At 62.5% G+C, this 165529-nt stretch carries 151 protein-coding genes and 3 tRNA genes (1 of these 154 only partly in view); 61 read left to right on the top strand and 93 right to left on the bottom strand.

What is annotated here, in order from left to right; translation table 11 throughout:
• Positions 1 to 133: 133 nt before the first annotated feature.
• Complete coding sequence (locus H281_RS0123680) at positions 134 to 1249, bottom strand: AI-2E family transporter (protein ID WP_020069616.1); 1116 nt, start codon at positions 1247 to 1249, stop codon at positions 134 to 136.
• A gap of 269 nt (positions 1250 to 1518) precedes the next feature.
• Between H281_RS0123680 and H281_RS0123675 the strand changes: the two genes are divergently transcribed.
• From H281_RS0123675 to H281_RS0123660, 4 genes are all read left to right on the top strand, one after another.
• A complete protein-coding gene (locus tag H281_RS0123675) occupies positions 1519 to 2733 on the top strand; it encodes a DUF2863 family protein (protein WP_020069615.1) in 1215 nt (404 codons plus the stop codon).
• A 210-nt stretch (positions 2734 to 2943) separates the two neighbouring features.
• Positions 2944 to 3822, top strand: a complete 879-nt coding sequence (locus H281_RS0123670; RefSeq protein ID WP_020069614.1) for a response regulator transcription factor — start codon at positions 2944 to 2946, stop codon at positions 3820 to 3822.
• Between the two features lie 109 nt (positions 3823 to 3931).
• Positions 3932 to 4606, top strand: coding sequence for an energy-coupling factor ABC transporter permease (locus H281_RS0123665; protein WP_020069613.1), 675 nt, complete (start codon positions 3932 to 3934; stop codon positions 4604 to 4606).
• A 189-nt stretch (positions 4607 to 4795) separates the two neighbouring features.
• Positions 4796 to 5425 (top strand): BspC domain-containing protein, encoded by a 630-nt coding sequence (locus H281_RS0123660; protein WP_020069612.1) that lies wholly within the window; start codon positions 4796 to 4798, stop codon positions 5423 to 5425.
• A 189-nt stretch (positions 5426 to 5614) separates the two neighbouring features.
• Here H281_RS0123660 and H281_RS0123655 read toward each other — a convergent pair whose 3' ends face one another.
• Positions 5615 to 6769, bottom strand: a complete 1155-nt coding sequence (locus tag H281_RS0123655; RefSeq protein ID WP_020069611.1) for a M14 family metallopeptidase — start codon at positions 6767 to 6769, stop codon at positions 5615 to 5617.
• A gap of 50 nt (positions 6770 to 6819) precedes the next feature.
• Positions 6820 to 7602: a peroxide stress protein YaaA gene (gene yaaA, locus H281_RS0123650; RefSeq protein WP_020069610.1), complete on the bottom strand. Its 783-nt coding sequence runs from the start codon at positions 7600 to 7602 to the stop codon at positions 6820 to 6822.
• A gap of 57 nt (positions 7603 to 7659) precedes the next feature.
• On the opposite strand from yaaA, the gene H281_RS0123645 reads away from it, so the two are divergent.
• Together H281_RS0123645 and H281_RS0123640 are read left to right on the top strand one after the other, a co-directional pair.
• Entirely contained in the window at positions 7660 to 8175 is a 516-nt protein-coding gene (locus tag H281_RS0123645) for a putative toxin-antitoxin system toxin component, PIN family (protein ID WP_020069609.1), read from the top strand.
• Between the two features lie 124 nt (positions 8176 to 8299).
• The gene (locus tag H281_RS0123640; RefSeq protein ID WP_020069608.1) at positions 8300 to 9472 is read left to right on the top strand and encodes a pyridoxal phosphate-dependent aminotransferase; all 1173 of its coding nucleotides are present in this window, start codon (positions 8300 to 8302) and stop codon (positions 9470 to 9472) included.
• A 121-nt stretch (positions 9473 to 9593) separates the two neighbouring features.
• On the opposite strand, the gene H281_RS0123635 is transcribed toward H281_RS0123640, so the two are convergent.
• A complete protein-coding gene (locus tag H281_RS0123635; protein ID WP_020069607.1) occupies positions 9594 to 10241 on the bottom strand; it encodes a glutathione S-transferase family protein in 648 nt (215 codons plus the stop codon).
• 122 nt (positions 10242 to 10363) lie between these two features.
• Here H281_RS0123635 and H281_RS0123630 point away from each other — a divergent pair, with 122 nt between their 5' ends.
• The 6 genes from H281_RS0123630 (at position 10364) to H281_RS0123605 (ending at position 16846) form a co-directional block, all read left to right on the top strand.
• Positions 10364 to 11929, top strand: a complete 1566-nt coding sequence (locus H281_RS0123630; RefSeq protein ID WP_027804887.1) for a 3-hydroxyacyl-CoA dehydrogenase — start codon at positions 10364 to 10366, stop codon at positions 11927 to 11929.
• A complete protein-coding gene (locus H281_RS0123625; RefSeq protein WP_020069605.1) occupies positions 11926 to 12714 on the top strand; it encodes an oxepin-CoA hydrolase, alternative type in 789 nt (262 codons plus the stop codon). The genes H281_RS0123630 and H281_RS0123625 overlap by 4 nt, the downstream gene beginning before the upstream one ends.
• A 10-nt stretch (positions 12715 to 12724) precedes the next feature.
• Complete coding sequence (locus tag H281_RS0123620) at positions 12725 to 13477, top strand: histidine phosphatase family protein (RefSeq protein WP_241077903.1); 753 nt, start codon at positions 12725 to 12727, stop codon at positions 13475 to 13477.
• Between the two features lie 20 nt (positions 13478 to 13497).
• On the top strand, positions 13498 to 14604 hold the full coding sequence (locus H281_RS0123615; RefSeq protein ID WP_020069603.1) for a phosphotransferase: 1107 nt from the start codon (positions 13498 to 13500) through the stop codon (positions 14602 to 14604).
• A 139-nt stretch (positions 14605 to 14743) separates the two neighbouring features.
• Entirely contained in the window at positions 14744 to 16000 is a 1257-nt protein-coding gene (locus H281_RS0123610; protein ID WP_020069602.1) for an acyl-CoA dehydrogenase family protein, read from the top strand.
• A gap of 144 nt (positions 16001 to 16144) precedes the next feature.
• Positions 16145 to 16846 carry a glutathione binding-like protein gene (locus H281_RS0123605; protein ID WP_020069601.1) on the top strand — a complete coding sequence of 234 codons (702 nt, stop codon included), beginning with the start codon at positions 16145 to 16147 and terminating at the stop codon, positions 16844 to 16846.
• An 89-nt stretch (positions 16847 to 16935) separates the two neighbouring features.
• Here H281_RS0123605 and H281_RS0123600 read toward each other — a convergent pair whose 3' ends face one another.
• From H281_RS0123600 to H281_RS0123455, 30 genes are all read right to left on the bottom strand, one after another.
• Positions 16936 to 17415, bottom strand: coding sequence for a MaoC family dehydratase (locus H281_RS0123600; RefSeq protein ID WP_020069600.1), 480 nt, complete (start codon positions 17413 to 17415; stop codon positions 16936 to 16938).
• A 2-nt stretch (positions 17416 to 17417) separates the two neighbouring features.
• A complete protein-coding gene (locus tag H281_RS0123595) occupies positions 17418 to 17876 on the bottom strand; it encodes a MaoC family dehydratase (RefSeq protein WP_020069599.1) in 459 nt (152 codons plus the stop codon).
• A gap of 36 nt (positions 17877 to 17912) precedes the next feature.
• Entirely contained in the window at positions 17913 to 19040 is a 1128-nt protein-coding gene (locus tag H281_RS0123590; protein WP_020069598.1) for an acyl-CoA dehydrogenase family protein, read from the bottom strand.
• 10 nt (positions 19041 to 19050) lie between these two features.
• Positions 19051 to 20247: an acyl-CoA dehydrogenase family protein gene (locus tag H281_RS0123585; protein WP_020069597.1), complete on the bottom strand. Its 1197-nt coding sequence runs from the start codon at positions 20245 to 20247 to the stop codon at positions 19051 to 19053.
• A gap of 48 nt (positions 20248 to 20295) precedes the next feature.
• Entirely contained in the window at positions 20296 to 20721 is a 426-nt protein-coding gene (locus H281_RS0123580; RefSeq protein ID WP_020069596.1) for a DUF1178 family protein, read from the bottom strand.
• 260 nt (positions 20722 to 20981) lie between these two features.
• Positions 20982 to 21506, bottom strand: a complete 525-nt coding sequence (locus tag H281_RS0123575) for a helix-turn-helix transcriptional regulator (RefSeq protein WP_020069595.1) — start codon at positions 21504 to 21506, stop codon at positions 20982 to 20984.
• A 45-nt stretch (positions 21507 to 21551) separates the two neighbouring features.
• Positions 21552 to 21797 (bottom strand): hypothetical protein, encoded by a 246-nt coding sequence (locus tag H281_RS37345; RefSeq protein WP_084690159.1) that lies wholly within the window; start codon positions 21795 to 21797, stop codon positions 21552 to 21554.
• 317 nt (positions 21798 to 22114) lie between these two features.
• On the bottom strand, positions 22115 to 22705 hold the full coding sequence (locus tag H281_RS0123570; RefSeq protein WP_020069594.1) for an NUDIX domain-containing protein: 591 nt from the start codon (positions 22703 to 22705) through the stop codon (positions 22115 to 22117).
• A 43-nt stretch (positions 22706 to 22748) separates the two neighbouring features.
• Positions 22749 to 23045, bottom strand: coding sequence for a DUF2818 family protein (locus H281_RS0123565; RefSeq protein WP_020069593.1), 297 nt, complete (start codon positions 23043 to 23045; stop codon positions 22749 to 22751).
• Positions 23045 to 24517 carry an NADH-quinone oxidoreductase subunit NuoN gene (gene nuoN / locus H281_RS0123560; RefSeq protein WP_027804885.1) on the bottom strand — a complete coding sequence of 491 codons (1473 nt, stop codon included), beginning with the start codon at positions 24515 to 24517 and terminating at the stop codon, positions 23045 to 23047. Before nuoN ends, H281_RS0123565 begins: the two co-directional genes overlap by 1 nt.
• Before the next feature lie 24 nt (positions 24518 to 24541).
• Positions 24542 to 26032 carry an NADH-quinone oxidoreductase subunit M gene (locus H281_RS0123555; protein ID WP_020069591.1) on the bottom strand — a complete coding sequence of 497 codons (1491 nt, stop codon included), beginning with the start codon at positions 26030 to 26032 and terminating at the stop codon, positions 24542 to 24544.
• 14 nt (positions 26033 to 26046) lie between these two features.
• Positions 26047 to 28122 (bottom strand): NADH-quinone oxidoreductase subunit L, encoded by a 2076-nt coding sequence (nuoL, locus tag H281_RS0123550; protein ID WP_020069590.1) that lies wholly within the window; start codon positions 28120 to 28122, stop codon positions 26047 to 26049.
• Between the two features lie 17 nt (positions 28123 to 28139).
• Positions 28140 to 28445, bottom strand: a complete 306-nt coding sequence (nuoK, locus tag H281_RS0123545; protein WP_013339863.1) for an NADH-quinone oxidoreductase subunit NuoK — start codon at positions 28443 to 28445, stop codon at positions 28140 to 28142.
• A 20-nt stretch (positions 28446 to 28465) separates the two neighbouring features.
• Positions 28466 to 29152 carry an NADH-quinone oxidoreductase subunit J gene (locus H281_RS0123540; RefSeq protein WP_020069589.1) on the bottom strand — a complete coding sequence of 229 codons (687 nt, stop codon included), beginning with the start codon at positions 29150 to 29152 and terminating at the stop codon, positions 28466 to 28468.
• A gap of 210 nt (positions 29153 to 29362) precedes the next feature.
• Positions 29363 to 29851 (bottom strand): NADH-quinone oxidoreductase subunit NuoI, encoded by a 489-nt coding sequence (nuoI, locus tag H281_RS0123530; protein WP_020069588.1) that lies wholly within the window; start codon positions 29849 to 29851, stop codon positions 29363 to 29365.
• Between the two features lie 15 nt (positions 29852 to 29866).
• Complete coding sequence (gene nuoH, locus H281_RS0123525) at positions 29867 to 30931, bottom strand: NADH-quinone oxidoreductase subunit NuoH (RefSeq protein WP_020069587.1); 1065 nt, start codon at positions 30929 to 30931, stop codon at positions 29867 to 29869.
• Entirely contained in the window at positions 30932 to 33265 is a 2334-nt protein-coding gene (gene nuoG / locus H281_RS0123520; RefSeq protein ID WP_020069586.1) for an NADH-quinone oxidoreductase subunit NuoG, read from the bottom strand.
• A gap of 160 nt (positions 33266 to 33425) precedes the next feature.
• Positions 33426 to 34754: an NADH-quinone oxidoreductase subunit NuoF gene (nuoF, locus tag H281_RS0123515; protein WP_020069585.1), complete on the bottom strand. Its 1329-nt coding sequence runs from the start codon at positions 34752 to 34754 to the stop codon at positions 33426 to 33428.
• Complete coding sequence (gene nuoE, locus H281_RS0123510; protein WP_006052900.1) at positions 34751 to 35236, bottom strand: NADH-quinone oxidoreductase subunit NuoE; 486 nt, start codon at positions 35234 to 35236, stop codon at positions 34751 to 34753. The genes nuoF and nuoE overlap by 4 nt, the downstream gene beginning before the upstream one ends.
• A 131-nt stretch (positions 35237 to 35367) precedes the next feature.
• Positions 35368 to 36621 carry an NADH-quinone oxidoreductase subunit D gene (locus H281_RS0123505; RefSeq protein WP_020069584.1) on the bottom strand — a complete coding sequence of 418 codons (1254 nt, stop codon included), beginning with the start codon at positions 36619 to 36621 and terminating at the stop codon, positions 35368 to 35370.
• 9 nt (positions 36622 to 36630) lie between these two features.
• Positions 36631 to 37233, bottom strand: a complete 603-nt coding sequence (locus H281_RS0123500) for an NADH-quinone oxidoreductase subunit C (RefSeq protein ID WP_020069583.1) — start codon at positions 37231 to 37233, stop codon at positions 36631 to 36633.
• A gap of 20 nt (positions 37234 to 37253) precedes the next feature.
• Entirely contained in the window at positions 37254 to 37733 is a 480-nt protein-coding gene (locus H281_RS0123495; protein ID WP_006052903.1) for a NuoB/complex I 20 kDa subunit family protein, read from the bottom strand.
• A gap of 63 nt (positions 37734 to 37796) precedes the next feature.
• Entirely contained in the window at positions 37797 to 38156 is a 360-nt protein-coding gene (locus H281_RS0123490) for an NADH-quinone oxidoreductase subunit A (protein ID WP_013339872.1), read from the bottom strand.
• A 160-nt stretch (positions 38157 to 38316) separates the two neighbouring features.
• Positions 38317 to 38401, bottom strand: a tRNA-Leu gene (locus tag H281_RS0123485).
• A gap of 112 nt (positions 38402 to 38513) precedes the next feature.
• On the bottom strand, positions 38514 to 38891 hold the full coding sequence (gene secG / locus H281_RS0123480) for a preprotein translocase subunit SecG (protein WP_020069582.1): 378 nt from the start codon (positions 38889 to 38891) through the stop codon (positions 38514 to 38516).
• An 82-nt stretch (positions 38892 to 38973) separates the two neighbouring features.
• A complete protein-coding gene (gene tpiA / locus H281_RS0123475) occupies positions 38974 to 39753 on the bottom strand; it encodes a triose-phosphate isomerase (protein WP_027804883.1) in 780 nt (259 codons plus the stop codon).
• Between the two features lie 198 nt (positions 39754 to 39951).
• A complete protein-coding gene (locus tag H281_RS0123470) occupies positions 39952 to 40968 on the bottom strand; it encodes an NAD(P)H-quinone oxidoreductase (RefSeq protein ID WP_027804882.1) in 1017 nt (338 codons plus the stop codon).
• Between the two features lie 234 nt (positions 40969 to 41202).
• Positions 41203 to 43350: a polyribonucleotide nucleotidyltransferase gene (pnp, locus tag H281_RS0123465; protein ID WP_020069579.1), complete on the bottom strand. Its 2148-nt coding sequence runs from the start codon at positions 43348 to 43350 to the stop codon at positions 41203 to 41205.
• 356 nt (positions 43351 to 43706) lie between these two features.
• The gene (rpsO, locus tag H281_RS0123460; protein WP_006048211.1) at positions 43707 to 43979 is read right to left on the bottom strand and encodes a 30S ribosomal protein S15; all 273 of its coding nucleotides are present in this window, start codon (positions 43977 to 43979) and stop codon (positions 43707 to 43709) included.
• Between the two features lie 206 nt (positions 43980 to 44185).
• A complete protein-coding gene (locus tag H281_RS0123455) occupies positions 44186 to 45502 on the bottom strand; it encodes a branched-chain amino acid ABC transporter substrate-binding protein (RefSeq protein WP_027804881.1) in 1317 nt (438 codons plus the stop codon).
• Between the two features lie 185 nt (positions 45503 to 45687).
• On the opposite strand from H281_RS0123455, the gene H281_RS0123450 reads away from it, so the two are divergent.
• The 4 genes from H281_RS0123450 (at position 45688) to H281_RS0123440 (ending at position 48766) form a co-directional block, all read left to right on the top strand.
• The gene (locus tag H281_RS0123450) at positions 45688 to 46239 is read left to right on the top strand and encodes a hypothetical protein (protein WP_020069577.1); all 552 of its coding nucleotides are present in this window, start codon (positions 45688 to 45690) and stop codon (positions 46237 to 46239) included.
• Positions 46211 to 46432, top strand: a complete 222-nt coding sequence (locus H281_RS36950) for a hypothetical protein (protein WP_164701926.1) — start codon at positions 46211 to 46213, stop codon at positions 46430 to 46432. The genes H281_RS0123450 and H281_RS36950 overlap by 29 nt, the downstream gene beginning before the upstream one ends.
• Positions 46433 to 46473: 41 nt before the next feature.
• Positions 46474 to 47109 (top strand): carbonic anhydrase, encoded by a 636-nt coding sequence (locus H281_RS0123445; protein WP_027804880.1) that lies wholly within the window; start codon positions 46474 to 46476, stop codon positions 47107 to 47109.
• Positions 47110 to 47185: 76 nt separating this feature from the next.
• Complete coding sequence (locus tag H281_RS0123440; protein WP_020069575.1) at positions 47186 to 48766, top strand: SulP family inorganic anion transporter; 1581 nt, start codon at positions 47186 to 47188, stop codon at positions 48764 to 48766.
• 120 nt (positions 48767 to 48886) lie between these two features.
• Here H281_RS0123440 and H281_RS0123435 read toward each other — a convergent pair whose 3' ends face one another.
• From H281_RS0123435 to H281_RS0123410, 6 genes are all read right to left on the bottom strand, one after another.
• Positions 48887 to 50434 (bottom strand): 2-isopropylmalate synthase, encoded by a 1548-nt coding sequence (locus tag H281_RS0123435; protein ID WP_020069574.1) that lies wholly within the window; start codon positions 50432 to 50434, stop codon positions 48887 to 48889.
• Positions 50435 to 50902: 468 nt separating this feature from the next.
• Positions 50903 to 51772: a CDP-diacylglycerol--serine O-phosphatidyltransferase gene (gene pssA / locus H281_RS0123430; RefSeq protein WP_020069573.1), complete on the bottom strand. Its 870-nt coding sequence runs from the start codon at positions 51770 to 51772 to the stop codon at positions 50903 to 50905.
• A gap of 24 nt (positions 51773 to 51796) precedes the next feature.
• Positions 51797 to 52435, bottom strand: a complete 639-nt coding sequence (locus tag H281_RS0123425; protein WP_020069572.1) for a phosphatidylserine decarboxylase — start codon at positions 52433 to 52435, stop codon at positions 51797 to 51799.
• Positions 52436 to 52569: 134 nt separating this feature from the next.
• Positions 52570 to 53586 carry a ketol-acid reductoisomerase gene (gene ilvC, locus H281_RS0123420; protein WP_020069571.1) on the bottom strand — a complete coding sequence of 339 codons (1017 nt, stop codon included), beginning with the start codon at positions 53584 to 53586 and terminating at the stop codon, positions 52570 to 52572.
• A 112-nt stretch (positions 53587 to 53698) separates the two neighbouring features.
• Positions 53699 to 54190, bottom strand: coding sequence for an acetolactate synthase small subunit (ilvN, locus tag H281_RS0123415; RefSeq protein WP_020069570.1), 492 nt, complete (start codon positions 54188 to 54190; stop codon positions 53699 to 53701).
• A gap of 111 nt (positions 54191 to 54301) precedes the next feature.
• Positions 54302 to 56065 (bottom strand): acetolactate synthase 3 catalytic subunit, encoded by a 1764-nt coding sequence (locus H281_RS0123410; RefSeq protein ID WP_020069569.1) that lies wholly within the window; start codon positions 56063 to 56065, stop codon positions 54302 to 54304.
• Between the two features lie 355 nt (positions 56066 to 56420).
• On the opposite strand from H281_RS0123410, the gene H281_RS0123405 reads away from it, so the two are divergent.
• From H281_RS0123405 to H281_RS0123355, 11 genes are all read left to right on the top strand, one after another.
• Entirely contained in the window at positions 56421 to 56984 is a 564-nt protein-coding gene (locus H281_RS0123405; RefSeq protein WP_020069568.1) for an RNA polymerase sigma factor, read from the top strand.
• On the top strand, positions 56981 to 57409 hold the full coding sequence (locus H281_RS0123400) for a DUF3619 family protein (RefSeq protein ID WP_020069567.1): 429 nt from the start codon (positions 56981 to 56983) through the stop codon (positions 57407 to 57409). Before H281_RS0123405 ends, H281_RS0123400 begins: the two co-directional genes overlap by 4 nt.
• 16 nt (positions 57410 to 57425) lie before the next feature.
• Entirely contained in the window at positions 57426 to 58184 is a 759-nt protein-coding gene (locus H281_RS0123395; protein ID WP_020069566.1) for a DUF3106 domain-containing protein, read from the top strand.
• Positions 58185 to 58197: 13 nt separating this feature from the next.
• Positions 58198 to 58755: an RDD family protein gene (locus H281_RS0123390; RefSeq protein ID WP_027804879.1), complete on the top strand. Its 558-nt coding sequence runs from the start codon at positions 58198 to 58200 to the stop codon at positions 58753 to 58755.
• 155 nt (positions 58756 to 58910) lie between these two features.
• Positions 58911 to 59852 (top strand): UDP-2,3-diacylglucosamine diphosphatase, encoded by a 942-nt coding sequence (locus tag H281_RS0123385; RefSeq protein WP_020069564.1) that lies wholly within the window; start codon positions 58911 to 58913, stop codon positions 59850 to 59852.
• A 43-nt stretch (positions 59853 to 59895) separates the two neighbouring features.
• Positions 59896 to 60927, top strand: a complete 1032-nt coding sequence (locus H281_RS0123380) for a glycosyltransferase family 4 protein (protein WP_020069563.1) — start codon at positions 59896 to 59898, stop codon at positions 60925 to 60927.
• A gap of 20 nt (positions 60928 to 60947) precedes the next feature.
• Positions 60948 to 61595, top strand: coding sequence for a diacylglycerol kinase (locus H281_RS34805; protein ID WP_084690163.1), 648 nt, complete (start codon positions 60948 to 60950; stop codon positions 61593 to 61595).
• 257 nt (positions 61596 to 61852) lie between these two features.
• Positions 61853 to 62566, top strand: coding sequence for a TetR/AcrR family transcriptional regulator (locus H281_RS0123370; RefSeq protein WP_020069561.1), 714 nt, complete (start codon positions 61853 to 61855; stop codon positions 62564 to 62566).
• Positions 62567 to 62577: 11 nt separating this feature from the next.
• Complete coding sequence (locus H281_RS0123365; RefSeq protein WP_020069560.1) at positions 62578 to 63162, top strand: LOG family protein; 585 nt, start codon at positions 62578 to 62580, stop codon at positions 63160 to 63162.
• Positions 63163 to 63229: 67 nt separating this feature from the next.
• On the top strand, positions 63230 to 63976 hold the full coding sequence (locus H281_RS0123360; RefSeq protein WP_020069559.1) for an SDR family oxidoreductase: 747 nt from the start codon (positions 63230 to 63232) through the stop codon (positions 63974 to 63976).
• 263 nt (positions 63977 to 64239) lie between these two features.
• Positions 64240 to 66063, top strand: a complete 1824-nt coding sequence (locus H281_RS0123355; protein ID WP_020069558.1) for an ArnT family glycosyltransferase — start codon at positions 64240 to 64242, stop codon at positions 66061 to 66063.
• Between the two features lie 127 nt (positions 66064 to 66190).
• Here the strand turns inward: H281_RS0123355 and H281_RS0123350 are convergent, their stop codons facing one another.
• The 15 genes from H281_RS0123350 to H281_RS0123280 form a co-directional block, all read right to left on the bottom strand.
• Positions 66191 to 66919, bottom strand: coding sequence for a DUF924 family protein (locus H281_RS0123350; protein WP_020069557.1), 729 nt, complete (start codon positions 66917 to 66919; stop codon positions 66191 to 66193).
• The gene (locus H281_RS0123345) at positions 66912 to 67325 is read right to left on the bottom strand and encodes a group II truncated hemoglobin (RefSeq protein WP_020069556.1); all 414 of its coding nucleotides are present in this window, start codon (positions 67323 to 67325) and stop codon (positions 66912 to 66914) included. The genes H281_RS0123350 and H281_RS0123345 overlap by 8 nt, the downstream gene beginning before the upstream one ends.
• A gap of 31 nt (positions 67326 to 67356) precedes the next feature.
• Positions 67357 to 69846, bottom strand: a complete 2490-nt coding sequence (locus H281_RS0123340; RefSeq protein WP_027804878.1) for an ABC transporter permease — start codon at positions 69844 to 69846, stop codon at positions 67357 to 67359.
• Between the two features lie 152 nt (positions 69847 to 69998).
• A complete protein-coding gene (locus H281_RS0123335; RefSeq protein ID WP_027804877.1) occupies positions 69999 to 70610 on the bottom strand; it encodes a DUF4126 domain-containing protein in 612 nt (203 codons plus the stop codon).
• Between the two features lie 203 nt (positions 70611 to 70813).
• Positions 70814 to 71134: a quaternary ammonium compound efflux SMR transporter SugE gene (gene sugE, locus H281_RS0123330; RefSeq protein WP_020069553.1), complete on the bottom strand. Its 321-nt coding sequence runs from the start codon at positions 71132 to 71134 to the stop codon at positions 70814 to 70816.
• Between the two features lie 120 nt (positions 71135 to 71254).
• A complete protein-coding gene (kdpE, locus tag H281_RS0123325) occupies positions 71255 to 71953 on the bottom strand; it encodes a two-component system response regulator KdpE (RefSeq protein WP_020069552.1) in 699 nt (232 codons plus the stop codon).
• Positions 71946 to 74864 carry a DUF4118 domain-containing protein gene (locus tag H281_RS0123320; RefSeq protein ID WP_020069551.1) on the bottom strand — a complete coding sequence of 973 codons (2919 nt, stop codon included), beginning with the start codon at positions 74862 to 74864 and terminating at the stop codon, positions 71946 to 71948. The genes kdpE and H281_RS0123320 overlap by 8 nt, the downstream gene beginning before the upstream one ends.
• Before the next feature lie 194 nt (positions 74865 to 75058).
• Positions 75059 to 75637, bottom strand: coding sequence for a potassium-transporting ATPase subunit KdpC (gene kdpC / locus H281_RS0123315; protein WP_020069550.1), 579 nt, complete (start codon positions 75635 to 75637; stop codon positions 75059 to 75061).
• A gap of 43 nt (positions 75638 to 75680) precedes the next feature.
• Complete coding sequence (gene kdpB, locus H281_RS0123310) at positions 75681 to 77777, bottom strand: potassium-transporting ATPase subunit KdpB (protein ID WP_027776635.1); 2097 nt, start codon at positions 77775 to 77777, stop codon at positions 75681 to 75683.
• An 82-nt stretch (positions 77778 to 77859) separates the two neighbouring features.
• Positions 77860 to 79665, bottom strand: coding sequence for a potassium-transporting ATPase subunit KdpA (gene kdpA, locus H281_RS0123305; protein ID WP_020069548.1), 1806 nt, complete (start codon positions 79663 to 79665; stop codon positions 77860 to 77862).
• On the bottom strand, positions 79662 to 79754 hold the full coding sequence (gene kdpF, locus H281_RS0123300; protein ID WP_020069547.1) for a K(+)-transporting ATPase subunit F: 93 nt from the start codon (positions 79752 to 79754) through the stop codon (positions 79662 to 79664). The genes kdpA and kdpF overlap by 4 nt, the downstream gene beginning before the upstream one ends.
• Entirely contained in the window at positions 79751 to 79864 is a 114-nt protein-coding gene (locus H281_RS0123295) for a hypothetical protein (RefSeq protein ID WP_020069546.1), read from the bottom strand. Before H281_RS0123295 ends, kdpF begins: the two co-directional genes overlap by 4 nt.
• 213 nt (positions 79865 to 80077) lie before the next feature.
• Positions 80078 to 81052, bottom strand: a complete 975-nt coding sequence (locus H281_RS0123290; protein ID WP_020069545.1) for a quinone oxidoreductase family protein — start codon at positions 81050 to 81052, stop codon at positions 80078 to 80080.
• 63 nt (positions 81053 to 81115) lie between these two features.
• The gene (locus H281_RS0123285) at positions 81116 to 81505 is read right to left on the bottom strand and encodes a methylglyoxal synthase (RefSeq protein WP_020069544.1); all 390 of its coding nucleotides are present in this window, start codon (positions 81503 to 81505) and stop codon (positions 81116 to 81118) included.
• A 98-nt stretch (positions 81506 to 81603) separates the two neighbouring features.
• Positions 81604 to 82383: an SDR family oxidoreductase gene (locus H281_RS0123280; protein WP_020069543.1), complete on the bottom strand. Its 780-nt coding sequence runs from the start codon at positions 82381 to 82383 to the stop codon at positions 81604 to 81606.
• A 249-nt stretch (positions 82384 to 82632) separates the two neighbouring features.
• Between H281_RS0123280 and upp the strand changes: the two genes are divergently transcribed.
• From upp to rng, 9 genes are all read left to right on the top strand, one after another.
• Entirely contained in the window at positions 82633 to 83283 is a 651-nt protein-coding gene (gene upp / locus H281_RS0123275; protein WP_027776630.1) for a uracil phosphoribosyltransferase, read from the top strand.
• A gap of 466 nt (positions 83284 to 83749) precedes the next feature.
• Positions 83750 to 84478: a YebC/PmpR family DNA-binding transcriptional regulator gene (locus H281_RS0123270; protein ID WP_013339911.1), complete on the top strand. Its 729-nt coding sequence runs from the start codon at positions 83750 to 83752 to the stop codon at positions 84476 to 84478.
• Between the two features lie 340 nt (positions 84479 to 84818).
• Positions 84819 to 86117: a phosphoribosylamine--glycine ligase gene (purD, locus tag H281_RS0123260; RefSeq protein ID WP_020069540.1), complete on the top strand. Its 1299-nt coding sequence runs from the start codon at positions 84819 to 84821 to the stop codon at positions 86115 to 86117.
• A gap of 160 nt (positions 86118 to 86277) precedes the next feature.
• Positions 86278 to 87201: an oxygen-dependent coproporphyrinogen oxidase gene (hemF, locus tag H281_RS0123255; RefSeq protein WP_020069539.1), complete on the top strand. Its 924-nt coding sequence runs from the start codon at positions 86278 to 86280 to the stop codon at positions 87199 to 87201.
• A 61-nt stretch (positions 87202 to 87262) separates the two neighbouring features.
• On the top strand, positions 87263 to 87979 hold the full coding sequence (locus tag H281_RS0123250; RefSeq protein WP_051121026.1) for a nicotinate-nucleotide adenylyltransferase: 717 nt from the start codon (positions 87263 to 87265) through the stop codon (positions 87977 to 87979).
• A 4-nt stretch (positions 87980 to 87983) separates the two neighbouring features.
• A complete protein-coding gene (rsfS, locus tag H281_RS0123245; RefSeq protein WP_020069537.1) occupies positions 87984 to 88439 on the top strand; it encodes a ribosome silencing factor in 456 nt (151 codons plus the stop codon).
• A 66-nt stretch (positions 88440 to 88505) separates the two neighbouring features.
• Positions 88506 to 88976: a 23S rRNA (pseudouridine(1915)-N(3))-methyltransferase RlmH gene (gene rlmH, locus H281_RS0123240; RefSeq protein ID WP_020069536.1), complete on the top strand. Its 471-nt coding sequence runs from the start codon at positions 88506 to 88508 to the stop codon at positions 88974 to 88976.
• Positions 88977 to 89167: 191 nt separating this feature from the next.
• Positions 89168 to 89797 carry a Maf family protein gene (locus tag H281_RS0123235; RefSeq protein ID WP_020069535.1) on the top strand — a complete coding sequence of 210 codons (630 nt, stop codon included), beginning with the start codon at positions 89168 to 89170 and terminating at the stop codon, positions 89795 to 89797.
• Between the two features lie 9 nt (positions 89798 to 89806).
• Positions 89807 to 91276: a ribonuclease G gene (gene rng, locus H281_RS0123230; RefSeq protein WP_020069534.1), complete on the top strand. Its 1470-nt coding sequence runs from the start codon at positions 89807 to 89809 to the stop codon at positions 91274 to 91276.
• A gap of 99 nt (positions 91277 to 91375) precedes the next feature.
• Here the strand turns inward: rng and H281_RS0123225 are convergent, their stop codons facing one another.
• Genes H281_RS0123225 through H281_RS0123215 form a run of 3 tightly spaced genes read right to left on the bottom strand, consistent with a single transcriptional unit; the run spans position 91376 to position 95480 of the window.
• Positions 91376 to 93031, bottom strand: coding sequence for a tannase/feruloyl esterase family alpha/beta hydrolase (locus tag H281_RS0123225; protein ID WP_020069533.1), 1656 nt, complete (start codon positions 93029 to 93031; stop codon positions 91376 to 91378).
• Between the two features lie 59 nt (positions 93032 to 93090).
• Entirely contained in the window at positions 93091 to 94134 is a 1044-nt protein-coding gene (locus tag H281_RS0123220) for a hypothetical protein (RefSeq protein ID WP_020069532.1), read from the bottom strand.
• Positions 94131 to 95480 (bottom strand): MFS transporter, encoded by a 1350-nt coding sequence (locus tag H281_RS0123215; protein ID WP_020069531.1) that lies wholly within the window; start codon positions 95478 to 95480, stop codon positions 94131 to 94133. Before H281_RS0123215 ends, H281_RS0123220 begins: the two co-directional genes overlap by 4 nt.
• Positions 95481 to 95591: 111 nt before the next feature.
• Between H281_RS0123215 and H281_RS0123210 the strand changes: the two genes are divergently transcribed.
• Entirely contained in the window at positions 95592 to 96500 is a 909-nt protein-coding gene (locus H281_RS0123210; protein WP_020069530.1) for a LysR family transcriptional regulator, read from the top strand.
• 189 nt (positions 96501 to 96689) lie between these two features.
• Here H281_RS0123210 and H281_RS0123205 read toward each other — a convergent pair.
• The 15 genes from H281_RS0123205 to H281_RS0123135 form a co-directional block, all read right to left on the bottom strand.
• A tRNA-Pro gene (locus H281_RS0123205) sits at positions 96690 to 96766 on the bottom strand.
• A gap of 61 nt (positions 96767 to 96827) precedes the next feature.
• Positions 96828 to 97241 carry a MerR family transcriptional regulator gene (locus H281_RS0123200; protein ID WP_027804876.1) on the bottom strand — a complete coding sequence of 138 codons (414 nt, stop codon included), beginning with the start codon at positions 97239 to 97241 and terminating at the stop codon, positions 96828 to 96830.
• Positions 97242 to 97287: 46 nt separating this feature from the next.
• Positions 97288 to 97698 carry an integration host factor subunit alpha gene (locus H281_RS0123195; protein WP_012433735.1) on the bottom strand — a complete coding sequence of 137 codons (411 nt, stop codon included), beginning with the start codon at positions 97696 to 97698 and terminating at the stop codon, positions 97288 to 97290.
• A gap of 69 nt (positions 97699 to 97767) precedes the next feature.
• Positions 97768 to 100203 carry a phenylalanine--tRNA ligase subunit beta gene (gene pheT, locus H281_RS0123190; protein ID WP_020069528.1) on the bottom strand — a complete coding sequence of 812 codons (2436 nt, stop codon included), beginning with the start codon at positions 100201 to 100203 and terminating at the stop codon, positions 97768 to 97770.
• 184 nt (positions 100204 to 100387) lie between these two features.
• The gene (pheS, locus tag H281_RS0123185; protein ID WP_020069527.1) at positions 100388 to 101401 is read right to left on the bottom strand and encodes a phenylalanine--tRNA ligase subunit alpha; all 1014 of its coding nucleotides are present in this window, start codon (positions 101399 to 101401) and stop codon (positions 100388 to 100390) included.
• 158 nt (positions 101402 to 101559) lie between these two features.
• Positions 101560 to 101919: a 50S ribosomal protein L20 gene (gene rplT / locus H281_RS0123180; RefSeq protein WP_006052502.1), complete on the bottom strand. Its 360-nt coding sequence runs from the start codon at positions 101917 to 101919 to the stop codon at positions 101560 to 101562.
• Positions 101920 to 101948: 29 nt separating this feature from the next.
• Positions 101949 to 102146 (bottom strand): 50S ribosomal protein L35, encoded by a 198-nt coding sequence (gene rpmI / locus H281_RS0123175; RefSeq protein ID WP_006052501.1) that lies wholly within the window; start codon positions 102144 to 102146, stop codon positions 101949 to 101951.
• A 246-nt stretch (positions 102147 to 102392) separates the two neighbouring features.
• Positions 102393 to 102917, bottom strand: a complete 525-nt coding sequence (gene infC, locus H281_RS0123170; RefSeq protein ID WP_074263967.1) for a translation initiation factor IF-3 — start codon at positions 102915 to 102917, stop codon at positions 102393 to 102395.
• A gap of 49 nt (positions 102918 to 102966) precedes the next feature.
• Complete coding sequence (gene thrS, locus H281_RS0123165) at positions 102967 to 104874, bottom strand: threonine--tRNA ligase (protein WP_027804875.1); 1908 nt, start codon at positions 104872 to 104874, stop codon at positions 102967 to 102969.
• A gap of 251 nt (positions 104875 to 105125) precedes the next feature.
• A tRNA-Val gene (locus H281_RS0123160) sits at positions 105126 to 105202 on the bottom strand.
• A gap of 138 nt (positions 105203 to 105340) precedes the next feature.
• Positions 105341 to 107584, bottom strand: a complete 2244-nt coding sequence (locus H281_RS0123155; RefSeq protein ID WP_027804874.1) for a RelA/SpoT family protein — start codon at positions 107582 to 107584, stop codon at positions 105341 to 105343.
• 69 nt (positions 107585 to 107653) lie between these two features.
• Positions 107654 to 108007, bottom strand: a complete 354-nt coding sequence (locus H281_RS0123150; protein ID WP_020069524.1) for a RidA family protein — start codon at positions 108005 to 108007, stop codon at positions 107654 to 107656.
• 80 nt (positions 108008 to 108087) lie between these two features.
• Positions 108088 to 108999: an alpha/beta fold hydrolase gene (locus tag H281_RS0123145; RefSeq protein WP_020069523.1), complete on the bottom strand. Its 912-nt coding sequence runs from the start codon at positions 108997 to 108999 to the stop codon at positions 108088 to 108090.
• Positions 109000 to 109276: 277 nt separating this feature from the next.
• On the bottom strand, positions 109277 to 109918 hold the full coding sequence (locus tag H281_RS0123140; protein ID WP_020069522.1) for a CoA transferase subunit B: 642 nt from the start codon (positions 109916 to 109918) through the stop codon (positions 109277 to 109279).
• A gap of 2 nt (positions 109919 to 109920) precedes the next feature.
• Positions 109921 to 110625: a CoA transferase subunit A gene (locus tag H281_RS0123135; RefSeq protein WP_020069521.1), complete on the bottom strand. Its 705-nt coding sequence runs from the start codon at positions 110623 to 110625 to the stop codon at positions 109921 to 109923.
• A gap of 240 nt (positions 110626 to 110865) precedes the next feature.
• On the opposite strand from H281_RS0123135, the gene H281_RS0123130 reads away from it, so the two are divergent.
• The gene (locus H281_RS0123130; RefSeq protein ID WP_020069520.1) at positions 110866 to 111411 is read left to right on the top strand and encodes a LuxR C-terminal-related transcriptional regulator; all 546 of its coding nucleotides are present in this window, start codon (positions 110866 to 110868) and stop codon (positions 111409 to 111411) included.
• 122 nt (positions 111412 to 111533) lie between these two features.
• Here the strand turns inward: H281_RS0123130 and H281_RS0123125 are convergent, their stop codons facing one another.
• A complete protein-coding gene (locus H281_RS0123125) occupies positions 111534 to 111977 on the bottom strand; it encodes an acyl-CoA thioesterase (RefSeq protein WP_020069519.1) in 444 nt (147 codons plus the stop codon).
• A 234-nt stretch (positions 111978 to 112211) separates the two neighbouring features.
• Complete coding sequence (locus H281_RS0123120; protein ID WP_006052429.1) at positions 112212 to 112988, bottom strand: SDR family oxidoreductase; 777 nt, start codon at positions 112986 to 112988, stop codon at positions 112212 to 112214.
• Positions 112989 to 113175: 187 nt separating this feature from the next.
• Here H281_RS0123120 and H281_RS0123115 point away from each other — a divergent pair, with 187 nt between their 5' ends.
• Complete coding sequence (locus H281_RS0123115) at positions 113176 to 114849, top strand: electron transfer flavoprotein-ubiquinone oxidoreductase (protein WP_020069518.1); 1674 nt, start codon at positions 113176 to 113178, stop codon at positions 114847 to 114849.
• A gap of 109 nt (positions 114850 to 114958) precedes the next feature.
• Here the strand turns inward: H281_RS0123115 and H281_RS0123110 are convergent, their stop codons facing one another.
• From H281_RS0123110 to H281_RS0123095, 4 genes are all read right to left on the bottom strand, one after another.
• Positions 114959 to 116434 (bottom strand): tetratricopeptide repeat protein, encoded by a 1476-nt coding sequence (locus H281_RS0123110; protein ID WP_027804873.1) that lies wholly within the window; start codon positions 116432 to 116434, stop codon positions 114959 to 114961.
• Positions 116435 to 116484: 50 nt separating this feature from the next.
• Positions 116485 to 117585 carry a chorismate synthase gene (gene aroC / locus H281_RS0123105; RefSeq protein WP_020069516.1) on the bottom strand — a complete coding sequence of 367 codons (1101 nt, stop codon included), beginning with the start codon at positions 117583 to 117585 and terminating at the stop codon, positions 116485 to 116487.
• A 104-nt stretch (positions 117586 to 117689) separates the two neighbouring features.
• Complete coding sequence (locus H281_RS0123100) at positions 117690 to 119672, bottom strand: MFS transporter (RefSeq protein ID WP_020069515.1); 1983 nt, start codon at positions 119670 to 119672, stop codon at positions 117690 to 117692.
• Between the two features lie 228 nt (positions 119673 to 119900).
• Positions 119901 to 120359 carry a CBS domain-containing protein gene (locus H281_RS0123095; RefSeq protein ID WP_020069514.1) on the bottom strand — a complete coding sequence of 153 codons (459 nt, stop codon included), beginning with the start codon at positions 120357 to 120359 and terminating at the stop codon, positions 119901 to 119903.
• A 241-nt stretch (positions 120360 to 120600) separates the two neighbouring features.
• On the opposite strand from H281_RS0123095, the gene H281_RS0123090 reads away from it, so the two are divergent.
• The 3 genes from H281_RS0123090 to H281_RS0123080 all read left to right on the top strand — a co-directional run bounded on the left by H281_RS0123090 (position 120601) and on the right by H281_RS0123080 (position 123371).
• Positions 120601 to 121980, top strand: coding sequence for an O-acetylhomoserine aminocarboxypropyltransferase (locus tag H281_RS0123090; protein ID WP_020069512.1), 1380 nt, complete (start codon positions 120601 to 120603; stop codon positions 121978 to 121980).
• On the top strand, positions 121977 to 122810 hold the full coding sequence (locus H281_RS0123085; protein ID WP_020069511.1) for an alpha/beta fold hydrolase: 834 nt from the start codon (positions 121977 to 121979) through the stop codon (positions 122808 to 122810). Before H281_RS0123090 ends, H281_RS0123085 begins: the two co-directional genes overlap by 4 nt.
• 240 nt (positions 122811 to 123050) lie before the next feature.
• On the top strand, positions 123051 to 123371 hold the full coding sequence (locus H281_RS0123080) for an Mpo1-like protein (RefSeq protein ID WP_020069510.1): 321 nt from the start codon (positions 123051 to 123053) through the stop codon (positions 123369 to 123371).
• A gap of 37 nt (positions 123372 to 123408) precedes the next feature.
• Here H281_RS0123080 and H281_RS0123075 read toward each other — a convergent pair whose 3' ends face one another.
• Positions 123409 to 124722 (bottom strand): YihY family inner membrane protein, encoded by a 1314-nt coding sequence (locus tag H281_RS0123075; RefSeq protein WP_084690157.1) that lies wholly within the window; start codon positions 124720 to 124722, stop codon positions 123409 to 123411.
• A 164-nt stretch (positions 124723 to 124886) separates the two neighbouring features.
• Between H281_RS0123075 and wrbA the strand changes: the two genes are divergently transcribed.
• The 4 genes from wrbA to H281_RS0123055 all read left to right on the top strand — a co-directional run bounded on the left by wrbA (position 124887) and on the right by H281_RS0123055 (position 128277).
• Positions 124887 to 125489, top strand: coding sequence for an NAD(P)H:quinone oxidoreductase (wrbA, locus tag H281_RS0123070; protein WP_020069508.1), 603 nt, complete (start codon positions 124887 to 124889; stop codon positions 125487 to 125489).
• Positions 125486 to 125893 carry a DUF2069 domain-containing protein gene (locus H281_RS0123065; protein WP_020069507.1) on the top strand — a complete coding sequence of 136 codons (408 nt, stop codon included), beginning with the start codon at positions 125486 to 125488 and terminating at the stop codon, positions 125891 to 125893. The genes wrbA and H281_RS0123065 overlap by 4 nt, the downstream gene beginning before the upstream one ends.
• Positions 125894 to 125966: 73 nt before the next feature.
• A complete protein-coding gene (locus H281_RS0123060) occupies positions 125967 to 127391 on the top strand; it encodes an FAD-binding oxidoreductase (protein WP_020069506.1) in 1425 nt (474 codons plus the stop codon).
• Positions 127392 to 127458: 67 nt separating this feature from the next.
• Positions 127459 to 128277, top strand: a complete 819-nt coding sequence (locus tag H281_RS0123055; RefSeq protein WP_020069505.1) for a metallophosphoesterase — start codon at positions 127459 to 127461, stop codon at positions 128275 to 128277.
• Positions 128278 to 128357: 80 nt separating this feature from the next.
• Here H281_RS0123055 and H281_RS36945 read toward each other — a convergent pair whose 3' ends face one another.
• Both H281_RS36945 and H281_RS0123045 read right to left on the bottom strand, forming a co-directional pair.
• Positions 128358 to 128516 carry a hypothetical protein gene (locus H281_RS36945; protein ID WP_020069504.1) on the bottom strand — a complete coding sequence of 53 codons (159 nt, stop codon included), beginning with the start codon at positions 128514 to 128516 and terminating at the stop codon, positions 128358 to 128360.
• Between the two features lie 224 nt (positions 128517 to 128740).
• A complete protein-coding gene (locus tag H281_RS0123045; protein ID WP_020069503.1) occupies positions 128741 to 129679 on the bottom strand; it encodes a LysR family transcriptional regulator in 939 nt (312 codons plus the stop codon).
• Between the two features lie 155 nt (positions 129680 to 129834).
• Here H281_RS0123045 and H281_RS0123040 point away from each other — a divergent pair, with 155 nt between their 5' ends.
• The 4 genes from H281_RS0123040 to H281_RS0123025 are packed head-to-tail and all read left to right on the top strand — an operon-like array spanning position 129835 to position 134785.
• The gene (locus tag H281_RS0123040) at positions 129835 to 131499 is read left to right on the top strand and encodes an efflux transporter outer membrane subunit (protein ID WP_084690161.1); all 1665 of its coding nucleotides are present in this window, start codon (positions 129835 to 129837) and stop codon (positions 131497 to 131499) included.
• 11 nt (positions 131500 to 131510) lie between these two features.
• Positions 131511 to 133721 carry an FUSC family protein gene (locus H281_RS0123035; protein ID WP_027804870.1) on the top strand — a complete coding sequence of 737 codons (2211 nt, stop codon included), beginning with the start codon at positions 131511 to 131513 and terminating at the stop codon, positions 133719 to 133721.
• Positions 133711 to 133911: a DUF1656 domain-containing protein gene (locus H281_RS0123030; RefSeq protein ID WP_020069500.1), complete on the top strand. Its 201-nt coding sequence runs from the start codon at positions 133711 to 133713 to the stop codon at positions 133909 to 133911. Before H281_RS0123035 ends, H281_RS0123030 begins: the two co-directional genes overlap by 11 nt.
• A 13-nt stretch (positions 133912 to 133924) precedes the next feature.
• Positions 133925 to 134785, top strand: coding sequence for an efflux RND transporter periplasmic adaptor subunit (locus H281_RS0123025; RefSeq protein ID WP_020069499.1), 861 nt, complete (start codon positions 133925 to 133927; stop codon positions 134783 to 134785).
• Between the two features lie 69 nt (positions 134786 to 134854).
• Here the strand turns inward: H281_RS0123025 and H281_RS0123020 are convergent, their stop codons facing one another.
• Positions 134855 to 136537 carry a methyl-accepting chemotaxis protein gene (locus H281_RS0123020; RefSeq protein WP_027804869.1) on the bottom strand — a complete coding sequence of 561 codons (1683 nt, stop codon included), beginning with the start codon at positions 136535 to 136537 and terminating at the stop codon, positions 134855 to 134857.
• A gap of 489 nt (positions 136538 to 137026) precedes the next feature.
• Here H281_RS0123020 and H281_RS0123015 point away from each other — a divergent pair, with 489 nt between their 5' ends.
• Positions 137027 to 138310 carry an MFS transporter gene (locus tag H281_RS0123015; RefSeq protein WP_020069497.1) on the top strand — a complete coding sequence of 428 codons (1284 nt, stop codon included), beginning with the start codon at positions 137027 to 137029 and terminating at the stop codon, positions 138308 to 138310.
• Positions 138311 to 138511: 201 nt separating this feature from the next.
• Complete coding sequence (locus H281_RS0123010; RefSeq protein WP_020069496.1) at positions 138512 to 140419, top strand: propionate--CoA ligase; 1908 nt, start codon at positions 138512 to 138514, stop codon at positions 140417 to 140419.
• Positions 140420 to 140448: 29 nt separating this feature from the next.
• Here H281_RS0123010 and H281_RS0123005 read toward each other — a convergent pair whose 3' ends face one another.
• Both H281_RS0123005 and H281_RS0123000 read right to left on the bottom strand, forming a co-directional pair.
• The gene (locus H281_RS0123005; RefSeq protein WP_020069495.1) at positions 140449 to 141258 is read right to left on the bottom strand and encodes a 5'-methylthioadenosine/adenosylhomocysteine nucleosidase; all 810 of its coding nucleotides are present in this window, start codon (positions 141256 to 141258) and stop codon (positions 140449 to 140451) included.
• Positions 141255 to 143618 (bottom strand): UvrD-helicase domain-containing protein, encoded by a 2364-nt coding sequence (locus tag H281_RS0123000; protein ID WP_020069494.1) that lies wholly within the window; start codon positions 143616 to 143618, stop codon positions 141255 to 141257. The genes H281_RS0123005 and H281_RS0123000 overlap by 4 nt, the downstream gene beginning before the upstream one ends.
• Before the next feature lie 187 nt (positions 143619 to 143805).
• On the opposite strand from H281_RS0123000, the gene H281_RS0122995 reads away from it, so the two are divergent.
• Entirely contained in the window at positions 143806 to 146685 is a 2880-nt protein-coding gene (locus H281_RS0122995; RefSeq protein ID WP_020069493.1) for a valine--tRNA ligase, read from the top strand.
• 70 nt (positions 146686 to 146755) lie between these two features.
• The gene (gene galU, locus H281_RS0122990; RefSeq protein ID WP_027776571.1) at positions 146756 to 147637 is read left to right on the top strand and encodes a UTP--glucose-1-phosphate uridylyltransferase GalU; all 882 of its coding nucleotides are present in this window, start codon (positions 146756 to 146758) and stop codon (positions 147635 to 147637) included.
• A 118-nt stretch (positions 147638 to 147755) separates the two neighbouring features.
• Here the strand turns inward: galU and H281_RS0122985 are convergent, their stop codons facing one another.
• The 4 genes from H281_RS0122985 to H281_RS0122970 form a co-directional block, all read right to left on the bottom strand.
• Positions 147756 to 147983, bottom strand: a complete 228-nt coding sequence (locus H281_RS0122985; RefSeq protein ID WP_027776570.1) for a sulfurtransferase TusA family protein — start codon at positions 147981 to 147983, stop codon at positions 147756 to 147758.
• A gap of 132 nt (positions 147984 to 148115) precedes the next feature.
• Complete coding sequence (locus H281_RS0122980) at positions 148116 to 149162, bottom strand: Gfo/Idh/MocA family oxidoreductase (protein ID WP_020069490.1); 1047 nt, start codon at positions 149160 to 149162, stop codon at positions 148116 to 148118.
• A complete protein-coding gene (gene iolG, locus H281_RS0122975; RefSeq protein WP_020069489.1) occupies positions 149159 to 150178 on the bottom strand; it encodes an inositol 2-dehydrogenase in 1020 nt (339 codons plus the stop codon). Before iolG ends, H281_RS0122980 begins: the two co-directional genes overlap by 4 nt.
• On the bottom strand, positions 150171 to 151052 hold the full coding sequence (locus H281_RS0122970; protein ID WP_020069488.1) for a MurR/RpiR family transcriptional regulator: 882 nt from the start codon (positions 151050 to 151052) through the stop codon (positions 150171 to 150173). The genes iolG and H281_RS0122970 overlap by 8 nt, the downstream gene beginning before the upstream one ends.
• Positions 151053 to 151329: 277 nt before the next feature.
• On the opposite strand from H281_RS0122970, the gene H281_RS0122960 reads away from it, so the two are divergent.
• The 7 genes from H281_RS0122960 to iolB all read left to right on the top strand — a co-directional run bounded on the left by H281_RS0122960 (position 151330) and on the right by iolB (position 160394).
• Positions 151330 to 152376 carry a sugar ABC transporter substrate-binding protein gene (locus tag H281_RS0122960; protein ID WP_020069486.1) on the top strand — a complete coding sequence of 349 codons (1047 nt, stop codon included), beginning with the start codon at positions 151330 to 151332 and terminating at the stop codon, positions 152374 to 152376.
• A gap of 140 nt (positions 152377 to 152516) precedes the next feature.
• On the top strand, positions 152517 to 153689 hold the full coding sequence (locus H281_RS0122955) for an ABC transporter permease (protein WP_020069485.1): 1173 nt from the start codon (positions 152517 to 152519) through the stop codon (positions 153687 to 153689).
• A gap of 13 nt (positions 153690 to 153702) precedes the next feature.
• Complete coding sequence (locus tag H281_RS0122950) at positions 153703 to 154542, top strand: ATP-binding cassette domain-containing protein (RefSeq protein WP_020069484.1); 840 nt, start codon at positions 153703 to 153705, stop codon at positions 154540 to 154542.
• Between the two features lie 63 nt (positions 154543 to 154605).
• Entirely contained in the window at positions 154606 to 156654 is a 2049-nt protein-coding gene (locus tag H281_RS0122945; protein WP_020069483.1) for a bifunctional 5-dehydro-2-deoxygluconokinase/5-dehydro-2-deoxyphosphogluconate aldolase, read from the top strand.
• Positions 156651 to 158636, top strand: a complete 1986-nt coding sequence (iolD, locus tag H281_RS0122940) for a 3D-(3,5/4)-trihydroxycyclohexane-1,2-dione acylhydrolase (decyclizing) (protein WP_020069482.1) — start codon at positions 156651 to 156653, stop codon at positions 158634 to 158636. The genes H281_RS0122945 and iolD overlap by 4 nt, the downstream gene beginning before the upstream one ends.
• Positions 158637 to 158646: 10 nt before the next feature.
• Positions 158647 to 159597 (top strand): myo-inosose-2 dehydratase, encoded by a 951-nt coding sequence (gene iolE, locus H281_RS0122935; protein WP_020069481.1) that lies wholly within the window; start codon positions 158647 to 158649, stop codon positions 159595 to 159597.
• Positions 159594 to 160394, top strand: coding sequence for a 5-deoxy-glucuronate isomerase (gene iolB, locus H281_RS0122930; RefSeq protein ID WP_020069480.1), 801 nt, complete (start codon positions 159594 to 159596; stop codon positions 160392 to 160394). The genes iolE and iolB overlap by 4 nt, the downstream gene beginning before the upstream one ends.
• A gap of 106 nt (positions 160395 to 160500) precedes the next feature.
• Here iolB and H281_RS0122925 read toward each other — a convergent pair whose 3' ends face one another.
• The 4 genes from H281_RS0122925 to H281_RS0122910 form a co-directional block, all read right to left on the bottom strand.
• The gene (locus tag H281_RS0122925; RefSeq protein WP_020069479.1) at positions 160501 to 162720 is read right to left on the bottom strand and encodes a hypothetical protein; all 2220 of its coding nucleotides are present in this window, start codon (positions 162718 to 162720) and stop codon (positions 160501 to 160503) included.
• Positions 162721 to 163036: 316 nt separating this feature from the next.
• Positions 163037 to 163750 (bottom strand): ABC transporter ATP-binding protein, encoded by a 714-nt coding sequence (locus H281_RS0122920; protein WP_020069478.1) that lies wholly within the window; start codon positions 163748 to 163750, stop codon positions 163037 to 163039.
• Positions 163747 to 164499, bottom strand: coding sequence for an ABC transporter ATP-binding protein (locus H281_RS0122915; protein WP_020069477.1), 753 nt, complete (start codon positions 164497 to 164499; stop codon positions 163747 to 163749). The genes H281_RS0122920 and H281_RS0122915 overlap by 4 nt, the downstream gene beginning before the upstream one ends.
• Positions 164496 to 165529, bottom strand: the 3' portion of a protein-coding gene (locus H281_RS0122910; protein ID WP_020069476.1) for a branched-chain amino acid ABC transporter permease. The gene runs 283 nt beyond the window's last position; 1034 of the gene's 1317 nt are visible here — the last part of the coding sequence; its start codon lies beyond the right edge, outside the window; its stop codon occupies positions 164496 to 164498. Before H281_RS0122910 ends, H281_RS0122915 begins: the two co-directional genes overlap by 4 nt.

Here is a 165529-nt window from a genome sequence, read left to right as displayed (position 1 = left end):
CCTGAACCTGCCGCCACCGCTCGAAGCCTTGCCACTACTGGCTTTCCCGCTTCCCGTGCCCCGGCGTCCGGAGCACGAAAGAGCGAGATTCTAGCGAGCCGGCCAGCGCCTTGCAAGCGTTATTTGCTCTTATTCAAGGCGTCTTTTCTATCCGGCCAACTTCTTCCGCAACGGCAGGTTTGGCACCCGACGCCAGCGCACCGCCAGCGGTCGCTCCGATAGTCCAGTCGTGCAGCACCGTGTACGCGACTGCGAGCAAAGTCGGTCCAATGAAAACCCCGAGGAAGCCAAAAGCGAACGCGCCGCCCAAGATACCTAGCATGACCAGGATCAACGGCATGTCGCTGCTCTTGCCGATCAGGATCGGCTTAATAACGTTGTCGGACATGCCCACGACGAGCACACCCCACACCACCAGGAAGAGCGCCCATCCTGTCGCACCGCCGTGGTAGAGCCAGATTGCCGCCGGCAACCATACGATCACGGGGCCTCCAGGGATTACGGACAGGAAAAACGTCGCCAGACCAAGCAATGCAGGCGCCGGCACGCCAGCTATCCAGCATCCGAACCCAGCAAGAATGCCCTGAACAAGCGCAGTGCCCAGGATTCCATAGACGACGCCCTTGACCGTACTCCCGGCGAGCGCCAGGAGGTAATCGGCACGATCACCGGCGATACGCCGCATGCCCGCGTTCAACCACGCGCCCGCACCCTCTCCCCCGGTATAAAAGAAGAAAGCCAGCACAATGCTTAGCGCCAATAGCCCAAGACCGTGCGTGACGGCAATGGCCGCCGCAAGTATCCACTTGCCGGCCGGCGCAGCAAGCGTACGCAACTGAGCGATCAGTTCTGAATTGCTGCTTGTCAGACGCTCCCAGAAACTTTGGATGCTCGACCCGATCACCGGAACCCGCGCCACCCAAGGTGGCAAATCCGGCAAACCTGCTTCGAACAACCTTTGAACCAGAGCGACTATGTCGTGAACGTGCGCACCAAACGCAAACCCCGCGTAGACGAACGGCCCCAGCACCACGATCAGAATAATGAACACAATCAATGTGGCAGCCGACTTGCGCCTGCCGCCAAGTGCCGCGGTCAGCTTCCGGTATAGCCCCCAGGAGCTGTAGCTAAGAATTGCGCCCCACAGTAAAGCAGTCGTGAATGGCGCGAGGACCAGTAACGAGCCGCCCACCAGGACGATCAGCGCGAACACCGCGGCGAGGCGTTCAATCAGTTGGTCCGATTTCACAATGAATCTCCCGTTGCGCCAGACCGAGGCGACAAGTACAAACGCCGCGTTCGGCGCCCGTCAAATCGGCCAGTATACAAAAGCCACTTTCGCTAGCCGACGCGCTTACATTATTTGACGAATTAACGGGGGAAGCACGAACGAACATACGCCCACGGTCCGATTTCTCGCGCAGAAACGTCCGAATCGTTGCGGCACCGCGCGCCAAATAATATGGCGCCGTGGAAACGACTACAATAAAAGGTTCTGTGCACCCAACTTCCGGATTTATGCGCTCGCGAATCGCCAAACGTCTCCCCCCCGATGCCGACAAGCTTGTCGGTCTCTCGCTCGCGCTTTTCGCGTCGGGCAGCCGCACCGAGGACCGCTTCTGGGAAGCGAAGCTCGACGCGCTGCTGGCCAAGATCGTGCGCAACGCCAATCAGACTACGCTCGACGCAGCCCTCGACCATCTGCAGCAGAATCATCCCGATGCTTATGGGGCGCTGGCCGACATGGCGGAAACGCACAGCGAGTCGTTCGTCGTCGAGCATGAAGGCGTGGCGTATGAGGCATTGCTGATTGCGGCGCCCATCCTCGCGTGGACTCGCTACATGATCCCATCCGGGCCGCTCAAAGCCGACGCCGCCGACGCTTTGCGCGCGCACCTGCAGGCTCACGTGCTCGCCGCGAACACGCGTGTGGCCATGGCGCCGTTCCTTTACAGCATCGACCAGCTGCCGCGCCATCACGTCGAAACATGGCGCATTGCCCAGCAGCTTGCACAAGCAGCCATGGCTGGCGGCAGCCTCAAGCTCAACTTCGGCGAACTGCCGGAAACCTCGCCGATTCTTGCCGACCCGCGCTTCCTGCTCGCCGTGGTCGCGGCGCCCGTCGGCGAGCCCACGTTCCGCTGGCAAGAAGAGGAGCACGGAACTCGGATCGAACGAGGACAGTGCCTCGAGCAATGGGCGACGCAAGGCGGTGCGAACCTGTCGCTAGTGCTGCCGGGTTGTGAGTTCGAGTGTCTGTTGCCGGATGCCTACTACTCGGCATGCCGCGACGCCGACGAACGCGTGCGTCCTCACACGGTGCGCACTGCCGTGCGTTATCTGTTCGACACAATTGGTGCCGCTCCGCAGGACCTGCGCGCGGTGGTTGCGGGCTTCGGCGAGCGCCGCATCGACGAGTACCGCGTCGGCTTTACGCGCCGCGGCAGCAATGAAGTGATCTACGGCGTCGTATGGCCGCTGTATGGCCGTGAAAATGGCGAGGCCGGCATTGACGAAGAGCCGCAGGAAAGCGCACCGCCGGACGCTCCCCTCGAAGAAATCGTCGCGCTCCTCAAGGAAACCGGCGTGACGGACGTGCGCCGCCACGCCGGCCGCTTCGAGCCTGAATATTGCGATGACTGCGGCGTCCCGTTGTACGCCGATCCGCTCGGCGAAATCGTCCACGCGGAAATGCCCGAAGACGCCGAACCCGCGCAACCGCACTTCCACTAGGAAGCCGCGCGCCTTCGGCGTATTGCAGTTCGTTGACGAACCCCGCCGCGTGCGGGGTTTTTTGTACGTCATTTCTCCTATGCCTTTTGGACAGGCCGTCAAATCCCAGGGAATTTGTCATCATAGGAACGGCGACGCATCGCACACCCGCCCGGCCCAACGCCTGGCGAATGCATCGCGCCATTTCGCCCGATTCATCTGGAGACATGCATGCGATTCTCGATTCTCAACTCTGACGCGGAACGACGCGACGGCCTCAAGGCGCTGTTACGGCAAATCAACCGGCTAGCGCGTTTCAACGAAGCACAAGACTGGCGCCAAGTCGAGCGCACGCTCAAACGTCAGTGGCCCGACCTGCTCGTGGTCGACTGGCAGGACTGGATGTCGGTCACCGACATCCGCAACCTGCTTAGCCACTACCCGGATCTGCGCATTGCAGTGCTGACGGACAAAATTTCGCCGAAGGTGGTGAGCGAACTCATGGACGAGGGTGTGCTCGGCGTCGTGCCGCGCGAAACCGATCCGTGCCTGATCGTGCGCGCCTTCGAAATGGTGATGCTGGGCGGCCACTACGTGCCTTCCGGCGCGCTGGCGCTCAACCCTCCGCTCCCCGCGGATACCGCTATCCGCCCGTTTGACGAGAAGAGCCCGCCACCGCGCCGGCCGAGACTATCGAACGGACTCTCGCCTCGCCAGGAGCAGATCATGCGCTGCGTCCATATGGGAAGTACCAACAAGATGATTGCGCGCACACTGGGCATAAGCGAGGGCACGGTCAAAATCCATTTGACGAGCATATTCCAGCAGCTGGGCGCGCCCAATCGCGCCGCCGCTGTCGCGCTTTACAACGGTTGGCTGACAAATCATTTGCAAGTACTGCGCAGCAACGCAGAAGGCTTGCTCCGACCAGTCATGGGCGAGCCCGGCGCCGTACCGCTGCGGCGCGCCACAGGGCGGCGCTTCCGATATCCCCTGTCCGCTAACGATTCAACTGCTCCGTTGCCGATGGTGGCCGAGCCGGGCACGTCCTATGACGACGCGTCCGCGGCGGAGCCCTCCTCCGGGCCGGTCACAGGAGGCTCCACGTGAGCTGACGCCTGCGCGTCACGGGCGTGATCCGCGATTTGTGCCAGTGCTCGCACCGGCTGGCATGGAATCCGCTCACACCTTTTCTCGTCCAACGAGTAATATGAGACTCATGGGTTTCCTCTACACACCGCTTCCGTTCTGGGTTGCTGTCGGTGGCTGGATCGTCACTGCGATAGCGGTCGCGCTCGCGCTGTGGAAAAATCCTTTCAAACGACTTCAAGACGGCACATTGCAGCATGTCTGGCTGGCGATCATCGTCGCCCTGTCGGTACTGTGGGCCAGCAACGCCTGGCTCGACGACGGCACGGTCATGCACCTGCTCGGCGCAACCCTCGTCGTGACGCTATTCGACTGGGCGCTGGCATTGATTGCAATGGCTGTGGTCACCGGCCTTGCCGGCCTGATCTTCGACGCTCCGTGGCAAGGCATCGCACTCACCTTCCTCGTGTTCGGCGCGCTGCCCGTCGGCATCTCGACATTGCTTCAGCGAGCGAGCATTGCGTGGTTGCCGCGCAATCTTTTCATGTTCATCTTCGGCCAAGGCTTCGTGTCGCCGGCTATCACAGTGTCGCTCACCGCGGCTGCGGCGCTCGGCGTTCACGTGGCGCTTGCCGACGGCTCAGTGACCGTCGTGCCCGCAGGCTACGCGCTCAGCGTACTTCTCCTCGCTACCGGCGAGGCATGGTTCACGGGAATGTCCACGGCGTTGATCGCCGTCTACCGCCCTGCCTGGGTCACCACTTATGATGTGCGGCGATACCGGCTCGGCGGGCCGCGCACGTGAGACGCGCGCAAAGCTCAACGCATGATCAACGTGCTGCTGAGCTTGCCGCGTCAATGCGTTCAGTCGCGCGCCCAGCATCGCAAAGCGCGGTGAAAACCGCGGCCGAAAAATAGTTGCGGCACGATTGAACTCAACCCTGCCGCCAGGCATCTTACGTGCCTCACGTCTCGATAGCGCTTAACGAACTAGATGGATTGCACCAACGTACCGCGCCGATTACTGCGGCTGGTCGGCCGGTTGGCAACACTCGCAGCGAGCTTCTCCCTCGCATGCACTGCGCCCGCATTCGCCGATCAACTCGAACAGCACAACGACCTCGTCAACAGATTTGTCAATGAATTGCACGCCGATCCGCTCGTCGCGGATTGCGCCGCACATGGCAACTTCGTCGCGAGCACCTCGACCGCGTTCGATCATGTCGAGTTTCCACCTAGTTCGTTCGACAGCGCGCACGCCTCAATCACGCCGTGGAACGATTCGTTCGACGAAGGCAAGCAACGCGTCAAGGTCGACAACATCGTCACAGTCGAAGGGCTCGGTATTCGTCAAAGCGGCGGGGGCGACGCTGCCGACCTGAAGTTCCGCTGTGGCTATGTCGGCGCGCAGATGCTGGCGTTCAGCTGGAACGATCCGGTGCCCCCGGCGCGGGCGCGCAGCTCGGAGCCCTCATCGTCGCGCGCAGTATCTGGTAAGCATCGCGGGGCGAAGGGCAAGCAGGCGGTAAGCGGCAAAAGCGCGAAGAAGAGTTCCGCGAAGTCGTCGAAAAGCACTTCGGGCAAGTCGTCCAGCAAGACTACGCCTGCAAAGAAAAAGCACTAAGACAAAGCTAACGCTGCGAATCGTGCAAGCACCAATGCACGATGGCAGCGTTACTGAATTCGACGATCAGGCGAATTCGCGCCCCTTGTCAGCAAATCGGGAAGGCGCATAAACGCGCTGGCCGTTCCGACCAGCCAACAAAAAAAGGCACACATACAATGCATGTGTGCCTTCGTCAATGCGGCGAACTCAGGCGAACGTCTCTACATGCCGCAAGATGGCTTGCAGCATTGCCGCGCCGAGCGACGCGCTGCGCTCGCCGTTCCAGCCCACTCTTTCGTCCGGCAAGTTGGCGTTGTCCTTGAAGGGCATCTCGAGCGTCAATGAAAGGCAGCCAAACTCGTTGCCGATATATTTCGAAGCGAGCTTGAGCGCGTCTTCGCGATACTTGCTCGCGGCGTAGCCGTACTCGTTCTGGAAATCGGGGCTTGCCTGTTTGAACGCTTCGATGAACGCCCTTTGTTCCTCGCCTTGCCGCTCAGTGAATCCCGGCAGCATCTCCGAGCCGGCCACGAAGACGTAAGGCAGCGCCTCATCGCCGTGAATATCGAAAAAGAGGTCGCAGCCGGTTGCGTGAATCGCGTCACGCACTACTAGCACCTCGGGACTGCGCGCGGCGTCCGGTTCCATCCACTCACGGTTCAGGTTGGCGCCGGCTGCATTGGTGCGCAGGTTGCCGCGCACGCTGCCGTCCGGATTCATGTTCGGCACAATGTAGAACACCGCGTGGTCGTACAGTTTGCGCGCCACCGGATCGCCCGCCCAATCGCCCCAGCCGACCAGCCGCTTCACGAGTCCTTCGATGAACCATTCGGCCATGGTCTCGCCCGGATGCTGACGCGCGATCAGCCAGATCTTTTTCTTTGCGACGTCGCCGGTTTGCGGTGTGCCGAGCGTGAGCAGCGACACCGGCCGGCCTTCGACGGTCGTGCCCAACTCGGTAAGCGTGGCTTGCGGCATCTGTTGAACTGCGCCGAGAAACTCGGAGTGGCGTTCCTCGCTATACGGTTCGAAGTACGCGTAATAAATGCGATCGAATTCCGGCGTGTGATCGATGGTCAGCACACGGCCGTCGTACGACGTGGGCACGCGAAACCAGTTCACGCGGTCGTAGCTGGCGACAGCCTGGTAGTCGCGCCAGCCTTCCGCGAACGCGCACGCCGCCGCGTTCTCGAAGGTCATCACGCAGCGCTCGCCGGCCGCGCCGGAGAGGCGGAAGTAAAACCACTGCGCGAACTCCGCGTGGCTGTCGGTACGCACGCGCAAACGGATATTGCCGGCCTCGGCGCAAGACAGCACCTCGATTGCGCCGCCGTCGAAGTTGCTCGTAATCGATAAACTCATGATGTCATTTCCTGCATATGTGGGCGGCAACCCGCTGGGCGGCACCGCGCTCATTCAGCGACGCGGCGGCGAAATACGTACGTGGAATCGTTCGAGGCTTCGGCGTCGAACGCATAGCCTTCGGAATCGAACCCCTTCAGCTGCTCGGGCTCGTCGAGGCGATTTTCTACGGCGTAGCGCGCCATCAAACCGCGAGCCCGCTTCGCATGAAAGCTGATGATCTTATAGCGGCCGCCCTTCCAGTCCTCGAACACGGGCGTGACGACCGGTGCTTCAAGCAGCTTCGGCTTGACCGACTTGAAATACTCGCCCGACGCGCAATTCACCAGCACACGGGATTTAGCAGCGCGCTTTTTCAACTGGGCGTTCAACGCCTGCGTGATCCGCTCGCCCCAGAAGGCATATAGATCTTTGCCGCGCGGATTGGGCAGGCGTGTACCCATTTCCAGCCGGTACGGCTGCAGCAGGTCGAGCGGACGCAGCAAGCCATACAGACCTGACAACACGCGCACATGGTTCTGCGCAAAATCCAGATCTGCCGAGGACAGCGTCTTGGCGTTGAAGCCCTCGTACACGTCGCCATTGAACGCGAGCACGGCCTGCTTCGCGTTGTCCGTGCCGAAGCGCGGCGACCACTGCGCGTAGCGCTCGAAATTGAGGTGCGCCAACTGGTCGGAAATGCTCATTAGCGAAGCGATCTGCTGCGGCGACAAACGGCGCAAACCGCCGATCAATTCGGCGGCATCGTCGACGAAATCGGGGATTGTGTGTTTTTTGACGTGCGGTGGAGTTTCGTAGTCGAGCGATTTCGCCGGCGACAGAACGATTATCATAGAGGCTTGCAGGCACGCCGTGCCTGGCGATCAAAGACGAAAGCCAGATTGTAACGAATGCCCGGTTCCCATGCCTCACACGACGCTTTGCGCGTCGTTCTCGATTCCAATGTGTGGATCGATATTCTCGTGTTCGACGATCCGCACACGCGCCCAATTCGCGCCGCGCTGGAAAACGGCACGCTCGCCGCAGTGATCGACGCCCGCTGCCTCGCCGAACTGACCTACGTGCTGGACTATCCGCAATTCGCCGGTCGCAATGTGGATAAGTCCGCCGCGCTCGCCGTCGTCGCTCGGCTCGCACAAATGGTCGAAGTTGTCGCCGAGCTGGACGACCCGCGTCCGCTGCCGAAATGCAAAGACCGCGACGATCAGAAATTCCTCGAACTCGCGCACGCCGCCCGCGCAGACTGGCTCGTGTCGAAAGATCGCGCGGTGCTGAAACTTGCGAAGCGGGTCGCACGGGATTTCGGGTTCCAGATTGCACAGCCGGCGCCGTTCGCCGCTCTGCTGACTGGCCTGGTCAGCGGTTCAACCAGCGGGGCCGCTGCACCAGCGGAAAGTCCGGTATAACCCTGGCCGAACGGCTACCGGCACACGGCAGGCGCGCACGCCCTGCCGCTATTCCCTACAATCAGGCTTCGCCGGTTTGAAAACGATGCCTTCGTCCACTCACTCGTCACGCCCGAACAGCGCTATGAATGCACCGCACGACACGCCCATGAGTCCCTCGTTTCCATCGCGTCTGCCGAATGTGGGCACGACGATCTTCACCGTTATGAGCGCGCTCGCCGCCGAAAAAGGCGCCGTCAATCTTGGCCAGGGCTTTCCCGACTTCGGTTGCGATCCCCGAATCGTGGATGCGGTTGCGAACGCAATGCGCGACGGCCACAACCAGTATCCGCCGATGGCCGGCGCCGCGCCACTGCGCGAGGCGATCTCGGACAAGATCGCAAACGTGTATGGCCGCCGCTACGACGCCACCACCGAAATAACGGTCACGGCTGGAGCAACGCAGGCACTGCTCACGGCGATTCTCTGCGCGGTCCACCCAGGCGACGAAGTAGTCGTAATCGAGCCGACCTACGACAGCTACTTACCGTCAATCGAACTGGCGGGCGGCAAGCCGGTATTCGTCACACTCGACGCGCCCGACTACGCAATCCCCTTTGACAAGCTCGCCGCCGCGATTACGCCGAAAACCCGGCTCCTGCTGATCAATACGCCGCACAATCCGACCGGCACCGTCTGGCGCGCCGAAGACATGCGCAAGCTCGAAGAAATCGTGCGCGGCACCAACGTGCTCATCCTGTCGGACGAAGTATATGAACACATGGTCTACGACGGAGCGCCGCACGAAAGCGTGGCGCGTTACCCAGAACTGGCGCAGCGCAGCTTCGTCGTGTCGAGCTTCGGTAAGACGTATCACGTCACTGGCTGGAAAGTCGGCTACGTCGCGGCGCCGGCCGCGCTCACCGCTGAATTTCGCAAAGTGCATCAGTTCAACGTGTTCACAGTGAACACGCCAATGCAGATCGGACTGGCCGAATACATGAAGGACCCGGCGCCTTATCTGGAACTGCCGGCGTTCTATCAGAGCAAGCGCGACTTCTTCCGCGCCGGCCTCGCGAATTCGCGCTTCAAACTGTTGCCTTGTACCGGCACGTACTTCCAGTGTGTCGATTATTCGGCGATCAGCGATCTGCCCGAAGCAGAATTCGCACAGTGGCTGACCGGCGAAATCGGCGTCGCGGCCATTCCGGTGTCGGCCTTCTATCACGAAGCGCATGAGTCGGGTGTCGTACGCTTCTGTTTCGCGAAGCAGGAAAGCACGCTCGCCACCGCGCTCGAACGGCTCGCGCGTCTCTAGCATGTCACGCGCGATGCTGCGAACGAACCCACGTTCCTCGCCATCGCGCGCAATCGTCAACGCGTGCGTTACGCGTCGAAGTTCGCGTCGCGGTTCGCCTCAGATCTCACAGGGCTATGCGTCAGGCCGGACGCGACGCCGCAATGTACGCCTTCCGGTCTTCGGTCACACGCTGCGCAGCCGGCCGGCTGTTGATCGTCTTCACGTAGCTCTTCCAGTCGAGACCCGCGTCGAGCAGGAAATCGCGACCGTAGACAGCCTGTGTGGCCATGCCGACGAGCGGCAAACTCACGTAACCCGCTGCGTCCGCGACACTGAACCGTTCACCGCGCAAATACGGCGTGAATCGGGCGATCCGCCTGAAGCCCGCAATGTGATGCGTGAGCAGTTTCTCGACCCGGCCCTTGGTCGCGTCGGTCAACGCGCCGCCGAAAAATGCTTCCTTGTACAGATTGCGGGCCGTCAACTCCAGGTGCACGTCGACGAAGGTGATCAGCTCGCGCTCCTTGGCCGCCTCCCATGGATCGGCGGAAAAAATGGGCTTGTCGGGAAAGCGCGCGGCCAGGTACTCGACAATACATTGCGATTCCGACAGATCGCCCTCTTCGGTTTGCAGATAAGGCACTTTGCCAAGCGGCGAGTGTGCGAGCATGGCCTCGTCCTGGCTCGGCTGTACGAGCACCTCTTCGAACTCGATACCGTGTTCGAGCAGAACGAACTTCACCTTGTTGTAGTAGTTAGAGAGCGCGAACCCGCAGAGCTTGATCATCGTTGTCTCCTTCCTTGTTGGTGTGTGAGACCGCCGCATCGAAGGAAGGCGGCCTTCGGGCGATCGTCAAATGAATTGTACGAGCGTGCTATTCTAAAATAACCATGGAGTCGAGCAACACAATGACCTCTCGCAACTTCAGCATAGAGACAATCGGCATTGTCGGAACCGGGGCAATGGGCCGCGGCATTGCACAGATCGCTGCACTCGCGGGCCTCACCGTGCGTCTGTACGACGCCAACCCCGCTGCGATCGGCGCCGCACGCGACTATCTCGCCGAAACTTTCGCCAAACTGACCGCTAAAGGCAAGCTCGAGCAGGCGCGCTCGCTTGCGGCGCTCGCCAACGTCACGGCCGCGCACGCGATCACCGATCTGGCGGATTGCGATCTGGTCATCGAGGCGATCGTCGAGAAGCTGGAAGTCAAGCAGGCACTATTTCGCGAACTCGAGACCGTAGTGAGCGGACGTTGCGTGCTCGCGTCGAACACGTCCTCGCTATCCATCACGGCAATCGCGGCCGGCTGCACCGATCCCTCGCGCGTGGCCGGCTATCACTTCTTCAATCCGGTCCCGTTGATGAAAGTCGTCGAAGTGATCGACGGTCTGCGCAGCGACCGTCAGGCAGGCGACGCATTAATGGACCTCGCGCGCCGCATGGGCCACACGCCGGTGCGTGCGAAAGACATGCCTGGCTTCATCGTCAATCACGCGGGCCGCGGCATGAACACCGAGGGCCTGCGCGTGGCGGGCGAAGGCGTGGCGAGCTTCGTGGATATCGACAGGATCATGCGCGAGCAGGCGGGTTTTCGTCTCGGCCCGTTCGAACTGCTCGATCTGACCGCACTCGACGTATCGCATCCGGTCATGGAGTCGATCTACCATCAGTTTTATGAAGAGCCGCGCTTTACGCCCTCGCCTATCACCGGCACACGGCTCGCGGGTGGACTGCTTGGCCGCAAGACGGGCGAAGGTTTTTATCGCTACGAAGACGGCAAGCAGCAGGCGCCTGCCGAAACCCCGGCGCCGGCCGCGCTGCCGACCAGCGTGTGGGTCAGCAAGCGCTATCGCGAGGCTTATCAGGCCGTCGTGGAACTCGTCGGCAAAGCGGGCGTGAAGCTCGACGACGGCGCCTCGCCCGCTGCGGACTCGCTGATCGTCGTCACGCCGTTCGGTCACGACGCGACCACGGCCGCGGTCGACGAAGCGCTGGACGCGAGCCGCGTCGTGGCTATCGACGCACTCTTTCCGCTCGTCGGCACGCAGCGCCGTACGTTGATGACCACGCCCGCGACAACCCGTGCCGCGCGTGACGCCGGACATGCGCTTTTTTCGGCCGACGGCGTGCCCGTCACCGTGATCCGCGATTCGACCGGCTTCGTCGCGCAACGCGTGGTCGCTACGATCGTCAACATCGGCTGCGATATCGCGCAAAAGCAGATTGCGACGCCAGAGGACATCGACCTCGCTGTCATGCTCGGCCTCGGCTATCCACGCGGGCCGCTCGCGCTCGGCGACGCGCTCGGTGCGAAAACCATCCTCACTATCCTGCGCAATATGTTCGACGTGCTCGGCGATCCACGCTACCGCCCCTCGCCGTGGCTCGCGCGCCGCGCACAACTCGGCATGTCGCTGACCCAGAGCGACGCCGCCGACACTCAAACAGAGAATCCGGAGACCCAACAATGAGCGCCGAACTGCTGACCTCGCGCCCTACCGAAAGCGAATCGACGCTGGTACTCACGCTGTCCAACCCGGGCGCACGCAACGCACTGCATCCCGACATGTACGCGGCCGGCATCGAGGCGCTCGATTCAGTGGAACGCGATCCGTCGATCCGCGCCGTTGTGATCACGGGCGCAGACAATTTCTTCTGTGCAGGCGGCAACCTGAACCGACTGCTCGAGAACCGCGCGAAGGATCCGTCGGTCCAGGCGCAGAGTATCGATTTGCTAGCCGAGTGGATCTCGGCGCTGCGGCTATCCTCGAAACCCGTGATTGCCGCCGTCGACGGCGCGGCAGCCGGCGCGGGATTCTCGCTTGCGCTCGCGTGCGACCTGATCGTCGCGGCCGACGACGCCAAGTTCGTGATGTCGTATGCCCGGGTCGGCCTCACGCCCGACGGCGGCGGCTCGTGGTTTCTCGCGCAGGCCTTGCCTCGCCAGCTCGCGACCGAAGTGCTGATCGAAGGCAAGCCGATCGGCGCGGCACGTTTGCACGAACTAGGCGTCGTCAACAAACTGACGAAGCCGGGCACCGCGCGCGACGCCGCCATCGCATGGGCCGACGAACTTGGCAAGATATCGCCGAACTCGGTGGCGCGCATCAAGACCCTCGTCTGTGCGGCCGGCACGCAACCGCTTTCCGAGCATCTGGTCGCAGAGCGCGATAACTTCGTCGCGTCGCTGCATCATCGGGAGGGACTTGAAGGCATCTCCGCGTTCCTCGAAAAACGCGCGCCCGTTTATAAGTGAGCGCGAAGCCATGCCCACTTCCATGCCCGCTTCCATGCCCGCTTCCACCCCCACTTATCAGTTACCTAAACGCCGCCGCATTTTCTTAATGCGTCACGGCGACGTGACGTACTTTGACGATTCAGGCCGCACGATCGATCCGGAAACGGTGCCGCTCAACGCCAATGGCCGCGAGCAGGCGAGCGCGGCGGGCCGGGTGTTTGCAGAGCAGCAGGTTCGGTTCGATCGCGTGATCGTGAGCGGCTTGCCGCGCACTGTCGAAACCGCGCAGCGCGTGCTGGCCGAGACGGGCCAGCAGATCACACTGGAGATCGAGCCTGCATGGCAGGAGATTCGCGGCGGCAAGCTACGCCATATCCCGTTAGAAGATATCGAGGCCGCGTTTCTCGGTGTGTTCGACGGTATCGTGCCGGAGAGCACGCGCTTTCTCGACGGTGAAACGATCGGCGAGTTGTTCGATCGCGTGCTGCCCGCCGTGGCGGCCCTGCGCGAGGACACTTCGTGGGACACGGTTCTGCTAGTGCTGCATGGCGGCGTGAATCGCGCAATCCTTTCGCATGCGCTTACCGCCGGCGGACGCACATTTTTCGGCCATCTCGCGCAGGCCACCGGCTGCATTAACGCGCTCGACGTCGGCGCAGCACCGCGCGACTGGGTGCTGCGCGCGATCAATTATTCACCGCCGTCGCCGCTGCATCGCGACATCCGCAATACGACGATGGAAATCCTCTACGCACAATTCATCCAATACACGCGTAGCTGAACCCAAACCGGAGGAGACACATGGTGCAAGCCACACAAAGCGGCGAGCCGGCACAGCAAGCGGACTACTCTGCCTTCGAGGGCACGCGCCCGGTCAATGATCGGCAGCGCTTCAACGACGAAGCGCTTGCCGCCTGGCTGACACAGCATGTCGATGGGTTCTCCGGACCGCTTACGGTCGAGCAGTTCGCCGGCGGCCAGTCGAATCCGACATTCAAACTGGTCACGCCGTCGCGAGCCTACGTGATGCGCGCGAAGCCTGGTCCGGCGGCAAAGTTGCTGCCGTCTGCGCACGCGATCGAACGTGAATACCGCGTAATGCATGCGCTCGCAGACACCGACGTGCCTGTCGCGCAAATGCTCGCCCTGTGCGAAGACGAAAGCGTGATAGGCCGTGCGTTCTATGTCATGGAGTTCGTCGATGGCCGCGTGTTGTGGGACCAGTCGCTGCCAGGCATGACTGCCAGTGAACGAAACGCAATCTATGACGAGATGAACCGCGTGATTGCAGCGCTGCACAGCGTCGATGCCACGAGCGTGGGACTATCGGACTACGGCAAGCCTGGCAACTATTTCGCGCGTCAGATCGGCCGTTGGAGCAAGCAGTATCTTGCGTCCGAGACCGAGCCTATCGACGCAATGCAGCGCCTGATCGAATGGCTGCCGCAGCACATGCCGACGCAATCCGGCGAGCGCGCGTCCATCGTGCATGGCGACTACCGGCTCGATAACCTCGTTTTCGATCGCGAGGAACCGAAAGTGCTTGCGGTGCTCGATTGGGAACTGTCTACGTTAGGCGATCCGCTCGCCGACTTCGCCTATCACTGCATGTCGTGGCATGTCGATCCCGCACAGTTTCGCGGCATCGCCGGTCTCGATTGGTCGGCGCTCGGCATTCCCGACGAACAGCAGTACGTCGCGCGCTATTGCAAGCGCACGGGCTTTGAAATTCAGGGCGACTGGAATTTCTACCTCGCGTACAACATGTTCCGCATCGCCGCGATTCTTCAGGGCATCATGAAGCGTGTAGTCGACGGCACTGCGGCCAGCGCGCAGGCGCTCGACGCCGGCCGGCGGGCAAAGCCGATGGCCGAACTCGCCTGGCAATATGCGCAGAAAGTGCGTTGACCGCGCTTGAATGCGCCTGGAGACTGCTGAACACGCCTGCGCGCAGCAAATAGCGAATGGCAAACAGCGCAGCAAATGGCAAACAGCACAGCAAGCAGCGCCCACATTAAATTTCGTCCGTTATCCGCGAGGTCCATAGATGAATTTCGATTACACGCCGAAAGTTCAGGCATTGCGCGAAAAACTGCTCGCCTTCTTCGACGCGCACATTTATCCGAACGAACAAGCGTTCTACGCGGAGATTGCGCAAAACCGGCTGAACGGCAACGCATGGCAGCCGACCGAACTGATTGAGCGACTCAAGCAGAATGCGCGCGACGCGGGCTTGTGGAATCTGTTCCTACCCGACTCGGTGCGCGGCGCCGGCTTGACCAACCTCGAATATGCGCCGCTGTGCGAAATCATGGGCCGGGTGCCATGGGCGCCGGAGGTGTTCAATTGCAATGCGCCCGACACCGGCAACATGGAAACGATCGAGCGATACGGCAGCGAAGAGAACAAACGCGAATGGCTCGAACCTCTTCTGCAAGGGCAGATTCGTTCTGCCTTTCTGATGACGGAGCCGGAAGTGGCGTCGTCCGATGCGACCAATATCCAGACCAGCATCGTGCGCGATGGCGACTACTACGTGATCAATGGTCACAAGTGGTGGTCCTCGGGCGCGGGCGATCCGCGCTGCAAAATTTATATCGTGATGGGCAAGACGGATGCCGATGCGCCGCGCCATCAGCAGCAGTCAATGATTCTCGTGCCCGCCGACGCGACAGGCGTTACGGTGCACCGCCCTCTTTCCGTTTTCGGTTACGACGACGCGCCGCATGGCCATATGGAAATCACGCTCGACAATGTACGCGTGCCCGCAACGAACATGCTGCTCGGCGAAGGCCGCGGCTTCGAGATTGCACAAGGGCGTCTAGGACCGGGACGCATTCACCACTGCATGCGTCTGATCGGACTTGCGGAGCGCGCGCTCGAATTGATGTGCAAACGCTCGATGCAACGCGTCGCGTTCGGCAAGCCTGTTGCTACGCAAGGCGTCACGCAGGAACGCATCGCCGAGGCACGCTGCATGATCGAGCAGGCACGGCTGCTCACGCTCAAAACCGCGTACATGATGGACACCGTCGGCAACAAGGGCGCGCGCGGCGAGATCGCGATGATCAAGGTCGTGGCGCCGAACATGGCGTGTCAGGTAATCGACTGGGCCATTCAGGCGCACGGCGGCGGCGGCGTCAGCGACGACTTCCCGCTGGCTTACGCTTACGCCTCCGCGCGGACCTTGCGCTTCGCCGACGGTCCTGACGAAGTGCATCGCAACGCAATCGCGAAACTGGAGCTTGCGCGGTACATCGAACCCGCGGCGGCTAGTGTGGAGACGCCGGCTGCGCGCGTTTGACGTCCTGCTCGAACTTCGTTTCGAGCACTGCTGGCCTGGCGCGCATCTGTGGGCGCCGCCAGCATCATCGTGCGATCTATGCTCTAATTTTCGTCAAGCGCGGCGCTCCCAGGAGCGCCGCTTTACAGAGCGAAAGGAGCGAGGATGATCGACGTCTATAGCTGGGCGACCCCGAACGGCCACAAGGTTCATATCATGCTCGAGGAGACGGGACTCGAGTACGCGGTGCATGCAGTGAACATCGGCGCTGGCGATCAGTTCAAGGCCGAATTTCTCGATATCAGTCCAAACAACAAAATTCCCGCCATTGTGGATTCCGAAGGTCCAAAGAGCGCGGACGGCAAACCGTTCGCGTTGTTCGAGTCCGGCGCGATCCTGATTTATCTCGCCGAAAAAGCGGGCCGCTTCCTGCCGACCGATCCGGCTGAGCGTTATTCCGTTCTGCAATGGCTGATGTTCCAGATGGGCGGTCTCGGTCCGATGCTGGGGCAGACACACCACTTCCGTGTCTATGCGCCCGAGCCGATCGAGTACGCGATCAACCGTTATACGAACGAAACGCGGCGCCTGTATGGCGTCATGGACAAGCAGCTTGGCAAAACCCAGTACCTCGCCGGAAACGTCTATACGATCGCGGACATCGCTTCGTTCCCGTGGACCCGCTCGTGGCAGAACCAGGGCATCGAACTTGATGCGTTTCCGAATGTGAAGCGATGGCACGAGGAAATCGCGGCGCGCCCGGCGGTTGTACGCGGCGTCGAAGTGCTGGCGTCCGCTCGCAAGCCTCTGATGGACGACAAGGCGAAAGAAGTGCTGTTCGGCGCGACGCAATACGCGAAGCATTAAAAAATCGAGATGTTGGACGGCAAGGTGGCAAGCAAGCGTGAGCCGGAGAGCTTGCCGTCCACGCCGTCTTTCCGTATCGGCCGCAGGCGTCAGAAATAGTGGCGAGTGATGAACTCGGCGACACACACGGGCCGTTCGCTGCCCTCCCGCTCCAACGTGACGTTCCACACTACTTGCACGCCGGCATCGCTGGCATCGATGTCGGCGACGGACGCGACGGCGAACCGTGCGCGCAATCGCGAGCCGACAAGTACCGGCGAAGTAAACCGCACGCGGTTCAACCCGTAGTTCACGCCCATCCGCTGCTCGATCCGTACTGTTTTTTCGAGCAGCGCGGGGATCAGTGAAAGAGTCATGAAGCCGTGCGCGATTGCGCCGCCGAAGGGCGACTCGCGCAACGCCCGCTCCGGATCGACGTGAATCCATTGATGGTCGCCGGTGGCTTGCGCGAAACGATCAACGCTCTGCTGGTCGATCGTCACCCAGTCGCTAGTGAGCGGCGCCGCTCCGACAAGCGCACGCAACGCCGCGGCATTCCGGAACGCGACAGCCGGTGGCGTGCTCTCCATTGTTACGACGCCGCGCCCGGATTGCGCAGTCCGAACATTCCTTTCGAACGCACCGTAACGACCGTCTCGCCATGCTGGTTGATACCCGCCCATTGCGTGGAGACGATGCCGCGATCCGGCTTGCTTTCGGAGATGCGCTTGTCGAGCACGGAATTCGTCATGGTGATCGTATCGCCGACGCGTACCGGTTTGAGCCAGCGTATCTCGTCGATGCCGGGCGACCCCATCGACGTGGAGTCCGCCAGCGCGTTACGCACCAGCATGCCCATCATGACGGAACACGTATGCCAGCCGCTCGCCACCAATCCCCCGAACGGCGACTTCTCAGCCGCGGCCTCGTTCAGATGGAACGGCTGCGGATCGAACTTCTCAGCGAATTCGACGATCTCGTCGCGCGTGAAAGTATGCTTGCCGATCTCGGTCGTTGATCCGACCGTCATGTCCTCGTAACTCAAAGCCATCGCGCTATCTCCTTGCGTGTCGATTCAATCGGCCACTTAAACTTCGATGCTGGCAAAACCGGGCAGCGCGGCGAACCGCGCTAGATGATGATCGACATCGCCCAGTGTGGTCTCAATAATAGCGAGACGTTTGAACAGATGCGCGGCCGCGACCTCGTTCGTCACGCCCATGCCGCCATGCAATTGAACCGCTTGTTGGCCGACAAAACGCGCCGCTTGCCCCACACGTACTTTCGCGGCGGAGATCGCGCGGCGACGCTGATCGGCGTCTTCGCTCGAATAGCGCATGGCGGCAAGGTACGTGACCGAGCGGGCCTGCTCGGCGTGAATCAGCATCTCGACCATGCGGTGCTGCAATGCCTGAAAGCGCGCAATCGGCTGGCCGAACTGCTGTCGAGTTTTTGTGTAGTCGACGGTTGCGGTGTTCAATGCGTCCAGCGCGCCGACCGCTTCAGCACAGAGCAGCAGCGTGCCGTAGTCGGCGATGTGCTCCAGCGCCGCCGCGCCTGAGTGCTGGCCGCGCAATTGGCGTGCGGGCGTGCCGTTGAATTCGAGCGTCGCCGCGCGTTGGCCGTCGATGGTTCGGTAATCGGTGATCTTGACGCCTGCCGCGTCGCGCGGCACGACAAAGAGCGCGATCTCGCCGTTCGAACGCGCAGGCACGATCCAGTAATTCGCCTGCGCGCCGTGCAGCACGACTGACTTCGTACCGGTCAGCGTGTGCTGTTCGCCTTGCGAGGTCGCGACTGTAGCGATCTCGAACAGATCGTAGCGCGCCTTCGGCTCGTGAAACGCCACGGCGAGCTTGATCTCGCCTTGCGCCGCGCGCTCCAGCAGCGACGCGTCCTCGCCCTGCCCCGTGCCTGCAAGACGCAGCGCTTCGACGCCAACCGCGGTGGCCCAGTAAGGCTCGACCACCAACGCGCGACCGAGCTCCTGCATGACGACCAGCATATCGACGGCTCCGCCATTGAAGCCGCCTTGCGCCTCGGGCACAGGCAATGCCGGCAAGCCCAGTTCAGTGAAAGCGGCCCAATGCGTTTCCGAGATACCGGCATCCGATCTCACGATCGCCTGGCGCGCTTCGAAGCCGTAGTTCCTGTCCAGATAGCGGCGCAGCGCGTCGGCAAGTTGCTGTTGCTCGTCGTTGAAAGTGAAGTCCATGCGCCGCTCCTCAAAGTCCGAGAATCATCTGCGCGATGATGTTCTTTTGAATTTCGTTCGAGCCGCCGTAAATCGACGTCTTGCGGAAGTTGAAGTAATACGCAGCCAACGGCGCAGCGTCGTCGTCTCCGGCGATGCTGTGCTCGCGCTCGCCTTCGAGGAACGGTACGTCAAACGGCGCGGCGGCAGGTCCCACCGCCTCGAACATAAGCTCAGTCAACGCTTGCTGCACTTCCGTGCCCTTGATCTTCAGCATCGACGCCTCCGGTCCCGGTCCGCGTCCGCCCGCTTCATTCGCGACGACGCGTTGCACGGTGACTTCGAGCGCCATCAGTTCGATTTCGAGATTCGCGACTTTTGCAGCGAATACCGGGTCACGGAGTAGCGGCTTGCCGTTCTTGTTTGTGTCGAGCGCAAGGCGCTTCAGAAAAACCAGTTCGCGCTTGGATTGACCGACGCGCGCGATGCCGGTGCGCTCATGTCCCAACAGATACTTCGCGTATGTCCAGCCGCGATTTTCTCCGCCGACCAGATTTTCGACGGGCACCTTTACGTCTTCAAAGAAGACTTCGTTGACCTCATGGTCTTCGTCGAGTGTGATGATGGGCCGTACCGTAATACCCGGCGTTTTCATGTCGATGAGCAGGAATGAGATGCCCTCCTGCTTTTTCGCGCCGCTGTCCGTGCGCACGAGGCAGAACATCATGTCTGCGTGCTGCCCCAGCGTGGTCCAGGTCTTCTGGCCATTGACGACGTAGTGGTCGCCGACACGTTCGGCGCGTGTTCGCAGCGACGCGAGGTCGGAGCCTGAACCGGGCTCCGAGTAACCTTGGCACCACCAGTCGGTGCCGTCGAGAATACGCGGCAAGTAATAGCGTTTCTGGGCTTCGCTACCGTACTTCATGAGAACGGGCGCCACCATCGACACGCCGAACGGCAATACGGTAGGCGCACCAACACGTGCGCACTCTTCGTCCCAGATATGTCGCTGGGTCGCGTCCCAACCCGGGCCGCCATACTCTTTGGGCCAAGCCACAGCCGACCAGCCTCGCGTACCCAGCAGCTTGTGCCAGCTTGCGAAGTCTTCGCGATTCAAACGCTTATGGTTGAGTACTTTCTCGCTCAGCTCGCGAGGCAGATTGGCTTCGAGCCAAACGCGGATCTCGGCGCGAAACGCCGTTTCAGTAGGGGAATAGTCCAGATTCATACGTAGTGTCTCCTGGCCGCCACCGCCCGCCGCCAGAAAGCCACTGCGTTACTGCAGAGGTTCCTTCAAAGCAGCCGGGACCGGCAACGGCATCACTTCGATGCCTTCTTCGACCAAAGCTCGCGCGTCTTCTGGTATTGTGACACCGCGAATATTGCGTGCGGGCGCTTCGTTGTAGTGAATGCGCCGCGCTTCCTCAGCGAAGCGGTCGCCCACGTTCTCGGTCTTTTCCAGTACCTCGCGCAACGCACGCATGACACGCGCCTGCAATTCGCCGGGTGCCGCCGGCGCCTTTGTTTCCGTCGCACCCGACAGATTGAGGCGCGGGGCTGACGGCAAACGGCTCACCTCTTTCGCGCCGCAAAGTGGACATTCGACCAGCTTGCGAGACTGCTGCGATTCGAAGTCATCAGCCGAAGCAAACCAGCCTTCGAACCGATGGCCGTGCGGACACTGTAAATCGAGGACCTTCATGTGGAATCAGGGCTTGCGTGCCAGTTTAGCGCAAATACAAAATTTGTGAACGGTCGTTCGTAAAAACTTCATGCGGGCGAGCCGCGATAACGCGCTGCTCAGAAGTTCAGACGTGGTGGGCGATTTTAACGCGTTGGACAAACCGCTGCCGAAGGCCGGATACCGCAAAGCGCGAGGTCAACCTTAGAACGTAAGCGGCGGTACGAGCCGCGATCGGTCTGCCGACGAAGCCGCATTGCTGTCTCTGCTGATTGCCGGATTCAAGCCACGAGGCATTCCAGCCGTCGATTAAGCCGCGGCTCAAGTCCTCGTGCCTCTTTGGCCAGGTTGATCTGTTTGGCCGATCTGGCAACGTCGAATACCTCTGCGTTGATATCGTACCCGCCGCGCGAGTTCAGCCAGTCAAGCACGTCGGACAAATGCCAGACTGACGCACTTCCCTCATGCACCGGCGGCGGGAATTCAACCGCATGACTCAGCATCAGCTTGCGCATGTTCTGCCGCGACACGCCGGCAATCTCCGCTACGTCGGTCAGGCCCACAAAATCCGGGCCTGCCTCGACCAGTCGCGCCGACGGCACCGCCTCTTTAATGTCACCGAGCGCGCTGACCAACGCCTCCAGCGCGGACGTCCCTTCGCGCGAAAACACCAGCGCGAGCCGCCCCGGTTGCCCCACGCCGATCGTGGCGTCGTCGCAACCCGCTTCACCCAACCTCTCGACGATCGCGTCAAGATCGCAGTCTTGCGCGGCAAGCTTGTACTTCAACGTAAATGTGTATTCCATGTGCTACTCCTGCTTGTTCATTCAAGGCTTGCCACTCAGCGTTTGCTAACGTTGCGCCGTGCAATTATCGACAACGCGCCGCAAGTGTCTGGCGTGATTCACGGCGTTTTTCGGCGTGCTCCATACGCTCGAAATGCAGAATTCTCCGCAGCGACATTCCGCCTCTTTATAAGGGCAATACATCTTTCCCCAGGCGTGGCCCGTTCCGCCGCTTTGTATGCGCCAGCCGCGCCGCTCGGCATAGGTCAACGCGGCCTCTATCTCTTTCTTTGCATGGGTTCGACGAACCATTCGGACCTCCAATTTAGTACTCGCGACACAGGTTGTCAAGTGACAACTTATGCCTACCTCATCCGACTCAAGCGCTTCAGATGTTTCGTTATCCGAAACACATGAGCGATGAAGACGTCTTGAGAGATCCATACTAGAGTTACCACGGCAACGAAGCGAGACTGCCTGATGGCATAAGACAAAGGCGCGCTTATTCAGACAAGGCGGCAGATGCTGTGGCCCGGCGGCGCGTCGCCATGAAAAAGCCCCCGCCGGTCATCGACCGACAGGGGCTTGATGTATGCGATGCAAGCGCCGCCCGGCGCCCGACGGCGGGATTATTGCGACTGCGGCTGCGCGAGCGGCCAGGCGCCCGACAACACCTTTTCCAGCCAGAACGTGCCGATTATTGTTTTCACGTCGGTGATCTTGCCGGTCCGTACCCACTCCGACACTTCGGGAACCGTCGCAGTGAAGAGCTCCAGGAACTCGCCGTCGTCCAGCTTGCGCTCGCCGGCCGTGAGGCCGCGCGCAAGATAGATGTCGATGAACTCAGTGGAATACGAAATGATCGGGTGAACGCGCGTCAGATACACGTACTCACGCGCCGTATATCCGGTTTCTTCACGCAACTCGCGCACCGCGCAAGTTAGTGCGCCTTCGTTCGGATCGAGCTTGCCGGCCGGATATTCGACCATGACCTTGCCCATCGGATAGCGATACTGGCTCTCCAGCAGCACACGGCCGTCGTCGAACATGGGAATCACCATCACGGCGCCCGGATGCTGCACGTATTCGCGGGTGGCATGCTTGCCGTCCGGCAGGCGAACCGTGTCGCACTTGAGCGTCAGAAATGGGCCTTGATGAACCGTTTTGCTCTCGACACACGTCTCGGTGAGCGCGGCGTCGTGATCGGGAAGTTCAGCCATATGCGGACCTCGGAACAGCGTGGTGCGCGACGGCGGGACGCCGTCAGCGGCGTTTGACGAGATACTGGAAGGTGAAGCCGGGGAACGCGAACACAACGAATAGTGCGAATGTGATCGCGAAGAACTGCCAGCCCTGATCGAAGCGATTGCCCGCACGCGCTTCAAGCAGAAAACCCAACGCGCCGACCACAAAGTACAGCACGATCAGTTCCGCAATCCGGATCCATGCGCTTTTCTTCGCCGCCTTGAGCGGCACGGCGGCGAAGAGTCGCTGATTCAGGAACGGCAGGTTGGCACCGACCAGTGCCAACAGCACGATAAACCAGCCCGCTGCGGACATCAGAACGACAGGGTGTGCTGAATAGCCTGCAGGCAAGCCTTCAACAGCGGGTCGGGCACGATACCGAGCACCAGCACGGCAACGCCATTGAGCGCGAGCAACGCGCGCGTACCCGTGTCTGCCACGATCGCCGACTTGTCTTGCGGCTCGTCGAAATACATCAGCTTGACGATACGCAGGTAGTAGAACGCGCCGAACAGCGACGTGACCACGGCCAGCACCGTCAGCCAGGTCAGGCCAGCGTTCATGGTGGCCTGCAGCACTGCGAGCTTCGCGTAAAAACCGACCGCGGGCGGAATGCCGGCGAGCGAGAACATCATGACCATCATGACGAACGCGAACACCGGGCTGCGCTGATTCAGACCCTTGAAGTCCTCCAGCGTGTCGGCTTCGAATTCGCGGCGTGCGAGCAGCATGATGACGCCGAACGTCCCCATTGTCGTGATCAGATAGACGATGCTGTAGTACATCGCCGAGCCGTACGCGCTGGCCGCGCCCGTGGTCTTGTGGTCGACCACGCCGGCCAGCAGACCGAGCAGCACGAAGCCCATGTTCGAGATCGCCGAGTACGCGAGCATACGCTTGACGTTGCGCTGCACGATACCGGTGATATTGCCGACGATCAGCGAAAGCGCCGCCAGGATCACCAGCATTTGCTGCCATTCGACGGCGAGCGGCAAGAGTCCCATGACGAGGAAGCGCAGACCCCAGGCAAATGCCGCGACTTTCGGACCACCGCCAACCAGCAGCGTCATGGCCGTCGGCGCGCCTTGATACACGTCAGGCACCCACATGTGGAACGGCACAGCACCCATCTTGAACGCAACACCCGCCACGATGAAGATCACGCCGAACAGCAGCACGCTCGGGTCGTAATGGCTCTGGCCGATTGCCTTGAAAACCTCGTTCAGGTCGAGCGAGCCGGTCGCGCCGTACAGCATCGAAATGCCGTAAAGCAGGAAACCGGAAGCCAGCGCGCCGAGCACGTAGTACTTCATCGCAGCTTCGTTCGACGGCGCAGCTTCGCGGCGCAGCGCGATCACGCCATACAGCGACAGCGACATCAGTTCCAGACCGAGGTACAGCGTCAGGAAATTGTTGCCCGAGATCATGACGAGCTGTCCGAGCAACGAGAACATGCCCAGTAGGAAGAACTCGCCGCGGAACAGGCTGCGATCTTCGAGGTAGCGGCGCGAATACACGATCGAGACCGTGTAGCCAAGCGTCACCACCGCTTTCATCAAACTCGCGAACGAGTCGACCACATACATGCGGCTAAAGAAATAGTGCACCGACGGGTCGAACGCATTGACCGCGAACCAGATGCCGGCGACGAGCGTCGACAGGACCGCGATCAGGTACGTGGTACGGCGACCGGCCTGGCCGACGAACGTGTCGTTGAGCCACGCGACGACAACGGCGAGCATCACCAGCGCGTCGGGCAACAGGGCAGTCATAGGGGCGTTTTGCATGGTCTTTAATTCCTCCGCTCTGCGTTACTGAGACAACGGCAGCTTGGACTGCGCAACGTGGGAGAGGAGGTTTTCCACGGATACGTGCATCACATCGGTAAAGGGCTTCGGATACAGGCCCATGAACAGTGTCAGTGCGGCAAGCACTGCCAGCATGAAAAACTCGCGGCGGCTGATGTCGACAAGGCTCTTCACGTGGTCGTTGGCGACCGCGCCGAAGTACACGCGCTTGTACATCCACAACGTGTAGGCCGCGCCGAGAATCAGGGTGACAGCCGCGCCGCCCGCAATCCAGAAGTTGTACTGGACGGCAGCCAGAATCACCATGAATTCGCCGACAAAACCGGAGGTGCCCGGCAAGCCGCAATTTGCCATTGAGAACAGCATCACGAAGGCCGCAAACTTCGGCATGACATTGACGACGCCGCCGTAATCCGCGATCTGACGCGAGTGCATGCGGTCGTACAGCACGCCGATGCTCAGGAACATTGCGCCCGACACGAAGCCGTGCGAGATCATCTGGACGATCGCGCCTTCAACGCCGAGCTGATTGAAGATGAAAAAGCCGAGCGTGACGAAGCCCATGTGTGCAATCGACGAATACGCGACCAGCTTCTTCATGTCGGCCTGCACCATCGCGACGAGACCGATGTAGATCACCGCGATCAGCGACAGCGTAATCACAACCGGCGCGAGGAAGTGGCTGGCGTCCGGCGCGATCGGCATCGAGAAGCGCAGGAAACCGTAGGCGCCGAGCTTCAGCATGATCGCCGCCAGCACCACCGAGCCGCCCGTCGGCGCTTCCACGTGGGCGTCAGGCAACCACGTGTGAACCGGCCACATCGGCACCTTCACGGCGAACGCCATGAAGAACGCTATGAATAGCAACACCTGGGGCGTCATCGCGATCTGTGCATGCTGCCAGGTCGCCAGGTCGAACGTGCCGGTCTGAACGTACAGATAGAGCAGCGCGACCAGCATCAGCAGCGAACCCATCAACGTGTACAGGAAGAACTTGAACGCCGCGTACACGCGGTTCGCCCCGCCCCACACGCCGATGATGATGTACATCGGGATCAGCGTCGCTTCGAAGAACACGTAGAACAGCATGCCGTCGGCCGCGCTGAACACGCCGACCATGATGCCCGACAGAATCAGGAACGACGCGAGATACTGGCCCACGTTCTTCGTGATCACTTCCCACGCGGCGATCACGACGATCACGGTAATCAATGCGGTCAACACGACAAACCACATCGAGATGCCGTCGACACCCAGGTGATAAGTAATGTTGAATCGTTCGATCCAGTTCGCCTTTTCGACGAACTGCAGATCCGCGCTGCTCGAATCAAAACCGGTGATCAGCGGGATCGTCACGATGAAGCTGGCGACCGAGCCGATCAGCGCGACCCAGCGCGTGGGGCCCGGGTTCCGGTCAGAACCGATGGCCAGAACCAGCAGGCCAAAAAGGATCGGCAACCAGATGGCGATACTAAGAATCGGATAAGCGTGCATTAGTGTCCCTCGCCTTATTTGCCGCCGAGCGTTACAAACAGGGTCAGGAGCCCCAACATGCCGATAATCATGGCGAACGCGTAGTGATAGATGTAGCCGGATTGGAGGAAGCGGATCACGCCGGCGAACCAGCCGATGAAGCGTGCGCTGCCATTGACGATACCGTCGATCACGACGACGTCGCCTTCCTTCCAGAGACCACGGCCAATTGCCACGGCGCCCCGCGCGAACACGACTTCGTTGATCTTGTCCATGTAGTACTTGTTGTCGAGCAGCGTGTAGATCGGTCCGAATGCGCGCTTGATGGTAGCCGGCAATTCGGGACGAACGAGATACAGGAACCACGCGACGACCACACCCGCGAGCGCCAGCCAGACCGGCAGACCCGCCACCGAGTGCAGCCCCATTGCCGCCCAGCCGTGGAACTCTTCCGCCATTTCATGCAATGCGGGATGGTTTTCGCCGATGAAGATCACCTTGTCGAACGCCACACCGTGCTGGAAGAAGTCGCCGAACAGCATCGGACCGATTGCGATTGCACCGATCACGACAGAAGGAATCGCCAGCAGCACGAGCGGCAGCCACACCACCCAAGGCGTTTCATGCGGCTCGTGAGCGTGACCGTGGTCGTCGTGACCATGACCGTGACCGTGGTCGTCGTGCCCATTGCCATGACCGTGTGCCGCGGCTTCCGCGCCCATCGGCGATTCCGGATGCTTCGGATCGCGGAAGCGCTCCTTGCCGTGGAACACCATGAAGTACATACGGAACGAATACAGCGCGGTAACGAAAACGCTGGCCACCACGGCGAAGTATGCAAAGCCCGAACCCGGCAGATGCGACAGCTTCACCGCGTCGATGATCGAGTCTTTCGAATAGAAGCCCGAGAAGAACGGCGTGCCGATCAGCGCGAGCGAACCGACGAGCGACGTGATCCACGTAATGGGCATGTACTTGCGCAGGCCGCCCATGTTGCGCATGTCCTGATCGTGGTGCATACCGATGATCACCGAACCGGCGCCAAGGAACAGCAGTGCCTTGAAGAACGCGTGCGTCATCAGGTGGAACACGGCGACCGGGTAAGCCGACGCGCCGAGCGCGACCGTCATGTAGCCGAGTTGCGACAACGTGGAATACGCCACCACACGCTTGATGTCGTTCTGGACAATCCCGAGGAAGCCCATGAACAGCGCAGTAATCGCACCGATCACCATCACAAACGACAGCGCCGAATCCGACAGTTCGAACAGCGGCGACATGCGCGTGACCATGAAGATACCGGCCGTCACCATGGTTGCCGCGTGAATCAGCGCGGAAATCGGCGTCGGGCCTTCCATCGAATCGGGCAGCCACACGTGCAGCGGAAACTGCGCCGACTTACCCATTGCGCCGATGAAGAGACAGATGCAGGCCACCGTCAGCAGGCCCCAATCGGTACCCGGAAAGCTCAATGCCGCGAGTTCGGTGCGCTTTGCAAACACGTCGCCGTAGTTCATCGATCCGGCGAACGCGAACAGCAGGCCGATACCCAGCAGAAAGCCAAAGTCGCCGATGCGGTTCACGATAAACGCCTTCATGTTCGCGTACACCGCGGACTGACGCGTGAAGTAGAAGCCGATCAGCAGATACGACACGAGACCCACCGCTTCCCAGCCGAAGAACAGCTGCAGGAAGTTGTTGCTCATTACGAGCATCAGCATCGAGAACGTGAAGAGCGAGATGTACGAGAAGAAGCGCTGATAACCGTCGTCGTCGGCCATGTAGCCGATCGTGTAGATGTGCACCATCAGCGACACGAAGGTCACGACGCACATCATCATTGCCGTCAGCGAATCGACGAGGAAGCCGACCTCGAACTTCGTCTTGCCGATCGTCATCCATTCGTAGACGGTCGCGTTGAAGCTCGCGCCGTCCAGCACCTGGAAGAACACCATCATCGACAGCACGAACGAAATCGCAACGCCGAGAATGGTGACCGAGTGCGCACCCGCGCGCCCTACCGCCTTGCCGAACAGCCCAGCAATCAGGGAACCGGCCAGCGGTGCCAGCGGAATCGCCAGCAGCAGGTTTTCATTGAGTATCGTGGACATAACCGCTTTTCCTGAAATTAACCTTTGAGCTGATCGAGATCTTCGACATTGATCGTGTCGAGGCTACGGAACAGGGTCACCAGAATTGCGAGGCCGATCGCCGCTTCCGCTGCCGCAACCGTCAGCACAAAGAAGACGAAAATCTGGCCATGCACGTCGCCGAGGTAATGCGAGAAAGCGACGAAGTTGGTGTTCACCGCGAGCAGCATCAGTTCGATCGCCATCAGGATGATGATGACGTTGCGACGGTTCAGGAAAATGCCAACGACGCTTATCGCAAAGAGAATCGCGCCGAGCACAAGGTAATGAGCAAGGGTCAACATGGTTTCTATCTCCTGTCCGCTCAGCTGTTCTTGGCAGATGCCGATTCGGCAGCTGCCGCCGCTGCTGCGGCTTCTTCCGCCGCGACGGTTGCCGCGCTCTTTTCCGACGGCATCTTGACGACGCGCACACGGTCCTGGGCACGCACCTTCACCTGCTGGCTGACGTTCTGGCGTTTGCTGTCTTTCTTGTGGCTCGTGGTCAGCGCGATTGCCGCGATGATCGCCACCAGCAGCACGAGGCCGGCGACTTCGAACGCAAAGATGTAGTCGGTGTAGATCACCTTGCCGATCAGGCGGGTGTTCGACCAGTCGCCCATGCCGTTCGCGGCAGCGGTCGTGTCACGCACTACGGTGCTGGTCGCGCCGTAGCCGTGCCACAGGATCAGCGCGGTTTCGAGCACGATGATCGCGCCCACCACGGTGGCCATTGGCACGAAGCGTTTGAAGTCCTTGCGCAGCACGTCGATGTTGATGTCGAGCATCATCACGACGAACAGGAACAGCACCATCACGGCGCCCACATAGACCAGCACCAGCAGGATTGCGAGGAACTCGGCTTGCAGAAGCATCCAGATCGCGGCTGCGTTGAAGAACGCCAGCACGAGAAACAGTGCGGACGACACCGGGTTGCGCGAGGTGATCACCTTCAGCCCTGAAACCACCAGGAGCAGCGCGAAGATGTAGAACAGTACGGTCGTGAATTCCATGATTACCGGTTCATCGTTAGGCCATCGTCAGGCATTTTCTTTGGCACGTGTGTCTGGCAACAGCGCAAAAACCGCCAGAACAGCCGCACAGGTGCGCCGTGCCACGGCGCTCAGGCCGCGGCGCTCGGCCCGACAACAGGCCGTGTTACTGCTGCATTTACTGATATCGATGCGCGACTGCCGCATCTACCGCTTCGACAACTCGAACGTTTAACGATACGGTGCGTCGGCAGCCTTGTTCACGGCGATCTCCGCTTCGTAGCGATCGCCCACGGCCAGCAGCATTTCCTTCGTGAAGTACAGATCGCCGCGCTTCTCGCCGTGATATTCGAGGATGTGCGTCTCCACGATCGAGTCGACCGGACAGCTCTCTTCACAAAAACCGCAGAAGATGCACTTGGTCAGGTCGATGTCGTAACGCGTCGTGCGGCGCGTGTTGTCCTCGCGCGTTTCCGACTCGATCGTGATGGCGAGCGCGGGACACACCGCTTCACACAGCTTGCATGCGATGCAGCGCTCTTCGCCATTCTCATAACGGCGCAACGCGTGCAGGCCACGAAAACGCGGCGACATCGGCGTCTTCTCTTCCGGGAACTGCACCGTGACTTTGCGCTGGAACGTATAACGTCCGGTCAGCGCGAGGCCCTTGAGGAGCTCCGTCAGAAAGAAGGTCTTGAAAAAATTTTGGATTGCGGTCATGAGTTCATCCGCCCTTTATTTCCAGATATTCCACGGCGACATAATCCAGAAGCCGACCACCACCAGCCATACCACGCAAACCGGAATGAAAATCTTCCAGCCGAGACGCATGATCTGGTCATAGCGGTAACGCGGGAATGTGGCACGCGCCCAGATGAACACCGACAACAACAGGAAGACCTTGAGGACGAGCCAGAAGATGCCGGGGATAAACGACAGGAACCCGAACGGTGCGCTCCAGCCCCCGAGGAACAGTGTCGACGCCAATGCCGAGATCACGATCATGTTGATGTACTCGGCGAGGAAGAACAGCGCAAACGCCATCCCCGAGTAATCGATCATGTGGCCCGCGACGATTTCCGACTCCCCTTCCACCACGTCGAACGGGTGACGGTTCGTTTCGGCAATGCCCGAGATGAAGTACACCACGAACATGGGCAGCAGCGGCAGCCAGTTCCACGACAGGAAGTTCAGGCCGTGCGATGCAAAGAAGCCCTGCTCCTGCGAATTGACGATGCCCGACAGGTTCAGCGTGCCCGCCGTCATCAGGACGACGACCAACGCGAAGCCCATTGAAATTTCGTAGGAGACCATTTGCGCCGCGGCACGCATCGCGCCGAGGAACGCATATTTCGAATTCGACGCCCAGCCGGCCAGAATCACGCCGTACACGCCGATCGACGAAATCGCGATCGCATACAGCAGACCCGCGTTGATGTCGCCGAGCACCGCGCCCGCCTGGAACGGAATGACCGCCCAGACCGCGAAGGCCGGCACCACCACCATGATCGGCGCGATGAGGTAAATCCAGCGGCTTGCCTGAGCAGGCTGAATCACTTCTTTCAGCAACAGCTTCAGCACGTCGGCGATAGGCTGCAGGAGACCCGCCGGGCCGACGCGGTTCGGGCCGAGACGCACGTGCATCCAGCCGATCAGCTTACGCTCCCACAGAATCAGGTAAGCCACGCACAGCAGGATCACGACGGCCACCACAAGGATGCGCACCAGTGCCCACACCGTGGGCCATGCCACACCGAGAAGCTGGGTGCCGCCCGAGTTGATCGTATCGAACAAGCTCATTTACGCCTTCTCCACCACCAGTTCACCGAACAGGCTGCCCAGCGCTGCACCGGCAGGCGTAGCCGCCGATACGCGGACGACCGTCTCCGCAAGATTCGCGTCGCGCACGGCCGGCAACTGCACCGATTGCTCGCCCTGGCGCACGCGAACCGCGTCGCCTTCTTTCAAACCCAGTTTGTCGAACAGCGCAGCCGGCAGGCCGACGTTGTTCGCGGCACGCGCCGCGGCGGTCAGATGCAGCGACTCCGCGCGACGGACGAGCGCGTCGGCGTGATAGATCGGCACATCGGCGATTCGCTCGAACTTGCCTTCCGCCGCCTTAGCCGTCTTGCCGCGCGCAACTGCCACGCCGGTTCTGTTCGACAGACGCGACTGCAGTTCGCCGTCGCCGAGAGCGGCCTGGCGAACTTCTTCCGCCGTGTCGTATTCAAAGCCGGGCACGCCCAGCAGGCTACCCAACACGCGCAACACCTTCCATGCCGGGCGCGTGTCGCCGAGCGGGCGCACTACGCCGTTGAACGACTGCACCGTACCTTCAGCGTTGACGAACGTGCCGGCCGTTTCCGTGAACGGCGCGATCGGCAGCAGCACGTCGGCGTATTCCGCGCCGGTCTGGAACGGCGACATCACGACAACCATTTCAGCTTGCTTGAGCGCCGCCAAAGCCTGAGCCGGATTCGCTGTATCGAATTCCGGTTCGACGTTCAGCAGCAGATAGCCCTTGCGCGGCTGTTCGAACACTTCGCGAGCGTTCAGACCGCCCTCCCCCGGCAATGCGTTCACCAGATGCGCACCAACCGTATTGGCAGCTTCCGTCATGAAACCGAGCGTGGCGCCGGTTGCGTCCGCGATCCATTGGGCGGCAGCATGAATGACCGCGAAATCCGGATGACGCACCGCGCCGTTGCCGAGCAGCACGAGACGGCGTTCGCCGGTTGCGAGCGATTTCGCGACTTCCTTGTCCGAGTCCGTAGCCTGTGCGCTCGAGAAAGCTTCAGGCAGCGCTGTACCGTTCGCTTGCGAGACCGCCGATGCAATGCCAGCCAGCGTATCGAGCCACGCCGACGGCGCTGCGGACAGGCGTTGACCTTGCGGAATCAGCGCGTCGTCGCCCGTTGCCTGGACCAGCGTAAGCTTCGCGCCGCCCTTTGCGGCCTGACGCAGGCGTGCGGCGAACAGAGGATGATCGCGACGCAGATCGGAGCCGATCACCAGAGCCGAGTCGATGTTCGACAGATCCGCAATCGCGGTGCCGAGCCACGGCGTGCCGCTGACCGGAGCCGAGAAATCCGACTGACGCAGGCGGAAGTCGACGTTAGGCGTGCCGACCGCTTGAGCGAGCTGCTTCAGCAGGAACAGTTCTTCGACCGTGCTATGGGCGCTGCCGAGCGCGGCCAGCGCGTTCGCGCCGTGGTCGCCCTTGATGCCCTTCAGACCCTTCACCACGTAGTCGAGCGCGGTCTGCCAGTCGGTTTCGACCCACTTGCCGCCCTGCTTCAGCATCGGCTGCGTCAGACGTTCCGGGCTATTCAGGCCTTCGTACGAGAAGCGGTCCTTGTCCGAAATCCAGCATTCGTTGATCGCTTCGTTTTCGAACGGCAGAACACGCATCACGCGATTGTTCTTCACTTGCACCACGAGGTTCGCGCCGACCGAATCATGCGGACTCACCGACCTGCGGCGCGACAGTTCCCACGTACGTGCGCTGTAGCGGAACGGCTTGCTGGTCAGCGCGCCGACCGGGCACAGGTCGATCATGTTGCCCGACAGTTCGGAGTCGACCGTCTTGCCGACGAACGACGTGATTTCCGAATGTTCGCCGCGGCCCAGCATGCCGAGTTCCATCACGCCGGCCACTTCCTGTCCGAAGCGCACGCAGCGCGTGCAGTGAATGCAACGCGACATTTCTTCCATCGAGATCAGCGGGCCGACGTTCTTGTGGAACACGACACGCTTTTCTTCGCTATAACGCGACGACGACTTGCCGTAGCCCACCGCGAGATCCTGCAACTGGCACTCGCCGCCCTGATCGCAGATCGGGCAATCCAGCGGGTGGTTGATCAGCAGGAATTCCATCACGGCTTGCTGGCCCTTCACCGCCTTGTCCGACTTGGTGCGCACGATCATGCCGGCCGACACCGGCGTCGCGCATGCGGGCACGGCCTTCGGCATTTTCTCGACATCGACGAGACACATCCGGCAGTTGGCCGCAATCGACAGCTTCTTGTGATAGCAGAAGTGAGGAATGTACGTGTCGACCTTATGCGCAGCCTGGATCACCATGCTGCCTTCAGGCACTTCTACTTTCTTGCCGTCTATTTCAAGTTCAACCATGATGGTCAATCTTCCTTAACCTGTTACCGCTCAATCGTTCGCCCCGTTCATCGCCCGTTCAGGCAATGAAATCCCGTGGTTGACGTGTTCTGGTACGTACCTGTGCAGCGTTCTTATGGACCGCTTGTCCGGTCGCTGACCGGGGTCGCTTAGCGCCCGCTCAGGCAGCCACTGTTTCCGCAGCCGCCGCGGCGCCCGCATGACCGCCGACGAGGCAATGCTTGTGAGCGACGTGATATTCGAATTCGTCCCAGTAATGCTTGAGCATGCCGCGCACCGGCATGGCCGCTGCATCGCCGAGCGCGCAAATCGTGCGGCCCATGATGTTTTCCGCAACCGAGTTCAGCAGATCCAGATCTTCCGGACGGCCGAGGCCGTGCTCGATACGATGCACGACGCGGTACAGCCAGCCCGTGCCCTCACGGCAAGGCGTGCATTGACCACACGACTCTTCGTAGTAGAAGTACGACAAACGCAGCAGCGAACGCACCATGCAGCGCGTCTCGTCCATCACGATGACCGCGCCCGAGCCGAGCATCGAGCCGGCCTTGGCGATGGAATCGTAGTCCAGGTCGGTCTGCATCATGACGTCGCCCGGGATCACCGGCGCCGACGAACCGCCAGGAATCACAGCCTTGATCTTCCTGCCGCCGCGCATGCCACCAGCGAGCTCCATGAGCGTCGCGAACGGCGTGCCGAGAGGAACTTCATAGTTGCCCGGACGCTCGACGTCGCCCGAGATCGAGAAGATCTTCGTGCCGCCGTTGTTCGGCTTGCCGATTTCCAGATAATTCTGCGGCCCGATCGCGAGCAGGAACGGCACAGCCGCGAATGTCTCGGTGTTGTTGATCGTGGTCGGCTTGCCGTACACGCCAAAGCTCGCCGGGAACGGCGGCTTGAAGCGCGGCTGGCCTTTCTTACCTTCCAGCGACTCGAGCAACGCGGTTTCTTCGCCGCAGATATAGGCGCCGTAACCGTGGTGCGCATGCAGTTCGAACGAGAAGCCCGAACCCATGATGTTCTCGCCGAGGAAACCGGCGCGGCGAGCTTCGTCCAGCGCTTCTTCGAAGCGTTTGTAGACTTCCCAGATTTCGCCGTGGATGTAGTTGTAGCCGACCGTGATGCCCATCGCGTATGCGCCGATGGCCATGCCTTCGATCAGCGAATGCGGATTGAAGCGCAGGATGTCACGGTCTTTGAACGTACCCGGCTCGCCTTCGTCCGAATTGCAGACCAGGTACTTCTGGCCCGGAAACTGACGCGGCATGAAGCTCCACTTCAGGCCGGTGGGGAAACCCGCACCGCCGCGGCCGCGCAGACCCGACGCCTTGACGTCGGCGATCACCTGCTCGGGCGGAATCTTTTCTTCCAGAATGCGACGCAGCTGGGCGTAACCGCCGCGCGCCACATAGTCTTCGAGATGCCAGTTGTCGCCGTTCAGGCCAGCGAGAATCAGCGGTTTGATGTGACGATCGTGTAAAGACGTCATTTCGAAAGTTCCTCGAGCAGCTGGTCGATCTTCTCGCGGCTCATGAAGCTGCACATGCGATGGTTGTTCACCAGCATCACCGGCGCGTCGCCGCACGACCCCATGCACTCACCTTCTTTCAAGGTAAATTTGCCGTCCGCCGTGGTTTCGCCGAAGTCGATGCCGAGCTTCTGCTTCAGATATTCAGCGGCGCTGTCGGAGCCGCCGTCCGGGCCGAGTTGACACGGCAGGTTCGTGCAGAGCGTGATCTTGTGCTTGCCGACCGGCGACGTCTCGTACATCGTGTAGAAGGTTGCCACCTCCTGCACGGCGACTGCCGGCATGCCGAGATAGTCCGCGACGAACTGCATGAGTTCGGGCGACAGCCAGCCATGCTCTTCCTGAGCAGTGGCCAACGCCGACATTACGGCGGACTGTTTCTGATCGGCGGGATACTTCGCGATCGCACGATCGATTTCTTTCAGGCCTTCAGCTGAGATCATTTTCAGACACGACTCTTTCAATTCCTACCGAACGAAAACCTGTCGCTCACTTCGTGCTGCGACAGACCCGGCGTTCCTTGCTTGACGCGCGCCTTCGGAACTTCCTGAAGGCGCGCACCGATGATTACGTCCTAGCGATCTACTTCGCCGAACACGATATCCTGCGTGCCGATGATCGTTACGGCGTCGGCGATCATGTGACCGCGCGCCATTTCGTCGAGCGCGGACAGATGCGCGTAGCCGGGTGCGCGGATCTTCAGGCGATACGGCTTGTTCGCGCCGTCCGACACCAGGTAGATACCGAACTCGCCCTTCGGGTGTTCGACGGCGGCGTAAGCCTCGCCTTCCGGTACGTGGAAGCCTTCCGTAAACAGCTTGAAGTGGTGAATCAGTTCTTCCATGTTCGACTTCATGCCCACGCGCGACGGCGGAGCAACCTTGTGATTGTCGATCATCACAGGGCCCGGATTCTTGCGTAGCCACTCAATGCACTGTTTCACGATTCGCGTGGACTGGCGCATTTCTTCGACGCGAACCAGATAGCGGTCGTAACAGTCGCCGTTCACGCCGACGGGAATGTCGAAATCGAGCTTTTCATAGACTTCGTACGGCTGCTTCTTGCGCAAATCCCATTCGATGCCCGAACCGCGCAGCATTGCACCGGACATACCCATTTGCAGGGCGCGCTCCGGGCTGACCACGCCAATGCCGACCAGACGCTGTTTCCAGATCCGGTTGTCGGTGAGCAGCGTTTCGTATTCGTCGACGCACTTCGGAAAACGCGTGAAGAAATCGTCGATGAAGTCGAGCAACGAACCTTGACGGTTCTCGTTCATCTTAGACAATGCCTTCGCATTGCGAATCTTCGACGCCTTGTACTGCGGCATGGCGTCCGGCAGATCGCGATAGACACCGCCCGGACGATAGTAAGCCGCGTGCATCCGTGCGCCGGACACTGCTTCGTACACGTCCATCAGATCTTCACGCTCGCGGAACGCATACAGAAACACTGCCATTGCGCCGACGTCGAGCGCGTGTGCGCCGATCCACATAAGGTGGTTCAACACGCGCGTGACTTCATCGAACATCACGCGGATGTATTGAGCACGTACCGGCACGTCGATGCCAAGCAGCTTTTCGATTGCCATTACATAGCCGTGCTCGTTGACCATCATCGACACATAGTCGAGACGGTCCATGTACGGCACCGACTGAATGAACGTTTTCGTTTCGGCGAGCTTTTCAGTCGCGCGATGCAGCAGGCCGATGTGCGGATCGGCGCGCTGGATGACTTCGCCGTCGAGTTCCAGCACGAGACGCAGCACGCCGTGCGCTGCCGGGTGCTGAGGACCGAAATTGAGCGTGTAGTTCTTGATCTCTGCCATGGCGTTCTCTTAGTGTTTCAGACCGCCATAGCGATCTTCGCGGATCACGCGCGGCGTGATTTCCCGCGGCTCGATCGTCACAGGCTGATAGACGACGCGCTTTTCTTCCGGGTCGTAACGCATTTCGACGTACCCGGAGACAGGGAAATCTTTGCGGAACGGGTGACCAATGAAACCGTAGTCGGTCAGAATGCGGCGCAGATCCGGATGGCCTTCGAAGACGATGCCGTACAGGTCGAATGCCTCGCGCTCGTACCAGTTAGCCGAATTCCAGACGTCGACCACCGATGGCAGGATGGGCATTTCGTCGTCGGGCGCGAACACACGAAGCCGCACGCGCCAGTTGTTCTGCACCGACAACAACTGCAGAACGGCCGCGAAACGCGGACCGTCATAAGCGCCGTCAGCATAGGTTTGATAGTCGACGCCGCACAGGTCCATCATCTGCTCGAAACCGAGCGAGCGGTCGTCGCGCAGACGCGTTGCCACGTTGAGGTAGTCGCTTGCTTTCACGACGATCGTCAACTCACCGATTGCCTCGGTGGTGCTCAGCAGGAGGCCGCCAAATGCCGCCTCGAGGTTCGCTTTCAGGGTCTCGAGTTTGCTTGCCATATTGTGGGGGAGGCGTTGCCTTATTGACGGGCGATTGTGTTAGTGCGGCGAATCTTGGCCTGCAACTGGATCACGCCGTACACCAGCGCTTCCGCTGTTGGCGGGCAGCCCGGTACGTAGACGTCGACGGGCACGATGCGATCGCAGCCACGCACTACCGAATACGAGTAGTGGTAATAGCCGCCGCCGTTCGCGCACGAGCCCATCGAAATCACCCAACGCGGCTCGGCCATCTGGTCGTACACCTTGCGCAGAGCCGGCGCCATTTTGTTGCAAAGCGTGCCGGCGACGATCATCACGTCCGACTGACGCGGACTCGGACGAAACACCACGCCAAAGCGGTCGAGGTCATAACGGGCAGCGCCCGCATGCATCATCTCGACCGCGCAGCATGCAAGACCGAACGTCATCGGCCACAGGGAGCCGGTACGCGTCCAGTTGATTAGTTTGTCAGCCGTTGTGGTGACAAACCCTTCCTTCAAGACCCCTTCGATACTCATTTGCTTTCCACTCCAGACGGGGCGGCAAGCCTTGGCCACCCACGCAAACCGGCGATTAAACCATCATTCCCAGTCGAGGCCGCCCTTCTTCCAGATATAGGCGAAGCCCAGCAGGAATTCGAGCAGGAAAATCATCATCGCCATGAAACCGGGCCAGCCGATGTCGCGCAGGGCGACGCCCCACGGGAACAGGAACGCGGTTTCAAGGTCGAAAATGATGAAGAGAATGGCGACGAGGTAGTAGCGCACGTCGAACTTCATGCGCGCATCTTCGAATGCTTCGAAGCCGCACTCGTACGGTGCGTTCTTCTCGGTGTCGGGCTTGTTGGGACCGAGGATCTTGCCAATACTGACCAGTGCTACGCCTAAACCGGTGCCCACAACGAGGAACAACAAGACGGGGAAATAGGCTGCGAGGTTCAAGACTATCCTCAATCGGTTGGTTCTGAGTGCCGTCAGGAGCATAGCACCCCTGACGCGAAATCACTTCTGAGACGTACATGTCACGGATTGAGCGCAATCCGTGCGCCAGAAGTGAAAATGCCAGCCGAAGCGAAGCAAGCGGCTGGCATTAGATAACATTTGGTGCCGACGGCGAGACTCGAACTCGCACAGCTTTCGCCACTACCCCCTCAAGATAGCGTGTCTACCAATTTCACCACGTCGGCACTGTATGCAATCCGGGAAAACAACTTATAAAACCCGCGAATCGCTTCAAGACTTAGATTGTAACTGCTCTAAACAGTTTGTTCAACGCACAAAACCACTTTCTACGAAAATTTATTTCGGCACGTCGGTAGCAGGCACGGACGCAGCCGATGCCGCCAACGCACCCGAACCACCAGCCGGCGCGGAAGCGGCAGAAGCCACAACCGGTGCCGTAGCCGTTGCGCCGAGCACGCCTGCAGAAGGCTTTGCGCGATACGCACCGAGATAGGTCAGCGTCAACGTAGTTACAAAAAACACCGCCGCGAGCACTGCGGTTGTCCGCGACAAAAAGTTTGCGGACCCGGTGGCACCGAACAGGCTGCCCGACGCTCCACTACCAAAAGCCGCGCCCATATCGGCGCCTTTGCCGTGCTGCAGCAACACGAGGCCGATGACCCCGAGCGCCGACAACAGCTGAACGACGATAATCAATGTTTTCAAATACAGCATTACACTCACCTGAGTCTTTATTAGCCGGGCCCCGCAGGCTGCGAGACCCCGGAATGGGTCATCCTCGACTACAGCAATCCACCTAAGTCGCGGCTGTCGTTGCAGCCGCCGCCTTGCAGATCGCCAGAAAATCCTTGTCCTTCAACGACGCGCCGCCGATCAGGCCACCGTCGATATCCTGCTGGCTGAACAACTCTTCCGCGTTGTCCGGCTTCACACTGCCGCCATACAGCAGCGTCACGTTTGCAACACCGGCGCCCTTTGCCGCAAGACGCGAGCGCAAGAAAGCGTGCACAGCCTGCGCCTGCTCGGACGTCGCGCTCTTGCCGGTGCCGATCGCCCAAACGGGCTCGTACGCAACCACGATATGCGCTGCTTCCTCCGCCGACAGCTTGGCCAGCACCTCGTCGAGCTGCGCGCCGACTACCTGCTCGGTCGATCCGGCTTCGCGCTCCTCGAGCGTTTCGCCGACGCATACGATAGGCGTCAATCCCGCCTCGAGCGCGCGCTGTGTCTTTACGGCGACCAGCTCGGCGCTTTCGCGATGATAGGCGCGGCGCTCCGAATGCCCGACGATGGCAAACGCGGCGCTGAAATCCGCCACCATTTGCGCAGCCACCTCACCGGTATAAGCACCGTGCGTGAAAGCGGAAATGTCCTGCACGCCCCACACCACCCGGCTGCCTTCCAGCAACGACTGCGCTTGCGCGAGGTACGGGCTCGGCACGCAAACACCCACGCGCACGTCGGCCGGGAGTTCTGCGGCACCCTTCGCCACCGCCTGCAACAGCCCCGCGTTGTCGGCGAGACACCCGTGCATCTTCCAGTTACCAACTACCAGTTTCGCTCGTTGCGTGGACATCGTCTCGTCTTGCCCCTTGTCGTCTGCTTGCGGTGCCTTGGGGGCGGGCTTCGTGTGCACTCTCTGTGCGCACCGTTTGCGTACCTCGCAACCCGCCTTTCGAATTCATGCAGCGTGCGCAAAACGCGCAATTTTACTGCGTGGGCGAGATCGGGTCAAACAAGCCTGTGCGCACCGAATCCCGCCCGTAAGCCAGCATCAACCGTCCTGACCCCAAGTCAGCACGATTTTGCCGACGTGCGTGCTGCTTTCCATCAGCGCATGTGCTTCAGCAGCCTGCGCGGCAGGAAACACGCGATGCACCACCGGCTTGATCCGACCGTCTTCCAGATGCGGCCACACCTGCGCCTTGAGTTGTGCGGCAATTTTCGCCTTAAATTCGACCGGCCGAGGACGCAACGTCGAACCGGTCACCGTCAACCGGCGGCGCAGCACCTCGTTCAAATTCAATTCCGCCTTCGCGCCGCCCAGCAGCGCGATTAGCACAATGCGCCCGCCGTCGGCGAGTGCCGTAAGTTCGCGCGACACGTAGCTGCCCGCCACCATGTCGAGGACCACGTCCACGCCGCGGTCGTTTGTCAGCGACTTGATGACTTCGACGAAGTCTTCCGTCTTGTAGTTGATGGCACGCTCCGCGCCCAATGCCTCGCACGCACGACACTTTTCGTCCGAGCCGGCGGTTGCGAACACGCGAAAACCCAGCGCATGGGCAATCTGGATCGCGGTGACGCCGATACCGCTCGAGCCGCCCTGCACCAGCAACGTTTCGTTCGGGCCGCCCTCGCCCTTGCCGAGCTGCGCGCGATCGAACACATTGCTCCAGACCGTAAAAAAAGTCTCCGGAAGCGAAGCTGCTTCGACATCGGACAGGCCGCTCGGCACCGGCAAGCATTGCAATAGCGGCGCGGTCGCATACTCGGCGTAGCCGCCGCCCGCTAGCAACGCACATACGCGATCGCCGATTTTCAGGCCGAACGGGTTGTTCTTCGCGTCGATGTCGCCGCCGACGATCTCGCCCGCCACTTCGAGCCCCGGCAGATCGGAGGCGCCCGGAGGCGGCGCATAGGCGCCCTTGCGTTGAAACACGTCCGGACGGTTGATGCCAAAAGCCGCCACCTTGATCAGCACCTCGCCCGCTTTCGGCTGCGGCGTGGGCCGCTCCGCGAGCTTGAGAACTTCCGGCGCTCCGAATTCCGTGATTTCGATCGCTTTCATCTGCGTCAACTCCAAGATTGGATTGCGTTGCGTACCCGCGTTCGTCCGCGTTCCCTGCATTGTCGCCGGATCACGGCAATCAGGCACGAGCCGCGTGAACCGCCGAAAAAGCCGCCGCTTCGACCCGGTTATTCACCTGTCGAATCGATTCGTCTGCAAGGCAATCCACCCTGCGCCCATCATGAAAAACGGCCGGCGCGCATACGCGCTGCCGGCCGTTGTGCTGCTACCGCTTTACTGCGGCGTCGGCTCGCCTTGCGGCGCGCTCGGCGCGCCGTCGTTCAGCAACGCCTTTGCCGACAGACGCACACGACCCTTTTCGTCCGTCTGGATGACCTTGACCTTCACTTGCTGGCCATCCTTCAGGTAGTCGTTGATGTCCTTGATACGCTCGTTGGCGATTTCGGAGATGTGCAGCAGACCGTCCTTGCCCGGCAGGATGTTCACGATCGCGCCGAAATCGAGCAACTTGAGCACGGTGCCTTCGTACACCTGACCCACTTCGACTTCAAGCGTGATGTTCTCGATACGCTTCTTCGCTTCGGCCATGCCTTCGCTGCTGGTGCTCGCGATGGTCACGACGCCGTCGTCGGAAATATCGATCGTCGTGCCGGTTTCTTCCGTCAGCGCGCGGATCACCGAACCGCCCTTGCCGATCACGTCGCGGATCTTTTCCGGATTGATCTTGATGGTGATCATGCGCGGTGCGAACTCCGACAATTGCGTGTTCGCGCCCGACACCGCCGAAGTCATCTTGCTCAGGATATGCATACGGCCTTCCTTCGCTTGCGCGAGGGCGACCTGCATGATTTCCTTCGTGATGCCCTGGATCTTGATGTCCATCTGCAGTGCGGTCACGCCGTGTTCGGTGCCTGCCACCTTGAAGTCCATGTCGCCGAGGTGATCTTCGTCGCCGAGGATGTCGGTCAGCACGGCAAACTTGTTGCCTTCGAGAATCAGGCCCATTGCGATGCCGGCGACGTGCGCCTTCATCGGCACGCCGGCGTCCATCAGCGCGAGGCAGCCGCCGCACACCGAAGCCATCGACGAAGAGCCGTTTGATTCCGTGATTTCCGACACGACGCGGATCGAGTAACCGAACTCGTCGGCGCTCGGCAGGCACGCGGCCAGCGCGCGCTTGGCGAGACGGCCGTGACCGATTTCACGGCGCTTCGGCGAACCGACGCGGCCCGTTTCGCCGGTCGCGAACGGAGGCATGTTGTAGTGAAGCATGAAACGTTCGCGATACTCGCCTTCCAGCGCGTCGATGTTCTGCTCGTCGCCCTTCGTGCCGAGCGTCGCCACCACCAGCGCCTGCGTTTCGCCGCGCGTGAACAGTGCCGAGCCGTGCGTACGCGGCAGCACGCCGGTACGGATTTCGATCGGGCGCACGGTGCGCGTGTCGCGGCCGTCGATACGCGGTTCGCCGTTCAGGATCTGCGTACGGACGATCTTTGCTTCGATGTCGAACAGCACGTTGCCGACGGTTGCCTTGTCGGCCGCCACGGTGCCGTTTGCCGACGCGTCTTGCTCCAGCTTCGCGGAAACTGCTGCGTAGATTTCTTTCAGCTTGGTCGAACGCGCCTGCTTGTCACGGATCTGGTAAGCGGCGAGCAGTTCGGCTTGCGCCAGTTCGGTCACGCGCGCGATCAGCGGCTCGTTCTTCGCGGCCGGTTGCCAATCCCATTCCGGCTTGCCGCCTTCGCGGACCAGATCGTGGATCGCGTCGATCGCGATTTGCATCTGCTCATGGCCGAACACCACGCCGCCGAGCATCACTTCTTCGCTCAGTTGCTGCGCTTCCGATTCCACCATCAACACCGCGCGTTCCGTGCCGGCGACGATCAGGTCGAGCGCCGATTCCTTCATTTGCGGACGCGTCGGGTTCAACACATATTCGTTGTTGATGTAGGCCACGCGTGCAGCGCCGACCGGGCCGTTGAACGGCAAACCGGACACGGCGAGCGCCGCCGACGCGCCGATCAGCGCGGGAATGTCAGCGGGGATCTCCGGGTTCAGCGACAGGACGTGGATCACGACCTGGACTTCGTTGTAGAAGCCTTCCGGGAAAAGCGGACGCAACGGGCGGTCGATCAGGCGCGAGATCAGCGTTTCGCCCTCAGACGGACGGCCTTCGCGGCGGAAGAAACCGCCCGGAATCTTGCCGGCCGCGTAGGTCTTCTCGAGATAGTCGACGGTCAGCGGGAAAAAGTCCTGGCCCGGCTTGGCCGTCTTGGCGCCAACCACGGTCGCCAGAACCACGGTGTCTTCGACGTCGACGATCACCGCACCGCTCGCCTGGCGAGCAATCTCGCCGGTTTCGAGGCGAACGTTATGTTGTCCCCACTTAAATTCTTTGACGATCTTGCTGAACATAGTCATTGCTTTTCCTCATCGTTATGCCGCGCGGACCAGAAGCGGCGCGGCAACGCCAGGACCGGCGCCGCATGGGAAGAGTAGTGTTATGCCATTCCAGAGAGCCACGCTCTGCGCCGTCTGCATTGCTACGTCGACTAAGCGCGCGAATCGCTGGAATGACACAAAGCTCCGCCCTGAAGCCCGGCCATGTTTCTGTATTTGCTGCCTTTCTACTGCTTTTACTGCTTACTGCCCCGCCGCATGAACCGGCACGCCGCGGCGGACTACAGGCTGTGCGCCCCACATGAAGCGCACCGCGCAAAAACAAAATGCCTGTATCAGTGGAACTGACACAGGCATCTTGCTGAACGACTGGCCGATTACTTACGCAGACCCAGCTTCTCGATCAGTGCGCGGTAACGATCCGCGTCCTTACCCTTCAGGTAGTCGAGCAGCTTACGGCGGCGGCTCACCATGCGCAGCAGACCGCGGCGGCTGTGGTGATCTTTCGCGTGTGCCTTGAAGTGAACGGTCAGTTCGTTGATGCGGGTCGTGAGCAGCGCGACCTGAACTTCGGGGGAGCCGGTGTCGTTAGCTGCGCGTGCGAATTGCGCAACGACTTCGGACTTCTTGCTTGTATCAACTGCGGACATGTCGATTTCCTTGAGAACTAGACAGGCGGTCACGGAAGAAAGGCCGTGCCGTGGGTTACCCGTGCGAACTAGCGCTGCCAGACAGCTTGCATGACAGCCGGTACCGCAACGGGACGCGTATTGTAGCACAGTGCGATCCCGCCGCGAACCCTGCCCTGCCGCGCCGGACAGCGACCACGAGGACGCCGCTCGCGGGCATCGACCGGTCAGGGTCGCTTCATCTTGCACACGCTCGCCGGCACGGTGCGCTCAGCCGGCAACGCCAGCGCCGTGCGGAAACCGAAGCCGGAGCCCTCGTTATCGAAGCGCACGCCGCGCGTGCCGACCTTGTCCATTTCCATCACGTAGAGCGGCTGAATCAGTTGATGATCGTCCGCGCGCATCCACGATGGGTGGAAGCCGTTGTCGAACCGGATGCCTTCGAGCGCCCGCGCGACCGCCGCGGGATCGGCGCTTTTCGCGCGATTCATCGCCGCGGCGAGGGTTTCAATCATCAGCGGCATGCGCAATACCGGGTAGTCGTCCTGCGCGGCCGGGAAGCGGGCGCGAAATGCCTCGTACCAGGCGTCGGAGGCCGCGCCGCCCGCATTCGGATGCCAGTCGGCGACGGCAATCACCCGCCCGACGCCCGCGTCGCCCAGCGCGGCAGGCGCGCCGAGACTGTTGCCGTAGAACGTGTAGAACTTCGTGTCGAGCCCCTGCTCACGCGCCGCCTTGACAAGCAGTGTCAGGTCGTTGCCCCAATTGCCGGTAATGACGGCGTTCGCGCCGCTCGCACGGATTTTCGCGACGTACGGTGAAAAATCCTTTACACGGCCAATCGGATGGAACTCGTCGCCGACCACGGCAATGTCCGGGCGCTTCGCCGACAGCGCCGAACGCGCGAGACGGCTCACGTCGTGGCCAAAGCTGTAATCCTGGTTCAGCAGATACACCTTCTTCACCGCCCCGTCGCGCTGGATCACGTCGGCAAGCGCGTCCATGCGCATACCCGCATGCGCGTCGAAGCGAAAGTGCCAGAAACTGCAATTTGCGTTGGTCAGTGCGGGATCGTCGGCGGAATAGTTGAGAAATAGCTCGCGGTTGCCCGGCTCGCGGCTGTTCTGCTTTTCGATCGCGCCGATGAGCGCCGCCGCGACCGCCGAACTGTTGCCCTGCAGGATATAGCCGATGTGACGGTCGGCTGCGCTACGCAGTTGCGTCAGCGCCTCTTCGGTGCCGCCCTTGCTGTCCAGCACGACCAGCTCGAGCGGATGAGCGCCGTCCGCAAGCTTCACACCGCCGTGCGCATTCACCTGTTCGACGCCGTAGCGCAAGTTGCGCTCCACTGCCGCGCCGGCGTTCGCGAACGGACCTGACATGCCTTCGATCAGCGCCAGCTGGATCGGCGCGCCGGTCGACCCCGGCGCCGCTTCCGGTGTCTGGGTCGGTTGCGGCGTCTGCGCCGCAGCCGCGCAGGCCACCGCCACCGTTACCGATAGTGCCGCCAATGCTACGGCCGTCTTCCATTGCCACTTCGCCATCGTCCGTTCCGTCTGATTCGTCGAAGCGCGGATCATAGGGCGCCGACAACGGAATAAGCAAGCCGCCGCAACCGTTATCGTGCAGACCGGCAAACGCGCGCGCATCGCAATTCTTTTGCGGCGGCGCGTGTCAAAATAATCCGTCTTGATGATAAAAACGCTAATTGAAAGCCATCGGAGGAATCATGTTGAACCGCCATCGCCGTCAGGCGGCCCTGATCGTGGCGCCGCATGCCGGGCGCGTGCGCCGCGCGGCGCTCGTGTGCCTGAGCGCGCTCGCCCTTGCCGGCTGCGCGCAGCCCTGGCAGCAATACCTGGCGGGCGCGGACGAATCGACCATCGTCGCGCGCCTCGGCCCGCCGCGCGAAAGCTACGATTTGCCCAACGGCGGCAAGCGGCTGATGTGGCCAACCCAGCCAATGGGCGAAACGACCACCGCCGCGGACGTCGACGCCTCCGGCAAGATCCTGAACGTCCGCCAGGTACTGCAGCCGAACGAGTTTTATCGCGCGGAGATCGGCAAGTGGACGAGAAGCGACGTGCTGGTGAATTTTGGCCGCCCGGTGGAGACGTCCTACTTCCCGCTGATGAAGCGCGAAGTCTGGACCTATCGTTACCTCGAGGACAACTACTGGTACATGATGTTCAGCTTCTATTTCGACGACCAGGGTGTGCTGCGTCTCACGCAGAAAACGCCGGACCCGTTGCATGATCCTGACCGCCGCAACTTGTTCTAGCCCTGCCGCGCGTCCTGCCCGCGCATCTCCCAAAACCGCTCCCTGGAGCGGTTTTTTTTATTTATTTCGCATCGCAACGAATTTTATTTCACACACAGGCCATTATTTTTTTGATAGAAAGGCTTTTGTAAGCATTGATCCGGTGCAGGTCCGACTGCGGAACAACGAGCGCGACCACACGGCACAGCCGTGATTGCTGCATCGGACGATGCGCCCTTTATGGAGCCGCTATCGATGAATCGTCCCAAACGCCTTCTCGTCGCCAACGTCGCATGGGCGCATGAAACCGCCGAGCGTAACCCCGAGTTTTTCCGCGATCTGGTCCGCGGACAGAATCCGCACGTACTGTGGATCGGCTGCTCCGATAGCCGTGTGCCGGCCGAAACCATCACGCACTGCGAGCCCGGCGACCTGTTCGTACACCGCAATATCGCCAACCTGTTCCGTCCCGACGACGACAACTCCGCGAGCGTCCTCGAATATGCAGTGCGCGTGCTCAAGGTCGGTCATGTGATCGTCTGCGGACATTATGGTTGCGGCGGCGTGCGTGCCTCGTTGTTGCCGCCCGACCCGGGCCTGCCGCACGTAAATCGCCGTATCGCGCCGCTCTGTTCACTCGCCAGGATTCATCGCGATGAACTCGACGCACACGCAAGCGAGCGCGAGCGCGTCGACCGCCTCGCCGAACTCAACGTGCTCGAACAGGTCAGCCAGCTTCGTGCGAATCCGATCGTGCGCGACGCCGAGACTGCGCCGCTCGTGCACGGCTGGATCTTTGCGCTCGAAGACGGGCGCATCAAGGTGCTCGCGTCCGGTTACGAAGCCGACGACGCAATGACCTGCGAGACCGCCGCCCATAGCGCCGCCTGATACGCGGCATCGTTCAGGGCCTATCCGGTTCAGCCTTCGCCTGCGATCAGGCATCACTCATTCCAGCACCGACACCATGAACCTTCGAGCTTTCTTTTCGACATTTCAGCGCGACGTGCTTGCGGGCACTGTCGTTTTCCTCGTGGCTCTGCCGCTCTGCCTTGGCATCGCCAATGCGTCGGGCGTCGAGCCGTTTGCCGGACTCGTGTCGGGCATCGTCGGCGGCCTCGTGGTCGCGGTTCTCAGCGGCTCGCGCCTGAGCGTCAGCGGACCGGCGGCGGGTCTCGTCGTGATCGTCGTCGACGGAATCGCGCAGCTCGGAAGCTTTTCTGCGTTCCTCGCGGCCGTGCTGCTGTCCGGCGCGATCCAGTTCGGTTTCGGTATGCTCAAGGCGGGCCGTTTCGCCGCCTATGTGCCGTCGCCGGTCATCAAAGGCATGCTGGCCGCGATCGGCGTCCTGCTGATCGTCAAACAGTTTCCGCTTGCGCTCGGGCTGGTCGCCGGACAAGCGGCAAACGACGCGCCTGCCGCCGCGCAAGCTGCCGGCACGATAGTCGCGCCGTTCGGCTCGGTGTCACTCGTGGCCTGCGTGATCACGCTGCTGTCTCTAGCAATCCTGATCGGCTGGGAAACTCGCCCGATGCGCCGCTTTGCGCTGGTACGCATCGTCCCAGCGCCGCTCGCGGTCGTCTTGCTGGGTATCGGCGCCACGTTGCTGCTGCACGTGCTCGCGCCTTCGCTCGCGCCGCCCGCCGAGCATCGCGTTGCGTTACCGTCGCTGGAATCGTTCGCGGCGTTGAGCGTCGCACTCGAGTGGGCCGACTTCGGGCCGCATTTCGCGCAACTCGCGAACCCGGACGTGTGGCGCGTCGCGATCACGCTGGCGATCGTCGCAAGTCTCGAAACCTTGCTGAGCCTCGAAGCGGTCGAGCAGATCGATCCCGAACGACGCCCCGCGCCGCCCGATCGTGAACTGAAGGCCCAAGGCGTCGGCAATCTGATTGCGGGCGCGATAGGCGGCCTGCCGATTACGGCGGTGATCGTGCGCAGTTCCACCAACGTGCATGCAGGCGCACAAAGCCGTCTGTCGGCGATCATTCACGGCGTGCTGCTGCTAGTCAGCGTGTTTGCGTTGACGAGCGTCATCAACCTGATTCCGCTCGCCTGTCTTGCAGCGATTCTGATCTTCACGGGACTCAAGCTCGCCAAGCCGTCGCTGTTCGTCGCGGTCGCGAAGCAGGGTTTTGCGCCCTTCGCGCCGTTCATCGTCACGCTCGTCGGCGTGCTCGCGACCGATCTGTTGATCGGCATCGTGCTCGGCATTCTGTGCAGCGTGATGCTTGCGCTGTATGCGAACCTGCGCAGTCCGATCGTGCTTGCGCAACACGGCGATCATTACCTGCTGTCGTTCCGCAAAGACGTGTCGTTTCTCGGCAAGGTGCCGCTCAAGCACTACCTGCAGCAGATTCCCGACGGCGCGACACTGATAGTCGATGCGACGCGCGCCGATTTCGTCGACCACGATGTGCGTGAACTGCTCGATACGTTTGTGGAGGATGCGCCGCGCCGCGGCATTGCAGTCGAAGTGCGGCATCAGGCGCGAGGCCAGGCACGCGCGGCGCGCGGCTGGTCGATGCGACGTACGGCGACCGAGTAACGTGGGGAGACTGCGGCGAACGAGCGAGACCAGCATGCCGCAATAAAAAATGCCCCGCGCCACTCAAGGCGCGGGGCATCGTTTTCTAGCGACGGCAGCGCGTGAGCCGCTGCCGCGAACTTATTCGGAACGCTGCGGATTCACTTTGTCGACGTTCGAATAGAGCTTGTTGAGCGCAGAGATATAAGCCTTCGCGGAAGCCGCAACGATATCCGGATCGGTGCCCACGCCGTTCACGATGCGTCCGCTCTTCGAAAGCCGCACGGTCACTTCGCCCTGCGCCTGAGTGCCGGTGGTGATCGCGTTCACCGAGTAAAGCAGCAACTCGGAGCCGCTGCCGACTTCCGTTTCGATTGCGTTGAGCGTGGCATCCACGGGACCGTTGCCGCGCGCCTCGCCGGTGATTTCCTTGCCGTCCATTGCGAATACGATCTTTGCATGCGGTTGTTCGCCGGTCTCGGAATGCTGCGAGAGCGACAGGAACTTGTAGTGCTCTTTTTGCTGCGCCTCAGCCGATTCTTCGGTGACGATCGCAATGATGTCCTCGTCGAAAATCTCCGCCTTGCGATCGGCTAGCTCCTTGAAGCGGGCAAACGCCGTGTTCAGTTCGGCCTCGCTGTCGAGCGCGATGCCCAACTCCTGCAGACGTTGCTTGAACGCATTGCGCCCCGACAACTTGCCGAGCACGATCTTGTTCGCGCTCCAGCCCACGTCTTCCGCGCGCATGATCTCGTAAGTGTCGCGCGCCTTCAGCACGCCATCCTGGTGAATGCCCGACGCGTGCGCAAATGCGTTCGCGCCCACCACCGCCTTATTCGGCTGTACGACAAAACCGGTGATTTGCGATACGAGCTTCGAAGCCGGGACGATTTGCGTCGTATCGAGACCGAGTTCGAGGCCGAAATAGTCTTTGCGAGTCTTCACGGCCATCACGATTTCTTCGAGCGACGTATTGCCCGCACGCTCGCCGAGACCGTTGATCGTGCACTCGACCTGACGTGCGCCGCCAATCTGCACGCCGGCCAGCGAATTCGCCACCGCCATGCCGAGATCGTTATGGCAATGCACGGAGAACACCGCCTTGTGCGAGTTCGGAATGCGCTCGCGCAGCGTCTTCACGAGGTTGCCGTAGAGTTCGGGCACGCCGTAACCAACGGTGTCCGCGATGTTGATGGTGGTCGCGCCTTCTGCGATCACCGCCTCCAGCACGCGGCACAGGAAGTCCATGTCCGAGCGGCTGCCGTCTTCCGGCGAGAACTCGACGTCGTCGGTGAATTTGCGGGCGAAACGAACAGCCAGCTTCGCCTGCTCGAACACCTGGTCCGGCGTCATGCGCAGCTTCTTTTCCATGTGCAGCGGCGACGTGGCGATAAACGTGTGAATGCGGAAACGCTCAGCGGGTTTGAGCGCGTCAGCTGCACGCTGGATATCTTTGTCGTTCGCCCGGGCGAGCGAGCACACCATGCTCTCTTTGATCAGACCCGCGATTGTCTGGATCGAGTCGAAGTCGCCATTCGAACTTGCCGCGAAGCCTGCTTCGATCACGTCGACTTTCATCCGTTCGAGTTGCTTCGCGATACGGATTTTTTCTTCTTTCGTCATCGACGCGCCGGGCGATTGTTCGCCGTCACGCAGCGTGGTGTCGAAAATGATCAGTTTGTCGGACATGTCGAGTCTCCTGCGGAGTCGTTCAATTGTGGGAATCGGATATTGGAATGTGGATGCCGCCGCCGTGAGCGCCGCAAGCAACGCTCGACCATGGATGAAGCGCAACGGGCACCAGCCGGGTCAGTGCGACGGTCAGCGCAATCGATGCGCCGGCTTGCCGAGGTTCGCGGCGCGGCCGGATCGTAGCTCTTGGTGGGTCTTGATGATTCCTGGTGGCTCGATCGTGGCTCGTAGCGCCGCCCCGTCCCTGCCGCATTTACTGCGACTGGAAAGCCAACGCGGACGCAGTCATCCAACGACTATAGCGGCATTCCCTTCGCCGTGCAATTGACGTCAAACCTCCGTGCAGCGCGCGTTGGAGCGAGATTGAGAGCGGCGTCCGCAAATGAAAACGGCGACCCAAAGGTCGCCGTTTCGATACTTCGCAAGCTCTCAGACTGGACGTGCATAGCGTGCATGCACACCGGACTATCTGTCGTGCGCGACCGAACGAGCGGGATTTGCTCTGCCGCGGAGCGCCTGGTAGCCCCAGAACACATAGCCGGACAGACCGTACAACACGAACAGGCCGAACAGCATCAGAGGCGGATCCGACGACACCAGCACGAACGCCACCACCACCAGCAGAATGACGCCGAACGGCACGCGATGCCGCACGTCGAGCGCCTTGCCGCTGTAGAACGGCGCGTTGGACACCATCGTCACGCCCGCGTAGATCGTCAGCACAAAAGCGACCCACGGCAGCCAGACGAGCTTGAGCGGCACGCGGTTGTCGGTGGCAAGCCACACGAAGCCCGCGATGAGCGCTGCGGCTGCCGGGCTCGGCATGCCCTGGAAGAAACGCTTGTCGACCACGCCGATGTTGGTGTTGAAGCGTGCAAGCCGCAACGCCGCGCCCGAACAGTAGACGAATGCCGCAAGCCAGCCCCACCGGCCCAGGTCTTTGAGGATCCACTCATACATGACGAGCGCCGGCGCAACGCCGAACGACACCATGTCGGACAGACTGTCGAACTGCTCGCCGAATGCGCTTTGCGTATGCGTCATACGGGCGACGCGGCCGTCCATGCCGTCGAGCACCATGGCTACGAAAATCGCGATTGCCGCGACTTCGAAACGCACGTTCATTGCCTGGACGACTGCAAAGAAGCCGCAGAAGAGCGCCGCCGTGGTGAACGCGTTCGGCAGCAGATAGATGCCGCGCTTTCTCAGAAATTGCTGACGCTGCGCGCGGCGACTCTCCACCACTGGTGAATCCGTAACGAGCGGCTTGTTGCGGCGAAACGGACGCGGTAACGGTCCACTGGTGCGCGGTCGGCGCGGTTTGAATGCGGCCATTCGGACAATCTCCTTTGTGCCGCTTTACAGTTCAGCGAGGATCGTGGACGACGCCGACACCTTCTCGCCGATAGACACTCGCGGACGGCTACCCACAGGCAGGTACACATCGACACGCGAACCGAAGCGGATAAAGCCATAGCGCTGGCCGCGCGAAAGCGGCTCGCCAGCACGTACATAGCAAAGAATGCGCCGCGCGATCAGACCGGCGATCTGCACCGACGTAACCGTTTGCCCGCCGGCCATTTCAATCACGATTGCATTGCGTTCGTTTTCGAGCGAAGCCTTCTCCACTGCGGCATTCAGATAAGCGCCGGGGAAATATTCGACCTTCGAGATCGCACCGTCGACAGGCGAGCGCTGCGAATGGACATTGAACACGTTCATGAAGACGCTGATTTTCAGCGCTTCGCGATTGGCGTACGGATCATGCGCGGTTTCCACTGCGACGATGCGTCCGTCGGCCGGGCATAGCACGGCATTCGCCTGAGTCGGAATCGGGCGCGCCGGATCGCGGAAGAACTGCACGATAAAGATCAGGATCAGCCAGAACAGCCACGCAAAGCCGAATCCCGCGAAGGCGTGAACCAGTAATGCAACGACGGCCGCGATGGCGATGAACGGCCAGCCTTCTCGCGCGATGATCGGATGTGGGTAATTCATGGGTGGCTTCAGTATTTTTGTAAAACCGTAGGATAGCAAAAGCCGCCCGGGGTTCAGCACCCTCGGGCGGCTTTTTGCATTACCGGCGCATGCGGCGGTGCGCCGCGCCGGTATGAGGCGATAAAACGGACTTCTTAGTTCTTCGACTGGTCGACCAGCTTGTTCTTCGCGATCCACGGCATCATGGCGCGAAGCTTCGAGCCGACCTGCTCGATCTGGTGCTCGGCTGTCAGACGGCGGCGCGATTGCAGCGTCGGTGCGCCTGCCTTGTTCTCGATGATGAAGCTCTTTGCGTACTCGCCCGTCTGAATGTCGGTCAGCACGGCCTTCATCGCCTTCTTGGTTTCAGCCGTCACGATGCGCGGACCCGTCACGTACTCGCCGTATTCGGCGTTGTTCGAGATCGAGTAGTTCATGTTCGCGATGCCGCCTTCGTAGATCAGGTCGACGATCAGCTTCAGTTCGTGCAGGCATTCGAAGTACGCCATTTCCGGCGCATAGCCGGCTTCAACCAGCGTTTCGAAACCGGCCTTGATGAGGTCGACGGTACCGCCGCACAGCACGGCCTGTTCGCCGAACAGGTCGGTTTCGGTTTCTTCGCGGAAGTTCGTTTCGATGATGCCCGCACGGCCGCCGCCGTTCGCTGCCGCGTACGACAGAGCGATGTCACGTGCCGCGCCCGACTTGTCTTGCGCAACAGCGATCAGGTGGGGCACGCCGCCACCTTGCGTGTAGGTGCCGCGAACCGTGTGGCCGGGCGCCTTGGGCGCGATCATGATCACGTCCAGATCCGCACGCGGGATCACCTGACCGTAGTGAACGTTGAAGCCGTGCGCGAATGCGAGTGCCGCGCCTTGCTTGGCGTTGCCGTGCACTTCCTTGGCATAGACTTCGGCGATCTGCTCGTCCGGCAGCAGCATCATGACGACATCCGCGCCCTTCACGGCTTCCGCCACTTCCTTGACCTGCAGGCCGGCGTTCTCAGCCTTGCTCCACGATGCGCCGCCCTTGCGCAGACCGACCGTGATGTTCACGCCGCTTTCCTTCAGGTTCAGCGCGTGCGCATGGCCTTGCGAGCCATAGCCGATGATGGTGACCTGCTTGCCCTTGATGAGGGAGAGATCGGCGTCCTTGTCGTAGAAAACTTTCATGTCGGTTCCTTGGCTAAATTCGGATGATTCAGAGAGATTCAGATACTGCGAATGTTGTGTTGCAAGGCCGGATGGTGATGAACGCCACCCGGCCGGATCGAAGCGGTGCGGGTCACACCTTCAGAATGCGCTCGCCGCGCCCAATGCCCGAACTGCCCGTGCGGACCGTTTCGAGAATCGCTGTGGCGTCGAGCCCTTCGATGAAGGCGTCGAGCTTGTCGGCTGCGCCCGTCAGTTCGATCGTGTAGGTCTTTTCGGTGACGTCGATGATGCGGCCGCGGAAAATATCCGACATCCGCTTCATCTCCTCACGTTCCTTGCCGACCGCCCTCACCTTGATCAGCATCAGCTCGCGCTCGATGTGGGCGCCCTCGGTAAGGTCGACCACTTTCACCACCTCGATCAGGCGGTTCAGATGCTTCGTGATCTGTTCGATCACGTCGTCCGAGCCAATGGAGACGATGGTCATGCGCGACAGCGAACGGTCTTCGGTCGGAGCCACCGTCAAGGTTTCGATGTTGTAGCCGCGTGCCGAGAAGAGACCCACCACGCGTGACAACGCGCCCGGTTCGTTTTCCAGCAGGACGGAAATAATGTGTCTCATGTTTCGCTTCTTCCAGATGTTTGTCGATGTACGCGAGCGGTTTCGCGCCGCTTCGTCCGCGCTCGCCCTTCGTGAAGGCGTGCGCGACGAAGCCGGCGTCAGAAACGGTCGTTATAGATCTTCCGAACCCATGAGCATCTCGGTGATGCCCTTGCCGGCCTGTACCATTGGCCAGACGTTTTCGGTGGGATCGGTCTGGAAGTCGAGAAACACCGTGCGATCTTTCAGGCGCAGCGCTTCCTTGAGCGCCGGCTCGACGTCGGCCGTGCGCTCGATGCGCATGCCGACGTGGCCGTACGCCTCAGCGAGCTTCACGAAATCCGGCAAGGCGTCCATATACGAATGCGAATAGCGCTTGCTGTATTCGATCTGCTGCCACTGGCGCACCATGCCCAGATAGCGGTTGTTCAGCGAAATGATCTTCACAGGCGTCTCGTACTGCTTGCAGGTCGAGAGTTCCTGGATGCACATCTGGATCGAGCCTTCGCCCGTGATGCACAGCACGTCGTCGTCAGGGTGCGCCATCTTTACGCCCATCGCCGCGGGCAAGCCGAAGCCCATCGTGCCGAGGCCGCCCGAATTGATCCAGCGGCGCGGCTTGTTGAAGCGATAGAACTGCGCAGCCCACATCTGGTGCTGGCCGACGTCGGAACAGACGAACGCATTGCCGTCGGTCAATTCCCACGCCTTTTCCACCACGTACTGCGGCTTGATGACGTCGCTCTTGCGGTCGAACTTCAGGCAGTCTTTCGCGCGCCAGGCTTCGATGTCCTTCCACCAGTCGGCGAGCGCCGCGGTGTCCGGGCCATGCTCGGCCGTTTGCAGCTGCTCGATCAGTTCCTTCAACACTTCCTTCACGTCGCCGACGATCGGAATGTCGACCTTGACGCGCTTGGAAATGGAAGACGGATCGATGTCGATATGAATGATCTTGCGCGGACGCGACGCGAAGTGCGCCGGGTCGCCGATCACACGGTCGTCGAAGCGCGCGCCGATTGCGATCAGCACGTCGCAGTGCTGCATCGCCATGTTGGCTTCGTACGTGCCATGCATGCCGAGCATGCCGAGAAATTTCTTGTCGCTCGCGCGGTAGCCGCCCAGACCCATCAGCGTATTCGTGATGGGGTAGCCGAGAAGATCCGCGAACTGGTTGAGTTCGCGCGATGCATCGGCCAGGATGATGCCGCCGCCGGTGTAGATGTACGGGCGCTTCGCCGACAGCAGCAGCGAAACCGCCTTGCGGATCTGACCGGAGTGGCCCTTCGTGACGGGGTTATACGAGCGCAGCGAAACCGTCTTGATCGGCTCGTACTGGCAAGGCGCCTTCGACACGTCTTTCGGAATGTCGATCAGCACCGGGCCGGGCCGGCCGGTACGGGCAATGTAGAACGCTTTCTTGACGGTCGCGGCGAGATCGCGCACGTCTTTCACGAGAAAGTTGTGCTTCACACAGGGACGCGTGATGCCGACCGTATCGCACTCCTGGAACGCGTCCTGGCCGATCGCGGCAGTCGGCACCTGGCCGCTGATCACGACCATCGGAATCGAATCCATGTAGGCGGTGGCGATACCGGTCACCGCATTGGTGACGCCGGGGCCGGAGGTCACGAGGCACACACCGACCTTGCCGGTGGAACGCGAATAAGCGTCGGCGGCGTGAACCGCGGCCTGCTCGTGACGCACGAGGATGTGCTGAAACTTGTCCTGCTTGTACAGCTCGTCGTAAATGTAGAGTACCGAGCCGCCGGGATAGCCCCAAACAAATTCGACGTCTTCGTCGGCCAGTGCCTTCATGAGCACGGTGGCGCCGATAGAGTCAGCTTCGTGTTGTGGAGTGGTATCCGACGTGGAGAATTCCGCGCTGGGCATATTCATTCAATTCACCTTTCGAATTTTCGGCAAAAAATTGATCGGGTGCTCTCTGCCGGGCTTGTGGCTCGGGTTCAAGCGGCGCGTCCAGTTGACAGGTGAGCTTCTTGGGCCACACCTCAATGAGACAAGTCACTTATGTTGCGAACCAGCGACGATAGCGGCAGACGCCCGCGCGGTCAAGCAAATATTGCCCGAACCCCCGTCCCTGGCGCGCTCTTCTGACCGGCGACCAACGTCATGACGATGTCGACCGGTCCAGCTTTCGCCCCTGCTTTCGCAAAAGTTTGTTAGCATCCGCGAGTTTTACGACATTTTTCGACCGATTACGCGCACGCTCGCTGCGCCGACCCCCAAACGGATGGCATCAGACAAGGAACTCGCCGACTTTCTGGCGGGCGTCGAAAGGCGCGCATTCAAGCAGACGGTCTACGCCGTGCGGGACGACGACGCCTCGCTGGATATCGTGCAGGACGCGATGATCAAGCTCGCCGAAAAATACGGCGACCGTCCGGCGGCCGAGCTTCCGCTGCTGTTTCAGCGTATTCTGCAGAATGCGATGCACGACCATTTCCGTCGTGCGAAAGTACGCAATACGTGGGTCAGCCTCTTCTCGTCGCTAGGCAATGCCGACGACGACGAATTCGATCCGCTGGAAACGTTCGAGGCCCAGCAGGGCTCGGCGGGCGCCGAGAGCAACGAACAGAAGCTCGAACGCGAACAGGTCTTGCAGATGATCGACGACGAGATCCGAAAGTTACCGGCACGTCAACGGGAGGCGTTTCTCATGCGTTATTGGGAAGATATGGATGTCGCCGAGACTGCCGCCGCAATGGGCTGCTCCGAAGGCAGTGTGAAGACGCACTGCTCGCGGGCCACCCACACGCTGGCGCAAGCGCTCAAGGCCAAAGGAATCACGCTATGAGCTCCCAAGAAACAAAAGAACTCGAGTTCGCGCGCCAGGTGCGCCGCGCGCTCGACGAAAACGCCGCCAGCATTCCGCCCGCCACCGTCGATCGACTCGCCGCGGCGCGCCGCGCCGCGCTCGCCCGCAAGAAGCCCGAAACCGTGAGCGCGCCGGTGTTCGCGCCCGCTCTCGCCGGAGCGGGTATGCCGGGCGGTATGTCGCATGGCGAACTGCCACAACGCCGCCGTTCGCCGCTGCGCCGCTTCGCTCTCGCGTGGCCGCTCGCTGCGCTCGTCGTGAGCCTCGTCGGCATTGCCTACTGGGAAGACCAGCAGCGCACGGCTGAACTCGCCGATATCGATGCCGCCATGTTAAGCGACGACCTGCCGCTCAATGCCTATCTCGACCACGGTTTCAACGCGTATCTTTCGCGCGCCCACTGAGCGGGAGAGTGTTCGGGTGAGCTACAAGCGCGGTCTTGCCGTTGTTTTCGGATGTGCGATTGCGGCTCTTGTGTCGTTTGCCGCGACGTATCCGCGCTTTTACCCGACCCCTTCTTCCGCCGGCGCGCCCGCCGCGACCGGTAACGGCGCGGCGCGCCCGCCCGCGCCCGCACTCGGCGTCGAATTGCCTGGCCTGCCCGGCAGCAAAAGTCCGCTGGCGTGGTCGCGGCTGAGCGCCGCGGAGCATGTGGCGCTGGCGCCATTCGAGGCGCAGTGGGATTCGTTCAGCGACGAACGCAAACGAAAATGGCTGAAGATCGCATCGCGTTACTCGAAATTGTCACCCGATGCACAAAAACGCCTGCATGAACGGATGACCGAATGGGTGCGCATGACGCCCGATCAGCGCCGCGTCGCGCGTGAAAATTACCAGGTTTCGAAGCAATTGCCCCGTGAAGCGCGCCAGAACGCGTGGAAGGCCTATCAGGAATTGCCGGAAGAACTGAAGCAGCGGCTTGCCGCGAGCGAGCACAAGCGGCGTCCGAGCGTGGTCAGCGCGCCGCCGTCGGGCCGCAGCGAGATCAAGGGGCTCGACCGGCTTGTCAATGCACGCGAGCGTGCCGCGAGCGGCACGTCGTCGGCGAGCGCGGCGGCGGCCGTGTCATTACCGAGCCCGGCTTCGCTGCCGGGTATCCCGGCCGCCGGCAGCTTCGTGCCGGCCACGCCGCTGCCCGTCTCCCCGGCGGAAGCGCCGTCGATTTTCAACGGTTCGTGAGCCGCTCCCGCCCGTGTCAGAACCGCGCGTGACTTCCGGATCCAGTTCGAACTCCAACGCGAGTCCGTCCCCGGCCAAGCCGGCCGGTTCAACGGACACCCCGCCGACCGTGCGTCGCCGTCTCGCCGCGCTGCTTTACGAAGCGCTGCTGCTGTTCGGCGTCGTTTTCGTCGCCGGTTATCTGTTCAGCACGCTCACGCAGCAGCGCAACGGACTCACGCACCACAATCTGCTGGCGGCGTGGATCGGCCTTGTCGTCGGTCTGTATTTCGTGTGGTTCTGGACCCACAGCGGCCAGACCCTGCCGATGAAAACCTGGCGTCTGCGCGTTGTCGCGGCCAGCGGCGCGCCGCTCTCCGCGTGGCGGGCGATTGCACGCTACGTGCTCGCGTGGCTATGGTTTCTGCCGCCGCTCGCATTGCATCCGCTCCTCGGCCTGCGCTTGCCGCAAACCCTCACGATCGCCGCTATCTGGTTCGTGTTGTGGGCGGCCACCGGCCGCTTCGGCGCCAGCCGTCAGTTTCTGCATGACCGTCTTGCTGGAACGCGCGTCATCGACGTCGCGCACTGAGCGGCTCGACCCAACTCCCCGCGTTCTCCCGCAGTCCCCGCTCGCCCTTCTTTGCCCTTCTCCGCCCGCCGCAGTAATAAGAACTTCTCATGACTGTCACGGCACAGTCACGCGCCGTAGGCCCAATACAGGCACCGCAACTCGACGCGTGAGCCATGGACTCCAAAACGTCCGCGACTTCCCTGTTCCGCCAGACTGGCCCGAGCGTCGACTCCGTCGCGTTCCGCCCCGAATCCACCCATAGCCACGGCTTGCCGCTTCCCGTCGCACCGCTGCCGCTCGACACACACGCGCCCCAGCACGACGACGAGCACGCAGAGCCACAGCGTTACCGCACGATCTGGCTGTCGGACATCCACCTCGGATCGAGCGGCTGCCAGGCGCCTTATCTGCTCGATTTCCTGCGCTACAACGAGTCGGAGTATCTGTATCTCGTCGGCGACATCATCGACGGCTGGCAGTTGAAAAAAGGCTGGTACTGGCCGCAGGCCCACAACGACGTCGTGCAGAAAGTGCTGCGCAAGGCGCGTAAAGGCACGCAGGTAGTCTATGTGCCCGGCAATCACGACGAAGCGGCGCGCCAGTTCTGCGACCTCGCGTTCGGCGACATCCACGTGCGCGGCGAAGCCTTCCACACGACGCTCGCCGGCAAGCGCCTGTGGATCGTGCACGGCGATCTGTTCGACGGCGTGATCCAGCACGCGAAGTGGCTCGCCTACCTCGGCGACACGCTCTACACGATGATCCTGATCCTGAACCGCTGGTTCAACCGGATCCGCAGCCGGCTCGGCTTTCCGTACTGGTCGCTTTCGCAATACCTGAAGCATCAGGTCAAGAACGCGGTGAACTTCATCTCGTCGTTCGAACGCGTGATGACCGACGAAGCCCGCCGCCGCGGCTGCGACGGCGTGGTCTGCGGGCACATCCACAAGGCCGAGATACGCGACATCGACGGCGTGCTGTACTGCAATGACGGCGACTGGGTCGAAAGCCTGTCGGCGCTCGTCGAGACGTACGAAGGCGAACTCAAGGTGATCTACTGGACCGTGATGCGAGCCCCGGAAGCGGGCGTGCAAAAGGCCCGGGCGACGGCGTAATCCCTCTCAACCTCTGCTGGCTCGAATCGAGGAAAACCAATCGATGAAGATCATGATCGTCACCGACGCATGGGAACCGCAGGTCAACGGCGTCGTGCGCACGCTGAAGAACACCACGCGCGAGCTGACCGAGCTCGGCCACAACGTCGACTTGCTGACGCCGCTCGAATTCCGGACGATTCCCTGCCCGACGTATCCCGAGATTCGCCTGTCGCTGCTGCCGCGCCGCAAGCTGCGCCAGCGTATCGACGAATTTGCGCCCGACGCGCTCCACATCGCGACAGAAGGCCCGCTCGGCATGGCCGCGCGCGCTTACGCGATCCAGCACAAGCTACCGTTCACAACCGCGTATCACACGCGCTTTCCCGAATATGTGCAGGCGCGTTTCGGCATTCCGCTCGCCGCGACTTACAAGTTCCTGCACTGGTTTCATAAGCCGTCGCTTGCCGTGATGGCGCCGACGCCGGTCGTCAAAAGCGACCTCGAAAAATACGGCTTTACGAATGTCGTGTTGTGGACGCGCGGCGTCGATCTCGACATTTTTCACCCGATGGATTCGAAGGTTCTGAATACCGCGCGGCCGATCTTTCTGTACGTAGGGCGCGTGGCCGTCGAGAAAAACGTCGAGGCATTCCTGAAGCTCGATTTGCCCGGCTCGAAATGGGTTGCGGGCGAAGGGCCCGCGCTGGCCGAGCTGAAATCGCGCTATCCGACCGCCAACTATCTGGGCGTGCTGACACAGGCTGAACTCGCCCGGGTCTATGCTGCAGCGGACGTGTTCGTCTTTCCGAGCCGAACGGACACGTTCGGGCTCGTGCTGCTCGAGGCGCTCGCCTGCGGCACGCCGGTCGCCGCCTATCCGGTTACCGGCCCGATCGACGTGCTCGGCAACGGCGGCGCCGGCGCGATGAACGAAGACCTGCGCGACGCGTGTCTGGAAGCGCTCAAGATCGACCGCGCGCACGCGCGCGCATGGGCCGAGCGCTTTTCGTGGGCGGCGGCCTCGGAGCAGTTCGCCGCGCATCTGAAGCCGTTGCCGCGTGCGTCGTATCGCGAGGAGAGCGCGGCCGCGTGACGCGGCGCGCCTGGCTGCCCATGCGAAGCAGATACTCTCCCGCAAGCCGCGCGTCCGCGAACGGCGCGCTGCGCGCCGTTCACGCCCCCAACGAGCACGACACCGCGGGCGTCGAGCCGTTCGACGACGTCAGCGAATCCACCGTGCCGGATCGAATCGACGGGCATCGCCGGAACGGCCAAAGCGCGGAGCGCGCCCACAACGGCACACCCGCGAACAGCGACACCCAGCACGAACCGCTCGGTCCCGACGACCCGCTCGCGCCCCTGCCCTTCAATCCATACAAGGGCAACCGCGGCCTGACCCGCGCCTGGCACGCGATGAAAAACTCGCTCGCGGGCTTTCGTGTCGCTATCCGCGAGGAGAGCGCGTTTCGCCAGGAGCTGACACTTGCCGCGATTCTGCTTCCGTGCGGCGTGCTGGTCCCGGTCGAACCGGTATCGCGCGTGTTGCTGCTTGGCTCCGTGCTGCTGGTGCTGATCGTCGAGTTGCTGAATTCGAGCGTGGAAGCGGCGATTGACCGTATTTCGCTGGAACGGCACGAACTGTCGCGCCGTGCGAAAGACCTGGGCAGCGCGGCGGTGATGGTTGCGCTCGGCATGTGCCTGATGACTTGGGTGCTGATCGTGGGCCCGCTCGTCGTGCGCTGGGTGAAGGCGTGGCTTTGACGCCAACGCAAGGACAACGCAACGACAACGCAACGACAACCCAACGACGCCAGGCGGCGCGAGCGAAGCGATAAAAAACGCAGCTTGCAGACGACCCGCGTCCGCCGCAAAAATGAAAACCCTCGGTATCCGTTTGATATTAGAACGCTCGGTTTATAATCGTCCGGCAGTCTCAAAATAGCAACCGCGTCCGGGTGGAATACGCAGCAGCGGCACACCGCCGCGCGTCCGACCCGGCGTAACCAGGGCCGGACGACATGGAAGCCAAACCTCCCCGCCGCACGCGCGAACGGATACTCGAACTGTCGTTGAAACTGTTCAACGAAATCGGCGAGCCGAACGTCACGACGACGACTATCGCCGAGGAAATGGAGATCAGTCCAGGCAACCTGTACTACCACTTCCGCAACAAAGACGACATCATCAACAGCATCTTCAGCCAGTTCGAGCAGGAGATCGAAAAGCGTCTGCGTTTTCCCGACGACCACCGTGCGACCATCGACGAAATGTGGTCGTATCTGCAATACATGGTCGATTTCACATGGCGCTACCGTTTCCTGTATCGCGATCTGAACGATCTGCTCGCGCGCAACCGCACGCTCGAAACGCACTTCAAGCAGATCATCAGTCACAAAGTGCGTTTTGCCAGCCAGTTCTGCGATCAACTCGTGGCTGACGGCGAGATGGTCGCCACGCCTGACGAACTGCAAGTGATCGCGACCAACATCGGCGTGATAGCAACGTATTGGCTGTCGTATCAGTTCGTGATGAACCCGCGCAAATACAACGAGCAGGAAGCGATTCGCGCGGAACTCCACCAGGTAAGCGTACAGATCGTGTCGTTGATGGCACCTTATCTGCGCGGCCGCTCGCGGCAGATCTTCGACGACCTGGTGTCGGGCAAGCTGCCCAAGCGCGAGTTCTACGACTATCTGCCGCCGAAAGAAGGCGCCGCGCCTCGCAACGAATAGGACGTTTCTCCATGAAGTCGGTGTGTGTGTATTGCGGCTCCGCGAACGGGGCCAAACCGTTGTATGCAAAAGCGGCGCGCGCGTTCGGCCGCACGCTCGTAGAAGCCGATCTCGCGCTGGTGTACGGCGGCGGCAAGGTTGGCCTGATGGGCGTGATCGCCGACACGGTGATGGCCGAAGGCGGCCGCGCGATCGGCGTGATTCCCGAGTTGCTCGTCAATAAGGAAGTGGGCCATAACGGGCTGACCGAACTGCACGTGGTGCCCGACATGCATCATCGCAAGAAGATGATGGCCGATCTGTCCGATGCGTTCGTTGCAATGCCGGGCGGCGCGGGCACGCTGGAGGAACTCTTCGAGGTCTACACCTGGGCGCAGCTCGGCTATCACCAGAAACCGGTGGCACTGCTCAATATCGACGGCTTTTACGATCCATTGATCAATCTCTTGCAGCACACTGTCGACGAAGGCTTCATGCGCAAAGCGTATCTCGACATCCTGCAGATCGACGCCGATCCCGGCGCATTGATCGGCAAGCTGCAACGCTATCAACCGCCCGCCGCCGACAAGTGGGCGATCAACCGCGACGCCGTCTGACTTCGGCCGCGATTGAAAGCCCGCCGCGTTTGCCTGGCGCCCACTCTCCCTGCACGTTGAGGTTGCGATGACGCAAACCGTTCTGATCACCGGCGGCAGCCGCGGTATAGGCCGCGCGACGGCGCGCTTGCTGGGCGCGCGCGGCTGGTCCGTCGTCGTGAATTACACGCAGAATCTGGCCGCCGCGCAGGAGACCGTCGCCGAAGTCGAGCGGGCCGGCGGGCGCGCATTGCCGGTTGCCGGCGACGTCGCAAACGAAGCCGACGTGATTGCGATGTTCGACCAAACGGAGCAGACCTTTGGCCGGCTCGATGCGCTCGTCAACAACGCGGGTATCGTTGCACCGTCGATGCAACTCGCCGACATGGACCTGGCGCGCCTCACGCGTATCTTCGACGTCAATGTGCTGGGCGCGTATCTGTGCGCGCGCGAAGCCGCGCGTCGCATGTCGACGGATCGCGGTGGCGCGGGCGGCGTGATCGTCAATGTGTCATCGGCGGCGGCGCGGCTGGGTTCGCCGAACGAATACGTCGACTACGCAGGCGCCAAAGGCGCGGTCGACACCATGACGCTCGGGCTCGCGAAGGAACTCGGCCCGCGAGGCGTGCGTGTGAACGCAGTACGGCCGGGTCTCATCGACACTGAGATCCACGCGAGCGGCGGCAAGCCGGATCGCGCCGCACAACTGGGTTCGACAACCCCGCTCGGCCGTCCCGGCCGCGCCGACGAAGTTGCAGAAACCATCGTCTGGCTGCTGAGCGATGCCGCGTCGTATGTGACTGGCGCTCTCATCGACGTTGCGGGCGGCCGCTAGGCGCCCTTTCTTCACCGTCTATTTACGCGGCGGCCGATGTCACGCCGCGTCTCCTTCCTGTTCCCGTTTGCAGCCCATCAGGCATAGGTATTGCCCCGGCACGTTCAACTGCCGCGTCTGTGCGCCGCCGCGCGTGTAATCGTTCGTAAGAATAGGAGATTACAATCGCGGCCGATCGCGCGCCATGCCCGCGACGCCGAATAAAGAACCGGTACGCGCGCCTGAGTTGGCGCTTGCCGCTTGCCGCGATAAGAGATCGTCTTATGCAAGAAAAGCCCGTCGCACCATCTCCGGCCGCCGGCTCGCCAGCCGCCGATCGCGCGCCTTACCTCGAGCGTTGGCGTGCGCTCGGCAACGTGCGTTCGCTGCTTTGGCTCGTGGCGATGGCGATCGTCTGCGCGTGGCTTTTGCCGGGCACGCTGGGTCACGATCCCTGGAAACAGGACGAGACTTATACATTCGGCATCGTCCAGCACATGCTCGACACCGGCGATCTCGTAGTGCCGACCAACGCGGGCCAGCCGTTCGTGGAAAAACCGCCTGTGTACGACTGGGTGGCCGCCGGCCTCGCATGGATGTTCGGCCGCTACATGCCACTGCATGACGCGGCGCGTCTCGCGAGCGCGCTGTTCGCCGGGTTGACCGTGTACTACACGGCCCGTGTCGCGCGCCGCGCCGTGGATGCCACGAACTGGCGCGACTTGCGCGTGGTCAGCACGCTGGCGTTGTTTGGAGGCACCCTCGTCGTCGTCAAACACGTGCACGACATGATGACCGACGTCGCGCTGATGGCCGGTGCGGCGATCGGATTCTGCGGGCTGTTCGAACTCGTGCTCGCGCATCTTCGTTATGACGGAGAACGAAACAACGACGCCGCGCAGCGTCGCCACGCGATACTAAGCGGCGCCGCGATGTTCGGCGCGGGCGTCGGCCTGTCGTTTCTCGCGAAAGGCCTGTTCGTGCCACTCGTGTTCGGCGCGACGGTCTGCGCGGTGCTCGTGCTTTATCCGACCTGCCGCAGCCGCAGCTTCGCCGGCGCGCTCGGCGTGGCCGCGCTGGTGTGCGCGCCGTTCGCACTGATCTGGCCGCTCTGCTTCTATCTACGGTCTGAAGCGCTCTTCAAGGTCTGGCTTTGGGATAACAACGTCGGCCGCTTTTTTGGTTTTTCGGTGGCCGAACTTGGCTCGGAAAGCGAGAACCGGCTATTCGTGCTGCGCACCGTGCTGACCGTCGGGTTTCCCGTCGTGCCGCTGGCAGTGGCCGCGCTCGCGGGCGGCGCATGGCGGCGCTGGCGCGACCCGCGCGTCGCTTTGCCGGCGATTTTCGCGGGCACTGGTTTCGCCGTGCTGCAAAGCTCCGCGACGATCCGCGAACTCTACATTCTGCCTTTCATTGCGCCGCTGGCGTTGCTCGCGATGCAAGGCGCCGAGCGGTTGCCGCAGCGTTTCCATACGGCGTGGGACATTACGAGCCGCGTGTTGTTCGGCAGCACGGCAGCGCTCGCCTGGATTGTCTGGTCCATCGCGAGCAGCCCGGTGAACACGCATGCATCGCTGCACCGGCTCGGCCGATGGCTGCCGCTCGACTTCGTCTTACCCGTCCGCCCCGGGCTGATCGCCGCCGCGCTGTTGATGACTATCGGCTGGCTGTGGCTGCTGCCCGCGTTCAAATACACGGGCAAGTGGCGCGGCTCGCTCAGCTGGTGCGCGGGCGCTGTCGTCGCGTGGGGCTTGGTGAGCACGCTGCTGCTGCCCTGGCTCGATTACGCGAAGAGCTACCGCTCGGTGTTCGAAAACCTCGGCGAGGCGTTGAACGTGGAATGGAATGACGGCGATTGCATGGCGAGCATCGGCTTAGGCGAGTCCGAAGCGCCGATGCTCGAATATTTTGCTGGCATCGAGCACCAGCCGACCGTCGACGCCCGCACGACCGGGTGCACGTGGCTGATTGTCGGAGGCCGGCGGGACAACCCGTCCACACCGGCTGGCGACTGGCGTCTCTTCTGGTCGGGCGCGCGTCCGGGCGATACCGACGAGTTGTTGCGCGTCTTCGTGCGTACCCCGGCTGTCGGTGCAGGGACGCGATAACGCGAGAATCGTGCGTTGATAAAGCGGCGTTCGCCTAAGAGAGAATCCGGGCAACGCGCCCATTCAAGAGGACCCGCCGTACGCGCATTAGCCCGCAACGCGGTGCGTCAGGCGGCCAGAACGCACGTCAACTACCGGCGGCCGGCTTTTTCGCGCGCGATTGAAACGACGAGCCCGGCTCGCGCAGAAAGGCGATTTCATCGGCTGTGGACTCGCGTCCGAGCACCGCGTTCCGATGCGGAAAGCGTCCAAAGCGCTCGATGATCTTTGCGTGCCTCACCGCGAACGAATAATAAGACGCACCGCCCGGCTCGGCGGCAAGGGCCTTGAAAAGACGCAGCGACTCATGCTGGCTTGCGAGCGATTCGTCGTGTTCGAACGGCAGATAAGCGAACGCGCGATGATGCACGCCCGGCAACAGCCGGTCCGCTCCACTCGCAACCATCTGCTGTGCAATAGCCAGCGCTTTCCGGTCGGCCGCGAATGCCGTAACCGTGTCGCGGTGGCAATTGCGCGAAAACTGATCCAGCACGATAACGAGCGACAGCGCTCCTAACGGCGTTGCGGCCCAACTGTCGAGCTGGGACTCGCGGGCGGCATCGATCAGCGTTGCGATACGTTCGCGCAAGCTCGCATCGAATGATTCGTCGGCGGTGAACCAGAGCTTGCGCGGCTCGCCAAAGTCCGGCGAGTCCGGCGCACCGAACCAGCAGTCGAGCACGGCGCGCGCCTGCGGATCGAGCGCGGCGTAGTCAGCCGACCTGCGGTCGGCCACCTCGCCTGCAAGCGCATCGGTCAGCGCATTCGCCACCGGCAACGGCGCCGCGCCGTCGGTGTCCGTGTCGAGGTCAGCCATTGCGGTTGCGCATCCAGTCGGCCGTTTCGAAAAACGAGCCGAGCAGCCGTTCTCTCAGCGGCTCGGCAAGCCCTATGTCTTCCATCGCCCAAGCCATGCAGCGAAGCCACTGGTCCCGTTCGCTGGACGCGATCGCGAACGGCAAATGCCGCGCACGCAGGCGCGGATGCCCGAACCGGCTGATGTAATGATCGGGCCCGCCCAGCCATCCGCAAAGGAACCAGAACAGCTTGTCGCGCGAGCCGTCCATCGACTCGGGATGCAACGCGCGAATGCCGGCGAACTCCGCTTCGAGATCCATCAGGTCGTAAAAACGGTCGACGAGTTCACGCACACGCGCTTCTCCGCCAACCAGTTCGAAGGCCGTAGGCTGCGCCGCCGACACTTCGTCATCAAGCTCACTCATAACAACTCATCAACAGAAATCGAGGGAAAAATCAGGCGTCCCGCAAAGACTGCAACGCGGGACGCGACAGCACATGCCGCAAGCTCAGCCAGCCGCCGACCGCTGCACACGCGACGCCCGCCGCGATTCCGGCGGGCAGCAGCCATGGATTGAACTCGAGATAGAACTGGAACACGCGAGTCGCGAGCACCCAGCCGATCACCTGCGCCCCGAGTGCCGCCATGAATCCGGCGAGCGCGCCGACCGCGACGAACTCGGCGATCTGCACCGTGCGAACCTGGCCGTGGGACGCGCCCAGCGCGCGCAACAGCGCGGATTCTCGCATACGCTCGTCGCGCGTGCCGGCGAGCGCCGCGTACAGCACGAGCACGCCTGCCGCGAGCGTGAAGGCGAACAGGAATTGCACCGCGCCGATCACCTGCTGCAACACGCGCTGCACCTGCGCGAGGATAGGACCGGTGTCGATGGCCGTCAGATTCGGGTATGCGGCGATCAGGCCGTCGATAGTCGAACGTTTTTCAGGCGGCAAATGGAAGCTGGTAATGAACGTAGCCGGAAAGTCCTGCAACGCGGCCGGCGGCATCAATACGAAAAAGTTGACCTTGAACGAGCCCCAGTCGAGCTTGCGAACGCTCGTGACCGGCGCGTCGATCTGCAGGCCGGTGACGTCGAAGCGCAGCACGTCGCCCGGCTTCACGTTGATCAGCTTCGCAAGACCTTCTTCGATCGAAATCTGCGGCGTCTTCGCGTCGCCATACCAGGTGCCGGCGGAAAGGCGGTTGTCCTCGGGCAACTGCGTCGTGTACGACAGATTGAATTCGCGGTCCACTAGCCGTTTCGCGTCGTCGCCCTTGAACGAATCGGGATTCACCGCTTTGCCGTTGATGGCGGTGAGCCGGCCGCGCACCATCGGCGAGAGCACCGTGTCCGGCACGCCATGCGTGTCCAGATAATGCGTGACCGCGTCGCGCTGATCGGGCTGAATGTCGATGATGAATTCGTTCGGCGCATCGGGCGGCGTCGATTTGCGCCAGCCGGCCACGAGATCGTTGCGCGTCATCGCGATCAACAGCAGGCACATGAGGCCGATGCCGAGCGCGGTGATCTGCAACGCGCTCGCACTGCTGCGCCGCTCCAGCGAGGCGAGCGCATAACGCCAGCCGATGCCCGCATTCACACGCTCGCTGCGCACCACGCGCGCCGCGCCCCACAGCGCAACGCGGGCGACGCACGCGAACACCAGCAGTCCGCCCGCGAAACCGCCCGCGACGATTCCGCCGAGCTTCAACTCGCCCGCCGCGACGATCAACAGTCCCGCGAAGAGCACGATGCCGAGCGCGTAAGCGGCCCACGCCGTGCGCCCTTCTTCGCCCCACTCGCGACGCAGCACGCGAACCGGCGGCACACGCGTGAGCGGCAACAGCGGCGGCAGCGCAAAGCCGAGCAGCAGCACCAGACCGGCTGCGATGCCTTCGAGCGCCGGCCATGCCGTGGGGTACGGCAACGCGACGTCGATGAGACTGCCAAGCCACGTCAGCAACGCCAGATGGCCGAGATACCCCAGCGCGACGCCGAGCGCGCCGCCCAGCACGCCCACGCCGACGAATTCGAGCGTGAACAGTGCCCGCAGCGTGCGCTGACTCACGCCGAGACAGCGCATTGCGGCGCATCCGTCGAGATGCCTGCGCATATACCGATGCGCGGCCATCGCGATCGCCACGGCCGCGAGCAGCGCGGTCAGCAGCGAGACGAGCGTGAGGAAATGACTTGCGCGGTCGAGTGTCTGGCGCACTTGCGGCTGGCCGTCCTGCAACGATTCGAGCGCGACCCCGCGCATCTTGCCGCCGTCCACCTTGCCGTGCGCGAACTCTGCAAAGCGCGCGACCGACGCATCGGCGCCCGCGACCAGCAGCCGGTACGTCACGCGGCTGCCGAACGTGATGAGCCCGGTGGACTGAACCTCGTCCGCGCGCATCATCAATCGGGGCGAAAAGTTGACGAACGAGAAGCCACGGTCGAGTTCGCGCGTGATCATCGCGCCGATGATGAAGCTGCGGTTGCCGACCTTCACCGTGTCGCCTATGCGCACCTTCAACGCGTCGAGCAGTTGCTGATCGACCCAGACGGTGCCAGGCGCGGGAATGGTTTGCGCGGGATGATCCGCCGCCGTGGGCGCTGACGCAATCCGCAACGCGCCGCGCAGCGGATAGCCCGGCGACACCGCCTTGATTGCGGCGAGTCGCGACACCGGCTGAGAGCCGGTCGAGTTGATCATGCTCGGAAAGATTGCCGTGGTCGCCGTGCTCAGCCCGAGCGCCGACGCCTGCTGCGCAAACTGCGGATCGACCGGATGATCCGCGCGCACGATGAAGTCGGCGGCGATCATGCGGCGTGCGTCACGCTCGAGCCCTTGATGCAAACGGTCGGCCAGAAAGCCGACGCTCGATAGCGCCGCGACGGCCAGCACCAGCGCGAGCAGCAGCATGGTGAGTTCGCCCGCGCGCCAGTCGCGCGCGGTCATGCGAATCGCCTGGCGCAGCAGATCGCCGCCGCTAAAGCGGCGCGTCGCGGACACGCCGACGCGTGCCGTGGAATGTGTGACCTTGTCGCTGGCTTCGTCGGTACCGCTGGTATCGCGGGTTTCGCTGGTATCGCGGGTTTCGCTGGTATCGCTCAATCGTGCCGGCTCCTCGCGAGGCGCGACACCATATGCGTAGCCATGCCGCGAAAGCCGCCCTGCACGCCGCGCCAGAGCCGCGGCAACACCCAGCCGGCCAGCACCAGGAAGCCGACGATCAGCACGAGAAACAGCAGCGGCAGGAAGAGCGCAAGCAGGATGCCGCCGAATACGAGGCCGTCTTCGGCGGTCGACGTAACGATATTCGACACCGGTTCCGGCGACAGATTAATCAGCGCGCGCGTACCCGCTTTCGTGAGATGCGCGGTGCCTGCGAGCGTGCCGCCCGCGAGCGCGGCTACCGTCAGCAGCGCGGGATCGGCATGGCCGAGTGCGCCGGCTGCGAGCATGGCGCCGGCCGGAATGCGGATAAACGTGTGAATTGCGTCCCACAAGGAATCGAACGCGGGAATCTTGTCTGCAAGAAATTCAGTGACGGTCAGCGCGCCCGCCACGCCGATCACCCAAGGCGAGGACAGCGCGGACAAGGTATCGGGAAGATGAACGAGGCCGAGGCGCTCGAACACGCCGGCCAGCAGGACCGTCAGATAGAGGCGCAGGCCGCTGCCCCATGAGAGCCCCGCAGCAAGCGAAAGTGATTCAAGCATGGCCGCCTCCAGGCGCGCGGTGCGTGCCGGGCGCTTCGGCAGGCCAATCACGAAGGAGCCGCCACACCGAAGTCGTCAGACCCGCGCCAAGCCGGCCGCGCCGGGCAGGCCGCGGGCAACTTCAGGTTGGTTTCAATCTCATTATAGCCACGTTAATTCGCAGAACGCAGAGTGGCTTGCAAAATGGCGGCATGTGCAGGGACTCAATGTCCCGACGACAGCTTGAGCCCGACCAGGCCGACGACAATCAGCGCCGCGCTCGCAACCCGTGCGACCGTGAGCGCCTCGCCCATCATCACGATGCCGAAGATGAACGCGCCGACCGCGCCGATGCCGGTCCACACCGCGTATGCGGTGCCGAGCGGCAACTGCCTCATAGCCATTGCCAGCAGCACGAAGCTGCCGACCGCCGTCACGATGGTGAAGACCGAAGGCCACAGCCGTGTGAAACCGTCCGAGCTTTTGAGACCGGCCGCCCAAGCGACTTCGAGCAAACCGGCGACGAATAGAAGAATCCAGGACATGGAACAGCTCCATTGATCAGATGGGGCCGTCCCCGTTTGTGAAAAGCGTAAGGCCGTCCTTACGGTTCGTAATTATAACGATCCGCTCGCCATCGCGCTGTGAGGCGCACGCCGCCGTGCTCAAGCCACGCCGACCAGCCGGTATCCGACACCTGTTTCCGTCACGATGTGCTCGGGTTGCGCCGGATCGCGCTCCAGTTTGCCCCGCAAATGCGCCATATAGATTCGCAGATAGTGATAGCTCTCGACATGCGACGGCCCCCACACGTCGCGCAGCAATTGCCTGTGCGTCAGTACGCGGCCTGCATGGCGCACGAGCGTTGCGAGCAGCCGATACTCGATCGGCGTCAGATGAACCGCGGCGCCTTCTCGCGTCACCTGGCGCAACGCCAGATCGACGCTTACCGCGCCAAAGCGCACCTGCGGCGACTCGTTCGCGCCGCCCTGATTGCGACGCCGCAGATGCGCGCGGATTCGCGCGAGCAGTTCGGACACGCCGAAGGGCTTCGTCAGGTAATCGTCCGCACCGGCATCGAGCGCCGCGACTTTCTCGCTCTCCTGCGTGCGCGCGGACAGCACGATCACCGGCAACTCGCTCCAGCCGCGCAATTCGCGGATCACGTCGAGACCGTCGGTGTCGGGCAGGCCGAGATCGACGATCACGAGATCCGGCTTGCGCGTCGCGGCTTCCACCAGGCCTTGCTTGCCGGTCTCGGCGTCATACACGGCGATGCCCTCCCCTTCCAGCGCCGTGCGCACAAAGCGGCGAATCTGCTTTTCGTCTTCGATCAGAACGACGGTGATGCTCGGCTCACTCATGAGTTGGTTTCGCTAGCTGGTCCAGGTGCGGGTTTGAATGCGAGTCCAAATCCGCGGGTGTTGAGTCTGCTTGTCCCGGATTGTGTCCCAGATCGTCGTCGGCTTCTTCGTCCATCGGATCCGGCGCGTCCGGCGGCGTGTCGACGGGCAGCGTGAACCAGAAGCGCGCACCGTCGATGCGGCCATCAACCGCTTCTGCCGAACCTGCCGAACCTACAGACCCAGCGGCCACGCGATTGAGCGCGCCGATGCTTCCGCCGTGCGCTTCCACGATCGCTCGACAAATCGCGAGACCCAGGCCCACGCCGGGCTTGGTCGATTCCTTCTCGCCGCGCGTGAACTTCTCGAACACTCGCGTTTCCATGCCGGCTGGCAGGCCCGGCCCATTATCGTCGACAGTGACGCGCACGAACGGCTTGCCGTCCGGCTCGAAGCGTTGCGCGCCGATGGTCAGCGGCGTACCGGGCGACGTGTATTTCGCCGCATTCTCGAACAGGTTCGAAAAAAGCCGCTCCATCAGTACAGCGTCCAGATGCAGCAACGGCAGGTCGGCCGCGAGATTGACCTGCACCGGGTGTCCGCTCAGCGCACGCTTGCAGGCGCGCAACGCCGCGCCCACGGTTTCTTCGAGCGGCGTCCACTGCCGGTTTAGCTGCAGGCTGCCCTCCTGCAAGCGCGCCATGTCGAGCAGATTCGTCACGATCCCGGTCATGCGCAGCGCTTCTTCATGGATCGCCTCGACGAGTTCACCGTCGCGCTCCACGTCGACATGAGTTCCCCGCGATTGTGCGAGCATCGACGAGAAGCCGACAATCGTTGTAAGCGGAGTGCGCAAGTCGTGCGAAATCGCCGACAACAGCGAGTTGCGCAAACGTTCGGATTCCATACTGACCAGCGCGTCGCGCGCAATATCCACATAATGCACGCGCTCGAGCGCGAGCGCGATCTGCGCGGCAAACGCGTCGAGCATGCGCTCCTGCTCGGGCACGTCCAGTTCGCGTTCGTCGCGCACCACCACCGCAAGCACGCCGCGCGTGCGCATCGGCGCCTTTAGCGGCAGATACAGAGCAGCCGCAGCGGGCAGCGTGTCGGTACCGTGTCCGGCCGGCTTCTGATGATCGTAGACCCATTGGCCGACATCGGTATCGAGCAGTTCGCCTTCTAGCGTGACTGCGGCGTCCGGGTCCTCGATTTTCTGCTTCACCCGGTCGGCGCTGTCCGGCAACAGGACCGCAACGCGCGCGCCGAACACTTCGCTCACGTGACGGCTCCCAATGCCGACGATCTGTTCGGTCGTGAGCGCGGCGGCCAGTTCGCGCGCCATCGAGTACATGGCGCCGGTGCGCTGCTCGCGGCGCCGCGCCACGCGCGCCTCGCGCCGCAAGCTCGACGTTAGATGACTGATCACGAGCGAGGTCAGCAACATGCCGAAGAACGTGAGCAGATATTGCGTATCCGACACCGACAGCGACAAGCGCGGCGGCACGAAGAAAAAGTCGAATGCGGCGACGCTCAGGAACGACAGCAGCACGCCGGGCCCGCGCCCGAGTTTCGCTGCTGTGAAGACCACGCCGAGCAGATACAGCATGACCAGGTTCGTCAGATCGATGTGATCGCTCAACTGGCTCGACAACGCGGTGATGCCCGCGCAGATCGCCAGTGCGAAGCCGTACGCGCGCGGCGGCGAGCGGCGTTCGCGCGCGGCGCTCAACGCATCGCGCCATGCGTTCGCAGTCGTGCTGAGCAAGCGGTGCTGCTCACCGCTGCCGCTTTCCGACGACGACGGGCGAATCAGCGTGAGATCGACGTGACCCGCCTTTTCCGCGATGCGTTCGCCAAGCGGGCGGCGCAGCCAGCGCGTTAGACCGGAGCGAGTCGACGCGCCCGCCACCAGTTTCGACACGTTGCGAGCCTGTGCGTAACCGGCCAGCGCCGAAGCCGCGTCGACGCCCGCGAGCGTCGCCGTTTCCGCGCCGAGTTCAGCGGCGAGCTTCAATGCGTTCAGCGTGCGTTCGCGCCGCGCATCGGGTAAGCGCTGCAGCGCGGGCGTCTCCACATACACGGCGATCCAGTCCGCCTTCAGACTTGTGGCGAGACGCGCCGCCGCGCGCACCAGCATCGGCGCTTCGGGGCCGGGACCGACGCATACCAGCAAGCGTTCGCGCGCCTGCCAGATCCGTTCGATCGAGCGGTCGGCACGATACTCCCGCATTTGCGCGTCGACCCGATCGGCGGTACGGCGCAATGCCAGCTCGCGCAACGCGATCAGGTTGCCCTTGCGAAAGAAATTGCGCACGGCGCGCTCGGCCTGTTGCGGCAGATACACCTTGCCGTCGCGCATGCGGTCGAGCAGTTCCTCGGCTGGAAGATCGACCAGCGTGACTTCGTCGGCGCGATCGAACACGCGGTCGGGGACTGTCTCCCACACGCGGATGCCCGTGATCTGTCCAACCACGTCGTTCAGACTTTCCAGGTGTTGAACGTTGACAGTCGTATAGACGTCGATGCCGGCGTCGAGCAGTTCATACACGTCCTGCCAGCGCTTGAGATGCCGCGCGCCCTGCACATTCGAATGCGCGAGTTCGTCGACGAGAATGAGTTGCGGCTTGCGCGCCAGCGCCGCGTCGAGATCGAATTCGCCGAGCTTGCGCCCACGGTAGTCGAACTGTGCAAGCGGCAGCACGTCGAGCCCTTCGAGCAGCGCGGCGGTTTCGCCGCGTCCATGCGTTTCGGCGATGCCGACCACCACGTCCGCGCCTTCGTCACGGCGGCGGCGCGCCGCCTGCAACATCGCGTATGTCTTGCCGACGCCCGCCGACGCGCCGAAAAAAATCTTCAGCCTGCCGCGTTGACGCTGTTGTTCGTCGCGCTGCAGCTTGTCGAGCAGTTGATCGGGATCGGGGCGGTTCATGCTTGCATGTTCGATGGTAGGCACGCGGCGGTGCGTGCATGGTGGCACGGCGACGGCCCGGCCGCAAATCGTTCATGACGATGCACGGCCATGACCTGTGAAAAGATAAAAACCGCACTCTCGCGCGCCGCCTGTTCCGCCGGTTGTCCGGCCGCTTCCCGGTTAGCGCTGCGCCGGGCTCCGGTCAGGCGCCCTCACCCGCGCTTCATCTCGTCGAGCGCGAGGTTCAGTTGCAGCACGTTCACTCGGGGCTCACCGAGAATGCCGAATTGACGGCCACTCGTATAACGGTCCACTAGCGCTCGCACATCGTTCTCTCCGAGCCCCCGCGCTTTCGCGACCCGATCGATCTGATAAGCGGCCGCCGCGGGGCTGATCTCAGGGTCCAGTCCGCTTCCGGACGACGTCACCAGATCGACCGGCACGGGCTTGGACATATCCGTTCCCGCAGCCTTCAACGCGTCGATACGGCCTTTCACTTCGTTCAGAAGCGCCGGATTGGTCGGCCCGAGATTGGAGCCGCCCGAAGCCTGCGCGTTATAGGGCATCGGGCTCGTGGCCGATAGACGTCCCCAGAAGTACTGCGGCGCGTCGAACTGCTGACCGATCAGCTTCGAGCCGACCACCTTGCCGTCCTGCTCGATGAGGCTGCCATTGGCCTCATCGTGAAACAGCGTTTGGCCCACGGCGGTGACCAACGCCGGATAAGCGAGCCCGGTAACGGCGCTGAGCACCGCGAAAAGAACGATCAACGGACGCAAAAGATTTTTCATGACGATTGTTTCCTCGTAGGCTGCCGATTTTCAACAGCCGGACTCAAACCCAGCCAAACGCGGCGAGCACCATATCTATCAACTTGATGCCGATGAACGGCACCACGATTCCACCCAGCCCGTACACGAGCAGATTGCGTCGCAGCAGAACCGCAGCGCCGAGCGCCCGATAACGCACGCCTTTCAACGCGAGCGGAATCAGCAGCACGATGATCAGCGCGTTGAAAATCACCGCCGACATGATCGCGGATGCGGGCGTTGCCAGATGCATCACGTTCAGCGCATTCAGTGCCGGATAGGTGGTCGCGAACGCGGCCGGGATGATCGCGAAGTACTTGGCCAGGTCGTTGGCAATCGAGAACGTGGTGAGCGAGCCGCGCGTCATCAGCATCTGCTTGCCGATTTCTACGATCTCGATCAGCTTCGTCGGATTCGAATCGAGGTCGACCATGTTGCCGGCTTCTTTCGCGGCCTGCGTGCCGGTGTTCATCGCAACCGCGACGTCGGCCTGTGCGAGCGCAGGGGCATCGTTCGTACCGTCGCCCGTCATCGCCACGAGGCGTCCTTCGGCCTGATGCGCGCGGATCGTCGCGAGCTTGGCTTCAGGCGTCGCTTCTGCAAGAAAATCGTCGACACCCGCTTCTGCCGCAATCGCCGCCGCCGTCAGCCGGTTGTCGCCCGTCACCATCACCGTCTTGATGCCCATTTTGCGCAACTCGGCAAAGCGTTCCTTGATGCCGCCTTTCACCACATCCTTCAACTCGATCACACCCAGCACGCGCGCACCGTGTTCGCCTTTCTCCGCGACGACGAGCGGCGTGCTGCCGCGCCGCGCGACTTCGGCGACTGCGTCGCTGACTTCGTGTGGAAAACGGCCACCGTTCGCTTCGACGTAATGCTTCACCGCATCCGCGGCGCCCTTGCGAATTTCGCGGTTCGGCAGATCGACGCCGCTCATCCGCGTTTGCGCGGTAAACGCGAGGAACACCGCGTGCAGCGACGCCATATCGCGCTGACGGATGTTGAAACGCTGCTTCGCGAGCACGACGATGCTGCGTCCTTCTGGCGTTTCGTCGGCAAGCGACGATAGCTGCGCTGCGTCGGCAAGCGCTTCTTCGGTGAGACCCGGCGCCGGAACGAAGAGCGACGCCTGGCGATTGCCGAGCGTGATCGTGCCGGTCTTGTCGAGCAACAGCACGTCGACGTCGCCAGCCGCCTCGACTGCGCGACCCGACGTTGCAATGACGTTCGCCTGCATCATGCGGCTCATGCCGGCCACGCCGATGGCCGACAACAGGCCGCCGATCGTGGTCGGGATCAGGCAAACCAGTAGTGCGACGAGAGCGGTGATCGTCACGACGTGGCCCGCCGCATTGGCCAGATGCGCCGCTTCCACGGAGAACATCGAGAACGGCAGCAGCGTGGCCGTCGCGAGCAGCATCACGATGGTCAGTGCAACCAGCAGAATGGTCAGCGCGATCTCGTTCGGCGTCTTGTGACGCTTCGCGCCTTCGACCATCGCGATCATGCGGTCAAGGAATGCTTCGCCGGGATTTGCGGTGACGCGCACGACGATCCAGTCGGACAGCACGCGCGTGCCGCCCGTCACCGAAGAAAAGTCGCCGCCCGACTCGCGAATCACCGGCGCGGATTCGCCGGTAATCGCGGATTCATCGACGGACGCGACGCCCTCCACTACCTCGCCGTCGGCCGGAATCACGTCGCCGGTTTCGATCAGCACCACGTCGCCGCGACGCAGATCCGACGCGGTGACGATCCGGATTGGCGACTTCGGATGCGGCTCGTTCAACTTCTTCGCCATCACGTCTTTCTTCGCGCTGCGCAGCGATGCGGCCTGCGCTTTCGAGCGGCCCTCGGCGAGCGCCTCGGCGAAGTTCGCGAACAGCACCGTGAACCACAACCACAGCGTGACCGCGAGGATGAAACCCGCAGGCGCCTCCGCCTGACCGGCGAGCGCGGCGATCCACAGGATCGTCGTGAGAATACTGCCGACGTACACGCAGAACATCACCGGGTTACGGAACTGCGTGCGCGGCGTGAGCTTCCTGAAAGAGTCCGCGATCGCCGGGCGCAGCAGCGCCGGATCGAACATGGACCTCGTTGCATTGTGTTCAGTCATTGCATCCTCGAATTTCGCGTTGCTTTTTTGCCGACGCGTACGGATTCGCGTCTTGCCACGTCGTTGCGTATCAGTGCTGGCATCAGTTCGCGCCCATCATCATCAGATGTTCGACGCCAGGACCGAGCGCGAGCGCCGGCACGTAAGTGAGCGCACCGACCAGCAGCACCGTGCCGAGTAGCAGAACGACGAAGAGCGGCCCGTGCGTCGGCAGCGTGCCGCCGGTCACGCCGATGCGCTTCTTGGCAGCAAGCGAGCCGGCAATCGCGAGCACAGGGACGATGGTGCCAAAGCGGCCGAACCACATCGCAATTGCAGTGAGCCAGTTATAGAACGGCGTGCCCACGGTCAGGCCCGCGAACGCGCTGCCGTTGTTGTTCGCGGCCGAGCTGAACGCGTAGAGGATCTCCGAGAAGCCATGTGCGCCCGGATTGGCGATGCCCGCCTTGCCTGCGTCGCTCAGCACCGCGATCGACGTGCCGACCAGCACGAGCAACGGCGTGAGCAGAACGACGATGGACACCATCTTCATCTCGTACGCTTCGATCTTCTTGCCGACATATTCCGGCGTGCGGCCGATCATCAGACCCGCCACGAACACGGCGAGCAGCGCGAACACCAGCATGCCGTACAGACCCGAACCGACACCGCCGAAGATCACTTCGCCCAACTGCATCAGCAGCAGCGGATAAAGGCCGCCGATAGGCGTCAGCGAATCATGCGTGTTGGCGACCGCGCCGCACGAAGCCGCCGTCGTCGCGACAGTGAAGATGCCGGATTGCGCGATGCCGAATCGCGTTTCCTTGCCTTCCGCGTTGCCGCCAGACTGCATCGCGCTCGCGGACTGATCGACATGCAGCGCGGTGAAAGCCGGATTGCCGCCCTGCTCCGCTCCGATCTCGCCGAACACGCACACGCCGAACGCAATCGTCATTGCCGCGAGCACGGCCACACCCTGTTTGCGGTCCGCGATCATGCGGCCGAACACGAGCGCGAGCGCGGCCGGGATGATCAGGATCGAGAAGAGCTGCAGGAAGTTCGAGAACGGCGTCGGGTTCTCGTACGGATGCGCGGAGTTGCCGTTGAAGAAGCCGCCGCCGTTGGTGCCGATCATCTTGATCGCTTCCTGCGACGCAACCGGACCCATCGCGATGGTCTGCGTTTTGAGCGGCGTATCGACTGTCACCGCATTACCCTTCGCGTCCTTGACCGGATTGCCTTGCGCGTCGAGCTTCGGCGCGGCATAGGTCGTGGTTTGCAACGTCGGCACGTCCTTATACGCGTTGAAGTTCTGGATCACGCCCTGGCTCATCATCAGCGTCGCGACGATGAGCGACATTGGCAGCAGCACGTACAGCGTTACCCGTGTGAGATCGACCCAGAAATTGCCGATGGTTTGCGCCGTATGGCGGGCGAAGCCACGAACCAGCGCGATCACGACGACGATGCCGGTCGCCGCGGAGAAGAAGTTCTGCACCGTGAGGCCGAGCATCTGCGTGAGATAACCCACAGTTTGTTCAGGCGTGTAGTCCTGCCAGTTCGTATTGGTCACGAAGCTGATCGCGGTATTAAACGCACCGTCGACGGTCATGGCGCCGAACTGCTGCGGATTGCCGGGCAACCAGCCCTGCACACGCAACAGCAGATAAAGAAACACGACGCCCAGCGCATTGAACGCGATCGTGGCGATCGCGTAGTGCTTCCAGCTCATTTCCGTCGACGGATCGACGCCGGCGACGCGGTACAACAGCCGCTCGATGGGTCCGCCGATGCGCAGCACGCGCGAACTGCCGTCCATCACGCCGTGCAGATAGCGCGACACAGGCACCGCAGCGGCCAGCAGAACGACGATAAAGAGCGCCGCCTGCAAGACATTATTCGCGTTCATTCAATGTCCTCCGCGCGCAACAGCGCATAGACGAGGTACGCAAACAGCAGCGCGGTTGCCGCGCCGGAGAGCCACAACATCCAGTTCATGAGCGTGCTCCCTGGCCGCGACGGGACAGCATCAGCTTCTCGCAGCCGGCAATCAGTGCAAACGTCAGCGCGGTGAAAAGCGCGACGGCTACGACGTACAGCGCATCCATTTTTATTCTCCATTGACGGAATTCGGATAGCCGCAACGGTATGCGCATGCGCGTAAAGGGCTGATCAAAGCTGGGGTTCGCGATATAAAAATCGCGTAAACGCACAAGGCCGTTGCATCGCGAGATGCAACGGCCCTGGTGGCGGTCAACGGCTCGACCTGATTAGATGCTCAGGTCCGGGCTGTCAGGAAGGCGCGCGAACGCGCATGACGACTACGGTAACAGGATGGTCGACCCCGTGGTCTTGCGTGATTCGAGATCCGTATGCGCCTGAGCTACATCGGCGAGCGCGTAGCGCTGGTTGATGCTCGTCTTGACCTTGCCTGAAACCAGCACATCGAATAGTTCGGCCGACATCGCCTCGTAGTCGCTGCGTTTGCCGATATACGTGAACAGCGTGGGGCGCGTGAAGAACAGCGAGCCGCGGCCGGCGAATTCGGACGAGTCGATAGGCGGCAACGGTCCCGACGCATTGCCGAAGCTCACGAACATGCCGAGCGGCGCGAGGCAATCGAGCGAGCCCGTAAACGTATCTTTACCAATGGAGTCGTACACCACCGGCACGCCCGCGCCATTGGTGATTTCGCGCACGCGCTTCGTGAAGTTTTCACGCGTATAGACGATCGCGTGATCGCAGCCATGGGCCTTCGCGATCTCCGCTTTCTCGTCCGAGCCGACGGTGCAGATCACCGTCGCGCCCAGTGCCTTCGCCCACTGGCACACGAGCAAGCCGACCCCGCCCGCAGCCGCCTGAATCAGGATGGTGTCGCCGGCCTTGACACGATACGTGCGGCGCAGCAGGTACTGAGCGGTCAGGCCTTGCAGCATCACCGAGGCGGCCTGTTCATCGCTTACCGCGTCCGGCAACCTGATGACCTGTGCGGCCGGCAACACGCGCTCCTGCGCATAAGCGCCAGGCGGCCTTGCCACGTAGGCGACGCGATCGCCCGCTTTCAGATCGTTCACGCCGGCGCCGACCGCGATCACCTCGCCGGCTGCTTCCATGCCGAGGCCACCCGGCAGCGGCAGCGGATATAAACCGGTACGAAAGTACACGTCGATATAGTTGAGCCCGACCGCCGTCTGACGGATGCGAATTTCGCCGGCTCCGGGATCGCCCACCTCGACGTCGACCCATTTCATCACCTCGGGGCCGCCGGTTTTATCGAATCGGATTGCTTTGACCATTCGTGTCTCCTTGATTTGGAATGCGGGCTGATTGTCTGGCCGATGAGCCTCGCGTATGCAGCGTCAAACTTGTTGCGTGAGACGCAGCGTGAGGACGTCGAGAACCATGCGTGCCGTCGAGATGTTGGTCGCGCACGGAATGTTGTGTACGTCGCATGCGCGTACCAGCGCGTTGATATCCGGTTCGTGCGGTTGCGGCGTCATCGGATCGCGCAGGAAAATCACCATGTCCACGCGCCCTTCCGCCAGTTGCGCGCCGATCTGCAGGTCGCCGCCGTGCGGGCCGGACAGCATGCGCTCGACGGTCAGCCCGTGCGCTTCGCTAATACGCCCGCCGGTCGTGCCGGTTGCGACGACGTCGCAGCGCTTGAGCGTGTCGACGTATTCGCCGGCCAGTTTGACGATGTCGTCTTTCTTGTGATCGTGCGCGATCAGCGCAATGCGAGTGGTCATGACGTAAGACTCCTGGAACCGTTGTGATTGTCGTTGTTGTGATGTTGCTCGAAGTGCTGCCGTGGACCCACGGCACGCACCTACGTGAACGTATGCGTCTAGAACGTGCCGGGATAGGCGCCGCCGTCGATCAGCCAGTTCTGTCCGGTGATGTAACCCGCGTGGACGCTGCACAGAAAGGCACAGGCACGGCCGAATTCGTCGGGATTGCCGAAGCGTCCGGCGGGAATCGCCTTCATGCGCTGCGCGCGGGCTTCTTCGAGGGAAATGTTGTTCGATTTCGCTGCCGCCTGCATGGTGACGGCGATCCGGTCCGTATCGAACATGCCCGGCAGCAGGTTGTTGATCGTCACGCCGGTGGGCGCCATCTTGCGCGCGAGACCCGCGACAAAACCGGTCAGGCCCGAGCGCGCGCCGTTCGACAAGCCCAGCACGTCGATCGGCGCCTTCACGGACGAACTCGTGATGTTGACGATGCGCCCGTAGCCGCGCGCGCTCATCGAGTCGATAGTCGCCCGGATCAGCTCGATCGGCGTGAGCATGTTGCTTTCCAGCGCGCGGATCCAGTCGTCGTGCGTGAATTCGCGGAAGTCGCCGGGCGGCGGCCCGCCCGCGTTGTTCACCAGAATGTCCGGCTGCGGACAAGCCGCGAGCGCCGCTGCCCGGCCTTCGGGCGTGGTGATGTCGCATGCGACCGTCTTCACCTCGACGCCGGTTCGACGGCGAATGTCGTCGGCTGTCGCTTCGAGCGGGCCGGCAGTGCGGGCGACGATCGTCAGGTTGACGCCTTCGGCCGCGAGCGCTTCAGCACAACCACGCCCCAAACCCTTGCTCGCCGCGCATACCAGCGCTGTGCGTCCTGCAATGCCCATGTCCATGTGTGCGTTCTCCTCGCTGGCGTCTTGCTGAATGGTTGCAAAGTTTCCCCCGATTCTAGAAGAATCGGTGCCGGACTGCGCCGGGCTGTTGCAATCTCCGGTATCTTCCGGGGCCACTCTTTCGGTAAACTTGCGCCGTGGCGCGTGCGCCGGCCGTCGCAAGTTGATTGCGCTCGCCGCGCAATGCGCCGAACCGATCCCCGAATCGGCCCCGAATCGACCTTTTTGCCGCCGCTCGTGCCCCCGCCCATGACTCAGGACAGCCGTTTTCCCAACCTTTTCATCCTCGATCACCCGCTGATCCAGCACAAGCTGTCGCACATGCGTGACCGGGACACCTCGACGCGCACGTTCCGCGAACTGCTGCGCGAGATCACGCTGCTGATGGGCTACGAAATCACGCGCAATCTGCCGATGACCACCCGTCGGCTCAGCACGCCGCTCGTCGAGATCGACGCGCCGGTGATCGCCGGCAAGAAACTCGCGATCGTGCCGGTGCTGCGAGCGGGCATCGGCATGTCGGACGGCCTGCTGGAACTGGTGCCGTCGGCGCGCGTGGGTCACATCGGCGTGTATCGCGCGGAAGATCACCGGCCGGTCGAATATCTGGTGCGCCTGCCCGATCTCGAAGACCGCGTGTTCATTCTGTGCGATCCGATGGTCGCGACCGGTTATTCGGCGGTGCATGCAGTCGACGTGCTCAAGCGCCGCAACGTGGCTGGCGAGAACATCCTGTTCCTCGCGCTGGTCGCCGCGCCCGAAGGCGTGCAGGTGTTCCAGGACGCGCATCCGGACGTGAAGCTTTTCGTTGCATCGCTCGATTCGCATCTGAACGAGCACGCGTACATCGTGCCGGGCCTCGGCGATGCGGGCGACCGCTTGTTCGGCACGAAGAACTGACGAATAGAAAAATGGGGCCGGCGGCATCTCATTGCCGCCGCTGAACGCCGCGCACGCGCACTTTCTGTGCAATTCACGTCGACGTCTGCCTCTGCCGGCCCGTCCCGCCGTGATAAAATTCGAGTCCACTTAGAGGGCAGCCCCGCTTCCGGCACCTCGAGGCTCGCAGCGTGTCCTGGCGGGCAATGCACGCTGACCGGGCGAGCCAGCCATTATTTGCGGCGTTAGCCGCACGGCGCCTGCCGGCCGCGCCACAGTGCTTCGCACCCGCCAGCCGCGCCCGGCGCGATGAGACGAGACGCGGCGCGGCGCGACGCGACTTGGACTTGAGTAACGGCGGCTAAACGGACAAGGGCGCGAATTCAGCATCGAGGCGCAAAGCGGCAAGCACACGCACGAGCGCCCGGAATCGCAACGACAATTGCACAATGCGTGCGCCCCGCTGGCGCGCGCGACGGAGAAAGGTATGGCGGGTCATTCGAAATGGGCCAACATCAAGCATAAGAAAGCAGCGGCCGACGCCAAGCGCGGCAAGGTCTGGACGCGGCTCATCAAGGAAATTCAGGTCGCGGCGCGCATGGGCGGCGGCGACATCGACTCGAATCCGCGTCTGCGGCTCGCCGTCGAAAAGGCGTACGACGCCAACATGCCGAAAGACAACGTCAACCGCGCGATCCAGCGCGGCGTGGGCGGTGTGGACGGCGCGAACTACGAAGAAATTCGCTACGAAGGCTACGGCATCGGCGGTGCGGCGGTGATCGTCGACACCATGACCGACAACCGTACCCGCACGGTCGCGGAAGTGCGTCACGCGTTCTCGAAGAACGGCGGCAACATGGGCACCGACGGCTCGGTCTCGTTCATGTTCGATCACGTCGGCCAGTTCCTGTTTGCGCCGGGCACGCCTGAAGACAAGCTGATGGAAGCCGCGCTCGAAGCCGGCGCCGACGACGTCGTCACGAACGAAGACGGCAGCATTGAAGTTCTGTGCCCGCCGAACGACTTCCCGAAGGTGAAGGCCGCGCTCGAAGCCGCGGGCTTCAAGGCCGAAGTGGCCGAGGTGACGATGAAACCTCAGACGGAAGTCGAGTTCACCGGCGACGACGCGGTGAAAATGCAGAAGCTGCTCGACGCGCTGGAAAATCTGGACGACGTGCAGGAAGTCTATACAAACGCCGCGATCGCCGACGAGTGAGTGTGCTTAGGCACCGTTCGGGTTGGGCTCGCGTTGATCGACAAACCCGAACCCGCGACGGGCTGCCGGCGCGCCTTCTCGTTGCTGCTTGATTGCGGCTTGATTGCTGGTTTGCTGCTGCTTTACCGCCGCTTTATGCGGATCGTTGTGCTGAACGGGCGTTCTGGACCGAGGTGCAGGATTGTGCGCCCGCCACGTCATCGCCACTCGGGCTCGTCCCGGACTTGGTGCGCCGGCTTAAACGCCGGCGCGGGCCGACCCGGCGCGAATCTCGCTATTTATTGCACGGCTGCGCTCGCTGCTTCAGCCGTTTATCGTTTTCAAAGTCTCGGGGATTCACATGAAGTTACTCGTCGTCGGTTCCGGCGGTCGCGAACATGCGCTCGCATGGAAGCTCGCGCAATCGCCGCGGGTCCAGCTCGTCTACGTGGCTCCTGGCAACGGCGGCACCGCGCAGGACGAGCGTCTGCGCAACGTCGACATTACGGAGCCGGCCGCGCTCGCCGATTTCGTCGAGCAGGAACAGATCGCCTTCACGCTGGTTGGGCCGGAAGCGCCGCTCGCGGCAGGCATTGTCAATCTGTTCCGCTCCCGCGGCCTGAAGATTTTCGGACCGACGAAGGAAGCGGCGCAGCTCGAAAGCTCGAAAGACTTCGCGAAGGCGTTCATGAAGCGCCATGCGATCCCCACGGCCGAATACGAAACCTTCGCCGACGTCGCCGCTGCGCACGCATATCTCGAAGCCAAGGGCGCACCGATCGTCATCAAGGCTGACGGCCTCGCCGCCGGCAAGGGCGTGGTCGTCGCGCAGACGCTGGAAGAAGCGCACGCCGCGGTCGACATGATGCTGTCGGACAACAAGCTCGGCGACGCCGGCGCGCGCGTTGTGATCGAAGAGTTCCTTGCGGGCGAAGAGGCAAGCTTCATCGTGATGGTCGACGGCAAGCACGTGCTGCCGCTCGCGTCGAGCCAGGACCACAAGCGTCTGCTCGACGGCGATCAGGGCCCGAACACCGGCGGCATGGGCGCCTACTCGCCCGCGCCGATCGTCACGCCGCAACTTCATGCACGCGTGATGCGCGAAATCATCCTGCCGACCGTGCGCGGCATGGAAAAAGAAGGCATCCGCTACACGGGCTTTCTGTACGCGGGTCTGATGATCGACGCGCAAGGCAATCCCAAAACGCTCGAGTTCAACTGTCGCATGGGCGACCCCGAAACGCAGCCGATCATGGCGCGTTTGAAGGGCGACTATTCGAAGGTGGTCGAGCAGGCAATCGCAGGCACGCTGGATACGGTGGAGCTGGAGTGGGACCGCCGCACCGCGCTGGGCGTGGTGCTCGCCGCGCACAACTACCCGGATACGCCGCGCAAGGGCGACCGCATCAACGACATTCCTGCGGAGACGGCGGACTCGGTCACGTTCCATGCGGGGACCACGCTAACCGACGGCAAGCTCCTCACCTCGGGCGGCCGCGTGCTGTGTGTGGTCGGCCTGGCCGACTCGGTGCGCAGCGCGCAGTCGGTCGCGTATGAAACGATCAACCAGATCTCGTTCGACGGCATGCAGTACCGGCGCGACATCGGCTATCGCGCGCTGAACCGCAAGCACGACGCGAAGTCGGAAGGCAAGCACTGACGCGCGAGGCGCTCGCCGGTTCGCGGCGCCAGCGGCGCTACACTGCGGGTATGCGGGCGCGCCCGTTCGGCCGCGCCTTCGCGACGGCGTCTTCGAAACACAGCGCGGCGCCTCACGAGCAACCCGCGGCACCGACGTGCCGCCTTCAGCACCTGCATTGATGACCGATTCGAGCTACGACGCACAAGCCGTGCGCATCTGGCTGCAAAGCCTGCAAACGCAGATCGCGGACACGCTGGGCGCGTTCGACGGCAAGCCCTTCGCCACCGACGCATGGCAGCGCACGCCCGGCGAAAAGCTGCGCGGCGGCGGCTTCACGCGCATTCTGGAAGGCGGCAACTTCTTCGAACGTGCCGGCATTGGCTTTTCCGACGTCGCGGGCGACGCGTTGCCGGGCTCCGCGAGCGCGGCGCGTCCGCAACTGGCCGGGCGCGGCTTCGAGGCGATGGGTGTGTCTCTCGTGCTGCACCCGCACAATCCGCATTGCCCGACGGTGCATATGAACGTGCGCCTGCTGGTCGCCACCAAGCCCGGTGAAGAGCCCGTGTTCTGGTTTGGCGGCGGCATGGATCTGACGCCGTACTACGGCTACGAAGAAGACGCGCGGCATTTCCACCGCGTCTGCCGCGATGCGCTGGAGCCTTATGGCGCGGACCTGTACCCGAGCTTCAAGCGCTGGTGCGACGACTATTTCTTCCTGAAGCACAGGAACGAACCGCGCGGCATCGGCGGGATTTTTTTCGACGATTACTCGGCGCCGGGCTTCGATCAATCGTTCGCGATGCTGAGAAGCGTGGGCGAAGGATTCCTCAAAGCGTACCTGCCGATTATCGAAAAGCGCCGCAACATTCCGTACGGCGAGGCCGAGCGCGATTTCCAGGCTTACCGGCGCGGGCGCTACGTCGAGTTCAATCTGGTCTTCGACCGTGGCACACTGTTTGGGCTGCAGAGCGGTGGACGCACCGAATCGATTCTGATGTCGATGCCGCCTGTGGTGAACTGGCGCTATAACTGGCATCCCGAACCGGGCACGCCGGAAGCGCGCCTTTACACCGATTTTCTCGTGCCGCGCGACTGGGTGTGAGCGCTGCAGAATCCCGCAGACGCGCACTGCCCCGCTCCTGGCTACGACAAAGGACTTTCACCTGAAGCCGAACGCTCATCCTGTTGCACTGCCTCGCCGGATCGGTTTGCTCGGCGGCACTTTCGATCCGATCCACGACGGCCACCTTGCGCTCGCGCGGCGTTTCGCCGACGTGTTGCAACTGACCGAACTGGTGCTGATGCCGGCCGGCCAGCCGTGGCAGAAAGCGGACGTGTCGCCGGCCGTGCATCGCCTCGCCATGACACGCGCGGCGGCCGGTCAACTCGAGTTGCCGGGCGCGACGGTGCGAGTCGCAACCGACGAAATCGAACACGAAGGCCCGACCTACACTGTCGACACGCTGCAACGCTGGCGCGAACGGAAAGGCGGCGAGGTATCCATTGCATTGCTGATCGGCGCGGATCAACTGGTGCATCTCGATACATGGCGCGACTGGCGGCGCCTGTTCGACTTCGCGCACATCTGCGCGGCCACGCGGCCCGGTTTCGATCTCGCGTCGATTCCGCCCGCGGTCGCGAGAGAAATCGACGCACGCCGCGCCGGCGCCGACGTTCTGCGAGCCACGCCTTGCGGCCACTTGCTGATCGACACCACGCTTGCGTTCAACGTCTCGGCCACCGACATTCGCGCGCATCTGCGTGAACAGGTGAGCCAGCGGCTTGCCCATGTGGGCGGCGAACAACAGGGTGAGGCCGCAAGCCACGTCCCCACTGCGGTGTGGGACTACATTCTTCAACATCATTTGTACCACCGGTAAATTCATGGATATTCGCAAACTGCAACGCGTGATCGTCGACGCTCTCGAAGACGTCAAAGCGCAAGACATCAAGGTGTTCAACACCAGCCACCTGACGGCGCTGTTCGATCGCGTGATCGTCGCGAGCGGCACCTCCAACCGGCAAACCAAGGCGCTCGCTTCGAGCGTGCGCGAGGGCGTGAAGGAAGCCGGCGGCGACATCGTCAGCACCGAAGGCGAGGACATCGGCGAATGGGTGCTGGTCGATTGCGGCGACGCGATCGTCCACATCCTGCAACCGGCGCTGCGCCAGTACTACAACCTCGAGGAAATCTGGGGCGACAAGCCGGTCCGCATCAAGCTGTCTACGCCTGATCCGTTCGGCGGCGCGCGTTCGAGCGAGCCCGACGAGGACGAAGAAGACGAAGAGGCGCCGGCTGTGAAGAAGCCGGCGCGCAAGACGGCCGCGCGCCGCAAGTGAGCGGGCTTTGACCGCTCGCTGCAACCGCGTCCCAGCGGAACTGCGCGAGCGGCGCTCCTACGCATCATGAAACTGCACATCCTCGCTGTCGGCCACAAGATGCCCGACTGGATCGCTGTCGGCTTCGACGAATACGCGAAGCGCATGCCGCCGGAGCTGCGCATCGAGCTGCGCGAAATCAAGCCTGAGCAGCGGTCGTCGGGCCGTCCGGCCGAGAGCGTAATGGCCGCCGAGCGACTGAAGATCGAGGCAGCGTTGCCCAAAAACGCGCGCATCGTCGCGCTCGACGAACGCGGCAAAGACTGGACCACCATGCAACTTGCCGGCGCCCTGCCCGGCTGGCAGCAGGACGGGCGCGACGTCGCGTTTCTGATCGGCGGTGCAGACGGGCTCGATCCCGAACTCAAGGCACGTGCCGACATGATGCTGCGCGTCTCGAGCCTCACGCTGCCGCACGCAATGGTACGTGTGCTGCTCGCCGAACAGCTTTACCGCGCGTGGACCATCACGCAGAATCATCCCTATCATCGCGCGTAAGTGAGATCGATCGGGACGCCTGGCGTTTCGAGTCCCGCTGGTTTTGACGCGGGACGTTGCGACCACAGTTGCCAGCAATCGCCGGCAATTGCCTTAGTTCTTCGTTACGCTGCTGACGCGCTCCCGTAGCCTCGTGCTCGGGCGCGCCCGTTATCGCACGCCCACATAAACCGTTTGTTCGAGACAACTTCATGCCAACGTCCACCGCTTCGCTGCATCCATTCGTGTATCTCGCGTCGCAAAGTCCGCGCCGTCAGGAGTTGTTGCAACAGATCGGCGTGCGCTTCGAACTGCTGCTGCCGCGCCCCGATGAAGACGCCGAAGCGCTCGAAGCCGAATTGCCGGGCGAGCGTGCGCACGACTACGTGCAGCGCGTGTGCGTGGCCAAAGCCCGGGCCGCGCATGCCCGGCTCGTAGCCGGCAACCACGCCGCGCGACCTGTTCTGGTTGCGGATACAACCGTCACGATCGACGACGCGATTCTCGGCAAGCCGCTCGACGCCAACGATGCCGAAGCGATGCTCGCGCGGCTGTCTGGCCGCGATCACGAAGTGCTGACGGCCGTGGCGGTAGTCGATGCTTACGGCGAGCTACTGCCCGCCGCGCTGTCCACATCCACAGTGCGCTTTGCTGCGTTGCATCGAGACGCGATTCGCCGCTACGTAGCGAGCGGCGAGCCGTTCGGCAAGGCGGGAGCGTACGGCGTGCAAGGGCGCGCCGCGGAGTTTATCGAGCATATCGACGGGTCCTATTCAGGTATCATGGGTTTGCCGCTTTTTGAGACCGCTGCCCTCCTGCGTGCGGCGCGCATCGACTTCTAGAACAACACCATGAATGAAGAAATCCTGATCAATGTCACGCCGCAGGAAACGCGCGTCGCGCTCGTCCAGCAAGGCGCCGTCCAGGAACTTCACGTCGAACGAACGCTGTCGCGGGGCCGCGTCGGCAACGTCTATCTCGGCAAGGTCGTGCGCGTGTTGCCGGGCATGCAATCCGCTTTTATCGACATCGGTCTGGAGCGCGCGGCGTTTCTCCATGTAGCCGATATCTGGCACCCGCGCATTGCCGGCGAGCCCCAACATCAGACGCCGCATCAGCCGATTGAAAAAATCGTGTTCGAAGGTCAGACGCTGATGGTCCAGGTGGTGAAGGACCCGATCGGCACCAAGGGCGCGCGGCTTTCCACGCAAGTGAGCATTGCCGGGCGCACGCTCGTCTATCTGCCGCAGGAGCCGCATATCGGCATCTCGCAGAAGATCGAAAGCGAGGCCGAGCGCGAAGCCGTGCGCGCGCGTTTGACCGCCGTATTGCCTGCCGACGAGAAAGGCGGCTACATCGTGCGCACCATCGCCGAAGATGCGACGAGCGAAGAACTGGCCGCCGACGTCGCCTATCTGCGCAAGACATGGGCAACGATCCTGTCGCAAGGCCAGCGCATGCCGCCCACGAGTCTGCTCTATCAGGATCTGAATCTCGCGCAACGCGTGCTACGCGATTTCGTGAACGATGAAACATCGCGCATCCAGGTCGACTCGCGCGAGACGTATCAGATGCTTGCCGATTTCGCGGCGGAGTTCACGCCGGCGGTGTCCGCGAAACTGCATCACTACACAGGCGAGCGGCCGCTTTTCGATCTGTACAACATCGAGGCCGAAATCCAGCGCGCGTTGTCGCGCCGCGTGGATCTGAAGTCGGGCGGCTACCTGGTGATCGACCAGACCGAAGCAATGACCACCATCGACGTGAATACGGGCGGCTACGTCGGCGCGCGCAACTTCGACGACACCATCTTCAAGACGAACCTGGAAGCGGCGCATACCATTGCGCGTCAATTGCGGTTGCGCAACCTGGGCGGCGTGATCATTATCGATTTCATCGATATGGAAAACGTCGAGCATCGCGATCAGGTGCTGGGCGAGTTGAAGAAGGCATTGTCGCGCGACCGCACACGCGTGACCGTGAACGGTTTCTCGCAACTGGGACTGGTTGAAATGACACGCAAGCGCACGCGCGAATCGCTCGCGCATGTGCTGTGCGAGCCCTGCCCGGTTTGCCAGGGCAAGGGCCAGGTGAAAACGCCGCGTACCGTTTGCTACGACGTGCTGCGCGAGATATTGCGCGAATCGCGACAGTTCAATCCGCGTGAGTTTCGCGTGGTTGCGTCCCAACAGGTAATCGATCTGTTTCTCGAAGAAGAGTCCCAACATCTGGCAATGTTGATTGATTTCATCGGCAAGCCGGTGTCGTTGCAGGTGGAGTCGAATCTGAGTCAGGAGCAGTACGACATCGTTCTGATGTAGGTCCACCAGCTGAACCGGGAACCGCGCTCTCCATCGTTCAGAGACTCGACTCACGCCGATCGTGGCGCCGCCCTGCGGGCGGCGTCAGGCAATTGCGTGTCAGGAGCTAGCGCACTGGAAGCTCGCGGCCACATTGATATCTCCGCCAATGTACTTTGGCCATAGCGGATAACGGCAAAGCGGCCGCGTTCTACCGAGCGTTGCGGCGTTCAGATCGCTCATCGAGAGCGTTTCGGGCGCCTTGCCGGTCTCTACCCATTGATCGAGCGCGGAAAGGGAATCGACAGCCGGATGAAACGGTCCCGTGCCGTGTCCTACGCCCGGCATCAGGTAGAAGCGTACGAAACCATCCACCGTGCTCTGTCCGAAGCGCTGCACAAGGCCGTTGTAGTAATCCGTGCTCGAATCAGTGCTGACAATCTCGTCTGCAAGACCGTGCGTCATGATGAGCTTGCCGCCTTTCGCGACATAGGCGCTCAAGTCGGTGCTCGTCGCGTCCGTGAGCGCCGACACGGTTTGCACTCGCGACTGGTACGTACCGGGATTCAGCGGGTCGAATGTCAATGAATCGAAAGTCGGCACGCGTGTGACGAAGTACTTGACCCACTGGTCGCCCGTTACCCATTGGTTAGCGTCCTTCTTGCCGGCGGGATTCGCAGGGACTCTGGACTCGCCAAGATCGCGCGTGGTGTTCGGTCCGGCGAACACTGAACCGGCGAGAATGTTGTAGCCGGCGTAACGCGTCACGCCATTAGCGAGCGGATAAGGCAACTGCAGCGGTGCGGCAATGGTTTGCACCGTCGCGATCTGCGCGTCCGACAGACAGGTATCGCCCGAGTCCGCGCCGCTCGGGCAGCGCAGCGATGCCAGCACCGTGGCCGACTGCGCCTTGCACGCCGTCACGTTCGCGATGACGCCGTCGGCGACGCCGTCGAGCGCATCGCATGCGGTCATGACCGCGTTCTGCAGCAACACCGTTTTCGCCACATCGAGCCAACCCGCACCGCTATTCAGATACAGCGCCCGGCCGAGCACGACATTGCTCAGACGAAGCCCCGTATAGTTGAGCGCGGGACGGTTTACTACGATGCCCTCGTAGTCTTGCGGCCAGCGCTGCGCTTCGCTCAGACCATCGCGTCCACCCGTCGAACTGCCGAAGAAATAGACCTTGTCGGGCGCGCTCGCATAACGCTTTTTGATCAGGGTCATGGCGACGTCGTGTGTCTTCTTGAGGCTCAAGCCGCCGTAATTTGCAAGCGACTCGTCGTTGGCGGCGAACTTGCCGTCCGTAATGCTCGAACTCTGATGCCCCGAGTCGTCGCCGAAGGTCGCGTAGCCGTTTGCGAGCGGCGTGGATGTGCCGGTCGGGGCCATGTCGAGCGGATCGACACCGGTGATCAGCGTGCCGTCGAAACCGCCGCCGCCATAATGCAGCGCCTTACGATTCCACCTGGTCGGCAGATTGACCTGGAATTTGATGGAAGGCGCAGCCGGGTCGACCGGTGCGATTGCACCGTTCACCTGGCAGTATTCGCCGCTCGTTTCCACTAGCGTCGCGCTGGTAATCGTCGCGCCGCTGGTCGGTACAGCAATCGAGGACGCCGGAATCGACAGCCCGCTCAACCCGCTGCATTGCGTGGCCGCCGTGGGCGCAGGCGTCGACCCGCCCGGATTCTCGCTGGTCGGTCCATTGCCGCCGCATCCGCTGATGCAAAAGGTGAAGGCGAGCGCCCACCCGAGCGATCTTCTGATCATCTTCGTCTCCTGAAACGATTGGCTGGTTATGTTGTTGCTATGCGTCCGCGCCGCTGTCGCTATTCGAGCGCGCGGCCCTCGTGCACGACGCCGGTGTCGATAAGCCGTGCAGTTGTGCCGAAGAGCGCCTGCACACCTGCCTGCGACACGAACATCGCGTCACCGCTGTGCGCCGCGCCCGCCACCTCATACAGTTGATGACGCAACTGCGGATGCCGTCTGCGCAGATAGGCAAAATAGGCGCGGCCCCTTGCGAGTCGATGCGGGCCCTGCAGCATGGCTTCGCATGAGCGGTCGAGAGCCGGATGCGCCGGATCGTTGTCGTGCGTGCCGAGCAGATAAGTGACGTCGCGATCGACATAACGGTATTCGAGCTGTTGGACATCCAGTCCCTTCGCATAGCGCGGCAACCCTTCCGTGCCGTACTTCCATGCGTTGAACCCGGTGCAGGCGGCGCGTGCGTCAGCGCTCGATCCGTCTGCATAGTGCGGACGCCACGCGTCGAAGTACACATACGACGACGGATTCGCAATGACATAACGCACGCTCACTCCCGCCGCCCTGCAACGTGCGGCGGCGTCGCTGAGTATCGCGTGACGATGCGCGACCTGCGCCCCGCCGGAATGCCCGGCAACGATGATCTCCCGCACGTTCGGGTATGCGTCGTCACGCACGTAGTGTTCGATCAGCGCGTCGAGTACGTCGAAAGAGCTTAGCGGCGCAGGCCCAATCGCATCGAGACCGCCCATCCACGAGGTCCACTCCCAGTGCAGACAGTCGGCCGGCAACGAATGATGCTGGACATCGGCCGTCGCCAGAAACTGGGGTACGACGAGGATCACGCTATCGGGCTCAACAGTCGACGACGCCAGTGCGCACTGTGTGGATTGCAGGTACGCATCCGCATCACGAAGTCTTCCGTGCAGCATCACGACCACCCGAGTCGCTTGAGTGGGCCGCGTACTGCCGCCTTTGAAAAGCGGAACGGCTGCCTCACCGCGCGCGTTCGATACGATCAACCGTTCGCTGGCTATCACCTGCACAGGCACTTCGTTGCGTGGCCTTGCATCGCTGTCCATTACAAGATTCATCGCGCCGCTCATTGACCGTCGGCCAGCCAGAGATCGGGCTTGCGAACCAGGCGCCGCCCGGAGGCCGTCAGTCCAACAAGCAGCAGCGAAATGACGCCTGCGCAGATCAGATACCACGCCGGGACCAACCGCGAGCCGGTGACGTCGATTAACGTCGAAACCGTGAGGGGCGCAAGACCGCCGAAGAGCGTGACCGCCACGTTGTACGAGAGCGCAACGCCTGTGGAGCGCGTCGAGGTCGGAAAGAGCTGCGTGAGCATGCCGGGGTGCGCACCGGACATGAGGCTAAGTACGACAGTCGCAATCATTTGCGCGGTGAACACACGTTCAGCGGACGGCGCCGCGAGCACCCATGCAAAGAGCGGATAGGCAACGCACACCCACGCTATCGCGACCGGGAAAAACAGACGATATGCGCCGAAACGGTCGGCAAGACGCCCCGCCAGCGGATAGCCGGCAATCCCAATCAGGCCAGAGATGGCCGTTCCGAACAGCGCATTTTTCAGCGGCAAATGCAGCTGATGCTCGACATATAGCGGCATGTACGAATGCCACAGGTAATTCGTTGCGGCCCCAACGATGATGACGCCCATCGCGCACAGCGCCGCGTCGCCGCGCTCACGAATGAACGTGCGAAGCGACTGGCGCGGTGCGTGTCCGAGCCGCTCGCGCAGCTGAAGAAACTCCGGCGACTCACCCACCTTGTGCCGGATATAGAAGCCCACCGGACCGACGAGCGCGCCGAGCAGGAACGGGACGCGCCAGCCCCACGACACGAGCGATTCGTGCGAGAGCCGCGTGGTGAGGAGCAACGCGCAGAGCGACGAGAGCAGGAGCGCGACGGCCTGCGACGTCATTTGAAAACTACCGAAGAACATCTTGCGCCGAGGCGGCGCATATTCCGTGAGCATTGCAGCTGCGGTTGCGAACTCTCCGCCCACCGACAGCCCCTGCAGAATGCGCGCGACGATCACAATGAGCGGCGCAGCAATGCCGATAGTCGCGTAGCCGGGTGTCAGGCCCATCATCAGCGTACTCAGCGCCATCAGAAGAATCAGCAGCGACAGCGTCTTGCGGCGCCCGTAACGATCGGCGCACGCGCCGATAACAATGCCGCCGAGCGGCCGCACCAGGAAGCCAATTGCAAACGTGGCCAGCGTCAATGTGATCGACACAAAGCTGTTGTTCGCGGGAAAGTACACCTGTGCAATGACCTTGGCGAAATACCCGTAGATCAGGAAGTCGAACCACTCAAGACCATTGCCGATGACTGAAGCGAGCACCGCGCGGCGCATCTGTGAACGGCTGAGAGGTGGCGCGGCCGCAGCGGGCGTGACCGCTTGCATAACGGTTTGCATGTGTCTCCTTTGTATTCGGCTGCCTGCAAATAGAGAGTACGTGCGGCAGTCACCAATGTAAAATACATATGAGGCGCGGTTGCCATATCCAACACATATAGCAGGCCAACCATGGAACTGAGACATTTGCGCTACTTCCTCGCGGTCGCCGAAGAAGGCCAGTTCACCCGCGCCGCCGCCCGGCTGCACATTCAGCAACCGCCGCTGTCGCAGCAGATTCAGGAACTCGAACAGGAACTGGGCTTCGCGCTTTTCGTGCGACAGCCGCGCGGCGTCTCGTTGACGGCGGCAGGTGAAACGTTCGCAGCACGCGCCCGCTCCGTGCTGCTCGAACTGGACAACGCGGTCGTTCAGGCGCGCCGCGTTGCGCAAGGGCACATCGGCACCGTGCGCGTTGCGCTTACGAGTTCGGCTGCGTTTCATCCTCTGACGCCCACGGCCATCCGCAATTTCCGTGAGCTGTACCCCGAGGTCGCCATCGAAATGACTGAGGTCAACGCGGCGGACATCATCGAAATGATGGTAGAGGACCGTGCGGACGCGGCGATTCTGCGCAAACCGGTTCACACGCCCGCAGGTCTGCGGTTCGAACTGTTGGCCGAAGAACGAATGTTGCTGGTGCTGCCCGTCGGACATCGGCTTATAAGCAGCCGCGCCATAGCGCTCCAGAAGCTTGCCAACGAGTCGTTTATTTTCGTGCGTCGGCCTGGCGCCCCCGGTATGTACGCGGATTTTATTAGCGCCTGTCAGTCAAAGGGTTTCGAGCCAAACGTGGTCGAGGAAGTGCCGCGCATGGTAACGGCCATCAACCTCGTGGCAGCGGGCGGCGGCATCTCGCTCGTTCCTGCGTCGATGCATCGCTACCACCAGGAAAGCGTGCGCTACTGCCGCGTGGCGGGCGACCATGCTTTTCGCGCACCATTGCATCTCGTTACGCGAGATGATTCGCACAGCCCGGCGGCTTCCCACTTTCGCAAGACGCTGCTCGCTTTCGTGCATCAGCATCCGAGCCGCGAGTGAGTGTTGGGGCGGCGTGGTTTTGGGCGGAGGCGTGGGCAGTGCCGCTGTTTCTTGCGGCGTGTTCTGTGATGTATAAGAACCTGTTCTGTTGCCGCTAGAGCCGTCCGTTCTGTGGAGCAAACGTGTGGTTAAGATGGGCCCAAAACGAAAAAGGCCTTATGGACATGTATCCATAAGGCCTTGATTTCTTGGTCGGGGCGAGAGGATTTGAACCTCCGACCACCTGCACCCCATGCAGGTACGCTACCAGGCTGCGCTACGCCCCGAACAGCACAAAATTATAACAGACACTTCATTCGAATAGAACCGTTCGCACCAATAAAGCGACTAGCGATTCAACAGATCGATCACGTTCAGCAGTTCTTTGCGCAACTGCTCGACGTCGACGGCGTTCGCGGTTGCTGGTGCCTCCGGCGGAACGAAGCCCTCGACCTGCTCGCCCATTTCAGCCGGCGCATTGTGCGCACCGCCGCCATGTGAATCCAGCCGGTTGCGTGCACCGTTGATCGTGAAGCCCTGCTCGTACAGCAACTCACGAATCCGCCGGATCAACAGCACCTCGTGATGCTGATAGTACCGGCGATTGCCGCGTCGCTTGACAGGCCGCAACTGCGTAAACTCCTGCTCCCAATAGCGCAACACATGCGGTTTGACGCCGCATAGTTCGCTGACCTCACCAATCGTGAAGTAGCGTTTCGCCGGAATCGGAGGCAAGACGACTTTTTCCATCGTCGCTGTCATCGTCAGTTAGCCGTCGTGGTGGGTTGCGCAGGAACGCGCCAGTCGATCAGCGCGTGAAGCTCGCTTCGGCGCCGTTCTCGACCAGAGCCTTCAGCTTTTGACTTGCATGGAACGTCACAACGCGGCGCGCGGCAATGGGAATTGCCTCGCCGGTTTTCGGGTTTCTGCCGGGACGCTGCGGTTTGTCGCGCAACTGGAAGTTGCCGAAGCCCGACAGCTTCACACTGTCGCCGCTCTCCAACGCATCCCGGATCACCTCGAAAAACGCCTCCACCATGTCTTTCGCTTCCCGCTTGTTGAGCCCGACATTGTCGAACAGCAACTCGGCAAGTTCCGCTTTGGTGAGCGTCGGCGTTTCAGTTGAAACGACGGCGGGTGATGTCGGAATTTCTCGAATCATGGCGCTGCGTTGCGCCGTAAGAAGGGCTTCGAAATCACTCGAGTTCATTTCATTCATATCTATCAAATGGCGCGCCATGCAGAAAACAAAGGATGCGGAAACAGCCGCGCAATTGTTAAATGCGGGTTATCCGCGCAACCGTGCGCCATATACTCGAGCCAGACGTTCCACCAGAGTCTGAATGGCCAGATCGACCGTTTCGTCCTGAAGGGTCCCGCCAGTATCTTGCAAGGTAACACGGAACGCAAGGCTTTTCTCGTGAGCCCCCAAGCCACCGGAAGTGTTTGATTTTGGACGGAATTCGTCAAAAAGCACAACCTTCTGGACGGTCTTGCAGGCGGGCTCCGACTGAGCCTTCTGGAGCTCGTCCAGCAGCGCCTGCGCCTCGATTTTCTGATCGACAACTACCGCGATATCGCGGCGCACCGGCGGGAATTTAGACACTTCCGAGGGTGTGGGCAATACGCGTTGCATTAATGCGTCCGCTTCGACTTCAAACAGAATCGGCGCATTCGGTAAATCATATTTTTGCATCCAGCGCGGATGCAGTTCGCCGATCCAGCCAATCGCGCGGCCATTCAGTTCAATGCGCGCGCTGCGCCCCGGATGCAGCGCGGGATGTTCCGCTTTCACGAAGCGCGCGACTGCCGGCGAGAGCAACGCCTCGACGTCGGCCTTCACGTCGAAGTAGTCGACGGTACGCGACGGCGCGCCCCACTGCTCCTCAAGCGCGGGACCGTACGCGAGCCCGCCGATCATCTTCGGCTGGGCGAAGCCTTCGACCGTGAGCTCTCCGGCCTTGATCGACGGATCGTGCAGGAACACGCGGCCAGCTTCGAACACGCGTACGCGGTCGGCAGCACGGCGGTTCAGGTTCGTGCGCAGCACGTGAATCAGGCTGCCAATCAGCGTGGTCCGCATGACCGACAACTGGCTCGCAATCGGATTCAGCAGACGCACAGGCTTGTCATTGCCGGCGAAGTCCTGCTCCCACTCGGCATCCACGAAACTGAAGTTGACCGTCTCAGCGTAATCGCGAGCGGCAAGCGCGTGCCGGATTGCGTGGATCGAGCGGCGCGTTTCGTTGGTCGCGCGCATTTCGCTCTTAGCGACCGGCGGGCGCGCCGGAATCTTCTCGAAGCCGTAAATACGCGCGACTTCTTCGATCAGGTCTTCTTCGATCTCGATATCGAAACGGTACGACGGTGGCATGACCGAGAACGTGTCGCCTTCGTGTTCGAACGTAAGGCCCAAACGCGTGAAGATCTGCGCGATTTCCTCGGCGCCGATCGCGATGCCGATGATGCGGTTCGCGCGGGACACGCGCATCTTCACGGGCTCGCGCTGAGGCACATTGACGACCTGGTCGTCCACGGGACCCGCTTCGCCGCCGCAAATGTCGAGGATCAGTTGCGTGATCCGCTCGATGTGCTCAACGGTGGTCGCGTAATCGACGCCGCGCTCGAAGCGATGGCCCGCATCGGTCGAAAAGTTGTACCTGCGCGAGCGGCCACGAATGCTATCCGGCCACCAGAATGCGGCTTCAAGGTAGATGTTGGTCGTGTCGAGCGTGACGGCCGTGCTATCGCCGCCCATGATGCCCGCGAGGCTTTCAATGTGTTGCTCGTCGGCGATCACGCCAACCGTTTCGTCAACTTCGACGGTGTTGCCGTTCAGCAGCTTGAGCGTTTCGCCCTTGCGGCCCCAACGCACGTCCATACCGCCGTGGATCTTGTCCAGATCGAACACGTGCGACGGACGGCCCAGCTCGAGCATCACGTAATTGGAAATATCCACGAGCGCGGAGATGCTGCGCTGACCTGAACGCTCAAGACGTTCGACCATCCATTGCGGCGACTTCGCACGCGCATTCACACCGCGGATGACACGGCCCGAGAAACGGCCGCAAAGATCGGGCGCCGAGATCTTGACGGGCAGCGTCTCGTCGAGCTTGACCTGGACCGGCTTGATCTCGAGCGGACGCAACGGTGCACCGGTGATCGCGGAGGTCTCGCGCGCCACGCCGAACACCGACAAGCAATCTGCCTTGTTCGGCGTCAGCTTGATCTCGAAAATGGTGTCGTCGAGATTGAGCGTTTCGCGGATGTCCTGGCCAATCGGCGTATCTTCCGGCAGGATCAGGAGGCCGCTATGATCTTCCGAGAGCTTCAGTTCGCGCGCCGAGCACAGCATGCCCTGACTTTCCACGCCACGCAGCTTCGAGAGTTTGATCTCGAACGGCGCGCCGCCCTCTTCGGCCGGCGGCAGTTGCGCGCCAACCAGCGCAACCGGCACCTTGATGCCTGGCGCTACGTTTGGCGCACCGCAGACGATATTGAGCGTAGCGCCTGTGCCGGCGTTGACCTGGCAGACGTTCAGCTTGTCCGCATCCGGGTGCTTGACGACTTCCAGCACCTGACCGACCACGATCTTCGAGGTCGGTGGCGCAGCCGGTCGCAGGTCTTCAACTTCGAGACCCGCCATCGTCAATGCGTGCGACAGCTCGTCCGTCGTCAGTTGCGGATCGACAAAGGTTCTCAGCCAGGATTCCGGGAATTGCATGGTTCTCTGTACGTTCTGATCAGGTTAGGTCCGCGTGAGGCAGATACATCGCGCAATTCGGCGTGCGGCGCAATCGCCAGTTGCCATGAGTTACAGCGAGTCACTGCCTGTCACTGCCGGGACGCTGTGGCGGCATGCACTCGGTGCAGTACCGCGCTCTATGCTTGTCGCGCAACGCGTTCGTTCAAGCGAATTGACGCAGGAAACGCAGGTCGTTTTCGAAGAACAGACGCAGGTCTTGCACGCCGTAGCGCAACATGGTGAGCCGTTCGAGGCCGCTGCCGAAAGCGAAGCCGATGTAGCGCTCCGGGTCGAGGCCCATGTTGCGGATCACGGTGGGATGCACCTGGCCTGAGCCCGAAATTTCGAGCCACTTGCCCGCGTTCTTGCCCGTTTCGAACAGCATGTCGATCTCGGCCGACGGTTCGGTGAACGGGAAATACGACGGACGGAAACGCACCAGAATATCGTCGCGTTCGAAGAATTTCTTGAGGAAGTCCGTATAGACGCCCTTCAGATCCGCGAAGCTGATGTTCTCGTCGATCCACAGGCCTTCGACCTGATTGAACATCGGCGAGTGAGTCGCGTCGCTGTCGACACGGTAGGTGCGACCGGGCACGATCACCTTGATGGGCGGCTTGTTGGTACGCGCGTAACGCACCTGCATCGGGCTCGTATGCGTGCGCAGCAGCAGTTGGCGGCCGTCGGCATCTTTGCCGTCGACGTAAAAAGTGTCCTGCATTGAGCGCGCCGGATGATTTTCCGGGCTGTTCAACGAGGTGAAGTTGTACCAATCGGTTTCGATTTCGGGGCCATCGGCCACGTCGAATCCGATGCTGCCGAAAATCTGTTCAACGCGCTCCCAGGTCCGCATGACCGGGTGCAGGCTGCCCGTATTGGCGCCGCGGCCAGGCAGGGTGACGTCGATCGCTTCGGCGGCGAGGCGCTGATTCAGCAGCGCGTCGGCCAGCGCCTGGCGGCGAGCCGTCAGCGCGGCTTCAACCTGTTGCTTGACGAGGTTGATCCGTGCGCCTTCGGTCTTGCGCGTTTCGGGATCGAGTTTGCCAAGGCCCTTCAACAGTTCCGTCAGCACGCCCGACTTGCCGAGAAAGCGTGCTTTCTCGTTTTCGAGGGTGGTGACGTCGGAGGCTTCTGCGAAGGCTTTTTGCGCGTCCGCGACAATCTGGTCCAGGTCCATTGATCCCATCATTTCAACGTCAGTGTTCAATCGATGCAAAACTGGTTCTACCAACAAAAACGGGGCTCGGTGAGGAGCCCCGTTTTTGTTGCAGCGTCACCGAGACTACCGGATGTTCGCTGCAACGAACCACGCAGTGTTAATTGCCAGAAGCGCAATCAGGCTGCAACGGCGGCTTTCACCTGCTGAACGATCGCAGCAAAAGCAGCCTTGTCGAACACAGCCATGTCGGCCAGCACCTTGCGGTCGAGTTCGATCGAAGCCTTCTTCAGGCCGTTGATGAACACGCTGTACGTCATGTCGTGCTGACGCACCGCCGCGTTGATACGCGTGATCCACAATGCACGGAACACACGCTTCTTGTTGCGGCGATCGCGGTAGGCGTACTGGCCTGCGCGCATGACCGCCTGCTTGGCGATGCGATAGACGTTATTGCGACGGCCGCGGTAACCCTTGGCCAGCTTGATGATCTTCTTGTGACGGGCCCGTGCGGTAACCCCACGTTTTACTCGAGGCATGTTTCGCTCCTATGAGTTTCGGTTAAGGGTTAAGCGAACGGCAGCATTGCGCGCACGGAGTTCAGATCGGAATCATGAACTGCCGTCGAACCGCGCAGATGGCGTTTGTTCTTGGTGGTCTTCTTGGTAAGAATGTGGCGCTTGAAGGCTTGACCGCGCTTGACGGTACCGCCCGGACGCACCACGAAGCGCTTCGCAGCACTCTTCTTGGTCTTCATCTTCGGCATGACAACTCCATTATTAGATGGATATGGGTGTGCGGTCGGCCAGATGGCCATTACCCGCCCTTCGAAACCCATTCCACTTGGTATGCAGACCGCCAATGCTGCCGGCAGCCGCTTTTCGGAGACAGCGCGCATTTGCATAATCGCCGTCTCGAAACCTGCTGATGTCGCACCGGACACCCGGTGCGGCATCGTTCGACTTTTCACAACCAGAACACGCGCCACATGGCGCGTCGCAGCTCTGACCGCTTACTTCTTTTTCTTCGGAGCGAGCACCATGATCATCTGGCGCCCTTCCATTTTCGGCATTTGCTCGACCTGACCGACTTCGTCGAGGTCCGTGCGCAGGCGTTCCAGCATGCGCATACCGATTTCCTGGTGAGCCATTTCGCGGCCACGGAAACGCAACGTGATTTTCGTCTTGTCGCCGTCGTCGAGAAAGCGAATGAGGTTGCGCAGTTTGACGTTGTAGTCACCGTCGTCAGTGCCCGGACGGAATTTGACTTCCTTGACCTGAACGATCTTCTGCTTGAGCTTGGCCTCGTGCTGCTTCTTCGCTTCCGAGTACTTGAACTTGCCGTAGTCCATCAATCGGCAGACCGGCGGAACCGCTTGCGGCGCGATTTCCACCAGATCTACGTCTTGCTGTTCCGACATGCGGAACGCATCAGCAAGTTTCACGATGCCGAGCGGTTCGTTCTCGACTCCGACCAGACGCACCTCGGGTGCCGTAATTTCACCGTTGATGCGGTGCGCAGACTTATCAGTAGCGATGTTACGTTTCCTCTAAAAATTAAAAAAACGAGCCGCGCTGCCAAGTGGCTCAGTTGAACGACTGCACGTTCTGGCGCAGACGCTCAATGAAAGAATCGACAGGCATCACGCCTAGGTCGACACCACCACGGGCACGCACGGCTACCGTTTGGGCTTCACGCTCCTTGTCGCCGACCACAAGCAGGTACGGCACCTTCTCAAGCGTGTGCTCACGTATTTTATAGCTAATCTTCTCGTTGCGCAAATCGGCCTCTACTCTAACCCCTTGTTTTTGCAACGATTGGGCCAGAGACTGGGCGTATTCCGCCTGACTTTCGGCGATATTCATCACCACTACCTGCATCGGGGCGAGCCACGCGGGCATTGCACCAGCATGGTGCTCGATCAGAATACCGAGAAAACGCTCCATTGATCCGACGATTGCCCGGTGCAGCATGATCGGACGGCGACGGCTGTTGTCTTCCGCAACGTACTCCGCGCCCAGCCGCTCCGGCAGCACCATATCGAGCTGCAACGTGCCGCACTGCCACGAGCGGCCGAGAGCGTCCTTGATGTGATATTCCACTTTGGGACCGTAGAACGCCCCTTCGCCCGGCAGCTCTACCCACGTCACGCCGCAAGCCGTCAATGCTTCGCGCAAGCCCTGCTCCGCGCGATCCCAGGTCTCGTCGGTACCGGCACGGGCGTCGGGGCGCAACGAAAGCTTGATTTCGACGTTATCAAAGCCGAAGTCCTTGTACACGCTCATGGCCAGCGTGTTGAAGGCAATCGACTCGCTGATGAACTGGTCTTCAGTACAGAAAATATGAGCGTCGTCCTGCACAAAACCACGCACGCGCATCAATCCATGCAGCGCGCCCGACGATTCATTGCGGTGGCACGAGCCGAATTCCGCGTAACGCAACGGCAGATCGCGATACGAGCGCAGACCGTGGTTGAACACCTGCACGTGACCCGGGCAGTTCATCGGCTTGATCGCGTAATCGCGCTTTTCCGATTCGGTCGTGAACATGTTTTCACGATAGTTCTGCCAGTGACCCGACGCTTCCCACAACGACCGATCCATGATCATCGGCGTCTTGATCTCGAGGTAGCCAGCGTCGTTCACACGGCGGCGCATGTACTGCTCGACCTGCTGCCACAGCGTCCAGCCGCGCGGATGCCAGAACACCATGCCCGGCGACTCGTCCTGCATGTGAAACAGGTCGAGTTGCTTGCCGAGCTTACGGTGATCGCGCTTCTCCGCCTCTTCGAGCATGTGCAGATACGCGTCCTGATCTTCCTTCTTCGTCCAGGCCGTGCCGTAAATGCGCTGCAATTGCTCGTTCTTCGAATCGCCGCGCCAGTAGGCGCCGGCCACCTTCATCAGCTTGAAGACCTTCAGCTTGCCGGTGGACGGCACGTGCGGACCGCGGCACAAGTCGGTGAAGCCGCCGTGCGAGTACAGCTTGATTTCGTCCGTAGCCGGAATCGATTCGATGATCTCAGCCTTGTACTTCTCGCCGATGCTCTTGAAGTAGTCCACCGCTTCATCGCGCGATACAACGCGGCGCGAAACAGGCTCGTCTTTCTTCGCGAGTTCCTGCATGCGCTTTTCGATCTTCTCGAGATCTTCCGGCGTGAAGGGACGGCTATACGCAAAGTCGTAATAGAAGCCGTTGTCGATGACCGGACCGATCGTGACTTGCGCCTCCGGATAGAGATCCTTCACTGCGTACGCAAGCAGGTGCGCCGCAGAATGACGAATGATATCCAGACCGTCTGCGTCCTTTTCGGTGACGATGGCAAGCGCCGCGTCGTGATCGATCAGCGCGGACGTATCGACCAGTTCACCGTCGATCTTGCCGCCGAGCGCGGCCTTGGCGAGGCCGGGGCCGATCGACGCGGCCACTTCGGCGACGGTCACCGGATGCTCGTACTGTCGAACAGAACCGTCAGGCAGACGTATCGAAACCATTGCGTTCTCCGTGGTGCCGACCGGCGGCGGCATATACATCAATCAAACAAGCCAAAAAAAATGCGGCCCCGCTTTCGAGGGGCCGCATTCACATTTCCTGCAAACTACACTGGCGAAAGTGGTCCTCGACTAGCGTCGCTCCGAAGTGGTTTCGGTCAACGTTCGCGGTGTCATAACCGTATTCGCCTTTTGCGCCACAGGCGCTTACTGCAGTTTGCGAAACCCCGGCAGAACCGGAATTTCTCTTTCGTTGGTAGGCTCGATTGGACTCGAACCAACGACCCCCACCATGTCAAGGTGGTGCTCTAACCAGCTGAGCTACGAGCCTGAAGAAACGAGATTATATGGAGCCCCACACTGCTTGGCAAGTACTTTTATGCATCGACTTTAAATTGCGCTTACCCACATCATTCACTCGCTTGCGCATGAGCAAGTGAGCACATCGACTCAACATCGCGTCACTGGGTCAGCCTTTGCGCGACGCCCGCACGACACCTGTCACTTCGCCGAGCAGCGTGCAAGCGCGTTGAATTTGCGCGGCACTCGACACCTCGACGGTGAATTGCATGAACGCCGCGTTGCGGCGGGTTTGCGTCTTCACACCGATCACATTCATTTTTTCTCGCGCGAACACTTCGGAGATATCGCGCAGCAAACCCTGGCGGTCCGTCGCCTCGATCGAGAGGTCGACCGGATACACCGATTGCCCGCGACCGCTCATCACCTCCGCTGACCACGCCGTTTGCAACACACGCTCCGGCGAGCGTTCGGCCATGCGCAAAAACGTCGGGCAGTCGCTGCGGTGAATCGACATGCCCTTGCCGCGCGTCACGAATCCGCAGATGTCGTCAGGCGGCGCCGGACGACAGCATCGAGCAAGCTGCGTGAGCAATGCGTCGACACCGACCACCAGCACACCCGTCGACGCACCTCGCGCCACGCTCGCGCCACTACTGCGCTTTTCGAATTGCTCGGGTACTTCGACCACCGGTTCCGGCGGCGGCGCATCGTGCAGCGCCTGCTCGACGAGCCGCAGACTGAACTCTTCCTTGCCGACGACCGAGAACAGATCGTCGGTAGTCTTGAAGCCGAGTTTGGCCGCGAGCTGATCCAGGTTCACCGAGGTCTTGCCCTCGCGCTGCAGGGTCTTTTCGACCATTGCGCGGCCGCTCGCAATGTGCTCCTGTAACTCGACGGCATTGAACCAGGCGCGCACTTTCTGGCGCGCACGCGGACTATGCAGATAACCGAGCTGTGGATTGAGCCAGTCGCGCGACGGCCCACCTTCTTTTACCGCGACGATTTCCACAGTCTGGCCGTTCTGCAACTGGGTGTTCAGCGGCACCATCGCCCCGTCGACGCGCGCCCCGCGACACCGATGCCCCAACTCGCTATGCAGGTGATACGCGAAATCCACCGGCGTCGCACCATGCGGCAACGCGATCACGCGCGCCTGCGGCGTGAGCACGTAGATGTGGTCGTCGTCGAGCGTGGCCTGGCGTAATTGCTCCCACGGCTGCGCCGCGCGCTTCTCGCCGTGCTCGCCTTCGGAGACGTCGTCTTTCCACGCGAGCAATTGACGCAACCACGCGATCTTCTCGTCGTACTTCTCATTGGCGGCAAACTGCCCGCCGTACCCACGCGTGCCGGCTTCCTTGTAGCGCCAATGCGCGGCCACGCCGTACTCGGCGAACTGATGCATGTCGTGCGTGCGAATCTGCACTTCGAACGCACGGCCGTCGTCGCCGATCACCACCGTATGCAGCGACTTATAGCCATTCGGCTTCGGCCGCGAGATGTAATCGTCGAACTCTCGCGGCACCGGCTGCCACAGGTTGTGCACGATGCCGAGCACCGTGTAGCAATCCTTGATGTCCGGCACGATTACGCGAAACGCGCGCACGTCGTACAGTTCGGCGAAGTCGAGTTCCTTGCCGCGCATCTTGCGCCAGATGCTATAGATATGCTTTGGCCTGCCGCTTACTTCCGCGCGAATGTTCGCGGCGGCAAGTTCCTGCTGCAGCCGTTCAATGGCCTGCGCAACATAGCTTTCGCGTTCAACGCGTTTCTCGTCCAGCAACTTCGCGATGCGCTTATAAGTCACCGGCTCTTCGAAGCGGAACGCAAGGTCTTCGAGTTCCCACTTCAATTGCCAGATGCCGAGGCGGTTCGCGAGCGGTGCATAGATATCGAGCGTTTCGCGCGCCACATCCGGCGACGGCGTGAGCTTCGCCGCCGCGTAATAACGCAGCGACTGCAGCCGCGACGCGAGCCGTATCAGCACTACTCGAATATCTTGCGCGAACGCGAGCAGCATCTTGCGCAGCGCCTCGACCTGCGCGCGCCGGGCGGCCTGCGCATCACGCCCCGCTTCGGGCATGGCGTTCTGTGCAGCGCGCAAGCTCACTGTGCCGAGGCGCAGCAACTTGCGCACGTCGCCGACGAGTTGCGCGACTTCCTCGCCGAAGTTGTCGGCGATCACGCGCTCGGGGTCTTGCAAATGCGGCGTCAATGCAAACAACGCCGCCGCCAGCACGGCCGGCGGATCGACGTTGAGCGTGCGCATGATCGACGCGGTGCCCGCCGCATGATCCGCGAGAGACTCGCCCGACGACAGCCGCACCTCGCCCGCATGACGACGCACGAACGCCATTGCTTCGTCGAAAGACGGAAGAGGATTCGGCGTGCTCGTAGCGGTTTCGGTATTCATGGTGCGGCGGCCCACCGGGCCCTGGCAAATCAACGGAATTTCAACTGCAACTGCCTGGTTTTGCTTCGCTCAGCTCCGCTGCGCCGCGACCACGACGATCTCAACCAGGCACTTCGGGTTGGCGAGCTTCGCCTCGACGGTCGCGCGCGGCGGCGTCGCGCCTTGCGCTACCCACTCGTCCCACACCGCGTTCATGCCGGCGAAATGCTCCATGTCCGAGATATAGATCTGCACGGACAGCAAATGCGATTTATCGCTGTTTGCCTCGGCTAGCAGGCGGTCGATATGGCCGAGCACTTCGCGCGTTTGCCCCGTGATGTCCTGGTCCGCGTCTTCGGCGATCTGGCCGGCAAGGTAGATCGTGCCGTTGTGCACGGCAATTTCAGAAAGACGCTTGCCGACATGGTGACGAATGACTGCCATGAAGAATCCTGAAGTAGATAGAAGAAGATTGACTGGATGCGCTATGCATGACGCGTTAGAGCGCCACGCGCAACTGCATATTATGACGCGTCGCCGCCATTGCCGATAAAGAACCGCTTCGCAATGTCGATCTGATCCGCCGAAAGAAACGCCGGCGCGTGCCCCACACCGCTGATCTCGACGCTCGACACCGCATTCCCCGTCTCGACCATCCTGGCGACTGTTTCACGCGACAGCAGATCGGAAAGCTCGCCTCTCACCACCAGCACCGGGCCTTGAAACGACGCAAGCGAATGCCATAGTGCAGCTTCCCCTAGCTTCGCGGTTTCTTCTGTAGTCGCGGCAAAGGGCTGCGCAATGCGCGGATCGTAGCGGAACAGCCATGTGCCGTTCTCTTCGCGAATCAGCGGCGTATTGATCTCGCGCCATTCTTCCGCCGTGAGCGGACCGAAGCTGCGCGCGAGGAACGCCGCGTGATCGATGCCTTGCCGCAGCGAGTCGAAGCGCACGGGCTTGCCGAGATAATCGCCGATACGCTTGACGGCCTCCGGCTCCAGATGCGGACCGACGTCGTTTAGCAACAGCTTGCGGATAGGCGTATCCGCGAGACCCGCGAGGCCGAGCCCGATCAGGCCGCCCATTGACGTGCCGAACCAGTCGACCGTTTCCACATTCAGCCGCGCAATGAGCGTCACCATGTCTGCGACATATTGCGGCACGCTGTATAGGTTTGGGTTGGCGAGCCACGAAGACAAGCCCCGGCCCGCCACATCAGGACAGACCACACGGTAGGTATCGGCGAACTGCGCCGCTAACCGGTCGAAGTCGCGCCCCGAGCGCGTCAGGCCATGCACGCACAGCAGCACCCGCGGATTGTCCGGATGGCCCCACTCGGTGTAGGCAATGCGATGCAAGCCCGCGGCGCTCGCGCACTGCACATAACGTTGGCGCGGCGCGAGCCGCTCGCCGGCGAAAGCTGTCGTTGCGGTCATCTGTGGTCCTTGCAAAAGCGCTGTGCATGTGGCCCGTGTGCACCGTAACGCGGCGCGAAGAAACAGGCGACGAATCGTCAAGTGATTGCTTCGAACGATTGTAAACCGCTTTGCCGCGTGACAAGGATCGGCCAGAAGGCATAGGACGGGCGCGGCAAAACCGCGAGCCGCAAAAAGAAAAGCGGGCGAGACTTCCGCCTCGCCCGCCCCGCCCACCATTCCCGCCGTCTGGGCCAACGCACATGCGTCAGCCCGGCAGCAAACCCGACAACCGTGATCAGCTCACCGCGCTCACATCGAGCGGCGCGCCCGTCTTCGCCTTGATCTCGTCGACGCTCACGCCAGGCGCCAGTTCTGTCACCTTCAGGCCGTCGTCGGTAACTTCGATCACGCCGAGGTCGGTGATGATCTGATCCACCACGCCCACGCCCGTCAACGGCAGCGTGCATTCTTCGAGAATCTTGTGCTGATCGCCCTTCGCGACGTGCTCCATCAGCACCACCACGCGCTTGACGCCGGCCACCAGATCCATTGCGCCGCCCATGCCCTTGATCATCTTGCCGGGGATCATCCAGTTCGCGAGGTCGCCCTTCTTGCTGATCTGCATGGCGCCCAGAATGGCCAGGTTGATGTGGCCGCCGCGAATCATCGCGAACGAATCCGCCGACGAAAAAATCGACGAGCCCGGCAACGTGGTCACCGTTTGCTTGCCCGCGTTGATGAGGTCGGCGTCCACTTCGTCTTCGGTCGGCGACGGGCCAATGCCGAGCAGGCCGTTTTCCGACTGCAGCCACACTTCGACACCCGGCGGCACGTGGTTCGCCACCAGCGTCGGCAAGCCGATGCCGAGGTTCACATAAAAACCGTCCTGCAATTCCTTCGCCGCGCGCGCGGCCATTTCGTCACGAGTCCATGCCATGATCAGTCTCCTTTCGCGCGGACGACGCGTTGTTCGATGCGTTTTTCCGGATGCGCATTGAGCACGATGCGCTGAACGAAGATGCCAGGCGTATGAATCGCGTCCGGATCGAGCTCGCCTACCTCGACGATTTCCTCGACTTCCGCGACGGTGATCTTGCCGGCCATCGCGCACATCGGATTGAAGTTGCGAGCCGTGCGGCGATAGATCAGGTTGCCCGACTTGTCGGCTTTCCATGCCTTCACGAGCGCGACATCCGCCGTCAGCGAATGTTCGAGCACGTAGTGGTTTTCGCCGAACTGGCGGGTTTCCTTGCCTTCGGCGATCAGCGTGCCGTAGCCGGTATTCGTGAAGAACGCCGGGATGCCCGAGCCGCCCGCGCGCAGTTTCTCGGCAAGCGTGCCCTGCGGCGTGAATTCGAGTTCGAGTTCGCCGGCCAGATACTGGCGCTCGAACTCCTTGTTTTCCCCGACATACGACGAGATCATCTTCTTGATCTGGCGCGTCTCGAGCAGCAGACCGAGGCCAAATCCGTCGACACCCGCGTTGTTGCTGATGCAGGTAATGTTTTGCACCTTGGTGTCGCGCAGCGCAGCGATCAGCGCTTCGGGAATGCCGCACAACCCGAAGCCGCCGACGGCGAACGTCTGACCGTCCTTGACGATGTCTTTCAGCGCCTCGGCGGCGCCTGGATAGACTTTGTTCATCAGTATGTCCCTTCCTTTATGGAAACCTGAAACCGTTTTCTTGCGGCTCGTGTGACGCGCTCAGGCGCGGCCCGACACGTCATTCTAGTCATCCGGCGGGTGCCGTGCGCGAAGCCTGTGTCACGCTTTGCGCAAACGCCGCCATGGACGCCTCACCGCGTTCTCATGTGCCCGAAAGAGTACGCTGCGTGCGCCATACGGCACAATACGCAAAAATACATAAGTACTTGCCGCCAGCCCATGCCCGCACTGGATTACCAAACCGCTTTTCATCTCGCGCCGATCGGGCTCGTGCTGTCGCGTGAGCGCATTATCGAAGACTGCAATGACGAACTGGCGTCCATCTTCGGCTGTCCGCGCGAGGCGCTGCTCGGGCAGTCGTTCCAGATTCTGTATCCGTCGGCGGACGAATTCGAGCGGATCGGCGCACGGATCCCGCCCATCATGACCGCTCAAGGCAGCTATGCCGACGACCGCATCATGAAGCGCGCCAACGGCGAACTGTTCTGGTGCCATGTGACGGGCCGCGCGCAGCGGCGCACCGACCCGCACGCGGCAGGCGTCTGGACTTTCGAGGATCTGAGCGCGACGCGGCGCGTGGCGGTCGAATTGACGCCTCGCGAGCGGGAAATCGCCGCCCAACTGGTGACCGGCAAAACCAGCAAACAGATTGGACGGGCGTTGGAAATCAGCCCGCGCACCGTCGACGTTTATCGTGCCCGCTTGATGCGCAAATACGATACGGGTAACGCTACCGAACTGTTGCAGCGTCTGCTCGGGCATTGACGGCCGCAGCCGCGGCGCGCGACACCGCTTTGTGCGAAGTCGAGGCAAGAAGTGGAACGATGAAGCGAGGCCTTAGAGTTGAGGCCTCGCGCTGCGCGGTCATGCAGAAATAAACGGCGAACTTATGCGGCCGGCTCGGCCGCTTTCACGAGCGCGGCGCGCTCGATGGTCTCGCGCAACAAATCAGGAACCGGCACCGACTTGCCGGCGGCGTAATCGATCCATACGCAGCGGGCGGCGCCGCGTGCATAGACGGTGCTGGGATCGTCTGCACGCACGAGTTCGAAGCCCGTGTCGAAACTGCTGCGGCCGGGCGTCGCGACGGTCATGCGGCCGATCACGTCGCCGGGGTAATGCAGTTGCTTGAGAAACTCCATCGACGCGTTCACGATCACCGGCCCCTGGCCATCCGCATTGCTGCCGGCGAGGCCGAGTTGCTCGAACCAGGAGATACGCACCTGCTCCATGTAGCGGAAATAGACCGTGTTGTTCACATGGCCGAATGCGTCCATGTCGCCCCAGCGGATCGGCATCGACATCTCGAAAACTGCGTGAAAATCGCTCATCGTGCTTCTGCTCTTCTTACTTCTCAAAAGATTGCTCAAGGATCGAGTCGGGTAAAACCGTGGCCATTCAGGCCAATGCCTGCACCATAGCGCAGACGTTTCGTCGGCAGAAGGCCCGCGCGCGTAAAAGAGCTTCTTCGAAACTGCGTTAATCGCCTGGCGCGCCGGGACGAGTGCCAGGCGCACCTCGCCGGATTCCGGTGATCGTGCGCGCGTCAACTCATAAGCCGGCGATCAGGCCAGACCGAAGCCGTCGTCGGCGGCGATTACCGAGCCGTTGATGAACTGCGATTCGTCCGCCGCCAGCAATAGCAGCAATCCGTCCAGGTCCTCAGGCTTGCCGACGCGATGGCGCGGCAGCATCGACACGAGCTTTTGCCCCTGCTCGGTCGACCAGTGATGATGATTGATCTCCGTGTCGATATAGCCCGGGCAGATCGCGTTCACATTGATGCCGTGCTTGCCCCATTCGAGCGCCATGGCTTTCGTCATGTGGACGACGGCTGCCTTGCTCATCGAATAAAGGCCGATTTGGGGCAGTACGCGCAAGCCGGCCATCGACGCGATATTGATGATCCGGTACGACGGTTTCTGCGCGTTGTTGCCGCGCATGATCATGCGCTTGGCCACTTCCTGCGCGACGAAGAACGCGCCGCGGGTGTTGGTGTCGAACACATATTCGAAGTCGGCCGGCGTAACTTCCGACAGCTTCTGCGTGGTCGACACGCCCGAGTTGTTCACCAGAATGTCGATGGTGCCCGCCTCGGTCTCCGCATGGGCGACCGCCGACTTGATGCTCTGATAATCGGTCACATCCAGCGAAACGACGTGCGCCGCGCCGCCCGACGCCTCGATTTCGGCGCGCAGCTCCTTCAGGCGCTCGGTTCGCCGGCTCGCCAGCACGACCTTGGCGCCCGCCTGCGACAACACTTGAGCAAAGCGCTTTCCCAACCCGCTCGAGGCGCCTGTGATGAGCGCGACTTTGCCTTCCAGATTGATCGAACGGCCCATTGTCGTTCCTTGTTCGGTTGTAGTTACGAATACGGTTGTCGGTCGCGGTCCGACCCATGCTCGGGTCAATACCGTAGCATATAAATAGAACGCTCGTGCTAATCTCTGCTGATCGGGTTGCGGTGCAAGAGACCATCGCCCACAATACGATCCCGAAAAAAGCATTCTAACGGTAAGAGGAGCATCAATGACCCCCGCAAGTCTCATTGAGCAGTACGGCCCGCGCGAGTCGATGGAATACGACGTCGTGATCGTCGGCGGCGGCCCGGCTGGCTTGTCCGCGGCGATCCGCCTGAAGCAGCTGGCGGCCGACAAGGGCGTCGAGCTTGGCGTCTGCGTGCTGGAAAAAGGCTCGGAGATCGGGGCGCACATCCTCTCGGGCGCCGTCATGGACCCGCGCGCGTTGAATGAACTGATTCCCGACTGGAAGGAAAAAGGCGCGCCGCTGGACGTCGAAGTCACCGAAGACCGTTTCCTGTTCCTCTCGGAAACCGGCGCGAAGAGCGTGCCGAACTGGGCGCTGCCCGATAACTTCAAGAACCACGGCAACTACGTGATCAGCCTCGCCAACGTCACGCGTTGGCTGGGCCAGCAGGCCGAAGCGCTCGGCGTGGAGATTTTCCCCGGCTTCCCGGCTGCGGAGGTGCTCTACAACGACGACGGTTCGGTGAAAGGCGTCGCCACGGGCAATCTCGGCATCGGCAAGGACGGCCAGCCGACTGAAAACTTCCAGCTCGGCATGGAACTGCACGCGAAATACACCCTTTTCTGCGAAGGTGCGCGCGGGCATCTCGGGCGTCAGCTGAACGAGAAGTTCAGGCTGCGCGACGGCGTCGATCCGCAGGTCTACGGCATCGGCATCAAGGAATTGTGGGAAATCGATCCGTCGAAACACAAGCCGGGGCTCGTCATGCACACGGCCGGCTGGCCCTTGCAGACGGACACGTACGGCGGCTCGTTCCTCTATCACATGGACAACAACCAGGTGGTGGTCGGCTTCGTGGTCGGGCTCGGTTATACGAACCCGTATCTGTCGCCGTTCGAGGAATTCCAGCGCTACAAGACGCATCCGGCAATCCGTCATTTTCTGGAAGGCGGCAAGCGCGTGTCGTATGGCGCGCGGGCAATCACTGCGGGCGGCCTGATGTCGCTGCCGAAGCTCGTGTTCCCCGGCGGCGCACTGGTCGGCGACGACGCGGGCTTCCTGAACGCATCGCGGATCAAAGGTTCGCATGCGGCGATCAAGACCGGCATGCTCGCCGCCGATGCCGCATTTGAAGCCGTGCAGGCAGGCCGCACGAGCGACGAGCTCATGGCTTATCCCGAGTCGTTCAAGACTTCGTGGCTGCACACGGAGCTCTACAGGGCCCGCAACTTCAAGCAGTGGATGAGCAAGGGCCTGTACCTCGGCACGTTGATGGTCGGCATCGAGCAGAAGCTGCTCGGCGGGAATGTGCCGTGGACGCTGCACCATCAGCATTCCGATCATGAGATGCTCAAGCCCGCGTCGCAATGCACGCCGATCACCTACCCGAAGCCGGACGGCAAGCTGACCTTCGACCGTTTGTCTTCGGTGTTCATATCGAACACGAATCACGAAGAGAACCAGCCGCCTCACTTGACGCTCAAAGACCCCACGGTGCCGGTGAACGTAAACTGGCAGACGTATGCGGGTCCGGAGTCGCGTTACTGCCCGGCGGCCGTTTATGAATTCGTGAAGAACGACGACGGCAGCGAGCGGCTGGTAATCAACGCGCAGAACTGCGTGCACTGCAAGACCTGCGATATCAAGGACCCGACGCAGAACATCGTGTGGGTGACACCTGAAGGCGGCGGCGGGCCGAACTACCCGAACATGTGAGCGGCGCTTCGCCTTCGCAACATAGGCAGACGACCTCTGCGTTGCGAAGGCAAGCCGTGAGGGCCACCCACCAGGGCAACCCGCCAAGGCAACCCGCCAAGGCCACCGCTTAGCCGCGCACCATTCCTTCGATGCGCGCACACACTTGTGCCATCACCGGCGCCCAGGCGCCCACCGCCGGTTGCCGGAACAGTTCGATCGAATCGTACCAGGGCGTAACCAGCGCCCCCACTCCCCAGAACCACGCCGATACCCGATCGATCATCAAGCACGTCGGTACGCCGAGCGCGCCGGCCAGATGGGCGGGTCCACTGTCGATCGTTACCACCAGATCGAGATTCGCCAGCAGCGCGGCGACGTCGTCGAAGCCGGCTTCAAAGTACTGAGTAGGATCGACGACGTCGAAGCCCATTGCACGCCATTGCGCGACCGTCTCGCCGCGTCCTGGCGACAGCGCGAAATAGGTGACACCGGTCACGTTCAACAATGGCTCCAGTTGCTCGATCGGCACCGAGCGCCGCGCATCGCGGATATGGTCCGGATTTCCATTCCACACGAGTCCCACTTTGCGATTACCGGGCTTGCCGTCGACACAGGCATGCACCCACTGCTGCCACGGTTGCAGACGTTGCGGGTCCGCGCTCAGATAAGGCTCGCCCCAACCGGCCGCCTCGACAATGCCTAGACGCAAGGGCAAGCTCATCAACCCGCAATGAAAATCGGGCTGCGTTTCGAGGCTCGTTTCAAGCCGCAGGTCGGCAGGCAGCGTCCGTTCGAATAGATGCCGCAACGGCCCGTCGTGACCGAAGATCACCCGGCCGCCTTCACGCCGCGCACGCTCGGCGAGCAGCGGCAGAAAGCGCACCGCCCACAGACAGTCGCCGTTGCCTTGCTCGCCGTACACGACGAGCGTCTTGCCCGCCAGCGACTCTCCTTGCCACGGTGCGCTGATCGCGGCGAGCGCTTGCTGCGCGTTGTTCAGATCGCCGGCGAACGCAAGGCGCGACTCGTAGAGCGCCCAGCCCTCGGCGAAACGCCCGCTGCGGATCTGGAGTTCGGACAAATCGAACATCGCATGTGCGTTATCCGCGGACAACGCGAGCACCTCATGAAGGAGCGCTTCGGCTTCCGCAAAACGCGCCTGCTCCTTGATGCACAACGCCAGTTTATGAAGCGCGATCGGATTGCCCGGCACGAGGCGCACCGCTTCACGCAGCAAATTCTCGGCAGTCGCGAAGTCGTTACGATGTTGGACGGCGGCGGACCGCCAGATCAATGCGTTGGCATCGGCGGGGTTTTGTGAGAGCAGCAGTGCCGTGGCAGATTCGACAAGCGCCCAATCGCGCACGACGAAGGCCGTCTGCGCAATAGTGTGGAGGAGCGTCGGCTCACAGACTGGGTCGGCCTGATACGCGCGTACGAGCGCCCCGAGGGCTTCGCGTTGCAGCGCTTTGTCGCCGCCCGCGTGTTGCAGCAGTGTCTGGCCGAACGCGAGACAGTCGTGCGCGACCGCGTGCGGCGCCGCGGCGCGGGCCCGCAACGCCGGGAGAATGTTGTCCGCCGGCTGGCTGGAGAGATGATTCATGCGAAAAGCGCAGTTCGCGCAATGCGATTGAAACGCGCGAACCGCGCCCTTTACGGCGCGCTTGCTGCGATCTTCGGCGTACTCACCGAAACGTCGCCACATTGCGCGCGATGGCGCAACGCATGGTCGATCAGCACCAGCGCAAGCATGGATTCAGCGATAGGCGTAGCGCGAATGCCGACACACGGGTCATGCCGCCCGAACGTCTCGACCATTGCCGGTTGCCCCGCTTTGTCGATCGAGCGGCGCGGAGTACGAATGCTCGACGTCGGTTTGATGGCAATCGACACGGTAATGTCCTGGCCGGTGGAAATACCGCCAAGCACACCGCCCGCGTTATTCCCGACAAAGCCTTCGGGTGTGAGTTCGTCGCCATGCACGGAGCCGCGCTGCGCGACGCTCGCGAACCCCGCGCCGATCTCAACGCCCTTCACCGCGTTGATACCCATCATGGCGTGAGCGATGTCCGCGTCAAGACGGTCGAACAACGGCTCGCCGAGACCGACGGGCACACCCGAAGCCACCACGTTGATACGGGCGCCAATCGAGTCACCCTCTTTGCGCAGTGCGTCCATATACGCTTCGAGCTGCGGCACGATGTCCGCGTTCGGCACGAAGAACGGGTTCTCGCGCACATGCGCCCAGTCGACAAACGGCACGTCGATCTCGCCAAGCGCGGCCATGTAGCCACGAATTTCAGTGCCGAATTTCTCGCGCAACCATTTCTTCGCAACGGCACCGGCCGCGACCGTAGGCGCTGTTAAACGCGCCGACGAACGGCCGCCGCCGCGGTAGTCGCGAATACCGTACTTCTGCCAATAGGTGTAGTCGGCGTGGCCGGGACGAAACGTGTCCACGATGTTGCCGTAGTCTTTACTGCGCTGGTCCGTATTGCGAATCAGCAGCGCGATGGGTGCACCCGTGGTGGCTCCCTCGAACACGCCCGACAGAATCTCGACCTTGTCCTCTTCCTGACGCTGCGTGACGTGGCGCGACGTGCCCGGCTTGCGGCGGTCGAGTTCGAGCTGGATGTCGGCTTCGGTCAGCGCCATGCCCGGCGGGCAACCGTCGATCACACAGCCGATAGCCGGGCCGTGCGATTCGCCGAAGGTCGTGACAGTGAAAAGCGTACCGAGCGTGTTGCCGGACATGGGCGTCGTCCAAAGGAATGCGGGGAAGACGCTATTATGCCAGCCCCTTGCCGCCCGGGACGACGCCGCGCGCCGGCTTATGACTTCCGGACAAGGCCGCGCGCCTACTTCCGCGCGCCGCGCAAGTCCGTGACGATTCTCTGAAGCAACTCGGGCGTGGCCAGCGCCGGGTCGATAGGCTCGCCTACTGCCAGAGTCAGCCGACTCATCACGCCCTTTTGCACGGGGCGTGGCCAGTGTGCGTCGTCGGCGCGGGAAAACACGCTGCCCCACAGGCCACGCAACGCCATTGGAACGACCGGCGCCGGTGTGCGCGCGATGATTTCCATAACACCGCGACGGAACTCGTTCATGTCGCCCGTCCGGGTGAGTTTGCCTTCGGGAAAAATGCACACCAGTTCGCCGTCGGCAAGCGCCTGTGCGCAACGCTCGTACGCGCGCGCCAGCACCTGCGGGTCCTCATGCGCGGGCGCTATGGGAATCGCCTTCGCATGACGGAAGACCCAGCCGGCGAACGGGTTTTTGAAGATCTGATAGTCCATTACGAAGCGAATCGGCCGTGGACTCTCGGCCATGATCACGACCGCATCAACAAAGCTCACGTGATTGCACACGAGCACGGCCGCGCCCTCTTCCGGAATCCGCTCCGCGTGCACGAGGCGGATCCGGTAGAACGTGTGCACGAGCAACCATGCGATGAATCGCAACAGGAACTCGGGCACGAGCGAATAGATGTAGGTCGCCACCACGATATTGAGCAGCGCGGTCACGAGAAAAATGGCCGGAATGCTGAAACCCGCCGAGGTGAGGCCGACCGCCATCAACGCCGAGACGATCATGTACAGCGAATTGAGAATATTGTTCGCGGCGATGATGCGCGCCCGGTGGCTCGGCTGGCTGCGGCTCTGGATCAGTGCATAAAGCGGCACGCTGTAGAAACCGCCGAACATGGCAAGTAGAAACAGATCGGCGAGCACGCGCCAATGCGCGGCGTGCGCGAGGAACTCGCCGACGCTCAACAGATGACCGGCGGCCGGCAGCGCGTGGCTTGCGAAGAACAGGTCGATGGCGAACACGCTCATGCCGATCGAGCCAAGCGGCACGAGGCCGATCTCGATACGCCGCTTGGAAAGCTTCTCGCACAGCAGCGAGCCAAGGCCGATACCAACGGAGAAGGTGCCGAGCAGTACAGTCACGACGTCCGGGTTCGCGGACAGCACATCTTTTGCAAAGCTGAAAAACGACGACAGAAACGTCGCGCCCACGAACCACAGCCACGATATGCCGAGCAGGCTCAGAAACACCGTGCGGTTTTCGCGCGCGAGCTTGAGGTTGCGCCAGGTCTCGCTGACCGGGTTCCAGTTGATGCGCAAATCCGGCTGCGGCGCCACTGTTACCGGCACGAAGCTCGATACGACGCGCCCCGCGAGCGCAATGGCGACGCAGGCACAAGCCAGAACCAGCGCGCCATGTTCGACGAAACCTGCGCCCGCGCCGCCGACAATCGTGCCGACCAGGATCGCGACGAAAGTGCCCATCTCGACCATGCCGTTGCCGCCGACCAGTTCCTCGCTCGACAGATGTTGCGGCAGATATGAATACTTGACCGGCCCGAACAGAGTCGAATGGACGCCCATCAGAAACGTGCACAGATACAGCAGCGGCGCGCTATGCAGCAGGAAGCCCGCGCCGCCGACCAACATGACGACGATCTCGAAGCTCTTCACGAAACGCGTGAGCATCGCCTTGTCGTACTTGTCGGCGATCTGTCCGGACGTGGCCGACAGCAACACGAAAGGCAAGATGAAGATCGCCGAGATCATGAACGCGGCGGTCTTCGGATCGACGCCTGAGAACCGCGCCGCCTGAAACGTGACGAGCGACGTGAAACCTATCTTGAAGACGTTGTCGTTCATCGCGCCGAGGAACTGCGTCCAGAAAAACGGCGCAAAGCGGCGCTGGCCCAGCAGCTTGAACTGCGATTCGTGCTGGCCATGCTGGCGCGCGGCACGGTGGACGGCGGCCGGCGCAGACGCGGGCGGCGCAGGCGACGTGGGAGGCGTTGGGGGCAGCGGGCTTTGACTCATGAAGTTCGTTGAAACAGATTCAGTAGCAGGCGCCAGGAAAAGCGGCTAAAGGCCACATGAAGAACCATGACGGCGCGCACAAAAAAAACGCGCGCTCTCGCGCACGCCTTTCCTGGATGTTACGCCTTTACTGGACGTTCCCCGTCGCTGGCCCTCCCAAGCACCGCGGCGCCCTGTCCGGCCACTCACGCGGCAATACCAGCGGCTCCGCCAGCGGGCGGCCGCGCATCAACGCGCCGGCTGCTGCCCCTGCTCTTCCGGCCAGTCGCGGATGTACGCCTTCAGCATGCGGTTTTCGAAGCCCTGTTCCTCGACCACCGCCTTCGCGACGTCATAGAAAGAAATAACGCCCATCAGCGTGCGGCTCTCCATGACCGGCAGGTAGCGCACGTGATGTTCGAGCATCATGCGGCGCACTTCGTTGACGTCCGTTTCAGGCGTGCAGGTGAGCGGATGATCGTCCATGACCTTGCGGATTGTGGACGTGCCCACGCTCCCGCCGTTCTCGCTCAGCGTAAGAATAATCTCGCGGAATGTCAGCATGCCGACCAGGTCGCCGTACTCCATGACGACGAGCGAGCCGATGTCGTGCTCGGCCATGGTGTTGACTGCGTCGTGCAGCGTGGCGTCTGGCGTGACCGTGAAAAGGGTGTTGCCTTTGACTTTAAGAATGTCGCTGACTCGCATGATCTGTCTCCCGAAATACCCGCTAGGCATGGTGATGCATCAATGACTTTCGATCCTAGCGGAAAGGCCCATAAAAGGAAAGCGGCCCGCCCATCAAGGCACGGCGGGCTTACGCCGCCCTGCAAAGGCCTTGCGGCGCGCAGACGCATCGGGAAAACCGCGCTTGAAGCAGTTCATGCCGGTGATACGATGGCCGCCACTTTCACCTTTCGCGAGGCTGTCCGTGGCCTCGCCGACCAGCATGTCCGCCAACCGTTTCGATACGCTTGCGCTGCACGCCGGCGCCGCTCCCGACCCCGCCACCGGTGCGCGCGCCACGCCTATCTATCAGACCACGTCGTTCTCGTTTCGCGACTCGGACCACGCAGCCGCGCTCTTCAACATGGAGCGCGCGGGCCACGTCTACTCGCGCATCTCGAATCCTACCGTGGCCGTATTCGAAGAGCGCGTTGCCGCGCTTGAAAACGGCGCGGGCGCAATCGGCACGGCAAGCGGCCAGGCTGCCTTGCATCTGGCGATCGTCACGCTAATGGGCAGAGGGTCGCACATCGTGGCCTCGAGCGCGCTATACGGCGGCTCGCATAATCTGCTGCATTACACGTTGCGCCGCTTCGGCATCGAGACCACCTTCGTCAAACCCGGCGATATCGACGCATGGCGCGCGGCTCTGCGTCCCAACACGCGCCTGCTGTTCGGCGAAACGCTCGGCAATCCGGGCCTCGACGTGCTCGACGTCGCAACCGTCGCGCAGATCGCCCACGAGCACCGCGTGCCGCTTCTCGTCGACTCCACGTTCACCACGCCATACCTGCTGAAGCCTTTCGAGCACGGCGCCGACTTCGTCTATCACTCGGCCACCAAATTCTTGGGCGGCCACGGCACGACCATCGGCGGCGTGCTGGTAGACGGCGGCACGTTCGACTTCGACGCCTCCGGGCGCTTCCCGGAATTCACCGAGCCTTACGAAGGTTTTCACGGCATAATATTCAGCGAGGAAAGCACCGCCGCCCCCTTCCTGCTGCGCGCTCGCCGCGAAGGCTTGCGCGACTTCGGCGCGTGCCTGCATCCGCAAGCCGCGTGGCAGCTTCTGCAAGGCATTGAAACGCTGCCCTTGCGGATGGAGCGGCACGTGGCCAACACACGCCGCGTGGTCGAGTTCCTGGCCGGTCATGCGGCGGTCGAAGCCGTCGCGTATCCGGAGTTGCCGACGCATCCCGACCACGCGCTTGCGAAGCGGCTGCTGCCGCGTGGCGCGGGCGCCGTATTCAGCTTCAATCTGCGCGGCGACCGCGCCGCCGGCCGCAGCTTTATCGAAGCACTCTCGCTGTTCTCGCACCTCGCGAACGTGGGCGACGCGCGCTCGCTGGTGATCCATCCCGCTTCCACGACTCACTTTCGCATGGACGCCGCCGCGCTGGCCGCAGCCGGCATTGCTGAAGGCACGATCCGGTTGTCGATCGGCCTCGAAGACCCCGACGACCTCATCGACGATCTGAAACGCGGTCTGAAAGCGGCGCAGAAAGCGTCTGGCTCAACGGCGCCGCGAAGCGGGCAATCTGGTTCCACCGAACCCGGTGGCTCGGGTTCCGCGGCTACACGTCCCGGCAAGGAGTCCGCATGATCGTCGACGTTCAAGGCAAAGCCACCTACGCCTACACCGGCGGCAAACCGTTCGACGCCAGTCTGCCGACCGCCGTCTTCATCCACGGCGCGGAGCACGACCATAGCGTATGGGCGCTGCAGACGCGTTACTTCGCGCATCACGGCTTCGGCGTGCTCGCCGTGGATCTGCCTGGGCACTGCCGTAGCGCCGGCCCGGCGCTACGCACGGTCACCGCGATGGCTGACTGGCTCGCCGCATTGCTCGACGCCGCGGGCGTGCAGCGCGCATTCGTAGCCGGCCACAGCATGGGCTCGCTTGTCGCGCTCGACTTCGCGGGCCGCTACCCCGAACGAACCACTCACCTCGCTCTGCTCGCCACCGCTTTGCCAATGGCGGTATCCGACACCTTGCTGGAGGCCGCCCTGCACCGCGAGCCCGAAGCGATCGGCATGGTCAACCAGTGGTCGCACTCGACGCTCGCCGCGAAGCCTTCGTGCCCCGGACCCGGCTTCTGGCTGCACGGCATGAACCAGCGGTTGATGGAGCGCGTTTCAGCAAAGGGTGAAGCGAATCTCTTTCATACCGACTTCACCGCGTGCAATACGTACGCCGACGGCCTCGCGCGAGCCGCGCAGATTCGCTGCGCCACACGGCTCGTTGTCGGCCGGCGCGATGCGATGACGCCGCCGCGAGCCGCCAAGGCGTTGGCCGATGCGCTTCTGCAAGCAGGCGCACCGGTAGATACGGTGACGCTCGACGCCGGTCACGCACTGATGACCGAACAGCCAGATGCGACGCTCGACGCGTTGTTCAGCTTCGCTCGTACGCCGCCACGCGACGCGGGCTAACCGCGGCGCAATTTCGAAGCCGGTCGCTCCCGCTTTGCAAGCTGTGACAAGTTCTCAAGATAGCGGCTGCGGGACGCTGGCGCCATCGTCCGAACGGCCAGGTTGCGCGAGTCGCACGATAGCCGCACAATGGTTCGAGCGTGTCCTCGTCGAGGCGCCGCGGTCATGCAGGCGCGCTCAGCAAAAGAGCGTTCGCAGCGGCGGGCGTGCAATCGCAGCGCGTAGCAATCCGGAGGCGTTATGGCTCATACCGCGCACACCGACCACTTCGCGAACTTCGCGGAGTTCTACCCGTACTATCTGAGCGAGCATCGCAACCAGGTCTCGCGGCGGCTGCATTTCGTGGGATCGCTCGGGGTCATCGGCTGTCTCGCCATGTCGCTTGCCACCGGCGACTGGCTGTGGCTGCCGGCCGCCGTGATCTGCGGATACGGTTTTGCCTGGGTCGGACATTTTTTCTTCGAGAAGAACCGGCCGGCAACCTTCCGTCATCCGTTTTATAGCCTGATGGGCGACTGGGTCATGTTCAAGGACATCTGCGTAGGCAAGATCTCGTTGTAGACCAGGCGCAAGATCGCTCCGCCGCCTCGCGCGACGCCTACGCCGCCTGATGCGGCATCGAGGACGCGCCGCGCTCGTTCTCTTCGGCTTCCGATTCGCGTGCCGCGGCACGCGCCGCGAGCAGCGTCGCGAGCGTCACTTTGAGTTTGTCGTTCTCCAGCGCCGCGAGCAGCGTGGCGCCGTCCACGCGAGTAGAAGCAAGCTGAAGCTGATACTCCAGCTCTGCACGATCGATCACAAAGAGGTCGTAGACCTGCTGAACGGTGATCTGCGCCGGATTCGCCAGCAAGAGGAAGTGCGGGCGCGAGCCGTCTTCCTCCAGTTGCGCGATCCATCCGATCTGTTCGAGCCGTTGCAGCAGATTGATGGTGGTGTCCATATCGCGGCGGAGCATTCGTGAAAGCTCGGGCACCGTGTAGCCGCGCTTGCCGGCGTCGCGCGCTTCGCAAAGCCGTGCAAGCAGTTCGAGGGAATCAAAGAGATTGCTGCCCTCGAACGTCGGGCGATGAAACTGGCCGATCCGGATTGCAGGCAACGCCGACGCGATCATTGCACCCGCCAGCGTGATGAACCAGCACAGGTACATCCACAGCAGGAAAAGCGGCACTGCCGCGAACGCGCCGTAGACCGCGGTGTAAGTGGGAATGCGGCGCACGTAATAGCCAAAGCCGCGCTTGGCGAGCTCGAAGGCGATTGCCGCGGTCACGCCGCCGATCACCGCGTCGCGCCATTCCACGCGGCAATTCGGCAAATACACGTAGAGAATCGTGAACGCGAGCGCCGTCAACGGCAATGCCGCACCCGTGAGCGCCCACTCGATAACCGGTGTGATGCGCTGGGCGGCGCTGAAGGTCATTGACTGCGTGAACAGATACGACGAGATGGAGAGGCTCACGCCAATCAGAATCGGACCGAGCGTGATGATCGCCCAGTACACGAGGATGCGCTGCGCGATAGGCCGCGCCTTGCGCACGCGCCAGATCACATTGAACGCGGATTCGATCGTCATCATGGTCATGACGGCCGTGAGAAACAGCAGCACCATGCCGATGGTGGTCAAGCCTTTCGCCTTGGCGGCGAACTGGTTCAGATACCTGAAAATCTGGCTGTTCAGCTGCGCGGGCATCAGGTGATCCGCGAGGAAGAACTGCAGCGACTCCTGGAACGAACTGAAGAGCGGAAACGCCGTGAAGAGCGCAAACGCGACGGTGGCGAGCGGCACCAGCGCGAGCATGGTCGTGAAGGTGAGACTGCCGGCCACCTGCGGAATACGGTCCTCGCTGCTGCGCTTCGCGGCGAACTGCGCGAGCCGCTTGAGCGTGTCGAGATCGAAACGCACCCTGGACAACAAACCTGCCTCCTTGCTTCGTCGAACCGTGTTTCAGGACCGCATTACAGAACTGTGCGGAGTTCCTGGCGCGAGCCTGGCCGAATGGCCACCAATGGCTGTGAATCGCTGGGAACGGCCTGTAGAGCGGACCCAAGCCCTATAATACCCGTTCACCGATGAGGCCTATGAAAGACATTCTCGTGCTCTATTACAGCCGTCACGGCGCCACGCGCGAACTCGCGCTGGCGATCGCGCACGGCGTCGACAGCGTCCCCGGCATGCAGGCGCGCGTTCGGACGGTGCCGGCAGTTTCGACCGTCTGCGAAGCGACCCAACCCGACATTCCCGCTGAAGGACCACCGTACGTCGAACTGCGCGACCTGGAGGAATGTGCGGGTCTCGCGCTCGGCTCGCCGACACGCTTCGGCAATATGGCGGCTTCGCTCAAGTACTTTCTCGACGGCACGACGCCGCAGTGGCTTTCCGGCGCACTTTCCGGCAAGCCGGCCTGCGTGTTCACGTCAACCGGCAGTCTGCACGGCGGCCAGGAGTCCACGCTGTTATCCATGATGCTGCCGCTGCTCCACCACGGCATGCTGATCGTCGGCATCCCGTACACGGAGAGCGCACTGAGCACGACGCAAACCGGCGGCACACCATACGGCGCATCGCACTTCGCCCGCGCGGGCAGTGCCGCACAAGGCATTTCCGCGGACGAGAAAACTCTCGCCGTTGCGCTCGGCGCACGCGTTGCGCGCACGGCGGCATCCATGAGCGAACGGCCGTGAATGCTCCAACGCCGCAAAGACGCGGCGCCGCGTCAGGCGCGACCGCCGCCCTCGTTGCACTGATCGCGTTGTCGATCGCATGGGAATGGTGGCTGGCGCCGCTGCGTCCGGGCGGATCGGCGCTGGTGCTCAAGGCGTTGCCGCTGTTGCTGGCGCTGCCTGGCGTGTGGCGCCAGCGGCTCTACACGCTGCAATGGGCGTCGATGTTGATCCTGCTGTACTTTGCCGAAGGCGTCGTGCGCGGCTGGAGTGACCGTGGCTTGAGCGCGCGGCTCGGCTGGCTGGAAGCCGTGCTAACCCTGGTCTTTTTTGTCTGCACGCTGGCCTATATTGCGCCATTCAAACGGGCGGCAAAGCGCGCCGCGAAGCTGCGCCGCGAACATCCTGCAAGCGCGGATACATGAATTTCACGCGCCTCCACGGACATATGAACGTCACGCGCCACATCACGCAGTCCAACCCCGCTGATCGACCGACATGACCCAAACCGCTTTTCTCACTGCCTGCCGCGACGCCATCGGCGCCGCCCATGTGTTGACCGACGCACACGACACGGCGCCCTACCTCACCGACTGGCGCCGCCGCTACACCGGCGCGGCCTGCGCAGTGCTCTGCCCGGCCACGCCCGATGAAGTCGCCGCGCTCGTCAAGCTGGCGGTCGAACACGGCATCGCAGTAGTGCCGCAAGGGGGCAACACGGGTCTCGCCGGCGGCGCCACGCCCGATTCGAGCGGTGCGCAGGCGGTCGTCAGCTTGCGGCGTCTGAACCGCGTCCGCGACATCGATCCGCACAACAACACCATTACCGTCGAAGCGGGCGTGATCCTCGCTGAAGTGCAAAAGCGCGCGGAAGAAGCTGGACGTCTCTTCCCGCTGAGCCTCGCCGCCGAGGGCAGTTGCACGATCGGCGGCAATCTTGCAACCAACGCGGGCGGCACCGGCGTTCTGCGCTACGGCAACACGCGCGAGCTATGCCTCGGCCTCGAAGTGGTCACACCGCAAGGCGAGTTGTGGGACGGTCTGCGCGGACTGCGCAAGGACAACACCGGCTACGATTTGCGCGATCTGTTCATCGGCGCGGAGGGCACGCTCGGCATCATCACCGCAGCCGTGCTGAAGCTGCATCCGCAGCCGGCTGCACGCGTAACGGCACTCGCCGCGCTTGCGTCGCCGCATGCCGCACTCGACTTTCTGTCGCTCACACAAAGCGTCGCCGGACCGCTGCTAACCGGTTTCGAACTCATGTCGGATTTCTGCCTGCGGCTCGTTGGCCGGCACTTCGAACAGATGCGCTATCCGTTCGCGGAACCGCACGCGCAAATCGTGCTGCTGGAACTGTCGGACAGCGAAAGCGAGGAGCACGCGCGCGCACTGTTCGAGCGTCTGATGGAACAGGCGCTCGAAGACGGCATGGTGCAAGACGCGGTGGTCGCCGAGAGTCTCGCGCAATCGCGCGCGTTCTGGAATTTGCGCGAACATATTCCGCTCGCGCAGGCCGAGGAAGGTCTGAACATCAAGCACGACATTGCCGTGCCGATTTCTCGCATTGGTCACTTCATCGAAGAAACCGACGCGGCGATCGAGCAGGCGGCGCCGGGCGCGCGCATGGTGACATTCGGCCATCTCGGCGACGGCAACCTGCACTACAACGTGCAGGCGCCGGAGGGTGTCGACGCGAAGGCGTTCCTCGAGCAGTACCAGAGCCCGATCAATCGCGTGGTGTATGACAGCGTGCATCGGCATCGCGGCAGCATCAGCGCGGAACACGGGCTCGGTCAACTGAAGATCGACGAGGCGATGCACTACAAGCCGGACGTCGAGGTCCAATTGATGCAAGCTGTCAAACGCGCGCTCGATCCGCTGAACCTGATGAACCCGGGCAAGGTGCTACGCTCGAACTAAAGCTGAAACTTCACGCCGAAGCCTGGCCCGCGCATGTCGACGCGCGTCACTCGCAGGAGCCCTATCCGTGAAAATTCGCGTGCTGTCCGACCTGCATCTGGAAAACGACGAGCCTGAACTGATTCCGCACGCGCAGGCGGACCTCGTCGTGCTGGCCGGAGACATCCACAATCATGCGGCTGGGCCGCGCTGGGCCGCACAGGCTTTCGACGGCGCGGTGCCCGTGGTCTACGTGCCCGGCAATCACGAGTACTACGACGGCGAGTTCGGAGCGTTGGAAAGCGCACTTCACGATGCCGCCGCGCAGGTTGACAACGTGCACGTGCTGAACAATGCCGCGCTCGTCGATCCGCAGGGCCGCTGGCGCGTGCTGGGCACGACGTTGTGGACAGATTTCGCGCTGTTCGGCGCTGACAGCGCAGCGCTTGAAGAATCGATAGAGGCGTCGCGGCGCGCCATGCTCGACTTTCGCGGACTGATCCAGATGAACTGGCCGCAAGATTCGCAGAAATATGCCGAGGACTCATCGCGCGATTTCACGCCCGGCGACTCGCTCGCGCTGCACCGCCATGCGCGCGCATGGCTCGAACACGAACTCGCAAAACCATTTGCCGGCCAGACGATCGTGGTCACGCATCATGCGCCGCATCGGTTGAGTCTTGCCGAGCGCTACGCTCAAGACCGCGTGTCCGCCGGATTCGTCAACCACCTGCCGGAACTCGTCCGAACGCCGGTCGCACTATGGATTCACGGGCACACGCACACGCCGTTCGACTACACGGTCAACGGCACGCGCGTGGTTTGCAACCCTCGGGGCTATTTCGACCGGCGCAGCGGGCAGTGGGAAAATCCGCAATTCGCGTGGGACAAGGTCGTCGAGATATAGCCCGGCGGCAGAGGCCGCGGGTCAGCTCGCGCGGCCATGGCCGAACGCTCGAACGCATGCCCGAACCCACGCTGAAACGATTACCGCCCGCCTCGCTGCTTGCGCGTTTCCGGACGCTCGATCTTGATGGGTACAAGTTGCGGCTGCTGTTCGCGCAGGCGGCGCAGCAGGTCGCGAGATGCGGCAATGCCGATTAGTCCAAACATGACGGCCACGCCGATCATCAGGTGCGTATCCATGAAACCCTCGTCCTTCAGTGATTGCGATTGCCGAATCGTGGCGGCGAAATTAACGTGCCGGCTCGAGCAGCAGCGTCATCGACACGGTATCAAATCGATTTCCGCCCAGAAGTAAGGAAATGTTGCGGCGCGGCGTCCATGTAACAGGGCGTTATCCGAGTGCTGCGGGCGCTGCGAGCGCTGCTGTCGTGAAACGCGGGTCAAGCGCGCTGCCGGCGCTAACGTCATGTCCGCGCAAACTGCCGCAACTCCTCCTGATCGGCCGCAAGCGTCGCCGGAAGCTCCTCACGCAGATGCTCGATCCATGTTCGGATCTTGGCGTCCAGATATTGGCGCGACGGATACAACGCATAGAGATTCATTTCCTGCGATGTGTACTCCGGCAGCAGCCACACCAGCGAGCCGTTCCGCAAACCGCTGATTGCGGAGTAGATCGGAATCAGCCCAACGCCCATGCCGCTCGCCACCGCGACAGCCATTGCCTCCGCCACGTTCACCTGGAAAGTGGCCGGGCCGAGCGTAACGGTTTCCTCGCCGTTCGGGCCGTCGAACGCCCACTTGTCGGGCGGAAACACCGGCGTGACCATCTGCAGGCACGTGTGGCGCGCGAGGTCGCCGGGAGTTTGCGGCACCCCGTGCTTCTCCAGATAGGCCGGCGACGCACAAGTAATGCTGAACGCGCTGCCGAGCCGCTGTGACACCAGTCCCGAATCAGGCAAGCCGGTGGCGAGTGTCAGCGACACGTCGAAGCCTTCGTCGAGCAGATCCGGCATGCGCTGCGCGAGCGTCAGCTCGATATTCACTTCTGGATACCGCTCCTGATAGCGGCCCACGGCCGGCACGACGTAGTGCTGGCCAAAGCTCGTCATTGCGTGGACTTTCAGCTTGCCGGACGGACGCGCGTGCGCGTCGCTCGCCTCGGCTTCAGCCTGATCGACATACGCAAGAATCTGCTCGCAGCGCTGCAGATAACGCTCGCCGGCCTCGGTCAGAGCAATGCGGCGCGTGGTGCGGTTCAACAGGCGCGTGCGCAGATGCGCTTCCAGATCGGACACCGCGCGCGACGCATATGCAGTCGTTGTATTCAGGTGCTGCGCGGCACCCGTGAAGCTGCCCGCTTCGACGACGCGGACAAATACGCGCATGTTTTGAAGCGTATCCATACCTTTCCTTGAGAATCCGCAGCGATTGTTACACGGTTTGCAAGAACGATTATCTCAACGTCCGTAAGAATGCCTTGCATTTTTACCGGTTATTCCGCAATCGATCCAAAAATATAATTGGCAACTTGCTTCTATAGCGACTTTTGGAGGAAATCGTGCAGTCTCCGGTACCAACAAGGATCACCGCAGCCGCGGTTCTTACGATCCTATTAACAATCGCCGGCTGCGCAAATACCGGAGGCATCGCCCCCCAGGCGAGCGCTACAGACGCGGCGTCGCTCGACGCCGGCAACGCCATTCGCGCGGCGAACGCCGACGCGCAATGGCCTGCCGCCGACTGGTGGCGCGCCTACAACGACCCCCAACTCGACGCATGGATCGAGGCCGCACAGGAGAACAATCCGAGCCTCGCCGCCGCTCAGGCGCGCGTGCGCCAGGCCATGTCGATGGCGGGGGTCGCGCGCTCGGCACTGTCGCCGCAAGTGAACGGCCATCTGTCGATCCAGCGTCAGAAGTGGGCCGACAACCTCTACTACGGTCCCGGGCCGCTCGCGGGCGAGCAGTCGTGGAACAACACCGGCACGCTCGCGCTGTCCTATCACCTCGATCTGTGGGGCAAGGACAAGAACGCCGCCGAGCGCGCTCTCGACGCCGCGCATGCCAGCGCCGCCGATGCCCGCGCCGCCCAACTCGAACTCCAGGCCAACGTGGTGCGCACTTACATCGAGATGTCGCTGAATTACGCGCTCCTCGACATCGCTCGCGCCACCTTGCAACAACAGCAGCAAATCGCCGACCTGGCCCGCCGACGCATGAAAGGCGGCATCGGCACGCAGCTCGAAGTAAGCCAGGCCGAAACGCCGCTGCCGGAATACGAACGCCAGATCGACTCGATCGAAGAAAACATCGCGTTGAGCCGCAATCAACTCGCTGCGCTGGCCGGCAAGGGTCCCGGCGCGGGCGACTCGATCCAGCGGCCGGTGCTGTCGCTCAGCGCGCCTGCCGGCTTGCCGAGTGCCCTGCCCGCGGAATTGATCGGGCATCGGCCGGACGTGGTTGCCGCGCGCTGGACAGTCGCGGCACAGGCGCGCGGCATCGACGTCGCGAAAGCCGAGTTCTATCCGGATATCGACCTGCTCGCGTCGATCGGCGGTTATGCGGCAATGGGACCGCTGTTCCAGTTCCTGAAGAATCCTTCGCATAGCTGGAGCGCCGGACCGGCGCTGTCGCTGCCGATTTTCGACGGCGGCCGGCTGCGCTCGCAGCTTGGCGCAGCGTCGGCCGGTTACGACGAGGCGGTGGAGCGCTACAACCAGTCGATCGTCGGCGCGCTGAAGGACATCTCGGATCAGGTCATCCGCATGCGTTCGCTCGCGACCCAGGCGCAAGACGCCGACCGTTCGGTCGCCGCCGCGCGCAAAAACTACGACCTCTCCCGTGAGGGTTATCGACGCGGTTTGACCGACTATCTCAACGTGTTGATCGCGCAGAATCAGTTGCTTCGGGCCCAGGAAGGCGTGGCCAGGATTCAGGCCGAGCGGCTCGGCGTGCATGCGTCGCTGGTCACGGCTCTCGGCGGCGGGCTCGACGATCCGGCCAACGGTCCGCAAGCGGACCAGACCCTGCCGGAGCACGGTAAGGGCAAGGGCAAAGCTGCCGTGCAACCGTCGAACGCGACTGCCGCGAAAGCAGCGGTTGCACCAGCCGCGATAGGCACGGCAGGCGAGCGCAACGCAGAGCCCGCCGCGAACATGACGCCGAAGCGCGCGGCGGCGCCCAGCCATGCGGACACCGGCAACGCCGCATCGGCTGCCGAATAAGGAAGCCCGCCATGTCAGCCCCCTCTTCATGCGCTCCGCGCCCTTCGTCGTTCGCCGTGTGGTACTCGGCCGCCGCCGAATGGGCGCGCACCGACGGCCTCACGTGGATCTATCTGTTCAAGGCGCTCGCCGCGTGCTTCCTCGCGCTCGGTATCGCAATGAAGCTCGACCTGCCCCAACCGCGCACCGCGATGACGACCGTCTTCATCGTGATGCAGCCTCAAAGCGGCATGGTGTTCGCGAAAAGCTTCTACCGGATTTGCGGCACGCTCGTTGGCCTCGTCGTGACGCTTGCGTTGCTCGGACTGTTTGCGCAACAGCCGGAGATGTTCATCGTCGCGACGGCGATCTGGGTCGGCATCTGCACAGCGGGCGCCGCGCGTAACCGCAACTTCAGGTCCTACGGATTTGTGCTTGCCGGATACACGGCCGCGCTGATTGGCATCCCCGCTTCGCAGCATCCCGACGGCGCATTTCTGAGCGCGCTCACGCGCGTCGCCGAAGTCGTACTGGGCATTGTCTGCGCGGGCGCCGTAAGCGGCCTCGTCTTCCCGCAGTTCACCGGCTTGCAGATGCGCGGCACGGTGCGAGCGCGGTTCTCCGCGTTCGTCGAATACGTGTCGACGTCGCTCGCCGGCCGCAATGACCGCGCGCAGATCGAAGCGACCAATGCGCGCTTCGTCGCGGACATCGTCGGTTTCGAGGCGGCGCGCAGTGTCGCCGTGTTCGAAGGACCGGATTCGCGGATGCGCGGCGGCCGCCTCGCGCGGCTGAACAGCGAGTTCATGACCGCATCGACGCGCTTTCACGCGCTGCATCAATTGATGAACCGACTGCGCGACGCCGGCACGCACGGCGCGGCCATCGCCATCGACGCACTCGAACCGTACTTCAAGGAAATCGCACCGTTGCTCGCGAAGTCCGGCGAACCCGTGTTGAGCGCGGCCGACGCCGCTCACGCCGCCGCGCAACTCGACGCGTACAAGGCCGAGTTGCCGCGCCGCGTGCGCGCGACGCGCGCCGCGCTCGAAGCGCATCCCAATGCGCCGCTGCTCGACTTCGACACGGGCGCGGAACTGCTGTACCGCTTTATCGACGATCTGCATGCATATGCCGCCACTTACGCGTCGCTTGCCGTCGACACGCACGAGCGCGAGCGCTGGGTCGAGCGTTACCAGCCCAAGACGAACGCGATCGCCGCGGGCGTCGCGGGCCTGCGCGCGGCTCTCGTGATGATAGTGCTCGGCGCGTTCTGGATCGCCACCGCGTGGCCGAGCGGCTTGACGTTGACGCTGAATGCAGCGACCGTTTGCGCGCTGGCGTCGTCGTCACCGAATCCGAAACGCACCGTGTTCCAGATGGCGGGGGGCACGCTCGTCGCCTCGGTGATGGGCATGCTTGCGGTGTACGGCGTGTTTCCGCGCATCGACGGATTTCCGCTGCTGTGCGCGGCGCTCGCGCCGTTCCTGCTGTTCGGCGTTTTCATGACCACGCGGCCCGCGCTAGCCGGCTACGGCGTCGGCTACTGCATCTTCTTCTGCTTTCTTGCCGGTCCGGACAACGTGATGCACTACGACCCGAGCGCCTTTATCAACGATGCGATCGCGCTCGTGCTGTCGATGCTGGTGTCGTCGGTCGCGTTCGCCGTGCTGCTGCCGCCGTCCACGCCGTGGCTGCGCAACCGGCTGCTCGTGGATCTGCGGCGCCAGGTCGCGGTGGCGAGCCGTGCACGCCTCGGTCGCGTGCGCTCGCGCTTCGAGAGCGGCGCGCGCGATCTGATGTTCCAGATCAACGCGCTCGCGCAGGACGACGCGTCGGCGAAGCGCGACACGTTGCGCTGGCTCTTCTCGGTGCTTGAAGTGGGCAACGCGGTCATCGATCTGCGACGCGAAGTGGCGATGCTGCCCGCCGACCCGCGCTATGCGAAGACGATGCCGTGGCGGGTCTCGCTGCACGCAGTGTGCGATGCGCTGAGCGCTCTGTTCGAGCGGCCGCGCGCCGAGCGCTTCGAGCGCGCACTCGCCGCCACCGCAAACTCGATCGGCGCCGTCCAGTTGCTGCTCGCCGAGTTCACGCCGCCGCGCGAAGAGCGTCATCAGTTGCAGCGCATTCTAAGTCAGTTGCATTTCATTCGTACCGCGTTGCTCGATCCGCAATCGCCGCTCGAACCGTTGATGAGCGCACGAGCCGACGCGTCAGAAGGAGTTCCGCATGCCGCGTGACATTGCCGTTTTCGACGCCTACGTGCCGACGATCGTTCTGCTGTTCATTGCGGGCGCCGTGCTCACCTGGGTGCTGGATCGCGTCATCGCCTACACGGGCGTGTATCGCGTCGTGTGGCACCCGTCCCTATTCCGGGCCAGCCTGCTCGTGTGTGTTTGCGGCGTGCTGGGCCTCGCCGTTTACCGTTGATCAGAGTCGAAACATGACCATTCGAAATCTTGTTGGCTTCGTCGCGACAGCCATAATCTTTATCGTCGCGGTCCTGCTCGGACGCGTGCTATGGGTTCACTACATGGACGAACCGTGGACGCGCGACGGACGCGTGCGCGCTGAAATCGTCAACGTCGCGCCGGACGTTTCAGGCGCGGTCGTCGATCTGCCGGTGAAGGACAATCAAATGGTGAGGAAAGGCGATCTGCTCATGCAGATCGATCCGTCGCACTACGAGATCGCCGTCGAACAGGCCCAGGCCGCCGTGGCCGCGCGCAAGGCCGAATTGCAGATGAGGCGCGACGACGCAAAGCGCCGCGCGGATATGGATTCGCTCGTGGTGTCGAAAGAAAACCAGGAAAACGCGACGCATACGGCGTCGGCCGCCGAGGCTGCCTATCAGCAGGCGCTCGCCGCGCTAGATGCCGCGAAGCTCAATCTGGCGCGCACGCGGGTGGTGTCGCCGGTCGACGGTTACGTGACGAATCTGAATGTGTTTCGCGGCGACTATGCGACAGCCGGCGCGGCGAAGCTCGCCATTGTCGACAGTCACTCGTTCTGGGTCTATGGCTACTTCGAGGAAACCAAGCTGCCGCACGTGCATATCGGCGACAAGGCTGAAGTCCGGCTGATGAGCGGCGGCACACTCGAAGGCCATGTGGAGAGCATTTCGCGCGGTATTTACGATCGAGACAATCCGCAAAGCCGCGAATTGCTCGCCGATGTGAACCCGACATTCAACTGGGTCAGGCTCGCGCAGCGCGTGCCGGTGCGCGTGAAGATCGATTCGGTGCCTGACGGTGTGGTGCTCGCGGCGGGCATTACCTGCACGGTGGTGGTCAAGCAGAGTTGAGCGGCGCAGTGCGCGCCCGGTTCGTGCCGGGCGCGCTGCCATATCGATCGGCCTAACCCGTCCTAAGCCTCACAACCTGAACTTGCCCACCATCTGCTTCAGGCCGTGAGCCTGATCGTCGAGCGATCGTGCTGCGGCAGTCGCCTGTTCGACGAGCGCCGCGTTTTGCTGCGTGCCCGAATCCATCTGCGCGACGGCAAGATTGATCTCCTCGATACCTGCGCTCTGCTCGGAAGAAGCCGCCGAAATCTCGCCCATGATGTCGGTCACGCGCTTCACCGCCTTGACGACTTCGTCCATGGTTTGCCCCGCGTCCTGAGCGAGCGTCGAACCGTTGCTCACGCGCTCGACGGACGTGCTGATCAGCCCTTTAATCTCCTTCGCCGCGGCGGCGCTTCTCTGCGCGAGGTTGCGCACCTCGGCTGCGACTACTGAAAACCCGCGGCCTTCCTCGCCGGCGCGCGCTGCCTCGACTGCCGCATTCAGCGCCAGAATATTCGTCTGGAACGCGATCCCCTCGATCACGCCGATGATGTCGCCGATGCTGCGCGCGCTGTCGTTGATCTCGTTCATCGTCGCGACGACGCGGCTCACCACTTCGCCACCCTTCTCCGCGATTTCCGACGCGTTATTCGCGAGCGTGCTCGCCTGCTTCGCGTTGTCGGCGTTTTGCCGGACCGTCGACGTCAGCTGCTCCATGCTGGTCGCGGTGCGCTCCAGCGCCATCGCCTGCTGCTCGGTCCGTTGCGACAAATCGAGGTTGCCCATCGAAATTTCGCCCGAAGCGGTCGCAATCGCGTCCGCGCTCGATGCAATGTCGGACACAGTCGTCGCAAGACCGCTTTGCATGTCGGAGAGCGCGTACAGCACGCTCGACTTGTCCTTGCGTCCCAGCGTGATGTGATTCGACAGATCGCCCGCCGCGATCCGGCTCGCGATCTCCTTCGCGTATGCCGGCTCGCCGCCGAGCTGGCGCGCGAGACGCCGCACGACCCACTCGCTGATGCCGGCGGCCAGCACGATCAGTCCAATCGTCATGACGGCGAGCATGACGAACGACGACTGGTAAATGAAACGGGAGGCGTCGATTGTCGCCTTCGCGGCCGTGCCGCGCTCCGTGACCATTTCGTCGACGAGTTTTTCGAGCTTGCCGGTTTCGACCAGCAGCGACACGTCTTGCGTGCCGACCTGCCAGTTCATCTGCGACAGGTCGAGCGGTTGCGCCTTCACGAGCGTCACGAAGTCGCGCAGATGCGCGCTCCACACCGTCACAGCGGCGGAAAACTTCTTCTGATGCTCGACGGCCTTTGCGTCGGATTTGTCGACGTACTGTTGCAGCGTGCTCAACTCGCTAGAAAGGCCGTTCAAGCCCTTGTCGATGTCGGTGCCCAGTTCGTCGCGTTCTTTGGCAGTCGTCGCCGTCAACAGCATTTTTTGCGCGCGGCTTGCGCGCAACATGTGACCGCGGGCTTCTTCCGCGGCGCGGCTCGCAACGTGGCCTTGATCGTAGATGGATTGAGCCGACGCATTCAGGCGGCTGATCTGGGTGAGGGAGAACACGCCGATCGCCAGCGTGCCGATCAGAAGCACGGCAAACGCCAGACGCAACATCGTCTTGACCGACAGCCCCTTCAAGCTCACCGCCCGCGAGCGGCCGCTGTTTCCACCCTTTCCGCGCGACGGCGACGCCGCCGCTTTTCCATCCGGAACAAAGCCCGCGCCTGTCCGGCTGCCCAACGAAACTGCTTTCATATTCCCCGTCCCCACGTTTAGAACTGCCGCAAAGGTCTGTTCCGGCATTGCTTCTTATCTCTCCGGGTCTACGGCATCGACGTCCGCGATCTTTAGTGCGGTTCGTAAAAAGCCGATCGTGATCGCCCGGTCCTCGACGCGCAGCTTTGTGAGCGCGCGTCCGCGCCCGTTTATACATGGCCAAAAATCCCCATAGCGCTTTTATCGGCAGGCTTGCCAGACGCTTACTGGCGTGTCGGCCGCTCGCGACCGGGCACTGCGACGGTGCGTCAAACGCCCCATCGCTGCGCGCAGGAGGGCGTGGACCGCCCAGCCTGATGTCTCATTCGCGACAAAACTTGTCCTTACAGTTCCGTCGAGCCACACTAAACTGCGACAAATAGCTGGCCGCCCCGCGACGCCCCGTCGAAATGCCGAGACGACGTAGTACGCCGATCGCGATCTATCGCCAGCCAGGAATTGCCCCTTTCTCTTCCTTTGTCCAAGCGTATGGAAACCAGCCTCGATAAACGCGCACTTGCCGGCGCGTCAGCCGTAACCGGCACCACCGCCACTGCCACTCCGAACTCGACGGGCTCGAACGCGCAGCCGGCCGCGACCGTGCAGCGCACGGTTTATTCGGTGCTCGGCGCAATCAGTTTTTCGCATCTGCTCAACGACATGATCCAGTCGTTGATTCTCGCCATCTACCCGATGCTGAAGGACAACTTCTCGCTGTCGTTCGGCCAGATCGGTCTGATCACGCTGACCTATCAGATCACCGCGTCGCTGCTGCAGCCGCTCGTCGGCATCTATACCGACAAGCATCCGAAGCCGTACTCGCTGCCCGTCGGCATGGGCTTCACGCTGGCCGGCCTGCTGCTCATGTCGATGGCGCCCAATTTCGGCGTGTTGCTGGTAGCGGCGGCGCTCGTCGGCTGCGGCTCGTCGGTGTTTCATCCCGAGTCGTCGCGGGTCGCGCGCATGGCGTCGGGCGGCCGTCACGGACTTGCGCAATCGCTCTTCCAGGTGGGCGGCAATGCGGGTTCGTCGCTCGGACCGCTGCTTGCCGCGCTGATCGTGATTCCGCACGGCCAGCGCAGCATCGCGTGGTTTTCGGTGGCGGCGCTCGTCGCGATCGTCGTGCTCACGCAGATCGGGCGTTGGTACAAGCAGCATCCGTCGGTCAAGAAGGCGCGCAGCCAGACCGGTCATGCGACGCTGTCGCGCAACCAGGTCATGTTCGCAATGGGCGTGCTGATCCTGCTGGTGTTCTCGAAGTACTTCTACCTCGCGAGCATCAACAGCTATTTCACGTTCTATCTGATCGACCGCTTCCATTTGCCGGTGCAGGCCGCGCAGATTCATCTGTTCGTGTTCCTCGCCGCGGTGGCCGCGGGCACGGTGATCGGCGGTCCGATCGGCGACCGGATCGGCCGCAAATACGTGATCTGGGTGTCGATTCTCGGCGTCGCACCTTTCACGCTGCTGCTGCCCTACGCGAATCTGTTTTGGACCGGCGTGCTGACGGTGATCATCGGCGTCGTGCTGGCCTCGGCGTTCTCCGCGATTCTCGTGTACGCGCAGGAGCTCATACCCGGCAAGGTCGGCATGGTCGCCGGGCTCTTCTTCGGCTTCGCGTTCGGCATGGGCGGTATCGGCGCGGCGGTGCTGGGTGAACTGGCCGATGCGACCAGCATTGGGTACGTGTACAAAGTCTGCTCGTTCCTGCCGTTGATCGGCGTGCTGACGGTGTTTCTGCCGGACGTGGAAGGCAAGCGCGCGAAGGCGTAAAAGTCTGCTGTCGACGGATGAAAAAAGGCGCTGCGGCGCCTTTTTCTTTTGCGCGCGCCGCTCATGGTGAACCCCCGTTGTCCGGCGAGCCGCGCGTACTCTATGCTTGTGCCACACGCCTCGCTCCGGCGCCGCCCAACATGGCCGCAGCGCACGGCCTCTCCACCTGTTCGTCACCCAGCATCCGAAGGATCGCCGCAGATGACCCGCTACCGCGACTTCCACCGCCGTTCGATCGAGAACCCCGAGGCATTCTGGCGCGACGAGGCGCGGCGCATTCATTGGGAAACGCCGTTCGACACCGTGCTCGACCGCTCAAATCCGCCGTTCGCGCGGTGGTTCGTCGGCGGGCGCACGAACCTGTGTCATAACGCGGTAGACCGGCACCTTGTCGACCGCGCGCAGCAAAATGCACTGGTATATGTGTCGACGGAAACCGGCATCGAGCGGCGCTACACGTACGCCGAGTTGTACGCCGAAATCAACCGGATGGCCGCAGTGATGCGCTCGCTTGGCGTGAAGCGCGGCGACGTCGTGCTGCTCTATCTGCCGATGATCCCCGAAGCGCTCTTCGCCATGCTCGCCTGCGCGCGGCTCGGCGCGATCCACTCGGTCGTATTCGGCGGGTTCGCGGCGCCGAACCTGGCCGCGCGCATCGACGACGCCAAGCCGGTGCTGATCGTAACCGCCGACGCCGGCGCGCGCGGCGGCAAGGTGATCGACTACACGCCGCTCGTGGACGAAGCAATCGCGCGCGCAACCCACAAGACGGCGCGCGTGCTGCTGATCGACCGCCAGCTCGCGCCGGAGCGGCTCAACGCAACTTACCTGGTCGATTACGAACCGCTGCGCGAACAGTTCTTCGACGCGCACGTGTCCTGCGAATGGCTCGAGTCGAGCGAGCCTTCGTACGTGCTGTACACGTCGGGTACGACCGGCAAGCCCAAAGGCGTGCAACGCGATGTGGGCGGCTACGCGGTGGCGCTGGCGGCGTCGATGGAATACATCTTCGAAGGAAAGGCAGGCGACACGATGTTCACCGCGTCGGATGTCGGCTGGGTGGTCGGCCATAGCTACATCGTCTACGCACCGCTGATCGCGGGGCTGACCACGGTGATGTACGAAGGCACGCCGATCCGCCCCGACGGCGGCATCTGGTGGCGCCTCGTCGAACAGCACAAGATCAATCTGATGTTCACCGCGCCGACCGCGCTGCGCGTGCTGAAGAAACAGGACCCGGCGCTGCTTGAAAGCGCCGACCTGTCGAGCCTGCGCACGCTGTTCCTTGCCGGCGAGCCGCTCGACGAGCCGACCGCCTCATGGATTACCGGCGCGCTCGGCAAACCGGTGATCGACAACTACTGGCAAACGGAAACCGGCTGGCCGATGCTCGCGATTCCGCGCGGCGTCGAAGCGCTGCCGACGAAGCTCGGCTCGCCCGGTGTACCGTCGGCCGGATTCAATCTGACCCTGCGCAATGAGCTGACGGGCGAGCCGTGCCCGCCCGGCGAAAAAGGCGTGCTGACGCTGAATTACCCGTTGCCGCCGGGCTGCATGTCGACGGTCTGGGGGGACGACAAGCGCTTTATCAGTACGTACTGGTCGAGCTTTCCGGACCAGCAGGTGTATTCGACCTTCGACTGGGGCATTCAGGACGAAGACGGTTACGTGACGATTCTCGGCCGCACCGACGACGTGATCAACGTCGCGGGGCACCGGCTAGGCACGCGCGAGATCGAGGAAGCGTTGTCGAGTCACGCGGCCGTTGCGGAAGTCGCGGTGGTCGGCGTCGCCGACCCGTTGAAGGGTCAGGCGGCGATGGCTTTCGTCGTGCTGCGCGACGCGCAGGCTTACGCGGATGTCGACGCACGCACGAAGCTGGAGGCGGAACTCACGGCGACGGTCGACCGGCAACTGGGCGCGATTGCGCGACCGTCGCGGGTGGTGATCGTTTCCATGCTGCCGAAGACGCGCTCAGGCAAGTTGTTGCGCCGGGCTATCGCCGCACTGGCAGAAGGACGCGAACCGGGCGAACTGCCGACTATCGAAGACCCGGCCGCGTTGCAGCAGGTGCGCGAGGGGCTCAGCGAGTCGGCGCGCAACGAGTGAGGGCCGGGTTTCCGTCGGCCCGCTTCGACTCAACCCGCGCTGCGCGCGACCAGAAAGCGCGTGAGGATCGCGTTTGAATAAGCGCCCGCGATCTCGGTGAGAAACGAGACGAACGACGCCGGCGCGTGATCGTCGGCGGTATCGGAGATAGTGCGCACAACTGCGCACGGCACGCCGTATTCGTGACAGACCTGCGCGATCGCGGCGCCTTCCATCTCGACAGCAAGCGCGTCCGGCAAGGCCTCGCGCAAAGCCTTGACGCCCGCCGCGCTCGCCACGAACTGATCGCCGCTGATAATCAGCCCGCGATGCACGCGCGGCCGCATCGTGCCGAAACGCACCGCCGACGCAGCGCCTTCCTCCGCGACAAAACGCTCACACGCGGCGGCGAGTTGCGCGGCCAACGTGGCGTCGGCGGTAAAGCGCGACATGCCGAGCAACGGCACTTCGAAACGCGGAAAGAGCGGCGACGCGTCCAGATCGTGCTGCAACAACGCATTGGCAACGACGATGTCGCCAACGCGCACCTCGGCGCCCACACCGCCGGCGACGCCGGTGAAGACGACAGCTTCGACGTCGAATGCATGGATCAGTGCGCTGACCGTTGCCGCCGCCGCGACCTTGCCGACGCGCGCGAGCGTTACGACGCACGGCGCGCCATGGACGGTGCCGACGTGATAGTCGCGCCGGCCGTGCGTGACGGTGCGCACGCCGGATTCCGCGCGCATCGCCTCGATCAGGTCGCCGAGTTCTTGCGGCAAGGCCGCGAGTATGCCGAGCGGTCTCTTCGACGACGACGCGGCCAGCGCTGCGTCATGGCCCTGACTTGCGGCGCTCATTCGACCGCCTGCAGTTTCGCAACCGCGAGCGCGAGCCACTTCTCGCCGTGGCGCTTGAACTTGACTTGCGCCTTCGCGTCGGCCCCGCCGCCTTCCAGCGCGGTGATCGTGCCTTCGCCGAACTTGGTGTGAAACACCTGTTGGCCGACGCGGAAGCCCGCCTCCGCCGCACGCTGTTCGTTAGCGAAGGCCGGCAACGGCGCGGCTGCCGTGGACGCCCCGCCGCCGTACCCCTGCTGGCGGTCGGGCCGGGCGAACCAGTCTCGTCCATAACCGGCATTGTCCGAGCGGCCGCCCCAGCGCGCGCCCGCCTCGACTTTCGGCGTGAGCCACTTGAGCGTTTCCTGGGGCAATTCGTCGAAGAAACGCGAGCGAATGTTGTAGCGCGTCTGACCGTGCAGCATCCGGCTTTGCGCGAAAGACAAGTACAGGCGCTCCTTCGCGCGCGTGATGGCGACATACATCAGACGGCGCTCTTCTTCCAGTCCGTCCGACTCCATTGCGCTGTTCTCATGCGGAAACAGCCCCTCTTCGAGACCCGTAATGAACACGGCCGTGAATTCGAGGCCCTTGGCCGCGTGCACCGTCATGAGTTGCACGGCTTCCTGGCCGGCTTGCGCCTGGTTGTCGCCCGCTTCGAGCGACGCGTGCGACAGGAAGCCGGCGAGCGGCGTCATGGTGTCCGGGTTTTGCGCGGGATCGGCGATGCCGGGCGCGTCGAGCACTACGGTGTTCGGGTCGTCGGTCGCGACTGCCAGTTCGGGCGCCGCGGTGGCGCCCGGACGCAGCGGAATGGAGCGCGCGGGCGTGTCCATGCCGTAGCCCTCTTCGCTGACGAACGCGGCGGCCGCGTTGACGAGTTCCTGCAAGTTCTCGAGCCGGTCCTGACCTTCGCGCTCGTTCTGGTAGAAGTCCGCGAGACCGCTTGCACGGACAACGTACTCGACGGTTTCCGGCAAGCTCATCTGCTGCGTTTCCGCGCGCATCTTGCCGATCAGGTTCGCGAAGCTCGCAAGACTGGAGCCCGCCTTGCCGGCGACATACGGGATCGCCGCGGCCATCGAGCAGTTATACAGTCGCGCCGCGTCCGCGAGCTGTTCGATCGAGCGCGCGCCGATGCCGCGCGTGGGGAAATTGACCACGCGCGCGAACGCTGTGTCGTCGTTCGGATTGTCGATCAGACGCAGATACGCGAGCGCGTGCTTGACTTCCTGGCGCTCGAAAAAGCGCAAGCCGCCATACACGCGATACGCGATGCCCGCATTGACGAGCGTGTGCTCGATCGTGCGCGACTGCGCATTGCTGCGGTAGAGAATCGCGATTTCGCTGCGCGACGTGCCGGTGCTGATCAGCGCCTTGATTTCCTCGACGATCCAGCCGGCTTCCTGCGAATCCGTCGCCGATTCATAAACACGGACCGGTTCACCATGACCGGCGTCGGTGCGCAGATTCTTGCCGAGACGCCGCGAATTGTTCGCGATCAACTGATTGGCCGCGTCGAGAATATGGCCGTGCGAGCGGTAGTTCTGTTCGAGCTTGATCAGATGCCGCACGTTGAACTCGTGCTCGAAGTCGCGCATGTTGCCGACGTTGGCGCCGCGGAACGCGTAGATCGACTGGTCGTCGTCGCCGACCGCAAAGATCGAATTGGTCTGACCCGCGAGCAGCTTCAGCCACGCGTACTGCAGCTTGTTCGTGTCCTGAAACTCGTCGACGAGAATGTGCTTGAAGCGCGCCTGATAATGCGCGCGCAGCGGCGGATTGTGCGCGAGCAGTTCATAGCAGCGCAGCAGCAGTTCCGGGAAGTCGACGACGCCTTCGCGCTGACACTGCTGGTCATACGCTTCGTACAGTTCGACGAATTTGCGGTTGAAATTGTCGGTGGCGTCGACGTCTTTTGGGCGCAGTCCTTGTTCCTTCGCGTTGTTGATGAAGTACTGGAGGTTCTTGGCCGGGTATTTTTCGTCGTCGATGTTCAGGCCCTTCATCAGACGCTTGATCGCGGACAACTGGTCGGCGGTATCGAGAATCTGGAAGGTGGCGGGCAAGCCGGCGTCGCGATGATGCGCGCGCAGCATGCGGTTGCACAGGCCGTGAAAGGTGCCGATCCACATGCCGCGCGTGTCGATGGGCAAAAGCGCCGACAGGCGCGACATCATTTCGCGGGCGGCCTTGTTGGTGAAGGTCACGGCCAGAATGGTGGCGGGCGACGCAAGCCCGTGCTGGATGAGCCACGCAATGCGCGTGATGAGCACGCGGGTTTTGCCGCTGCCCGCGCCGGCGAGAATGAGCGCGGGCTCGTTGGGGAGTGTGACGGCGGCGTGTTGTTCGGGGTTGAGATTGGCTAGCAGATCGGGCATTTTTTCGGAGGGACGGCGGGGTGTTCGTCATTATATGCCCCGGCGCCCGCTTGCTTTTTTTGCCGGGCGAGCGCGGCGTTCCGTTCTGGCGGGTTCGAATCCCGACAAGCAAAAACCTCAAAACCAGAGCCGCGCCCCGGCGCCCTTTATAATCGAACATTCTCCGCATTTACCAGCCGATCGACCCATGAGCGACACCCCGAGCGACACCTCCTCTACCCTTGCCAAAAGCTTCGAGCCGCACACCATCGAAGCCCACTGGGGCCCCGAATGGGAAAAGCGCGCCTACGCGGCGCCCTCTTTCGACGGGAACAGGAAAGACTTCTCGATCCAGTTGCCGCCGCCGAACGTCACGGGCACCCTTCACATGGGCCACGCGTTCAACCAGACCATCATGGACGGCCTCGCCCGCTATCACCGCATGCTCGGCGACAACACGCTGTGGGTGCCGGGCACCGACCACGCGGGCATCGCCACGCAGATCGTCGTCGAACGGCAACTGGACGCGCAAGGCGTGTCGCGGCACGACCTCGGCCGCGAGAAATTCGTCGAACGCGTCTGGGAATGGAAGCAGGAATCCGGCTCGACCATCACGAACCAGGTGCGCCGCCTCGGCGCGTCGATCGACTGGTCGCGCGAATACTTCACGATGGACGACAAAATGTCGGCCGCCGTGCGCGACGTGTTCGTGCGCCTTTATGAACAGGGCCTGATCTATCGCGGCAAGCGCCTCGTCAACTGGGACCCGGTGCTGCTCACCGCCGTTTCCGATCTCGAAGTAGTCAGCGAAGAAGAAAACGGCCACCTGTGGCACATCCAGTATCCGCTCACCGACGGCTCCGGCCATCTGACGGTCGCGACCACGCGGCCCGAAACCATGCTCGGCGACACCGCCGTGATGGTCCATCCGGAAGACGAGCGCTACGCGCATCTGATCGGCAAGACCGTCACGCTGCCGCTGTCGGGCCGTGAAGTGCCGATCATCGCCGACGACTACGTCGACCGCGAATTCGGCACGGGCGTCGTCAAGGTCACGCCCGCGCACGACTTCAACGACTATCAGGTCGGCCTGCGCCACAAGCTGCCGCAAATCGAGATCCTCACGCTCGACGCGAAGATCAACGACAACGCGCCGGAAAAATACCGTGGCCTCGACCGTTTCGAAGCCCGCAAGCAGGTCGTCGCCGACCTCGAAGCGCTCGGCGCGCTCGAATCGGTCAAGCCGCACAAGCTGATGGTGCCGCGCGGCGACCGCACCGGCGTCGTGATCGAGCCGATGCTGACCGACCAGTGGTTCGTCGCGATGAGCAAACCGGCGCCTGAAGGCACGTTCAATCCGGGCAAATCGATCGCCGAAACCGCGCTCGACGTGGTTCGCAACGGCGAAATCCGCTTCGTGCCGGAAAACTGGACCACCACGTACTACCAGTGGCTCGAGAACATCCAGGACTGGTGTATCTCGCGCCAGCTCTGGTGGGGTCATCAGATTCCTGCGTGGTACGGCGAAAATGGCGAGATTTTCGTCGCGAAGACCGAGGAAGGCGCGCACGCGAAAGCGGCAGAAGCCGGCTACACGGGCCCGCTCAAACGCGACGAAGACGTGCTCGACACGTGGTTTTCGTCCGCGCTCGTGCCGTTCTCGTCGCTCGGCTGGCCGAACGAAACGCAGGAACTGAAGCACTTCCTGCCGTCGTCGGTGCTGGTTACGGGCTTCGACATCATCTTCTTCTGGGTCGCGCGCATGGTCATGATGACCACGCACTTCACGGGCAAGGTGCCGTTCGACACGGTCTACGTGCACGGTCTCGTGCGCGACGCCGAAGGTCAGAAAATGTCGAAGAGCAAGGGCAATACGCTCGATCCGATCGATATCGTCGACGGCATCGGCCTTGACGCCCTCGTCGCCAAACGGACCACCGGCCTCATGAACCCGAAGCAGGCCGCGTCGATCGAAAAGAAAACCCGCAAGGAATTCCCCGACGGCATTCCCGCGTTCGGCACCGACGCGCTGCGCTTCACGATGGCGTCAATGGCTACGCTCGGGCGCAACGTCAACTTCGATCTCGCGCGCTGCGAGGGCTACCGCAATTTCTGCAACAAGCTGTGGAACGCCACCCGCTTCGTGCTGATGAACTGCGAAGGCCACGATTGCGGTTTCGGCAAGCCGGAACAGTGCGGCGAGTGCGGCCCGGACGGCCACCTGAACTTCTCGTCGGCGGATCGCTGGATCGTGTCCCGCCTGCAGCGCGTGGAAACCGAGATCGCCAGGGGTTTCGCCGACTATCGCTTCGACAATGTGGCCAACGCCCTATACAAGTTCGTCTGGGACGAATACTGTGACTGGTATCTCGAACTCGCCAAGGTTCAGATCCAGACGGGTCAGCCGAACCAGCAGCGCGCCACACGGCGCACCCTGCTGCGCGTGCTCGAGACGGTGTTGCGCCTCGCGCACCCGGTGATTCCGTTCATCACCGAGGCGTTGTGGCAAAAAGTTGCGCCGTTGGCCGGGCGTTATCCCGAGGGCAAGGCCGAGGGCGAAGCGTCCATCATGGTGCAGCCGTACCCCGTTGCCGAGATGTCGAAGCTCGACGAAGACGCGGAGCAATGGGCGGCCGACCTGAAAGCAGTGATCGATGCGTGCCGGAATCTGCGCGGCGAAATGAATCTGTCGCCGGCGGTCAAGGTGCCGTTGCTCGCTACCGGCAACGCGGAGCGTCTGCGCACCTTCGCTCCGTACGCCCAGGCATTGGCCCGTTTGTCGGAAGTGCAGATCATTGCCGACGAAGCCGCGCTCGACGCGCAAGCGGATGGCGCGCCAATTGCTATCGTAGGCAGTGACAAGCTCGTGCTGAAGGTGGAAATCGACGTCGCGGTCGAGCGCGAGCGGTTGTCGAAAGAGATTGCGCGGTTGAGCACAGAAGTCGTCAAGTGCAACGCTAAACTGCAGAACGAAAGTTTTGTCGCCAAGGCGCCGCCCGCAGTCGTCGAGCAGGAGCAGAAAAGGCTGGCGGAATTCGAAGCGACTGTCGGCAAGCTGAAAGCGCAGCTCGCGCGCTTGCCGGCCTGATCGACGCTCCACGCCCGCCCGCGGGGCGGGCACGGACAGATAGCTAAACCAGAGGACTCAGGGTAATCACATGCTAAAAGTTACAAAGGCAGTATTTCCGGTAGCAGGTCTTGGCACCCGGTTCCTCCCTGCCACGAAGGCAAGCCCGAAGGAAATGCTGCCGATCGTCGACAAGCCGCTGATTCAGTACGCGGTGGAAGAAGCCATGGCGGCCGGCATCACCGAAATGATCTTCGTCACGGGCCGCAGCAAACGGGCGATTGAAGACCACTTCGATAAATCGTACGAAATCGAAGCCGAACTGGAAGCGCGCGGCAAGGACAAGCTCCTCGAACTCGTGCGCAGCATCAAGCCGAGCCATGTGGACTGCTTCTACGTGCGTCAGCCCGAAGCGCTCGGCCTCGGCCACGCCGTGCTGTGCGCGGAAAAGCTGGTGGGCGACAACCCGTTTGCCGTGATTCTGGCTGACGACTTGCTGTACGGCACGCCGCCCGTCATGACGCAAATGATCGAGGTGTTCGACCACTATCACAGCTCGGTGATCGGCGTCGAAGAGATCCCGGCGCAGGAAACCAAGTCGTACGGTATTGTCGACGGCAAGGAATGGGAAGACTCGATCATCAAGATGTCGGGCATCGTCGAAAAGCCGGAGCCGAGCGTCGCACCTTCGAATCTCGGCGTGGTGGGCCGCTACGTGCTCAAACCGCGCATTTTCGACCACATCCGCTCGATCAAGCCGGGCGCCGGCGGCGAACTGCAGCTTACGGACGCAATCCAGTCGTTGCTCGCCGACGAACAGGTTCTCGCGTACAAGTACCACGGCACGCGTTTCGACTGCGGCAGCAAGCTTGGTTATCTGAAGGCAACGGTCGAGTTCGCGCTGCGTCACCCCGAAGTGGCCGCGGATTTCGACGAATATCTGCGTACCCGTTCGCCGGTTCTGGAAGGCTAAAGCCTCTGCGAGATGCCTTGAATCGCGAGGCATCTCCCGGAAGTCAAAAAGGCGCTGTGCCCCGCTTTAGCGGGCACAGCGCCTTTTGTTTGGGAGCGTGCGTCTGAATCTGTGCGCTTCAGCGGCGCTTCATCAGAAAAGTAAAGACCTTGTCGTGCGCCGAACTCTCGACGATCTCATTGCCGGTCTGCTTCGCGAACGCGGCGAAATCGCGCTGCGAGCCGGGGTCCGTGGCGAGCACCTTGAGAATCTGACCGCTTTCCATATCGGCGAGCGCCTTCTTGGCGCGCAAAATGGGCAGCGGGCACATCAGCCCGCGCGCATCGACTTCCTTATGAATCTGAATTTGCATCGACGATGACCTTCGGGACAAGGCGTCGTTCGCGACGCCGGACAGAGGGTCAAATTCTACCGCAGCCTTCGCCGCCTTGCCGGCGCAGGCACCGCGCGCATCGCCGCCCGACCAGCCATATCGACGCTACAACGTCACAGCCTGCCCGCTTTGCAGCGACTGCCGCAGCGCATTGCCGATGCGGGTCGCTTCCAGCGCGTCGGCGAGCGTCGCGCCCGCTTGCACGGCCGATCCCGCTCCGCCCTGCACCGACGCGACAAACGCGCGCGCCTCATGCAGAAACGCCTCTTCGAAGCGATCGAAGAAGCCCGGCGTGCACTCGTTGCGAATGCCCGTCGCGTCGTAAATCTCGACGCGATTCGCGCGCGGATTATGGCCAATGGTCAGTCCGCCTGCCGTGCCGATCACCTCGCTGTGCGTGTCGTTACCATGTGCCTGGGTCCGCGACGCGTAGAACATGGCGAGCTTACCGTCCTCGAATTCGCAGATCGCCACGCCGTTATCCACATCGCCGAATTCACGCAGGCCTTCGTGCAGCGCGACGGCGCCCGCCGCGAACACGCGCTTTGCGCGCGGCTTTCCGAGCAGCCAGCGCGCGACGTCGATGTCGTGCACCGTGCAGTCAAGGAAAATGCCGCCGGAAGTTGCCGCGAAGCGCACGAAGAAGCCGTCGGTATCGTTCTTGTCAGTGGTTTGCGAGCGCACCAGAAACGGCCGCCCGATCGCGCCCGCTTCGATTTTGTCGAACGCGTCCTTGTAGCTCGGATCGAAACGCCGCATGAAGCCAATCGTCGCCTGCAGATGCGGATACTGCGCAGCCTCGTGCAGCACGCGCTCGCACTCGGCCAGATCGAGCGACAAAGGCTTTTCGCAGAACACGTGCTTACCGGCGCGCAAAGCGTCGACGATCTGCTGCGCGTGCAGCGACGACGGCGTGACGAGCCACACGGCGTCCACGTCTTTGTCGTCCAGCAGCCGCGCGTAGTCGTCGTAAAGGCGCGGCGACGGCAAAGCGTCGCGCGCCCACGCCCGCTCTTCTTCGAGCGGGCTGCAAGCAGCAACCAGTTCCGCGCCCGGCACGCGATACGCCAGATTTTCAGCGTGACGTTTGCCGAGCCGCCCGAGGCCGACCACGCCGAAACGCAGCCGCCGCGTTGACGCCGCCGCACTCATTGCGCGGCCTCGCCGAGCTTCACCGCACGCCCCTCGCGCCATGAGCGCGTGGCGGCCTCAGCGAGTTCCAGCGCTTTCAAACCGTCGGCGACCGTGGTGCGCACCGGCTTGCCCTGCGTGACTGCCTCGAAGAAATGCGCAATTTCGAGCGCATAAGCGGCGCGATAACGTTCGAGGAAAAACGCTTCGGGCACGTCGCTCGACACCTGCGTCCTGGAGTAAGCGGTGACTTCCGTAGGCCGCACGTTGCCCGCCTGCAGCATGCCCGCGCTGCCGAGCACTTCGAAGCGCTGGTCGTAGCCGTAGGCGGCGCGGCGCGCGGTGTTGATCTGGCACAGGCGGCCGCGCTTCGTGCGGATCGTCACCGCGGTCGAATCGATGTCGCCCGCCTCCGCGATTGCCGGGTCGCTCAGACAACTGCCGGTAGCGTGCAACGTGTCCGCTTCGTCGCCGAGAATCCAGCGGAAAATGTCGAAGTCGTGAATCAGCATGTCCTTGAAGATGCCGCCCGAATGGCGGATGTAGTCCACCGGCGGCGCGCCTGGATCGCGGCTCGTCACCACCAGCATTTCCGGGGTGCCGATCTCGCCCGCATCAAGGCGCGCCTTCAGCGCGGAGAACGTCGGATCGAAGCGGCGCTGAAAGCCGATCATGCATACCACGCCCGCGCGCTCAACGGCATCAGCACAGGCTCGCGCACGCTCGAGCGTCAGGTCGACCGGCTTCTCGCAGAACACGTGTTTTTTCTGAGCGGCCGACTTCATGATCAGATCGGCATGCGTGTCGGTGCTCGAACAGATCACCGTGGCGCCGACGGACGCGTCGCCCATTGCACCGTCGATATCGGCCACCTTGGCGCCATGCGCGGCAGCCAGCGCCGCAGCCGCCTCGCTATTCACATCGACCACATATTTCAGCCGCACGCCCGGTTGCCGCGCGAGATTGGCCGCGTGAATCTTGCCGATACGGCCCGCGCCGAACACTGCGACGTCGATCGGTTTTGCTGCGTCAGTCATCGTATCCTCCAGTGTCTTTCGATTCTTCTACGTTTAATTCGAGCTTGTACGCAAGCGCGATGAAGAGCGCCTGGCACAGGCAGATCGTGCTGGTCAGCGAGCGGAACGCGAACGCGCTGCCCTCTTTCACATACAGCTGGGTACTCGCGTAACGCGCGAGCGGAGATAGTTGGCTGTCCGTAATGACCAGCGTCTTCGCCTGATGATGATGCGCGACCCGCAGGCAATACTGCGTTTCCTTCGCATAAGGCGCGAAGCTGATCGCGATCACCACGTCGCCCTTTTTCACGCTGCGTATCTGCTCGCGGTACATGCCACCGAAACCCGATACGAGGTGCACGCGCTTGGGCGTGTGCTGCAACGCATAGACGATGTAGCTCGCCACCGGAAACGAGCGCCGCACGCCGATCACATAGATGTTGTCCGCCTGTTGCAGCATCTTCACGGCGGCGTCGAACTGCTTGTCGTCGAGCCCCGCTTCGAGTTCTTCGAGACCGCCGCGGGAAGCCGCGATGAACTCGCGCGCGACCGCGCCGCCAGACAACGCACCGGGCTTCTCGTCAATGAGCTTGCGAATGCGTTGCTGATAACTGGGCGACGACGCACCCTGCCCTGTATATGCCTGACGAAACACCGCCTGCAAATCGGAGAAGCCGGAGAAACCAAAGCGCTGCGCAAATCGCACGACCGCCGACGGATGCACGCCGCAACTCGCGGCGATGTCGCTCGTGCGGTCCACCATCACGCTCGAACGATGTTGCTCGATATACGTCGCGACGTTCTTCAACTGACGCGGCAGCGCCTCGTAGTTATCGGCGATGCGCTGCATCAATTCTTCGACGCTCGGCAATTCTTCTGTGCTCTCTTCCGCCATGGTTCTCTCTTCGGGGCTTTACTGCACTGCGGCAGGCGCTTTCGGACCGGCGCCGCAGAGGCTGCTGACGTTGCCGATTATAGGCAGCGCACCGCATAAATGGAACGTATTTTCCATTTTTATCTACGGTGAAATTTCCATTGCAAGCCATTCGAAGATGACCTAATCTTGGTCGTGAGCGATGGTGCTGCGGCGATCGTGCGACACCTCCGGTGCCGCGTTGCGTACCGTGCGCCACACGCTCCTTCAATAACGACAGACCGAGAAAGGTGGAGACATGAGACTTTGCAAGGGCAAGGCTACGCTCAGGATTCTGGTGACGGCTTTGACGTTGGCGACGGGATTCGGAGCGGCCTCGGCCGCCCGCGCGGCTGACGCTCATTTCGTGCTGATCAGCCACGCGCCGGACTCCGATTCGTGGTGGAATACGATCAAAAACGCCATCAAGCAGGCCGACGAGGACTTCAACGTCGAGACCGACTATCGCAATCCGCCGAACGGTGACATCGCCGACATGGCGCGTCTCGTCGAACAGGCCGCAGCGCGCAATTACGACGGTGTGATCGTCACCATCGCCGATTACGACGTGCTGAAAAGCTCTATCAACAAAGTCACCGCCAAGAAGATCCCGCTCGTCACGATCAACTCGGGCACCGAGGAACAAAGCGCGCAACTCGGCGCGATCATGCACATCGGCCAGCCGGAATACGTCGCCGGCAAGGCGGCAGGCGAAAAGGCGAAAGCAGCCGGCGTGAAGTCGTTCCTGTGCGTGAATCACCTCGCGACCAACACCGTTTCGTTCGACCGTTGCCGCGGCTTTGCCGAGGCGCTTGGCGTCGACTACAAGTCCTCCACGATCGATTCCGGCCAGGACCCGACCGAGATTCAATCGAAAGTCAGCGCCTATTTGCGCAACCATCCGAACACCGGCGCCATTCTCACGCTCGGACCGACGCCCGCTTCGGCCACGCTCAAAGCAGTGCAGCAAATGGGCCTGAACGGCAAGATCTACTTTTGCACCTTTGACTTCTCCGACGACATCGCGAAGGCGATCCAGAACGGCACGATCCAGTTCGCGATCGATCAGCAGCCTTATCTGCAGGGCTACATTCCGGTCGCCGTGCTGGCCATAGTGAAGAAAGAGCACACCACCGACCCCGCGAAGATTCGCCAGATTCTCGAAGCGAATCCCAAGTTCAAGGCACGGCTTGCCACTTACGGCCTTGCGCCCTCGTATGGCCCGAAGAATATTCGCTCCGGTCCGGGCTTCATCACGAAGGAAAACCTCGACAAGGTCATCAAATACGCAGGGCAGTACCGCTGATTCTTTTCTCTAGCTAGTCACGCGCGCGGCGGGCAACGCTCCCGCCGGGCGGCTTCGCTGCCAGCGCGCATTTCACCGGCTGTCGTTCCCGCAACGCATTCCCGCTTGCCCGGACACACAGCCGGCTCCAAGGAGACATCATGGGTGTAGCCGGCAAGCACTTTCCACCGCACGTCGACTCGAATAGCGCCGCTTCGCATAGCGCTGCGTCGCGCCCCGAAACGGACGGGCGCGACGAGCGCGTGCGCAAGGAATCATGGTTCGGTCATTTGCTGAACCGCCCCGAGTTCGCCGCGATCTCCGGCGCGGTGCTGGTGTTTCTAGTCTTCGCGTTGACGGCCGGCGGATCCGGCATGTTCAATCTCGACGGCGTGATGAACTGGTCGCAGGTGTCCGCTTATCTCGGGATTCTTTCTGTGGGCGCGTGTCTCCTGATGATCGCCGGTGAGTTCGATCTGTCGATCGGCTCGATGATCGGCTTTGCCGGCATGATGGTCGCGATTCCCACCGTGTATTTTCACTGGCCGATCTCGCTCGCGATTCTCTTCGCATTCGTCGGCTCGATGCTGCTGGGGGCGCTCAACGGCTATCTCGTGATGCGCACGCGCCTGCCGTCGTTCATCGTCACGCTCGCGTTCCTCTTCATTCTGCGCGGCCTCACTCTTGCGCTGTCGATCATGTTCGCGGACCGCACCATCGTTTCCGGCGTGGGCGATCTTGCACAGCAGGACTGGCTCGCCAACACGCTCTTTCACGGCGTTGCGCTGCAGGGTCTCTTCACGATGCTCGCGCATCACGGCATCGGCACCCTGCTCGATAACGGTCACGCGCTCGTGCCCGGCATTCCGAAAGTGATTCTGTGGTGGTTCGGTCTCGCCGCGATCTGCGCATTCGTCCTCGCGAAAACGCGCGCGGGCAACTGGATTCTCGCAGTGGGCGGCGACGCCAACGCGGCGAAAAACGTCGGCATTCCGGTGCGTCGCGTAAAAATCCTGCTCTTCGTGCTGACCGCGTTCTGCTCGTGCCTGTTCGCGGTCCTGCAAGTGTGCGACATCGGCTCGGCTGCCGCCGACCGCGGCTTGCAGAAGGAGTTCGAGGCGATCATTGCGGCCGTGATCGGCGGGACATTGTTGACGGGCGGTTATGGCTCGGTGATCGGCGCATGTTTCGGCGCGCTGATTTTCGGCGTGGTGCAAATCGGCATCACCTATACGAATGTCAGTTCCGACTGGTTCCGCGTATTCCTCGGCGTGATGCTGCTCATCGCCGTGCTGTTCAATCACTATGTGCGCCGTCGCGTCGCGCAATCGTAACGAGGAGACGCACATGTCCGATACGAACAGTGTGACGAACGAAATGAGCCTGACGAGTGCCGCGCCGCAGGACGACGTGATCCTCGCTCTCGAGAACGTCAACAAGTACTTTGGAAAAGTAATCGCGCTAAGCGGCGTGACCTTGCGCCTGAAACGCGGAGAAGTTCATTGCCTGCTCGGCGACAACGGCGCGGGCAAGTCGACCCTCATCAAGACTCTGGCGGGCGTACATCAACCGTCGTCGGGCCAGTATCTCGTCGACGGCAAGCCGGTGCTGTTCGAGTCGCCCAAAGACGCGCTGGACCTCGGCATTGCGACCGTCTATCAGGATCTCGCGCTGGTGCCGCTGCTCTCCGTCGCGCGTAATTTCTTCATGGGACGCGAGCCGCAAAGGAAACTGTTCGGGTTCCTGAACGTGATGGACCTCGAAACGAGCGCGACGACAGCTCGCGACAAGCTCGCAGAAATGGGCATCAACGTGCGCGATCCGCATCAGCCGATCGGCACGATGTCGGGCGGCGAAAAACAGTGCCTTGCGATTGCGCGCGCCATCCATTTCGGCGCGCGTGTGCTGATCCTCGACGAGCCGACCGCTGCGCTCGGCGTCAAGCAGAGCTTCAATGTGCTGAAGCTGATCCACAAGGCGCGCGCGAAAGGCATCTCGGTGATCTTCATCACGCACAACGTGCATCACGCGTATCCGATCGGCGATTCGTTCACGTTGCTCAATCGCGGCAAATCGCTCGGTACGTTCACAAAAGAAACGATCAGCAAGGACGAAGTGCTCGACATGATGGCGGGCGGTGCCGAGATGCAGAAGATGATAGGCGAACTCGAAGGCGCAACGATCTGATTCATTCGCGCGGCGGCTGCTGCCGTGGCACCGCTCGCCGCGCTCTGTCATTCAGGGACATTCATGGCTCAATCCAGTACATTCAGCGGCACGCCGGCGCAGCAACCGGGCGGAGCCGCCGGCAGCCGCTTCGCGCCGGGCCGCAGCCGCGACATCGTGTGTCTTGGCCGGCTCGCGGTCGATCTGTACGCGCAGCAGGTCGGCGCGCGGCTCGAAGACGTGTCGAGCTTCGCGAAGTATCTCGGCGGGTCGTCGGCGAACATTGCATTCGGCTGCGCGCGGCTCGGACTTGCGTCGGCAATGCTCGCACGCGTGGGCAATGATCACATGGGCCGCTTTCTCACCGAGACGTTGACGAAGGAAGGCTGCGATGTAAGCCACGTGCGCGTGGATCCCGAACGCCTGACCGCGCTCGTGCTGCTTGGCCTCAAAGATCGCGATACGTTTCCACTGATCTTCTATCGCGAGAATTGCGCGGACATGGCCGTTGACGAAGCGGATTTCGACGAGGCATTTATCGCGTCGTCGAAAGCGCTGCTGATTACCGGCACGCACTTCTCGACCGAACAGGTGAACCGCACGAGCCGCCGCGCGCTCGATTACGCGCGGCGCAACCAGGTGCGCACCGTTCTCGACATCGACTATCGCCCCGTGTTGTGGGGCCTCACGGGTAAGGCGGACGGCGAAACGCGCTTTGTTGCAAGCGAAGGCGTCACCGCGCATTTGCAGCGCATCCTGCCGTTGTTCGATCTCGTGATCGGCACCGAGGAGGAATTCCGCATTGCGGGCGGCAAAAGCGATCTTCTCGACGCCCTGGCAATGGTGCGCGCGGTCACTCCGGCCACGCTCGTGCTCAAGCGCGGGCCGATGGGCTGCCAGATCATCGACGGCGAAGTGCCCGCCTCGCTCGACGACACGCCAGTGCACGGCGGCGTGGAAGTCGAAGTGCTGAACGTGCTCGGTGCCGGCGACGCCTTCGCGTCCGGTTTTCTCTCTGGATGGCTGCGCGATCAACCGCTCGACGCCTGCGCGCGTGCCGCCAATGCGAGCGGCGCACTCGTCGTCTCGCGCCACGCGTGCGCGCCGGCCATGCCGACGCCCGCTGAACTCGACTACTTTCTGCGCGAGGCGAAGGCCGATCCCGAGCGTATGCGCCGCCCCGACCGCGACGCGACATTGGCGCGCCTGCATCGCGTGACACCTGCGCGCAAGCAGTGGGACGAGGTGCTCGGCTTCGCGTTCGACCATCGGAATCAGTTCTTTGAACTCGCGCAGCAGAGCGGCGCAAGCGAAGCGCGCATCGCCCAGCTCAAGGGCCTGTTCGTCGACGCGGTCGCGCAGACCGAAAGCGCATTGGGCCTGCAAGGCCGCATCGGCGTGCTGATCGACAGCCGCTATGGCCAGGACGCGCTGAACGCGGCAACGGGCCGCGGCTGGTGGATCGGCCGCCCGGTCGAACTGCCCGGCTCGGTGCCGCTCGTCTTCGATCATGGCCGCTCGGTCGGCACGACGCTCGTGTCGTGGCCGCAGGAACACGTCGCGAAGTGCCTCGTGCAATTCCACCCCGACGAACCCGTCGAACAGCGCCTCGAACAGGAAGCCCAATTGCGCGCGCTCTACGACGCGACGCAAGCAAGCGGCCACGAGTTGCTGCTCGAAGTGATTCCGCCGAAGCATGCGAACTTGCCGCAGGGTCCGGATATCGTGTATCGCGCGTTGAAACGGCTATATAACATCGGCATCTATCCCGAGTGGTGGAAGCTCGAACCGATGGACGCCGCGCAATGGCGCAACATCGACGCGCTGATCGCCGAGCGCGATCCGTATTGCCGGGGCGTCGTGCTGCTTGGTTTGTCGGCGGGCGTCGAGCAGTTAAACGAGGGCTTTCGCGCGGCGGCGCGCTCGTCGACGTGTCGCGGTTTCACAGTTGGCCGCACGATCTTCCACGAGCCGAGTCATGCGTGGCTCGCAGGCGAGATCGGCGACGACGAATTGATCGCGCGCGTGCGCCGGACGTTCGAAACGCTAATCGCGTCGTGGCGCGCGGCGCGGGACACCGCCGCCGCCGAACGAGGCGCCAGCAATCGTGTTCATCAGGAGCAGGCGGCATGAATCAGCGCGAGTTACAACATGGACACGACGAAGCGGCATCGGCGGGCGCGGTAGTCTCAGGTACGACCATCCGGCTGACCACCGCGCAAGCGCTCGTGCGCTACCTCGCCGCACAACGCGTCGCCACTGAAGATGGCTCGGGAACAGAACCGCTTTTCGGCGGCGTGTTCGCGATCTTCGGACACGGCAACGTCGCCGGCATGGGCGAGGCGCTGTATCAGCATCGCGACGAGCTGCCGACGCTGCGCGCCCATAACGAACAGGCGATGGCGCACAGCGCGATCGCTTATGCAAAGGCGCACTTTCGCCGACGCATGATGGCGGTCACCACGTCGATCGGACCAGGCGCTACCAATCTGCTGACGGCCGCCGCGCTCGCGCACGTGAACCGTTTGCCGGTGCTGCTGCTGCCGGGCGACATCTTCGTGTCGCGGGCGCCCGATCCTGTCCTGCAACAGGTTGAAGATTTCCACGATGGCGGCGTTTCCGCGAACGACGCGTTCAAACCCGTGTCGCGCTACTTCGATCGCATCATGCATCCCGCGCAACTGCTGAGTGCACTGCCCCGCGCACTGCGCGTGCTCACCGACGCCGCGTCGTGCGGGCCGGTCACGCTTGCATTGCCGCAAGACGTGCAGGCGCAGGCGTGGGACTTCCCTGCCGACTTCTTTGCGCCGCGCATTGTCACCTTCTATGCGCCGGCACCGCGTGTCGACGAAATCGACGCTGCTGTAGCACGTTTGCAGCGCGCGAAGCGTCCGCTGATCGTTGCGGGCGGCGGCGTGCTGTACGGCCGTGCGACCGATGCGTTGCAACGTTTTGCTGCCGCGCACGGCATTCCGGTTGCAGAGACGCAAGCCGGCAAGAGTTCGCTTGCATGGGACGATCCACTCAACGCCGGCTCGCTGGGCGTGACCGGCTCGCCCGCGGCCAACGCGCTTGCCCGCGATGCCGACTGCGTGCTCGCGCTCGGCACGCGCTTGCAGGACTTCACAACCGGCTCGAATACGCTGTTCACGCAAGCCGACGTGATCGGCATCAATGCAAATGCGTTCGACGCCCTCAAGCATCGCGCCCAAGTCGTCGAGGCGGACGCGCGTCTCGCGCTCGACGCACTCGCCGAACGTCTGCAGGACTGGCAGGCGGATCGCGCGTGGACCTCGCGCGCCCACGAACTGGCCGCAAGCTGGCGCGATACGGTGCATACGCTCACGCACGCGCCGCAACGAGAGTCCGTGCTCCCTTATGAAGGCGATGTGATCGGCGCCGTGCAACGTTCAAGCACGGATTCACCGGCGAACGACATTGTCGTGTGCGCGGCCGGCACCTTGCCCGGCGAATTGCACAAGCTGTGGCGCGCCGGAACGCCAGGTGCCTATCACGTCGAATATGGCTACTCGTGCATGGGCTACGAAATCGCCGGCGGACTCGGCGTGAAGCTTGCGCGGCCCGAGCGTGAAGTGATCGTGATGGTGGGCGACGGCAGCTATCTGATGATGAACAGCGAGATCGCCACGTCGGTGATGCTCGGCGCGAAGCTCATTGTCGTGGTGCTCGACAATCGCGGGTACGGTTGTATCAATCGCCTGCAACAGGCATGCGGCGGTGCGCCATTCAACAACCTGCTCGAAGACAGCATGCAGGGCCCGCTCGGCGCGCCGCAGATCGACTTCGCCGCGCACGCCCGCGCACTCGGTGCGCGAGCGGAACACGCGGCGAATGTGGCGGAACTGGAAGCCGCACTGCAACGCGCGCGCTCGGCGGACCGGACGTACGTGATCAGCATCGACACCGATCCGGCCCGCACGACGAGCGACGGCGGCTGGTGGTGGGAAGTCGCGGTGCCCGAAGTCTCGCCGCGAGCGAGCGTGCGCGAAGCGCGGGCCAACTACGACGCGCAGATCTCGGCGCGAGGGAAACCGCCCGCTTCGGCAGAGAACAGCGGCAATGGCAGCAACAGCAACGACCAGGCCAACGATTGAGGACGCTCGCATGACAGCTTTCAACGTACGCATCGGCATCAACCCGTTGTCGTGGATGAACGACGATCTGCCTTCGCTCGGCGGCGAGACGCCGCTCGAACTAGCGCTGACCGAAGGCCGCGAGATCGGTTACCAGGGCTTCGAACTCGGCAACAAGTTTCCGCGCGAACCGCAGGCATTGAAGACGCTGCTCGCGCAGTACGATCTCGCGCTCGTGTCCGGCTGGTACTCGGGACGTCTCGCGCGGCGCAGCGTCGAAGAGGAAATCGCCGAGGTCGGCCCGCATCTCGAACTGCTCGCGCGAAACGGCGCGACGGTCATGGTGTATGGCGAAGTGGCGGATTCTATTCAGGGCGCGCCAAGACCTTTATATCAACGGCCGCGTTTTTTCAGCGATGCACAGTGGGCCGCCTACGCCGCACGCGTCGACGAATTCGCGCGCTATACGCTAAGCCGCGGCGTGCGGCTTGCGTACCATCATCACATGGGTGCTTATGTCGAAACGCCGGCCGACGTCGATCAGCTGATGTCACGCACGAGCGACGCTGTCGGCCTGCTGTTCGACGCGGGGCACATTACCTTTGCAGGCGGCGATCCGCTCGTCGTGCTCGACAAACACATCGGACGGGTGTGTCATGTGCATTGCAAGGACGTGCGCCCTGCCGTCATGAAACTCGCGCGCAATCGCAACTGGAGCTTTCTCGACGCGGTGATCGCCGGCGCTTTCACGGTGCCCGGCGACGGCGCAGTCGATTTCCCGTCGATCATCGCGCGCCTGAAGCGGCATGGCTATTCGGGCTGGCTCGTCGTGGAGGCGGAACAGGACCCGGTCGTGGCGCCGTCTTTCGAGTATGCGCAGAAGGGCTATCAAACATTGCGTGCGTTGGTCGATGCCCCGCTCGACACGACGTCTGCCGGCACTCGGGGCGACAGCCATGGCACCACGCAGGAGGCAGCATGACTTTATTAGTGAAGGCGCAGCGCGAAGGCCAGACAATCGCGCGAGTTACACCGGCATCGGCGTGCTGGCGCTATGTCGGTTTTGCCGCTTACCGTCTTGGCACGAGTGAAGTCGTGCACGTGATGGAGCCGTCGCGCGAAGTGTGCATTGTCGTGCTCACGGGCGCGGTGGATATTGAAACTGCGGACACCCGATGGAGTTCGCTCGGTTCGCGCGACAGCGCATTCGAAGATGCCGCGCCTTATGCGGTCTATTTGCCGCCGGGCGTGCGCGCCACCGTGCGCGCATGCCGCGATGCAGAGGTCGGCGTAGCGAGCGCGCCTGCGAAAGGCGAGCTGCCCGCACGCCTGATCGAGCCGTCTTCAATGAAGCGCTCGACGCGCGGGAAGGGTCTCAATACGCGATACGTATGCGACATTCTTCCGCAAACAGACCCGGCGGAATCGTTGCTGGTGGTTGAAGTGAGAACGCCTGGCGGACACGCGTCGAGCTATCCTCCGCACAAGCACGACACCGATAACGTGCCCCACGAGAGTTCGCTCGAAGAGACGTACTACCATCGGTTGAATCCGCCGCAAGGCTTTGCGTTCCAACGCGTGTACACCGATATGCGCGACATCGACGAATCAATGGCCGTCGAGGACCACGATGTCGTGATGGTGCCGCGCGGCTATCATCCGGTCGTCGTGCCGTATGGCTATGACTCGTATTATCTGAATGTCATGGCTGGTGCCCAACGCGTCTGGCATTTCCGCAATGACCCGGCGCACGAGTGGATCATCAATAAGGAAGATTGAGCCGAGCGAAGTTGCCTCGTGCGAAGTTGCTTCACGCGAGGAGCGAGGCAACTTCGCGTAACACCACACAACCCCGCGCAGGCGACTCCCGCGATGCCAAAGCCGATCATTTGCCTCGCGCGGCGAGATCCACTTCGAGCCCCCCGTTGGTGTCCATTTTCACCGTGCCCTTCGAAACGTCCCTGCGATAGCCGTATAAATCGAACTTCATCGCGCCGGCGTTCGAGCTGTCCTTGATGAACGTCCGCGCATTCGTGACGAGCGAATTGAACATCTTCACGTCGCCGGATTCGATCCACACATAACTTTTTGCCGCGTTGACCATGTTTGCCGGCGGCCGCGCGGGCGCAATCCCGGTCTCGCGCCTGAACTTCAGTAGAAGACCTTCGTCCGTCACGGCCGCGCTTGCAAGACGCCCTTGCAAGACGGGCGGCGGAAACACCGTGTACTGATCGAACACGAGTTCGTTGCCTTCGAGCGCGACGCCTTTGCGCGCAAATGGCGTGAGTGAAGCGAGCGGAATGTCGAGTGCGTGCAGCAGCCCGGCCTGCGGTATGCCAAGCACTTTCACCGACGAAGGCTCATACACGAGATGCCGATCGTCTCTTGCGACGATGGTGCCGCTCATCGTCGTGGGCAACCACACGCCGGGAAAGTGATTCCACAACTTGATGCCGCCCGTGACTTCGAGCTTGCCGTCCACTGGCTTCAACTGCAGATCATTGAGCGAACGCGGCTCGTAATCGAGCAGGTAGTCGTTGAAGAGCGCCGCCATTGCCGGCCAAGGCTCGGCCACTTCCCCGCCGATAATTCGAATGTCGTACTGTCCCGGATCGTCGAGGTCGACAGGCTCGCCCGGCGTCTTCGGAATCATCTGCGCGTCGAGCGAACGCACATGAAAGCCGATGCGACCCGCTACATAGAAGTCGACGTTTTCGACATGGATCAACGATGCATGGCCGGATGAATGACGTTCGTCGCCGGGTGTAGGGGTTCGAGTCCCCTCCCTGGCACCGGAAAACGCCCTCCGCATGCTGACAGGAACAGCACGCGCCGCCGACGCGCTTTGCAACTCCTGCGGCACGCGTCGCCATTCGAGCCGCGCCTGAGCAAGCGAGGCCTGCTGCGCGCGAATCAAACTGTCGTTAAAGCGCGCGTTAGCGCTGCCGATCTGCAATGGCGGCTCTTTCGCGGCACCCGCAAGCGTCGTGTACGAAGGCAGGTGTACGGCAAGCGCGCCCGCTTCGTCGAAGGTGAAATATCCCGCGGCCATCTGGTCGCGATAGTGGTACAGATCGAGCACGAACGGCGCGTCCGCGTCGATAGGCGTGAGCGCCATGTCGATGTTCATCGGCATCGAGCGCATGAATTTGACGTCCCCGCCTTCCATCAGCATGCCGCGCGCGGGCATGTTCGCAGGCCAGTCGATCTTCGGCACGGAGCCGTCGTCGAGCATGAAGCGCACGCCGGCCGCGCTCGTGTCGAGCTTCGTTATCGTCAGATGCAGCGCAGGCGGCGGCGTCAGTTTCGCGACCTGCATGACGACGTCGTCGCCGTCGAGACGCGCAATCGGCGTATCGACCTTCAACAGATCGGCCATCCTGACATGCGCGGCCTGCATCAACCTGTCGGCCGCCACGCCTGCGACCTCGACGTGATCGGCATGGAACACGAGTTCGTCGGCACTGCGCATGGACAGTGAACCAGACAGAACGATCGGTACCCACGTATCGCGACGCATCTCGCCGGTAATGCGCAAGCTGCCATCGTCTTGCGGCACAACGTGCATGTTACGCAGCGGCGAACCTCGATACTGGAATAGATAACGGTTGAAGATCGCGGTGAGCTTTGCACTGTCGAGCATCACCTCGCCGCGATGAACGTCGATGCTCAGGCTAGTCGGGTCGTCGAATACGATCGGCTCTCCTGGCCGCGAAGGAACCAGCGTCGCGGCCATGTCGTGAATCATGAAGCCAACGTCGCCCGTCACGCGAAAGTCGACGTTGCGCGCGAACATCAGCGAACCGTCGATGCCCGAGTCGCGCAGTGTGAGCGCGCGGCTGCGCTTCGTGCTGAGGCCGCTTGCCGCAGGCACCCGCGCGGCGATGCTTTGCTCGATGGCGAATTGGTGGGCCTTCGCGCTCTCGATGGCAGGCAGCGACGGGGATGCGGCTTGTGAGTCGTAACCCGTTTTGTCCTGCGACGCCTGCATGGTCGCCGGCGCCGCCTGGTTCGGCGCTTGGTTCGCCGACGAACTGGCGTCGGCACAAGCGCACATCAGCAGAGCCACGGTGAGCACTGTGGCGACCGCGCCTGTCTCGTTCATGATGTCTCCTCCTGAAGCCGCGACGCGTCTTCAACGCTCACGTCGACGTCGCTCGTCTTTCACGTGATTGTCTTCATTTGTACGCGCGCTGCCGACAAGATTTCTGGAGGACGCTCACCAAACGATCAAGCGTTTGAATCGCTTTGACGAGTCGACGCAAAGCCGTGCGGGCTCGGGATAAGCGGCACAGTCGGAACGGAGATTCAAACGCTAATACCGCTGCTCTCTTCAGCGCGCGGAAAGATTGGCATTCGACAACAGCACACGCGAGGTTGAGAACCGCACGCAGGGACAGGGTTTAATCCACACCCAGGGATCAACCCACACCGAGCCATTCACGCATGACGTCCGGACGCTGCAGGAACGCGTTAAGTTCGCCGTCGAACACGATCTCGCCATGACCCATTACCGCGACGCGGCTCGCGATGTCTTGCGCGATCACAAGTCGCTGCTCGATCAGCAACATCGCCATGCCGCGCTCGCGCAGCACGCGCAGGCATTGGGCGACCTGCTGCATCACGAAGCCCGCGAGGCCCTCGCCGGGCTCGTCGACCAGCAGCAGATCGGGATCGCCGAGCAGCGCGCGGGCGAGGCTCAGCATCTGCTGCTCGCCGCCGGACAGCGCGCCCGCGCGCGTGCGCCGTCGTTCGTGCAGCACGGGGAAAAGCGAGTAGGCGTCGTCTATGCTGAAGCGCGGCGTGCGCCCGCGATTGCGCGGGGCTACGCCGAGTTCGAGGTTTTCGCCGACGCTCAGCGTGGGAAACACATCGCGATGCTCGGGCACATAGCCGATGCCGAGCCGTGCGATTTCAAAGGTGCGCAAGCCGGCAAGTGAGTGGCCCGCGAAGCGCAACTCGCCTTCGGCATGCACGAGGCCCATGATCGAGCGAACGAGTGTCGAGCGTCCCGAACCGTTGCGCCCGACGAGCGCGAGCACTTCGCCCGCGCCGATCTGCAAATTCACGCCGTGCAACGCCTGGCTCGGCCCGTACCAGGCATTCAGTCCGCGAATGTCGAGCAAGGATGTCATGCGTCGAATCCTTCGCCGAGATAAGCCGCGCGCACCGCGGCATCCGCGCGAATCGCCGCAGGCGTGCCGGTCGCAATAATGCGCCCTTGCACGAGCACTGAAATGCGATCGGCGATGGCGAACACCGCGTCCATGTCGTGCTCGACCATCAGCAGCGTGCGTCCCGCTGTGGTCTCGCGGATCAGTTCGATTGCGCGCGCCGCCTCCGCGCGGTTCATGCCGGCAGTCGGCTCGTCGAGCAACAACGTATGCGCGCCGCCAGCGAGTGCTATGCCGAGGTCGAGCGCGCGCTGCTCCGCGTAGCTCAGCGCGCCGGCCAGAACATGCGCGCGCGCGTCGAGGCCGACTGCTTCGAGCACCTGCGCCGCGCGTGCATCGACCTCCGGTGCGCCAGAGAATCGCTGCCACCAGCGTAGGCGATCGCGCTCGGCGAGCGTCGCCGCGCAGCGCAAATTGTCGTACACGCTCAACCGTGCAAACACGCTCGTGTTCTGGAAACTGCGCGCGAGACCACGGCGCGCAATCGCCGCCGGCGCAAGGCGCGTGATCTGAGCACCGAAGAGGTCGATGCGCCCAGCGTCTGGCCGCGTGGCGCCGGCAATGAGATTGAAGAGCGTGGATTTGCCCGCGCCGTTGGGGCCGATCAACGCGTGCCGCTCGCCCGGTTCGATCGCGAGATTCACACCGCGCAGGATGCGCGTGGCGCCGAAGCGCTTCTCGACGCCGTAGAGCGCGAGCGCGGGGATCACTGCGGACCTCCGGCGTTTTGCATCGTGCGTGCATGGGCCGCGAGACGGGTTTGCGCGCGCGACGCGGACAAAGCCGCCAAGGCGCCCAGTGCTGCGAGCACGAAGATCGTCAGCCCGAGCCGCAACGGCGACGCAACGACAAACGATAGCCACGACGACTGACCGCCGACGCGCAGCGCAGCGCCCTCCTCGACGCCGAACTGGACGGCGTAAGCCCACTGCACCGCGAGCACGGTGGCAACCGTCCACAACAGGATGGCAGCCGTGCCGCAGACGTAGACGGCGCGGCATGTGCGCCAACCGTCACGCGCGAGCCGCGCCGTATGCCGCTGGATAAAACCGGCGAGTCCGTCCGGCGCAGCGACCACGATCACGATAAAGAAAAGGCCCAGATAAAAGAGCCAGGCCCGCGTGACGCTGGCCACGGCCACGCTAAAAAACGTCAGCACGACCGCGCCCGCGACCGGTCCGAAAAAGACACCCGTACCGCCGATTACCGTGGCGATCAGCACCGAGCCCGAGCGCACCATGCTCACACTATCGGTCGACACCAGCTCGACGTTGATCAGCGCAAGTGTGCCCGCGATGCCCGCGAAGAACGCCGACATGACCACGACGCCATAGCGGACGCGGCGCGGATAGCAGCCGATCGCCGCGGCGCGCGCCGGGTTGTCGCGCACCGCGTTGGCGAGCCGCATGAACGACGTGCGTGACAGGGCGAACATCGCGGCGCTCGCGAGCAGGCACCACAGCGCGATCAGCGTGTAAGCCTCGCGTGCCGGGCCGAACGTAAAGGCGCCGAGCATGGGCCCACTTGCGCGGTCTATGGCAACACCCGCTTCGCCGCCGAACCAGTCGGGTAAGGTCCACGCGGCGGCCGCGACGAGTTCGCCGATGCCTAGCGTGATCATGGCAAACGCGGTCCCGGCACGACGCGTCGAGATAAAACCGAGCAGCGCCCCGCACGACGCGGCGCCCGCGCCGCCGACCAGCGGCAGCAGCGCGAGCGGTGCGCCGATACGGTTGAAAA

It is taken from the genome of Paraburkholderia caledonica, assembly GCF_000383275.1.
In the GTDB taxonomy this organism is placed as follows: Bacteria; Pseudomonadota; Gammaproteobacteria; order Burkholderiales; family Burkholderiaceae; genus Paraburkholderia; species Paraburkholderia caledonica.
Note: the sequence above shows the minus strand (reverse complement) of the source record. Positions and strands in the feature narration are given on the sequence as shown.

Excerpts from the sequence above, each read along its gene's own strand:
- H281_RS0123010 (WP_020069496.1), top strand. The coding sequence starts at position 138,512 with ATGACCCGCTACCGCGACTTCCACCGCCGTTCGATCGAGAACCCCGAG.
- H281_RS0123470 (WP_027804882.1), bottom strand. The coding sequence starts at position 40,968 with ATGAAAGCGATCGAAATCACGGAATTCGGAGCGCCGGAAGTTCTCAAG.
- H281_RS0123095 (WP_020069514.1), bottom strand. The coding sequence starts at position 120,359 with ATGCGAGTCAGCGACATTCTTAAAGTCAAAGGCAACACCCTTTTCACG.
- H281_RS0123450 (WP_020069577.1), top strand. The coding sequence starts at position 45,688 with ATGTTGAACCGCCATCGCCGTCAGGCGGCCCTGATCGTGGCGCCGCAT.
- H281_RS0123125 (WP_020069519.1), bottom strand. The coding sequence starts at position 111,977 with ATGAGCGATTTTCACGCAGTTTTCGAGATGTCGATGCCGATCCGCTGG.
- H281_RS0123565 (WP_020069593.1), bottom strand. The coding sequence starts at position 23,045 with ATGTCCGCAGCGGGCTGGTTTATCGTGCTGTTGGCACTGGTCGGTGCC.
- H281_RS0123020 (WP_027804869.1), bottom strand. The coding sequence starts at position 136,537 with ATGAAAGCAGTTTCGTTGGGCAGCCGGACAGGCGCGGGCTTTGTTCCG.
- H281_RS0123270 (WP_013339911.1), top strand. The coding sequence starts at position 83,750 with ATGGCGGGTCATTCGAAATGGGCCAACATCAAGCATAAGAAAGCAGCG.
- H281_RS0123595 (WP_020069599.1), bottom strand. The coding sequence starts at position 17,876 with ATGGCTTTGAGTTACGAGGACATGACGGTCGGATCAACGACCGAGATC.
- H281_RS0123220 (WP_020069532.1), bottom strand. The coding sequence starts at position 94,134 with ATGAGCGGCGCGATGAATCTTGTAATGGACAGCGATGCAAGGCCACGC.
- rpsO (WP_006048211.1), bottom strand. The coding sequence starts at position 43,979 with ATGTCCGCAGTTGATACAAGCAAGAAGTCCGAAGTCGTTGCGCAATTC.
- H281_RS0123335 (WP_027804877.1), bottom strand. The coding sequence starts at position 70,610 with ATGCTTGAATCACTTTCGCTTGCTGCGGGGCTCTCATGGGGCAGCGGC.
- tpiA (WP_027804883.1), bottom strand. The coding sequence starts at position 39,753 with ATGTCCACGCAACGAGCGAAACTGGTAGTTGGTAACTGGAAGATGCAC.
- H281_RS0123405 (WP_020069568.1), top strand. The coding sequence starts at position 56,421 with ATGGCATCAGACAAGGAACTCGCCGACTTTCTGGCGGGCGTCGAAAGG.
- secG (WP_020069582.1), bottom strand. The coding sequence starts at position 38,891 with ATGCTGTATTTGAAAACATTGATTATCGTCGTTCAGCTGTTGTCGGCG.
- H281_RS0123360 (WP_020069559.1), top strand. The coding sequence starts at position 63,230 with ATGACGCAAACCGTTCTGATCACCGGCGGCAGCCGCGGTATAGGCCGC.
- rsfS (WP_020069537.1), top strand. The coding sequence starts at position 87,984 with ATGGATATTCGCAAACTGCAACGCGTGATCGTCGACGCTCTCGAAGAC.
- H281_RS0123035 (WP_027804870.1), top strand. The coding sequence starts at position 131,511 with ATGTCAGCCCCCTCTTCATGCGCTCCGCGCCCTTCGTCGTTCGCCGTG.
- H281_RS0123585 (WP_020069597.1), bottom strand. The coding sequence starts at position 20,247 with ATGAATCTGGACTATTCCCCTACTGAAACGGCGTTTCGCGCCGAGATC.
- H281_RS0123195 (WP_012433735.1), bottom strand. The coding sequence starts at position 97,698 with ATGAATGAAATGAACTCGAGTGATTTCGAAGCCCTTCTTACGGCGCAA.
- H281_RS0123445 (WP_027804880.1), top strand. The coding sequence starts at position 46,474 with ATGAATCGTCCCAAACGCCTTCTCGTCGCCAACGTCGCATGGGCGCAT.
- H281_RS0123590 (WP_020069598.1), bottom strand. The coding sequence starts at position 19,040 with ATGGACTTCACTTTCAACGACGAGCAACAGCAACTTGCCGACGCGCTG.
- rlmH (WP_020069536.1), top strand. The coding sequence starts at position 88,506 with ATGAAACTGCACATCCTCGCTGTCGGCCACAAGATGCCCGACTGGATC.
- H281_RS0123285 (WP_020069544.1), bottom strand. The coding sequence starts at position 81,505 with ATGACCACTCGCATTGCGCTGATCGCGCACGATCACAAGAAAGACGAC.
- H281_RS0123140 (WP_020069522.1), bottom strand. The coding sequence starts at position 109,918 with ATGGCATGGACTCGTGACGAAATGGCCGCGCGCGCGGCGAAGGAATTG.
- H281_RS0122925 (WP_020069479.1), bottom strand. The coding sequence starts at position 162,720 with ATGAACGAGACAGGCGCGGTCGCCACAGTGCTCACCGTGGCTCTGCTG.
- H281_RS0123385 (WP_020069564.1), top strand. The coding sequence starts at position 58,911 with ATGGACTCCAAAACGTCCGCGACTTCCCTGTTCCGCCAGACTGGCCCG.
- H281_RS0123610 (WP_020069602.1), top strand. The coding sequence starts at position 14,744 with ATGAATTTCGATTACACGCCGAAAGTTCAGGCATTGCGCGAAAAACTG.
- pheS (WP_020069527.1), bottom strand. The coding sequence starts at position 101,401 with ATGGACCTGGACCAGATTGTCGCGGACGCGCAAAAAGCCTTCGCAGAA.
- H281_RS0123150 (WP_020069524.1), bottom strand. The coding sequence starts at position 108,007 with ATGGCAGTCATTCGTCACCATGTCGGCAAGCGTCTTTCTGAAATTGCC.
- pheT (WP_020069528.1), bottom strand. The coding sequence starts at position 100,203 with ATGCAATTCCCGGAATCCTGGCTGAGAACCTTTGTCGATCCGCAACTG.
- H281_RS0123045 (WP_020069503.1), bottom strand. The coding sequence starts at position 129,679 with ATGGATACGCTTCAAAACATGCGCGTATTTGTCCGCGTCGTCGAAGCG.
- H281_RS0123100 (WP_020069515.1), bottom strand. The coding sequence starts at position 119,672 with ATGAGTCAAAGCCCGCTGCCCCCAACGCCTCCCACGTCGCCTGCGCCG.
- upp (WP_027776630.1), top strand. The coding sequence starts at position 82,633 with ATGACTCAGGACAGCCGTTTTCCCAACCTTTTCATCCTCGATCACCCG.
- nuoN (WP_027804885.1), bottom strand. The coding sequence starts at position 24,517 with ATGCAAAACGCCCCTATGACTGCCCTGTTGCCCGACGCGCTGGTGATG.
- H281_RS0123365 (WP_020069560.1), top strand. The coding sequence starts at position 62,578 with ATGAAGTCGGTGTGTGTGTATTGCGGCTCCGCGAACGGGGCCAAACCG.
- iolG (WP_020069489.1), bottom strand. The coding sequence starts at position 150,178 with ATGACTGACGCAGCAAAACCGATCGACGTCGCAGTGTTCGGCGCGGGC.
- H281_RS0123005 (WP_020069495.1), bottom strand. The coding sequence starts at position 141,258 with ATGAGCGCCGCAAGTCAGGGCCATGACGCAGCGCTGGCCGCGTCGTCG.
- H281_RS0123085 (WP_020069511.1), top strand. The coding sequence starts at position 121,977 with ATGATCGTCGACGTTCAAGGCAAAGCCACCTACGCCTACACCGGCGGC.
- H281_RS0123665 (WP_020069613.1), top strand. The coding sequence starts at position 3,932 with ATGGGTTTCCTCTACACACCGCTTCCGTTCTGGGTTGCTGTCGGTGGC.
- galU (WP_027776571.1), top strand. The coding sequence starts at position 146,756 with ATGCTAAAAGTTACAAAGGCAGTATTTCCGGTAGCAGGTCTTGGCACC.
- H281_RS0123210 (WP_020069530.1), top strand. The coding sequence starts at position 95,592 with ATGGAACTGAGACATTTGCGCTACTTCCTCGCGGTCGCCGAAGAAGGC.
- nuoH (WP_020069587.1), bottom strand. The coding sequence starts at position 30,931 with ATGAGCTTGTTCGATACGATCAACTCGGGCGGCACCCAGCTTCTCGGT.
- iolE (WP_020069481.1), top strand. The coding sequence starts at position 158,647 with ATGACAGCTTTCAACGTACGCATCGGCATCAACCCGTTGTCGTGGATG.
- iolB (WP_020069480.1), top strand. The coding sequence starts at position 159,594 with ATGACTTTATTAGTGAAGGCGCAGCGCGAAGGCCAGACAATCGCGCGA.
- H281_RS0123435 (WP_020069574.1), bottom strand. The coding sequence starts at position 50,434 with ATGTCCGACAAACTGATCATTTTCGACACCACGCTGCGTGACGGCGAA.
- H281_RS0123640 (WP_020069608.1), top strand. The coding sequence starts at position 8,300 with ATGAATGCACCGCACGACACGCCCATGAGTCCCTCGTTTCCATCGCGT.
- ilvC (WP_020069571.1), bottom strand. The coding sequence starts at position 53,586 with ATGAAAGTTTTCTACGACAAGGACGCCGATCTCTCCCTCATCAAGGGC.
- H281_RS0123455 (WP_027804881.1), bottom strand. The coding sequence starts at position 45,502 with ATGGCGAAGTGGCAATGGAAGACGGCCGTAGCATTGGCGGCACTATCG.
- H281_RS0123410 (WP_020069569.1), bottom strand. The coding sequence starts at position 56,065 with ATGAATATGCCCAGCGCGGAATTCTCCACGTCGGATACCACTCCACAA.
- H281_RS0122950 (WP_020069484.1), top strand. The coding sequence starts at position 153,703 with ATGTCCGATACGAACAGTGTGACGAACGAAATGAGCCTGACGAGTGCC.
- H281_RS0123200 (WP_027804876.1), bottom strand. The coding sequence starts at position 97,241 with ATGACAGCGACGATGGAAAAAGTCGTCTTGCCTCCGATTCCGGCGAAA.
- rpmI (WP_006052501.1), bottom strand. The coding sequence starts at position 102,146 with ATGCCGAAGATGAAGACCAAGAAGAGTGCTGCGAAGCGCTTCGTGGTG.
- H281_RS0122920 (WP_020069478.1), bottom strand. The coding sequence starts at position 163,750 with ATGACATCCTTGCTCGACATTCGCGGACTGAATGCCTGGTACGGGCCG.
- H281_RS0123575 (WP_020069595.1), bottom strand. The coding sequence starts at position 21,506 with ATGGAATACACATTTACGTTGAAGTACAAGCTTGCCGCGCAAGACTGC.
- H281_RS0123060 (WP_020069506.1), top strand. The coding sequence starts at position 125,967 with ATGACCCAAACCGCTTTTCTCACTGCCTGCCGCGACGCCATCGGCGCC.
- H281_RS36950 (WP_164701926.1), top strand. The coding sequence starts at position 46,211 with ATGATCCTGACCGCCGCAACTTGTTCTAGCCCTGCCGCGCGTCCTGCC.
- nuoK (WP_013339863.1), bottom strand. The coding sequence starts at position 28,445 with ATGTTGACCCTTGCTCATTACCTTGTGCTCGGCGCGATTCTCTTTGCG.
- H281_RS0123655 (WP_020069611.1), bottom strand. The coding sequence starts at position 6,769 with ATGAGTTTATCGATTACGAGCAACTTCGACGGCGGCGCAATCGAGGTG.
- H281_RS34805 (WP_084690163.1), top strand. The coding sequence starts at position 60,948 with ATGCGAAGCAGATACTCTCCCGCAAGCCGCGCGTCCGCGAACGGCGCG.
- H281_RS0122995 (WP_020069493.1), top strand. The coding sequence starts at position 143,806 with ATGAGCGACACCCCGAGCGACACCTCCTCTACCCTTGCCAAAAGCTTC.
- H281_RS0123670 (WP_020069614.1), top strand. The coding sequence starts at position 2,944 with ATGCGATTCTCGATTCTCAACTCTGACGCGGAACGACGCGACGGCCTC.
- H281_RS0123540 (WP_020069589.1), bottom strand. The coding sequence starts at position 29,152 with ATGGAATTCACGACCGTACTGTTCTACATCTTCGCGCTGCTCCTGGTG.
- H281_RS0123145 (WP_020069523.1), bottom strand. The coding sequence starts at position 108,999 with ATGACCGCAACGACAGCTTTCGCCGGCGAGCGGCTCGCGCCGCGCCAA.
- H281_RS0123620 (WP_241077903.1), top strand. The coding sequence starts at position 12,725 with ATGCCCACTTCCATGCCCGCTTCCATGCCCGCTTCCACCCCCACTTAT.
- H281_RS36945 (WP_020069504.1), bottom strand. The coding sequence starts at position 128,516 with ATGGATACGCACCTGATGATCGGCGTGGCCGTCATGTTTGGACTAATC.
- H281_RS0122955 (WP_020069485.1), top strand. The coding sequence starts at position 152,517 with ATGGGTGTAGCCGGCAAGCACTTTCCACCGCACGTCGACTCGAATAGC.
- H281_RS0123500 (WP_020069583.1), bottom strand. The coding sequence starts at position 37,233 with ATGGCAAGCAAACTCGAGACCCTGAAAGCGAACCTCGAGGCGGCATTT.
- pssA (WP_020069573.1), bottom strand. The coding sequence starts at position 51,772 with ATGGCCGCATTCAAACCGCGCCGACCGCGCACCAGTGGACCGTTACCG.
- H281_RS0123675 (WP_020069615.1), top strand. The coding sequence starts at position 1,519 with ATGCGCTCGCGAATCGCCAAACGTCTCCCCCCCGATGCCGACAAGCTT.
- iolD (WP_020069482.1), top strand. The coding sequence starts at position 156,651 with ATGAATCAGCGCGAGTTACAACATGGACACGACGAAGCGGCATCGGCG.
- H281_RS0123345 (WP_020069556.1), bottom strand. The coding sequence starts at position 67,325 with ATGAGTGAGCTTGATGACGAAGTGTCGGCGGCGCAGCCTACGGCCTTC.
- H281_RS0123000 (WP_020069494.1), bottom strand. The coding sequence starts at position 143,618 with ATGCCCGATCTGCTAGCCAATCTCAACCCCGAACAACACGCCGCCGTC.
- H281_RS0123555 (WP_020069591.1), bottom strand. The coding sequence starts at position 26,032 with ATGCACGCTTATCCGATTCTTAGTATCGCCATCTGGTTGCCGATCCTT.
- H281_RS0123580 (WP_020069596.1), bottom strand. The coding sequence starts at position 20,721 with ATGAAGGTCCTCGATTTACAGTGTCCGCACGGCCATCGGTTCGAAGGC.
- rplT (WP_006052502.1), bottom strand. The coding sequence starts at position 101,919 with ATGCCTCGAGTAAAACGTGGGGTTACCGCACGGGCCCGTCACAAGAAG.
- H281_RS0122945 (WP_020069483.1), top strand. The coding sequence starts at position 154,606 with ATGGCTCAATCCAGTACATTCAGCGGCACGCCGGCGCAGCAACCGGGC.
- H281_RS0123400 (WP_020069567.1), top strand. The coding sequence starts at position 56,981 with ATGAGCTCCCAAGAAACAAAAGAACTCGAGTTCGCGCGCCAGGTGCGC.
- H281_RS0123350 (WP_020069557.1), bottom strand. The coding sequence starts at position 66,919 with ATGGCTGACCTCGACACGGACACCGACGGCGCGGCGCCGTTGCCGGTG.
- H281_RS0123015 (WP_020069497.1), top strand. The coding sequence starts at position 137,027 with ATGGAAACCAGCCTCGATAAACGCGCACTTGCCGGCGCGTCAGCCGTA.
- yaaA (WP_020069610.1), bottom strand. The coding sequence starts at position 7,602 with ATGATAATCGTTCTGTCGCCGGCGAAATCGCTCGACTACGAAACTCCA.
- H281_RS0123440 (WP_020069575.1), top strand. The coding sequence starts at position 47,186 with ATGAACCTTCGAGCTTTCTTTTCGACATTTCAGCGCGACGTGCTTGCG.
- nuoG (WP_020069586.1), bottom strand. The coding sequence starts at position 33,265 with ATGGTTGAACTTGAAATAGACGGCAAGAAAGTAGAAGTGCCTGAAGGC.
- H281_RS0123290 (WP_020069545.1), bottom strand. The coding sequence starts at position 81,052 with ATGGTCAAAGCAATCCGATTCGATAAAACCGGCGGCCCCGAGGTGATG.
- rng (WP_020069534.1), top strand. The coding sequence starts at position 89,807 with ATGAATGAAGAAATCCTGATCAATGTCACGCCGCAGGAAACGCGCGTC.
- H281_RS37345 (WP_084690159.1), bottom strand. The coding sequence starts at position 21,797 with ATGGTTCGTCGAACCCATGCAAAGAAAGAGATAGAGGCCGCGTTGACC.
- H281_RS0123370 (WP_020069561.1), top strand. The coding sequence starts at position 61,853 with ATGGAAGCCAAACCTCCCCGCCGCACGCGCGAACGGATACTCGAACTG.
- hemF (WP_020069539.1), top strand. The coding sequence starts at position 86,278 with ATGACCGATTCGAGCTACGACGCACAAGCCGTGCGCATCTGGCTGCAA.
- H281_RS0123340 (WP_027804878.1), bottom strand. The coding sequence starts at position 69,846 with ATGACCGCGCGCGACTGGCGCGCGGGCGAACTCACCATGCTGCTGCTC.
- H281_RS0123155 (WP_027804874.1), bottom strand. The coding sequence starts at position 107,584 with ATGAATACCGAAACCGCTACGAGCACGCCGAATCCTCTTCCGTCTTTC.
- H281_RS0123080 (WP_020069510.1), top strand. The coding sequence starts at position 123,051 with ATGGCTCATACCGCGCACACCGACCACTTCGCGAACTTCGCGGAGTTC.
- ilvN (WP_020069570.1), bottom strand. The coding sequence starts at position 54,190 with ATGAGACACATTATTTCCGTCCTGCTGGAAAACGAACCGGGCGCGTTG.
- H281_RS0123025 (WP_020069499.1), top strand. The coding sequence starts at position 133,925 with ATGACCATTCGAAATCTTGTTGGCTTCGTCGCGACAGCCATAATCTTT.
- H281_RS0123225 (WP_020069533.1), bottom strand. The coding sequence starts at position 93,031 with ATGATCAGAAGATCGCTCGGGTGGGCGCTCGCCTTCACCTTTTGCATC.
- H281_RS0123215 (WP_020069531.1), bottom strand. The coding sequence starts at position 95,480 with ATGCAAACCGTTATGCAAGCGGTCACGCCCGCTGCGGCCGCGCCACCT.
- H281_RS0123600 (WP_020069600.1), bottom strand. The coding sequence starts at position 17,415 with ATGGAGAGCACGCCACCGGCTGTCGCGTTCCGGAATGCCGCGGCGTTG.
- H281_RS0122960 (WP_020069486.1), top strand. The coding sequence starts at position 151,330 with ATGAGACTTTGCAAGGGCAAGGCTACGCTCAGGATTCTGGTGACGGCT.
- aroC (WP_020069516.1), bottom strand. The coding sequence starts at position 117,585 with ATGTCCGGCAACACGCTCGGTACGCTTTTCACTGTCACGACCTTCGGC.
- H281_RS0123380 (WP_020069563.1), top strand. The coding sequence starts at position 59,896 with ATGAAGATCATGATCGTCACCGACGCATGGGAACCGCAGGTCAACGGC.
- pnp (WP_020069579.1), bottom strand. The coding sequence starts at position 43,350 with ATGACTATGTTCAGCAAGATCGTCAAAGAATTTAAGTGGGGACAACAT.
- H281_RS0123295 (WP_020069546.1), bottom strand. The coding sequence starts at position 79,864 with ATGGATGCGCTGTACGTCGTAGCCGTCGCGCTTTTCACCGCGCTGACG.
- nuoI (WP_020069588.1), bottom strand. The coding sequence starts at position 29,851 with ATGACCGCAATCCAAAATTTTTTCAAGACCTTCTTTCTGACGGAGCTC.
- H281_RS0123645 (WP_020069609.1), top strand. The coding sequence starts at position 7,660 with ATGCCCGGTTCCCATGCCTCACACGACGCTTTGCGCGTCGTTCTCGAT.
- H281_RS0123355 (WP_020069558.1), top strand. The coding sequence starts at position 64,240 with ATGCAAGAAAAGCCCGTCGCACCATCTCCGGCCGCCGGCTCGCCAGCC.
- H281_RS0123605 (WP_020069601.1), top strand. The coding sequence starts at position 16,145 with ATGATCGACGTCTATAGCTGGGCGACCCCGAACGGCCACAAGGTTCAT.
- nuoF (WP_020069585.1), bottom strand. The coding sequence starts at position 34,754 with ATGACGTCTTTACACGATCGTCACATCAAACCGCTGATTCTCGCTGGC.
- H281_RS0122980 (WP_020069490.1), bottom strand. The coding sequence starts at position 149,162 with ATGAGTGCGGCGGCGTCAACGCGGCGGCTGCGTTTCGGCGTGGTCGGC.
- H281_RS0123505 (WP_020069584.1), bottom strand. The coding sequence starts at position 36,621 with ATGGCAGAGATCAAGAACTACACGCTCAATTTCGGTCCTCAGCACCCG.
- H281_RS0123320 (WP_020069551.1), bottom strand. The coding sequence starts at position 74,864 with ATGAACCGCCCCGATCCCGATCAACTGCTCGACAAGCTGCAGCGCGAC.
- nuoE (WP_006052900.1), bottom strand. The coding sequence starts at position 35,236 with ATGATCTCAGCTGAAGGCCTGAAAGAAATCGATCGTGCGATCGCGAAG.
- H281_RS0123570 (WP_020069594.1), bottom strand. The coding sequence starts at position 22,705 with ATGGCTGAACTTCCCGATCACGACGCCGCGCTCACCGAGACGTGTGTC.
- H281_RS0123090 (WP_020069512.1), top strand. The coding sequence starts at position 120,601 with ATGTCCGCCAACCGTTTCGATACGCTTGCGCTGCACGCCGGCGCCGCT.
- H281_RS0122970 (WP_020069488.1), bottom strand. The coding sequence starts at position 151,052 with ATGGCGGAAGAGAGCACAGAAGAATTGCCGAGCGTCGAAGAATTGATG.
- H281_RS0123660 (WP_020069612.1), top strand. The coding sequence starts at position 4,796 with ATGGATTGCACCAACGTACCGCGCCGATTACTGCGGCTGGTCGGCCGG.
- H281_RS0123630 (WP_027804887.1), top strand. The coding sequence starts at position 10,364 with ATGACCTCTCGCAACTTCAGCATAGAGACAATCGGCATTGTCGGAACC.
- H281_RS0123030 (WP_020069500.1), top strand. The coding sequence starts at position 133,711 with ATGCCGCGTGACATTGCCGTTTTCGACGCCTACGTGCCGACGATCGTT.
- H281_RS0123495 (WP_006052903.1), bottom strand. The coding sequence starts at position 37,733 with ATGAGTATCGAAGGGGTCTTGAAGGAAGGGTTTGTCACCACAACGGCT.
- H281_RS0123110 (WP_027804873.1), bottom strand. The coding sequence starts at position 116,434 with ATGAATCATCTCTCCAGCCAGCCGGCGGACAACATTCTCCCGGCGTTG.
- H281_RS0123120 (WP_006052429.1), bottom strand. The coding sequence starts at position 112,988 with ATGGGCCGTTCGATCAATCTGGAAGGCAAAGTCGCGCTCATCACAGGC.
- purD (WP_020069540.1), top strand. The coding sequence starts at position 84,819 with ATGAAGTTACTCGTCGTCGGTTCCGGCGGTCGCGAACATGCGCTCGCA.
- H281_RS0123425 (WP_020069572.1), bottom strand. The coding sequence starts at position 52,435 with ATGAATTACCCACATCCGATCATCGCGCGAGAAGGCTGGCCGTTCATC.
- H281_RS0123115 (WP_020069518.1), top strand. The coding sequence starts at position 113,176 with ATGACCCCCGCAAGTCTCATTGAGCAGTACGGCCCGCGCGAGTCGATG.
- kdpF (WP_020069547.1), bottom strand. The coding sequence starts at position 79,754 with ATGAACTGGATGTTGTGGCTCTCCGGCGCGGCAACCGCGCTGCTGTTT.
- H281_RS0123280 (WP_020069543.1), bottom strand. The coding sequence starts at position 82,383 with ATGGACATGGGCATTGCAGGACGCACAGCGCTGGTATGCGCGGCGAGC.
- thrS (WP_027804875.1), bottom strand. The coding sequence starts at position 104,874 with ATGGTTTCGATACGTCTGCCTGACGGTTCTGTTCGACAGTACGAGCAT.
- H281_RS0123615 (WP_020069603.1), top strand. The coding sequence starts at position 13,498 with ATGGTGCAAGCCACACAAAGCGGCGAGCCGGCACAGCAAGCGGACTAC.
- kdpB (WP_027776635.1), bottom strand. The coding sequence starts at position 77,777 with ATGACTGAACACAATGCAACGAGGTCCATGTTCGATCCGGCGCTGCTG.
- kdpE (WP_020069552.1), bottom strand. The coding sequence starts at position 71,953 with ATGAGTGAGCCGAGCATCACCGTCGTTCTGATCGAAGACGAAAAGCAG.
- kdpA (WP_020069548.1), bottom strand. The coding sequence starts at position 79,665 with ATGAACGCGAATAATGTCTTGCAGGCGGCGCTCTTTATCGTCGTTCTG.
- wrbA (WP_020069508.1), top strand. The coding sequence starts at position 124,887 with ATGAAAGACATTCTCGTGCTCTATTACAGCCGTCACGGCGCCACGCGC.
- H281_RS0123135 (WP_020069521.1), bottom strand. The coding sequence starts at position 110,625 with ATGAACAAAGTCTATCCAGGCGCCGCCGAGGCGCTGAAAGACATCGTC.
- nuoL (WP_020069590.1), bottom strand. The coding sequence starts at position 28,122 with ATGTCCACGATACTCAATGAAAACCTGCTGCTGGCGATTCCGCTGGCA.
- H281_RS0123635 (WP_020069607.1), bottom strand. The coding sequence starts at position 10,241 with ATGATCAAGCTCTGCGGGTTCGCGCTCTCTAACTACTACAACAAGGTG.
- kdpC (WP_020069550.1), bottom strand. The coding sequence starts at position 75,637 with ATGAAAAATCTTTTGCGTCCGTTGATCGTTCTTTTCGCGGTGCTCAGC.
- H281_RS0123235 (WP_020069535.1), top strand. The coding sequence starts at position 89,168 with ATGCCAACGTCCACCGCTTCGCTGCATCCATTCGTGTATCTCGCGTCG.
- H281_RS0123130 (WP_020069520.1), top strand. The coding sequence starts at position 110,866 with ATGCCCGCACTGGATTACCAAACCGCTTTTCATCTCGCGCCGATCGGG.
- sugE (WP_020069553.1), bottom strand. The coding sequence starts at position 71,134 with ATGTCCTGGATTCTTCTATTCGTCGCCGGTTTGCTCGAAGTCGCTTGG.
- H281_RS0123625 (WP_020069605.1), top strand. The coding sequence starts at position 11,926 with ATGAGCGCCGAACTGCTGACCTCGCGCCCTACCGAAAGCGAATCGACG.